Source organism: Actinoplanes sp. NPDC051494, from assembly GCF_044454705.1.
GTDB lineage: Bacteria > Actinomycetota > Actinomycetes > Mycobacteriales > Micromonosporaceae > Actinoplanes.
On sequence record NZ_JBITDZ010000006.1, the window covers coordinates 114,165 to 282,151 of the forward strand.

Annotated in this window: 133 protein-coding genes, 1 tRNA gene, 2 pseudogenes and 2 riboswitches (1 of these 138 only partly in view); of the genes and pseudogenes, 82 read left to right on the top strand and 54 right to left on the bottom strand. The window is 70.1% G+C overall.

Going from position 1 to position 167,987, the window contains the following annotated elements; all coding sequences use genetic code 11:
* The 5 genes from ACIA6A_RS22085 to acs form a co-directional block, all read right to left on the bottom strand.
* On the bottom strand, positions 1-106 hold the start of the coding sequence (locus ACIA6A_RS22085; protein ID WP_396099664.1) for an alpha/beta fold hydrolase. 815 nt of this gene lie to the left of the window's left edge; 106 of the gene's 921 nt are visible here — the first part of the coding sequence; the start codon lies at positions 104-106; the stop codon falls past the left edge of the window.
* A 42-nt stretch (positions 107-148) separates the two neighbouring features.
* Complete coding sequence (locus ACIA6A_RS22090) at positions 149-577, bottom strand: hypothetical protein (RefSeq protein WP_396099665.1); 429 nt, start codon at positions 575-577, stop codon at positions 149-151.
* Positions 578-698: 121 nt separating this feature from the next.
* The gene (locus tag ACIA6A_RS22095; protein WP_396099963.1) at positions 699-3,071 is read right to left on the bottom strand and encodes an immune inhibitor A domain-containing protein; all 2,373 of its coding nucleotides are present in this window, start codon (positions 3,069-3,071) and stop codon (positions 699-701) included.
* 215 nt (positions 3,072-3,286) lie between these two features.
* Complete coding sequence (locus tag ACIA6A_RS22100; protein WP_396099964.1) at positions 3,287-5,632, bottom strand: immune inhibitor A domain-containing protein; 2,346 nt, start codon at positions 5,630-5,632, stop codon at positions 3,287-3,289.
* A 241-nt stretch (positions 5,633-5,873) separates the two neighbouring features.
* Positions 5,874-7,859 carry an acetate--CoA ligase gene (acs, locus tag ACIA6A_RS22105; protein ID WP_396099666.1) on the bottom strand — a complete coding sequence of 662 codons (1,986 nt, stop codon included), beginning with the start codon at positions 7,857-7,859 and terminating at the stop codon, positions 5,874-5,876.
* Between the two features lie 191 nt (positions 7,860-8,050).
* On the opposite strand from acs, the gene ACIA6A_RS22110 reads away from it, so the two are divergent.
* On the top strand, positions 8,051-8,794 hold the full coding sequence (locus ACIA6A_RS22110) for an oxidoreductase (protein WP_396099667.1): 744 nt from the start codon (positions 8,051-8,053) through the stop codon (positions 8,792-8,794).
* Positions 8,795-8,851: 57 nt separating this feature from the next.
* Positions 8,852-9,322, top strand: coding sequence for a PH domain-containing protein (locus ACIA6A_RS22115; RefSeq protein WP_396099668.1), 471 nt, complete (start codon positions 8,852-8,854; stop codon positions 9,320-9,322).
* 232 nt (positions 9,323-9,554) lie between these two features.
* On the opposite strand, the gene ACIA6A_RS22120 is transcribed toward ACIA6A_RS22115, so the two are convergent.
* Positions 9,555-10,355 carry an HAD family hydrolase gene (locus ACIA6A_RS22120; RefSeq protein WP_396099669.1) on the bottom strand — a complete coding sequence of 267 codons (801 nt, stop codon included), beginning with the start codon at positions 10,353-10,355 and terminating at the stop codon, positions 9,555-9,557.
* A gap of 320 nt (positions 10,356-10,675) precedes the next feature.
* Positions 10,676-11,023 (bottom strand): STAS domain-containing protein, encoded by a 348-nt coding sequence (locus ACIA6A_RS22125; RefSeq protein WP_396099670.1) that lies wholly within the window; start codon positions 11,021-11,023, stop codon positions 10,676-10,678.
* A gap of 219 nt (positions 11,024-11,242) precedes the next feature.
* Between ACIA6A_RS22125 and ssd the strand changes: the two genes are divergently transcribed.
* The 9 genes and pseudogenes from ssd (at position 11,243) to ACIA6A_RS22170 (ending at position 16,173) form a co-directional block, all read left to right on the top strand.
* Entirely contained in the window at positions 11,243-12,289 is a 1,047-nt protein-coding gene (ssd, locus tag ACIA6A_RS22130) for a septum site-determining protein Ssd (RefSeq protein WP_396099965.1), read from the top strand.
* Positions 12,286-13,482 (top strand): TadA family conjugal transfer-associated ATPase, encoded by a 1,197-nt coding sequence (locus ACIA6A_RS22135; protein WP_396099672.1) that lies wholly within the window; start codon positions 12,286-12,288, stop codon positions 13,480-13,482. Before ssd ends, ACIA6A_RS22135 begins: the two co-directional genes overlap by 4 nt.
* The gene (locus ACIA6A_RS22140) at positions 13,479-14,195 is read left to right on the top strand and encodes a hypothetical protein (protein ID WP_396099673.1); all 717 of its coding nucleotides are present in this window, start codon (positions 13,479-13,481) and stop codon (positions 14,193-14,195) included. Before ACIA6A_RS22135 ends, ACIA6A_RS22140 begins: the two co-directional genes overlap by 4 nt.
* Positions 14,192-14,368, top strand: coding sequence for a hypothetical protein (locus ACIA6A_RS22145; RefSeq protein WP_396099674.1), 177 nt, complete (start codon positions 14,192-14,194; stop codon positions 14,366-14,368). Before ACIA6A_RS22140 ends, ACIA6A_RS22145 begins: the two co-directional genes overlap by 4 nt.
* A complete protein-coding gene (locus ACIA6A_RS22150) occupies positions 14,365-14,955 on the top strand; it encodes a type II secretion system F family protein (RefSeq protein WP_396099675.1) in 591 nt (196 codons plus the stop codon). The genes ACIA6A_RS22145 and ACIA6A_RS22150 overlap by 4 nt, the downstream gene beginning before the upstream one ends.
* A 47-nt stretch (positions 14,956-15,002) precedes the next feature.
* Positions 15,003-15,173 carry a DUF4244 domain-containing protein gene (locus ACIA6A_RS22155; protein WP_396099676.1) on the top strand — a complete coding sequence of 57 codons (171 nt, stop codon included), beginning with the start codon at positions 15,003-15,005 and terminating at the stop codon, positions 15,171-15,173.
* A 41-nt stretch (positions 15,174-15,214) separates the two neighbouring features.
* Positions 15,215-15,394, top strand: a pseudogene (locus ACIA6A_RS22160) (TadE family type IV pilus minor pilin); the annotation flags it as partial.
* A gap of 13 nt (positions 15,395-15,407) precedes the next feature.
* Positions 15,408-15,587: a hypothetical protein gene (locus tag ACIA6A_RS22165; RefSeq protein ID WP_396099975.1), complete on the top strand. Its 180-nt coding sequence runs from the start codon at positions 15,408-15,410 to the stop codon at positions 15,585-15,587.
* 46 nt (positions 15,588-15,633) lie between these two features.
* Positions 15,634-16,173 carry an Rv3654c family TadE-like protein gene (locus ACIA6A_RS22170; RefSeq protein WP_396099677.1) on the top strand — a complete coding sequence of 180 codons (540 nt, stop codon included), beginning with the start codon at positions 15,634-15,636 and terminating at the stop codon, positions 16,171-16,173.
* Here the strand turns inward: ACIA6A_RS22170 and ACIA6A_RS22175 are convergent.
* On the bottom strand, positions 16,157-18,445 hold the full coding sequence (locus tag ACIA6A_RS22175; protein ID WP_396099966.1) for a DEAD/DEAH box helicase: 2,289 nt from the start codon (positions 18,443-18,445) through the stop codon (positions 16,157-16,159). The genes ACIA6A_RS22170 and ACIA6A_RS22175 overlap by 17 nt on opposite strands.
* Before the next feature lie 173 nt (positions 18,446-18,618).
* Between ACIA6A_RS22175 and ACIA6A_RS22180 the strand changes: the two genes are divergently transcribed.
* The 8 genes from ACIA6A_RS22180 (at position 18,619) to ACIA6A_RS22215 (ending at position 27,766) form a co-directional block, all read left to right on the top strand.
* Positions 18,619-18,990 (top strand): STAS domain-containing protein, encoded by a 372-nt coding sequence (locus ACIA6A_RS22180; RefSeq protein ID WP_396099679.1) that lies wholly within the window; start codon positions 18,619-18,621, stop codon positions 18,988-18,990.
* Positions 18,987-19,421, top strand: a complete 435-nt coding sequence (locus ACIA6A_RS22185) for an ATP-binding protein (RefSeq protein ID WP_396099680.1) — start codon at positions 18,987-18,989, stop codon at positions 19,419-19,421. Before ACIA6A_RS22180 ends, ACIA6A_RS22185 begins: the two co-directional genes overlap by 4 nt.
* 307 nt (positions 19,422-19,728) lie before the next feature.
* Complete coding sequence (locus ACIA6A_RS22190) at positions 19,729-22,095, top strand: sodium-translocating pyrophosphatase (protein WP_396099681.1); 2,367 nt, start codon at positions 19,729-19,731, stop codon at positions 22,093-22,095.
* 76 nt (positions 22,096-22,171) lie between these two features.
* Positions 22,172-22,702 (top strand): hypothetical protein, encoded by a 531-nt coding sequence (locus ACIA6A_RS22195; RefSeq protein WP_396099682.1) that lies wholly within the window; start codon positions 22,172-22,174, stop codon positions 22,700-22,702.
* A 16-nt stretch (positions 22,703-22,718) separates the two neighbouring features.
* On the top strand, positions 22,719-23,489 hold the full coding sequence (locus ACIA6A_RS22200) for a hypothetical protein (RefSeq protein ID WP_396099683.1): 771 nt from the start codon (positions 22,719-22,721) through the stop codon (positions 23,487-23,489).
* Positions 23,490-23,655: 166 nt separating this feature from the next.
* The gene (gene topA / locus ACIA6A_RS22205; RefSeq protein WP_396099684.1) at positions 23,656-26,496 is read left to right on the top strand and encodes a type I DNA topoisomerase; all 2,841 of its coding nucleotides are present in this window, start codon (positions 23,656-23,658) and stop codon (positions 26,494-26,496) included.
* Between the two features lie 151 nt (positions 26,497-26,647).
* A complete protein-coding gene (locus ACIA6A_RS22210) occupies positions 26,648-27,262 on the top strand; it encodes a Panacea domain-containing protein (RefSeq protein WP_396099685.1) in 615 nt (204 codons plus the stop codon).
* A 33-nt stretch (positions 27,263-27,295) separates the two neighbouring features.
* A complete protein-coding gene (locus tag ACIA6A_RS22215) occupies positions 27,296-27,766 on the top strand; it encodes a hypothetical protein (protein ID WP_396099686.1) in 471 nt (156 codons plus the stop codon).
* A gap of 3 nt (positions 27,767-27,769) precedes the next feature.
* On the opposite strand, the gene ACIA6A_RS22220 is transcribed toward ACIA6A_RS22215, so the two are convergent.
* Entirely contained in the window at positions 27,770-29,083 is a 1,314-nt protein-coding gene (locus ACIA6A_RS22220) for a D-arabinono-1,4-lactone oxidase (protein ID WP_396099687.1), read from the bottom strand.
* A gap of 137 nt (positions 29,084-29,220) precedes the next feature.
* On the opposite strand from ACIA6A_RS22220, the gene ACIA6A_RS22225 reads away from it, so the two are divergent.
* Positions 29,221-29,850 carry a TetR family transcriptional regulator gene (locus ACIA6A_RS22225; RefSeq protein WP_396099688.1) on the top strand — a complete coding sequence of 210 codons (630 nt, stop codon included), beginning with the start codon at positions 29,221-29,223 and terminating at the stop codon, positions 29,848-29,850.
* Between the two features lie 10 nt (positions 29,851-29,860).
* On the opposite strand, the gene ACIA6A_RS22230 is transcribed toward ACIA6A_RS22225, so the two are convergent.
* On the bottom strand, positions 29,861-31,066 hold the full coding sequence (locus tag ACIA6A_RS22230) for an amino acid deaminase/aldolase (protein WP_396099689.1): 1,206 nt from the start codon (positions 31,064-31,066) through the stop codon (positions 29,861-29,863).
* 59 nt (positions 31,067-31,125) lie between these two features.
* Here ACIA6A_RS22230 and tmk point away from each other — a divergent pair, with 59 nt between their 5' ends.
* The 5 genes from tmk to ACIA6A_RS22255 all read left to right on the top strand — a co-directional run bounded on the left by tmk (position 31,126) and on the right by ACIA6A_RS22255 (position 36,858).
* Positions 31,126-33,657 carry a dTMP kinase gene (gene tmk, locus ACIA6A_RS22235; protein ID WP_396099690.1) on the top strand — a complete coding sequence of 844 codons (2,532 nt, stop codon included), beginning with the start codon at positions 31,126-31,128 and terminating at the stop codon, positions 33,655-33,657.
* A 19-nt stretch (positions 33,658-33,676) separates the two neighbouring features.
* The gene (locus ACIA6A_RS22240; protein ID WP_396099691.1) at positions 33,677-34,867 is read left to right on the top strand and encodes a DNA polymerase III subunit delta'; all 1,191 of its coding nucleotides are present in this window, start codon (positions 33,677-33,679) and stop codon (positions 34,865-34,867) included.
* Positions 34,868-35,604: 737 nt separating this feature from the next.
* Positions 35,605-35,934, top strand: a complete 330-nt coding sequence (locus ACIA6A_RS22245; RefSeq protein WP_396099692.1) for a YbaB/EbfC family nucleoid-associated protein — start codon at positions 35,605-35,607, stop codon at positions 35,932-35,934.
* Positions 35,935-35,950: 16 nt separating this feature from the next.
* A complete protein-coding gene (locus tag ACIA6A_RS22250) occupies positions 35,951-36,256 on the top strand; it encodes a type VII secretion target (protein WP_396099693.1) in 306 nt (101 codons plus the stop codon).
* Positions 36,257-36,306: 50 nt separating this feature from the next.
* Positions 36,307-36,858, top strand: coding sequence for a hypothetical protein (locus ACIA6A_RS22255; RefSeq protein ID WP_396099694.1), 552 nt, complete (start codon positions 36,307-36,309; stop codon positions 36,856-36,858).
* 363 nt (positions 36,859-37,221) lie between these two features.
* Here the strand turns inward: ACIA6A_RS22255 and ACIA6A_RS22260 are convergent, their stop codons facing one another.
* Positions 37,222-38,793 carry a hypothetical protein gene (locus ACIA6A_RS22260; RefSeq protein ID WP_396099695.1) on the bottom strand — a complete coding sequence of 524 codons (1,572 nt, stop codon included), beginning with the start codon at positions 38,791-38,793 and terminating at the stop codon, positions 37,222-37,224.
* Between the two features lie 210 nt (positions 38,794-39,003).
* Here ACIA6A_RS22260 and ACIA6A_RS22265 point away from each other — a divergent pair, with 210 nt between their 5' ends.
* Both ACIA6A_RS22265 and ACIA6A_RS22270 read left to right on the top strand, forming a co-directional pair.
* Positions 39,004-39,840, top strand: coding sequence for a stage 0 sporulation family protein (locus ACIA6A_RS22265; protein WP_396099696.1), 837 nt, complete (start codon positions 39,004-39,006; stop codon positions 39,838-39,840).
* 85 nt (positions 39,841-39,925) lie between these two features.
* Complete coding sequence (locus tag ACIA6A_RS22270) at positions 39,926-40,816, top strand: MerR family transcriptional regulator (RefSeq protein WP_396099697.1); 891 nt, start codon at positions 39,926-39,928, stop codon at positions 40,814-40,816.
* 24 nt (positions 40,817-40,840) lie between these two features.
* Here ACIA6A_RS22270 and ACIA6A_RS22275 read toward each other — a convergent pair whose 3' ends face one another.
* On the bottom strand, positions 40,841-42,721 hold the full coding sequence (locus ACIA6A_RS22275) for a metallophosphoesterase (protein ID WP_396099698.1): 1,881 nt from the start codon (positions 42,719-42,721) through the stop codon (positions 40,841-40,843).
* Between the two features lie 21 nt (positions 42,722-42,742).
* Between ACIA6A_RS22275 and ACIA6A_RS22280 the strand changes: the two genes are divergently transcribed.
* Positions 42,743-42,816 (top strand) — tRNA-Thr (locus tag ACIA6A_RS22280).
* Positions 42,817-42,866: 50 nt separating this feature from the next.
* On the opposite strand, the gene ACIA6A_RS22285 is transcribed toward ACIA6A_RS22280, so the two are convergent.
* The 8 genes from ACIA6A_RS22285 to ACIA6A_RS22320 all read right to left on the bottom strand — a co-directional run bounded on the left by ACIA6A_RS22285 (position 42,867) and on the right by ACIA6A_RS22320 (position 48,566).
* Positions 42,867-44,006 (bottom strand): geranylgeranyl reductase family protein, encoded by a 1,140-nt coding sequence (locus ACIA6A_RS22285; protein WP_396099699.1) that lies wholly within the window; start codon positions 44,004-44,006, stop codon positions 42,867-42,869.
* Positions 44,007-44,303: 297 nt separating this feature from the next.
* On the bottom strand, positions 44,304-44,834 hold the full coding sequence (locus ACIA6A_RS22290) for a DUF6226 family protein (RefSeq protein ID WP_396099701.1): 531 nt from the start codon (positions 44,832-44,834) through the stop codon (positions 44,304-44,306).
* 56 nt (positions 44,835-44,890) lie between these two features.
* Positions 44,891-45,082 carry a DUF397 domain-containing protein gene (locus ACIA6A_RS22295; protein ID WP_396099702.1) on the bottom strand — a complete coding sequence of 64 codons (192 nt, stop codon included), beginning with the start codon at positions 45,080-45,082 and terminating at the stop codon, positions 44,891-44,893.
* Positions 45,083-45,202: 120 nt separating this feature from the next.
* Positions 45,203-45,400, bottom strand: coding sequence for a DUF397 domain-containing protein (locus tag ACIA6A_RS22300; RefSeq protein WP_396099703.1), 198 nt, complete (start codon positions 45,398-45,400; stop codon positions 45,203-45,205).
* Between the two features lie 683 nt (positions 45,401-46,083).
* On the bottom strand, positions 46,084-46,278 hold the full coding sequence (locus ACIA6A_RS22305; RefSeq protein WP_396099704.1) for a DUF397 domain-containing protein: 195 nt from the start codon (positions 46,276-46,278) through the stop codon (positions 46,084-46,086).
* Between the two features lie 47 nt (positions 46,279-46,325).
* Positions 46,326-47,228 carry a helix-turn-helix domain-containing protein gene (locus ACIA6A_RS22310; RefSeq protein WP_396099705.1) on the bottom strand — a complete coding sequence of 301 codons (903 nt, stop codon included), beginning with the start codon at positions 47,226-47,228 and terminating at the stop codon, positions 46,326-46,328.
* A gap of 153 nt (positions 47,229-47,381) precedes the next feature.
* The gene (locus tag ACIA6A_RS22315; protein WP_396099706.1) at positions 47,382-47,825 is read right to left on the bottom strand and encodes a DUF6232 family protein; all 444 of its coding nucleotides are present in this window, start codon (positions 47,823-47,825) and stop codon (positions 47,382-47,384) included.
* Positions 47,826-48,212: 387 nt separating this feature from the next.
* On the bottom strand, positions 48,213-48,566 hold the full coding sequence (locus ACIA6A_RS22320; RefSeq protein ID WP_396099707.1) for a DUF1304 domain-containing protein: 354 nt from the start codon (positions 48,564-48,566) through the stop codon (positions 48,213-48,215).
* 120 nt (positions 48,567-48,686) lie between these two features.
* On the opposite strand from ACIA6A_RS22320, the gene ACIA6A_RS22325 reads away from it, so the two are divergent.
* Positions 48,687-49,190, top strand: coding sequence for a DUF2231 domain-containing protein (locus ACIA6A_RS22325; protein WP_396099708.1), 504 nt, complete (start codon positions 48,687-48,689; stop codon positions 49,188-49,190).
* Positions 49,191-49,263: 73 nt separating this feature from the next.
* Complete coding sequence (locus ACIA6A_RS22330) at positions 49,264-49,803, top strand: type 1 glutamine amidotransferase domain-containing protein (RefSeq protein WP_396099710.1); 540 nt, start codon at positions 49,264-49,266, stop codon at positions 49,801-49,803.
* Positions 49,804-49,816: 13 nt separating this feature from the next.
* Here ACIA6A_RS22330 and ACIA6A_RS22335 read toward each other — a convergent pair whose 3' ends face one another.
* From ACIA6A_RS22335 to ACIA6A_RS22345, 3 genes are read right to left on the bottom strand one after another with little or no spacing between them, the layout of a single operon-like run.
* Positions 49,817-51,106 carry an MFS transporter gene (locus tag ACIA6A_RS22335; RefSeq protein ID WP_396099711.1) on the bottom strand — a complete coding sequence of 430 codons (1,290 nt, stop codon included), beginning with the start codon at positions 51,104-51,106 and terminating at the stop codon, positions 49,817-49,819.
* A 37-nt stretch (positions 51,107-51,143) separates the two neighbouring features.
* The gene (locus ACIA6A_RS22340) at positions 51,144-51,632 is read right to left on the bottom strand and encodes an NUDIX domain-containing protein (RefSeq protein ID WP_396099712.1); all 489 of its coding nucleotides are present in this window, start codon (positions 51,630-51,632) and stop codon (positions 51,144-51,146) included.
* 13 nt (positions 51,633-51,645) lie between these two features.
* Positions 51,646-52,587 (bottom strand): Ku protein, encoded by a 942-nt coding sequence (locus tag ACIA6A_RS22345; RefSeq protein ID WP_396099713.1) that lies wholly within the window; start codon positions 52,585-52,587, stop codon positions 51,646-51,648.
* 166 nt (positions 52,588-52,753) lie between these two features.
* Between ACIA6A_RS22345 and ligD (ACIA6A_RS22350) the strand changes: the two genes are divergently transcribed.
* Genes ligD (ACIA6A_RS22350) through ACIA6A_RS22365 form a run of 4 tightly spaced genes read left to right on the top strand, consistent with a single transcriptional unit; the run spans position 52,754 to position 56,175 of the window.
* Positions 52,754-53,707 (top strand): non-homologous end-joining DNA ligase, encoded by a 954-nt coding sequence (gene ligD, locus ACIA6A_RS22350; protein WP_396099714.1) that lies wholly within the window; start codon positions 52,754-52,756, stop codon positions 53,705-53,707.
* On the top strand, positions 53,697-54,620 hold the full coding sequence (gene ligD, locus ACIA6A_RS22355; RefSeq protein WP_396099715.1) for a non-homologous end-joining DNA ligase: 924 nt from the start codon (positions 53,697-53,699) through the stop codon (positions 54,618-54,620). The genes ligD (ACIA6A_RS22350) and ligD (ACIA6A_RS22355) overlap by 11 nt, the downstream gene beginning before the upstream one ends.
* Before the next feature lie 32 nt (positions 54,621-54,652).
* Entirely contained in the window at positions 54,653-54,991 is a 339-nt protein-coding gene (locus ACIA6A_RS22360; RefSeq protein WP_396099716.1) for a PadR family transcriptional regulator, read from the top strand.
* Positions 54,991-56,175 (top strand): HAAS signaling domain-containing protein, encoded by a 1,185-nt coding sequence (locus tag ACIA6A_RS22365; protein ID WP_396099717.1) that lies wholly within the window; start codon positions 54,991-54,993, stop codon positions 56,173-56,175. The genes ACIA6A_RS22360 and ACIA6A_RS22365 overlap by 1 nt, the downstream gene beginning before the upstream one ends.
* Before the next feature lie 36 nt (positions 56,176-56,211).
* Here the strand turns inward: ACIA6A_RS22365 and ACIA6A_RS22370 are convergent, their stop codons facing one another.
* Positions 56,212-57,891: a DNA repair helicase XPB gene (locus tag ACIA6A_RS22370; RefSeq protein ID WP_396099718.1), complete on the bottom strand. Its 1,680-nt coding sequence runs from the start codon at positions 57,889-57,891 to the stop codon at positions 56,212-56,214.
* A gap of 170 nt (positions 57,892-58,061) precedes the next feature.
* Entirely contained in the window at positions 58,062-60,497 is a 2,436-nt protein-coding gene (locus ACIA6A_RS22375) for a helicase-associated domain-containing protein (protein WP_396099719.1), read from the bottom strand.
* 86 nt (positions 60,498-60,583) lie between these two features.
* Between ACIA6A_RS22375 and ACIA6A_RS22380 the strand changes: the two genes are divergently transcribed.
* From ACIA6A_RS22380 to ACIA6A_RS22390, 3 genes are all read left to right on the top strand, one after another.
* Positions 60,584-60,778, top strand: coding sequence for a hypothetical protein (locus ACIA6A_RS22380; protein WP_396099720.1), 195 nt, complete (start codon positions 60,584-60,586; stop codon positions 60,776-60,778).
* Positions 60,775-61,389, top strand: coding sequence for an HAD family hydrolase (locus tag ACIA6A_RS22385; RefSeq protein ID WP_396099721.1), 615 nt, complete (start codon positions 60,775-60,777; stop codon positions 61,387-61,389). Before ACIA6A_RS22380 ends, ACIA6A_RS22385 begins: the two co-directional genes overlap by 4 nt.
* A 63-nt stretch (positions 61,390-61,452) precedes the next feature.
* Positions 61,453-61,839 (top strand): cold-shock protein, encoded by a 387-nt coding sequence (locus ACIA6A_RS22390; protein ID WP_396099722.1) that lies wholly within the window; start codon positions 61,453-61,455, stop codon positions 61,837-61,839.
* Between the two features lie 69 nt (positions 61,840-61,908).
* Here ACIA6A_RS22390 and ACIA6A_RS22395 read toward each other — a convergent pair whose 3' ends face one another.
* From ACIA6A_RS22395 to ACIA6A_RS22405, 3 genes are all read right to left on the bottom strand, one after another.
* Entirely contained in the window at positions 61,909-62,727 is an 819-nt protein-coding gene (locus ACIA6A_RS22395; RefSeq protein WP_396099723.1) for a 1,4-dihydroxy-6-naphthoate synthase, read from the bottom strand.
* Between the two features lie 152 nt (positions 62,728-62,879).
* Positions 62,880-63,569, bottom strand: a complete 690-nt coding sequence (locus tag ACIA6A_RS22400) for a futalosine hydrolase (protein WP_396099724.1) — start codon at positions 63,567-63,569, stop codon at positions 62,880-62,882.
* Positions 63,566-65,449, bottom strand: a complete 1,884-nt coding sequence (locus tag ACIA6A_RS22405; RefSeq protein WP_396099725.1) for an MFS transporter — start codon at positions 65,447-65,449, stop codon at positions 63,566-63,568. The genes ACIA6A_RS22400 and ACIA6A_RS22405 overlap by 4 nt, the downstream gene beginning before the upstream one ends.
* 85 nt (positions 65,450-65,534) lie before the next feature.
* Here ACIA6A_RS22405 and ACIA6A_RS22410 point away from each other — a divergent pair, with 85 nt between their 5' ends.
* Positions 65,535-66,377, top strand: coding sequence for a DUF3027 domain-containing protein (locus ACIA6A_RS22410; protein WP_396099726.1), 843 nt, complete (start codon positions 65,535-65,537; stop codon positions 66,375-66,377).
* 188 nt (positions 66,378-66,565) lie between these two features.
* Here ACIA6A_RS22410 and ACIA6A_RS22415 read toward each other — a convergent pair whose 3' ends face one another.
* Entirely contained in the window at positions 66,566-66,778 is a 213-nt protein-coding gene (locus tag ACIA6A_RS22415; RefSeq protein WP_396099967.1) for a DUF2530 domain-containing protein, read from the bottom strand.
* A gap of 277 nt (positions 66,779-67,055) precedes the next feature.
* Here ACIA6A_RS22415 and ACIA6A_RS22420 point away from each other — a divergent pair, with 277 nt between their 5' ends.
* From ACIA6A_RS22420 to ACIA6A_RS22430, 3 genes are all read left to right on the top strand, one after another.
* A complete protein-coding gene (locus ACIA6A_RS22420) occupies positions 67,056-68,531 on the top strand; it encodes an NCS2 family permease (protein WP_396099727.1) in 1,476 nt (491 codons plus the stop codon).
* Between the two features lie 99 nt (positions 68,532-68,630).
* On the top strand, positions 68,631-69,074 hold the full coding sequence (locus tag ACIA6A_RS22425; RefSeq protein ID WP_396099968.1) for a MarR family winged helix-turn-helix transcriptional regulator: 444 nt from the start codon (positions 68,631-68,633) through the stop codon (positions 69,072-69,074).
* Positions 69,075-69,137: 63 nt separating this feature from the next.
* Positions 69,138-70,463, top strand: a complete 1,326-nt coding sequence (locus ACIA6A_RS22430; protein ID WP_396099728.1) for an MFS transporter — start codon at positions 69,138-69,140, stop codon at positions 70,461-70,463.
* Here the strand turns inward: ACIA6A_RS22430 and ACIA6A_RS22435 are convergent.
* On the bottom strand, positions 70,440-71,114 hold the full coding sequence (locus ACIA6A_RS22435) for a FadR/GntR family transcriptional regulator (RefSeq protein WP_396099730.1): 675 nt from the start codon (positions 71,112-71,114) through the stop codon (positions 70,440-70,442). The two genes, ACIA6A_RS22430 and ACIA6A_RS22435, sit on opposite strands and share 24 nt — an antisense overlap.
* 23 nt (positions 71,115-71,137) lie before the next feature.
* On the opposite strand from ACIA6A_RS22435, the gene ACIA6A_RS22440 reads away from it, so the two are divergent.
* Positions 71,138-72,322, top strand: coding sequence for an MFS transporter (locus ACIA6A_RS22440; protein ID WP_396099731.1), 1,185 nt, complete (start codon positions 71,138-71,140; stop codon positions 72,320-72,322).
* A gap of 94 nt (positions 72,323-72,416) precedes the next feature.
* The gene (locus ACIA6A_RS22445) at positions 72,417-72,866 is read left to right on the top strand and encodes a hypothetical protein (RefSeq protein ID WP_396099732.1); all 450 of its coding nucleotides are present in this window, start codon (positions 72,417-72,419) and stop codon (positions 72,864-72,866) included.
* A 749-nt stretch (positions 72,867-73,615) separates the two neighbouring features.
* On the opposite strand, the gene sepH is transcribed toward ACIA6A_RS22445, so the two are convergent.
* From sepH to ACIA6A_RS22465, 4 genes are all read right to left on the bottom strand, one after another.
* Positions 73,616-74,704, bottom strand: a complete 1,089-nt coding sequence (gene sepH, locus ACIA6A_RS22450) for a septation protein SepH (protein ID WP_396099733.1) — start codon at positions 74,702-74,704, stop codon at positions 73,616-73,618.
* A gap of 208 nt (positions 74,705-74,912) precedes the next feature.
* Positions 74,913-76,187: a pyridoxal phosphate-dependent aminotransferase gene (locus ACIA6A_RS22455; RefSeq protein ID WP_396099734.1), complete on the bottom strand. Its 1,275-nt coding sequence runs from the start codon at positions 76,185-76,187 to the stop codon at positions 74,913-74,915.
* A 61-nt stretch (positions 76,188-76,248) separates the two neighbouring features.
* Positions 76,249-77,370 (bottom strand): phosphoserine transaminase, encoded by a 1,122-nt coding sequence (gene serC / locus ACIA6A_RS22460; RefSeq protein WP_396099735.1) that lies wholly within the window; start codon positions 77,368-77,370, stop codon positions 76,249-76,251.
* Between the two features lie 25 nt (positions 77,371-77,395).
* The gene (locus tag ACIA6A_RS22465) at positions 77,396-78,502 is read right to left on the bottom strand and encodes a citrate synthase 2 (RefSeq protein WP_396099736.1); all 1,107 of its coding nucleotides are present in this window, start codon (positions 78,500-78,502) and stop codon (positions 77,396-77,398) included.
* 167 nt (positions 78,503-78,669) lie between these two features.
* On the opposite strand from ACIA6A_RS22465, the gene pdxH reads away from it, so the two are divergent.
* The 8 genes from pdxH to ACIA6A_RS22505 all read left to right on the top strand — a co-directional run bounded on the left by pdxH (position 78,670) and on the right by ACIA6A_RS22505 (position 85,054).
* Positions 78,670-79,323, top strand: a complete 654-nt coding sequence (pdxH, locus tag ACIA6A_RS22470; RefSeq protein ID WP_396099737.1) for a pyridoxamine 5'-phosphate oxidase — start codon at positions 78,670-78,672, stop codon at positions 79,321-79,323.
* Positions 79,320-80,606 carry an MFS transporter gene (locus ACIA6A_RS22475; RefSeq protein ID WP_396099738.1) on the top strand — a complete coding sequence of 429 codons (1,287 nt, stop codon included), beginning with the start codon at positions 79,320-79,322 and terminating at the stop codon, positions 80,604-80,606. The genes pdxH and ACIA6A_RS22475 overlap by 4 nt, the downstream gene beginning before the upstream one ends.
* A 10-nt stretch (positions 80,607-80,616) precedes the next feature.
* Positions 80,617-81,546 carry an aldose 1-epimerase family protein gene (locus ACIA6A_RS22480; RefSeq protein WP_396099739.1) on the top strand — a complete coding sequence of 310 codons (930 nt, stop codon included), beginning with the start codon at positions 80,617-80,619 and terminating at the stop codon, positions 81,544-81,546.
* Positions 81,547-81,549: 3 nt separating this feature from the next.
* On the top strand, positions 81,550-82,146 hold the full coding sequence (locus tag ACIA6A_RS22485; protein WP_396099740.1) for a nitroreductase family protein: 597 nt from the start codon (positions 81,550-81,552) through the stop codon (positions 82,144-82,146).
* 94 nt (positions 82,147-82,240) lie between these two features.
* Positions 82,241-82,537, top strand: a complete 297-nt coding sequence (locus ACIA6A_RS22490) for a type II toxin-antitoxin system VapB family antitoxin (protein WP_396099741.1) — start codon at positions 82,241-82,243, stop codon at positions 82,535-82,537.
* A gap of 19 nt (positions 82,538-82,556) precedes the next feature.
* Positions 82,557-83,717 carry an acyl-CoA dehydrogenase family protein gene (locus tag ACIA6A_RS22495; protein WP_396099742.1) on the top strand — a complete coding sequence of 387 codons (1,161 nt, stop codon included), beginning with the start codon at positions 82,557-82,559 and terminating at the stop codon, positions 83,715-83,717.
* 67 nt (positions 83,718-83,784) lie between these two features.
* Positions 83,785-84,540, top strand: a complete 756-nt coding sequence (locus ACIA6A_RS22500) for a DUF4230 domain-containing protein (protein WP_396099743.1) — start codon at positions 83,785-83,787, stop codon at positions 84,538-84,540.
* A gap of 43 nt (positions 84,541-84,583) precedes the next feature.
* Complete coding sequence (locus ACIA6A_RS22505) at positions 84,584-85,054, top strand: hypothetical protein (protein ID WP_396099744.1); 471 nt, start codon at positions 84,584-84,586, stop codon at positions 85,052-85,054.
* Between the two features lie 1,219 nt (positions 85,055-86,273).
* Here the strand turns inward: ACIA6A_RS22505 and ACIA6A_RS22510 are convergent.
* A complete protein-coding gene (locus ACIA6A_RS22510) occupies positions 86,274-86,459 on the bottom strand; it encodes a PspC domain-containing protein (protein ID WP_396099745.1) in 186 nt (61 codons plus the stop codon).
* Positions 86,460-86,678: 219 nt separating this feature from the next.
* Here ACIA6A_RS22510 and ACIA6A_RS22515 point away from each other — a divergent pair, with 219 nt between their 5' ends.
* From ACIA6A_RS22515 to ACIA6A_RS22545, 7 genes are all read left to right on the top strand, one after another.
* Positions 86,679-88,778: a DUF5941 domain-containing protein gene (locus tag ACIA6A_RS22515; RefSeq protein ID WP_396099746.1), complete on the top strand. Its 2,100-nt coding sequence runs from the start codon at positions 86,679-86,681 to the stop codon at positions 88,776-88,778.
* Positions 88,778-90,952: a CDP-glycerol glycerophosphotransferase family protein gene (locus ACIA6A_RS22520; RefSeq protein WP_396099747.1), complete on the top strand. Its 2,175-nt coding sequence runs from the start codon at positions 88,778-88,780 to the stop codon at positions 90,950-90,952. The genes ACIA6A_RS22515 and ACIA6A_RS22520 overlap by 1 nt, the downstream gene beginning before the upstream one ends.
* Before the next feature lie 124 nt (positions 90,953-91,076).
* Positions 91,077-92,372 (top strand): ABC transporter ATP-binding protein, encoded by a 1,296-nt coding sequence (locus tag ACIA6A_RS22525; protein ID WP_396099748.1) that lies wholly within the window; start codon positions 91,077-91,079, stop codon positions 92,370-92,372.
* Positions 92,373-92,437: 65 nt separating this feature from the next.
* A complete protein-coding gene (locus tag ACIA6A_RS22530; RefSeq protein ID WP_396099749.1) occupies positions 92,438-92,899 on the top strand; it encodes an ATP-binding protein in 462 nt (153 codons plus the stop codon).
* 135 nt (positions 92,900-93,034) lie between these two features.
* Positions 93,035-93,775 carry an HAD family hydrolase gene (locus ACIA6A_RS22535; protein WP_396099750.1) on the top strand — a complete coding sequence of 247 codons (741 nt, stop codon included), beginning with the start codon at positions 93,035-93,037 and terminating at the stop codon, positions 93,773-93,775.
* A gap of 24 nt (positions 93,776-93,799) precedes the next feature.
* On the top strand, positions 93,800-96,166 hold the full coding sequence (locus ACIA6A_RS22540; protein ID WP_396099752.1) for a glycoside hydrolase family 65 protein: 2,367 nt from the start codon (positions 93,800-93,802) through the stop codon (positions 96,164-96,166).
* Between the two features lie 93 nt (positions 96,167-96,259).
* Positions 96,260-96,808, top strand: coding sequence for a dihydrofolate reductase family protein (locus tag ACIA6A_RS22545; RefSeq protein WP_396099754.1), 549 nt, complete (start codon positions 96,260-96,262; stop codon positions 96,806-96,808).
* Here the strand turns inward: ACIA6A_RS22545 and ACIA6A_RS22550 are convergent.
* Both ACIA6A_RS22550 and ACIA6A_RS22555 read right to left on the bottom strand, forming a co-directional pair.
* Complete coding sequence (locus tag ACIA6A_RS22550; protein WP_396099756.1) at positions 96,757-97,164, bottom strand: MmcQ/YjbR family DNA-binding protein; 408 nt, start codon at positions 97,162-97,164, stop codon at positions 96,757-96,759. The two genes, ACIA6A_RS22545 and ACIA6A_RS22550, sit on opposite strands and share 52 nt — an antisense overlap.
* A 29-nt stretch (positions 97,165-97,193) precedes the next feature.
* Entirely contained in the window at positions 97,194-98,054 is an 861-nt protein-coding gene (locus ACIA6A_RS22555) for an SMI1/KNR4 family protein (protein ID WP_396099757.1), read from the bottom strand.
* A 32-nt stretch (positions 98,055-98,086) separates the two neighbouring features.
* Here ACIA6A_RS22555 and ACIA6A_RS22560 point away from each other — a divergent pair, with 32 nt between their 5' ends.
* Positions 98,087-98,416 (top strand): nucleoside triphosphate pyrophosphohydrolase family protein, encoded by a 330-nt coding sequence (locus ACIA6A_RS22560; RefSeq protein ID WP_396099758.1) that lies wholly within the window; start codon positions 98,087-98,089, stop codon positions 98,414-98,416.
* Positions 98,417-98,494: 78 nt separating this feature from the next.
* On the opposite strand, the gene ACIA6A_RS22565 is transcribed toward ACIA6A_RS22560, so the two are convergent.
* Positions 98,495-99,508 carry a coiled-coil domain-containing protein gene (locus ACIA6A_RS22565; RefSeq protein ID WP_396099759.1) on the bottom strand — a complete coding sequence of 338 codons (1,014 nt, stop codon included), beginning with the start codon at positions 99,506-99,508 and terminating at the stop codon, positions 98,495-98,497.
* A gap of 5 nt (positions 99,509-99,513) precedes the next feature.
* Positions 99,514-99,655: riboswitch (cyclic di-AMP (ydaO/yuaA leader) on the bottom strand.
* Between the two features lie 279 nt (positions 99,656-99,934).
* Positions 99,935-100,077: riboswitch (cyclic di-AMP (ydaO/yuaA leader) on the top strand.
* A 4-nt stretch (positions 100,078-100,081) separates the two neighbouring features.
* Here ACIA6A_RS22565 and ACIA6A_RS22570 point away from each other — a divergent pair.
* Positions 100,082-101,161 (top strand): coiled-coil domain-containing protein, encoded by a 1,080-nt coding sequence (locus ACIA6A_RS22570; protein WP_396099760.1) that lies wholly within the window; start codon positions 100,082-100,084, stop codon positions 101,159-101,161.
* A gap of 45 nt (positions 101,162-101,206) precedes the next feature.
* Here ACIA6A_RS22570 and ACIA6A_RS22575 read toward each other — a convergent pair whose 3' ends face one another.
* Both ACIA6A_RS22575 and ACIA6A_RS22580 read right to left on the bottom strand, forming a co-directional pair.
* Positions 101,207-101,971, bottom strand: a complete 765-nt coding sequence (locus ACIA6A_RS22575) for an ABC transporter ATP-binding protein (RefSeq protein WP_396099761.1) — start codon at positions 101,969-101,971, stop codon at positions 101,207-101,209.
* Complete coding sequence (locus ACIA6A_RS22580; protein WP_396099762.1) at positions 101,964-102,872, bottom strand: ABC transporter permease; 909 nt, start codon at positions 102,870-102,872, stop codon at positions 101,964-101,966. The genes ACIA6A_RS22575 and ACIA6A_RS22580 overlap by 8 nt, the downstream gene beginning before the upstream one ends.
* Positions 102,873-103,046: 174 nt before the next feature.
* Between ACIA6A_RS22580 and ACIA6A_RS22585 the strand changes: the two genes are divergently transcribed.
* Positions 103,047-103,655 (top strand): TetR/AcrR family transcriptional regulator, encoded by a 609-nt coding sequence (locus ACIA6A_RS22585; RefSeq protein WP_396099763.1) that lies wholly within the window; start codon positions 103,047-103,049, stop codon positions 103,653-103,655.
* Here ACIA6A_RS22585 and ACIA6A_RS22590 read toward each other — a convergent pair.
* Together ACIA6A_RS22590 and ACIA6A_RS22595 are read right to left on the bottom strand one after the other, a co-directional pair.
* A complete protein-coding gene (locus tag ACIA6A_RS22590; RefSeq protein WP_396099764.1) occupies positions 103,618-106,296 on the bottom strand; it encodes a putative bifunctional diguanylate cyclase/phosphodiesterase in 2,679 nt (892 codons plus the stop codon). The two genes, ACIA6A_RS22585 and ACIA6A_RS22590, sit on opposite strands and share 38 nt — an antisense overlap.
* 69 nt (positions 106,297-106,365) lie before the next feature.
* Complete coding sequence (locus ACIA6A_RS22595) at positions 106,366-107,778, bottom strand: glycoside hydrolase family 76 protein (protein ID WP_396099765.1); 1,413 nt, start codon at positions 107,776-107,778, stop codon at positions 106,366-106,368.
* Between the two features lie 111 nt (positions 107,779-107,889).
* Here ACIA6A_RS22595 and ACIA6A_RS22600 point away from each other — a divergent pair, with 111 nt between their 5' ends.
* From ACIA6A_RS22600 to ACIA6A_RS22620, 5 genes are all read left to right on the top strand, one after another.
* Positions 107,890-108,234: a hypothetical protein gene (locus ACIA6A_RS22600; RefSeq protein ID WP_396099766.1), complete on the top strand. Its 345-nt coding sequence runs from the start codon at positions 107,890-107,892 to the stop codon at positions 108,232-108,234.
* 10 nt (positions 108,235-108,244) lie between these two features.
* Positions 108,245-108,835 (top strand): hypothetical protein, encoded by a 591-nt coding sequence (locus ACIA6A_RS22605; RefSeq protein WP_396099767.1) that lies wholly within the window; start codon positions 108,245-108,247, stop codon positions 108,833-108,835.
* 158 nt (positions 108,836-108,993) lie between these two features.
* A complete protein-coding gene (locus tag ACIA6A_RS22610; RefSeq protein ID WP_396099768.1) occupies positions 108,994-109,266 on the top strand; it encodes a hypothetical protein in 273 nt (90 codons plus the stop codon).
* Between the two features lie 34 nt (positions 109,267-109,300).
* Complete coding sequence (locus ACIA6A_RS22615) at positions 109,301-109,504, top strand: hypothetical protein (protein ID WP_396099769.1); 204 nt, start codon at positions 109,301-109,303, stop codon at positions 109,502-109,504.
* On the top strand, positions 109,504-109,947 hold the full coding sequence (locus ACIA6A_RS22620; RefSeq protein WP_396099770.1) for a DUF6941 family protein: 444 nt from the start codon (positions 109,504-109,506) through the stop codon (positions 109,945-109,947). Before ACIA6A_RS22615 ends, ACIA6A_RS22620 begins: the two co-directional genes overlap by 1 nt.
* Before the next feature lie 45 nt (positions 109,948-109,992).
* Here the strand turns inward: ACIA6A_RS22620 and ACIA6A_RS22625 are convergent, their stop codons facing one another.
* Positions 109,993-111,534, bottom strand: coding sequence for a GGDEF domain-containing protein (locus tag ACIA6A_RS22625; RefSeq protein ID WP_396099771.1), 1,542 nt, complete (start codon positions 111,532-111,534; stop codon positions 109,993-109,995).
* Between the two features lie 234 nt (positions 111,535-111,768).
* Here ACIA6A_RS22625 and ACIA6A_RS22630 point away from each other — a divergent pair, with 234 nt between their 5' ends.
* The 4 genes from ACIA6A_RS22630 (at position 111,769) to ACIA6A_RS22645 (ending at position 117,379) form a co-directional block, all read left to right on the top strand.
* Positions 111,769-112,197 carry a hypothetical protein gene (locus tag ACIA6A_RS22630; protein WP_396099772.1) on the top strand — a complete coding sequence of 143 codons (429 nt, stop codon included), beginning with the start codon at positions 111,769-111,771 and terminating at the stop codon, positions 112,195-112,197.
* A gap of 80 nt (positions 112,198-112,277) precedes the next feature.
* A complete protein-coding gene (locus ACIA6A_RS22635; protein ID WP_396099773.1) occupies positions 112,278-112,733 on the top strand; it encodes a hypothetical protein in 456 nt (151 codons plus the stop codon).
* Positions 112,730-116,401: a LamG-like jellyroll fold domain-containing protein gene (locus ACIA6A_RS22640; protein WP_396099775.1), complete on the top strand. Its 3,672-nt coding sequence runs from the start codon at positions 112,730-112,732 to the stop codon at positions 116,399-116,401. Before ACIA6A_RS22635 ends, ACIA6A_RS22640 begins: the two co-directional genes overlap by 4 nt.
* Positions 116,402-116,464: 63 nt before the next feature.
* Positions 116,465-117,379 carry a DUF1996 domain-containing protein gene (locus ACIA6A_RS22645; RefSeq protein ID WP_396099776.1) on the top strand — a complete coding sequence of 305 codons (915 nt, stop codon included), beginning with the start codon at positions 116,465-116,467 and terminating at the stop codon, positions 117,377-117,379.
* Here the strand turns inward: ACIA6A_RS22645 and ACIA6A_RS22650 are convergent.
* Positions 117,373-118,137 carry a hypothetical protein gene (locus ACIA6A_RS22650; RefSeq protein ID WP_396099778.1) on the bottom strand — a complete coding sequence of 255 codons (765 nt, stop codon included), beginning with the start codon at positions 118,135-118,137 and terminating at the stop codon, positions 117,373-117,375. The genes ACIA6A_RS22645 and ACIA6A_RS22650 overlap by 7 nt on opposite strands.
* A 237-nt stretch (positions 118,138-118,374) precedes the next feature.
* Between ACIA6A_RS22650 and ACIA6A_RS22655 the strand changes: the two genes are divergently transcribed.
* Together ACIA6A_RS22655 and ACIA6A_RS22660 are read left to right on the top strand one after the other, a co-directional pair.
* Positions 118,375-118,926: a sigma-70 family RNA polymerase sigma factor gene (locus tag ACIA6A_RS22655; RefSeq protein WP_396099780.1), complete on the top strand. Its 552-nt coding sequence runs from the start codon at positions 118,375-118,377 to the stop codon at positions 118,924-118,926.
* The gene (locus ACIA6A_RS22660; RefSeq protein WP_396099781.1) at positions 118,923-119,624 is read left to right on the top strand and encodes an anti-sigma factor family protein; all 702 of its coding nucleotides are present in this window, start codon (positions 118,923-118,925) and stop codon (positions 119,622-119,624) included. Before ACIA6A_RS22655 ends, ACIA6A_RS22660 begins: the two co-directional genes overlap by 4 nt.
* A 30-nt stretch (positions 119,625-119,654) precedes the next feature.
* Here the strand turns inward: ACIA6A_RS22660 and ACIA6A_RS22665 are convergent, their stop codons facing one another.
* On the bottom strand, positions 119,655-120,056 hold the full coding sequence (locus tag ACIA6A_RS22665) for a PPOX class F420-dependent oxidoreductase (protein ID WP_396099783.1): 402 nt from the start codon (positions 120,054-120,056) through the stop codon (positions 119,655-119,657).
* A gap of 51 nt (positions 120,057-120,107) precedes the next feature.
* Between ACIA6A_RS22665 and ACIA6A_RS22670 the strand changes: the two genes are divergently transcribed.
* Entirely contained in the window at positions 120,108-120,713 is a 606-nt protein-coding gene (locus tag ACIA6A_RS22670; protein ID WP_396099785.1) for a flavodoxin family protein, read from the top strand.
* 15 nt (positions 120,714-120,728) lie between these two features.
* Here the strand turns inward: ACIA6A_RS22670 and ACIA6A_RS22675 are convergent, their stop codons facing one another.
* Together ACIA6A_RS22675 and ACIA6A_RS22680 are read right to left on the bottom strand one after the other, a co-directional pair.
* A complete protein-coding gene (locus tag ACIA6A_RS22675; protein WP_396099786.1) occupies positions 120,729-121,082 on the bottom strand; it encodes a rhodanese-like domain-containing protein in 354 nt (117 codons plus the stop codon).
* A gap of 59 nt (positions 121,083-121,141) precedes the next feature.
* Entirely contained in the window at positions 121,142-121,615 is a 474-nt protein-coding gene (locus ACIA6A_RS22680; RefSeq protein ID WP_396099787.1) for a cysteine dioxygenase, read from the bottom strand.
* A gap of 372 nt (positions 121,616-121,987) precedes the next feature.
* Between ACIA6A_RS22680 and ACIA6A_RS22685 the strand changes: the two genes are divergently transcribed.
* The 5 genes from ACIA6A_RS22685 to ACIA6A_RS22705 all read left to right on the top strand — a co-directional run bounded on the left by ACIA6A_RS22685 (position 121,988) and on the right by ACIA6A_RS22705 (position 125,926).
* Positions 121,988-123,031, top strand: a complete 1,044-nt coding sequence (locus tag ACIA6A_RS22685; protein ID WP_396099789.1) for a neprosin family prolyl endopeptidase — start codon at positions 121,988-121,990, stop codon at positions 123,029-123,031.
* 112 nt (positions 123,032-123,143) lie between these two features.
* Complete coding sequence (locus tag ACIA6A_RS22690) at positions 123,144-123,653, top strand: sigma-70 family RNA polymerase sigma factor (RefSeq protein ID WP_396099790.1); 510 nt, start codon at positions 123,144-123,146, stop codon at positions 123,651-123,653.
* Entirely contained in the window at positions 123,650-124,381 is a 732-nt protein-coding gene (locus ACIA6A_RS22695) for a zf-HC2 domain-containing protein (RefSeq protein WP_396099791.1), read from the top strand. Before ACIA6A_RS22690 ends, ACIA6A_RS22695 begins: the two co-directional genes overlap by 4 nt.
* Before the next feature lie 37 nt (positions 124,382-124,418).
* Positions 124,419-124,931, top strand: coding sequence for an RNA polymerase sigma factor (locus ACIA6A_RS22700; protein ID WP_396099792.1), 513 nt, complete (start codon positions 124,419-124,421; stop codon positions 124,929-124,931).
* 2 nt (positions 124,932-124,933) lie between these two features.
* Complete coding sequence (locus ACIA6A_RS22705; RefSeq protein ID WP_396099793.1) at positions 124,934-125,926, top strand: hypothetical protein; 993 nt, start codon at positions 124,934-124,936, stop codon at positions 125,924-125,926.
* On the opposite strand, the gene ACIA6A_RS22710 is transcribed toward ACIA6A_RS22705, so the two are convergent.
* From ACIA6A_RS22710 to ACIA6A_RS22740, 7 genes are all read right to left on the bottom strand, one after another.
* Entirely contained in the window at positions 125,921-126,322 is a 402-nt protein-coding gene (locus tag ACIA6A_RS22710) for a thiol-disulfide oxidoreductase DCC family protein (protein ID WP_396099794.1), read from the bottom strand. The genes ACIA6A_RS22705 and ACIA6A_RS22710 overlap by 6 nt on opposite strands.
* 14 nt (positions 126,323-126,336) lie before the next feature.
* On the bottom strand, positions 126,337-129,069 hold the full coding sequence (locus ACIA6A_RS22715) for an AbfB domain-containing protein (RefSeq protein WP_396099796.1): 2,733 nt from the start codon (positions 129,067-129,069) through the stop codon (positions 126,337-126,339).
* 129 nt (positions 129,070-129,198) lie between these two features.
* Positions 129,199-129,912, bottom strand: a complete 714-nt coding sequence (locus ACIA6A_RS22720) for a hypothetical protein (RefSeq protein ID WP_396099797.1) — start codon at positions 129,910-129,912, stop codon at positions 129,199-129,201.
* Positions 129,909-130,967, bottom strand: coding sequence for a hypothetical protein (locus ACIA6A_RS22725; RefSeq protein WP_396099798.1), 1,059 nt, complete (start codon positions 130,965-130,967; stop codon positions 129,909-129,911). Before ACIA6A_RS22725 ends, ACIA6A_RS22720 begins: the two co-directional genes overlap by 4 nt.
* A 70-nt stretch (positions 130,968-131,037) precedes the next feature.
* Positions 131,038-162,459: a glycosyltransferase gene (locus tag ACIA6A_RS22730; protein WP_396099800.1), complete on the bottom strand. Its 31,422-nt coding sequence runs from the start codon at positions 162,457-162,459 to the stop codon at positions 131,038-131,040.
* Positions 162,460-162,479: 20 nt separating this feature from the next.
* Entirely contained in the window at positions 162,480-163,508 is a 1,029-nt protein-coding gene (locus tag ACIA6A_RS22735) for a hypothetical protein (protein ID WP_396099801.1), read from the bottom strand.
* On the bottom strand, positions 163,505-163,921 hold the full coding sequence (locus ACIA6A_RS22740; RefSeq protein WP_396099802.1) for a YbaB/EbfC family nucleoid-associated protein: 417 nt from the start codon (positions 163,919-163,921) through the stop codon (positions 163,505-163,507). Before ACIA6A_RS22740 ends, ACIA6A_RS22735 begins: the two co-directional genes overlap by 4 nt.
* Before the next feature lie 321 nt (positions 163,922-164,242).
* On the opposite strand from ACIA6A_RS22740, the gene ACIA6A_RS22745 reads away from it, so the two are divergent.
* The 4 genes and pseudogenes from ACIA6A_RS22745 to ACIA6A_RS22760 form a co-directional block, all read left to right on the top strand.
* Positions 164,243-164,563, top strand: coding sequence for a WXG100 family type VII secretion target (locus ACIA6A_RS22745; RefSeq protein ID WP_396099803.1), 321 nt, complete (start codon positions 164,243-164,245; stop codon positions 164,561-164,563).
* Positions 164,564-164,652: 89 nt separating this feature from the next.
* Complete coding sequence (locus ACIA6A_RS22750) at positions 164,653-164,955, top strand: WXG100 family type VII secretion target (RefSeq protein ID WP_396099805.1); 303 nt, start codon at positions 164,653-164,655, stop codon at positions 164,953-164,955.
* Positions 164,956-165,114: 159 nt separating this feature from the next.
* The gene (locus ACIA6A_RS22755) at positions 165,115-165,951 is read left to right on the top strand and encodes a hypothetical protein (RefSeq protein ID WP_396099807.1); all 837 of its coding nucleotides are present in this window, start codon (positions 165,115-165,117) and stop codon (positions 165,949-165,951) included.
* A gap of 60 nt (positions 165,952-166,011) precedes the next feature.
* Positions 166,012-167,987 (top strand): annotated as a pseudogene (locus tag ACIA6A_RS22760) (hypothetical protein); the annotation flags it as partial.

The following is a 167,987-nucleotide window of genomic DNA, read 5'->3' on the forward strand; positions in this document are numbered from 1 at the left end:
CGGTGCCCGCCTCGACGACGTGGAACCGGCTGCCGTTGGCGCCGACGAAACGGTGGGTCCAGGGACCGTCCGTCAGCACGCTTGCCTCGTCCACCTGCGAACTCATGAGTTCCAGCGTACGGGCCGGTGCCCGCAGCGGACATCACGGTTACGAGACGTGTTCGACGGCCTCCATCGTGACCGGCGTGCCTTCGCCGCAGTAGATGCGCAGCTTGGCCGGGACGACCCGGACCCGGACGTGGTCGCCCTTCTCGAGCTTGGTGCCGGCGTCGGAATACATCGCGTACGGGAAACCGTCGCTGTCGAGCAGGCCGTAGCAGGGGCCGGTGCCGCCGCGGACCACGTAACCCTCGGTCCAGCCCGGGCTTTCGATGTTGTCCGTGGGGGTCTTCGGCGGGCGACCGGGCCGCTGGGTGGGCGGGGTGGCAGCCGGCGGGGCGGCCGGGGCCGACTCGCTGGGCGGGGCTGTGGACGGCTGGGTGCTCTGGACCGACTCGCTGGGTGGGACGGGCGCGGAGACGCCGTCTGTCACGGTCGGTGATCCGCACGCCGACACCAGCACGATGATCAGGGACATGGCACAGGTCGTACTTATATGTTTCACGGTGACTGTGACTCCCGGCTTGCCCCGCAGGTTCCCTGGAAAGGGCGATGCCCGGGGCCGACAGCGGCCCCGGGCATCGTCGTCGAGCTGAGGGTCAGGAGAACTTGACCTTCAGGGAGGTGCCGGCCTGCTCGGTGACCTGGATCTTGACCCCGGCGGCGGGCAGCTTGACGCCGGCCCACGGGATCTCGGGGTACCAGTACTGCTTGGTGTCGTCGAACGTCGTCGCTGCGGCCTGGCCCCGGACGTAGCTGGGCTTGCCGTTGATGTGCAGCGTGAACGAGTCGGCCTTCTTGGTGCCGAACGGGGCGTCGTACATCTGGACGCGGTTGCGCCAGGGCAGACCCTCGAGGTTGTAGATCGGTTCCGGGTGCGCGTCGATGATCAGGTTACGACCGCTGCCCGGGTGGACGTTGATGTTGTTGTCCGCGACCGAGGTGTCCCAGTAGGAGATCAGCAGACCCTGCTGGTACGCGAAGTGCTCGACCCAGTCGGGCTTCGCCGGGTAACCGAAGTTGTACGGGCCCGTCTTGAGGTACTGGTCGTAGGACACGTAGCTGCGGTTGCCCGCGATGTAGAAGTTGTCGAACGCCTGCGTGACCGTGGAACCGACGATACTGAAGCCCTTGGCGGTCCACGCCGGGGTGCCCTCGGCACCGTCGGTGGAGATCGCGGAGCCGTTCACCGTGAGGGTGAGGTTGTCGCCGTAGAAGCCACCCTCGGAGACACCACCGTCGGTCAGGTAGTGCAGACGGACCGAGACCTTCTTGCCCGCGTACGCGTCGAGCGGCACATGGAAGTCCTGCCAGGCGCCACCGCTGGTGCCGTCGAGCGCGGGACGACCCGGCTCGCCGCCGTCGGTGCCGATGGGCGCGCCGTCGACAGTGGCGTCGACCGCGGTCCAGGTGGTGCCGTTGTCCTGCGAGACCTCGAAGTAGAGGTAGTCGTAACCCTCTTCGATGCTGTAACGGCCCTTGAGGTCGAGCGACGCCGACGTGGCGGAGGTCAGGTCGACCGCCTTGGTCAGCGAGGTGTTGAGGCCGTCGTCGTTGCCGGAGAAGTACTGCTTGGTGCCGGCGAACGGCGCACCCAGCTGGGTGGTGACGGTCTTGTCGGGCAGGACCACGACCGCGCCCTGGGCCTTGTCCGTGTTGTACTCCTGCGGACCGAGGTTCAGCGTCTTCTGCTGACCGGCGACGACCGTCTCGTAGTCGAGCCAGCCGAGCTGCAGCTTCTGCCAGGCACCGAGGTCACCCGCGCGGGTGCCGAGGGCCTCACCGGCGCCGCTGAGCCGGCTCTGGGCCATCAGGGTCCAGTGCTCGGGGTTGCTGTTGCTGCCGGTGCCGGAGACGTCGTAGTCGTCCGGGAGTCCGAGGTCGTGGCCGTACTCGTGGGCGAAGACGCTCACGCCGCCGTTCTCGGGCTGCACGGTGTAGTCGGAGATCCAGACGCCGGTGTTGCCGACCTGGGTGCCGCCGTACTGGTTGTACGAGGGGCCGTCGACCCCGACGAGGTTCAGGTAGGCGTTCCAGCGGTGCGCCCAGATGGCGTCCTCACCCTGCTGCGGGTCACCGTCGGACTGGTCGCCGCCGGCGTGGACGATCTGGAAGTGGTCGATGTAGCCGTCCGGCTCGTTGAAGTCGCCGTCGCCGTCGTAGTCGTTACGGTCCCACTGGTCGAACTGCTTGATCTCAGTGGCGATCTCGGCGTCGGTCTTGCCGGCGGCCTTGCGGTCGGCGACCCACTTCGCCACGGCGTCCTTGATCAGGGCCCAGGCGTTGGTGTCGGTGCAGAGACCGTTGATGTCGCAGTCGCGTCCGTAGCGGGCCTCGTTGTAGGGCACCTTCACCCAGTCGGACACCTCGCCCTCGACGCTGTAGCGGCCCGACGACTGCTTCTCGTAGTACGACTTCAGCGAGTCGGCGTTGCTGCCGTCACCGAAGTAGAGCTCCTCGAAGTGTTCCTTGCTGTAATCGTCCTGCCAGACCGTGCTGTTGTCCTGCGAGCGGTCGGGCTCGGGGATGCTGTTGTGCAGCGGGCCCTCGAACGTGGTCGGACCCGGGGTGGCCGGGTCGCTGTCGACGTCCGGGTAGTTCGGGTGCCGCTGGTTGCCGAACTCCGCCAGGATCACGAAGATCTTGTCGGTGCGCTCGTTGTCGAGCTCGACGTACTGGTCCTGACCGGCGTCCGCGACCGTGCGTTCGGCGAAGCCGCCGCCCTGGGTCTTGCCGACCTTCGCAACGGTGCTGCCGTTCCGCTTCTGCGTCTTGAGCTTGCCGGTCAGGACACCCTGAATGGCAGCTGAGCGCAGCTCGCGGCGCTTGTCCTCAAGGGGGCTGATGAGGTCGTCCTTCTTCGGGGCCTTACCGGCCACCGTCGAAGTCGGCTCCACCGGAGGCGCCGCCTGGGCCACGGCCGGGAGAGCGATCCCGACACCAGTCACCATGGCAGCGCTGAGTAGTCCCACGACTACTTTGCGCACTACGTACCTCCGTCGACGTGCCCGAAGCGCTGGATGCAGCGTCCTCGGCATGCAGAGGTCCCGTGTTCGGGACCCAGGTGAACGTATGTAAAAAAATGGATACGTGGAAGTGGTACAGCTAAATTAATCAAGATCTTTACAGGCATGAAAAAGGGCGGTGCCGGAATTGTGACCCGGCACCGCCCCTCCATCGTGGTGGATCAGCTGATCTTGATCTTCGCCGATGTCCCGGTCTGTGCCAGTACCTCGACCTTGACGCCGGCCGCGGGCAGCTTCACGCCCGCGCTCGGCAGCTCGTCATAGAAGTACTTCTGGGTGTCGTCGAACACCGGCTGCGCGGCCTGGCCACGGACGTAACTGGCCTTGCCGTTGATGTGCAGAGTGAACGAATCGGCCTTCTTCAGGCCGAATGGTGCGTCGTAGATCTGCACGCGGGCCCGCCACGGCAGGCCCTCCAGGTTGTACACCGGCGCCGGGCGGGAGTCGATGTACAGGTTGCGGCCCGTACCCGGGTGGGTGCTGACGTTGTTGTCGGTCACCGAGGTGTCCCAGTACGAGATCAGCACGCCGGTCTGGTACGGGAAGTGGTCCACGAGGTCCGGCTTCGACGGGTATCCGAAGAAGTACGGGCCGGTCTTGAGGTACTTGTCGTAGCCGACGTAGTTGCGGTTGCCGACGATGTAGAAGTTGTCGTACGCCGCGGTGGTCGCCGAGCCGACGATCTTGAAGCCGTTGAGCGCCCAGGTGGACGTGCCCTCGGCGCCGTCGGTCGACACGGTCGCGCCGTCCGCCGTCACCGTGAGGTTGTCACCGAAGAAGCCGCCCTCGGAGACGCCACCGTCGGTGAGGTAGTGCAGACGGAACTTGATCTTCTTGCCGGCGTACGTGGTGAGCGGCACCGCGATGTCCGCCCAGGCGCCCGCCGTGCTGCCGGTCAGCGCCGGGTTGCCGCTGCCGTCGGTCGGGAACGCCGCGCCGTTGACCGTGCCGTTGAGCTTGGTCCAGTTCGCACCGCCGTCGGTCGACGCCTCGAAGTAGAGGTAGTCGTAGTCGACCTCGATGGCGTACCGGCCCTTGAGCGTGACCGCGCCGGTGGTCTTGCCGGTGAGGTCCACGTCCTTGGTCATCGCCGTCTCGAGGTCGTCCTCGTTGCCGGAGAAGAACTGCTTGGTGCCCGCGTACGGGGCCCCCAGCGGCGTGGTGACCTGCTTGTCCGGCAGCACCACGACGGCCGCCTGGGCCTTCTCCGAGTTGTACTCCTCGGGGCCGAGCTCCAGCGTCTTCTGCTGACCCGCGACCACGACCTCGTAGTCGAGCCAGCCGAGCTGCAGCTTGTTCCACGCGCCCATGTCGCCGGCGCGGGTGCCGATGCCCTCGTCGGTCGGGGTGGTGAGACGGTTCTGGGCCATCAGGGTCCAGTACTCGTTCGCGTTGTCACCCCGGCCGGTGGTGTCGTAGTCGTCCGGCAGCCCGAGGTCGTGGGTGTACTCGTGGGCGAAGACCGACATGCCGCCGTTCTCCGGCTGCATCGTGTAGTCGCCGATCCACAGGCCGGTGCTGCCGACCTGGGTGCCACCGAGCTTGTTGTTCGCCGGGCCGGTGTTGCCCTGGTCGCCCGCGCTCACGTACGAGCGGTGGCTCCAGATCGCGTCCTCGCCCTGCTGCGGGTCACCGTCGGCCTGGTCGCCGCCGGCGTGCACGATCTGGAAGTGGTCGATGTAGCCGTCCGGCTCGTTGAAGTCGCCGTCGTTGTCGTAGTCGTAGCGGTCGTGCTGGTCGAACGAGGCCAGGTCGGCGACGATCTCGTCCTCGGTGCGCCCGGCGGTCCGCTGGTCGGCGACCCACTGGTTGGCGGCGTCGCGGACGAGCTGCTGCACGTTGCTGCAGACGTGGCTGCCGCAGAGGTCACGACCGTACCGCGCCTCGTTGTACTGGACCTTGACCCAGTCGGTGACCTCGCCGTCGACGCTGTAACGCCCCGACGACTGGGTCTGCATGTAGGTCTTCAGCGACTCGACCCCGGCACCCTCGCCGAAGTAGAGGTCGCGGTAGTAGTCGGCGCTGTAGTCGGACCGCCAGATCGTCGAGTTGTCGACGCCGCGGTCGGGCTCGGGGATCGCGTTGTGCAGCGGGCCCTCGAACGTGGCCGGGCCGGGGGTCGCCGGGTCACTGTCCACATCGGGGTAACTGGGGTGCCGCGTGTTGCCGAACTCGGCCAGGATCACGAAGATCCGGTCGGTGTTCTCGCGCTCCAGCTCGACGTACTGGTCGGTGGTGTCCTCGGCGGCGGCCAGCGACCGGTTCGCGATGCCGGAGCCCGCGGTCTCACCGACCTTGACGACGGTGCTGCCGTTGCGCTCGAACGGCTTGGACTTGCCGGTGAGCACGTCCGTGACCGCCTGCTGGCGCAGGGCACGGGCCTTGTCGGAAAGCGGGTTGGGGATGTCGTCCACTGTGGCGGCATCCGCCTGGGCGGCCGATACCGGCTCGGCAGGTGGTGCGGCGAGGGCCACGGCCGGGACGGAGATCCCGACGCTGGTCACCATCGCGGCGCCCAGCAGTCCTACGACTACCTTGCGCACTAAGTTACCTCCGTTGACAGGACCGCACGCCGTGGTTATGGCGGCGGCTGAACAGGCCCCGGATGGGGGCTGGAGAGAACGTATGCAGATGTGACGATGCGTGGCTAGGTGTTTACACGATCTTTTCGCGATCTTAATCAGATATGGAAATCCATAACATCGACGGCGGTGGAATCAGTATCACCGCCGTCGACGTATTTGCTGGTCAGTCGTCTGATTTGGACGATTGCATGCCCGATGAGATCAGGTCCATAACGGTCGAATCCTGCAATGTCGTGACGTCGCCCAGCGACCTGTTCTCTGCCACGTCCTTCAGCAACCGCCGCATGATTTTGCCGGACCGGGTCTTGGGCAACTCGGCCACGAGCATGATCTGCCGCGGCTTCGCGATCGGGCCGAGCTTCTTGGCCACGTGCGCGCGGAGCTCCTGGATCAGCTTCTCGCCCGCCTCGCCGCCGGTGTCCACGTTGCCCCGCGGGATCGTGAACGCCACGATCGCCTGCCCGGTCGTCGGATCGTTGGCGCCGACCACCGCGGCCTCGGCCACCGACGGGTGGGAGACCAGGGCCGACTCGACCTCGGTGGTCGAGATGTTGTGCCCCGAGATCAGCATGACGTCGTCGACCCGGCCGAGCAGCCAGAGCGCGCCGTCCTCGTCCCGCTTCGCGCCGTCACCGGCGAAATAGATCCAGTCGTCGCCGTTGCCGGCGCCCTTGCCGAACCGCGACCAGTACGTGTCCAGGAAGCGCTTGTCGTCGCCCCAGATCGTGCGCAGCATCGACGGCCACGGCTCACGCAGCACCAGGAACCCGCCGCCGCCGTCCGGCACCGAGCGGGCCTCGTCGTCCACCACGTCGGCCGAGATGCCGGGCAGCGGGGTCATCGCGGAACCCGGCTTGGCGCTGGTGACACCGGGCAGCGGGGAGATCATGATGCCGCCGGTCTCGGTCTGCCACCAGGTGTCCACCACCGGGCAGCGGTCGTGACCGACATTGGCCCGATACCACATCCAGGCCTCGGGGTTGATCGGCTCACCGACGCTGCCGAGTACGCGCAGCGACGACAGGTCGTACTTGGCGGGGATGTCGTCACCCCACTTCATCATCGTGCGGATGAGCGTGGGCGCGGTGTACAGGATGGACACCTTGTACTTGTCGACGACCTCCCAGAAGCGCCCGCGGTGCGGCGTGTCCGGCGTGCCCTCATACATGACCTGGGTGGCGCCGTTGGAGAGCGGACCGTAGACGATGTACGAGTGCCCGGTGACCCAGCCGATGTCGGCGGTGCACCAGTAGACGTCGGTCTCGGGCTTCAGATCGAAGACCGCATGATGGGTGTACGAGACCTGGGTCAGGTAGCCGCCGGTCGTGTGCAGGATGCCCTTCGGCTTCCCGGTGGTGCCCGACGTGTACAGGATGAACAACGGGTGCTCGGCGTCGAACGGCTTCGCCTCGTGCTCGTCGCTCGCCTGCTCGACGGTCTCGTGCCACCAGAGATCCTTGGCGCCCCAGGCGACGTCCTCACCGGTGCGGCGGACCACCAGCACGTGCTCGATGCTGGGGCACTGCGCCACCGCCTCGTCGACGGTCGGCTTGAGCGCGGACGGCTTCCCGCGGCGGTAACCGCCGTCGGCGGTGATCACCAGCTTGGCGTCCGCGTCCTGGATCCGGGTGGACAGCGCGTCGACCGAGAACCCGCCGAACACGACGCTGTGCAGCGCACCGATGCGGGCGCAGGCCAGCATGGCGACCGCGGCCTCGGGGATCATCGGGAGATAGATGGCCACCCGGTCGCCGGCGGTGATGCCCAGCTCGGTCAGCGTGTTGGCGGCCTGGCTGACGGACCTGAGCAGGTCCGCGTAGGTGATCGAGCGGCTGTCGCCCGGCTCACCCTCCCAGTGGATCGCGACCTTGTCACCGTGCCCGGCCTCGACGTGCCGGTCGACGCAGTTGTACGCGACGTTCAGCTCGCCGCCGGTGAACCACTTGGCGAACGGCGGGTTGGACCAGTCGAGAACCTGGTCCCACGGCTTGGCCCAGCTGAGCCGTTGCGCCTGCTGTTCCCAGAACCCCTGACGGTTCCCGTCGGCCTCGGCGTAGGCCTCGGCGGTGACATTGGCGTTGGCGGCAAGCTCGGCAGGCGGCGCGAACCGCCGCGTCTCCGATGACAGGTTTGCCAGCGTTTCGCTCATGAGGGCGGCTCCTCTGCTCTGTTGTCTGCACACTAGTTGCGGCCGGGCCGCCCGTGCCTGTCCCGCGCGCTGAGTGGTGCCCAGTGCGCGCCGACCGGGCAGATCCTGATCGTTACTGCGCGAATCTTGCCACTTCTGAACCCGTACGCGCATCTGATGTTTCCGGTATTTTTCGCGGCTACGGTGGTCGCGTGACGAACGATCCCCTAGCCCCGCTGCTGGCACTGACCGGTGTCGAGCCCGCGTTCGCCGAGGCCCGGGAGCGGGTCGACGCCGCGCTGCGGCACCGCTCGCTGCGCCGGCACGGCGGTCAGGTCGCCGCCGAGACCGGATTGCGCGCCGCGGTCGCCAGCGCGGCCCTGGAGGACCACCGCTACGACCTTTCCGAGGTACGCGCCGGCACGGTCACCGATCCGGTCGTGCAGGGTGCCCTGCGGGTCTCCGAGGCGCTCGACGGGCTCGTCGACCTCTGGCCGCGGGCGCCGCGTCAGGTCCTGGCCCGGCTGCACATGCTGGCGGCCCGCGGCGCGGTGCCCGAGTCCGCGCTCGGCCGGCTCACCTCCGGCGCCGAGCGGGTCGACGCCCTGGCCGGCCTGGTGGCCGGCAACGAACGGACGCCGCCACTGCTGCTGGCCGCGATCGTGCACGCCGAGCTGATCACGCTCCGGCCGTTCGCCGGCCCGGCCGGGGTGGTCGCCCGCGCCGCCGCCCGGCTCACCCTCGTCTCCCGCGGCTTCGACCTGCGCGGCCTCGTCGGCGTCGAGCGGGGGCACCTCGAACGCGAACCGGAGTATCTCGGCTCGGCCGGCGCCTATGCGACGGGCACCCCGGACGGCGTGCGGTCCTGGCTGCGCCACTACGCGGCGGCGGTCACCATCGGTGCCGACGAGATTCCCCAGATCGGCGATGAGGTTCTCGCACCTTCGGGCAGTTGACGCATCGAAGTATCAAATGTCCGTGTTGTCGAGCGGGTCGATTGCCATACTCGGCGGATGGACGACGACTGGATTCGGCCCTACTCGCCCGGCGCCGGCCGCTGGCTGGTGATCGGGTGGGAGGCGGTGGCGTTCGGCCTGCTCGGCTGGGCCAGCGTCGGCCTGTTCAACCTGACCGGCGCGGGGGTGCACGTCCTCGCCATGGTCACCGCCGCGGTGTGGGTCCTCGCCGGCTGGCGCATCCTCGAGATGGGTGTCTACGTGCGCCCGGCCGGCCTGCGGATCCGGGGCCTGCTGCGCTCCCGGACGCTGCGCTGGGAGGAGATCGCCCACGTCCGGCTGCACCGGCACACCAACAAGATCGGCCGGTGGGAGATCGAGGGCGGCCTGACGGTGCTGATCGAGCGCCGGGACGGCTCGATGGTCGACACCGAGCTGTGGGCCCAGGGGATCGACTTCCACCGCCGCCCGCACGCGTTCCGCGAGGTGTATCACGACCTGCGGAACAGGCACCTGGCCTGCAAATAAGGACGGCGCCTCGGTGTCGAGGCGCCGCCACTCGCGCGTCCCTCCGGGTTAACAAGCGTGCACCTGGGGTCTTGTTGTCGGCAGTCCCGCCGGTTTCCCGGTGGGTCCCGCCGCAACGTGCCTGCCGTGGCTGATCGCGCGTGGGTTCCCGGTGGCCGTGCGCGGATCCCGTCACCGGGTTCCGCGACTTCTTTCTACGCCTCCGCGGCCTTGATCACCAGGGAAAACGCTACTAAGCGTGATTAGTCAGACGCTTGCGGTGCTTCCCGTAGAGGGCCACCCCGATCGCGACCCCCACGCCGACCCCGAGCGCGGCGGCCGCCACCGGCACCGCGGGGCGTTCACGCAGCCTGCGGCCCAACGGGATGGGGTGGCGGAACTCCAGCACCGGCCACTGCCGCTCCTGCGCGACCCGGCGCAGCGCGCGATCCGGATTGACCACGCTCGGATGCCCGACCGCCTCCAGCAGGGGCAGGTCGCTGCTCGAATCCGAATACGCGTAACACTCCGCGAGGTCGTAGCCGCGCTGCCCGGCGAGCTCCTCGACGCCGATGACCTTGCTCGGCCCGGCGGCGTAGAACTCGACCTCGCCGCTGTAGCGGCCGTCCACGATGCCCATCCGGGTCGCGATGATGTCGGTGACGCCGAGCAGCGCACCGATCGGCCGCACCATCTCGTCGCCCGACGCGGACACCAGCACCACGTCGCGCCCGGCCGCCTGATGCTCGGCGATCAGCGCGGCGGCCTCGGCATACACGTACGGATTGATCAGCTCCTGCAGCGTCTCCCGGACGATCTGCTGGACCTGTTCGACCTTCCAGCCCTTGCAGAGCGCGGCCAGGTAGTCGCGGGTGCGGGCCATGGTCTGCTCGTCGGTGCCGCCGAGCCGGAACATCAGCTGCGCATAGGCGGACTTGACCACATCACGCCGGCTGATCAGCCCATCGCGATAGAAAGGCCGCCCGAAGGCCAGCGCGCTGGACTTGGCGATGACGGTCTTGTCGAGGTCGAAGAATGCGGCACTCGGGCCCACGGGCCGAAAGTGTAGCCGCAACGGCCGGGGAATGCCGCCGCGGTAGCGATCGTGCCATTTCTGGTGACAGTGGGTACTCGACGGTTGCCCGGTACTGAGGCATGCTGGTGATGCGACGGAGATTCACGTTACCGCTGGGCAGGGCCGTTGGTCCGGCTGTTGCCGTTTCTGATGCGTCGCATGGTTTCTCGGTGGTTGCGCCCCCCGCGATCACCGGGTCCGATTCGGCTCGCCCCCCCCGGAGCCGAATCCCAGGACGACCCCCGTCACCCCCGACGGGGGTCGTTCCCTTCCGTTTATCCAGCGCTTTCCCGGCGCGCTTACGCGCCGGTCGCCTCGCTGAGGCGGGCGTCCTCGGTCATCCCGAACAGCTCGATCATCCCGGTCACCGTCAGCACACGCCGGAAGCTGTCACTCGGATTCGTCACCACGAAACGGCACCCGGCCGTGGTCGCCGCGCGATAACCCTCGATCAGCGCGCCCAGACCGGTCGAGTCGATGAACGTCGCCCCGCTCAGATCGACCCGGATCTCCTCGGGCGACCATTGCGCGACCGCGTCCCGCAGGCCCTGCGCGACCTCGTCGGAGTTGGCGTAGTCGATCTCACCCGACAGCGACACGGCGGCCGTGCCGTTCGCGCCGCGGGTGCTGCTGACGGGGATCCCCATGCCAACTCCATCGGTCGTTCCGGCCATCAACATACCCAACCCGCGCCCGCTTGCCACATAGCAGATCCACTCGCCCCGGCGGCGGTTGTCCACAGGCCGGAGGTATCCACAGAGTGGCGCGGAACCGGTTGAACGGGACCGCCCGGCCCGGCCACGGTGGGTGCCCGACAGCCCTCCGACGCTCTGGGAGCCGAGATGCCCGCCGCCCTGCCGCTCGTCATCACGACCGATCCCGACCTGCTCGACGACCTGTTGCGGCTCGCCGCCGCGGGTGGCACCGAGGTCGACGTCGCCCCCGACCCCGCGGCCGCGCGCTCGCGCTATCCGGGTGCGCCGCTGGTGCTGATCGGTGACGACCAGGCCGCCGCCTGCGCGCTCGCGGGCTTCCCGCCGCGCCGCCGGCTGGTCGTCACCGGCCGCACCCCCATCGCCGACGCGGCCTGGGACCTGGCCGGAGAGCTCGGCGCCGAGCACGTCGCGCTGCTGCCCGAGGCGGAGCCCTGGCTGGTCGACCGCTTCACCGAGGCGGTCGCACCGCCACCCGCGGGACGGGCCGTGGCGGTGCTCGGCGGCCGGGGCGGCGCCGGTGCCAGCACCCTCGCCGGTGGCCTCGCCGTGACCGCCGTCCGGCAGGGCCTGCGCACCCTGCTGCTCGACGCCGACCCGCTCGGTGGCGGTCTCGACCTCGTGCTCGGCTGGGAACGCCAGGCCGGCCTGCGCTGGCCCGCCCTGGCCGAGGCCGGCGGCAGCATCGAGGCGCCGGCGCTGTTCGGGGCGCTGCCCCGCCGCGGCGACCTCGTCCTGCTCTCCTTCGCCCGCGACGACCTGGCCGCGGTCCCCGGCGAGGCCATGGCGGCGACCCTCGACGCGGCCCGGGCCATGCGCGACGTCACCGTGATGGACCTCCCGCGCCACCTCGACGACGCGGCGACGCTCGCCCTCAAGGCCGCCGACCAGGCGCTGATCGTGGTCCCCGCCGAGCTGCGCGCGGCGGCCGCGGCGGCCCGGGTGGCGGCGGTGGCCCGGTTGCACTGCGCGGACCTCGCGGTGGTGGTGCGCGGTCCGGCCCCCGGCAAGCTCAAAGCCCGCGAGGTGGCGAGATCGCTGCGGCTGCCGCTGGCCGGCACGCTGCGCCCGGAACAGGCCCTCCTCGACGGCCTGGAGTGCGGCAACGCGCCTGCGGAGTCCGGCCGGGGAGCGCTCGCCGAGCTGTGCCGCCGGCTGCTGACCCGGCTCAGCGCGGCGCGTACCGAGGCGGCGGCATGAGCTCGATCGCCCGGGACAGCGGCATGCGCCTGGCCGAGCGGGTCCGGCGGCACATCGCCGAGGAACGCGTCGAGGCGACACCGGGAGCCCTCATCAGCGCGGTCCGGCACGAGGCCGAGGCGTCCGTGCTCGGCGACACCGCCGTCCTGCGCATGGCCGGCCGGGTCCGCGACCAGCTGGTCGGCGCCGGCCCGCTCGCGCCCCTGCTCAGCGACCCGTCGGTGACCGACATCCTGGTGAACGGCGGCGAGGTGTGGGTCGACCGGGGCCGGGGCCTGGAACGCTCGACCGTGGACGTCGGCGGCCCCGACGACGTGCGGCGGCTGGCCCAGCGGCTCACCGCCGCCTGCGGACGGCGGCTCGACGACGGGCTGCCGTACGCCGACGCCCGCCTGCCCGACGGGACCCGGGTGCATGCGGTGCTGCCCCCGATCGCCACGTCGGGTCCATACCTGTCGCTGCGGACGTTCCGCCAGCGGCCGTACACCGTCGCTGACCTGGTCGAATGCGGCACGATCCCACCCGCCGTCGCCCCGGTGCTGGAGGCGATCGTGGCGGCCCGGCTGGCCTATCTGGTGACCGGCGGCACCGGGGCCGGCAAGACGACACTGCTGGCCACGCTGCTCGGGCTCGTGCCGCCCACCGAGCGGATCGTGCTCGTCGAGGACGCCGCCGAGTTGCGCCCGGTCCACCCGCACGTGGTCGCGCTGCAGGCCCGCACCTCCAACGTGGAGGGCGCCGGCGCGGTCACCCTCACCGACCTGGTCCGCCAGGCCCTGCGGATGCGCCCGGACCGCCTCGTGATCGGCGAATGCCGCGGCGCGGAGATCGCCGACCTGCTCACCGCGCTGAACACCGGCCACGACGGCGGCGCGGGCACCCTGCACGCGAACACCCCGGCGGACGTCCCGGCCCGCCTCGAGGCGCTGGGCATGCTCGGCGGGCTGCCCCGGGCCGCCCTGCACGCCCAGGTCAACGCCGCTCTCCAGGTAATCGTCCAGGTCCGGCGCCGCACCCAGGGGCGGGTCCTCGACTCGATCGGCGTGCTGTACCCGATGGGCGAGGACCGCCGCACCACGGTCGTCCCGGTCTGGCAGCGCGGCCGGGGCACCGGGCCGGGCACCGCCACCCTGTCCCGGCTGCTGACCGAGCGTGGGGTGCCGGTCCCGCCGATCCTGGGCGCGCGGCGATGACCGCCATTGCCTGGCCGCTGATCATCGCGGCCGTGGTGGCCGCCTGGCCGGTCTCCGGCGGTCTGCGCCGCCTCGGCCCGCGACCCGCCCGCGGCCCGGTGCGCGTTCCCGATCCACGGGAACTGGCGCTGCGGTCGCCCCGGCGGTTCGCCGCGGCCGGCGGGCTGGTGGCGGCGGTGCCGGCCGGACTGGCCGGTGGTCCGGTGGCAGCGCTGATCGGTGGTGTCTACGCCACCCTCGGGGCCCACGAGTTCGCCGGCTGGGCCGCCCGCGGCCGCACCGCCCGGCGCCGCACCGCCGACCTGGACGGCCTGACCGCGATCGCCACCGACCTCCGGGCCGGTGCGCTCCCGGGACCCGCCGCCGCTCCCGTCGGCGGCCGGCTGGGAGAGCTCGCCGGGGCCACCGAACGCCTCGCTCGGCAGACCGGCGCGCCCGTGGCCGACCTCGTCGAACGCATCGAGGCCGATGCCCGGGCGGCGGACCGGGCCCGGGCCTCCGCCGCGGCCGAGGCCGCGGGTGCTCAGACGACGGCGCTGCTGCTCGCGATCCTGCCGGTCGCCGGCATCGCGCTCGGCTACGGCATCGGGGCGGATCCGCTCGACATCATGCTGCACACCCCGCTGGGAGCGGCATGCGCGATCGCCGCCGCCCTCCTGCAGGGCATCGGCCTGCTGTGGGCCAACCGGCTCGCCCGGGGGCCGCGCCCATGACGCCGTCGCTGTGCGGTGCCGAGGCCGTCCTGCGTCCCGGCGGCCCGGTCCAGATCCCCACGCAGCCGTGCTGCATAGCCGTCCTGCTGCGCGGGACCGGCCTGCGCTGCCCGTTCCTGTGGGCGCCGGAGCAACGGGTTCTCGTCGCGTCGGAGACCGGGAGCCCGCGATGAGACTCCGCGTTCTCACGGCGCTCGGGTGCGGCATCGCGATCCTCCTGTGCTCGGGTGCGTGGTGGGGAGTGCCGGTGGCGGCCGGCGTCACCTACGGCCTCGACCGGGTCCTCAGCCGGCAACCACCCGCCGCGGTGCGGGCGCAGCGGGACCGGGCCGTCGCCGACCTCCCGCTCGGCGCCGACCTGCTGGCCTCGGCTCTGCGGGCCGGGTCACCGGTCGACCGGGCGGTGGCCGCGGTGGCCGAGGCGATCGACGGCCCGCTCGGGGAGCGGCTCGACCGGGTGGCCCGCTCGCTGCGGCTCGGTGCCGACCCACCGGAGGCCTGGGCGCACCTCGCCGACCTGCCGGGTGCGGGCCGGCTGATCGCGGCGGCGGTGCGGTCCAGCGCCAGCGGTGCCGCGCTGTCCGGGGCGTTCACCCGGCTCGCCGACGACCTGCGGGCCGACCGGGCGGTCGCCGCGGAGACCGCAGCCCGCCGGGCCGGGGTGCTGATCGTCCTGCCGCTCGGCGTCTGCTTCCTCCCGGCCTTCCTGCTGGCCGGGCTGGTCCCGGTCCTCGTCACCGTCCTCGGTGACGCCCTCTGACCCTTCGATCCCATCAACAAGCACGCCAACGAAGAAGGAGTTCCCCCATGTTCCGGCTCTTCACCCGACTGAACGGCGCCGACGACGGCATGACCACCGTGGAGTACGCGATGGGCACGGTGGCCGCGGCCGGCTTCGCACTCGTCCTGATCAAGATCGTGAACAGCCCGGGCGTCTCGCAGGCGCTGACCCGGGTCATCACCGAGGCTCTGAATTGACCGCGCGCCGGTGGCCCGGCCGGGACCGGGGCTCGTTCACCGTGGAGCTGGCGGTCGGGCTGCCGGCGCTCCTGCTGCTGCTCCACGTCGGCCTGAGCGCCGTCAACGCGGTGACCTTGCGCGGCCGCTGCGTCGACGCCGCCCGCGAAGGTGCGATCATCGCGGCCCGCGGCGGCCCAGGAGCCGAGTCCGCGGCCCGCATCGCCCCACCCGGAGCCCGCATCACCGTCCGTCTTGGGCCGGCTGATCCAGGGCCGGCTGATCCAGGGCCGGCTGGTCCTGGGCCGGCTGGTCCTGGGCCGGCTGGTCCTGGGCCGGGTGGTCCTGGGCCGGCTGATCTGGCGGACGCCAGGGTGGTGGTCGTCAGCGTCGAGGCGGACGTCCCCATCCTCGGCGGTCACCTTCCCGGCGTGACTGTGCACGCGGACGCCGTGGCAGCCGCCGAACCGGAGTGGATCCCATGACCGCCGGGTCCGACCGCGGGTCCGACACCGGAGCCAGCCGGGGGTCCGACGCCGGGTCCGACGCCGGGTCCGACGCCGGGTCTGACGCCGGGTCCGACGCCGGGTCTGACGCCGGGTCTGACCGCGGGTCTGACGCCGGGTCCGGCCGGGGGTCCGACCAGGGGTCTGGCCGCGGGTCCGACTGCGGGTCCGACCGGGGGTCCGCGTCGCTTTTCGTCGTGGCGATCGGGCTGGTGATGGTCGTGGCGGGGTCGGCGGGGGCGATGGTGGGTGCCGCCCGGGTGAGCCGGCACGAAGCTCGCACGGCGGCCGACCTCGGCGCGCTCGCCGGTGCCGCGCGGGCCGGGGAAGGGCCGGAGGTGGCCTGCGCCTGGGCCGCGGAGATGGTCCGGGCGAACGGTGCCCGGCTCGCGGGTTGCCGGCTCGACGGTCTCGACGTCGTCGTCGCGGTCGAGGTGCCGTTTCGCAGACTGGACCACGGAGCCTCGGCTACCGCTCGCGCCGGCCCCGTCGACGGGGTCACGGGAGGGCGGTGAGCACCGTGTCGAGGACGTGAACGGCTCTGGCCTTGTCGAGGGGGTTGTTGCCGTTGCCGCATTTCGGGGACTGGACGCAGGACGGGCAGCCGGTCTCGCAGGCGCAGGAGGCGATCGCCTCACGGGTGGCGCCGAGCCAGGCCGTCGCGGTCGCGTACGCCCGCTCCGCGAAGCCGGCGCCTCCCGGGTGCCCGTCGTAGACGAAGACCGTGGGGCTCTCGGTGTCCTGGTGGTTGGCTGTGGAGAGGCCGCCGATGTCCCAGCGGTCGCAGGTGGCGATGAGCGGGAGGAGACCGATGGCCGCGTGTTCCGCGGCGTGCAGGGCGCCCGGGATGTCCGGCGGGTCGACGCCCGCCGTGTGCAGCGCCTCGAGGGTGATCGTGAACCAGACCGCCACCGTACGGAGCTGGCGGGCCGGGAGGTCCAGCGGCCGGGTGTCGATCACCTCGCCGGAGCCGATGCGCCGGCGCTGGTAGGACACCACCTGGTTGGTGACGTCGACCTCGCCCAGGAACAGGCTGACCGGTCCGGCGTCCATCCGCTCGCGCACCGCGACGACCGAGACGTCGGTGATGTCGCGGGCGTGGGTGGACCAGTCCGGGTTGGCGGCGTGGACCAGGGCGACCGCGTCCTCGAGGTCCAGTTCGTCCACCACGTAGGTGACGCCCTGGTGCAGGTAGGCCGCCCCGGTGTGCAGCATGACGTGCGACGAACCCTCGTCCACCGTGCCCAGCAGGCGCCCGGTCGAGGACTCGACCACCGAGACCGGGCCGCCGCCGGTGCCGCGCAGGTCCACGTCCGGCCGGCCCGGATGGGTCCAGTACCAGCCCGACGGGCGTTTGCGCAGCGCGCCTGCGGCGGTCAGGCCCTCGACCGCCGCTCGGGCCGGGTCGCCGCCGAAGAGCTCCAGGTCGGCCGGGCGCAGGGCGGACTCGGCGGCCGCGCAGCAGAGTTGCGGGCCGAGGACGTACGGGTTCGTGGGGTCGAGGACCGTCGCCTCGACCGTGCGGCCGAAGATGGCCTCGGGGTGGTGGACCAGGTACGTGTCCAGCGGGTCGTCGCGGGCCACCAGCACCGCCAGGGCCTCGCCACCGTCCCGGCCCGCCCGCCCGGCCTGCTGCCAGAGCGACGCCCGGGTGCCGGGGTACCCGCAGATCAGCACCGCGTCCAGGCCGACCAGGTCCACGCCGAGCTCGAGGGCGTTCGTGGAGGCCAGCGCCAGCAGTTCGCCGGAGAGCAGGGCGCGCTCGATCTTCCGCCGGTCCTCCTTGAGGTAGCCCGCGCGGTAGGCCGCCACCCGATCGCCGAGCCCGGGGACCGCTTCGTCCAGGGAACGGCGGGCCATCGTCGCCACCACCTCGGCGCCCCGGCGGGAGCGGATGAACGCCAGCGTGCGGGTGCCACCCACCACCGCGTCGGTCAGCAGGTCGGCGGTCTCGCTCAGGGCGGAGCGCCGGGTCGGCGGCAGGTCGGGGTCCTCCTGGGGGAGCAGCGGCGGCTCCCAGAGGGCGAACGTGACCGCACCGCGCGGCGACGCGTCCTCGGTCACCGCGGTGACCGGCAGACCGGTCAGCCGGGACGCCGCGCCGGCCGGGTCACCCGAGGTCGCGGACGCGAGGACGAACGTCGGGTCGCCGCCGTACTGGGCCGCGAGCCGGCGCAGGCGGCGCAGCACATGGGCCACGTGGGAGCCGAACACGCCGCGGTAGGCGTGGCATTCGTCGATCACGACGTAGGCGAGACGGCGCAGGAAGACCGCCCACTTGGCGTGCCCGGGCAGCAGGGAGTGATGCAGCATGTCGGGGTTCGTCAGCACGAAACGGGAGTGCCGGCGGATCCACTCGCGTTCCTCGCGGGGAGTGTCGCCGTCGTAGGTGGCCGGGCGTACCTCGTCGAGGCCGAGCCGGGCGACCGCGCGCAACTGGTCGGCGGCCAGCGCCTTCGTGGGGGAGAGATACAGCACGGTGGCGCGGGGATCGTCGAGGAGCCGGCTGAGGGCGGGCATCTGGTAGGCGAGGGACTTGCCCGAGGCCGTTCCGGTGGCGACGACCACGTGCCGGCCGGCGTGGGCGAGCTCCGCGGCGGCCGCCTGGTGCTCCCACGGCTCGAACGAATACGCGTCGCGCAGGGCGGCCGGCACCCAGCCCGGCCAGGGGGCGGTCCGGGCGGTGCGGGCCCCGATCCGTTCCACGTGGGTGACGCCGGACGAGCGGCCGGCCTCCAGCCGGCGCAGCAGATCCGCCGCCCCGGGACCGTCCGGGCGCCCGCGCATGGCCGGGATGCCGGGGACGGTCGTGGTCACGTCCTGCACTCTGACACCGGTGTGCCCGGAACCCCAAACGGGTACGACGGTGGGTGCGACGCGCCGGGAGATGACGGCCGGTGGTTAGATTCGCGGGGGAGATCGGCTGACCCATGGCCGGTGACCCGGAGGGAGGAGGACCGATGGAGCTGTCGCTGACGACCCGTACGGTCGGCGAGCACACGGTGCTCGACGTAGGCGGTGAGGTCGACGTCTATACGGCGCCGCGCCTGCGGGAACGGCTTGTCGAGCTGGTCGACGGTGGTTCACGCCATGTGGTGGTGGACCTCGCCCGGGTCGATTTCCTCGACTCGACGGGGCTGGGGGTGCTGGTGGGCGCGCTCAAGCGGTTGCGGGCGGCCAGCGGGACGTTCGGGCTGGTCTGTGCCAAGGAGCCGCTGCTCAAGATCTTCCGGATCACCGCGCTGGACCAGGTTTTCCCGATCTATCCCTCCGTCGAGGCGGCCACCTCGACGTCATCGGGCGAACGCGACGACAACCCTCCGACGGCGTGATGGCAACGGTACGGCTGTCTTTCTCGCCCGCACCCGTGCACGTGCGCACAGCCCGGCTGGTCGGGGTGGCGGTGGCCCGGCGGGCCGGTGTCGCCGAGGAGCTGCTGGACGAGGTGCGCCTGGCGATCGGTGAGGCCTGCACCCGGGCGGTCGCGCTGCACAACCAGTACCGCATCCCCGACCTGGTCATGGTGGAGATGTCCGACTCGGACTCGTACATGGTGCGGGTCATCGACCGGGCGCCGATCGAGGCCAGTATCGGCCTGACGAAGCTGCCGCCGGACGAGCTCGCGGGTGAGGATCTCACCGATGAGGCACTGACCACCGGCGTCGGGTTCGCACTGCTGGCCGGTTTTGTCGACGACCTTCAGGTCCGCCCGGTGGATGAGGGCGCGGGCACCGAGGTCCGCATGGTGTGGCCGGTCCGTTAGCCCGTAACCGCTCGGCGCAGTTTTCCCGCCGCTCGGCGCAAGACATGGGTAAACCCTGCTCGGAGGCCGGAGCCTAGAGCCTCCGCAGCCTGGGTGCCAACCGCTAACACAGCGAAGAACATCACCACGACACGGGTCCACGATGGTGTGACCATCGACACGTTCTCCCGTTACAGTACGCCGGTACTCAGTCACTGCTCCTGGGTTCCGCGTCCCGCGGCGCCCGGTTCGTCGTATCCCCGTACGGGGATGTGCCGGGCAGTCTCGTCCGCTTGCCTGGCGCGGTCGGTGTAACAGGAGGACATTGATGTCCGGAAGCTCCACAACTCTCGCCGCGGAAAGCGGCACCGTCTCCTTGACCGGTTCCAACGTCTCCTTCGTCGTCATCGCGGTGGTGTTCGCGCTGGTCGCGCTCGCCTTTGCGGCCGTGTTCGTGCAACTGGTCCTGAAGACCGGACGCGGAACCCCGAGGATGCAGGAGATCTCGGCGGCCGTGCAGGAGGGTGCGTCCGCGTATCTCATCCGGCAGTTCAAGACGCTGGCGATCTTCGTGGTGATCGCGGTCGTGCTGCTGTTCCTGCTGCCGGTGCACGGTGACGGCGACAACGAGACCGCGGTGAAGATCGGCCGTTCGCTGTTCTTCATCGTGGGTGCCGTCTTCAGCTCGTTCATCGGGGGCGCCGGCATGGCGCTCGCCACGCGGGCGAACGTCCGGGTGGCCGCGGCGGCCGGGGAGTCCGGCGGCCGCGAGAAGGCGATGGGTATCGCCTTCCGCACCGGCGGCGTGGTCGGCTTCCTCACGGTCGGGCTGGGCCTGCTCGGCGGTGCGCTGGTCGTGCTGATCTACCGCTCCGACGCACCGACGGTGCTGGAAGGATTCGGTTTCGGTGCCGCGCTGCTCGCGATGTTCATGCGGGTCGGCGGCGGCATCTTCACCAAGGCGGCGGACGTCGGCGCCGACCTGGTCGGCAAGGTGGAGAAGGGCATCCCGGAGGACGACCCGCGCAACCCGGCGACGATCGCCGACAACGTGGGCGACAACGTCGGAGACTGCGCCGGCATGGCCGCCGACCTGTTCGAGTCGTACGCGGTGACCCTCGTCGCGGCGCTGATCCTCGGTCAGGCGGCGTTCGGTCAGGACGGCCTGATCTTCCCGCTGATCGTCTCGACGGTCGGTGTGGTCATCGCGGCCGTCGGCGTCTTCATCACCCGGCTGCGCGCCTCGGACCGCAACGGCCTGACCGCCATCAACCGGGCGTTCTACATCTCCGCGGTGCTGAGCGCGGTCATCGTGGCGGTCGTCAGCTTCCTGTACCTGCCGGACTCGTTCGCCGGGTTCGAGGACGCGACGCTGGACGCCGGGGTGCTGGCCAGTGGCCGCAACCCGCAGCTCGTGGCGATCGGCGCGGTGGTGATCGGCATCGTGCTGGCCGCCGCGATCCAGGCGCTGACCGGATACTTCACCGAGGTGCAGCGGCGCCCGGTGCAGGACATCGGCAAGTCGTCGCAGACCGGTGCCGCCACCGTGATCCTCGCCGGCATCAGCATCGGCCTCGAATCGGCCGTCTACTCGGCGCTGCTGATCGGCGCCGGTGTATACGGTGCGTTCCTGCTCGGCGGTTCGTCCATCACACTGTCGCTCTTCGCGGTCGCCCTCGCCGGCACCGGACTGCTCACCACGGTCGGCGTGATCGTGGCCATGGACACGTTCGGGCCGATCTCGGACAACGCGCAGGGCATCGCCGAGATGTCCGGCGACGTGGACGAGCGCGGGGCGCAGATCCTGACCGAGCTCGACGCGGTCGGCAACACCACGAAGGCGATCACCAAGGGCATCGCGATCGCCACGGCGGTGCTGGCCGCCACGGCACTGTTCGGCTCGTACACGAACACGCTGTCGTCGTCGCTCGCCGAGGCGGGCATCGCCCCCGACCGGATCGCCACCGAGATCCTCGGCCTGCTCAACATCTCGAACCCGCGCAACCTGGTCGGCCTGCTGATCGGCGCGGCGGTGGTGTTCCTCTTCTCCGGCCTGGCCATCAACGCCGTCTCGCGGTCCGCGGGCGCGGTCGTGATGGAGGTCCGCCGCCAGTTCCGCGAGTTCCCCGGGATCATGGACGGCACCCAGCGACCCGAGTACGGCCGGGTCGTCGACATCTGCACCCGCGACGCCCAGCGGGAGCTGCTCACGCCGGGTCTGCTCGCGGTCATGGCACCGATCGCCGTCGGGTTCGGCCTCGGCGCCGGGGCGCTGGCGTCCTATCTGGCGGGTGCGATCGGGGCGGGCACGCTCATGGCGGTCTTCCTGGCCAACTCCGGTGGGGCCTGGGACAACGCCAAGAAGCTGGTGGAGGACGGCGCGTACGGCGGCAAGGGCTCGGACGCGCACGCCGCGACGGTCATCGGCGACACGGTCGGCGACCCGTTCAAGGACACCGCCGGTCCGGCCATCAACCCGCTGCTCAAGGTGATGAACCTGGTCTCGCTGCTGATCGCCCCGGCGGTCGTGGCCTGGAGCATCGGCACGGACGCGAACACCCCGCTGCGGCTCGGTATCGCGCTGGTGGCGGCGCTGATCATCGTCGGCGCGGTGGTCTGGAGCAAGCGTAAGCCGATCTCGATGGGCGACGAGTCACCCACCGAGGCGACCCCCTCGGAACGGGTCAGCGCCTGATCCAGCGGGATCTTTGCCAGGGCACCCGGTACGCACCGGGTGCCCTCGGCCACAGGTTGCCCGTACGCTGCAATCCATGCGCACGGCCCGCACGATCCCCCTACTCCTCGCTTGCTCGCTCGTCGTGACCCTGGGTGCCTGTTCGAGTGGTCCGGCCCCCCGCGCCTGGGCCACCTCGGTATGTCAGGTGCTGGCGCCGTGGCGGACCGAGATCGGCACCCTGGCGACCCGCACCCAGCAGCAGATGACCGCCGAGACGACACCCGCCCAGGCCAAAGAGAACCTGATGCGGCTGTTCGGCGGCGCCGAGTCGGCCAGCGAGAACGCCCGCGCCGGCGTCGAGAAGGCCGGAATTCCCGATGTCGACCAGGGCGAGAAGATCGCGAAAAGTTTCGCCACGTCGCTCAGTGACATGCGGGATGCGTACGGGCGGGCCAAGACCGGCATCGAAGCACTGAGCATCGTCTCGTCGAAGGATTTCTACGCCAAGGTCGGCACGGTGGTGAACACCCTCAACACCGAGTACGCGGCGAGCGAGCTCGACACCAGCAACCTGTCATCGGTCGAGCTCAAAGAGGCCTTCGACGAAGTCCCCGATTGTCGATGACCGGGCGCCGCTGAGCATGGCCGAGCCGGGGTGGCCGCTGATACCGCGCGAGGTGCTGCCCGCGCCGGTCGAGCCCGTCCTGCCGCCGAAGCGCCGCCCGAGGCCGGTCACCACGCCCGGGGGAAAACAACTCTCCGTGTTCGGGGTGGAAGCCGTCGACCCCTCGCTGGCCGATCTCCTCGGGCTGCTGGCGGGGCCGGGGGCGTTGGGACGCATGGGGGGTACGGCCCGGGTCTCCGTCCGGGTCGATGCCGCGTGGCGGGTCCATGTGCTCGTCCAGGAGCTGGTCAGCCGGGGTCTGGTGGTCAGCTGGCACCCGGTGCCGGAGAACCCGCGCGAGGAAGCCGTGGCGGAACTCACGTCGGTGCCCGTCGACGAGGAGGTCGATGACGAGCCGTCGCCGGCCCCGGTGGCCGTACCGGTGGAAACGGAGCCTCCGGTCGCGTTCGAGGTGCGGACCGCGTACAGCAGCCGGTTGAACGGTCTTGCCCGCGCCTGGCCGCCGCCCTCCGGAAAGCTCTTTCTCAACGGCTCGCGGTTGAGACTGTGGGTCGCGGCCTCCGGGACGCCACACCCGCACGGGTACGCCCTCGGTCTGGATCCCGACGCCTCGCTTGACAAAGCCGTGGATGCCGCGCTGGGCCGGGTCGGTCTGCCAGGCGTCGTGCAGGGCGGCCGGACGTACGTGATCGCAGGTCGCAGGCGTCTGGCCCGTCTCGCCGAACTGGTCGGTGATCGGCCCGAAGCGGCACCCGCCCGGCTCTGGCCGGGTGGCGCGACCGCGTGATCTTCACCGATTGTGGGCGGCAACACGCTACGTTCCCGGTGTACGGTGTCGCCGTCGGACGCATGCTGTGGCCGGGCCGTTACCATCCGACTTCACCGTGCCTCGGGAATGCGAGCTTGTCCGGCGCGTTACGTTGGACGTCCGTGAACTGAAGTTTGGGAGTGCCGTGCCGAGTAACGCCAGGACGACCCGTCTGGTCATCGTCGAGTCCGCCTCGAAGGCCAAGACGATCGCCGGTTACCTGGGGCCCGACTATTTCGTCGAGGCCTCCCTCGGCCATGTCCGCGATCTGCCGAAGAACGCCGCCGACGTGCCCGCCAAGTACAAGGGCGAGGCGTGGGCGCGGCTCGGCGTCGACGTCGACAACGGCTTCCACGCGCTGTATGTCATCTCCCAGGACCGCAAGCAGCAGATCACCAAATTGATCAAGCTGTCCAAGGAAGTCGACGAGATCCTGCTCGCGACGGACGAGGACCGCGAGGGCGAGGCCATCGCCTGGCACCTGGTCGAGACGATCAAGCCCAAGGTCCCGGTCAAGCGGATGGTCTTCCACGAGATCACCAAGCCGGCCATCCTGGCCGCCGTCACCAACCTGCGCGACATCGACCGCGACCTGGTCGACGCCCAGGAGGCCCGGCGCATCCTCGACCGCCTCTACGGCTACGAGGTCAGCCCGGTCCTCTGGAAGAAGGTCATGCCGCGGCTCTCGGCGGGCCGGGTCCAGTCCGTCGCCACCCGCATCGTCGTCGAGCGCGAACGCCAGCGCATGGCGTTCCGGTCGGCTGAGTACTGGGACATCAACGCGCAGCTCGCCGTGCAGGGCAAGGGTGAGGACGGCGCGCGGACCTTCAGCGCGACCCTGATCGCGCTGGACGGCGACCGGATCGCCACCGGCAAGGACTTCGAGCCGACCACCGGCCAGGTCCGGGCCGGGTCCAACGTCGTGCACCTCGACGGCGACGGTGCCCGCGGCCTCGCCGCCCGCCTTGAGGACCGCCCGTTCGCGGTCACCCGCGTCGAGGAGAAGCCCTACCGGCGCAAGCCCTACGCGCCGTTCATCACCTCGACACTGCAGCAGGAAGCCGCGCGCAAGATGCGCTTCTCCGCCTCGCAGACCATGCGGACGGCCCAGAAGCTCTATGAGAACGGCTACATCACCTACATGCGTACGGACTCGGTGAACCTCTCCGAGACCGCGATCAGCGCCGCCCGTCGCCAGATCGCCGAGCTCTACGGCGAGCGCAACGTGCCGACCCAGCCGCGCAGCTACAAGAGCAAGGTCAAGAACGCCCAGGAGGCACACGAGGCGATCCGTCCGGCCGGCGACAATTTCCGTACGCCCGGGGAAGTCGCCAACGAGCTGTCCGCCGACGAGTTCAAGCTGTACGAGCTCATCTGGCGCCGGACCATCGCGTCCCAGATGACCGACGCGGTCGGCAACTCGGTGTCCGTACGCATCCGGGCCGTCTCGACCGCCGGGGAGGAAGCCGACTTCGGCGCCTCCGGCAAGACGATCACCGACCCCGGCTTCCTGCGGGCCTACGTGGAGTCCTCCGACGACGAGAACGCCGAGGCCGAGGACGCCGAGCGCCGGCTGCCGAACCTGGTCAAGGACCAGCCGCTGACCCCCGAGCAGCTCGCCGCCGTGGGCCACCACACCTCCGCCCCGGCCCGCTACACCGAGGCCTCGCTGGTCAAGGCGCTGGAAGAGCTCGGCATCGGCCGCCCGTCGACCTACGAGTCGATCATCCGGACCATTCAGGACCGCGGGTACGTCGAGAAGCGCGGCCAGGCGCTGATCCCGTCGTTCATCGCGTTCGCGGTCATCGGCCTGCTCGAGGGGCACTACCCGCGGCTGGTCGACTACAACTTCACCGCCGCCATGGAGACCCAGCTCGACGACATCGCCGGCGGTGACCACGCGGCGCTCGACTTCCTCAGCGCTTTCTACTTCGGCACCCACACGACCGGCGAGGACGACGCCATCGCCAAGGCCGGCGGCCTGAAGAAGATGGTCACCGAGAACCTCAGCGAGATCGACGCGCGCCTGGTCAACTCGATCCCGCTCTTCACCGACGAGGAAGGCCGCGGCGTCGTCGTCCGGGTCGGCCGCTACGGCCCGTACCTCCAGCGCCAGCTCCCCGACGCCACCGAGGAGTCCAAGGACGACCGCGTCTCGATCCCCGAGGGCGTCGCCCCCGACGAGCTCACCCGCGAGAAGGTCGCCGAGCTGTTCCTCGGCGGCGGCGGTGACCGCTCGCTCGGCAAGGACCCCGGCAACGACGACGAGGTGCTGGTCAAGTCCGGCCGCTACGGCCCGTACGTCCAGGCCGGCGACCGCACATCGTCGCTGTTCAAGACCCAGGCGCCGGACACGGTCACGCTCGAGGAAGCCCTCAAGCTGCTGACCCTGCCCCGGGCGGTCGGCAACGACCCCGAGGGCAAGGAGATCGTCGCGGCCAACGGTCGCTACGGCCCCTACGTCAAGCGCGGCGACGACTACCGTTCGCTCGACAGCGAGGACAAACTCTTCACGGTCACCCTCGACGAGGCGCTCGCCCTGCTGGCGGCACCGAAGACCCGCCAGCGCCGCGCGGCCGCCCCGCCGCTGCGCGAGATGGGCGAGGACCCGGCGACCAAGCTGCCGATGGTCATCAAGGAGGGCCGCTTCGGCCCCTACGTGACCGACGGCGAATACAACGCGTCGCTGCGCCGGGGCCAGACGCCCGAGGAGCTGACGGTCGAGCAGGCCTCCGAGATGCTCGCCGAGAAGCGCGCCAAGGGCCCGGCCCCGAAGAAGAAGGCCGCCGCGAAGAAGGCCCCGGCCAAGAAGGCCGCAGCCGACGGCGCGACGACCGCGAAGAAGACCGCCGCCAAGAAGACCACCGCGAAGAAGACGCCGGCCAAGAAGGTGGCCCCCCGCAAGGCCACCAACGCGGCCCCGGCGGCGAAGAAGGCCGCCCCCAAGAAGGCCGTCCCGGCCAAGGCCACCGCCTCCGCCGAGTAGGGTTGTCACGGAGCAAGGCATGAATCAGCCTCGTCCGCAGTAAGTAGGGCGCTGTCGATTCCGGCAGCCCTGGCGAACTGGGGAGATGGCGATGCTTGTCGATGCGGTACGCACGTCGGTAAGAGGTGGTCACGTGCTGAAGGCCCATGAGGTGGCCGCGGTGATCAGCGATCGGGTCGGGCGCCCCGGACTCGATCTCATGAGCCTGCAGAAGCTGCTGTATCACGTGCAGGCCTGGCACCTGGCCATCAAGGACGAGCCACTCTTCGAAGGGCACTTCGAGGCCTGGCCGGAGGGACCGGTGGTCCCCGGGGTTCAGGAAGCTTGTGGCTGCGAGGTGGAGCCGCAGCTCGACGATCAGGTCTCCGACCTCGTCGGGCTGGTGGTGCTCACCTACGGTGCTCTGTCGTCAGGCGAGCTGACCACGTTGGTCAAGACCGAGACGCCGTGGCTGGAGGCGCGGGGAGACCTCCCGGACGACGCGCCGAGCGCCACCGTCATCAGCCACGATGCGATGGCCGGGTTCGTCCGATCCCATCGCGAGCTGTACGGCTTCTCGGCGGCGGATCTCTCGTGGTCGGGCCTCTACATCGACGGCCGCCGCAACCCCGAACCCTTCAACGACGACGAGTTCCTCGCGTCACTCGGGCCCGAATACGACGAACCGGCGGGCGAGAACCCGTGGCCCACGGCGTTCGGCGACTACAAGTTATATATCCAGGACGACCGAACGGAGGAGCACGGCCCTGTCGATTCCGGAGCCTGACCGTTGAGAAGCAATGGTGAGGGACGCCGGTATGTGGTTGTTTTCGACTGCAACATCTATCTCGATGCTGCGCGAATCCTCGGCGAGCCTTTCGGCTGGGACAAGCTTTGGCGTGTCGTGGATGACTTGATGTCCGTGCCGGTGCCGCATCCCCGCGACGAAGCCTTCGACTCGCTTCGAGCCTTGCGTGCTGCGTACGCCGGGAAGCGTGGCGACGATGTCCAGGAGGTTTGGACCTCCCGGCATATCGACGACATGGTTCAGGGTGTTGCCGGTCGCCCCCTGCCTTCCGGCAAGGCGATGGGTGATTCCGGCCTTGGATGGCAGGCGGAATCGGCAGAGGATCTGATTGAGGATCTGATCCTGGATCTTGTGGATCGGACCCATGGCGGAGTTGTCGACCGGAACTATCCGGACGGTAATCCTCCACTTGACCACGAGGATGGAATGGTCTTCGGGGCTTGCCGGGCACTGGCCGGCCAGGGTGGAAAGGATCTTCGGTAGGCGTTAGCTGCCGAGGACCTGCTGGAGGTAGGGGTTGGTGAAGACCCGGTCGGGGTCCAGTTGGTCGCGGACGGCCAGGAAGTCGTCGAATTTCGGGTAGGCGCGGCGGAGGGACTCGGCGTCCCGGTAGTGCAGTTTGCCCCAGTGCGGGCGGCCGCCGAGGGGCTCGCAGACGGCTTCGAAGGCCCTGAAGTAGGGCTCGTACTCGGCTCCGGAGAACTGGTGGACGGCGATGTAGGCCGAGTCCCGGCCGTAGCCGTGGGAGAGCCAGACGTCGTCCGGGCCGGTGAAGCGGACCTCCACCGGGAACTGGACCTTGAACGGGAGCTTGTCGATGATCGTGGGGAGGGCCGCGAGCGCTTCCGGGAGGTGTTCGCGGGGGATCTCGTACTCCATCTCGACGAAACGCACCCGGCGTGCCGTGCAGAAGACCTTGTCCGACCGCTCGGTGTAGGTGCGGGCCGTCAGGGCCCGGGCCGCGACCGCGCTGATGGTCGGGACCAGGGCCGGGATGCGCCGGCCGAGGTTGCAGGCGCCCTGGAAGACGGTGTTGGAGAGGAACTCCTCGTCCAGCCAGCCGCGGAAGGCGGACAGCGGCGCGTGTGACTCGTCCACCCGGTTGTTGCGCTTGAGCTGGGCCCGGTCGGTGTACGGGTACCAGTAGAACTCGAGATGGTCGTTGGTCGCGATGCCCTCGTCGAGCAGGGCGAGGATCTCCTTGAGTGCCATCGGGCGTTCGTCGGCCAGCAGGATGAACGCCGGGACGCAGCGCAGGGTCACCTCGACCAGGATGCCCAGGGCGCCGATGCCGAGCCGGGCCGCGGGGAACAGCGGTGAGGCCTCGTCGACGTGCAGCGCCGTGCCCGCGCCGGTGACCAGGGTGACCGCCGCGACGCAGGAGGCCAGCGTGGAGTGGCTGTCGCCGGCGCCGTGGGTGCCGGTGGAGATGGCGCCGGCCACGGTCTGCTGGTCGATGTCGCCCAGGTTGGGCATGGCCAGTCCGTGCTCGGCGAGCAGGTGGTTGAGCCGGTGCAGGGGCATGCCGGCCTGGACGGTGACGAGGTTGCCGTCGACCGAGATCAGGCCGTTGAGCCGGTGCAGCAGCATGCGCTGGTCGTCGGCGACGGCGATCGCGGTGAAAGAATGTCCGCTTCCTACCGCTTTGATGCGTCGGCCGGTCGCAGCCGCATTCTTGACCAGGGACGAGACTTCGTCCACGGTGCCAGGGGTAAGGACGTCGGTGGCGTGGCTTTCCTGATTGCCACCCCAGTTCCGCCAGCGTGAGGAGGTTACGGGGGGCGCGATGTCACTGGTCATTCCGGCCTTGTCCTCCCGACGAGCGGACAGTCGCACAAAACCGGTAATGCCGGGTGTTCCCGGCGTCCCGTCGATGCGTCTCGCTCGTTGATCCGAGTAACGTTCCGATTATCACTGCTGAGAGGGAGTGGCGACGCGTGTCGACACCAACCGTCACCACCGGACCGCTGCGGCGAGTGCCGGTGCAGGGCAGAAGCGTTGCCCGGGTCCAGCGCATGCTCGACGCCTGCGCGGAGCTGGTGGATGAAGTCGGCTATGAAGGCCTGACCACCACCTTGCTGGCCGAGCGAGCCGAGGTAGCCATCGGCTCGGTCTACCAGTTCTTCCCGGACAAGCGGGCCATCGTCCAGGCCCTGGCCATGCGCAACATGGACGCGTATCTGCAGAGCCTGTCCGCGCGGTTCGCCAACGAGACCTTCGCCCACTGGTGGGACGGGGTCGACGCGGCGATCGACGCGTACATCCATATGCACCGCAGCGTCCCGGGCTTCCGGACGCTGCATTTCGGTGATGTGGTGGACCTGCACCTGCTCGATGCCGAGCGGGACAACAACGCGGTCATCGCGGACCGGCTCGCCGAGTTGCTCGTCGAGCAGTTCCAGCTGATGGACCGCGCGCGGCTGCGGTTCGCGCTGCTGATCGCGGTGGAGTCGGCGGACGCGCTGATCAAGCTCGCGTTCCGCCGTGAAGTGACCGGTGACGAGGCCGTCCTTACCGAGGCCAAGGCGCTGATCCGCGAATACCTGCACCGTCACGTCCCGGCGTGACGGGCAGCCGCTAGCCGAGGAACGCATACCCCTCTCCCCGGTACGTCGGGGTCGGCGCCGCTGTGTCGCCGTCAATCAGGTGCACCTCGTTGACGTGCTCGCACAGCTCGCCGGCCTTGGCGTGGCGGAACCACACCCGGTCGCCCGGCCGGAGCTCGTCGGCGACCGCGCCGACCAGGGGCGTCTGCACCTCGCCGGCGCCCTCGTCGGCCTTGAAGCTCAGGCCCTCGGGGAGCCAGGGGGTCGGCTGCCGGGTCGGGCCGGTCTGGCCGGACGCGATCCAGCCGCCGCCGAGCACGGTGGCGATCCGGGGTGCGGGCCGGCGCACCACCGACATCGCGAAGAAGGCGGCCGGGGTGGGCCGCCAGGCCCGGTACGCGTCGAAGAGCGTCGGCCCGAGCAATCCGGACCCCGCGGCGACCTCGGTGACCGAGGGGTCGGCCGCGGTCAGCGCCATGCTGCCGGTGCCGCCGCCGTTCACGAACTCCAGGTCGGCGTGCTCGCGTACCGCGCGTACCGCGGCCATCCGCCGTTTGAGCAGCTCAGGCAGGGCCCGGCGCTGCATCAGGCGGATCGCCCGTGCGCGCAGGGCCTGACCGGGTGGCATGTCGCCGACCCCGGCGATGTGCGCCTCGTAGGCCATCATGCCGACCAGCCGGAACCCCGGACGGGCGACCAGGCGGCGGGCGATCCCGCCGGCCTGCGCGGCGGAGTGGATCGGGGAGCGGCGCACCCCCACGTGCAGGGGCCCGGCCGGCTTCCACGAGGTGTCGAGTTCCAGACAGATCCGCACTTCGGGGCGCTGCCCGGGGGCGGTCACCGCGTCGATCAGGTCGAGGTGGGCGGTGCTGTCCACCATGAGGGTGATGGCGGCCGCGAGCTGCGGGTCGGCGGTGAGCTCGGCGATCGCGGTGCGGTCCACCGTCGGGTAGCCGATCAGCACGTCGTCGCTGACGCCGTTGCGAACCAGCCAGATCGCCTCGGGCAGCGTGTAGGCCATGATCCCGGACCAGTCCGGGCGCTGCAGCACGCGTTCCAGCAGTGCTCGTACGCGTACCGACTTGCTCGCCACCCGGATCGGTTTGCCCGCCGATCGCAGTGACAGGGCCGCCGCGTTCGCGTCGAACGCGGCGAGGTCGACCACTGCCACCGGGGTCTCGAGATCCGCGGTGGCACGATCCAGACGTTTCTGCAGTGCGCGTCGGTCAGCGGTCACGGGAGCAACTTATCGGCTTCCTCGCCAATGCGAAACACCTTCATTTATGCGCCACTCGAATGAGCGCAACGCCGGTGAGCTGCACCCGCCCGTTAGAGTGCTTCGGGCAGGACGACGGGGAGGGAAGAGTCATCGACACCGAAACGAGCTCGGCACGCCAGGACACGGGCCCGGTTGATCTCTCCGGGGTGGCGGCACTGCGCGCTGTCCTGCGGATCCGCCCGTTCCGCCGGCTCTGGCTCGTGCTCAGCGTGGCGTCATTCGGCGACTGGATCGGCATCCTCGCCACCGCGCTCTTCGCCTCGTCACTGGTCACCGGCAGCGTCGCGCAGGGCAGCGCGTTCAGCAGCACCATCGCGATCCGCCTGCTCCCCGCGCTGATCCTCGGACCCATCGCCGGCGTCATGGCCGACCGGTTCGACCGCCGCTACACCATGGTCATCTGCGACATCCTGCGCTTCATCGTGTACGGGTCGATCCCGGTCGTCGCGCTGATCGCCTCCGGCCCGGTCGCGGTCACCTGGACGGTCATCGCCACCTTCATCGGCGAGACGATCACGCTCATGTGGATCCCGGCCAAGGAGGCCGCGGTCCCCAACCTGATCCCCAAGGGCCGGCTCGAGGCCTCCAACCAACTCACCCTGATCACCACGTACGGGATCACGCCGATCCTGGCCGCCCTCGTCCTCGCGGCCCTCGACGGAGTGGTCCGCGGCCCGCTCGACGTGCTGCCGACCTGGGCCTCGCCGGTGCAGATCGCGCTGTACATCAACGCCCTCTCCCGGGCCGCCACCGCCGCGGTCGTCTTCTTCGGCATCAAGGAGATCAGCGAGGGGCGCCGCGAGCGTCAGCAGAAGAACGCGGAACAGAGCATGTCCCGCCAGTTCGTCGAGGGCTGGAAATACATCGCGGGCACTCCTTTCGTACGAGGCCTGGTGCTCGGCATCTTCGGCGCGTTCGGCGGAGCCGGTGTCGTGGTCGGCACCGCCCGCTTCTTCACCGCCTCCCTCGGCGCCGGTGACGCGGCGTTCTACCTGCTGTTCGCGACCCTGTTCATCGGCCTCGCGATCGGTATCGGGCTCGGCCCCACCATCGTCAAGGAACTGTCCCGCCGCCGCTGGTTCGGCATCAGCCTGGTGCTCGCCAGCGCGTCCGTCGCCTTCCTCTCCATCGCCTTCCACCTGTCGATGGCCCTGTTCGGCGCGCTCTTCGTCGGAGCCGGCGCGGGCATGGCGTTCCTCTCCGGCGTCACCCTGCTCGGCGGGCAGGTCAGCGACGAGGTACGCGGCCGGGTCTTCGCCGTCGTCCAGATCGGCGCCCGGCTCGTCCTGCTCCTCGCGATCTCCCTCGCCGGCCTGCTGGTCGGTCTCGGTAGCTCCCGCACGGTCGACCTCGGCAGCCTCTCGTTCGACATCTCCTCGACCCGGGTGCTCCTGCTCGTCGCCGGGCTCGGAGGCGTCTGGTCGGGCATCACCGCGTTCCGCCAGATGGACGACAAGCACGGCGTCCCGGTCCTCGCCGACCTCTGGGGCGCGATCCGGGGCCGTCCGCTGTCGCCGGCCGAGCCGTTCACCCGTACCGGAATCTTCGTGGTCTTCGAAGGTGGCGAGGGTGCCGGGAAGTCGACGCAGGTCACCCGCCTGTCCGAAGCTCTGATCGGGGCCGCCCACGACGTCGTCGTGACCCGCGAACCCGGAGCGACCGACATGGGCGCGCGGATCCGCAGCCTGGTGCTGTCCAACGGCGCCGGAGCGGATGCGCCGTCCCCACGGGCCGAGGCCCTGCTGTACGCGGCCGACCGCGCCCATCACGTCGCCACGGTGGTCCGCCCGGCACTCGCCCGCGGCGCGGTCGTGATCAGCGACCGGTACGTCGACTCGTCGCTGGCCTATCAGGGCGCCGGGCGTACCCTCCCGGTCCAGGAGATCTCCTGGCTGTCCTCCTGGGCGACCGGCGGTCTCAAGCCCGACCTCGTCGTCCTGCTCGACGTCGACCCGGCCGTGGGACTCGGGCGGGTGGAATCGCGCGGAGCCGGCACGGACCGGCTGGAGAGCGAGTCCCGGGCGTTCCACGAACGGGTCCGCTACGCGTTCCTCGACCTGGCTTCGGCCGACCCGAAACGCTACCTCGTGCTCGACGCGGCCCGCCCGGCCGACGAGATCGAACGAGCCGTGCAGGCCCGCATCGACGGACTGCTCTCGGCCGGCGACGACAGCCACCCGGACCCGGCCTCGACCGACCTGCCCCCCGGCCCCGACCTGACCGCGCCCGACCTGACCGCGCCCGACCTGGCCGCGACCCAGTTCATCCGCTCCGACGCGGCCCCGTCCGCCGACGCGACGCAGGTGCTCTCGGCTTCCCCCTCGGCTTCCGCTGACGCGACGCAGGTGGTGCGGCCTGCCACCGCCGCTCGTTCTTCTTCCTCCGACGCCACCGTGGTGGTGAGGTCGGCGGGCGGTCCGGATGAGACCTCGGTGATCCTGCCGTCGGGCACCCCTCCCACGCCCGACGCTACCCAGGTGCTCCCGTCGTCCGCACGTGACGATGCCGACCCGGGCGACGCGCCCGGACGGCTGGGCGAGCGGCGTTGAGCGAGCGAGAATCGACGCCATGAGTGTGTTCGCCGACCTGGTCGGTCAGGACGAGGCCGTCGAGACGCTGAGCCGGGCCGCCGCGTCCGCCGCCCGGGTCGTCCAGGGCGACACCACATCCGGCGGCGCGATGACCCACGCCTGGATCTTCACCGGGCCACCCGGCTCCGGCCGTTCGGTCGCCGCCCGGGCCTTCGCCGCGGCCCTGCAATGTCAGCGTGACGGCATCGGCTGCGGTGAGTGCCACGGCTGCCGTACCGCACTCGGCGGCACCCACGCCGACATCCGTTTCGTCGCACCCGAGGGCCTGTCCATCAGCGTCAACGAGATGCGCGCCCTCGTGCTCCGCGCCGCCAGCGCCCCGTCCGGCGGTCGCTGGCAGGCCGTGGTCATCGAGGACGCCGACCGCCTCACCGAAGCGGCCGGCAACGCACTGCTCAAGGCCATCGAAGAGCCCCCACCCCGGACGGTCTTCCTGCTCTGCACCCCGTCCACCCACCCGGACGACATCTCCGTGACAATCCGTTCCCGCTGTCGCGTCGTCCCCTTACGGCAGCCCCCGGCCGAGGCCGTAGCCGAATCCCTCGTACGCCGTGACGGCATCGCCCCCGACGTCGCCACCTGGGCAGCGGCAGCCGCCCAAGGTCACGTCGGCCAGGCCAGGTTGCTCGCCAAGGACTCGGACGCCCGTACCCGCCGCGACGCGGTCCTCGCCGTCCCCCGGCGCCTGACCGGCGTCGGAGCCTGCTTCGACGCCGCCGCGGCCCTCATCGCCGCCGCCGAAGCCGAAGCGGGCACCGCGGCCGCCGAGAACGATGGTTCGGAACGAGCAGCCCTGGAGCAGGCCCTGGGCGCGGGAGGAACCGGCCGCGGAGCCACCGGAGCGATGCGAGGAGCGGCGGGCCAGATCAAGGAGCTGGAGAAACGCCAGAAATCCCGCCTGACCCGAGGCCAGCGCGACGCCCTCGACCGAGCCTTGGTCGACCTCGCGGGCTTCTACCGAGACGTCCTGATCACCACATGGCGAGCCCCGGTCGGCGTAGTCCACACCGACACGGCGGCCCAGTCCGCGGCGGCCGCCCAGAAATGGTCCCCGGAAAGCACCCTGCGCCGGCTCGAGGCGGTGCTCGCGTGCCGGGTGGCGATCGAACAGAACGTCAAGCCCAAGATCGCGGTGGAAGCCATGATGCTCAACCTCTGGCGCGGCTGACCCCCACCGGCGCCGGGAGCCGGGTCGCCGCGCTCGACGCCACCCATCCCCACCCCCGGCCCGCACGTCGTTTCGGTTGGCTGCCCCGCGCGTTGTGCCGCCCGCCCTGAGCGCTGTGTCGCCCGCCCTGAGCGTTGTGCCTCCCGCTCTCCTTGCTGTGGGGTGCCGCCCGCTCTCCGGGCTGTACCGTGCCACCCGCCCTGCGCGTTTGTGTCATCCGCCCTGCGTGTCGTGCCACCTGCCCCGTGTGTTGATCCGGCCGTCCTGCGCGTTTGTGTCACCCGCCCTGCGTGTCGCGCCACCTGCCCCGTGTGTTGATCCGGCCGTCCTGCGCGTTTGTGTCATCCGCCCTGCGTGTCGTGCCACCTGCCCCGTGTGTTGATCCGGCCGTCCTGCGCGTTTGTGTCATCCGCCCTGAGCGTCGTGCCACCCGCCCCCCGTGTGTTGATCCGGCCGGGCGGCGGACGCGTCGGTCCTGCTGGCCGGCGCCCTCGCGTTCTGGTCAGTGGCCGCGTCGTCCGTCCGGGCGTGGTTCGCGGGATTGCCGGCGGCAAGGCTCTCTTGTGGAATGGCGCTGAAATTTCACGGCCTTTGCGGCTTTCGGTTACTTTGGCCCCCTGCTTCTGTCGGATTTAATCCACATCGGACTTCTGGGGGGTGAGTTGATCTCGTGGAACCCGGTACCGTTCGATGCCGTAACGCAATCAACGCGGTACGCGCGGTAAGGAGTCGAACGGATGCCCCGCGAGATCGACGAGGCGTGGATCGATGAGGCCGTCGACCGGTATCGCCGTCTTGATGCGTTGCGCGCGGATTTTGACCGGGCGGTGAAAGCGCACGTGGTCTCGGTGCACTCCCCGGACGACTCGGTGGAGGTGCTGGTCACGGCTGCGGGCGAGATCACCGATGTCCAGATCCGGGGTTCTCTGCATCATCGGAACGCGACTGAACTGGCTCGGGAGGTGCAAGCAGTGGTCACCATCGCGGCGGACGCGGCTCGCTGGGCCCGCGAGAAACTTCATGGCGAGATCTTCGGTGGCTTCCGTTCCCTGGAGGAGCCGCAATGAGCTGCCGAGGGTTGCCGTGAAAAGCATCGCCGATCGTCTGGAATCCGTTTCGGCCGCGGTGGGCGCGGTGGAGCGCTCACTGTCGTTGCAGGCGGTGTCTCCGAGCGCTTTCGGTGCGGACGACGAGGGGCGGCCGGGGCGACTGGGCCGGGAGCTGCATGATCTCTGGTCGGCCACGCTCGAGGCCCGGTCCCGCGAAGCCACCGACATTGCTCACCGGCTGAGCGACCTCGCCGACGAGGTCCGCATGGCGGCGCGTGACTACGAGGAGACCGACGACGATGTGAGTCGGCGCATCAGACGATCCGACCTGGGGATCTGATGGATCGCCTCGACCGGATCCTCGAGACCGCCTGGCCGCTGCTGCACCGGGTGGACAACGTACTGGCCGAGGGCGGGGCGCCGCCTGATCACCCCGTGTGGGACGAGCTGCGGCGGGTGCGGTTGCTGCCTGCTGACGCCGTACGCGTGGTTGTCGCGCTTCGTCCGGCCGACCTGGACGGATCGGCGATCGCGATGCGGGCGACAGCCCGGTCCTGTGCCGAGGTGGCAGAGTCACTGCCGGCTCCGGGTGAGTGGTCCGGGGCGGCTTCTGAGGAATATGACCAGGCGCGCCGGGTTGTCGCCGAGCGTTTGACCGCCTCCCCGGAAAGCTTGGACGAGCGACTGGATGCCTCGGCGGACCTGGCCGACAGCATGGCCCGCTGGATGCGGTCGGCCCGAGACTCCGTGGCCGGCGCCCTGGCGGACGTTCTGCTGTCGACGCAGGCGATGGATCTGGAGGAACCGGTATCTCGTGCGACGGGTGCGGCGGCTGACGTGGCTGCCCACATTTTGCAGGCGGTGGCCGATGCTTATGACCGGGCCGCCGAGTTGTCGCAGCGGTCGTCCGGGTTGGCCGAACCGCTCACGATCACCGGCTGAGCGGTCCACATGGCAGCGGCGTTGCCCTCGGCGAATCCGGTTTCGAGAGCAACGCCGCGACCTCCTGCACCCCCCGCAGGCCTGTCTGACACTCAACGCCTCCCGAGCGGCTTTGTCTTCGCCCGCAGGCCGGAACGGACCGCTCGGTCGAACCAGGACGGCACCTCCGGAGGTCGGACCTGATCCCTCGGTCACCGCGCCCGGCACGACGGTCGGGCCGCACCGGCCATCCCGCCGACGCTGCTGGCGGCCCATCGCTCCGGTCGCGCCCGCCATCCCACCGACGCTGCTGGCGGCCCATCGCTCCGGTCGCGCCCGCCATCCCACCGAAGCGCACCCGACGCCGGGGCCGGAACGCAGCGGTCAGGAGCGGGACCGGCCGCGTAGTCCGAGGATCAGGGCTGTCGCTCCCGCGGCGACCATGGCCAGGCCGGTGAGGACGATCCCGCCCACCGGGCGGCCGGTGATCGGGAGGCCGCCGCCCGCGCCGGCCGCGATATCGGCCTCGGCTTTGGTGTCGGCGCCGTCATCGGAGGTGGAGGCGGCGGCATCCGACGGTTCCGGTGCCACGGCGGCTGCCTCCATGACGCCCATGTCGAGTTCGATCACCTGGCTGTAGCCGGGCCTGGTTCGCGCGTCCGTCGTTCCTGGCGTGATGGTCACCGAGACCGCCGTGGCGCGGGCGGCGATGGCGTGACCGCGTGCCGCCTGCCGTAGGTCACCGAGAGACACCGCGACCTTGGTCTCGGTTCCGGGTACGGGTGCACTCTCCGTGGCCCGCTCGCTGATCTCGGGGACTTCAGGCACCTCGGGAAGTGACGCCCCGTCACCGCTCTCCAGAAGCTCCTCGGATGCCTCCGAACCGGGCGACCCGGTCTCCGGAGCTGAGGAGTCCGGGTCTGAGGAGTCCGGGTCTGAGGAGCCTGGGTCTGAGGAGCCCGGGTCGAGGGTGATCTCGACGTTGTCACCGGCCGTGCTGAGCCGGGACGTCTCGACCCCGTCGCCGGAGACCTCCACGATGGCGGGGATGTAGCGGACCTCACCCCCGTCCTTCGTGGACATGGTGACGCGTAGGGACGGCGGTTCGATGATCTTCACCCGGACCGCGCCGGCCAGCAGGTCCAGCACGCCGCCGGAGAGTCCGGCGGTCGCCACGCTTGTCACGGCCGAGCCGTTCCGGTCCAGCTGCGTTGTGCTTTCGCTCGCCACGCCCGGTACGCGGATCAGTGGCCCCTCACCGTCCGCAAGAACCCTGGCATCACGTAGTTGGGCCCCGGCGCGCGTGACTTCACCGTCAGTCGCTCCACACGCCATTCCCGCCGTCCACCGGGCGTGGGTGGTCAGCGTTCCGTCGCCGAGGCTCACCGGCCCCACCTGGGTGCCGGCGACCCGCCGGATGGCGGCCCGCTTGTTGGTGGGCGGAGCCTGCTGCACCAGGGGCTCGGTGACCACCTCGGCGGTGTCGTCGTCCGTGACGTCGATCATGCGGGCCACGGCCGCGGAGTGGACGGTGCCCTGGCCGGTCATCGCGGACTTCGCGTCCCCGACGTGCGCGAGCGGTCCGACGGTCCCGCCGCCCGCTCCGTCCGTACCCTCCGTGGGGTCCGGCTCTTCGTCGTCCGTCCCGGTATCGGCCGCGACCGGACCCAGGCTGTTGATCCGCAGGATCTGGCTGCCGGACTGTGCCGCATACCGTTCGGCCTGCTCACAGGGGGCCGGAGCGGCGCTGGCCGGCAACGGCACCGCGAGTACGCCCACCGCGCCCAGCGTCCCGACCGCCGTGAAGCTCCGCCGGCGCAGGCTCGGGCGAGCCGCACCGGCCCGTTCGTTCGCCGAGGGGGCGCTCGGCTGCGGGGGAGGTCGTCCGACGGTGAACTCGGCGCGCTGCCGGCCGCGGGAGAAATCCACGATCGCGGCGCGGTTCCCCAGGCGCATCGAGCGACTATCTTGGGCTAATTGTCCTGTTGCGTCCGCGTTGTCGATCCGTTCGGGCACGGCAGGCGTCATGAATTTTCCTCCCCCAAGGAACGCCGCGGCGAGCGACGTCTACAGGACTGCACAACGAGGTTCGATGCAGGGGGTTGCGCTGATCTATGCAGGTCTGCGCTATTTCGCACGCCCGGTGCGTCGCCGTAGGCTGTGTTCATGGGCATGCTGTGCGCGGTCAGCTTCAATCGGTACGGCCGCCTGTACTACCTCGATCCGGGCGAGTTCTCGCCACAGGTGGGCGACCGGGTGCTGGTCCCCACCGATGACGGACCCGAGGTGGCGGAGTGCGTGTGGGCGGCGCAATGGGTCAGCGAGGACACGGACGGTTTCCCCAAGGTCGCCGGCCTCGCGGACGAGCGTGACCTGCGGCGGGACGAGACGCTGAGAAAGCGCAAGGCCGAGGCGAAGGTCGCGGCCAAGAAGCTGATCAAGTCGCACGAGCTCCCGATGAAGGTCGTCGCGGTCGACCACGTCCTGGAGCAGGGAGGCACCGGAGGCGCCCGCACCACCATCTATTTCACGGCGCCGCACCGGGTCGACTTCCGCTCGCTGGTCCGTGACCTCGGCGCCACCCTGCACTGCCGCGTCGAGCTCCGCCAGCTCTCGGCCCGCGACTCGGCCCGGGTCCAGGGCGGCATCGGCTCCTGCGGCCGTGATCTGTGCTGCGCGACCTTCCTGACCGACTTCGAGCCGGTCACGATCCGCATGGCCAAGGACCAGGACCTGCCGCTCAACCCGCTGCGGATCTCCGGAGCCTGCGGCCGCCTGATGTGCTGCCTCAAATACGAACACCCGCTGTACACCAAGTTCGCGGAAACCGCGCCGTCGATCGGCTCCCGCGTGACGACACCCGAGGGCGACGGCCGGGTGGTCGGCCACAGCGTTCCCAAGGACGCGGTCGTGGTCCGGATGGACGCCGACGGTTCCCGGTGCTCCTGCAGCCGGGCATCGGTCTGCGGCCCCCGCCAGGCCCACGACGAGCAGTACAGCTGACGCCGTACCTGGATCGGGTTGTTGCACATGCCGTAGCGGCATGTGGTGGAGTCGGGGCACCACAGCACGAAAGGCTCCGTCTGCGATGTACCCCTCCCGCACGCCTCCCCGGCAGGTCAAGATCGGTGATGCCGCTGCGTTCGCCGGGACCACCCCACGCGCCATCCGCCATTACCACGAGATCGGTCTGCTGCCGGAGCCCGAGCGCGGCGGGGACGGCCGCCGGCGCTACGGCTACGACGACATGATCCGCCTGCTGTGGGTCCGCAAGATGGCTGATGCCGGTATCAGCCTGGACGACATGCGGGCCGCCTTCGGCGATGCCCGGGACGAAGCTGGAGACGAGGCCCCGGACCAAGCCCCGGGTATCGAGTCGGTCCTGAGCAGGCTGGAGGAAACCTTGGCGGCGCAGGAGACCGCCATCAAACGGCGGCGCGCGGCTGTTCAGCGCCTGCAGGCGGTGGGCAGCCCGCTGGGGCTGCTCTCCGAACTGGTCACGGACCGGCTCAGCGACCTGCCCCCGGGCGCGTTGCGCCCTTCTGATCTGGACGCCCTGCTGGTCACAGAACGGATCTTCGGTCCGCTGGGCGCCGCCATCCAGGCCGGTACGTTCATCGTGCTGGCCACCCACCCCGACCTGCGGGCCGAGGAGGACCGTCTGGAGGCGGCCGAGGCCGCCCTCGACGACGGCGTCGAACCCGACGACCCGCGCGTCGAAGAGCTCGCCGTGCAGCGGTGCGCTCACCAGATGGCCCTGAATCAGGCCATCGAGTCAGCTGGTTCCGACGCGGCCGAGGAGAAGCTTTTCGAGATCTACGACGCCGACCTGAAAGGGGCGGAGGGCATGGAGATGAGTGCCGCCACAGCGATCACCAAGATGCCTTACGACTTCTCTCCTGCCCGGATGCGCTGCGTGGAACTCGCCGGACGGCTCTTCGGCGAGGCCGTTGCCGACGCATCCCGAACTGGCGGCTGACAAACACCGATTCACCAGAGCGTGTCACGAGCTTCTAGGCGTCGTAGCGCGACCCGAGGCGGTGGTAGGTCCGTCCACGACGATGGGCGGCTCGATCAGGTGGGGCTCCAGGGGGCTCTCGGGCCGGAGCCAGGAGCTGTCCGCCGGCGCTGTGGGGTTGGGGACCCATTTGTGGCTGACGCGGGCCAGGCCGATGGCGTAGACGGTGAGCGTGCCGTCCGAGGCGATGTGGAGGCGGAGGAAGCTCTTGGCGTCTTCGATGCCCTGGCCGGCGAAGAGTTCGTTCGTGTTGACGTCGAAGTAGCCGGCCGTCAGGAGATAGAGCGCCAGGAGCTGGGTGCCGAGGATGGCGGCCACCGGGCCGTAGAGGACCGCCGCCACGACCAGCGGGCCGGGCCACTCCCAGTCGTGGAACGGCAGGCGGAGCCAGAGCCAGGTGCCGGCCGCGGCCAGGGCGATCTGGGCGAAGCCGTGCAGCAGGCCGAGGATCCAGTGGCGGGCGTGCTGGGGATGATCGGCGCTCGGGGGCTGGGCGAACAGGACCGTCCCGGTGAGGATCAGGACCAGCATCATCACCAGCGGGATGCTGAACAGGCGCTGGAGGATGCCGCCCTGGCTGGCCGCACCGGCCATCGCCAGCATGGTCAGGGTCTGGATGATGCCGATCATCGTGGTGAAGCCGGGGTTGCGGGTCGGCACGTTGCGGAAGACGCCCCAGCTCATCCGGCGTGATGCGGCCCGGTCGGGGAACGTGCTGACCAGGTCGTAGTCGCGGCTCCGGCTGGCACTGCGGGTCAGCGTCTCCCGGGGCGGCACGGTCAGCCGCTCCGGCAGGTTGTGGGTGGCGACCAGGTAGGCGCCGCCGCCGCCGCACGTGATGAGCTCGCGGTCCTCGCCCGTGTAGCGCGCGTAGTGGTGCAGGTCGCCGGAGACCAGCAATCGGACCTGCGCCCCGGTCGGCGCCAGGATCGTGCGGATGAAGTAGTCGACGGCGTCGTACGTCTCGGGCTTCTTGGCGGCCTTGACCCAGGTCGGTGACGGCGTCATGAGGATGACCCGGTCGTCCGGTCCGAGAGCGCGCGCGACCTTCTCGAAATACAGCAGCTGAGGATCGTCGATGTACGCGCCGAACTGCTCGTCGACAGCGAACAGCCACCATTTCGAGGGCAGCTCCACCGCGAAGTAGGAGCGGCGTTGCTGGGTGCGCCAGCCGCCGATGTGGCCGTCCTTGCGGCGCGCGAACAGTCGCAGGAACGCGGTGAGCCCGTCGTACCAATCGTGGTTGCCCGGCAATGCGAACAGGGTGGGCCTCGGTCCCGAGGCCGGCGCCTCCGGGAGCGCGGCACGGTAGGGGCCCTTCATGCGGTTCTCATAGCCGTCGCCGCTGGCCAGCGGATAGACCTGGTCGCCACCCATCAGCAGCACCTGGCCGCGGGGCAGTTTCCGGTCGCCGATCGTGAGCTCGGGCTGCGCCAGCAGGTAGGCGATCGAATAGGTCGCGTCGAACCCGTCGCCGAGGTCGGCCACATAGTCGAACCACAGCTCGCCGTCGGTGCCGGGCTGGGCGAACGACTCCCCGGAAAGAGCGTTCTGCAGCTCACGCTTGTCGAGATAGGCGCCGAACAGGATCGCCAGCAGGGTGCGCAGCCCGGTGTTGAGCAGCAGAAGCGGTGCCAGCCAGCCCACCGGCCGCTGCGGCGTGAAGCCCAGCTGTTGTGGATCCATGCTGCCGGGCCGCTGGGCCGTGGAAGGCTCTGCCTCGGCGGATCGCGGCCGGGGACGGCGGGGTGGCTGGTGATCGGTCACGAGAGGCACCTTAGCCGGAGGTCTGATGACGATCGTCCGGTTATCCACAGGGTCCCGACGCGCCCGGATCGGACCCGTGGCGGAAGGCCCGGGGCCCATGCCGTACACTCAATGTCCGTTGCCGCCTTAGCTCAGTCGGCTAGAGCGACGCACTCGTAATGCGTAGGTCGACGGTTCGATTCCGTCAGGCGGCTCGGAGAAAGCCCAGGTCAATGACCTGGGCTTTTCCCATTCCCGAGGATCGTCAGCCGCGCCCGCCGAAGACCCTCACCGCGGCGCGCACCCCCGGTCGCCGCAGCACGCTGGGCATCGACAGCTCCCCGCGGCAGAACGCCTGGAACGCCCGCCATCCCAGCGGCGTGGCCATCGCCGCGTGCATCACCCGCCGGTGCCGGATGAAACCCCCGAGCAGCCGCCGACCCGCTGCCATCTCCGGAGCGAGCTCGTCGTTCACCCATTTTTCGTACGCGGTGAGCCCGTCAACGGTCCCCGCCAGAGCCGCCACTTCGCCGGCCCGGGTCCCGGAGCGCAGTGCGTAGCTGATGCCCTCGCGGGTCCAGGGCTCCAGCAACCCCGCGGCGTCACCGACCACGAGGACCCGGCCCTTACGCAGCGGAGCGGACGGTGTCCTACAGCGAGTGAGGTGCCCGGAGTCACGCAGCACCGGGCGGTCATCCAGGCCGAGCTGCTTCAGGAACGTCGCGAGGTACTCCTTGGTCTCCGCACCCCGGCCCTTCTGCATGATCACGCCGACGGTCAGCTCGTCGTCCTTGGGAAAGACCCAGCCGTACGACCCCGGCACGGCACCCCAGTCGAGCAGCACCCGCCCCCGGTACGCCGCCCGGTCGGCCCCGGTCGCCGCAAGCTCGACCTCGAGCCCGAGGTCTTGCTGCTCAAAGGCAACACCGACATATCGGGAACTGATGCCGGCCGAGCCGTCAGCGCCGATGACGGTACGGGCGGTGAGCGCCGAACCGTCCGCCAAGGTCACCGTGGCAACGTCCTCGTCCTGGTCGACCGCCCTGACCTGAGCGTTCTGCCGGACCTCGGCACCCGCGGCGACCGCGGCGTCATACCAGGCCAGGTCGAACTCGTCCCGGCGGACCATGGTCAACACCGGCGGCTGCCCCGAACGCCGGGTGAAGGCGTGCTCACCCCGGTCGGTGAATGTGACAGCGGTGATCGAGTCCCGCGCCGGCACCTTGATCCGCGACTCCGAGAAAGCCAGCGAGGTGCCGAGCAAGCCTCCGCCGCAGGTCTTGTAGCGGGGATGCTCGGCCCGCTCGAGAACAATCGTCCGGGCCCCACCCGCGGCGGCCGCCAACCCGGCTGCCAGCCCGCCCGGGCCGCCCCCGACAACGGCCACGTCCCACGTCGCTACCACGACCACGAAGTCTATCCAGCAACGTCGGGGGATGCCCCGGCGGTGACCTGCCGGACGGAACCTCGGCGCGGGCAGGCGGGCAGGCGGGCAGGCGGGCAGGCGGGCAGGCGGGCAGGCGGGCAGGCGGGCAGGCGGGCAGGCGGGCAGGCGGGCAGGCGGGCGGGCCTCGGTGGGATGAGGCTGGCGACTCCGGCCAGGCCGGTGGGGATCCGGCCCGGCACGCTCAGGGCGAGGTGGTCGGCGAGCCGGCCAAGTCACCGCCACCGACCCGTGCCGGCCAGGTGAGACAGGGGTGGGTCAGGCTCGGCGGGGCCAGGGGGCCCATTGGACCGGGGCCGCGAAGCCCTCTCGGCGGGCCGCTCGGGCCTCGGCGGGGTCTACCGGGGCCTGGTGGGTGATGGTCAGTCCGGGGCCGATGAGGCGGGTTTCCAGCCAGGATTCGCCGAGGCGGCGGCGGACTCGTTCCCAGAGGCCGCCCTCAACGTGGGCGATCACCAGTTTTCGTAGCTCCGCGGCGTCGTCCTCGGCTCCGGGGAATGTCTGGACGAACCAGCGGCCGAGCCGGAGCACCACGCCGGACGAGTCCGGGAAGGCCAGGGCCAAGGGTCCCGCGGCGGGCGTGCGGGGCATGACCAGTACGGTCCGGGCCAGCTCGGCGCCTTCGCCGGGGCCGAGTGGTTCCTTGGCCTCGCGCCGGTCGGCGACGTACCGCTTGCTCAGCTCGTCGAGCAGGAGTTCGGCGGTTTCCACCAGCTCGGGGAACCGGTCGGGAGGGCCGGCCGGGGCCGGTGCGGCGGATGGATCGACTCGCGCCTTGAAGTCACCCATCAGCGCAGTATGCCTCGGCGGGCTCGTGTCTCGGCTGTTCTTCGGTGAAGCGGGCACTATTCGAACTCGCCGTCCTTCACCCCGGCGACAAACGCCCGCCATTCGTCGGCGAGGAAGGTGAGTGGCTGCTCGTCCGGGCGGCTGCTGTCCCGGATCAGGTAGCTCTCGCCGACCTTCGCCACTTCGATGCAGTTACCGTTCGCGCACTTGCTGCTCCTGCGCCACGCCGGCCTCGGCGATTGGATCATGGTGCTCCCTTCGCGTGGTTGTTACTCAACGTCAAGGGTTGCCGGTGGTGGTGGTAGATGCCCACGATGAGTAATTCGAGAACGGCTACCGGCCGCCACCGGAGACCCTGGCGAGTGTGCTCAGCGGACGTCGAATTCGCCTCGCACGACAGCGTCCCTGAAGTGACCCCATTCGTCAGCGTCGAGTCGAAGGGGTGCGATGTCAGGGCTCTTGCTGTCCCGCAGCAGGTACGCGTCGCCGGACTTCGCCACCTCTACGCAGTTCCCGGCGGTGCACTTGCTGCTGTGGTGCCAAACCAGTTCTACGGAATCATTCATGGTGCGCCTCCGTAAGGTTCCCCGAACCCACGGTAAGCGAGATGGTCTGGGTGTGGCAGGAGTGAGCGGCGAGTGATCGCCGACTAGTGGTCAAATCGCGGCAAATATGCGCTAATAAATAGATTGTTTTGTCCGTCCTGCGCATGGTTTGACGCGTCTTCCGTGCGCAGGACGGCTCAATTCCCCAACGCGTGACGGCTCGGCCCGCGCGCGGAGTGACTCTCCGGTGAGCTTCCCGGTCACCAAGCGGCCGACGGTGAACGCGGCGGCCGCGGTGAACGCGGCGACCGCGACCGCGACCGCGACCGCGACCGCGACCGCGACCGCGACCGCGACCGCGACCGCGACCGCGACCGCGACCGCGACCGCGGGGGCGGGGCGGGGCGGGGCGGGGCGGGGCGGGGCGGGGCGGGGCGGGGCGGTAGATGGTGAGTGCGGTGATCCCGGGCCGGGTGGTCGACGGGTGACGGCTGGGAGCGATCAGGTATCGGCCGTCGCGACCCCGCCGGTGAAGGGGCGAGCACTTCCGCGGGGGTGGGAAATCGATGCCGGGAATGGGTCGCGCGCTTCGATCGACTGTCGCTGATCGTGGTGTCGCGCCGAGCGTCCGCACGTACGGATCCGGCCCGGGGGCCGGAAGAACTTTGACGGCCGTTCGGTGAGTGCCGAACGGCCGGGCGATGCTAGAAGGAGAACTGGCCTTCGGCCATGCCGCGGGAGAACGCGATCCACTCATCGGTGGTGAAGCTCAACGGGGCCTGTTCGGGGTTCTTGGAATCGCGGATCAGGAACCCGTCGGCGACCTGTGCGACCTCGACGCAGGTGCCGTTGCTGCAGTATGAACTCTTACGCCACGCGGGCGTCTCGGCGGTAGCCATTTTTTCTCCGGATGTCATGCGCTGCGCCACCATTGGTGCATCGCGGTTTACTTTGTTGCTGGTGATTTTGTCTCCAGTTCCTTGATGCGCTCTTCGACACGCCCGATTGTGTCGGCTTCATTTGTCGAGAGGTTCCAAAGCTGTTCGAAGCGGATGCGGTGCCGCTTCGTGATCTCGCTGTCCTCGACGATCTCGTCGGCCATTCCGTTTTCGCGGTACAGGATCTCGCTGTCGCTCTCGTTCTCGCTGAGCGACATGAGGTCGTAGCTGCCGTTGTTCGGGATGGAGTAGTCGAAGTCGAAGGGGAGCATCCGGAGGTGGATCCGCTCCTGGGTCGCGGCCTCGCGCATCTGCCGGAGCTGTTCGGCGAAGATTGCCGGCCCACCGATCGGGCGCATGAGCACCGATTCTTCGAGCAGGACGTAGACCCGGACCTGGCCGAGCCGGGATTCGACCGTCTGCCGGCGCAGCTCACGGGCCTTGAGGATGACCTGTAGCCGATCGTCGCCCATGTCCTCGCGGAATTTGCCGGTCAGTCCCTCGGCGTATTCGGGGGTCTGGAGGAATCCGGGCATGTAGTAGATCGAGTAGGACCGGATCGCGGTGGCCTCGGCTTCGTACTCGATCAGCCGCAGGGTGGCGGGGGAGAGCCTCTCGCGGAACTCCGCCCCCTGGTACCACGCCTGGCGCTGCCGGGTACGGGCGATCTTCGCGGCGGTGAGGAGGTCGCCGACCTGGTTGCGGTCCTTGATGCCGTACAGGGTGAGCAGGGGGCGCAGGTCGTTCGGCGCGATGGTCACGTCGCCGTTCTCGATGCGGATGACCTTGCTGTGCGACCACTCCATCTCGTCGGCCACCTGCTGCTGGGTGAGGCCCCGGGATTCCCTGGCCTCGCGCAGCGCCAAGCGGACGCGGCGGCGCGCGACCGTGGGCGAGACAGCCTCAGGCATGTGTCCTTCATCGTCGGGATGGCTGGTGCGGACATCGAGCTGCGACCTCGCTGGTTGCCAACAGGCAGTCAGCGAGGTCGCGCGGACATGCTACCCACTCGTCTTACCACTCCTGCCGGGCACCCGACGGAAATTGACGGAACGGGTGGCCGGTCACGCGGCCGCCAGCCCGTAGCCCTCCGGGGCCGGCTGGTTGACCTCGACGGTGCGGATGAGAGCGCGGGTGACCTGGTTGAACACTCTCAAGTCGGCAGAGGAGTAGACCAGCACCCGGGTGCCGTGCAGGGTCGCCTCCACGTTCCACATGCGGGTCGATCCGCGGCGGGGATTGCGGGTGGCGAACGCGGCGACGACAGCGGCTGTGGCGGCCAGTGTGTAGCCCGCGAACTGTCCGATGAGGGCCCAGCTCGCACCCGCCAGAGTGACAAGGCCCGCGGTGGTGGCGGCCAGAGCGCGTACGCGGAGGTTGCCGGTCTCGTCGCGGACCAGCCCGATGTCGCGCAGCTCGGCGATCGGGAACGTCTGGGTCGTGGAGGCGTGCCACACGAAGAATTCGTCGGTGACCAACGCTTCGCGGCTCTGGTAGTAGGTGCGCATCGGGGTGAACTCCTTCCCGGGAGTGCCGAGAGAGCACAACGGCACCCGGTTGCCGCCGGGTGCCGTCCTTCCGTTCGTCTTCGACTCCGCCCTTACCGTTCGACCCAGTGAAGCACGGCCATCAGGCAGATCGCTACCAACCAACATGCCACCTTGCAGATTGCGAACAAGCCAGTTGGCGGGTGATCATTGCGCAGCGCGGCTGACCTGGTGAAAGACACGGGGGTCGGAGAAAGCGACAACGGCACCCGGTTGCCGCCGGATGCCGTTGCTGGCTACTGCCTGGTGTTCTGCCCTACTGCCTGTTCCCAGTACAGCACGCCATCCAGCAGTCCGCCACACATCAACCTGCCATATCGCAGACTGCGTACACGCCGAATGGGTGAATCAGTGTGCGAGCAGCACCAGCAGCAGGCCCACCGCGGCGGGCGCGGCCTGTACGAACAGGATCCTGCGGCTTACCGTGATGGCACCAAAGATTCCGGCGACAAGGACGCAGGCCAGGAAGAAGACCTGGAACGCGAAGCTGTCCGCGACGAGACCGTAGATCAGGCCGGCGGCGAGGAAGCCGTTGTACAGACCCTGGTTCGCCGCCATCGACGCGCTCTCCTGCGCGTACTCGGCGGTGGTACCGAACGTGGCCCGGGTGCGATCCGTCCGCCAGAGGAACATCTCGAGGACCAGGATGTAGATGTGGATGAGGGCCACGAGGCCCACCAGGATCTTTGCCGCCAATTCCATGGCCACACCCTATCCACCGAGGTCGGCGCAGAGATCATCAAGGCCGTCGTCGATGGAGGTGACCCCGGATACCCCGCGTTTCGGGGCCGGGGGGCCCGGGTAGGCCAGACCCGACATCGCGTGCACGACCGCCCGGGGAGGGTGACAACCAGTATGGAAAGCCGACTCAGAATCGCCGGACAGGCGGTGCAGCCCGTGCTGGTGATGTTCCCGCTCGGACTGTTCGCGATGGCCGTACTCTTCGATCTCGCGAATCTGCTCGGCGCGCCCGCCATTCTCGGCGCCCTTGCCTACTGGAACATCGTCGCCGGTCTGATCGGTGGTGTGCTGGCCGCTGTCGCCGGTGCGATCGACCTCATGCTGATGCGCAACGGCACCGCCGCGAAGCCCGTCGGGGTGCTGCAGAACCTGGCCAACATGGGGGTCCTGATCCTGTTCGCGGTGATTCTCATGCTGCGGATGAGCACCCCCGACCGGGTGGCCGGCGGCGGGCTGTTCGCGGTGGAGATGCTCGCGCTCGCCGGTGCCGTGTTCGGTGCCTGGTACGGCGGCGAAATCGTCAACCGGCGCCCGGCCTACGCCGCGGCCCGGTCCGACGCGAGCATTGGTAACAGCATTTTCTGAGACGCTGCGCGTTTGACGCCGGTCTTCCCGGGCACCCGAAAGGGGTACTGATGCCGAGAGGGAGGAATCGACAATGGCCGCCTCAATCAAGGGAAAGCGCGTCGCGTTCCTCGCGACCGACGGCGTCGAGGAAATTGAGTACACCGAACCGCGCAAGGCCGTCGAGGCCGCGGGCGGAACGGCGGAACTCGTGTCCATCAAGAATGGCGAGATCCAGGCCGTCAATCACATGGACAAGGCCGGCACCTACTCGGTCGAGAAGCAGGTGTCGGACGCGAACGTCGACGAATACGACGCTCTCGTCCTGCCGGGCGGGGTAGCCAACCCGGACTTCCTGCGGGCCGATCCGGACGCGGTTCGTTTCGTGCGTGACTTCTTCACCGCGGGCAAGCCGGTGGCCGCGATCTGCCATGGTCCCTGGACGCTGGTCGAGGCCGGCGTGGTGGACGGCCGCACGCTGACCAGCTGGCCGAGCCTGCGGACCGACCTCGCCAACGCCGGGGCGACCTGGGTCGACGAGCAGGTCCACGTCGACCGGGGGCTGGTGACCAGCCGCAAGCCCGACGACCTGCCGGCCTTCTGCGAGAAGATGCTCGAGGAGATCGGCGCCTGACCGCGAGCCGCATTCATACCGAGGACCGGGCCGCCCAGGCCTGGTCCTCGGCCTGCTTGCGGGCCAGCCCGTCCTTGCCGTTGTAGTCACGGAACCTGGGCAGGGCGAGCGCCAGTCCGACCGTACCGATGACGCAGAGAACGCCACCCACCCAGATGGAACCGCCGATCCCGAGCCGGGTCCGGGCCATCAGGCCCGAGCGGAGCTGGCCGAGCAACGGCCCGGTGGTGTACGAGAGCATCTCGATGCCCGCGAGCCGGCCCCGGAGATGGTCCGGGATCGTCTGGCTCCACATGATCGCGCGGAAGATGCCCGAGACCATGTCGGCGGCACCCGCGAACGCCAGGCAGGCCAGGGTCAGCCAGAGCAGGTGCGACAGGCCCGCACCGACGATGCCGACGCCCCAGAAGCCCGCCGCCACGATCACCATCAGGCCGTGCCGGTGGACCCGCCCGGTCCAGCCCGAGGTCAGCGTCGCGATGAGGGTGCCGACCGACGGGGCCGCGTAGAGCAGGCCGAGCACCCGGGGACCGCCGAGCTGCATCGCGAGGAACGGGTACAACGCCTGCGGCATGCCGAAGAACATGGCGTTGATGTCGACCAGATAGGTCCCGAGCAGCTCGGGGCGGCTCCGGGCGTAGTTCAGGCCGGTGACCACCGAGCGCAGGGACGGGCGTTCGGCGTCCGGGGGCGGCGGGACCGCCTTGACCAGGCTCAGGCACGCGACCGAGACGACGAACGTGACGAGGTCGAACGCGTACACGAGCCAGAGGTCGACCGACGCGATCAGCAGGCCGGCGACGGCCGGGCCGCCCAGCTGCGCGACCTGCACCCCCAACGAGCTCATCGCCATCGTGGCCGGCAGCTCCTCGGGACGGACCAGCCGCGGCACCATCGCGTCCAGGGCCGGGCGTTGCAGGCCGCTGACGGTGGCGGTCAGTGCCGCGATCACGAACAGCAGCCAGAGGTGCGGCTCGTCGGACAGGGCGTTGAGCAGCAGGACACCGCAGAGCGCGGCCAGGGCGATCTCGCCGCCGCGGACCAGCAGCCGGCGGTCGATGAAGTCGGCGAGCGCCCCGCCCACGAACGCCATCACCAGCAGCGGGACCAGCTCGCAGACGCCGATCAGCCCGACCATCAGCGGATCGTCGGTGATCTTGGCGACCTGGTACGGAATGGTCACGTACGTGATGAAGGAGCCGAAGCTGGAGATCGCCCCGCCGGCGAACACGAGGCGGAAATCGCGGGAGGTGCGCAGCGGACTGAGGTCGATCGCCAGCCGCCGCCGGGGTCGGTCGGTCACGCCGAGATCCTGCCGCAGCCCCCCGCCGGGCGCGACGCTATTTCAGGATGAGCTGCCCGGTCGACTCGAAGGTGGCCAGGTCGGTCAGGACCTCGTCGAGGATCGCACTCTTCGGGCCGGGCAGCGCGTCGAGCGGGAAGAAACCGGCGTCCACCGACTCGTCGGTGACCCGCAGCAGCTCGCCTTCCCAGGTGTGGATCCGGAAAGACATGAGAATCTGCTGGTACGTGTGCCCGTACTCATTGGTGTACGTCCGGTTGGTGTGGAACGAGAACGGGGTCAGCGACGTCGCCCGGAGCCCGGTCTCCTCCCAGACCTCGCGGATCGCGCACTGCTCCATGCTCTCGCCGAGCTCCATCGCGCCGGCCGGGATCGCCCAGCGATGGTTGTCGGAGCGCTGGATGAGCAGCAGGCGGTCCTGATCGTCCAGGATCACCCCGCGTGCGCCCACGAACAGCAGGGTGTCGGTGTCGCCCACGCTGCCGCGCACCCGGCCCAGATAAGACTCGTCCCACGTCAATCCCACGGGATCAAGCTAATCACGCGGATTTGCGGACCGCCTTCTCCGCCGGGGTGGTTTTCGTCGCCTTGGCCTTCGCCGCGGTGGTTGTCTTCTTGGCAGCCGTTTTCTTGGCAGCCGTCTTCTTGGCCGGGGTCGCCTTGGGCGGGGCAGCCTTGGTCGCCTTGGGCGGGGCCGTCTCGCCGCGGGCCTGTTTGGCTCGCTCGACCGAGGCCTTCAGTGCGGCCATCAGGTCGACCGCGGCGGCCGGGGCCTCCTCGTTCTCCTCCGGGGCCACCACCTCGCGGCCCTCGACCTTGGCGTCGATGACCTCCTGCAGTGCCGCCCGGTAGTTGTCGGTGAACTCGTCCGGCTGGAAACTGCCGGCCATCGAGTCGATCAGTGAGCCGGCCATCGCCAGCTCGGCCGGGCGGGTCTCGATGTCGTCGTCGAGGAAACCGAATTCGGGGGTACGGACCTCGTCGGGCCAGAGCATCGTGTTGAGCACCAGGACGTCGTCGTGCACCCGCAGCGTGGCGAGCTGTTCCCGCTGCCGGATCGCGATCTTGACCACGGCGACCCGGTCGGACTCGGTGAGGGCGTCGCGCAGCAGCACGTACGGCTTCGCGGCCTGGCCCTCCGGTTCGAGGTAATAGGCCTTGGCGAACAGCAGCGGGTCGATCTGGTCGGCGGGCACGAACTGCAGCACGTCGATCGCGCGGGACGTGGTCAGCGGCAGCTCGGCGAAGTCCTCGTCGGTCAGGATCACCATCTCGCCGCCACCGATGTCGTACCCCTTGGCGATGTCGTCGTAGCTGACCACCTCGCCGTCCACCGAGCAGGTGCGCTGATACTTGATCCGGCCGCCGTCGGTGCGATGCACCTGATGGAAGCGGATGTCCTTCTCCTCGGTGGCGGAATACAGCTTCACGGCGATCGACACCAGGCCGAACGAGACCGCACCCTTCCAGATCGCCCGCATCGGACGCCTCCTACCCGTTGTGAGCTGCGTCTCGATCAAGAATGGCACTACTGCGACCCGTACGTAAGGTTTCCCGGGACGGTCATCATCGTGGGATGTTTGTCCCTCTGGGTCGATCATCGGCCGTTTCCCGGCCCGGTCGCCCGTGGCTGCCTATGGTGATCTCGTGCCGGGAGCCCCGCTGTCGCCGATGCTCGCCACGACGGGCCCGCTGCCGCTGGGCCCGGCCTGGAGCTACGAGTTCAAATGGGACGGGGTCCGGGTCCTCTCGTCGTTCGACGGCGGCCCACCCCGGCTGTGGGCGCGTTCCGGCACGCTGGTCACCGCCGCGTACCCGGAGATCGCCGGGCTGAGCCTGCCGCCCGGTTCGCTGCTCGACGGCGAGATGGTGGTCCTCGACGCGCTCGGCCGGCCCTCGTTCACCGCGCTCGCCGAACGCATGCACGTCCGCGACACCGGCAAGGCGGCGCGGCTCGCGGTCAGCCTGCCCGCCACCTACATGATCTTCGACCTGCTCGGCCACGACGGACACTCACTGCTTGATCTCCCGTACGGCCACCGGCGCGCCCGCCTCGAGGAACTCGACCTGGGGACGGGCTGCTGGACGGTGCCGCCGGCGTTCGGCGACGGTGCCGCGACCGAGGCGGCCGCCCGGGAGCACCGGCTGGAAGGCGTGGTCGCCAAGCGGCTGGACTCGACGTACCAGCCGGGCGGCCGCTCCCCGGACTGGATCAAGGTCAAGTTCGACCGGACCGGCGACTTCGTCATCGGCGGGTGGCGCCCCGGGGCGCGCAAACTGGGCGGCCTGCTGGTCGGGGTGCCGGGACCGGACGGCCGGCTGCTCTTCCGTGGCCGGGTCGGCGGCGGCATCGGCGCGGCCGCCGAACGGGAGGTGCTCGCCGCCCTCGAATTGCTGGCCGGCCCGGAATCACCGTTCGCCGACGGCGCGGTGCCCCGTGAAGATGCGCGCGGCGCGCACTGGGTGAATCCTGGCCTGGTGGTCGAGGTGCGTTACGGCAACCGGACTCCCGACGGGCGGCTCCGGTTCCCCCGGTTCCTGCGGCTGCGCCGGGACAAGACGCCCGCCGAATGCGTGGAAGAGGACGACGATGCCTCGTGACCGTTTTCCCGTACACATCGAGGGCCGTGACCTTGAATTGTCCAACCTCGACAAGCTCATGTATCCGGCCGCCGGATTCACCAAGGGCGAGGTCATCGACTATTACACGCGGGTGGCGCCGGTGCTGCTGCCGCATCTCGAAGGGCGGGCGCTGACCCGGATCCGCTATCCCAACGGCGTCGACGGCGCGCATTTCTTCGAGAAGAACAAACCCGGAGGAACGCCATCCTGGGTACGCCTCGAGACCATGCCCGTGCCCGGCTCGACCCGGGCCCGCGAGACGCTGGACTTCGTGGTGGTCGACGAGCTGGCCACGCTGGTCTGGGTCGCCAACCTGGCCTCCCTCGAACTGCACACCCCGCAGTGGCGGATCGGGCACCATCCCGATCTGCTCGTGGTCGACCTCGATCCCGGCGCGCCGGCCGCTCTGCGGGAGTGCTGTGCCGTGGCGATGCTCATGCGCGATCGGCTGGCCGTGGACGGGCTGCGGGCGTACCCGAAGACGTCGGGCAAGAAGGGGATGCAGCTGTGCGTGCCGATCTCCGGTGAGCAGGACGCCGAGGTTGTCACCGGTTATGCCAAGCGCGTCGCCGAGGAGCTGGCGGCCCAGGTCCCGGGCTCGATCACGGCGAAAATGGCACGGGCGGTACGGCCCGGCAAGATCTTCATCGACTGGAGCCAGAACGCCGCGGCCAAGACCACGGTGGCGCCCTACTCGCTGCGCGCGCTCGGTGAGCCGACCGCGTCCACGCCGCTGACCTGGGATGAGGTGTCAGCGATGGCGCTGGGCGAGACGCCGGCCCGGCAGCTGACCGCGGCCGAGGTCCTTGACCGCGTCGCCGATCATGGGGACCTGTTGGCCGATCTGCTCACCCCCGGGCCCTCGTTGCCGCCTGCTTCGCTTGCTTCTTGAGGTACCTTGCGGCGCAAGGTACCGTGTGACGCATGGCGGATGTCGCGCAGCTTTCGACCGGCTTACGGCGCGGAACCCTCGAGTTCTGCGTCCTCGCCATGGTCGAGCACGAGGACCGGTACGGCACCGAGATCGTGCGCCGCCTCGGCGACGAGGACACCCTTGCCGCCTCGGAAGGCACGATCTACCCCCTGTTGTCCCGCCTGCGCCGAGCGGGCTGGCTGGACAGCAAGTGGAGCGAATCCCCCTCGGGTCCACCCCGGCGCTACTACACGCTGACCGACGACGGCCGGTCGGCACTGGAACACTTCCGCGTCGAATGGACCTCGTTCCGTCAGACCGTCGACCGTCTCGTAGGGACCGGTGAGTGATGAGCACCGCCAAATGCGACGACCTCGTCGCCGAATATCTGCAGGAGCTCACCCAGCACGTCCGCGACCTGCCCGTGTTGCAGCGCCGCGAACTGCTGCGCGACCTCGAGGCACACATCGCCGACGAGCGTGGCACCCACCCGGAGGCCGGTGAGACGGAGCTGCTCGAGATCCTGGAACGCCTCGGCAGCCCGGAAGCGATCGCGGCGGCGGCCTTCGAGGAGGCCGGTCTGGGCCGAACCGCCAATCAGCCGGCAATTCTGGCCCTGGCCGGAGCCGCCGTCTTCGCGGGCGCGGCAGCCCGCTTCTCCGGCCGGGCCGTAGTGATCACCGCCCCGACCTCAGCACCCCCAGCCTCGGCACCCCCAGCCCCGGCGGGTGCGGCTCCGGCTCCGGCTGCATCGGAGGCGGGAGCGAAAGCGCCGGCTTCGATCGTGTCGGGCCTGGACATTCCGGTCGCGGGCGCTGACGCGGACCTGTCTGCTGTTCCTGGCGCCTCGGCGGAGGGTGCCGGGCCCGCCACGCCCGCGTCGGCTGACGCTTTCGCGGTCAAGTTTGCTTCCGGGGTGGCCACGCCCGCGGGTGCGGGTTCGGTGACGCCGCCGGACAAGCCGGAGGTCTACATACCGCCTCCGCCCACTCCGGAGATGTATGTTCCGCCGCGGCCGGCTCCGGTTGTTCCGCCGCCCGCCGACCGGGTCGGGGCGACAACCCAGCGACCGGATGTGGGCGGGCGACCGGATGTGGGCGGGCGGCCGGATACGGGTGGGCGACCGGGTGCGGGTGACGGCCGGGCGGCCGGATCCGCCGGGCGGGGAGCGGGGCGGCCCGGGCCGTATCCGCCTGGCAGGGCGGGCGGGCAGCACCCGTTCATGGCGGGTACTCCGTTCATGGTGGACCCGCCGTTCATGGGGGGATCCTCGTTTGTCGGCGTGCACCCCGTCCGGGTGGGGGAGCCGCGGCGATCGCCGTGGATCGCGGTGCTCATCGCCGGGGCGTTCGGGCTGCTCTTCACCATTGTGCTCGCCTGTTTCGGCGGCGCGTTCCTGATCGGCGGTGAGAGTGCGCAGGAGGCTGTGCCCGCGCCCGCCCCGGTGGTGTCGATCGAGAACGGCGGACCGGTAGCTGATCCGCTGCCACCGGAGACACCCACCACCGTCGCGCCCACCGCTACGGCCGACTGAACCCGGCCACCCCACGGGGGTGGCCGGGGTGCTCTCTCAGTCGATCTGGGGGAGGGCCGGGCCGAGGATGTCGTCCGCGTCCACGATCTTGTAGGCGTAACCCTGCTCGGCGAGGAAGCGCTGGCGGTGGGCCGCGTACTCGGTGTCGATCGTGTCGCGGGAGACCACCGTGTAGAAGTGGGCCTGGCGGCCGTCGGCCTTGGGGCGCAGGACCCGGCCGAGGCGCTGGGCCTCCTCCTGGCGGGAGCCGAACGTGCCCGAGACCTGGATCGCCACCGCGGCCTCGGGCAGGTCGATGCTGAAGTTGCCGACCTTGGAGATGACCAGGGTGCGCAGCCGGCCCGAGCGGAACTCGTCGAAGAGGCGTTCGCGTTCCTTGTTGGTCGTCGAGCCCTGGACGATCGGGGCGTCCAGGTATTCGCCGAGCTGGTGGAGCTGCTCGATGTAGCCGCCGATCACCAGGGTCTGGTCGCCGGCGTGCTTCTCGACCAGCGCCCGGACCACCGGGAGCTTGGTCCGGGCGGTGGCCGCGACCCGGTAGCGCTCCTCGGCCTCGGTCACCGCGTACGTCATCCGTTCCGCGTCGGTGAGGGTGACCCTGACCTCGGTGCACTCGGCCGGCGCGATCCAGCCCTGGGACTCGATGTCCTTCCAGGGGGCGTCGTACCGTTTGGGCCCGATCAGGGAGAAGACGTCGCCTTCGCGCCCGTCCTCGCGTACCAGAGTGGCGGTCAGACCCAGTCGGCGGCGAGCTTGCAGGTCCGCGGTGAAGCGGAAGATCGGTGCCGGGAGCAGGTGGACCTCGTCGTAGATGACCAGGCCCCAGTCGCGGGCCCCGAACAGGTCGAGGTGGGTGAACGCACCGCCGCGGCGCGAGGTCAGCACCTGATAGGTGGCGATGGTGACCGGGCGGATCTCCTTGCGTTCGCCGGAGTACTCGCCGATCTCCTCCTCGGTGAGGCTGGTGCGGGCGATCAGCTCGCGTTTCCACTGCCGGCCGGCGACCGTGTTGGTGACCAGGATCAGCGTGGTGGCCTGGGCGGTCGCCATCGCGGCGGCACCGACCAGGGTCTTGCCGGCGCCGCAGGGCAGCACCACGACGCCCGAGCCACCCGCCCAGAAACCGTCAACGGCTTCCTGCTGGTACGACCGCAGCGTCCATGCTGGCACGCCGTCTCGGCCGGACTCAGCCAGCGAGATCGCGTGCGCCTCGCCATCCACGTAGCCGGCGAGGTCCTCGGCCGGCCAGCCGAGCTTGAGCAGCGCCTGCTTGAGCCGGCCCCGCTCGGAGGGGTGCACGACGATGGTCTCGTCGTCGACCCGGGCGCCGAGCATGCCGGCCAGCTTCTTGCTCTTGGCCACCTCGATCAGCACGATCTTGTCGAGGCCGCGCAGGACCAGGCCGTGCACGGGGTCGTTGGTGAGCTGCAACCGGCCGTACCGGTCCATGGTCTCGGCGATGTCGACCAGCAGCGAGTGCGGGACCGGGTAGCGGGAGTATTTGATCAGGGAGTCCACGACGCCCTCGGCGTCGTGGCCGGCCGCGCGGGCGTTCCAGAGGCCCAGCGGGGTCAGCCGGTAGGTGTGCACGTGCTCGGGGGAGCGCTCCAGCTCCGCGAACGGCGCGATCGCCATCCGGCACGCCTTCGCATCCGGGTGGTCGACTTCCAGTAACAAGGTCTTGTCGGACTGCACGATCAGAGGTCCGCCGCTCACCAGGTGCCCTTCCACGAACGAGAGAAGACCCTCCAGTCTGACACGGCGCCGAGAGCCGCGAAGAAGGTTGATTCCGTGTGCAACGCTTCGGCCCGGCCGGGCGTTTATCCCTTGGACGGGTGGGTCGCGCGCGATGATCATCGGGGGCGCGCGAACCCAGCCCTCGTCCGCTACTCCTCTTCGAGCACCGCCGCGGTCACCCGGTGCAGCGCGAACGTGTGCAACGTCTCCGTCCGTTCGTCCTCGGCGCGCAGGTAGCCGGCGCTGACCGAGACCGGGCGGACCAGCCGGGACAGCGTCGCACCGTGCGTGTCGACGTACCCGACCCAGACCCTGACCTTGTCCCGGACCGCCTGCTGGAGCACCGCCATGGCCTGCGTGTGCGCCTGCACGGAGGTCAGGCCGGGCACGCTCTGACCGTTCGCCGCGCGCACGGTGACGGGTGCGCGGCGGGCCGCCCGGGTGGCGATGTCGCCGCGCCGGATCTGTTCGACCACCCCGGCCAGTCGCGGGCCGGCCAGCGTCGGGGGTCCGGCCTGGTCGCCCAACCGGGCGGACACCGGGGTACGCGACGGAGCGCGCCGGACCTTGGGCCGGCTGAGAACGGCGGCACCGGCCGCGTCCTCGGCCACCGGGGCGTACCCGGCATCGCGCAGCGCCCCCAGGAGCCGGGCCAGCTGCAGCGGGGTGACCAGCACGGTCGGTGCCAGCCGCCGCAGCAGCAGCGGGCCCAGCCGCTTGTCGGCCAGCACCTGCGCGACCAGGGCCTCGTCGTCGCTGCGCAGGTAGGAACCCGCCGATCCGGTACGCAGTCCGCCGTGTTTGCGGGCGGCATCGTCGATGAGATACGTCAGGGTTTGCGGGATCGGGGTCCGCGAACGACGCTGGAACAACGCGTGCAGATCGCCCGCCGCGTACCCGACGTCGAGGGCCCGCCGCACGCTCGCCGCGGTGACCCGGTGCACGCTCGCGCCGCCGCCCGACTCCAGCTCGGCGACGATCTCGAGCTCGGCCGCCAGCTCCGGCTCGGGCGGCCCGGGCACGACCACGGACAGGTCGGCCTGCACGAGCACGTGGTCGACCGGCGCGGGGATGAGCGCGTCGAGCGTGCGCACCGTCTCGGACGCGCCCGGGACCCGTCCGCCGTCCGGGCCGGTGCCCAGCGGGTCGTGGCTGTCCGGGTCGCCGCCGGACTGCAGCAGGCGACCGTACGACGTGATCGCCCCGAGCCCGGTCACGCCCAGGAACGCGGCGCTGGTCAGGGCATCCCGGTGCGCGGACTCGCGCCCGCGGGCCCGGCGCGGTGCCTGCCACGACAGCAGGCCCAGGACGTCGTCGGGGCGGGGGGCGGTGCCCGGGGGCAGGCCGATCAGCGCGGCGAGCGCCTCCCGGCGGGCTTGTGGGGCACCGGAGCGTTCCGCGTCCGGGGCAAGCACGTTGATCGGGCGGTCCCGGTCGTCGCGCTGGCCGATCAGGCTGGTCTGCCGGGTCATCGCCAGCCACGAGTTGGCCAGGGCCTCCCAGCGCTGGGCGATGCTCAGGGCGCGCCAGAGGTCGTACCCCCCGGTGGGCAGGAAGATCTCCTCCTGCGTGCCCGTCGCCCGGCTCGTGGTGACCCCGCGCCCGGTGCCTGTGACATCTGTCTCACCGAGCAGGCCGGCGGCATGTGCAACCTCCAGCAGCAGCCCGGTGGTCGGCTCGTCGAGGCCCGCGGCCCGGCTCAACCGCTTCAGATCACGGACGCCCAGGCCACCGGTCTTGAGCACCACGGCCGGCTCGGCGGCGAGCGCGTCCAGCAGCGCCTCGGTGTTCCGGACCGCGTCCATGACCTGCCCGGCACCGGCCGAATCCACCGATTTCGGATCACGGACCGTGCCCGCCGGCGCCGGCGGGACCGGCCGCAGCTCGCCCAGCGGCCCCGAGTCGCGACGCAGCAGCATCCCGATCTCGCGCGGCAGCTCGACCAGCTCACCGTCGCCGCGTGGGGCCCGGCCGACCTCCGTGACCTGGACCAGGACGTGGTTGTCGAGCAGCCACCGCACCGGCTCGGCGATCCTGCCGCCGGCCGCCAGCGCACCGACCGGCGGACCCGCGGCCAGGCGATCGAGCACGGCCCGGGAGGCGGGCGGGGCGGCGAGGAGCGTACGCCGGAGCTTGGCCCCGTCCGCGCACAGCGCCGCGGCCTGGGGATCCAGGTAGTCGGCGGGACGCCCGAGACCCGCGGGATACGGCGAGGTGACCTCGTCGACCGCGCTCACGACATGCATCGCGTCCTCGGGGCCGAACAGCAGGAAACGGTCCCGCAACCGGCTCACCGCCGCGCGTACGTCATCGTCGGCGACGCCCGGGGTGAGCTGCAGGATCTCGGCGACGGAGGTCAGGGCGGTCTGCTCGGCCCGGCTCAACCGGGCGGCGTCGAGCACAGCGAGGGTGAACTCGTCGAGCGCGTCCAGGCAGCGGGAAACGGAACCCCGGGACTGGGCACGCACGGCGAGAGCGGAGACGTCGGCGGGAACGGGCACGACAAGATCGGGACGCACCTGGATAAGTGCGCCCAGAGCCTCGTCGGAGAGTGCCCTCAACTGATCGGCGAATGCGGTGGCCATCGCATCCAACGCTAACCGCCGTGGGACGATGATGAGGGGTCCGGGGCGTGGCCGGGCCGAACGACGACCCAGGGGAGATACCTGTCGTGGCACAGAAGAAGACGCCGGCACCTGCCACCGAGGCCAACTCCGGCACGGTTTCCGGCACGATCAAAGAGGGTCACATCGAGGTGTCGGAGCTCTTCGCGACCCGCGCGGCCGCTCCCTCCCCGTTCGGCGACGACCAGACCTTCCCGCTGCCCGTGGACCGCCTGACCCACAAGCCGTACGGCATCAAGTGAGCGCTCCCGCCGTCGGATTCGATCTGGACATGACCCTGATCGACTCCCGGCCCGGGATCAGAGCCGCCTACCGTGCCCTCAGCGAGCGGACCGGCGTGTACGTCGACGCCGACCTCGCGGTCACCCGGCTGGGCCCGCCGCTGCGCACCGAACTGGGCCAGTGGTTCCCCGCCGACCAGGTCGAGGACGCGGTCACGACGTACCGGGGGCTGTACCCCGACTACGCGATCACGCCCTCGGTGCCCACCGTGGGGGCGGTCGCGGCGCTCACGTTCGTACGCGAACATGGTTTCCGGGTCGTGGTCGTGACCTCCAAGCTGGGCCGGCTCGCGGCCCTGCACCTCGACCACCTCGGCCTCGCCTACGACGAGCTCGCGGGCGACCTGTTCGCCGAGGGCAAGGCGACGGCGATCACCGAGCACGGCGTCCGCTGGTATGTGGGCGACCACACCGCGGACATGATCGCGGCCCGCACGGCTGGGGTGCCGGGCATCGGCGTGGCCACCGGACCGTGCTCCCCGGCCGAGCTGATCGAGGCGGGCGCCGACCACGTGCTCGACGACCTGACATCGCTCCCGGAACTCCTCGCGAAGATTACGGTTGGGACCTGACGCACTCGCTGGATAACCTTGCCGTGAGCAAGTGAGTCCATTTGAGTGAAGTTGAGGTCAGCGGTGCCCACGGGTCGAGTGAAGTGGTACGACGCGGCAAAGGGATTCGGCTTCGTCACCAGCGACGAGGGCGGAGACGTGTTCCTGCCCAAAGGCGCCCTGCCGGCCGGGGTCGACGACCTCCGGGCTGGCCAGCGAATTGAATTCGGTGTGGTGGACAGCCGCAAGGGCGCTCAGGCCCTGGGGGTGACGGTGCTCGACGCCCCACCCTCGGTGGTCGAACTGCGCCGCCGCCCCGCCGACGAGCTGCACAGCATGGTCGAGGACATGATCAAAGTGCTCGAGCTCAAGGTCCAGCCGGACCTCGGCCGGGGACGCTACCCGGATAAGCGCTCCGCACAGAAGATCGCCCAGCTGGTCCACGCGGTGGCGCGTGAGCTGGAGGTATAGCCACTGAAAGGCCGTCCACGCCGATGGGCGGCCTTTTCGGGGCCTTTCGCCAGGTCAGCGGGCCTTTTGTCAGGTCAGCAGGCTGGGGACCGGCGGGGTGATGCCGGCGGCGGCCGCGCGGCTCAGCAGGGCGTCGGCGGCGGCCAGGCCGTCCTTGCCCAGGTCGAGCGTGAACTCGTTGACATAGAGCTTGATGTGCTGCTGCACCACCTCAGGCTCCATCTCCTGCGCGTTGGCCAGCACGAACTCCCGGCTCGCGTCCGGGTCGGCCCAGGCCATGCTCACCGAGGTGCGGATCCACTCGGCGGCCTGCTGCGCATCGACGACACCCTTGCGGGCGAGGATCGCGCCCAGCGGGATCGGCAGACCGGTGTCGGACTCCCACCACTCACCGAGGTCGACGAGCGACGACAGGCCATACCGCGGGTAGGTGAACCGGGCCTCGTGAATGACCAGGCCGGCGTCGTAACGGCCCTCGGCCACCCCCGGCATGATCTCGTGGAACGGCACCACCTCGATCTTGGCGGGCGGATTTTCCGCGGACCACAGGCGGAACAGCAGGTAAGCGGTGGTGCGGTCACCCGGGACCGCGACGGTCGCATTGCTGAGGTCGCCGTCGTGCCCCTGCTTGGTGAGCACCAGGGGGCCGCAGCCCCGGCCGAGCGCGCCCCCGCACTGGATCAGCTCATAATCGTCGAGCAGCCAGGGCAGCGCCGCGAAGCTGACCTTGACCAGATCGAACTCGCCCCGCTCAGCCGCGGTATTCGTCACATCGACGTCCGCGAACGTCAGATCGACCGCCTCGGCGCCGGGGATGAGCCCGTGCACGAGAGCGTGGAAAACGAACGTGTCATTGGGACAGGGCGAGACCGCCAGCGAAAGTGCCACGCCCCTCACGGTAACGACGCGAACGGCAGGACACGCCTACCGCACGGTGTCTGACTTGCCACACGTCGGATAGGCCACAGTCGGCGGTACGCACACCCGGCCCGATCGTTGCGGCGACCCTCTCCCCAGGACCCGGCCGGTTGTCCACAGGGTTATCCACAGGCCTGTGCGGCGGCGTGGGTGAGCGCGGAGAATGCTTCCCGGAGGCGCCAGGAGGCCCGGTCGCGCGGGCCGATCGGGTTCGAGATCGTGCGAAGCTCGGCGAACGGAAGGCCGGCGGCCTGAGCCGCACAGGCGACCCCGTAACCCTCCATGGCCTCGGCCGCGGCATCCGGGAAGCGGGCCTGGAGGGCGGCGGCGGTCGCGGTGGTGCCGGTGACCGTGGCGAGCGTCAGGACATCACCCACGACGGCATGAGGGAGGGCGGATGACAGAGCCGCGAGCAGGGCGGGATCGGCCACGATGACGCTGCTGCCGAAGCCCAGCTCCTCGATCGGGATGAATCCGGTCTTTGTCGTCGGCTCGGCTGTTTCGGCCGGCCCGGGGGTCTCGGCTCCCAGGTCGGCGGCGATGGTGCGGGCCGCCAGGACGGTCGCGCCGACCTGGGCCCGGCCGATGAAGCCGCCGGCTATCCCGGCGCTGATCACCGCTGTGTAGGGGACGCCGCGTGCCTCGGCGAGGGCGAGAAGCCTGGCTGTTCCGGCTGCCGCGGCGGCCGGGCCCACTCCCACCGCCGCCACGTGGACGTGCCCTGCGGCCGGCTCTGCGGCTTGGGCCAGACCGGCTCGGACGGCTTCGGCCTCTGGTTCCACCGCGGTGACGATGAGCAGGTGCGTTGTCACTTGTCCGCCTCATCGGGGTGGGTGCCGTTGGCGGTCGTCGCGGAGGACGGCCGATAGACGTGGTACCCGGGCGGGGCCGGGGCTTCCTTCTTCGGCTCCTCCGTGTGGGGGCGCCGGGGTGGTTCGGCCGCGGGCGGTTCCGGGGTGGGTTCTGGTGCCGTGGCCTGCGGTTTCGGGCCGGAGCGAGAGAACAGGCGGCGCTTTTTCGGTTCCGGCGCGGGCGGGGGTGTGGCCTGCTGAGGGGCGGGGCTCCCGGCCGCTGGCGCCGGGCTGGCGGGCGCTGGGCTGGCGGGCGCTGCGCGCGTGGGCGCTGGGCTGGTGGGTGCTGCGCGGGTGGGCGCTGGGCCGGTGGGGGCTGTGTCGGTCGGGGGCCGGGGTGGTTCCATGCCCAGGCGTGGGTCGCTCGGGTCAAGCCTGGAGCCGTCCGCGGCCAAGCGGGGGTCGTCCGTGGTCGGCCGGGCTTCGTCCGGGGCCCACCGGGGGTCGTCAGGGTCCAGGCGGGGGTCGTCCGGGGCCAGGTCCGGGCGGCCGTGAAGGCGTTCCTTGTGGAGGCGGCCGGCCACGATGGTTCCGCGTACGGCTGCCGCCACCGTGAAGACCGCTGCCACGATGATGCCCAGGTGGCCGTTGAGCGGGATGATGCCGACCGCTCCGCCGAGCACCCAGGCGATCATGAGGACCGTTTCCGAGTGGGCGAAGGCGCTGGCCCGGAGGCGTTCCGGGACCCGTTCCTGGATGCTGGCGTCGACCGCGAGTTTGGAGATGCCGCTGAAGACGGCGGCCACGAGGCACAGCAGCGCCACCATGGGCAGGTTGAAGAAGATGGCGGACAGGACCGCCACGCCCGCGGTCAGGGTGAGGCCGCTCGACTGCAGGGCCACCGGGCGGCGGATGCGCAGCCGGGTGCCGACCGCGGTCGCCAGGAAGGTGCCCACCGCCAGTGCTCCGCCGACCACGGCCACCGCGCCCTGGCTGCCCACCTCCCGGCCGAAGATCACCGTGCCGAGGCCCCCGGCTTTGACGGCGAAGGCCAGATAGAGCAGGAGGAAACCGTACAGGCATCGGAAGCTGGCGCTGCCGATCAGCGTGTTGATGACCAGGCTGCCGGAGAGCGGGCGGTCGGTGCCGCGGCGCAGGCGCAGCATCGTGCGGAACGGGCGGGGGACCGCTTCCGGCGGGTCGGAGTCGGCGCGGGGTGGCAGGCGCAGCGCGACCACCATGCCGATCAGGAAAATGATCGAGGAGACCCGCAGCGGCCACTGCGGACCGAACTTGAACGCGAGCAGGCCGATCGGGGCGACCACCGCGCCCGCGAACGTGCCGTAGACGCTGGCTCGCGCGCCCACCTGGGACAGACCGACGCCTTCCGGCAGGAGACGGGGCACGGCGGCGGAGCGGGCCACGCCGTACGCCCGGGAGAGCGCGAGCACCCCGAAAGCCGCCGGATAGAGACCCCAGCCGAGCAGGTTGTCCGAGATCACGTACGCGAGGAAGGCGCGGCCGAGCATCGTCGCCGCGAGGGCGTAGCGGCGGCCGTGGCGGAAATGGTCGAGCAGCGGACCGACCACCGGGGCCAGCAGGGCGAACGGCACCATCGTGATCAGCAGGTAGAGCGCGACCTTGCTGCGGGCCTCGCCGAGCGGGACGTTGAAGAAGATCGTGCCGGCCAGGCCGATGGTGATGAGCAGGTCGCCGGCGCAGGAGAGGGCGTGCAGGTCGAAGAGGCGGATCATGCCGACCTCGTTGGCCGCGCCCCGGGCCCGGGCGTCACCCACCCGGCGGGTGGCCCACGCACTGCCGCGCAGGCCTCCACGCACCAGTATCCGCATCGCCTTGACACTGGTGCCGACGGTGCGTCCGATCGTGGGAAGCAGCGGCATCGCCCCATCCTTTCTCATCGCCGCCAGCTCCGGGAGGGCGGCGTACGTACATATCTGGGGGAGTCGTTGTTGCCGGGGTTGGTGGGTGGGGGACAATGGACGAGTGACGACCAGGACCGCCGGAATTCGTGCCGCCCGCCTCGACCAGGTCTGTGCCGACGCGGTCGGGGTTGCCCGCGGCGCCATCACGGAAGTGGATCCCGTCGACATCGGGGACCACATCGAAGCCGTGGCCGAGGGTGACCGGGTCGTGACCCATTTCTTCGAGAGCCATCTCGTCGGCTACAAAGGCTGGCGGTGGGCGGTGACCGTGACCCGGGTGCCCCGCTCACGGCACGTCACGGTCTGCGAGACCGTGCTGCTGCCCGGCCCGGGAGCGCTGCTCGCCCCCGGCTGGGTGCCGTGGAACGAGCGGGTCCAGCCCGGCGACCTCGGTGTCGGCGACCTCATGCCGACCTCCCCCGACGACGACCGCCTCACCCCGGGCTACGTTCTCAGCGACGACGCCGCGGTCGAAGAGGTCTCCTGGGAGCTCGGTCTCGGCCGTTCCCGCGTCATGTCCCGCGAAGGTCGGATCGAGACGGCCCAGCGCTGGTACGACGGCGACGCCGGCCCGGAGGCCCCGATCTCGACCGCGGCTCCCCGCAACGCCCGCTGCGGCACCTGCGGTTTCTATCTCCCGCTGGCCGGCCCGATGCGCTCGATGTTCGGCGTGTGCGGCAACCTCTACGCCCCCGACGACGCGAAGGCGGTCAGCGCCGACCACGGCTGCGGCGCCCACTCGGAGGCTTTGCTGGGTTCGTCCGAGCAGCCGGTCGAGGAACTCCCGACGGTCTACGACGACAGCGAGGTCGAGTCGGTGGCGGTCAGTCGCGCCCACGGCTCGGTCGAGGCCGGCGAGCCCGCCGAGGACTACGGCCACAGCTGATCACCGCGTCGGTCGGCGGTCGGTAACCCGGGAGAGAACGAACGTTCTTTCTTGAGGGGGTTTCGGCGTAACCGGAGACGGCTGGGTGGCTGAGCGCCAGGGCGCGGCCTGGTGGGCGGCGCGGCCTGGTGGGCGGCGCGGCCTGGCGGGGCTGGGTGGCCTGGCGGGGCCCAGCGGGCCGGTGGTGGTCAGGCCGGGTCGGTGACCGTGAACTCGGGGTGGGTGAGCGCCCGGCGGGTTCGGCGGTGTGCGTCGTGGACCAGCATGGTGATCAGGCCGGGGATGCCGCAGATCACGCCGGCCAGGCAGGTCCACAGCCAGGAGTCCCGGGCGCCGGTGAGGAGCAGGATCACTCCGGCCACGACGAAGATGGCTATGCCGCCGAGGGCGAACGGGACCATCGGAGGGTCCAGGGGTTCGACCCGCGGTTTGGTGCCGGTCACCGCGTCCAGGCGGGACGGGCCGTCCGGACGCGATGGGCCATCCGGACGCGATGGGCCATCCGGGAACGAGCCCGCCGGGGACGGGGTGGGGGACAGGTCAGCCACGCTGTCGAGACTACGTCCCGGGAGATCGCCGGTGGGGGCTCGTGACGGTTGTAACACTTCCGATCTTTCACCGGGAGTCCGGCTCTGATTCGATGCGCGTAACGATGTGATCCTGCGTGGAGGCGTATACATGGCCGCTCCTACCGCCGATGCGAGTGTTGACTCGTCCGGGCGTACACCTAAGAACGGTTTTGATCGGTTTTTTGAGATAACGAAGCGTGGCTCGACGGTGGGGCGTGAGGTGCGGGGCGGTTTTGCCACGTTCTTCACGATGGCCTACATCGTGGTGCTGAATCCGCTGATCCTGGCCGCGGGCGTGGACGCTACCGGGGCCCAGCTGCCGGTCACCGCGCTCGCCGCCGGCACCGCGCTGGTCGCCGGTGTGCTGACGATCGTGATGGGGGTCGTGGCCCGGTTCCCGCTGGCACTGGCCGCCGGGCTGGGCGTGAACGCGCTCGTCGCGTACGAGATCGCGCCTGAGATGACCTGGGCCGACGCGATGGGCCTGGTGGTGATCGAGGGTGTGCTGATCGCCGTGCTGGTGCTGACCGGGTTGCGGACGGCCGTCTTCCGGGCCGTGCCCACCCAGCTGAAGACCGCGATCGGGGTCGGCATCGGCCTGTTCCTGATGATCATCGGTCTGGTGGACGCGGGCTTCGTCCGGCGGATCCCGGACGCGTCCGGCACCACCGTGCCGGTCGAGCTGGGTATCGGCGGCAAACTGACGAGCTGGCCGCTGCTGGTGTTCTGCCTGGGCCTGATCCTCACGCTGGTGCTGTTCGTGCGCAAGGTGAAGGGTGCGATCCTGATCGGCATCCTGGCCTCGACCGTGCTGGCGATCATCGTGGAGGCGATCGGCCACATCGGGCCGTCGTTCGTCGACGGCAAGCCGAACCCGGCGGGCTGGTCGCTGAATGTGCCGACGCTGCCCGACAAGATCGTGGATGTGCCGGACCTGTCGCTGCTCGGCAAGTTCAACGTGCTCGACTCGTGGAGTGACACGGGCTTCCTGGTCGTCATCATGTTCGTCTTCACGCTGCTGATCACGGACTTCTTCGACACGATGGGCACGATGGTGGCCGTCGGTCAGGAGGGTGGTCTGCTCGACGACGAGGGGATGCCGCCGCGGACGAAGGAGATCCTGCTCGTCGACTCGGTCGCCGCGGCGGCCGGCGGTGCGGCCAGCGTGTCCAGCAACACGTCGTTCATCGAGAGTGCGTCGGGTGTCGCGGAAGGTGCCCGTACGGGTGTCGCGAACCTCGTCACCGGCGTGTTGTTCCTGCTGGCGATGTTCCTGGCACCGCTGGTCACGGTGGTGCCGTTCGAGGCGGCGTCGACCGCGCTGGTCGTGGTCGGCTTCCTGATGATGGTCGGGGTCCGGCAGATCGACTGGACCGATTTCGAGATCGCGATCCCGGCGTTCCTGGCGATCACCCTGATGCCGTTCACGTACTCGATCTCGAACGGCATCGGCGCGGGCATCATCTCCTACGTCGTGATCAAGCTGGCCGTCGGCAAGGCCCGGGAGGTGCACCCCATCCTGTACGGGACGGCGGTGCTGTTCATCCTCTACTTCCTGCGTGGTCCGCTGGAGACGCTGCTCTGACAGCGCGTGTGGTCACCGGGCACGTGAATGCCCGGTGACTACAGTCATAGGTGTAAACGATGTCGTTAGCCAAGCTCATTAGCTAGGCTAAATAACGTGATGGAGCGGTCGGTGGCGGAGCGGGCAACAGCCGAGCAACTGGCCATCTCGTTGCGTGAGTCGATCACGCGCCTCAACCGGCGGGTCCGGCAGGAACGTCCGGTCGGTGATCTGACGTTCAGCCAGCTCTCCGCGTTGACCAGTTTGCAGCTGGCCGGGGCGCTGACCCCGCGGGAGCTGGCCGACGTCGAGCGCGTCCAGCCACCGACGATGACCAAGATCGTCGGCAAGCTGGAGGAGCGGGGCCTCGTCGCGCGGACCCCCCACCCGACCGACCGCCGCCAGGTGATCCTGGCCGCGACCGAGCAGGGCCGGGCGGTGTACGCGCAGTTCGAGAAGCAGCGCAACGAGTGGCTCGCCCAGCAGTTGGACGAGCTCACCCCGGAGGAACGGGACACCTTGGAGCACGCGGCGCAGATCCTGCACCAGGTCGCCCGGGGTTGAAAGCCCGTCGTTCGTTCCGTCACATGGCGATGACGCGTACGACGATGGAGGAGGCGCACCCGAGTGCGGGAAGTGCTGAGCACGACATTCAGTTCACTGCAGGTCCGTAACTACCGGCTGTTCTCCACCGGCCAGCTCGTGAAGCTGCTCGGTGTGTGGATGATGTTCACCGCGCAGGACTGGCTGGTGCTCGACCTCTCCGGGAATTCCCCGAGTGCGCTGGGTTTCGTCACCGCGCTGCAGTTCCTGCCGGTGCTGCTGCTCACGCTGTACGCCGGGAAGCTCGCCGACCGCTTCGACAAGCGCAAGCTGCTGGTGATCGCCAACGCCGTGTTCGCCGCCACGGCCATCCTTTTCGCGATCCTGGTCGCCAGCGGGGTCGTCGTACTCTGGCATGTCTTCCTGTTCGCGGGTCTGTTCGGTATGGCCAACGCCATCGAGACGCCGGTGCGCCAGGCATTCGTGTCCGAGCTGGTCGAGATGCGGCTGCTGCCGAACGCGCTGGCGCTGTCGGCGGCGGCGTTCAACTGCGCCCGGATCGCCGGTCCCGCCCTGGCCGGCCTGTCCCTCGCGATCTTCGGCACCGGTCCGGTCTTCCTGATCAGCACCGCACTCGCGGTCGCGCCGATCTTCAGCTACACGGCGATGCGCGCCGCCGACCTGTACCGCTCGGGCCGCGAGGTCAAGAAGGGCGACGCGAAGATCATCGATGGTCTGCGGTACGTGGGGCGCCGGCACGACCTGATGGTGCCCATCGTGCTGATGGCGGCGGTCGGCGCGATCGGCTTCAACTTCCCGGTCACCCTGGCCGCGCTCGCGAAGATCAACTTCAACGCCGGTCCGTCGACCTTCGGTCTGCTGACCACGGCCCTCGCGGTGGGCGCGCTCGGTGGGGCGCTCGCGGGCAGCGGACGCCGGAGCAGGCCCGGACCGTACGTGGTCCTGGGCGCGGCGATCACGTTCGCGGTGTTCGAGGTGGCCGTGGGTTTCGCACCGAACTTCATCGTGGCGATGATCCTGCTGGTGCCGACCGGGTTCTTCTCGATATACCTGGCGCAGGCCGCCAACCACCGGGTCCAGATGGGTGTCGACGGCGAGTTCCGGGGCCGGGTGATGTCCCTCTACGTGCTGGTCTTCCTGGGTACGACGCCGATCGGCGCCTCCCTGGCCGGTTGGTGGGGCGAGCACTTCGGGGTGCCGTCGAGCATCTGGGCGGCCGGCATCTTCTGCTTCGTGGCGGCGGTCTCGGCGCTGATCTGGCAGCTGCGGGTCAGCGGCGACCGGCTCACCGTGCAGGCCGCGCCCCGGCCGCACCTCACGCTCGTCCGGTCGATCCCGGAGGAGCCCCTGGTCGCGCCGCGGGTGTCAGTCGCCGCTGACGCGGCCTGAGATGTGGGCCGCGGCCTCGGCGGTCGCGGCCGCCGGGTCGGCCGCCCGGATCGCCTCCAGCAGGCGGCTGTGGTCCATGTACTCCTCCGGCTGCAGCGCGACGCCGAAGTGCCGGCTCAGTGACTCCCGGATGACCTCGCCCAGGTCGGCGTAGAGCTCGATCAGCACGTCGTTGTGCGAGGCGGCCACCACGGCCCGGTGGAACGCGGAGTCGGAGTCCACGAAGCCGTCCCGGTCGGCCGCGGCCCAGGCCGACTCGCGTTGCGCGTACAGATCGTCGAGGCGTACCAGGTCGTCATCGGTGCGGCGGCCGGCGGCGAACCCGGCCGCGGCGATCTCCAGGGTGCCGCGCAGCTCCCGTACGTGGGCCGGGTCGGCGGTTGCGAACCGGCGCTGCATGACCCCGGCCAGCTCGCTGGTCGCCACGACGTACGTGCCGGAGCCCTGCCGGATGTCCAGCAGGCCGTTGTGGGCGAGCGCCCGGATCGCCTCGCGGACGGTGTTGCGGGCCACCCCGAGCGACGCGACCAGCTCGGGCTCGGTCGGGATGCGCGAGCCCACCGGCCACGCACCCGAGGTGATCTGCTGGCGGAGGCGGGTGATCACCCGTCCGGAGAGGGTTTCCGCCCGGGGCACCGGTCCCAAATTCATCCCATGATTCTATGATGGGCTCCATGAGTAACGCCAGTACCCGCGCGATGGCGCCCTCCCGTGTCCTCGCCCTCGGCGGGCTGCTGCTCATGGCGATCAGCCTGCGCCCCGCCGTGACCAGCCTCGGGCCGGTCCTCGAGGAGGTCCGCGCCGGCCTCGGCATGAGCGCGTCCGTCGCCGGGCTGCTGACCTCTATGCCCGCGGTCTGCTTCGCCCTGATCGGCTCGTCCGCGCCGCTGCTGGCCCGGCGCTGGGGCCCCGGCGGAGCGATCGCCCTCGGCGCCGGCGCGCTCACCCTCGGGCTCGCGGTCCGCCCGTTCGCCGGCGGCGCCCCGCTCTTCCTCGCCCTCACCGCCCTGGCCCTCGCCGGCATCGCGCTCGCCAACGTGCTGCTGCCGGTCGTGGTCAAACAGTGGTTCCCCGAGCGGGTCGGGATGGTCACCGGCCTCTACTCGGTCGCCCTCAACCTGGGCGCGTCCACCGCGGCGGCGATCACGGTCCCGCTCACCGGCGCCTTCGGCGGGGACTGGCGGTACGGACTGGGCGTCTGGGCTGTCGTCGCGGCCCTCGCGCTCCCGTCGTGGATCCTGCTCGCCCGCCGTCGCGACCGTGGCCCGGCCGGCGCCGGTGAGGTCGCCGTGCGCCTCCGGAGCAACCCGATCGCCTGGTCACTGGCCGTCTACTTCGGCCTGCAGTCCACGTCGGCGTACGTGATCATGGGCTGGCTCCCGCAGATCTTCCGCGACGCGGGCCTCTCGGCGGGCACCGCGGGTCTGCTCTTCGCGACGACCTCGGTGCTCGGCGTGCCCCTGTCGTTCGCCCTGTCCGCGGTCGCCGGCCGGCTGTCCCGGCAGAGCGAACTCGCCGTCGTCATCGCCCTCTTCGGCCTCGCCGGGTACGCCGGGCTCTGGGCCGCCCCGGCCGCCGCCCCCTGGCTCTGGGCCGCCCTGCTCGGCGTGGCCAACTGCTCGTTCCCGGTGGCACTCACCATGATCGCGATGCGCGGGCGCACCCCCGCGATGGTGGTCCGCCTCTCGGCGTTCGCCCAGAGCACCGGATACCTGCTCTCGATCCCCGGCCCGATCCTCGTCGGCGTCCTGTACGACCGGGGCGGCGACTGGCACCTCCCGCTCGCCCTGATGACCGTCCTGATGGTCCCCCAGATGGTCGCCGGCTACTTCGCCGGCCGTGACCGTCGCATCGGCTGACCGTTGTCCATCCCGCCGCTGTCGGAATACTGGCAGGTCAAGTCATCCGAACGGCCATGTCTGTTCGCATTCCGGTTGGCTTAACGTCGAGCGAGTGGCAATCACGCACATCGAGGTGCTCGTGACGGCGCTGGCGGCGCTGATCGTTCTGTCCCGCCGCGCCACCGCCGTCACGCGCCCGGAAGGAGCAACTTTGCGCCGCGCGTGGGACCGGGAACAACGGCGGGACGCCGCCGACTACGGCCACCTCAACCGCCGGCTCGGCAACGGGGGTGCCTGGACCCGGCCGCCCCGGCCCGATCCGGGCATCGACCAGATCGCCGCCGACCTGCGCCGGCTCGGCCGCGAACGCTTCTGCGGCCTCTGCACCGGCTCGGCCCGGTGGCACGCCGCCGTGCTCCTGGCCTACGACAACCGGCTCCAGGTCGCCAGCCAGGCGCTCGGCGTCACCCAGCGCCTCGCCGGGCTGCGCGGCATGGACCGCGAGCTGGAACGCATGCGGGTCGAGGAAGAGCTGCGGGCGGCCGGTCTCCGGATCCGCTAGGTGCGGCTCCCCGTGGCCCTCTGACCGCCCGGGCAGCTGCGTCATGGGGCGGGTGGGCTGGCCGCTGTGGACACAGGGCACATCGCGCTGGCATTGAGCGGGTGCCGGCCCTGACCGGGGCGCAGACGGTGGTGCCCTGGGGCCGGGCGCTGCGAATACGCGGTGCGGGAGAGTTCAACGGCCGGGTGACCTGGGCGGTCGTCGAGGGCAACCTCGGCGACTTGAACCGAAATATCCGACATGCGGTCGCTGGGTGGTGGCTCCCGCGCGGTCGGGGAATGAAAGCGCGGCGGCCGGCGATCGGCCTCGGGCCGCGCAGTCGGTGTCCCGCCGGTTGGCCTGGGGCCGCGCGGTCGGTGTCCCGCCGGTTGGCCTGGGGCCGCGCGGTCGGTGTCGCGTCGGTTGGTCTGGGGTCGTGCGGCTGGTGTCAGGCCGTTTGGCCTGGGGCCGCGCGGCTGGTGTTGCGTCGGCTGGTCTTGGGTCGCGCGGTTGGTGTCGGGCCGGTTGGTCGTGGGGCGCGCCGGTTGGCCTCAGGCCGCGCAGTCGATGCCCGCTGATCGGCCCACCACGCGCCGGTGCCTACCGACCGGCCTTGAGCCACGCGGCCGGTGCCTGCCGCCCAACCTCAGGTCGTGCGGCAGTTAGCACGGCGGGGAGCGGCCTTTTTGTGCTCGTCTCACCAATCGAATACGCCCGGGACCCGGGCATGCTCGCGGCGCTCGACGGCTATGTGGGCCCGCTGGTGGTCGTCAGGAGCTTTCGCGGGCGGCCGGGCCTCCGCCGAAGAGGACGTCGTCCCAGCTGGGGAGCCTCTTGCGCGGCTTGGTCGACTCTTCGGACTCGTTCTCGTTCTGGGTGGCCCCGACTGTGCGGCGGGGGCGGAGGACCGCGAGGCTGGGGACGGCGGGGACTTCCTTGGGGAGGTCGGCGTCGTCGTCGAAGGCTGAGCCGGCTCCGCCGCCGAGCAGGGCCGCGGCACCGCCCGCGACGGGGCGGCGGGAGGTTTCCTGGGGGGCGGGCTCGAGGCCACGGCCCGGGCGGTCGTTGCCGAGGGGGCGGTCGAGGGAGGCCAGGAGGGCGTCCCGGCCGGCTCGGATCGGGTCGCGGGTCGTGCGGGGGCCGTCGTTCTGGGGGAGGCCCCGGCCACCGCCGCGGATCGGCTCGGGGGCGCGGGGGGCTCCGGGCAGGCCGTGGCCGCCGCGCTCGTGGGTGGTGCGTTCCGGGGCCGGTTCCTGGCCGAGGATCGGGGTGGGGCGCTCGGCGCACAGGTACTGCGCCATGTCGTCGTGCGGGGAGACGACCTGGCGGGCCTTGTCGAGGTTCCAGATGGCCTGGGCGGTGGCCTTGCCGGACGGCCAGGTGGCGAGGATGCGCCAGGTGCCGTCCTCGCGCCGGAACGCGTCCCAGGAGATCTTCTCGGTGTCGATGCCGTGCTGGGCGAGCCGGGCGTCGACCACCTCGGCCAGCGGGGCGCCCGAGTCGGAGGTCTTCAGGCGGGTGCGGCGGGCGTGCTGGGCGAGCATGGCCCGCTCCTGCAGCACCGGGCCGGCGTAGCGCAGGACCCGGTCGACCGGGACGCCAGCGACGCGGGCGACGTCCTCCGCGGACTCGCCGGAGCGGATCCGGGCCTGGATGTCGCGCGGGGACAGGGTCGCCATGTGCTCGGCGTTGGCGACGGCCACGGCGGTGCCGGCCGCGACGGCCGAGCCGTTCCCGTCGTTGACCAGGGCACCACTGATCCGGTCGTCGATGGGCAGAGCGAGGAGCCGGCCAACCTCATCGGCGAGCACCAGGGCCTGACCGTCCTCGGAGAGGGCGACGAAGCGTACTGGCCGCATGCGTTGCCTCCATCCCGTAGCTGGCCTGTGCTCCCGAGAGTCAGCCACCCGGGCGCGTTTCGGAACACGGTACGCGCCTCGGTCACCCAATGGTGGTAAGCCACGCCGTCAATCCGCTGCGGTCGAACTCATTGACCTGCAAAGGTGATCTTTTAATGCCCAGAACCGAACGATTTATACGGATGAGTTCGGACGAGGGCAACCCGCATCAGCCGTTCGCGGCGCGCCGGCCCGCGTACTCGGTGGTGCGGTGGGCCGGGTACTGGATCAGGTTGTCGGGCTGGTCGTCGACCGCCGCGCTCCAGCCACGGCGGGTCTCCACGGGCTCCTCCTCGTACGCCGGCTCCTGGTATGCCGATCGCACCCGGAACTGGCGCCCGTAGTCCATCATCCCGTCGAGCAGGCGGTCGACGTCGCGGGCCGGGCGGACCACCAGGCGCATGAACTGGCTGGTCATGCCGAGCTTATTGCCGCACTCCCGGGTGTACACGCCGTGGTTGGCGACCAGGTAGTCGCGCAGCCCCACGCCCGACCACTCGGTCGGGAGCTTGACCAGGATGAAGTTGCCCTGGGAGGGGAACACGGTCAGTCCCGGCACCCGCGCCAGTTCGGCGGCCATGGCGCGGCGGTCCCGGCTGAGCAGGCGCAGGCTGTCCTCGTACTCGTCCTCATGGTCCTGGATCATGTAGACGACCTTCTCGGCGAGCGAGTTGAGGTTCCACTTCGGCAGCGCCTTGGCGATCTTGCCGGCGATGGCCGGGTTCGCCATGAGGTACCCGAACCGGATGCCGTGCAGACCGAAGTTCTTGCCCAGGCTCTTGAGGACGACCGCGTTGGGACGGATGACGGCGTCAGGACCGACCGACGGGTACGGTTCGGCGTCCGAGAAGTCGATGAACGACTCGTCGACGACCACCAGGTCGAGGTCGGACAGCGCGTCCATGAAACGCACCACATCGCGCCGGGCGAGGTAGTTGCCGTCCGGGTTGTTGACGTTGCAGACCACGGCGACCCGGGAGCCCCGGTCGCGGATGAAGCGCACGTAGTCCTCGAGGTTGAGCCGGAAGCCGTCGCGTTCCTGCAGCGGGAACATGTCGACCCGCTTGCCGGTCTCCAGCGGCTGGTCGGTCCACCGGCCGAACGTCGGGATCGGGATGGCGATGCTCTCCTTGATCAGGAGGTGGTCGATCCACGTGATCAGCTCGGTGGAGCCGTTCGCCATCGCCACGGTCTGCGGGTGCAGGCCGAGCACGGAGGCGAGCTTCGCGGTGATGCTGTGCGAGTCGCTCGGGTAGTACTTCAGGATGTTCTTGAGGTCCCGGGAGAGCTCGTCGAACATCTCCGGCGTCGGGAAGTACGGGTTGCACGGGATGCAGAAGTCGACGATCTCCGCACCCTCGCCCGCACTTCGAGCAAGATCGAAATAGGAGGCACTGTGTGCTCCCTTGTGCAGGATCGAGGTGTCGATTCCGGTCCGTGCCATCGCGCCTCCCGACGTCAGCAACATTGCCGGTCGTCAGTACGGGCGAGGGCCCCTCAGCGGTTCACGTCCGGTCGATGATGAAATCGATGCATCGGGTGAGCGCCTCGACGTCGGCCGGGTCGACGGTGGGGTACAACGCGACGCGGAGCTGGTTGCGGCCCAGCTTGCGGTAGGGCTCGGTGTCGACGATGCCGTTGGCGCGCAGGACCTTGGCGATCGCCGCCGCGTCCACGCCGTCGGCGAAGTCGATCGTGGCGACCGCGTTGGAGCGCAGGGCCGGGTCGGTGACGAACGGGGTGGCGACGGGGGAGTTGTCCGCCCAGCCGTAGACGGCTGCCGCGCTGTCGGCGCTGCGCTTGACCGCCCAGCCGAGGCCGCCCTGGGCGTTCATCCAGTCGATCTGCTCGGCGGCCAGGAAGACCGTGGCCAGCGCCGGGGTGTTGTAGGTCTGCTCCAGGCGGGACTGCTCGATCGCGGTGACCAGGTCGAGGAACTGCGGGATGTAGCGGCCGGACGCCTTGATCTCGAAGGCCCGCTCGATCGCGGCCGGGGACATCAGAGCGATCCAGAGGCCGCCGTCCGAGCCGAACGCCTTCTGCGGGGCGAGGTAGTAGACGTCCGTCTCGGTCAGGTCCACGTCGAGGCTGCCGCCGCCCGAGGTGGCGTCGGTGAGCAGCAGCGCGCCCGGGTCGGCGCCCGCGACGCGCTTGACCGGCACGGAGACACCGGTGGACGTCTCGTTGTGCACGCTCGCGTATGCGTCGACGCCGGCCTCGGCGGTCAGGTAGGCCGCGCTGCCGCCGGGGGCCTTGTGCACGGTCGGCTGGGCCAGGAACGGCGCGTCGGTGACCGCCTTGACGAATTTGGCACCGAACTCGCCGAACTCGGCGAACTGGGCCTTGTCGCGGATCAGCCCGAACGTGGCGGTCTCCCAGAACGCGCTGGTGCCGCCGTTGCTGATGATCACCTCGTAGCCGTCCGGGGCGGAGAAGAACTCCGCGATCCCGCCGCGCAGCCGGGCGACCTGGTCCTTGACCGTCCGCTGCCGGTGCGAGGTGCCGAGGAACGTGGTGGCCACCCGGGCGAGCGCCTCGACCCCCTCGGGGCGCACCTTGCTCGGCCCGGAGCCGAATCGGCCGTCGACGGGCTTGAGGTCGTCGGGGAGGCGGATCGGCTCAGTCACAGGGGGGTCCTTCCGGGGACGGTTTCTAGAGATTATGGGGGACGGCGTCCCAGCCCTCGACGTCCTGGGGCTTGCGGGGCTCGGGTCCTACATAAAGCGCACTGGGCCGCACGATGCGACCGAGTTTCTTCTGCTCGAGGATGTGTGCGCTCCAGCCAGCCACCCGGGCGCAGGTGAACATCGAGGTGAACATGTGCGCCGGCACCTCGGCGAAGTCGAGGATCACCGCCGACCAGAACTCCACGTTGGTGGCGAGCACCCGGTCGGGCTTGCGGGCCTTGAGCTCGGCGAGCGCGGCCCGTTCCAGGGCCTCGGCGACCTCGAAGCGGGGCGCGCCGAGCTCCTTGGCGGTGCGGCGCAGGACGCGGGCGCGCGGGTCCTCGGCGCGGTAGACGCGGTGACCGAAGCCCATCAGGCGCTCGCCGCGGTCGAGGACACCCTTGATGTATCCCTCGGCGTCGCCGCTGCGCTCGACCGCCTCGATCATGTGCAGCACCCGCGAGGGCGCCCCGCCGTGCAGCGGGCCGGAGAGCGCGCCGATGCCGGAGGAGATGCAGGCCGCGGCGTCGGCGCCGGTGGAGGCGACGATGCGGGCGGTGAACGTGGAGGCGTTCAGGCCGTGCTCGGCGGCCGAGATGAAGTAGGCGTCGACCGCCTTGACGTGCCGCGGGTCGGGCTCGCCGCGCCAGCGCTTCATGAACCGCTCGACGACCGTCTGCGCCTTGTCGATGTCCTTCTGCGGGACGGCGGGCAGGCCGAGCCCGCGGGCGGCCTGAGCGACGAACGACAGCGCGGTGACCGACACCCGGGCCAGGTCGCTGCGGACCTGCTCGTCGTTGATGTCGAGCATCTGCGACAGCCCCCAGTAGGGCGCCAGCATGGCCACGGCGGACTGCACGTCGACCCGGATGTCACCGGAGTGCACCGGCACCGGGAACGGCTCGGCCGGCGGCAGGCCGGGGCCGAAGCGGCCGTCGACGAGCAGCGCCCAGACGTTGCCGAACGACACCTGACCGATGAGGTCCTCGATGTCGACGCCCCGGTAGCGCAGCGCGCCGCCCGCTTTGTCCGGCTCGGCGATCTCGGTCTCGAAGGCGATCACGCCTTCCAGGCCGGGCTTGAAATCGGACACGACGCCTCCTGAGGACTCGAAAGCCGTGGTTCGTTCATCTTGCCGCCCGGTGACCTCATGGTCGACCCGCGGAAATGTGCCGTCGGCGACACCTATCCTCGCGGAGGGGACAGGCGGGTGGGAGCGGTTCTAGGTTCGTGGAACCGATCGGGGAAGGGGAAAATCTGGTGACCTCGGAACCACCGTCACCCGCGGACATGCGGCGTGACTACCGGGAGCGGGACGCGCTGCTCGAAGTGGACCTTGAGGAGAGCTGGCCCGTGCAGTTCACCCGGTGGTTCGCCGACGCCCGCGACGCCGGCCTGCCGGAGCCCAACGCCATGATCGTCGCGACCGCGGACGCCACGGGCCGGCCCAGCGCCCGGACGGTGCTGCTCAAGGCGTACGACGAACGCGGTTTTGTCTTCTTCACCAACTACACCTCGCGCAAGGGCGCGGAAGCGCTGGAGAACCCCCACGCCGGGCTGGTCTTCCCGTGGTTCCCGATGCAGCGGCAGGTGACCGTGACCGGCACGGTCGAGAAGGTGAGCCGGGCCGAGACCGAGGAATACTTCGCCACCCGCCCGAGAGGTTCGCAGCTCGGGGCGTGGGCGAGCCCGCAGAGTCAGGTGCTGCCCGACCGCGCCGCGGTGGACGCCGGCATGACCGGGGCCGTCGAGCGGTTCGGCGACGGGCCGGTCCCACCACCGCCGCACTGGGGTGGGCTGCTGGTCCGGCCGGAGACGGTCGAGTTCTGGCAGGGCCGCACGAGCAGGCTGCACGACCGGCTGCGATACCGCCTCGACCAGGGGACATGGGTCGTCGAGCGGCTGGCCCCGTGAGTCAGGAGCAGGCCGAACGCAAACGCTGGGTCATCGACACCCGGCCATTGCGCAGCGTCGCCTACCGGCGGATGTGGCTCGGCAACGGGGTCGCCTTCTTCGGCTTCCAGTTCACCGCGGTGGCGGTGCCGGTCGAGATGTACTCGATCACGCACTCGTCGGCGTGGGTGGGCCTGCTCGGCGTCGCGGGTCTCGTACCGCTGCTGATCTTCGGGCTCTGGGGTGGCGCCGCCGCGGATGTCGTCGACCGGCGCAAGTTGCTGCTGTTCAGCTCCGTGATCGCCTGGGCCTCCACCGGCGGGCTGCTCGTGCAGGGCCTGCTCGGCGCACACAGCGGGATGCTGCTCCTCGTGCTCACCGCGGTGCAGTCGGCCGGCTTCGCGATCAGCTCACCCACCCGCCAGGCGATCATCCCGCGGATCGTGCCGCCCGAGCTGGTGCCGTCCGCCAACACCCTGAGTTACACCACCACGACCGCCGGCGGGGTGCTCGGCCCGCTGGCCGCCGGCCTGATCATCGGCACCTGGTCGACCGACACCGGCGTCACCATCGCGTACGCGGTCGACGCCGTGCTGTTCAGTGTTTCGCTCTGGGCCACCTGGCGGCTCCCGCCCATCCCTCCGGAGCTGCACGAGGAGGACAAGGGCGAGAAGCCGACCGCCGGCGTACGCGGCATCCTGATCGGTCTGCGCTTCCTGATCACCCAGCCGGTGCTGCTGCTGTCCTTCGGCATCGACATCGTCGCGATGGTGTTCGCGATGCCCCGGGCGCTGTTCCCGGAGATCGCCGAGGACCGCTTCGGTGGCGGTTCCGCGGTCGGCTGGTTGTTCGCCGCGATCGCGATCGGCTCGGTGGTCGGCGGGCTCACGTCCGGCTGGATCAGCCGGGTCAGACGTCAGGGTGTCGCGCTGGTCGTCGCGGTCGTCGCCTGGGGCGTGGCGATCGGGTTCGCCGGCCTGGCCCACTCGCTGTGGCTGATGGTGCTGCTGCTCGCCGTCGGTGGTGCCGCGGACCTGGTCAGCGCGGTCTACCGGCAGTCGATCCTGCAGGTGTACGCCCCCGACCGGCTGCGCGGCCGGCTGCAGGGCGTACACACCGTGGTGGTGGCCGGCGGCCCCCGTCTGGGTGATCTCCGGGCCGGCGCCACCGCCGATCTCGTGGGCCCGGCCGCGTCCTGGGCGGGTGGCGGCTTCGTGGCCGCCGGCCTGGCCGTGGTGCTCTCGCTGGCCTTCCCCGCGCTGCTTCGATACCGTCCGCCCGCCGCCACCGGGACGAAGGACTAATCTTTCGCCCATGACCAACGTTGTGGCCGCTAAATCCGGGACCCAGTGGACGATCGAGGCGGACGGCCACCGGGCCACCGTCGCAGAGGTCGGCGGGGTGCTGCGGGGCTATTCCGTCGGCGAGCGCGAGGTGCTGGACGGCTTCGGTCCGGACGTGATCACCCCCGCCTCGGCCGGCACGCTGCTGGCCCCGTGGCCCAACCGGATCCGCGACGGGGCGTACTCCTTCGGCGGCACCGACTACCAGCTGCCGCTGACCGAGCCGGCCCGGCACAACGCCATCCACGGCCTGGTGAACTGGTCCCGCTGGAAGCTCGCCGACCAGGCGAAGGACTCGGTGACCCTGGAGTACGACCTCCCGGCGCAGGTGGGATACCCGTTCCCGCTGACCCTGCGGACCCGGTGGAGCATCTCCGCCGACGGGCTGCGCTCGGACCAGGAGGTCACCAACACCGGAGACACGGACGCGCCGTGGGGCTTCTCGGTCCACCCGTATCTCCAGCTGCCCGGCGTGGCCGTCGACGACATCCTGCTCAGGGTGCCGGGCCGCAGCAAGATCCTGGCCGACGCCCGGCTGCTGCCGATCGGCGCGGTCAAGGTCACCGGCACCGAGTTCGACTACACCGAGCCGCGCCGGATCGGCACCGCGGTGCTCGACACCACCTGGGGCGACCTCGTCGCCGAGGAGGACGGCGGCTCGTCGGTGACCATCGCGGCACCCGGCGACGGCGGTTCCGTGACGGTCTGGGGCGACGAGAGCTTCAAGTGGTGGCAGGTCTTCACCGGCGACACGCTGCACGGCGAGCGGTTCCGCCGCTCGGTGGCGATCGAGCCGATGACCTGCCCGCCGGACGCGTTCCGCTCGGGCCGTGACCTGATCGTGCTGGCGCCCGGCACCACGTGGCGCGCCTCCTGGGGCGTGCGCCCCGCCCAGGGCTGATCCGTGGAGTTCGACGACGTCCTGCGCCGGCGCAAGATGGTGCGCACCTACGACCCGGACCGGCCGGTGCCGCCGGAGATCGTCGACAAGCTGCTCAAACACGCTCTGCGGGCGCCCTCGGCCGGGTTCTCGCAGGGCTGGGGCTTCCTCGTGCTGCAGAGCCCGGAGGACCGCGAGCGCTACTGGTCGGCCACCTCCTCGGGCGGCGAGGCCGACTCCTGGCTGCAGCGGATGCGCACGGCGCCGCTGATCATCGTGGCGTTGTCGAACAAATCGGTCTACCTCGACCGGTACGCCCAGCCCGACAAGGGCTGGACGGACCGGGCCGAGAGCCACTGGCCGGTGCCGTACTGGGACATCGACACCGGCTTCGCCGCGCTGTTGATCCACTTGACCGCGGTGAATGAGGAGTTGGGATCACTGTTCTTCGGGATCCCGGCCGATAAAGTGGCGGCGTTTCGGGATGCTTTCGGCGTTCCTGAGGAGTTCATGCCGGTCGGTGTGCTCACGGTGGGTTACCCCGCCGTGGATAAGAGGTCGCCGTCACTGCGCAGGGGGCGCCGCCCGGTGGACGAAGTGGTGCATCATGGCCGGTGGTAATGCCACGGCGGCTGTCGCGCCGAGGGCTCGATAGGCTGGGGCTCGATAGGCTGGACGAGTCAGTCGCTGCTGGACCGGGGGAGGTGAGCGTGCCGTGATCTTCAAAGCGGTACGGGACGGTGCGCCCTACCCCGATCACCACACGACGCTGAAGTCTTGGGCGGAGATCCCGCCCCGGCCGATCCGGCTCGCCGACCTGATCACCACCAAACGTGAGCTGGCGCTCGACAAGCTCCTGGCCGAGGACTCCACGTTCTACGGCGACCTGTTCCCGCACGTCGTGGAGTGGAACGGGCACCTCTACCTCGAGGACGGGCTGCACCGCGCGCTGCGGGCCGCCCTGCAGCAGCGCAACCAGATCCACGCCCGGGTACTCGTCCTCAGCAACTAACAGCGCTAGTTTCAGGGGTATGGCCACTTCCCCGCTGGACATGCTCGACGTCGACGACCTGCTGAGCGACGAGGAACGCGACGTGCGGTCGGTCACCCGCCGGGTCGTGGACGATCACGTACGCCCGTACGTCGCTGATTGGTACGAACGCGGCGCTGTGCCCGTACGAGAGCTGGCTCTGGAATTTGGCAAGCTCGGTCTTCTCGGCATGCATCTGACCGGTTACGGCTGTGCCGGAGCGTCAGCGGTGCAGTACGGCCTGGCCTGTATGGAGCTCGAAGCGGCCGACTCCGGGGTGCGGTCTCTGGTATCGGTGCAGGGTTCCCTCGCCATGTACGCGATCTGGAAATACGGCAGCGAGGAGCAGAAGCAGCAGTGGTTGCCGGGCATGGCCGCCGGCGAGCTCATCGGCTGCTTCGGCCTGACCGAATCCGATCACGGCTCCGACCCCGCGAACATGTCCACCCGGGCCCGCCGCGACGGCGACGACTGGATCCTCACCGGCGGCAAGATGTGGATCACCAACGCGCCGGTCGCGGACGTGGCGGTCATCTGGGCCCGCGCCGACACCGGCGTGCTGGGCTTCGCGGTGCCGACCACGACCCCGGGCTTCAGCGCCCGGGAGATCGCGAACAAGCTCTCGCTGCGCGCGTCGTCCACCGGGGAGATCACCCTGGACGAGGTGCGCCTGCCCGCGTCCGCCCAGCTGCCCGCGGCGCAGGGCCTGAAGGCCCCGCTGTCCTGCCTCACCGAAGCCCGTTTCGGCATCATCTGGGGATCGCTGGGCGCGGCCCGCGACTGCCTCGAGACGGCCATCTCGTACGCGGTGAGCCGCGAACAGTTCGGCCGCCCGCTCGCGGGTTTCCAGCTCACCCAGGCGAAACTGGCCGACATGACGCTCGAATTGCAGAAGGGATACCTGCTCGCGTTGCACCTCGGCCGGCGCCCCACGCTGCGGCCCGAACAGGTCAGCGTCGGCAAGCTGAACAACGTCCGGGAAGCCCTGAAGATCGCCCGGCAGTGCCGCACGATCCTCGGCGCCAACGGCATCAGCGGGGAGTACCCGGTGCTCAGGCACGCCAACAACCTCGAGAGCGTCCTCACGTACGAGGGCACGTCCGAGGTGCACCAGCTCGTGATCGGCCAGCGGCTGACGGGACTCAACGCATTCGGCGGCTGAAAAATGTCGTACCCGCTCCGTACCGTGGGTATAGGCGAAGGTGGAGTGAGAAGGGGGTGTGTTCCTGATGGCCCAACCGCACGAACTGCACGAGCCGACCAGGGAGTATCCGGCCCTTGAGGACGCCCCCGTGGTGCCTCCTGCCGCCCCTCCGGCTCCCGAGGATCCGCCGCGGCGCGTCGGTGGCTTCGCACGGGTCCTGATCTTCACCGGCGTGGTCTTCGCGCTGATCGTGGCGTCCTGCCTCGGGCTGCGCGCGATCAACGTGCTGCCCAGCTTCGACAACCCGTTCGCCGACAAGACCACCGACCGCAGCCAGCCGGTCCTGCTGCAGTCGATGCGCGACCTGAGCCGATACGTCGCCGCGGACGGCACGTTCCAGGTCATCGTCGACCTCCAGGAGAACAAGGACAACATCCCCGACTTCCTGATCAACCAGCGCACCCTCTTCGTGGGCTCCGGCACCGTCGAGGAGTACGTCGACTTCAGCAAACTCGCCACCGACGCCCTCACCGTCGACGAGGAGAAGAAGACGGTCACCATCCAGCTCCCCGCCCCCGAACAGGGCCAGGCGGCGCTCGACATGCAGCGCAGCTACGTGGTGGCGGAAGAGCGCGGTCTGCTCAACCGGATCGGCGACGCCTTCAAGAGCGACCCGGGCAAGCAGCAGCAGGTCTACCAGCTCGCCCAGCAACGCATCAACGAGGCGGCCAAGAGCAGCGGCCTGGACCAGCGGGCCCAGCAGAACACCGAGAAAATGCTGCAGAGCCTCTTCGGGCGGCTGGGCTACACCACGGTCACGGTGCAGTTCACGAACCCCTGAGCGCCTCCCGGCAACGCCGAGTCAGACCCTGAGGGGTGGCCCCATGACGGACAACCAGGCAGCCCAGCCGTCCAAGGTGCCCTTCCAGGGCCTGGCCAACCGCATCACCCGAGGACTGCTCCGCACACCCGTGCTGGCGGGCATCGTCGGCAAGCGGCTGATCACCCTGTACGTGGTGGGCCGCACGTCGGGCAAGCTCTACTCGATCCCGGTCGCCTACACCCCCCACGACGGCATCCTGCTCATCGGCAGCGGCTTCCCCTGGACCAAGAACCTCCGAACCGGCGACCGCCTCCCGGTCCGCTACCGGGGCCGCCGCCTGGTCGCAGAGGTCGAGCTCCTGACCGACGAGCCCGCCGTGGTCCGCGACTACGCCGTGATAGCCCGAGGCAACCCCACCTTCGCCCGGGCCAACAAAATCACCCTCGACCCGGCAGGCGACCCAACCCCGGAAAGCCTCCACAAAGCCTGGCAAGCCGGCGCCCGAGTCCTCCGCCTGACCCTCCCGGCCTGACCCCTCCCGGCCTGACCGGCTCCTGGCCCGACCCTCCGGCATGACTCTGCTGGCCTGACCCAGTCCTGGCCCGGCCTTCCCGGCCTGACCGGCCCCCGGTCCGAGCCTCCTGGCCTGACTGACCTCCGGCCCAACATTCCCGGCCTGGCCGACCCCGGTCCGAGCCTCCTGGCCTGACCGAACTGGCCTGACTGACCTGGCCTGACTGACCTGGCCTGACTGACCTGGCCTGGCCTGGCCTGATCGGGCCTGGCCTGATCGGGCCTGAGTCTGTCCAGGTCCCGGCCTTGAGTCGCTCGGTCTTTCTGGGGTCCCGGCCTGGGTCGCTCGGCCTGATCAGGTCCTGGCCATGAGCCGCTCGGCCTTCTGCTGCCCGGCCAATCTGGTCCGACTGGGTCCTGGCCTGGCCTCTCCTGCCCTCTGACAGGGTCCGGCCGGATTCCGTCCCGGCCTTGCCAGGATTTCGACTTCGCTTCACGGGCGTTGGTAGCTCGGCCCGCGATCGGTCTTGGGCCCGGCCCGCCTGAGGTCTGAGCCCGACCGCTTACGGACAGTACCGGCGGTCGACGTCTGGTTCGAGTCTCGACCGCTGGGCCGCTGGGCCGCTGGGCCGCTGGATCGCTGGATCGCTGGATCGCTGGGCCGCTGGATCGCTGGATCGCTGGATCGCTGGGCCGCTGGATCGCTGGGCCGCTGGATCGCTGGATCGCTGGATCGCTGGATCGCTGGATCGCTGGAGCGCTGGAGCGCTGGATCGCTGGATCGCTGGATCGCTGGATCGCTGGATCGCTCCAGGCTTCCTGGTTTCGGCTGGCCTGCTTCTGACTCTGGTCGGACCGCTCCTGCTTCCCGCTGCCTGTCCGTGCTCCTGGCTGGCTCTTCGGGCGGGCCACCCCTGGGCCGCGGCTGACCGTGCATGCTGAGAGCTGAGATGCGCCTGACGCCTGACGCGGATGCGGTGCGAGTCCGGGGTGGGGTGGGGTGAGGACGGTCCGGTTGCGCGCCCAGGTCGACTCAGGCCTGCGGCGGTGTGCGGCCCGGAGCCGGGGTCCGGCCTGGGGTGGGGTCGCTTTGGGTTGCGTCTGGTCGGCGGCCGGTTTGTGATGGCGTGCTTGCTCGGGGTTGCGTCCCACCGTACGGCCGGGGTTGTGCGGCGAACCGTGTCCAAAATGATGCCGGCGCCCCGGGTGTGCGGGGCGCCGGCGTCGTGGGGCTCGGGTCACTCGTTGGGGAGCAGGGCCCAGAGGATGAGGTAGAGCAGGAACTGCGGGCCCGGGAGCAGGCACGACACGATGAAGATCAAGCGGGTGGCGCCCGAGGAGATGCCGAAACGGCGGCCGAGGCCGGAGCACACGCCGGCGATCCAGCGGTCGTCTCGGGGTCGGGCGAGGCGGCGGGTCGTCATCTCGTTTTGCTCCTTCGGTGGTGGCCGGGCCGGGTGCCTCGACCGCTTTCCAAGGTATGAGCGGATTTTCTACCGTCCCTCGGTCTTGAGGGGGAGAAGGCCGCTCACGTTCCCGTAAGGGGACCCCGTACCCGAGTTGGACGCGCTGTTAACATCGGGGCAAATTACGCCGCCTACTCTCTGCGACTCGAGGGCGGAACAGGTGGAGGGGATGCCGCGGTGACGCTCGCCGTGTTGTGCGGGAGCACCGGAAACGCTCTGCGTCCGGAGGCTGCCCGGGAAGTGGCTGAGGGCGTGCGTGCTGCGCTGGCCGGGGCCGGGGTCACCCGGATTGTCGACGTTTCTGGTCCAGATATTTCCCGGCAATTGTCGGAAATCGCCCGGCTTGCGGCGGAGTCCGACGAACCTCTTCTGCTCTGCGCCGACAACCTCGTGGCCCACCCGAGTCTGTTGTGGACGCTGGCGACCGAGCCGGCCGGGCGCAGCACTGCGCTGGTGGCCGCTACGGAGAGTGGTGATTCGGGTGATCTGCGCGAGGAGCGTGGGCGGCTGGTGCCCGCGACGGACGGACCGACCCGCTTCCTGGGCGCGGTGTCCGTCGCCACCGCGGACCTGGGCTTGATCGTCGCCGCCGCAAAAGCTGCCGCCGACGCCGCTGGGCTGGGCGCGCGAGGACGCTATGCTCCCGTGCCGGGCACGCCAGGTGACGGCTTCGCCGCGCCCGGTGAGCAAGGGGTAGGAAGCGGGTCGGCCGCGGGCACCGTGGTGGGGGCGCGGGAAAGCGGCACCGCGCAAGCTGTGGTGGGCAACGTGGTTGATGTGCTGCTGCCCGCGTTGCTGGCCAGTGGGCTCGTGCCGATCGCTACGCGCGTGCGGTTGCTGCGGGCCGAACGCGTGGGCACCGAGGCCGAGTTGGCCGCCGCTCGGGCTGCGGTCGCGGCTGTCGACGAGGACAAGGCGCTGCTGCGGCTCGCGGTGAAGGAGAAGGATGACTTCTTCACCACGTACGCGGTCAGCACCTGGTCTCCTCTTGTCACCAAGCTCTGTGCCCGGGCCGGGCTGTCGCCGAGCCAGGTCACCGCTCTGTCCGTACTTTTCTCCGTGGTTGCCGCCGGCGCGTTCTGGCAGGCCGGGCGGCCCGCGCTGGTCATCGGTGCGGTGCTGCTGTATCTGGGGTTCGTGCTCGACTGCGTGGACGGCCAGCTCGCTCGGTACACCCGGAAGTTCGGGGCGTTCGGTGGGTGGCTGGACACGATGGCCGACCGGGCCAAGGAGTATGTCGTCTATGCCGGGCTCGCCGCCGGTGCCGAGCGGATGGGTTTCTCGTTCGCGTGGCCGTTGGCGATCACCGCGATCGTGCTGCAGACCGTCCGGCACATGACCGACACGTGGTACGGCGCCCTGCATGACGAGGCCGCGGCCCGGCAGACCGTCGGCACCGCGGGCAACGCCGACGCCGGCGGGGGTGTGGGGGCGCGGTTGAGCCGGGCCTCCAACAAGGTCCAGGCCGACACCGGCTCCGCTGCGTACTGGTTGAAGCGGATCGTCGTCTTCCCGATCGGGGAGCGCTGGGCCCTGATCGCCGTGCTCGCCGCGCTGTTCGACGGGCGGGTGGCCCTGGCGGCTGTGGTGATCTGGGGGCTGCTCGCCGCCGCGTACACGCTGGGGTTGCGGTCGTTGCGGTCGATCTCGATGCGCGTCGGCGTGCTGGACACGGTCGACACGTCGCGGCATCGCGATGACGGCCGGCTGGTCCGGGGCACCCTGAGTGCCGCCGGGTTGAAGAATCCGCTGGTCTGGGCCGTGCTCGCGGCCATCGCCCCGCTCGCGCTGATCGGTGCGGTGGCGGCCGGCTGGGTGTCGCGGGGCACCCCGTGGAACGACCGGATCGAGCTGGTCCGGGCCGGTGGGGCCGGGGTCTGGCTGGTGGTGGCGGCGCTGGCGGTGCTGGGCGCCGGTGCGGCGGCGCGGACCCGGCACGACGGGCCGCTGGACTGGTTGGTGCCGGCCGGGCTACGCGCAGGTGAATATCTGCTGGCGGTTGCGGTCGCGATGATCTGCGAGGTCCCGCCGCCAGTAGTGTTCGGCCTGCTCTTCGTGCTGGCGCTGCACCACTATGACCTGACCGCCCGGATGGAGAAGGGGGCTCCGGACGTCAACGCGCGACGCGCGTTGTTCGGCTGGGACGGCCGGGTCGTGCTGCTGGTGTTCTTCGCGCTGGCGGGTGTCGCGACAGCCGGGGAGCTGCTGCTCGCCGTCGGTGTGGGATTGCATTTCCTCACGGGAGCCGTAAAGGACTGGCGAACCGGAGGTAGCTGATGGCCCTGCTCAGTGTCGTTCTGCCCGTGTACAAGGTGCAGGGCTACCTGCGGCAATGCCTGGACTCCCTGCTGGATCAGGCGTTCACCGACTTCGAGGTCGTGGCGGTCGACGACTGCTCGCCGGACAACAGCGGTGAGATCCTCGCCGAGTACGCCGCCCGCGATCCCCGGGTCCGGGTCGTCGAGCTCGTGGAGAACGTCGGTCTGGGCCGGGCCCGCAACGTCGGCCTGGATCACGCGGTGGGCGAGTACGTGTGGTTCGTCGACAGTGACGACTGGCTGGCCCAGGGGGCGCTGCGGGCGGTCGCCGACCGGATCGACGGCACCCGGCCGGATGTCCTGATCGTCGGCTACGACCGGGTCAACTGGGACACGTCGGTGAAGAGCGCCGGTTCGGTCGGGGTGCTGGCCTCGGCCCCGGAGACGTTCACGGTCGAGGAGTGGCCGCGGGCGCTGTCCGTGCTGCATGTCGCCTGGAACAAGGTGGTGCGCCGGGACCTGCTGGTGAAGCGCGGCCTACGGTTCGAACAGGGCTGGTACGAGGACGTCTCGTTCACGTTCCCGCTGCTCGCCGCCGCCGAGCGGATCAGCACGCTGCCCCGGGTCTGCGTGCACTACCGCCAGCGGCGTACCGGGGCGATCACCAAGACCGTCGGTGACCGGCATTTCGAGATCTTCGACCACTGGGCGCACGCCATGGCCCTGGTCGACGAGGACGGGGACCGGGCCGAGCTGCTGCGCCCGCTGCTGTTCGAGCGGATGATGTGGCACTACCTGACGGTGCTGCGCAATGTCGAGCGGGTGAAGAAGGCGTCCCGGCGGCGTTTCTTCGACCGGGTCGTCGAGGATTTCCGCCGTTACAAGCCGGCCGTCGGCTACGAGTTGCCCGCCGGCCGGGCGACGGGCCTGCGGCACAAGCTCGTCGAGCGGGGTTCGTTCACCACGTTCCGGTTGCTCGACCGGGCGGTCCGGATCGCGAAGACCGCCAACCGGGTACGCCGGGTACCGCGCACACGGGTCCGTAAGTTCGCCAAACGGGTGCGTCAGGCGGCGCATCGGGGCTATTACAAGCTGCAGCTGCGGGGGCCGGTCGAGGAGAATCTCGCGCTCTATGCGGCGTACTGGTATCGCGGGGTTTCCTGCAATCCGGCCGCGATCTCCCGTAAGGCCCAGGAGCTGGCGCCGGGCATCCGCAACGTCTGGGTGGTCAGCCGGTCCGGGGTGCGGTCGGTGCCGGCGGGCACCGAGTACGTGGTCGCCGGCACGCTGCCGTACTACCGCGCGCTGGCCCGGGCCCGCTTCATGATCAACAACGTGAACTGGCCGGGCTGGGTGGTCAAGCGCGCGGGCAGCACGCATGTCATGACCCATCACGGCACCCCGTTGAAGATGATGGGCATGGACCAGGCCGACCATCCCGCGTCCGCCAAGGACCAGGACTTCCACGCCCAGATGCGCCGGGCGGACCGCTGGGATTTCAGCATCACGGCGAACACGCACACCTCGGTCGCGTGGGAGCGGGCGTACCCGTGCCGTTTCGAGAACCTCGAGGTCGGCTATCCGCGCAACGACCGGCTGGCGACCGCGACCGCGGCGGACACCGCGGCGGTCCGGGAGAAGCTCGGTCTCGCGCCGCACGAGCGGGTCGTGCTGTACACCCCCACGCACCGGGAGTGGCTGCCGCTGGGCCGTCAGGTGCTCGACGTGGAGGCGCTCGCGGACCGGCTCGGCCCGGACACCGTGCTGCTGATGCGGGCGCACTATCTGTACGCGGGGGCCGGGCACAAGGCTCAGTCGGCCCGTGGCCGGATCCTGGACGTGTCCGGGTACCCGATGGTGGAGGACCTCTATCTCGCCGCTGACGTGATGCTGACGGACTATTCGTCGGCGATGTTCGACTTCGCGATCCTGGACCGCCCGCTGGTGATCTTCGCGCCGGACTGGAAGGCGTACCAGGAACTGCGTGGCGTCTACTTCGATCTGATGGAACTCCCGCCGGGTGAGGTCGCCACGACGTTCGACGGGCTGGTCGAGGTGTTCGAGTCGGGCACCTACGCGAGCGGGCGGGCCGCGGCGAAACGCACCCGGTTCCGGGAGCGTTTCTGCTACCTCGACGACGGCAAGGCCTCGGAACGCGTCGTACGCAGGGTGTTACTCGATTCCGGTAAGTGATCATGATTTCATATTGGCGTGATGATCCGGTGACTGAACGCTAATAGCCGTTCACCCGATGGTGATCTTCGATGGGCTTGATCACGCTAAGCCATCGTCGCAGCTCACCAGCGGGAGGTTGACGGTGTCCACCGTCGCGCTCAAGGACGTCTCCAAGGTCTGGCCGGACGGCACCCTCGCCGTCGACCGGGTCAGCCTCGACGTGCGGGACGGCGAGTTCCTCGTCCTGCTCGGTCCGTCCGGCTGTGGCAAGTCGACCATCCTGCGGATGATCGCCGGGCTCGAGGACCCCACGGCCGGCGACATCCTGCTCAACGGCGAACCGGTGCTCAACATGCCACCGCGCGACCGCAAGATCGCCATGGTATTCCAAGACTTCGCACTTTATCCGCACATGACGGTGGGCGGGAACATCGGCTTCCCGCTCAAACTGTCCGGTATCGAACCCGGCCCGCGCGAGGAACGCATCGGCGACGTGGCCGGCGCGCTCGGCATCGGCGACGTGCTCGGCCGCCGGCCCGGCCAGCTCTCCGGCGGCCAGCGCCAGCGCGTCGCCATGGGCCGGGCGATCGTCCGCCGGCCCGGCCTGTTCCTCATGGACGAACCGCTCTCCAACCTCGACAGCGGCCTGCGCGCCGAGCTCCGGGCCGAGATCACCGGGCTGACCCGCGAGCTGGGCGTCACCACCATGTACGTCACCCACGACCAGGCCGAGGCGCTGACCATGGCCGACCGGGTGGCGATCATGCGCAAGGGGGTGCTGCAGGACATCGGTACGCCCACCGAGGTCTACGGTCGCCCGGCCACGCTATACGTCGCGGCGTTCCTCGGCTCCCCGCGGATGAACCTGCTCGAAGCCTCGGTCTACGTCCACCTGGACCGCTACGTCGCCCTCAACCTCGGCGAGCAGGCGCTGTACCTGCCCTGGGACGACATCCGGTCCCGGTCCCTCGCGCACTACCACGGCGAGCGCATCGTGGTCGGCCTGCGCGCCGAGGCGCTCACCCCGGTCGCCCCCGACACCCCGGGCGACGTGCTCCGGGGCCGGGTCCGCTACCTCGAGCACCACGGGCACGAGTCGCTGGCGTTCCTGGACGTCGGGGCCACCGCGATCGCCGTCGACGAGCTCGGCAAGGGGGTCACCGAGGCAGCGCCGTCCGGCGGGACGCTCCGCAAGTTCGGGGCGGCGCTGCAACGGGTCACCGGCCGTACCGAAAAAGCGGTCCTCGATCGTGCCGAGACCAAGACCTCGGTGCTGAACGATCCGGGCCGGCACCAGCGGCGCCCGGCCGAGCTCGCGGTCCGGCTGGCGCCCTATCCGGCCATCGCCGCGGGGCACCCGCTGGCGGTCGGGGTCCGGATGGACGCGCTGCACTTCTTCGACGAGCACGGGGACCGGATCGACATCGGCTGGCGCTGAAGGCGGCAATTTTGCGGGCTCCGACGACTGCCACGAAGACGGTACTCAGCGTAAGCTGCTCGGCGGTGGAGGAAACTGTCGAGCAACAGACGTTGCGTCCGGCTCCAGGCAGGGAGCGGCCGGACGCGGTCCCGTCACATCGTCACTCGCTCATCGATCGGGTGTTCGGCCGGGACGACATCACCGTGCTCCGGCACGAGGTCCTGCGCCGGCTCGACCGCGGCATGCTGGGCGACCGCCTCGACAGCTTCGTGCTGGCGGTCAACGAAGTGATCACCAACGTGGTCCTGCACGCCGGGGGCACCGGGCGCCTGGTGCTCGACCTCAGCGGCAGTGCGGTGTGGTGCACGGTGACCGACTCCGGGCCGGGCATCCCGCAGCAGCATCAGCGCCCGCCGGACACCCCGGAGACGTTCGATGTGGGCGGCCGCGGCATCTGGCTGGCGTACCAGCTGTGCGACGAAGTCACGATGGCCACCGGTCCGATCGGGACTACTATCGGACTGAAAATCGACCTGCCCCGGTGATCATCCGAGTCTGACCAGGTCACCGACCAGGTAATCAACCGGTGGAATGCATCCTGAACCCGAGATGAAACGCCGTGGAAATGTCGTCACCGACTTTCCCGGGTGTCAGCCGCCGCGGGCGACTACATTAGGCCGGTGTTCGGACTACCTCCTCATGTGACGGCATGCCTGTTCGATCTTGACGGCGTGCTAACCCAGACCGCCCTGGTGCACAACGCGGCGTGGAAACTCACGTTCGACGAGTTCCTCCAGACGTGGTCCACCCAGCACAACCAGCCCTTCGTGCCGTTCGACTCCGGCGCCGACTACCACCAGTACGTCGACGGCCGGCAACGCGCCGACGGTGTCCGCACCTTCCTCGCCTCGCGGGACATAACCCTGCCCGAGGGCACACCGGACGACGGCCCCGACGAGCAGACCGTCAACGGGGTCGGCAACCGCAAGAACTTGCTGGTTCTGCAGAAGATCCAGGAGGGCAAGGTCCAGGTCTACCCCGGATCGGTCGACTACCTGCACGCCGTGACCGACGCCGGTCTCCGCCGCGCGGTCGTCTCCGCGAGCGCCAACTGCAAGGACGTGCTGGAGGCGGCGAAGATCGCCGACCTCCTCGAGGTCCGGGTGGACGGTGTCACCGCACGCGCCGAGAGCCTGCCCGGCAAACCGTCGCCGGACACGTTCCTCTATGGTGCGAAGCTGCTCGGCGTCGAGCCGGAGAACTGCGCCGTCTTCGAGGATGCCCTGGCGGGTGTCGAAGCCGGCCGGGCCGGCAAGTTCGGCATCGTCATCGGTGTCGACCGGGTCGGTCAGGCCGACGCGCTGCGCGAGCACGGGGCCGACATCGTGGTCCAGGATCTTTCCGAACTTCTCAGCCGATAACCTTTCACTTCGAGAGGCACCACCGTGATCCGTGAACGGGCTTACCCCGTCGACCCCTGGCACATCCGGGAGACCCGGCTGGACCTGGATCTGCTGGCCCAGTCAGAGTCGGTCTTCGCGTTGGCCAACGGCCACATCGGCATCCGTGGGAACCTGGACGAGGGTGAGCCGCACGGCCTGCCCGGCACCTACCTCAACTCGTTCTACGAGCTGCGGCCGCTGCCGTACGCCGAGGCCGGGTACGGCTTCCCCGAGTCCGGCCAGACGATGGTCAACGTCACCAACGCCAAGCTCATGCGGCTGCTCGTCGACGACGAGCCGTTCGACGTGCGCTACGGCGAGCTGCGTTCCCACCAGCGCTCCCTCGACCTGCGGGCCGGCACGCTCGAACGCATCGTCGAATGGGTGTCCCCGTCCGGCCAGGCGATCCGGGTCCGGACCGTCCGCATGGTGTCGTTCACCCAGCGCGCCGTCGTCGCGTTCCTGTACGAGGTGGAACCACTCGACTCCACCGCCCGGCTCATCCTGCAGTCCGAACTGGTCGCCAACGAGCAGCTCCCGGTCAGCAGCAAGGACCCGCGCGTCGCGGCCGTCCTCGACCACCCGCTCGAGGCCGAGGAGATGCTGGAGCAGCGCACCGGCGGCCTGCTCGTGCACCGCACCAAGGCCAGTGACCTGCGCATGGCCGCGGCCATGGAGCACCTGGTCGAGGCGCCCGGCAAGCACGCGGTGACGACCGAGGGCCACCCGGACTGGCTGCGCACCACCGTCGCCTGCAAGCTCGAGCCGGGGCAGAAGCTGCGGGTCGTCAAGCTGGCCGCGTACGGCTGGTCCAGCAACCGTTCTCTGCCCGCCGTGCGCGACCAGGTCGGCGCGGCCCTCGCCAGCGCCCGCCTGGACGGCTGGGAGGGCCTGCTCGAGGCCCAGCGGGAATATCTCGACGAGTTCTGGGACCACTCCGACGTCAAGGTCGAGGGCGACCCCGAGGTGCAGCAGGCGGTCCGTTTCGGACTCTTCCACACCCTGCAGGCCGGTGCCCGCGCCGAGCAGCGCCCGATCGGCTCCAAGGGTCTGTCCGGCCCCGGCTACGACGGCCACACGTTCTGGGACGCCGAGACGTTCGTGCTCCCGGCCCTGACGTACACCCAGCCCAGCGCCGCGGCGGACGTCCTGCGCTGGCGCCACTCGACGCTGGACCTCGCCCGGGAGCGCGCCCAGACGCTCGGTCTGCAGGGCGCGGCGTTCCCATGGCGCACCATCCGCGGCCAGGAATGCTCCGCGTACTGGCCGGCCGGCACCGCGGGCTTCCACATCGGCGCCGACATCGCCGACGCAGTCCGCCGCTACGTCTCGGCCACCGGCGACTACGACTTCGAACGCGAGGTCGGCCTGGAGCTCCTGATCGAGACCGCCCGGCTCTGGCGCTCGCTCGGTCACCACGACCGGCACGGCCGCTTCCACATCGACGGTGTCACCGGCCCGGACGAATACACCGCGGTCGTGGACGACAACGTCTACACCAACCTGATGGCGCAGCAGAACCTGCACGCGGCGGCGGACGCGGCCAAGCGTCACCCCGACCTCGCGCGCAAACTCGGCGTCGACGACGAGGAACTCGCCTCCTGGCGCGACGCGGCCGCGGCGGTCCACATCCCCTACGACCGCGAGCTTGGGGTGCACCAGCAGTCCGAGGGCTTCACCCGGCTCGCCGAGTGGGACTTCGAGAACACCCCACCCGAGGCCTACCCGCTGCTGCTCAACTACCCCTACTTCGATCTGTACCGCAAGCAGGTCGTCAAGCAGGCCGACCTGGTCATGGCCATGTACATCCGGGGCGACGCGTTCACCCCGGAGGAGAAGGCCCGCAACTTCGCCTACTACGACGCCCGTACGGTCCGCGACTCGTCGCTGTCCGCCTGCGTCCAGGCCGTCATGGCAGCCGAGGTCGGCTTCACCGAGCTGGCCCACGACTATCTCGGCGAAGCGGCCCTCATGGACCTCCATGACCTGCACCAGAACGCCCGCGACGGTGTCCACGTGGCCTCGCTGGCCGGCTCCTGGATCGCCCTCGTGGCGGGCCTCGGCGGCATGCGCGACTACAACGGGCAGCTCTCCTTCGCCCCGCGCCTGCCGAGCCGCATCAACGCCCTCGAGTTCTCCCTGCTCTGGCGCGGTCTGCGACTCCGGGTCGAGGTCACCCCGCAGGAGGTCACCTACTCGCTGCGCAACGGCGGCGGCTCGGCCCGCCTCGACCTGCTGCACCACGGCAAGGGAGTAACGGTCACCCAGGTCAAGCCGGTGGTCCTGCAGATCCCGCCGCCGCTACCGACCGGGCCGGTCCCCACACAGCCCGCCGGTCGCGCGCCGGTCCGTAGGGCGGCGACGCTTTAAAGATCCATGTCGTAGCTCGGTGGGGGGTGACGGACCGTCGCTCCCGCCGAGGACGGGCCGGGGCCCAGCATTCGCTGGCCCTGGCCCTTCTTTGTGCGTGAGTGGGGTAAACCGGGCCCGGGGTGCAGGGGGCCTGAGCTGCTGGCGCATCGGGCTGGGCTCTTTGCCGGTGAGCAGCGGATGGTTTTCGGAGCTACCACGTTTCGGGAGTCCGCCCAGATCATGGCTCTGGGCATCGACCCGAATCCGCTTGATGAGTGGTATGTCCGGTTGATGGAGATGCCTGCCACGGTGATCTCGTCGACGTTGGAGGACACGTTCGGGTGGCCGGACGCGACCATCGTGAGCGGTGACGCGGTGGATGTGGTCGCGCGGCTCAAGGCGGAGTCGGATGTGCCGTTGCGGTCGCCGGCCAGTTTGTCGCTGAACTGGGCATTGATGGCCGCCGGTCTCGTGGACCGGGTGCAGGTGACGATTTTCCCGGTCATCTCCGGGCGGACCGGGACCAGCCCGATCCTCGGGGGTGCGGGGGATTTCGACCTCGAGCTGCTGGAGAGCCGCACGCTGGACGGTCACACGCAGGAGCTGGTCTATCGGCCGGCCGCGCGGGTGGCCAAGAACCTCGGGGCCATCTCGCAGTAGCTGTCGGTGAGGAGTTCGGCGATCTCGGTCCAGTCGGTGTCGTCGCCGAGCCGGGCGCCGGCGACGTTGCGGCCCCAGTCGGCGCGGAAGAACGGTCCGTCGCCGGCGGTCAGGCCCAAGAGGTCGTCGGCGGGCACGCGGAACGTCATCATGGTCGGCGACATGCCGTCGACCAGGTGCTGGGCGTAGACCTTGTGACGCGCGGGGTCGGGCACGTAGACATGGGCGAACGTCCGCTTGCGGATCCGCCAGCGGACGCCGATCCAGGCCGGTTCCTCGTACGTCTCCGGCAGGTCCCCGCAGATCGGTCGCAGCCGGTCGAGGATCTCCGGTGGCACATCTCCAGGGCCGGACATGGCCCGACAATACCGGCCGCCGACGGCCCTCAGCGCGCTTGACCGAGCAGCAGCACGATGGTTTCCCGCACCGCCGGGTCCGGCTCGGCCCGCAGATGGTCGCCGAGGACCCGCCGCCGGTGCGGGGGAAGCTCTCCCCAGAGGGCGCGGGGAGACATGAGGACGGCCGCGAGCGACCGCACGCCGGCCTCGCGGTCGGTGAGCGCGGCGGACAGCAGGTCACGGCCGCGTTCGCCCTGGGCGGCCAGCGCCCGCAGGATCATCTCCCGGACGGCCGCATCCGGTTCCGTCGACAACGCCCCGACCAGCACCTCGGGCAGCCCCGCACCCGGCGCCGGATACGTGATGAACGTGCAGGCCGCAGCACGCCGCCGGGCCGCCAGCGGATCCTCACGCAGCGTCGCCACCAGCGCAGCCTCGTCGCCCGCCATCTGGTTCGGGAACCAGGTCAGATCACGGTGACCGGTGAGCACAAAATCCAGCCACCGCTCGTACCAGGCAAGAAAGCCGGGGTCGGAGTAAAAACGCGGCGCGAAGCACCCATCGGCGTTGACCTCGACGAGCCGCCCCCGGTCAGGACCGCTGACCACGAGCAGGGTGTAGTCACTGCACCCGCCGTGGACGACCGTGATCGCCCCGGAGAAACCCGCGACCGGGCGGAGCCACGTCGCCATGGGCAATAGGCCATATTGCGGCCCGGACCCGCCGTGGCCGATCTGGGTGACGAACTCGCGGAACTCCGCCGGTAGCCGGACACCGAGCTGATCCTCGAAGCCTGACAATTCCCGCTCGGTCAGCGGAGGGCCGAGCACGGCCCGTTCCGTCGAAGGTAAAGCTACGATCTTGGCCCTGATCCGGGCGATCCCGCCGTCCACAGCAACTTCGTTCACGAGAAGGTCGTGGTCGGCCATAATGATCCGCCATGGACCTGGACGACTACCAGCGGGGCGCTCTGCGCACCGCCGCCCCGCGAGACCGCCGTAACGAGCTGCTGCACCTGGTGCTCGGCCTGGTCGGCGAGTCCGGCGAGGTGGCCGAGAAGTTCAAGAAGTGGGTCCGGGACCAAGACAGCGACGAATCCCGACTGGACCGGGCCGGCATAGCCAAAGAACTGGGCGACGTCCTCTGGTACGTAGCCGTCCTGGCCGACTACCTGGACCTGTCCCTGGACGACATAGCCACCACCAACCTGGCCAAACTGGCCAGCCGCCAAACCCGAGGCCGCCTGTCCGGCAGCGGCGACAACCGCTGACCCAGGGTGAAACAGCCCGGCCCCCACTCCGCGAGCAAGCAAGCGAAGCAGGGGCCGGGTCAGCACACGAAGAGACGCCTAGAGCATCGACACGTGCACGTGGTCGGTGTGATCACTGGGCCCGTGATAAGACTTCCACCCGGTGACCGGGAACCAGATCATCTTGTTCCAGATGACGTACAGAATGCCCAGGTTGTCCGCGTTACGAACGAGGAACGCCATGAGGTTGTTGCCGTACTCACGGGTGTCCTGGTTGTGCCACGGCGCGAACCCCGACTTCTGCAGGGACCAGTCGCAGGCCCGGCCCTTGGGATGTTCGAACGGCCCGCCGTTGCGGTGACATCCGACAAACCGATTGAATCCGGCCTTCTTCACTTCTTTGTACATATGCAAGGTCCGGGCCGTGATGCAGCCGCTGGTCGTCGGGTCGGTGACGCTGCAGGATTCGCCGGCGAAGTCGCCGTCCGCGTCGCGGGGGGCCGGGGCCGCCTCGTCGCTCTTGGCGTTGACGAAGCCGCCGGTGACCGTGTCGCCGCCGACGAGGTTGAGGGCCTTCTCGGCCGACTTCTTCTGCTTCTCCATCGCGACGAGGTTCTGCTTCTGCGACTTGACCTCTTGGTCGAGCTGCGCCTTCTTGGTGGCGACCTCGTTGATGGCCTCGTCGAGTTCGTGCAGCTTGTGGTCGTTCCTGGAGTTGATCTCCTCGAGGGAGATGGCCTTGTCCAGGAACAGGCCGGGGGAGCTCGCGTTGAGCAGGAAGCCCATCGTGGTCACGCCGCCGGTGCGGTACTGCTGGGCGGCGACCGCGCCCACCTGGGGCAGCAGGGCGTCGCGCTTGTCCTCGGCGGCCTTCACCTGCACGGTGAGGGTGGCCTGGGCCTTGGTCGACTTCTTGACCGCGGTCTTGGCCTGCATGTATCGCCGGCCGGTGCTGTCGAGCAGGTCGTTGAGTTGCGGGTTGTCGTCGCCGTCGTCCGCGGTGGTCTCCCCGCCCGGGGCGGCGCTAGCGGGTGCGCCGGGCGTGACGACCATGGTCACCGCGACTAGCGAGGCCAGGGCGAGAACGAGCCACCGGCTGGGTCGTGCCGTCATCCATGTTCCTTCCACGTTGCCGCCTACCGAGTTAGCTGACGGGTTCGGGACGGAAGCGATCCCTACCGCTGATGGGGGTCAGCGGATTCACCCCAATTACCTGGTGGTTCCCCGGTTCGTCGCGTGACGATTGAGCGGTGGTCCGCCGGCGCCTTTGGGGCGGCACCTTCTTGGCACGACCGGCGGAAAGCTTACCTGAACTCCGTCGGCCCTTCAGTGCTCGCGACCCCGGCAAAACTGTTACGGCGCAACGACTTTACGTGACCACTCGTTGGGCTGACGCAGGTCAGGGCCCGTAACGGCACATCAAAGTGAGTCGTTGCATTCTCTCCGTAGTCATTTCACGGAATGTGTTCGCACGACCGCGCTGAGTACGACGACTGTCAATACTGGAAATCGATGGGTAGTGTTCGTCACGGTTCCATCACGGAGCCGCCGCCTAATCGCCGCGAGGCGAGCCGGGGACCCACCAGGTAATTGGGGTGAATCCGCTGACCCTTATCAGCGGTAGGGGCCACTTCCGTCCCGAACCCGTCAGCTAACTCGGTCGGCGGCCGACGGAAGGAACGTACGTTGAGGGTCGACCCTGTCCGCAGGCGATTAGCGACCGTTCTGGCGCTGCTCGTCGCGACCACCGGACTGGCGCTGGCCGGTCCGGGCGCGGCCTTCGCCGCGCCGCCACCGCTGGCCGCGCCGGGGGATTCCGGTGACGACGGCGAGGGCGGTTCCAAGTCGCTGACCGATCAGCTCGAGGACGCCTCGAAGGGCTTCGTGGAGGCCCAGGAGACGCTCGAGGGTTCCAGGAAGCGGCAGCAGACGCTGGTCACCAAGCTCAAGGAGCTCGATACCGAGCTCGGCCCGCGGCAGGCGGCACTGGACGACATCGTCCGGCAGTCGTACCAGCGGGGCCGGCTGGGGCCGATGGGCGCGCTGCTCACCGCGTCGTCGACCGGCACGATGATGGACCGGGCGGAGACGCTGGAGACGATCGCGGTCAAGCAGGACCGCGCGGTCCGGGACCTCAAGGACGCGAAGACCCAGCAGGAGCAGGCGAAGACCGCGATCGACGTCGAGATCCGCAAGCAGCAGGCGCAGGTCACGGTCATGGCCAAGCGCAAGACGCAGGCCGAGAACGCGTTGAAGACGCACAACGCCAAGGTTGCCGCCGCCAACGCGGCGAAAGCGGTCGCCGAGACCGGCAGCAGCCCGGCGGGCAACAGTTCGACGGCCGAGTCGGCGCCCCGCAACTCCGACGGTTCGCTGGTGTCGGAGTCGTGCAGCATCGACGATCCGACCTCGGGTGGCTGCATCACCCCGCGCACCCTGCACGCGATGAAGCAGGCGCAGGCGGCCGGCTTCACCCGCTTCGTGGCCTGCTTCCGCACCCAGAACAGCGGTGAGCACCCCAAGGGACGGGCCTGCGACTTCGCCGCCGACAAGACCGGCTTCGGCGGGGTGGCCACCGGCAGCAGCAAGACGTACGGCAACAACCTGGCCGACTATTTCATCGACAACTCGAGCCGGCTCGGGGTGTTGTACGTGATCTGGTTCAACCGGATCTGGTTGCCGAGCAGTGGCTGGAAGGCGTACTCCGGAGGTAACGGCGACCCGTCCAGCGACCACACGAACCACGTGCACCTATCTATGAGATAGGTCACAGCGAAGGGAAAGGGGGCGGCCACCGGCCGCCCCCTTTTCTCACTTCTTGACGTACGCCTCGTATTCCTTCATGACCTGGTCGGTCGGGCCGTCCGCGCGGATCAGGCCGGACTCCAGCCAGATCGAGCGCTCACAGGTGTCCCGGATCGACTGCTCGCTGTGGCTGACCAGGAAGACCGTGCCGGCCTCGGCGCGCAGGTCGCGGACCCGCTGCTCGCTGCGCTTGCGGAACTTCGCATCACCGGTGGCCAGCGCCTCGTCGATCAGCAGCACGTCGTGCTTCTTGGCCGCGGAGATCGAGAAGCGCAGCCGGGCCGCCATGCCGGAGGAGTACGTCCGCATCGGCAGCGAGCTGAAGTCGCCGCGCTCGTTGATCCCGGAGAAGTCGATGATCTCCTTGACCTTGGGCTTCACCTCGGCCGGGGACATCCCCATCGCGAGGCAGCCGAGCACCACGTTGCGCTCGCCGGGCAGGTCGTTCATCAGCGCCGCGTTGACACCGAGCAGCGACGGCTGACCGGAGGCGAAGATCGCGCCGCGCTCCACCGGGAGCAGGCCGGCGATCGCCCGCAGCAGTGTCGACTTGCCGGAGCCGTTGGTGCCGATCAGGCCGATCGCCTCGCCCTTGTACGCGACGAAGCTGACCCCCTTGATCGCATGCACCTCGCGCAGCGTGGCGGGCTTGGTGCCGGTGACGATCCGTTTGAAGCCGGCCAGCGGGCTGGAGGCGCCGCCGGCCTGCTGCACCCGGTAGACGACGTGGGCGTCGTCGACGATGACGGTGGGTTCGCGCTCGTCAGCCACGGCCGTAGCCCTTCTCTCCGCGCCAGAAGTAGATGTATCCGCCGATCCCGGCGACCAGGGTCCAGCTGATGGCCTCGACCCAGAGCACCCAGGGTGCGGACGCCAGGTGGACCTCCTCGAGCAGCGCGTGGCGCATCAGCTCGATGAAGACCAGCAGCGGGTTCGCCTCGACGACGTTGAGCAGCCACTTGTTCTGCTGCAGGAAGTCGGCCTCGGAGAACTTGGTGACCGGGTAGAGCACCGCTGAGCCGTACATCCAGAAGCGCATGATGAACGGGATCAGCTGCTTGAAGTCGGCGACCTTGGAGCCGAGCCGGGCGACGAACATCGCGAGGCCGGCGTTGAACACCGACTGGAGCAGGAAGATCGGCACCACGAGCAGCCACTGCAGGGTGATCGGCTCGCCGAAGCCCAGCACGATCGCCATCAGCACGACCATCGAGACCATCATGTTGCGGATCTCGACGGTGGTGATCGCGAGCGGCAGCGCGGCGCGGGGGAAGTGCAGCGCCCGGATCAGCCCGAGGTTGCCGCTGATCGCCTGGATGCCGGCCTGCACCGTCGACTGGGTGAAGCCGAAGATGAAGACACCGATGCAGAGGTACGCGACGAAGTTCTCGATGCCGCGCTGGGTGTCGAGGATCTTGCCGAAGATCACGTAATACACCGCGGCGTTGATCAGCGGTGTCAGCACCTGCCAGATCGCGCCGAGCCGGGTCTTGCCCAGCGACGAGGTGACCTTGGCGTTGGCGTAATAGGCGATGAAGTGCCTGTACGACCAAAGTTTGCGGGTGTATTCGGGCAGCGTGGGCAGTCTGCCCGCCACTCCCAGGCCGTGCCGACGGGCCAGCTCGCTCAGGGGGATGCTGGTGTCGGAATCGGCGACCGCCGTCTGTGACATGGGGTGGCGCTCCGATCTGGTCGGTCCGTCCGGGGGCAGGGACCTGGGTGACTTGCGCGGGAACACAGTAGTAAGTGTGCCGCGTCAGAACGACAGCGTATCGACGTCAGGGAAGAATTTATCTGACCGGACGTCGCAACGCAACCGTTGCGTCGTCGCGTATAGTTTCTTGCCGTGGCAGCCACGAAACGCGCACCCGCCGGAGCGGCGGTGCTCCGCGGTGACATCACCGCGGCGATCCGGAACGCCGTCATGCACGAACTCGCCGAGGTCGGTTACGGCCGACTCTCCATCGAGGCGGTGGCGCGCCGGGCCGGGGTCGGCAAGACGGCCGTCTATCGCCGGTGGAGCAACAAACTGGAGATGGTGCTCGAGATCGTTTCCGGCGTGGCGGAGCGTAGCGTGCCCATGCCCGACACCGGAAGCTTCGAGTCGGACCTCCAACTATTGACGTTCATCGTGAGCAAGGCGTTGCAGCACCGCATCGCCTCTCAGATCATCCCGGACCTGATGGCCGAGGCCGCCCGGAACCCGAAGATCGCCGAAACCCTGAACAAAGCGCTCAGCAAGCACCAGCGCGCGGTCGGCGAGACGATCGTCGGCCAGGCCGTCGCCCGCGGCGAGCTGCCCGCGGGCACCGATCCCGAGATGGCCGTCGACCTGATGCTCGGGCCGCTGTACTGGCGGCTGGCCGTGCTGCGGACCCCGATCGACGACGACTACCTGGAGAAGCTGTCCGCCTCGGTTACCGCTGCGCTGCGAGCGGGCTCGCCGGCTCAGTGATCCCCACGGTGATCAGCTCGGCGGTCATCGGGCGGGCGAAATGGAAGCCCTGGGCCCGTACATAGCCAAGGTCGACCAGCTTCTCCGCCTGCGCCGAGGTCTCCACCCCCTCCGCGACCGCCTCGACGCCCATCGCCCGCGCCAGCTGCAGCACCGCGCCGGCGATGGCGTCGGGTCCGGGCACCGGGGCGAACGAGCGGTCCAGCTTGATCTGGTCCACCGGGCAGTTCGCCAGCAGGCTGAGCGTGGACGCGCCGGTGCCGAAATCGTCCAGCGACAGCCGTACGCCCATCGCGTGCAACGCCCGCAGCGTCTCGTGGGTCGTCCCGCCGCCGATCGCGGTTGACTCGGTGATCTCGATGGTCAGCCGGCGAGGTTCCAGGCCGCTGTCGCGCAGGGCGGCGGCGACCTCGTCGGCGAAGTCGGTGTTCTGCAGCTGGCGGGCCGACACGTTGACCGCCATCGTGCCGGGCGCCTCCGGGCCGAGCTCGGTGACCCAGGCCGCCGCCTGCCGGCAGGCCTCGCGCAGCACCCAGGTGCCGAGCGGCACGATCATGCCGGTCATCTCGGCGCCGGGGATGAAGTCGGCCGGGCTGAGCAGCCCACGCTTCGGGTGCATCCAGCGCACCAGGGCCTCCACCCCGGTGAGCCGGCCGTCGGGCAGGCTCACCACCGGCTGGTAGTGCAGCAGGAACTCCTGACGCTCCAGCGCGGCGGACAGCGCCTCGGTGATCCGGTGCCGTTCGGCGCCACGGGCCTCCGAACCCGGCCGGTACCGCTGGTAGCCACCCTCGCCACGCTCCTTCGCCTCGTACATGGCGATGTCGGCCTGGCGCAGCATGTTGCCCGGATCGTCGCCGCCGCGGCCGTCCACGACGCCGAAGCTCGCGCGTACGGTCAGCAGGTGCCCGTCGATGTCGACCGGCATGGCGAGCGTGTCGGCGATCCGCTCCAGGACCCGGTCGACGTCGCCGCCGCCGAGCCCCTCGAACAGGATCGCGAACTCGTCGCCACCCAGCCGCGCCACGGTGTCGGTCGGGCGGACCGCCGCGAGCATCCGCTCCGAGACCGCGACCAGCAGATCGTCGCCGACCGCGTGGCCCAGGGTGTCGTTGACCGTCTTGAAGTCGTCCAGGTCGACCAGCACGATGCTGATCGGCTGCTCGGCCCGGGCCCGGCGGACCGCGGCGTCGACCCGGTCGCCGAACAGCGCCCGGTTGGCGAGCCCGGTCAGCACGTCGTGCGACGCCTCGTAGCTCAGCCGCTCGTGGGCCTCGACCGTCTCGGTGACGTCGCGGGAGTTGCTGACGATGCCGTGCACGCTGGGCTCGTGGAGCAGGTTCGCACTGGTGATCTCCAGCATCCGGTACGTACCGTCGGCGTGCGCCACCCGGATCTGGTAGGTGATGGTCGCACCGTCCTCGGCCGTGATCGTGGCGAGTTGCTGTTGGATGTGATCCAGGTCCTCGGGGTGCACCCGGTCGAAGAAGCTGGTGCCGAGCACGTCCTCGGGGGTGGAGCCCAGCACCCGTTCCACGGCCGGGCTGCAGTACGACGCCGTGCCGTCGATCCGGCTGATGGTGATGACGTCACTGGTGTTCTGCACGAGCAGCCGGAACCGCTGCTCCTTCAGGGCCAGCTCGATGATGGTGGCGTCGAGCCGGTCGAGGAGCTGCTCGTTCTCCCGCATCGCGGCGAGCTGCCGGGTGATCACCAGCGCGGTGAGCACCACGGCGGCCACGGCGATCGGCAGCACCCCGTCGCGGCCCTGGATGAGCACCACGATGAGCAGGGCGTTGGTCGCGGCCGCGACGGCGTACGCCAGCATGCTGTAACGGCGCCGCGCCGGCGGGCGGGAGACGGCCCCGGCGGCGGCCTGCCGGGCGGCGGCGAGCACGGTCAGGAACGACCCGATCGGCATGATGACCAGGCTGGTGTCGAGATACGTCTTGCCGGCCAGCAGCGGGGTGAGGGCGGCGGCCACCGGGCCGACGAGGAACGCGGCCCGCAGCATCCGCAGGGAGCGCGCGTCGAGCGTGGCCGACGCGGTGACCGCCATCTTGGCGATCGCGATCAGCGCGACCAGGCCGGAGACGGTCAGGATGACGGCGGCGCCGACGGTGGTCCGGTGCGCGGCGTCGAACATGAGCTGGGCGGCGAAGTGCCAGAAGAAGATCGCCGCGCCGGAGACGAGGATGGCCACGTCGAGCCCGCTGGCGATGAGCTGCCCGCGGGTGGGTGCGCCCCACGGCAGGCGCAGCATCGGCCAGACGACCATCGCGGTCGCGACCGCGTGCAGCACGCTGGTGACCAGGCCGACCCGCGTGGTCATGCTGAGGTCCGCGTTGACCGCGTCGACGACCTGGCTGACCACCGAGGCGCCCAGGACACCCAGAGCGATGGCCAGCTGGCGCCAGAAGCGCCGGGCCGGTTCGGGTACGCCGGGGTCGGTGCCGGTACGCCACCCGGCGGCGGCCGCCACGGCGAGGCACACGGGGGAGAGCAGCCAGCCGAACAGCGCCGGGCCGACCGGGCCGTACACGAACACGAGCACGAACCATGCGATCGCGACGGCTGACAACGATCCGGAGATCATCGGCAGCCGCCGGTCCCACATCGTCGTGCGGGGTGCGTGGGCCATGGGGGTCCTCTCGTGCGGGTGGCTTCGATCGCACGATCGGCCCGGGTCCGGCCCGGCTGAGCGTTACCTTTAAGGAGCGGCGTTCAGCAGGTCAACTGCACTGTGTTGGCAACCGTGGTTGGTGCTGACGAACGGGCCGGCCCAGTGGCTGCCGTACGCGTCGAAGCTGTTCCGGTCGTTCGCGTACGCGGAATCCGCCTGCCGGCGCAGGTACGTGCCGTAGCCGCCGAGTGCGCCGAGTCCCCGTACGAAAGCGCCCTTGAAGGAAACGCCGTCGCCGGCGCACTGATCGGGCTCGTTGGGCTCCCGCAGGATGCCGTTGACGTTGAGATAGGTGCTGGTCGTCGCCGCGTCGGCGACCCGGCGGGCCACGGTGACCGCGTTCGCGTCGCCGGTGACCTTGTTCAGCTGCACCAGCGCGTTGATCAGCACGCCCTGGTTGTAGGTCCAGGTCACGTCGCCGTTGTTGCGGCAGGTGCCGAGATTGACGCCGTCGTTGACCAGGTTCGAGCCGTTGATCATCCCGGTGCTCTGGAACCACGACCAGCCCGCCTGGGCCCGGCCCCGATAGACGGTGTCACCGGTGAGGCGCTGCGACAGCGCCGCGTTGAGCTGGATGTACAGGCTGTTCGCGATGGCGTTCTTGACCGTACGGTCGGTCTTCCAGTAGACGCCGCCCCCGCACCGGGTGTCCCAGTACGCGAACATGTGGTCGGCGTCCGCCCGCGCGGTGTTCAGATAGCGGCTGTCCCCGGTACGGTCGTACGCGGCCACCCACGCCAGCCCCCACCACCCGGTGTCGTCGATGAACTCGTTGCGGAACTGCCCCTGCGCGGCGTTGACCTGCTTGTCGTACGTGGTCGCGATCGCATGGTCGTAGCTGTGCATCCCGCTGATCCGGCTGTTGTCGATGATCGCGGTGAGCGCGTTCGCGGACGTCCACCAGCCGTTGGTGTCGAACAGGCCGGTGCCGCGGTCGTAGCGGGTCATCAGCGCGGTAGCCGCCGCCGTGCGCCGGTCCCAGGCGTTCCAGTTGCTGCGCACCCATGCTGTGCAGACGATCTCGGGCCGGTCGCCGGCCTTCCCGCACGCCCGCAGCACCCCGACGCCCCGGGCGTTCCAGTCGTCGACGTTGAGCATGCCGGTCCGCCAGCCGCCCGAGCCGGCCGGGACGCTGGTGGTCGCCTCCTTGCTCCAGGTCCGGCCGCCGTCGAACGAGCGGTCGGCCCACACCTGGTCGCCGGCCTGTCCGCTCTCCACGGTCGCCCAGGCCATCGCGTCGGTGTCGTTCACATGGACCTTGAAGGACCGGCCGTACAGGCCGACGCTGACCGGCACCCGGTCGCCGGGCGAGAGCGCGGCGTCACGGCCGTCGCAGTAACGGTTGCAGATGGTGGCGGCCAGGGCCGCTTCCGCCGTCTGCAGCTGCAGGCCGACGGTGGCGACGACCGCGAGGGCGGCGATCCACTTCGAGGGGCGCATAACTGTTAATAAAGTACACACATCGTTAACCGTCAATGACAAAGTTCCTCAAGTGCAGCTCAAGGGCGCCGATAGGCAAGGTCCCCTGCCCGTACGGCCCCCCGGAGCACCATGCGAACCCCAAAAATCGACACCACCATCTTCGGTACGGCCGCCCTGCTGACCCTCGCGTTCGGCGGTAACGAGACCACGGTGCCGGTCATCACGCCCCACCCCGACGGCCCACCCGACGGCTTCGTCGGCTTCTGGCGCAACGAGGACGGCTCGGTCCGCCTCTGCCTCGCCGAGGACTGGTCCTTCGAGGGTCACGTCGAAGGTCGCCGCCGCACGGCCAAGGGCACCTACCACCCGAACGGCGGGGGCCTCGTGCTGCGCGACGAGTCGGGGCTGCGTACCCCCGTCACCGTCGCCGACGACGGCCTGGAGATGGCCGGTCACCTGCTGGTGCGCGCTTAAGCTTTTCGCCTTGTCCGCCGAACCGGGAAGCATGCGGCTCCGCACGATCCTGCTCCCGCTGCTGGCCGTCCCGCTGGCGGTGGGCGGCTGCAGTGTGTTCGGGATGGGCGGCTCAAAACCGGGGTCGTCCGAGGCATCAGCGACCCCGGCGCCCGGTGCCCCCTGGCAGGTGGTGGTAACCGGCAGCGCGACCCCGAGCCCGGTGGTCACGTTCAGCGGCTCCCGGGCGCCGGCGCTGCCCCCGGTCTCGTTCCTGCCCTACGACACGGAATGCACCGCCCTGAGCTGGACGGTCGACCCGGTCCTCATCCCCTTGACCGTGGTCCCGGTCGCGGGCGGCTTCAAGGTCACCTGGCCGAGGCAGTACGACTCGGACTACCGCATCACGGCGGTCAAGCAGCCCCTGATCAGCGGCAGCCAGCCCAACTACACCTGGCAGAACATCCCGGCCCCGGCCGGCTGCATCGGCACGGCCACCATCACCGGCCTGAAAAAAGGCGTCCCGTACGTGATCTGGCTCGACGCCCCCAACACCGGCTACGAACCCGACGGCACCCGCCACCCCTACAGCGGCAGATCCGGCGTCGTCTATCCCTTGTGAAACCTGGCGATGCCGCCCGGCTGGGCTGGGCCCGGGTGTGCCGGGCGGCTTCAGCTGCGGCGCCTGAGCGGAGCTCGTATTGACGTACGACTAGTTGGCGCTAAGCTAGTAGTGCGAGTCGCGGGTGGTCGGAAGCTCAAGAACGGGCAAGGGGGGACGTGGGTGCACTTTGGGTCGCAGGGATTCACCTCAGCGCCAGAGTCGCGGAGAAGATCAATTCGAAGCACGGCATCGCTTCTGCCGAGGTCCATGACGCGATCGTCTGTGTGGAGGGCCTTGAGTACGTTCACAGCCACCACGAGTTGCGGGGCTGGCGATGGCTGGTCAAGGTTGAGATCCAAGGTCGCCCGGTGCTTGTGGTCCTGTATGACTCCGATGACGCCATGGGTGACATCTACCGAGTGGGAAGTGCTTACTTCATCGACCGCTAGGCCTCACACGGCATGGGGAGGCATGATGAGTGGTATGGGTCAGGACGACGACTTCTTCGAAGAGGACGAGCGGGTCGAAGACCTTCTCGCGGAGTTTGACCGGGCAACTGAGCGGGGCAAGACGCACCGTCCGTCCAGGGGGCAGACCCGGTGGCTCACCATCCTGGGTGTGGCATTTGGCAGCGATCGTGCGACCGCGCATCGGAGCCCGAACACCCTTAATTTCTTTGCCGCCTGATGGCGTCTCCGCTGGAGATCCAACTGATCCTTTGTGACGCGGCTCAGGCCGAGCCGATTAGCGGCAAGGTTCACATGCTCGGCGCGGGCTGGTCACGAACGTTCTCCCCGGTATCACACGCCGTCGTCGTCTTGGCGAAAGTGCCGTGGGACCGGGCCAATCAGCGCATTCCGTTGATGTTGACACTGCGTGAGCAGGATGGGCCTCCGGTAGCGTTCGACACTCCCGAGGGGCGACGTGAGGTCAAGGCCGACGGTGAGATCGAGGTCGGGCGACCGGCAGGCATCCCGGCAGGTAGCCCGCTTGACGCATCTTTCGCTCTCAACGTGTCTCCGTTGCCACTCGGGCCAGGACGCTACGACTGGTTGCTTGAAGTCGGTGAAGAGACCAAGATCGCTGGATTTACTGTGATGGCTCCGCCGGGTGGTCCTTTTGCTTTCTGATTAGGTTGATCGGGCGGGACGGGATCTCCCGGCCGGCTGGCGGGATCAGGCGGCGGTGGTGTTGCGGCCGGACCATTTGGCGGCGTACAGGCGGCTGTCGGCGGCCTGGAAGAGGGCGTTGCCGGTCATGCCGGGGGTCCAGGTCGCGACGCCTACGCTGACCGTCATGTGCACGTCGGTGAGGATGTCGGCGTGGGCTACGGCCGCGCGGATTCTTTCGCCGACCTCGGCTCCCGCGGCGGCGTCGGCGTGCAGGAAGACCACGAACTCGTCGCCGGCGTAGCGGACCGCCTCGTCGCCCTGGCGGCAGTGGGCCCGCAGGATGGCGGCCACCTCGCGCAGGGCCTGGTCGCCCGCGCTGTGGGAGTAGGCGTCGTTGACCGCCTTGAAGTGGTCGAGGTCGATGAGGAGCAGTGTCAGCGGGGCGTTGGCGGTGGGGGACACCGCGTCGATCAGGACGTCGAAACGGCGGCGGTTGCCGAGGCCGGTCAGCGGGTCGCGCAGGACCAGGCGTTCCGCGACCGCCCGGGCCGCTTCGGTCTCTTCGCGCTGGCGGGCCTGGCGGAGCATGGCGAGGCGTTGCAGCCGCAGTCGCCACAGGTCGCGGACCTGGCCCTCGACCGCTTCGAAGAGGTCCCTGCTGGGCTGGCCGTCGTCGAGGTCCAGGGCGGTCAGGGCGAGCTCGAAGCGGATGATCGGGCGTTCGTCGGGTCGGGAGTCGTCCTCGGTGAGGTCCCGGGCGGCGATGAACTCGCGGCGGGCCTCCTGGGGGAAGCCGTGGGCCCGCAGGCTGATGCCGAGCGCCAGGTGGGCCATCCGGGCGTACTGATGGTGGCCGCCGTCGCGGAGTTCCATGATGACCGGGCGGGCCAGTTTCTCCGCGACCGTGGTCTCACCGAGTTTGGCCAGGGCCAGCGCGTGCGCCGCGGTGATCGTCGGGTTGGGGCAGGTCTCCAGCCAGGTGTGGGTGATCTCGGCGCTGCGGCGCAGGCGGGTGCGGGCCTCCTCGGCCCGGCCCACGTGCGCGAGCCGGATGCCCCAGTACAACAGCGTCACCGCGTGGACCAGGTCGAACGTCGAGGTGCGGTGGCGCAGGTGTTCGTACGCGGAAGCCGCCGTTTCATAGAGCTCCGCGGCGGTCGCCGCCTCGGCGAACGAGCAGAGCGCCGAGCGGTGCCGGTCGGATTCGGTGGGGGCGTCGCCGAGCAGGACGCCGGCCCGGGCCAGGTTGCGCATGCATTCGACGTAGTGGTCGCTGAGCATGTTGATCCGGGCCAGGTCGCACAGGGCCTTGGCCTCGCCGAGCACCGAACCGGCGGTGCGCTGGGCGTGCAGCAGGGTCAGGGCGAGCGGGTTCGCCTCGGTGACCCGGCCGAGCGCGAGCAGGGCGTACATCTTGCCCTGGAGCAGGAACCGGGTGGTCTTGTCGTCGCGCACCGTGCGGGCGATGACGAGGAAGGCGTCGGCGGCGGTGATGGCCTCGTGGGCCTGCCCGGTGTCGCTGAGGCGGTGCACGTGGCGGGCCAGCAGATGCAGCGGTCCGTACGCGGTGACCGGGACCGGGAGCCGCGAGATCCATTCCGCCATCACCCCAGTATCGGGACTTCACCGCTCCTGTAAATCCCGGGCCGATCCGACTGGCTCCCGAGCTGCACCCGACTTTCCCGAAGCTGCCCTGGCGGCTGTCCGAAAAGTGCTGGTGAACAGCCCGGGGAAGTGCCCAGTGGAATGGAGTGGTGCATGGCTACGAAGAGCAGTGTCCAGCAGCGTCGCAGGAGTCGTCGGCGTGCGGCTCTCGTCCTCGTTCCCACCGTAGCCGGTGTGTTCGTCGCCGGTACCGCGTTCGCGTACTGGACCGCCACCGGTGCCGGTACGGGTTCCGCGACCACCACGACCACCACGCCCATGACCGTGGCCCAGATCGGGACCGTGCCGTCCGCCATGTACCCGGGCGGTCCGGACCAGGCGATCTCCTACTCGGTGACGAACCCGGCGGCGTTCCCCCAGCAGCTCACGGCAGTCGTGGTCGCTGTCGACTCGGTCGTCACGAACCCCGGCAACGTCGCGGTCCCCACCTGCACCGCCGCGGACTTCGCCATCACCCAGCCGGCCGCGATCAACGCGGACATCCCGGCCGGCACCACGTCCTACAACTCGACGGGTGCGCTGATCCACATGAAGAACAACGCGGTCAGCCAGAACACCTGCAAGAACACCAAGGTCATCCTCAGCTTCTCGATCGCCGAATAACCCGGACGACGAATGCGGCGGCGGCGCGTTTCCCCCCGCGTCGCCGCCGTGGTTCATCCACGACCAGGAGGGAGCCTGCCGTGCAACGCGCTGTCGTCGCGGGATTCGCGCTCGCCGTCCTGGCTTCCGGCAGCGCCTACGGCTACTGGTCCACCGCGGGCTCCGGATCCGGCTCCGCGACGACCGGTGCGCCCGTCGCGCTCACCCTGACGCAGGGCACGTCCACCGGATTTCTCTACCCCGGCGGCACCTCGGACGTCGCGCTGATGATCAACAATCCCAACACCTTCGCCGTACGGGTGAATCAGCTGGCCCTCGACACCAGCCAGGGCACCGGCGGGTTCGGTGTCGACGCCGGGCACTCCACCTGCGGGGTGGCCGCGGTGTCGTACACGACCCAGAACAACAGCGGCGGCTGGACCGTCGCCGCGAGCGGAACGTTGTCCCTTTCCCTGACCGGCGCGCTGGCAATGTCGCTCAGCGCCCCGAACGCCTGCCAAGGCGCGACATTCCGGGTATATCTGAGCACATCGTGAAACGGCGTCGCCTTCTGGTCCTCGTGCTGATCGCCGGTGCGTTGAGCATCGGCGGCGGGGTCGCCTGGGCGTACTGGACCGCACCGTCGACCCCGGGCAGCTCCGGCGCCGGCCGGGCGGCCACGGTCAACGCCGCCATCACGCCGACCACGAGCAAATACGCGGCCCAGGCGGTCGCCGTCTCCTGGCCCGCGGTCACGCTGTCCAACGGGGTCGCCGTCGACGGGTACGTGATCAAGCGTTACGACACGGCCACCCAGACCGCGCAGACCGTGCTGTCCGGGTGCACCGGCACGCTGACCACGCTGACCTGCACGGAGAGCAACGTCCCCACCGGTTCCTGGCGCTACTCCGTGCGACCGGTGCTGGGCGCCAACTGGGTCGGGCCGGAGAGCGGTCTGAGCACGTCGATCAGCACCGCCCCGGCCGTCCTCACGCTCGCGCAGACGACGTTCAAGGGCCCGTTCCCGGCGACCACCACCGGCACGGTCACCGGGTTCGGCGTTAACGAGGCATACACGTACAAGCTCGACGGGTCGACGACGCTGACCGGTTTCCCGACCGTTGTCGACGTGACCGGCAGTGCCCCGATCAGCTCGCTGAGCATCCCGTCCGCGTCCGAGGGCACGCACACCGTCAGTGTTGTCGGCGCAAACGGGTCGACCGCCAGTGTCACGATCACGATCGACACGGTGGGGCCGATCGTGTCGTCGATGCAGTCCCCGCTCGCGAACGGTGCCGGCTGGAACAACTCCACACCGGTGCAGGTCACGCTCTCGGCGATCGACGCGACCAGTAGCGTCGCCTCGATCAAATACACCACCGACGGCTCCGACCCCAGCGTCTCGGGCACCGCGCTGATCTACTCCACGCCCTTCGCGGTCGCGTCCACCACCACGGTGCGTTATTACGCGACCGACACGGTCGGCAACGCCTCCGCGATCGGCTCCCGCCCCATCAAGATCGACACGGTGGCCCCGGTGAACGCGCTCACCCTCTCGTCGGCCACCGGTGCCCTGCTCACCGGCACCACGATCTACTACCGGGGGATCGCCACCGGCACGTTCACCGTCACGAACGCGCTCACCGACGCCGCCTCGGGCCCGGCGTCCAGCAGCACCGCCGCACTCGGCGGCACGAGCACCGGCTTCACGCACACCGCGTCGACGGTCAGCACGCCCGGTGGTGGGCCGTACGTGTCGAACGCCTTCGGCTGGACCGCCGGCACGACCAGCACGCCCACCGTGACCGTGACCGGCGCGGACGTCGCGGGCAACACCACCGGCACCACGCTGAGCCTGGTCAACGACTCCACCCCGCCGACCGGCGGCACCGTGGACGCGACCGGCCTGACCGGCACCGGCACCCGGTACTCGACGTCGACCTCGATCAGCGTCGCGTTCACCAAGGGCAGCGACGCGGGCGTCGGGCTCGCGACGACCGGGTTCCTGCTGCAACGCGCGTCGGCGACCCTCAGCGCGGGCACCTGCGGCACGTACGGCAGCGCGACCACCGTGGCCACCGACCCCACGTCCCCGTACGCCGACCCGGTCACCGACCAGGCCTGCTACCGGTACCAGTACGTGGCCGCCGACCGGGTCGGCAACACGACCACCTACCTCGGCGGCGACGTCAAGGTCGACACGACCGCACCCTCCGCGCCCAGCCTGGCCGGATCGGCGCAGAGCAACACCTACCTCACCGGCACCACGCTGTACTACCGGTCGAACGCGGCGAGCGGATCGGTAACCCTGACCGCGAACGCCACCGACGCGGCGTCCGGCATCCTCAGCTATGCGTTCCCGGCCTACCCCGCCGGATGGTCCTCGACCCCCGGTGCGACCGGCGTCAACACGTACGCGTGGAGCAGCGCCCCCGCGGCCCCCGGCGCCCGGACCGTGACCGCGACCAACAACGCGTTCCTGGCCACCGGCACCTCGCTGACCGCGACCGACGACACGATCGCACCGACCGGTGCCGCACCCACGTACACCGGCAGCTACCTGAGCAGCGCGTCCGTCTCGATCACGATCCCGGCCGGCGCGGACACCCTCAGCGGCGTCAGCGCCACCCTCGGCCAGTTGCAGCGCCGGTCCGCGACGATGACCGCGGGCATCTGCGCCGCGTATCCGCCCACCTTCACGACGATCGCCACCGGCGTCACCTCGCCGTACGCGGACACGACCGTCGCCAACGGCAACTGTTACCAGTACCAGTACGTCTACTCGGACAACGTCGGCAACACCCAGGCGTACGCGAGCTCCACCACGGTCAAGGCGCCCAAGTACTACACCTGCGCCGCGGCCGTCGCCGCCGACACCCCGGAGGAGTACTACCGGCTCGCGGAAACCACCGGAACCGTCGCCGCCGACAGCTCCGGCAAGAACCGCCCCGGCACCTACACCGGCACGGTCGCGCTCGGCACCCTGGGTGCGTGCGGCACCGGGATCACGCTGACGAACGCGGCCGGTTACGTCGCCACCCCGCAGACGTTCGCCAACCCGAGCACGCTGAGCGAAGAGGTCTGGTTCAAGGCGAACGTCGCCGGCACCACCGGCCGGCTCGTCGGTTTCGGCCAGGCCTCGACCGGCGGCAGCCCCAACTACGACCGGCACGTGTGGATGAGCACCGACGGAAAAATCAACTTCGGCGTGTACGGGGTCCTGGTCGTCCTGCCGGTCTACAACATCCTGACGTCACCGTCGAGCTACAACGACGGCCAGTGGCACCACGTCGTAGCCACGATGTCGTCGACGGGCATGCAGCTCTACGTCGACGGAACCTCGGTCGGCTCCAACACTGTGAACAACGGTCAGAATTACACCGGTTACTTCCGGGTGGGCTGGGACTACAACAGCGGCTGGAACTCGCAGACCAACACCGACTACTTCCGGGGATCCCTGAGCAATGCCGCCTTCTACACCACCGCGCTGACCGCCACACAGGTAACCGACCACTTCATCGCCGGGATAGCGAGCTCGGGCGGCCTGATCACCGCCCCGGCAGCCATCGCCTCGGTGCAGAGCACCCCCCAGTCCGGCCGCCGCGCCACACCGGCACCATCGGCATCCCCGTCGGCGTCCGCCAGTGCGTCCCCGTCCTTCAGCCCGTCCCCGTCCTTCGCCCCGTCGTCCTCTTTCGCCCCGTCACCGTCCGACGGTCCGTCGCCCTCCGCGGCGCCCTCCGGCACTGCCCCGACCCAGCCCTCGGCCACCCCGGCACCCTCGTCGATGGACGCGCCTTCCGCGACACCGTCGCCGTCCGATTCCTCCCCACCGCCGACGACCCCACCGCCGTCACCCACCCCGTCCGTCGGCTGGTCAGGCAAGGGAATCTCGTACGCCGTCCCCACGCCGGCACCCGGCCCGTCACCGCCCCCGCCGCCGTCCGGCCCATCCCCCGGCCCACCTCTGGCCGGCCCGTCACGAGCCTTGGCCGGCCCGGCGCGGCCAGCAGCCCTGGATCGGCCGGCATCACCTCAGGCCGGGCCGGCGCTGGTACCTGCGGCTGGGCTGCCTGCGGCTGGGCTGCTTCCCGCCGGGCTGCCTCCGGCCGGGCCGGGGTCGGGGCCGCTGTCGCCGGCTCGGGTTCCGTTCTATGTGGCGCCGGTGGAGTGGGGGAGGAGTGCCTGGTCGCCAAGTCGGTGGGTTACCGCCGCGGGTGGGTGAGCGCCGGCTGGGTGTCCGGTTTGCACCACGGTGCGTCGTGGAGCCATTGCGTATGGTGAATCTATGGCGGACGCGTGGGGCCGGCGCCGGGCCGTTGCGCTGACCCTGGCGATCGAGCTGGCTCTCGCCGGGGCCGTTCTGGGTGCCGCGCGCGTGACGTCACCGCAGCTCGGGCCCGATTACGTTGACATTGCCGCGGTGCAGGCCGGCCCGGTGGCGGACGCTGCCCGGTCGTGGTCGTGGGATTGCGGGCGTAATGAGATCGGGCATCTCAGCACCGCCAATATCGTGGTCACGCCGCGGGACCCTGGGTCGCCGCATCATGTGCACGACTATCTGGGGAACCGTTCGGTCGAGGTCGGCAGCACCGTTGCGAGTCTGGCCGGTGGGGGCACGACCTGCGAGGGCGGGGACGAATCATCGTATTACTGGCCGGTGCTGCGGACCGGTGCGGACGAGCACGGTGGGGACGTGCGGGTCGCCGCCTCGATCACGTTCACGATGTACGGGAACCCGCGCGGCCCCGTGCTGCCGATGCCCCGGCTGCTGCGGGGCGCGGTCGGGGACGCGTACGCGGTGACGCATGGTGCCGCCCTCGCCGCCGCGGTGTGGAGCTGCGAGGGCTCGGGGAGCAAACGGACCCTGAAGTATCCGATCTGCCCCGCCGGTTCCCGGGTGCTGCGGGTGTTCGACTTCCCGAGCTGCTGGGACGGGCGGCGGGTGGACAGCCGTAACCATCGGGAGCAGTTGGTCTTCGCGGCGCCGGGCGGTGGGTGTCCGGTGGGCACGTTCGCGGTGCCGCGGCTCGAGGTGGTCGTCGCCTATGACATACCGCGGGGCACCCGGTTCCGGATCGACTCGTTCGACGATCAGCGGCACAGTCCGCGTACCGATCATGCCTTCTTCGTCAATCTTATGCCGGATGCCCTGATGCGGCGGGTGGTCGGCTGTCTGAACGAGGGGCGGGGTTGTCAGTAGCCGGGCTCCGGGGGAACGTCCGAGCCGGCACCACCGGCACCGCTGTCCGACGAGGACTCGGCCGGCGGGAGGGCCTTGGTCTTGCCGCCCTCGGGCGTGACCGCGAACCAGGTGCCCTTGACGCCCTGTCCCTTGATGTCACCGGGCTCGGCGTCCTTGGCGAAGTAGTAGACCGGCCAGCCGTTGATGGTGACCTGGCAGTGGCCGTCGGCGCGCTCGACGTACCCGAGGATCTTGGGGTCGATGCCGGTCGGGAAGATCTTGCCGGGCGACGTGATCAGCAGCGGCGGCCAGGTCTTCGCGCAGTCGCCGTTGCAGGTCGCCTTCGGCGGCTTGTTGCTGTCCTCGTCGAAGCGGTAGAGCGTGCGGCCGGCCCCGTCGGAGACGTAGGTGCCGATGTCGTCGTTCTCCTGGGTGACCAGCTCGACCGTCTTGCTGCCGGACGTGATGTTCCTCGGCGGGGTGACGTCCTTCGCCGAGGCGCCGCTGTAGATCTTGACCCACTTCTGGATCTTGGCGACGGTCGGTTCGGGCACCGGCGTGGACTCCGGGTCGGGGGTCTCGACCGCCGCCACCGCGAGCTTCTGCACCGGCGGCTCGGGCGGCACGTCCACGCTCTGCGCCGGGGCCGGCGCGGTCGTGGTGGCCGGTGCGGCGGCGAGGTCCGTGGCCGGGGTGGTGCCGGGCTGGGCGCAGGCGGCGAGGCTGAGAAGCCCGGCCACCGCGAGCGAGACAGGTGCGACGGCTGTGCGCTTCATGATTCCCCCTACTACGACAGGTACGACAAGATGGTTGGCGACGAACTACGACCTGCACACGCATCGGGGGGTGGAACCGGTTCAGACGACATTGCGCTGAACCGCGCCGACCGGGGATACGTGTGAGGGGAGTCAGACCGAAAGCAACGGGGGTCGAGGATGGCCGGGCCGCAGGTCCCGCCCGGTCAGCCTCGGCGGAAGTGAAACCACCATCGCCGCCGTCAGCGGGGGGAGAACATGCCGGGGTTGAGGCTCCAACGTCGCCAGGAGGTGGCCGATGAGGCACTGGTCAGATCGCTGTTCGCGGAACACGGGCGGGCAATGCTCGCGTATGCGACTCAGCTGACCAGGGACCGCGCCGCCGCCGAGGACGTCGTCCAAGAGGCCCTGGTGCGCGCTTGGCGGCATCCGGAAAGCCTTGTCAACGGCAAAGGTTCGGTACGCGGCTGGTTGCTCACCGTGATCCGAAATATCGTCACCGACCAGATCCGGGCCCGCAACGCGCGAGCCACCGAGGTGCGCGAGAGCCCGGTCGACGTGCCGTCCGACGAGGACCACGCCGAACAGGTCGTCAACGCCATGGTGGTGGTCGACGCGCTGAGCCGGCTCTCCAGCGAGCACCGTGCGGTCCTGGAACAGCTCTACCTGCAGGGTCACACGGTCACGGAGGCGGCCAAGGTGCTGGGTGTGCCACCCGGGACAGTGAAGTCGCGATCCTTCTACGCCCTTCGGGCCCTGCGCGAACTCAAGCAGCTGAGCCCCGCCGGAACGGAACGGTCTGCCTCATGAACGAGACGAATCACGTGGACCTCGCCGGCTACCTCACGAAGTCGCTGGACGCTGAGCAGAACCGGGCGATCGAGGAGCACATTGCCGGCTGCGACGAATGCCGCGCCGAGGTGGAATCCCTGCAGGAGTGGACCATGGCCCTCGAAGCCGTCCCGGAGGCGATGCTGCTCGACGGCCCTCCCGACGACGCCGACCTGCTGTTGCAGCGCACGCTGCGGCAGATCCGGACCGAGGATGCCGGCCGGCGGCGACGGAGCACCGCGCTCGTGGGTGCAGCCGCGGCGGTGATCGTGGCCGCCGCCGTGGTGGGCGGAGGCGCTATCGGGCGCGCCACGACAGATGACAAGGTGGTCGCGCAGCCGTCGGCGTCGGCGGTGGCCACGGTCGCACCCGGGACCAGGTCGGCCACCTCGGTCGATGCGTCGACCGGGGCGCGGATCACGGTCGCGGTGTCACCCGCGCCGGGTTGGGTGCGGGTCAAGGCCGCGGTGTCCGGCATCCCGCAGGGGGAGCGATGCCTGCTCCAGGTCGTGGACAAGGCCGGGCGGGTGACGCTGGCGGGGAGCTGGGTCGTTTCCGAGGCTGGAGCCGGGGAGGGGACCACTCTGGACGGCAGTGCTCTTGTCCCGCCGGACCAGGTCGCCTCGGTCCGGGTCGTCACCGAGGGCGGCAAGCAATACACCAGCGTGGCTCTGTGAGTCGAGGGCGGCCCTCCCCGCAGGGTCGCCCTACTTCCAGGGGGCGTGAATGATCTTGTCGATGTCGATGCGGAGGATCACGCGGACCTGGTCCCGGCCGCCGAACCAGGGGTACGGGCCGCCGATGTACTTCTGGGCCAGCTCCTCGATGAGGTCGGCGCCACCCTCCGGTGTCACCTCGACGACGTGGCCCTTGATCGAGTAGTAGTCGGACGCGTCCGCGGGGTCGGTGACGATCACCGAGACCCGGGGGTCGCGTTCGATGTTGCGGACCTTGCGGAAGCCCTCGACGGTGTTGATCAGGATGTGCTCGCCGTCGGTGCCGACCCAGGTCTCGGTCAGCTGGGGGGAGCCGTCCGGGTCGACGGTGGCGATGAAGCAGGGGCTCGGCTTGTGCAGGAGCTCGAGCAGGCCCTCGGGGATGGTTGTCATGGGGCAAAAGTAGGCCGTGTGGGGCGGTTCTGCCTGGGTATCCGGCCTGTCATGAGAGCTCTGGTGATCAATTGCACGCTCAAGCCGTCGCCCGCGCCGTCGAACACCGAGGCGCTCGCCCGGGTGGTCGCGGAGGCGATGGAGAAGGACGGCGTCACGGTCGACTGGGTCCGCGCGGTGGACCTGAACGTGAAGCCCGGCGTCGAGACCGACATGGGTGCGGGTGACGACTGGCCCGCGGTGCACGAGAAGCTGCTGGCCAGCGAGATCCTGGTCATCGCCAGCCCGACCTGGGTGGGCCGGCCGTCGTCGGTGGCTCAGCGGGTCATCGAGCGGATGGACGCGATGATCTCGGAGACCGACGGCGAGGGGCGGCCGGTGGCCTACAACCGGGTCGCCGGGGTGGTCAACACCGGCAACGAGGACGGTGCCCACCACGTCATCGGCGAGATCGCCGGGGCGCTCGGGGACATCGGTTACACGATTCCCGGGCAGGCGTGGACGTACTGGCACCTGGGTCCGGGAGCCGGCCCCGACTACCTCGACGAGCAGCGTGGCCACGACTGGGCGGACAAGACCGGCCGGGCGATGGCGGCGAACCTGGTGTCGGTCGCCCGGGCATTGGCTGCCACCCCGATGGGCGCACCCCCGGAGTAGCAGCCCGCGTGCAGCTCAGGACGTGGGGAGGCCGGCGGACTGCCAGGCGGCGAAACCGCCCGCCAGGTCGGTGGCGCGGAGCAGGCCCAGGTCCTGCAGGGCGGCCGCGGCCAGACTGCTGGTGTAGCCCTCCTGGCAGGTCACGATCACGTCGAGGTCGTAGTGGGTGAAGGAGAGCCGGGCGTCGCTGCGGGGGTCGAGCCGCCATTCGAGGACGTTGCGCTCGATGATCAGGGCGCCGGGGATCTCGCCGTGCGCGGCACGCTGGGCGGCCGGGCGGATGTCCACCAGGACGGCTCCGCGGCGCATCGCGTCCTGGGTCTGGAGCGGGCTGAGCCGGGTAAGGCGGGCTCGGGAAGCTGTCAGCATGTCGTCGATTCCCTGAGAGCCGGCCGGGGGTTGCAGGACGGGAGCGCTCACCACCGCGCTCACCACTGGGCCCCGGCCCGCTCGATGGCGACCACGTCGAGGCCGGAAGCGCCGATGCGGTACCTGGTCATGGTGGTCAGCGCCGGGCCGTACGCGTGGATGCTGATCGCGGGCTGGTTGGAGCGGTTGGTCATCCGGTGGATGTGCCGGGTGCCGAAACGGCGGCCGGCGCCCTCACCGAGCTCGCGGGCGGTGATCCGGGGCGCGCGGTCGGGCGAGACCGCGATGGTGTCCTCGGTGAGGGAGCCGGAGAGCACGTGGAACGCGCCGGCCGAGCCGCCGTGATCGTGCAGGTCGGTGCCCTGGCCGGGGAGCCACGTCAGGAGCCAGACCTCGTAGTCGCTGGTCTCGGCGAGCCGGTGGTACCACCGCTCGGACGCGTTGAACCGGGGTGCCACGGGCCACGAGGTCGGGTCGGCGGCCCACTGCTGGGCGATGGCGAGGTGGTCGAGGCGGACGTCGACGGTGGTCACGGGAGCTCCTCTGTAAGCCTATATTGCCTACCGATCATATAGGGTTAGCGTAAACGAGAGGTCAACTTCTCCCAACCCGCGGAATCAATTGTTCGCCCGGCGGGTACCCGAAAGAACCTCGCGCGGTTTTGCTTCTTTCAGAAAACACTCCTCATCAGTACCTCTATGCGATCGGATCGACACTCAACGTCGACCACAATGGGCATTCCGTCACCGGATCGGCCCGCGTGCTCAGCCGTTCAGGTCGAAAGGGTGCTCGAGCGCAGCCAAGCGCATCCAGAGCGTTATATGGTCGGCGACGCCTGGAGGCCCCCCCGGTCATCCGCCTCCGGCCACCCGCGATCATCACCCCCGATCAACGAGGACGGACACGTGTCGAAATCGCGCCGCGGCCTGCTAGCCGCAGGCCTGGCCGCCGCTGTTGTCGGCGCCACCGGGGTTGTATGGACCCTCAACGCGAGTGCCGCGGAGACTCCAGCCGTGGAGACTCCCGCCGCGGAAGCCGCTGCTACTGACGCCGTGGAACCCGATGCGGCCGCTCTGGCCGTACCCCCGAAACTGCTGCCCTGGGGTGAGCGGCCCACCACGCTCAAGCGGGCCCGGGCCGGTGCCGACAGCGAGGCCGTCGCGGCCGCCGGAGCGGACGCCGCGCCCGCCGACACCAGCGGCTCCCTGCTCCCGGTCCCGGAATACGGACCGAAGGGGACCACCGCCGACACGGTGCCGCCGACCCCGCCGACCGCGGGTAGAGCCGCCTCCGACGTCGTCTTCCACTACGCGGTCGGATCGCAGACCGGGGCGACCGACGGCTCCTGGGCCAACCTGAGTATCGCCACACCGGAACTCGACACCGACGATTACCACACGCTGACCGAGATCGCGGTGCGGTCCGCCGACGAGCAGCAGACCGTCGAGGTCGGGTGGAACGTCGACCGCACGGTCAACGGCGACGCCGACCCGCACCTGTTCGTCTTCTACTGGAAGGACGGCGTGCCCACCTGCTACAACGCCTGCGGCTTCCAGCAGTACAGCAGCACGGTCAAGCCCGGCGACACGCTGCCGACCGGCGAGGCGAAGCGGTTCGGCGTCCAGCACTCGGCCGGCAACTGGTGGATCGCGTACGACTCCGAGTGGGTCGGCTACTTCCCCGACCGGCTCTGGGACGGCCGGTACACCCGGGCCGGCTTCACCCAGTGGTTCGGCGAGGTCGCGGCGTCGAGCGCGGCCCCCTGCACCGACATGGGCAACGGGCAGCCGGCCAGCAGTGGCACCGCGGCCCGGGTCGGCAGCATCTCGATGACCGAGGGCCCGGAGCCCATCGCCGCCGTGGAGACGATCCCCAGGAACAGCCCGTACTACAGCGTCGACCGGCGCAGCGACCGTACGTTCCGCTTCGGTGGGGCCGGCGCCTGCTGATCGCGAGCGGATGATGGCGCCCGGTCCTCCTGGAGGGGGCCGGGCGTTCTGCTGAACCACCGGGGTGCCTGTGGGGTACACACCGCTGCGACGAACCGACGGGAGGTGGCGGGTGAACTCCGACGAAGAGTTGATGACCGCGCTCTACACCGAGCACTACGGCATCCTGCTCAGCTTCATCTCGCGGTACGTACGCGACCGCCACCGGGCCGAGGACCTGGTCCAGGAGACCCTGCTGCGGGCCTGGCGGCACATCGACCACCTCGATCCGGAACCCGGGCGCACCCGTTCCTACCTGCTCACCATCGCCCGCAACGTGGTCACCAACGCGTGGCGCGCCGAGCAGCGCCGGCCCCGGCTGGTCACCGACGACGCCGCGGTCGAGTCGGCGCCCTCGGCCGACAACGTCGATCAGCTGGTGGAGGGCTGGCTCGTCGCGGAGGCGCTGGAGCGGCTCTCCGACGACCACCGGGCGGTGGTCCGGTCCATGTACTACGAGGGGCAGACCGTCGCCGACACGGCCCGGAACCTCTCGGTGCCCGAGGGCACGGTCAAGTCCCGGGCGTTCTACGCGGTGCGGGCGCTGCGGCAGGTCTTCGAGGAGATGGGGGTGCTGCGATGAGTGCCGACCACGACGAGCTGCGCCGTCTGCTCGGCGGATACCTGCTCGGTGGCCTCGACGAGAGCGACACCGACCGCCTCGACGCCCACCTGGTGACCTGTGACGAGTGCCGGGCCACGCTCGACCGGCTGGGTCCGGTGCCCGAGCTGCTGCGCGCCCTGCCCCAGACACCGGTGGCCGATCTGCCGCAGGCGCCGGTGGTCACGGTCGCGCCCGGCGCCCGGCCCAGCGCGGACCGGATCGCCGGCCTGCTCAGCCGGATGCGCGCCGAGCGGGCCCGGGACCGCCGCCGGTCCACCGTCCGGCGGCTCGCCGTCGCCGCGGCGGTGCTGCTGGTCGCGGCGATCACCGGTGCTCTGGTGATCTCCCGCGACGACGATCGGCCGCCGGTGCCCCAGGCCGCGGCGAGCCCTGCCGCGTCCCAGCCGCAGCGGACCGTGCTGTTCGAGGCGGCGGCCGGCAGCGGGCTCACCGGTCAGGCCGTGCTGACCGGGAAGACGTGGGGCGTCTCGGTCGACCTGGTGGTGCAGAAGCTCGCCGGCCAGGGGCCGTTCGTGTGCCAGGTCCGCAACGGCGACGGCCGCGTCGAGCAGGCCGCGATGTGGGGCCCGACGCCGACCGGGAACGCCCGGGTCACCGGGGCCAGTTCGATCCAGCTGGGCAACGTACGCATCGTGTCGGTCACCGACTCGGCCGGCCACCTGCTCGGCACGGCGCATCTCGACTGATCGGGAACCCCGGGAACGGCTGCGGCGTGTATCGGGTATGACAGTTCCTGCGATCGTGCTCGAAGCCGGCCCGGTGGTCACCGAGCCGGAGAGCTTCGAGGCGTTCTACCGGGCCAACGTCGACCGGGTCTACCGCGCGCTGGCGGTGACGTTGCGCCACGACGCGCTCGCCCGCGAGGCCGTCGACGAGGCCATGGCCCGGGCGTACGCGAAGTGGGGCACGGTCAGCACGTTGGAGAACCCGGCCGGCTGGGTGTTCCGGGTCGGGCTCAACTGGGCGACGTCCTGGTGGCGCAAGGTACGCCGGGAACAGCCGCCGGCCGAGGTGGAGACGCCCACGCCGGCCGGGTCCGCGGACAGCACGGTGCTGGCCCGGCACGCGCTGGCCACGTTGCCGCTGCCGCAGCGGGCGGTGGTGACCTGCCGGATCCTGCTCGACCTGTCGACGGCGGAGACCGCGGCGGTGCTCGGGCTCACCGAGGGAACTGTGAAGAGCCGGCTCTCCCGGGGCCTGTCCGCCCTGCGGTCCGCCCTGACGGAGAAGGAATGACCATGGACCAGATGCCGGACGAGGCACAGACCGCGGTCCGTACGGTCGCCCGGGCCACCACCGGCTACGAGGGCACGATCGAGGACGTCTATCGCCGGCACCGCCGCCGGAGCCGTCGCCACGCGGTGGTCTCGGGTCTGAGCGCGGTCGTCGTGCTGCTCGGTATCGGGGTGGCCGTGCGGCAGATCGCCGAGCCGCGGCGCGTGAGCGGGCCGGCCGCCGCCCCGGCCACGTCGATCGCGCCGCCGGCCCAGCGCCTGCTGCTGCCGATGGTGACCGGGACCTACCTCGTGCCGGACGACACGACGGTGGAGCTCGACGGCAACGCGGTGGCGGAGCTGACGCCCACCGGGCACCTGGTCAAGCACGCGTTCGTGGGCCGGGAGAAGTGGCGGAGCGTCGTCGGGCTGCCGTCCGGTGGGCTCGTCGCGGCCGGGCGCACCGAGCTGACGGTCGTGGGCGCGGACGGCACGACGGTGGTGAGGCGGAAGACCGGCGGCGGCGACCTGATCGGGGCTGACGACGAGAACGCGTACCTCTGGCGTCAGGGTGTGTTGCGCGAGCACCGGCTCGCCGACGGCGGTCAGCGTGATCTGGTGTCGTATCCGGAGCCGGCGGCGGTGGATCTCGCGGGTGACCGGCTCGCCCTGGTCGACCGGGTGAATCCGTGTCAGACGCGGGTGTTGTCCCTGGCCGATGGCAGGACCGTGGGCGGCTCGGCGCTGCCGCTGGACGGGTGCACCCGGATCACGGCGGTGCGGCTCTCGCCGGACGGGCTGAAGCTGGCCGTCGCCTATGAGACGCGCGGCTCACGCCGGCTGCTCGTGGAACAGGTGGCGACCGGCATGCCGCTGGTGAGCCCGTACCGGACCGGGACGAACGAGGACAGGTCGGTGCTCGCCTGGCAGGACGACGCCACGGTGACGGCGGTCGACGTGCCGGAGGGCCAGGAGAACCAGCAGCTGAGGCCGTTGACGATCAGGGTGCGGTCATGAGGCGCCGGTGCCGTACAGCTTCTCGCGCTGGGCCTGGGGCAGCGAGCAGGCCGCGGTGCCGCCCGGCAGCAGGTGCCGGTGGTCGGCGACCCAGTGGTAGGCCGGCCAGGTCACCCAGCCGACCGGCTTGAGCTGCAGCAACCGGCCCGGCACCGCCCACATCCGGCCCGCGTCGCGCAGCAGCAGCGCGATCGCGTCGGGGCCGGAGGAGACCGTGCCGTCCTCGCCGACCCACTGGACGGCGCTCTCGACCTGATCGAGGGTCAGGCCGAGAGCGTCCAGGTCGGCGAACTGCCACGGGATCACGGTCGCGCGCGACGGGATGCGACGCTCGACGAACTCCGCACACATGGTGCAGAAGGAGCAGTCACCGTCGTACACGAACGTGTTGGTCATGGTTCTATCTTGCCTCAGCCCAGCGGGGGCGCGTTGTTCCAGGTGGCATCGGCGGGGAAGCTGCCCGGGTTGTCCCAGGTGTTGCCCCCGCCGCTGGTGGCGATGTACACCGCCTCGGCGTAGTGCCGCCAGAAGTAGCCGGGGTAGTTGAACGACTCCAGGGACACGTTCCCGCTGCCGCCGTTCAGGGCCGGTTGCGCGCAGAACGTCGCGTCCTGCTGGAACGTGGTGGTGCCGTCGTTGGCCGCGTTCTGCAGCCGGTAGTTGGCGTGCCGCAGGAACTGACCGGGGAAGTTCGCCGACTCGAACGAGTAGCAGCCCGGGTCGGCGAATCCGGTCCGGACCGTGTACGTCGCGTCCGCCCGGTCCGTCGCCGAGCCGGCCGCGTTGATGACGTCGGTGCGGGCCAGCGCGTCGCGGTGCCGCAGGTACCGGGTGTCGTAGCCGGCGGTGGTGACCCGGAACGACCGCTTCTGCCCGACGGCCAGATCGGCGCCGCTCTTCCACAGCGCGGGCGAGACGGCCCAGGTGGCGTCGTTGGTGAACGATCCGCCGGTGTCGGCGTCCATCCAGACCTCGCTGTTGCGGTGCCGCAGGTAGTAGCCAGCCATGTTGTACGCCTCGAGCGACGTCCCGCCACCGCTGAGTCCCGGCCGGGCGCAGAACGTGGCGTCGGCGTTGAACGTGGCCCCGTCACTGGCCTCCTTGTAGACCCGGTACGCCCGGTGCCGCAGGTACTGCCCCGGGAAGTTACGGGACTCGAACGAGTAGCAGGACGTGCTTGCGAGCCCCGGTCGCACCCAGTAGGACGCGTCCTGGCGGTCACCGGTGGTGGCGATCGTGGAGGTGACCGCGGCGCCGTTCGCGTGGCGCAGGTAGCGGTCCGTGTATCCGGGAGTGGTGACGCGCAGCGAGGCGAGCTTGTTCAGCGACAGCGTGGTGCCGTTGGCCGCGCCGAGCACCCGCAGGTTGACCTCACGGACCCGGGCGAAGTCCATCTTCTGGACCTGCCGGTCGTACGTGTAGAAGCCGTTGAGCTCTTCCTCCACATCGGTCGGCTCGGTGTAGACGGACCCGGACAGCCCGTTGCCGTTGACCAGGTCGATCAGCTTGCTGGTGATCTGGACGTAACGGGTGGTCAGCGACGCCGGGTCGGGCAGCCACTCGTAGGCGAACTTGCCCGTGGTCGGCCACTCGTGACCGGGGACGCGCAGGCCGAGGCCGCCGTATTCGCCGTTGACCGCGATCCGGGTCGCCGTCGGGGCGCGGGTGATGCCCGGGCCGACGTACATGTGGTCGTCGATCACGTCGCCGTTGCCCGGGTCCGGGTCGGAGTCGCAGCAGTTGGAGCCCGAGTTGTGGTTGACCAGGCGGGTCGGGTCGTAACCCTTGACCACGTCGGCGATGCGGCCGGCGTCGTATTCTCCCCAGCCCTCGTTGAACGGCACCCACTGCACGATCGACGTGATGCCCTTGTGCTCGTCGATCAGCTCCTTGAGCTCCTTCTCGAACCTGGTGCGCCCGATCGCCGACGGCTCCCTGCCGCTGGCCAGCGCCGGCATGTCCTGCCAGACCATCAGCCCGAGCCGGTCCGCGTGATAAAACCAGCGGTCGCTCTCGACCTTGATGTGCTTGCGGACCATGTTGAAGCCGAGCGCCTTCTGTTGCTCCAGGTCGAAGCGCAGCGCGGCGTCGGTCGGCGCGGTCGAGATGCCGTCGGGCCAGTAGCCCTGGTCGAGCGTGCCGAGCTGGAAGACGAACTTGCCGTTCAGGGTCGGGCGCAGCACCCCGCCGAGCATCGCTTTGCCGAGCGAGCGCATGCCGAAGTAACCGCCGACGGTGTCGCTGCCGGACGTGACCCGCAGGTCGTAGAGGAACGGGTCGTCCGGCGACCAGAGACGCGCATTGGGTACGGAAACCCGCAGGCTGGTGCCGATCGTGCCGGTGGCCGTGCCGACCACGGTGCCGCCGCTGAGCACCTGGGCGGTCACCGCCGTGCCGGCCTGGGTGCCCTGGACCACCAGATCGAGCCCGCCGGCCGCGACGTTCGGGGTGGTGTCGAGCCGGGTGATCCGGGCCGCCGGGGTCGGTTCGAGCCAGACGGTCTGCCAGATCCCGGAGTACGGCGTGTACATGATGCCGCCGCGGTTGATCCGCTGCTTGCCGACCGGGATGTCCTGGCTCTCGGTGGGGTCCCAGACGCCGACGATGACCTCGTTGGAGCCGGCCCGTAGCGCGCCGGTGACGTCGTACGAGAACTTGTCGTAGCCGCCCTCGTGCGTGCCGAGCAGCGTGCCGTTCACCCAGACCTTCGACTGCCAGTCCACCGCACCGAAGTTGAGCTGCACGTTCCTGCCGGACCAGCCGGCCGGGACGGTGAACGTCCGGCGGTAGTACGAGTAGTCCTGGCGGCGCATGATGCCGCTGAGAGCGCTCTCAATCGGGTACGGAACAAGGATCTCCTCACCCAGCGTGCTGCCCACCGGTGGGGTGTTGAGGTTCGTGGCGCCCGCGAACTGCCAGATGCCGTTGAGGCTCTGCCAGTCCGGCCGGGTCAGCTGCGGGCGGGGATATTCGGGCAGCGGGTTGGTCGTGGACACCTGTGCGGTCCACGGTGTGGTGAGCGGAGGCGTCTTGGGGGCGAACGCGGTAGCCGGCGCGGTGGTGGCGATGAGCGTGCCGGCCGTGGCGGTCAGGGCGGCCACGGCCAGAGCGAGCAGGCGTGGCGTTCGTCGGTGTCCGATCACGGTGCCTCTCCTTCGGGTCAGAAGTGCGAGGGGGGATTCACCAGTTCGAACACATGCTTACTCATCCGAACACCAACTTTCAATAGACGACAGTCTATTGATCATCGGCGAGCTCAGGGACCGGTGACCTCAGACGGCCACGAACCCGGCCGACTGGAACAGCAGGGCCAGGGCCCGATGCTCGTCCGCCGGGTCCGGTGCGGGCAGCGAGCCGGCCACGAGCACATGGCTCAGCAGATCCGGCTCCGGGGCCAGCCCGTGCTCCCGTAGGTAATAGGCGACCGAGTCGGCCCAGAGCCAGCGGCCGTCGGTCCGGTACGACGTGGGCACCACCTCGCCGCGCTCCGGCGCCACGACGTCGGGCAGGAGTGCGGCTGTGCCCAGCACCGGCGCCCCGGCCTCCAGATAAGTGGCGACCAGGTCGAGCGTCTCCCCGGCGAGCACCGGGTGGTCAGCGGTGAACCGGCCGTCGAGGTCGAAGACGCGCGCGAGGCGGATCGGCGGAGCCTCGGCCCGGGTCCACAGCAGGGCCCCGGCGTTGCGTGCGGTCCGGATCTCGTCCGAGGGCCTGGTGCCGCGTTCGTACACCGCCATCGGGATGGGAAACGACACCGGCGTGCTGCTCTCCAGCACGTACACCCGCAACGGATCCTGGCCGGGCGACAGCTGCCACGCGCGCCACAGGGCGGACGCACCCGGATGGGCGGCAGCCATGCCGGCGGCCGCGACGTCCATCTCGTCACCCAGGTCGCGGCCGACGAGGTCGAGCAGGGGCGGCACGCTGCGCCCGAAGGTCTTCGGGTCGGACAACGCTGGTACGAACACCGGGATGGGCTCGGTCATCGCGCCGCCCCGGCCTCCTCGACCGGGCGGAACAACGCCGCGAGGGCCCGGTGCTCGGCCACGGGACCCACCCGCGGCGCGGCGAAGCCCCGCGCGGTGATGTGGGCGAGCAGCTCCGGGTCGGCGGCGAGGCCGTGAGCGCGCAGGTAGTACGTCACCGTGTCCGGCCAGATCCAGACACCGTCGCTGCGGTAGGACATCGGCACCACCGGTCCGCGGGCCGGGTCGAGGACGTCGTCGAGACGCTGCGTGGTCATCAGTACGGCGTGACCGGCGTCGAGGTAGGCGGCGAAGCGTTCCCGGTCGGCTTCCGGCACCTCGGGGCGATCCGCCGCGAACCAGGGGCCGGTCTGCGGGTCGACGCCGTCGAAGACCCGGGCGAGCTCCAGCGGGACGGCCTCGCCGGCGGTCCAGAGCAGGGCCGCGGCGGCCCGGGCCCGGTACTGCTCCGGCGGCAGTTCGTCGTCGGGCGCGGTGGTCTCGACGCGTGGGTGCTCGAGCCCAGCGCGGATGAGCTCCAGCTGCACCTGGGCGGTCACCACGGGAAGGGCGGCGGCGTCCACATCCGCGGTGAGCAGATAGATCCGGCCCGGGGCGCCGGTGCGCCAGGCCCGCCACAGCGCCACCGCGCCGGGCACCCGGTCCATCGCCTCGATCGCGGCCCGGTCGGCGTCGTCGGTCAGGGCGCTGACCAGCCCGTACGGGGCATCCGTGAGGTCCAGCACCGGCGGCAGCGCACCGGTCGGGAACACCCGGCCGTCATCCGGCAGCGGCAGGAAGTCGCCGGGCGGCTGCGGCCACGTGCCGGCCCCGGTCGAGCTCAACCGGCCGGCCGCCTCGGGTGCGGTGGCCGTCAGCAGCACGAAGTCCTCGTTGTCGAGGCCGAGCCCGGCGGTGTCGGCGATCCCGGCGACGGCCTCGGCGACCTCGGCCACCCGGCCCTCGGCCAGAGCGAGGCGAGCCTGCGCCACTGTTTCGTCGGGTGCGTACCCGGCCACGCGCAGTAGCAGGCGGTGGAACTGCGGGCCGTAACCGACCGTAGCGAACTCAGCCATGCGGCCATCAGACCACGCCGGTTCGCGGGGCGTCGAGGTCGGTGGCCGGGGTGTGCCCCGTTTTCCCCTGTCAGGCGCCCTTCCTGAGCACCAGCGTCAGCGGATTGACCCGGCGGGCGGGCGCCTGCGGGGTGTCGAAGCGGGCTTGCCGCTCATGGAACGTCTCACCCGGCCGCCGGCGGTAGATGCGGAAATGCCACAGGTCCGCTTCCTCAGGGAAGTCGGCCAGTCGGCGCATGGCCGACCGGGCCTGCTCCTCGGCGTCGGCGCGATCGAGCTCGATCCGCTCGGGGTCACCGCTCTCCAGCAGCTCGTCGAGGGTCGCCAGGGCCTGCGCGAGCTCCAGGCGCACGGCCACGGCGGCGGCCTTCTCGTCCTCGCCCTCCAGCTTCAACCCGGTCAGGATCGGGCCGAGCCGCTGCACGACAGCGGCCGAGCGCCCCCGATGGGCCGCCCACGTCTCGGCGATGGCGAGATCGATCGCCCGTTCCCGGCCGCCCGCGACGGCACCCGGGTTCTCCAGCGTCACCTGGGTACGGCCGTCGGCGCTCTCGGCCACCACGGTGGCCAGGTCGAAGCTGGCGACCGCGCTGAGGTTGCCCTCGCGGGCATGATCGTGCCAGGCCGGTGCCCCGGACTCGTCGGCCGCGGCGATGGAGCTGCCGGCGTACACCTCGCCGACGTGGGCCCAGGCGTGCTCGTTCACGCCGGCCTGACGGGCCAGCTCGGCCAGGCGGGCCCGGGTGGGCGCGTGCCGCTGGGCCTGGCCGTACTCCGCGCCGGGGAGCGGCGGGAAGCCGTCCTCCCCGGTCGTCCGGGGGTCCCCGGCGACCGTGGTGGCGGCCCACTGCGGGCCGGTCCGCGCCCCCGGGGTCCCGGTCGCGCCGGCGAGTCCGGCGGCCAGGTCGTGCGTCCCGGTCAGGTCCCAGTCGTCGACCCCGACCGGCGCGGCGGCGGTCCCGCCCTCGCCACGGAAGATCGCCGAGAACGAGCCGCCATCGCCGGCCGCCGTGGCCAGCTCGAGGCCGGATGCGGGCGGCCCGTCGGGGAAGCGGGCCGTCACCCGGTGCAGGACCCGGGGGCCGGCCGCGGTGTCGACGGTGATCGACGTGCCGCGGTCCACGTCCAGGGTGACGCCGGAGCCGGCCTCCCGCAGCTTGTGCTCGGCGGTCGTGACGACCTCGTCGGCGGCGAAGAACTCGCGTGCCCCCGTGGCCGGGGAACGGCCGGCCGCCAGGGTCCCGTCGTCGGAAACGGTCAGCGGCGGGTGGACCGCGGTGTTCATCCACTGCCCGGGTCTGGCTACGGGGTAATCCGTGTCGTCGTGCCGTACCCCCGGCTCGGACCAGGCGGCGAACGCCGGGCGTCCCTCCGTGGCCCGGTATCCGGCGGCCGGGGCATCCTTCCGCGCGGCGGGCTCGGGGGCCAGGGCGCCGTCGGCCACCTCGCTGATCGTGGTGAGGTGGCGGGGGAACAGGCCCGGGTCCTCGCCGTGCACGGCGGCGCCCATCACCGTGGCGTCGTCGCGGACCCGGGCGGTGCCGGGCCGGTTCAGCGGCTGGTCGGCGGACGCGTACTCGTCGGGCAGGCCGAGATAGTGCCCGATCTCGTGGGCGAGAACCTCGGTCGAGGCGTCGGCGGACCACGCGGACTGGTGGGTCCGCAGGCCCGAGTCGGCGGTGAAGAGCCGGACGGTGTGATGCGGGTTCTCGTCGGCGCCGACGAGTTCGACGTTGACGTTGAGCCGCTGACCGCCGATGAGGTAACCACGGTTGTACACGCGGTCCACGCCGTCGCGGACGCGCTGCTCGACGTCCTTGACGCTGAGCTGGGCGAGCAGGTTGTCGGGCGCGACGTGCAGCCGGACCGTGAAGTCCCGGACGGCCGGGCCGGTGGCGGGGTGCAGGACCCGGTGGTCGTACCTGACCGTGCCGATGGTGTGGGCCAGGGCCGGTCGCGGAGCCCGCGCCCGCCCGGCCTCGACGGCGCGGTCGGTGTCCTGATAGGAGTCGACGACGGCCCGGGGGAGCGGCCGCGGGCCGTCCGCGGTGTCCTCGATGACGTCGTACTGATCGACCTTCGCCGTCCTGGGCGGCGTGCCGGCGCGCAACCGCGCCAGCTCCGCCGGGTCCGGCAGCTCGGCGTGCCGGGCCGGGCCCGCCGGTCGCGGACCGAGCTTGCCGTCCAGCTCCCGGACCAGGTCACCCAGCTCGGTGGCCTGCCGGACCACGGCGTCGGGATCGCCGTGACCGGCCAGGTCGCCGTACGCCCGCAGCTCCAGCAGCACCAGCGGCCGGTCCGAGAGCCGGCCGCCGTCGGTGTCGGCATGACGGAACTCGGTGTAGATGCCGAGGATGTCCTGGCCCACGTGCGGCACGTCGGTGCGCAGGGCGCTCTGCACGTACGCCCCGAGCGTCGGCTGGTCCGGCCGGTGCAGGCTCAGCAGCCGCGGTGTCTCGCCGGCCGGCAGCACACCCATCGCCTCGAACGCCTCCTGGATGTCCGGGTTGTTCTCCAGGAACCAGTGCTGCAGGGACTCGGCGACCTCGGCGGAGTGCTCGGCCAGGTGCTTCCGGACCGGCTCGGGCAGCGTCTCCAGCACCCCCCGCAGGGACGTGCGCGAGGCCGCGGCCAGGTAGTTCTTGATCAACGCGCCGGGTTGCCCACGGTGCTCCGACACGAAGGGGTAGAGCTGCGCGGCGGTGTGCGTGTAGAGCAAAGCCCCGAAGCCCCGGAGCTCGGCCGAGCCGTCCTGCCCCCGGTACCGGCCGGCCAGGAAGTCGCCGAAGCCCAGGCCGTCCTTGAGGACATCCTTGCTGGTCGCGAGCCCGCGGGACGGATAGTCCGGGATGGACCGGTCGGCGACCTCGGCCAGCAACTCCGGCAGGGCGGCGGTGGGTGCGCCGACCGTGTACTGCGTGTAGGCCGGGCTGTCGAGCGGGGTGGCGGCCACCCGCACCTTGCGTCCCAGATCGGTCGTCCGGAACCCCTCGGAGGCCGGGAAGAGGTCGCTGAGCCGGCGGGCACCCCCGACCGGCGCGTGCTGCAGCCGCCGCATCGCCAGTCGCAACCGGTCGTGCAGCCGCCGCGGGTCGTGCCGGTGCTCGGCGTCCAGCACCGCCCCGGGCCGGGTCACGATCTCCGGGATCTTGCGGCCCAGCCGGGAGTCGACGGCGATGACCAGGTCGTCCGACTCGACGAGCACATCGCGGTAGTTCAGCGTGGTTCCGGACTCGGGGATCAGCGTGTACGGGGTCTCGGTCTCGATGCCCAGCGCCCCGTACCGGGTGCCCGAGGCGTCCACGGACGGCGCGTCGACCAGCGCCCGGGCGGTCGAGCCACCCCGGTCCAGGTGCTGCGGGGTGACCCGTCCGTCGCGGTCGACGAAGAGCACCTTCGCGTCGACGGCGGACTCCAGCCGGTCGCCGGCCGTACCCGCCCACTGCCGGGCGGTCGCGGGCCGCTCGCCCTGCGGGATGAGCCGCTGCCCCTCCCGACGCTGCGGATCGATCCAGGTGGTGCGGCCGTCGCCGGTCTGCCGGGCGGCGAACGCGTGCCCGATGCCGCCCGGTCGTCCCATCAGGACGAACGCGGTGCTGCCCGGGCCCATCGCCGCGAGCCTGTCCTGCACGGCGTCCCACGAGGGGGCGGGCTGCCAGGCTGCCGGGTCGATGCCGGGGAAGACCGCGTCGCGCCGGAGCACACTGTCGTCGGCGACCCCGGCGGGCCGGACACCGGTGCGGTAGAGCCGCTCGGCCAGGTTACGCATGGTGGTCACGCAGGCGTTCAGGTCGTTGCCCGCCCGGGCGGCGACCTCGTCCACAGCCCTGGCGAGCCGCTGCCGGTCCCCGTGCTCGTGGGGAGCGGGTGCCGCTTCGACGGGAGCCGCCGCGGGCGGGTCTTCCACCGGCGCCGGTACGGGCACCGGGTTCTGCGCGGCGCGGACGGCCAGCTCGTGGGCCCGGACGGCGGACCACCAGGCGGTGGTGGCATCGGCCTCGGTGCGTTCGGCGGCGGCGAGATCGGCCGGGTCCGCCGGTTCGGCGCGGGTGAGCAGCGACTCCCGTGCGGTCTGCGCCGCGGTCCAGGCGGTCGACGCGTCGGCGACGGCCTGTGCCGTGGCGCGCACCTCGTCCGGCAACGCCTCCCCGGTGAGCTCCCGCGCCACGCTGTCCTTCATCCGGATGATCGCGGCGTCGTGCACGCGCAGTTCGGTGCCGCCCGCGTGGCGGCCGGCGGGAAGGAAGGTGCGGGGGCGCGACGAGACGACGAAGCGGAACTCGATGTCGTACGACATCGTGCGGGTCAGTTTTTCCTTGTCGGCCCGCTCGGCAGCGGACAGCTGCGGCTCCACCTTGTCCTTGCCGGTCGTGGCATCGACCTTGCGCTTCAGCGCGTCCGGTGTTTCGTACAGCGCCTGAGTGTGCTGGGTCGACCCGGTCATCGCGCCGAAGTTGGGGCGTTCGCCCGAGGGGTGGCCCACGCCGGCCGCGACGGCCGGCAGGGTGGTGTCGGTCGCGTACGTGCTGCCGGTCGTGCGTTCCACCTTGCGGTCGGTCTCGGTGGTCTCCGAGCCGGTCAGCTCGACGCGGGCGTCGGCGCCGGCCAGCCGTGGCCGGGGCACGAGCCGCGCGTCGACGTGCAGGATCCGGTCCGAGCCGCCGGGCAGGGGCACCCGGAAGGTCCCGTCGAGCATCGCGGGCAGGGCACCCTTGAAGCTGTCCACACCGAGGCCGTCGCGCAGGGCGGCGAGGGTCGAACTGTCGACCGTACGCCCGGAGTCCTTGATGGCCCGCACAGCGGCCGCGCGGATGTCTTTCAGGTCGCCGAAGAAGTGCTCGACCGTGAACCGGCTCGGGTGCGGCAGCTTGGGGTGTCCCGGGGCGTCCCGCCACGCCCGCCGGGCCTCAGTGGTGCGCAGACTGCGGGGCACGAAGCTGAGCGGGTCGGCGATGCCCAGCCGGTCGTCGCCGGCCACCGGCTCCGGCACCGTGTCGCCGGCCAGGACGTGCAGGCGCACCTGCCGGACCTGGGTGTCCTCAGCGGCCACGAACCTGCCCCGCCCGGTGTCCTGCCCGGTGTCCCGCTCGGTGTCCTGGCCGGCGTCCCGCTCGATGCCGTGCTCGTCCACCGAGTGCCCTCGGCTGATCTCGAGTTTGACGCTGACCTCGCCGTCCCAGACGGCCACCGGACCCTTGACGTTCGACGCGCTCTTGTACGTGACCTTGCCGGTGTCGGTCTGCTTCTCGTCCCGGACGCCGAGGTTCGCGCCGGTGCGCAGCGCCGCACCGGCCGTGCCGGTCGCCGGGCCGTGCTCGGTCCCGCCCTTCTCCGCCCGCAGGTTGGCATTGACCCGGGCGGTGCCGTTGACACCGAGCAGGGTGCGGCTGGTGGTCTCCGTCTCGGTGCTGGTCAGCACGACCTTGCTCCCGGTGCCGAGCTGTTCCACATGCTCGATCCCGGCGAACGTCGGATCAGCCGGGAAGGACGCCTGCGCGGTCAGGAAGTAGGTGTGGCCGGTGAACGTGTCCTCCAGCCGCAACGGCTGGCTGCGCCCGCCGTTCAGCCCGCTGGGCAGGTGCCGGTGCAGGTCGGCGAGGAAGTCGTGCACCGTACGCGTGTTGTCGTGCGGGGTCAGCAGCGGCGAGCTCGGCAGCAGGCGCTCGGCGGCGTCGTCACCGAGCTTGTCGGCCAGTTGCCGGCGCAGGTGCGGGATCCGGTCGGTGAGGTCGAGCGGGGTGGTGACGCCGCCCAGGCCGAGCGAAGCGGTGCCGCCGGGACCGACCGGCGGGACCGGCAGTGAGCCCTGCGGCGGCACCGAGGCACGCGTGGTCTCCCGGGGCCGCTCGGCGGCGAGCGCCAGGAGTTCATCACGCTTGCGATCGTGCAGCTCGTCGATCTGGCGCGCGTGCTCGGCACGCTGAGCGGCCCACTCGCGGCCGTGGGTCAGCCGGAGGGTACGCACCGCCCGCCGGTGCATCCGCATCAGGTCGGGACGCGCCTCGGGGGTCGCCGTCGCGTGTTCGAGCGCCTGCCGGCCGGCCAGCACGCCCAGCTCGTCGCGGTGCCGCCCGAGGGTCTCCTCGCCGGCGGCGACCTGGGCCAGGCCCAGGGTCACGTCCTGATCGACGTGGCTGCGGTTCAGATCCGCCTCGCGCAGGCTGTGCACCTGCGCCTCGGTCATCCACATGCGCATGGCACCCGGCAGCGTCGTCCGCCGCCCGGCGCGGTGCACGCTGTCGTCCGAGACGAGGTCCCAGCGGTCGATGTTGCCCCGGCTGCGGGTCTCGGCCACGATCTCGGCGTCCACGTCCAGCTCGACCAGCACCCGGCGCTCGGGACGACCGGTCAGCCGCAGCCGCGAGTTCGTGGTGAGCTCCTGCCCCCGGGCCCGGCCCCAGCGGCGCATCAGCGGCTGCAGCTGTGCCATGAGCAGCCCACCGGTGGTGCTGAGCGCACGGCCGGCGCCGCTGACACCGCTGACGGCCGACGCGCCTGCGGTGACCGACGCGCTGACCTCCCACTGGTGGCCGCGGCTCTGCTTGCTCGTCACCCCACCGGCGTGGCTCCGCTTGGATTTCTCGAACTCCTGGTCGGGCTGCACCCGCGGGTTGGTCGGGCGCAGCCGCAGCCCGACGCGGCCGTGCACGTCCGCGACCGAGCGAACGTGGTTCAGGCCGTCGATCACGAGCACCCGGCTCAACAGGCGCGGGTCGCCACGCAGGTTCTCGGGGGACAGCACGTCGCCGATCGCCGCTGAGATCGTGCCGTCCGCGAAGCCGTAGATCGGGTCGCCGGACGCGGCCAGCAACGCCTCCTTGACCGCCGCCTGCAGCTCCGCCGCGGCGGTGAAGGACTCCACCCGGTTCGCGTCCAGGTCACGGGAGTAACCGGCGGGCATCCGGCTGATCGGGTAGGGCGCCTCGATCGGCTCCGGCAGCGGCGCGGGTGCCGCGGCCGGTGCGGCCGGTGCCACGGTGGTGACGCGGTGCTCCGGCACCAGCAGCCGGACCTCGAGCTGATGACTCGTCGGCGCCATCGGGGGTGGCGTCACCAGCGTGGGTGCCTGCCGGCCGGGGCGGCCGAGGGTCAGCCGGCGCCCGTTGACGTTGCGGCGCCGGTGCGACTCGGCGGTGGTGGTGAAGGTCAGCGGAACCATGAATTCACGCATCAGCTGGTTGGCCACACCGCCGTCCCCGTCCAGCACCCCACCGTGGTCGTAGGTGTGCGAACCGCTCTGCGAAATGCCCAGCGAATGGGACTTGGTGCCGGTCCGGGAGATCTTCGGGCCGCCCGCGATGGTGCCGAAGAAGCGGCTCAGGCTGCCGTAGACCCGGCCCTCCAGACTCACCTCCGCCTTGTCGGTCCGGGTGTGGCCGGCGACCGTGCCGGTCTTGCTCTTCATCTTGGCATCGGTGTCGAAACCGTCGCCGCCGCGCGAGACCAGGTCACCGTCGGAGACCTCCCCGACGCTCCCGGCGACCGTGACCAGCGTGTGGTAATCGTGCAGGTGACCGTTCTTGACCAGCGGCACCACCAGGCCGGGGCCGACGATCCGGTCCAGCAGCATGGCGAGCTGCTGGTCGGACAGCGCGTTGCGGGCCCTGGTGTCGCGCTTGATGATCGCCTGGACGCCGGCGGTCAGGCCGTGGGTCAGCGTCGGGTCGCTGAACTGGCCGAGGAACACATTGGACAGCACGTGGTGATAGTCGCGGCGGCCCGGGACTGTCCGCAGAGCACGCGCGACGGCTTCGTAGAGCTGGTCGCCGCCGGAGAGATCGTCGATGATCGTGCCACCGAACGACCTGCCGTGCTCGACGTGCGACGGCGCGAAATGGGTGCGGTCGGTGCCCCGCCGCCCCTGCCAGCCGGGCAGCACCCCGGTGGTCAGGCCGGCCCGGTCCACCCGGTCCTGGCGGGCCCACTGGAACGCCTCGACCGTCCCGTTCAGCCGCCGGGACGGCCCGCCGATCGGGCGTACCTCCAGGTCGTAGACCGTCTGGTAACGCGCCGCCGGACCCTTCGTCGTGCTGGTCTCGGCGGACGTGGTGACCGAGCTGTGATCCTGGCCGTGCTCGTCCGTGCGGCTCACCGCGATCCGGGGGCCGACGATGAACTTGACCGGGGCGGCCTCGGTGCCGACGCCGGCCATGGTGGAGAACCCGACCGTACGGGCGGCGGTGTTCGCGTCCTTGTCCTCGCCGCTGCGGGTCAGCGAGTCGGTGTGCGTGGCCGCTCCGACCAGGTCGGTGACCTGGGCGCGGCGTGGCACGAGCCGGATCTGCACAGCCTCGTCGCGGGCCTTGTGCAGCCGGTCGCGCCCGTGCCGGGGCCCGTGCAGCAGCGCCTCGGAGGTGACCCAGCCCGCCTCGGGCCGGGTGTCGCCGTCCCAGGCCACCATGGTGGGCAGCGCCGCCGCCAGGTTCGCGTCGTCCAGGAATTTCTGCAGCGTCTCGCGTCCCGGTGCGCCGACCGCGGTCACTTCCGGCGGCAGCAGCTCGGCGACCTGCTCGAAGAACGTCCTGCCGCCGGCCGGGCGGGAGGTGGCGCTCTCCACCCCGAACCGGCGCGGTGGTGCCGCTCCGAGCGCCGGTGCGGTGCCGACCGGACCCTTCAACCCGGTGGGTACGCGGACCGTGGCGACCGCCTCGCTCACCATGTCGGCGCCGTCGTGCTGACCCACGGGTGTCCCGTCCGCCTTGCGTACCGAGAGCACGAAGCGGACCGGCACCCTGGTCTCGAGACCGTTGTCGACCTCGACGGTCGACGACTGGGTGAACTCGGTGTCCCGCCCGGCGACCTCGGTCTCGCTCGCCCCGGCGGGAAGCTGCACGGCCAGGTCGGCGACGAACGGCGGCATGGCGCTGAACGCGGCGCGGGCCTCGGCCGCGTGGTCCACCGACGTGGTCGCGGTGCGGCTGTCCTTGCGCGCGGTCCTGGTCGACACCTTGCCGGATTCCGTCGAGTCGTCGCCGAGCTCCATCGCGTACCAGTCGAAGACGGCCCGGACCACCAGCTCGGCCGGCTCCCCGTCCACGGTGACCGGGAACGGGTGACCCTCGCCGAGGAACGGCGCGACGCCGGCCTCGGCCAGGTTCTGGATCATGTTCCTGGTCTCGGGGTCCAGACCCGGCAGCATCGCGGTCAACGGCTTGCGCAGGTCCACGTTCCCGGTGGCGCCGAGTTGCTTGGCCAGGCCCAGGCTGCGGCTGTCGCGCAGGTAGGCGGGCAGGTTGTTGCGGACGGTGAGCGGGTTCGGCCGGTCGTCCCCGGGCTCCGGGCTGAACTCGCCGTCCTCCGGGACGCTGGGCAGCACATTGATGTCCAGCGGCCGGCGGGTGCGGACCGGGGTGTCCTCCGGGATCGACGGGAGCACGTCGACGGGCCGGAACGCCCTCGGGTCCGCCTGCCCGGTCACGCGCGGGGCTGCCGGCGTGGCCGCCTGCGGGCCTGCCTGTGGGCCTACTTGTGGGCCTGCCGGCGTGGCCGCCTGGGGGCCGAACGCCCGCCAGCCGGAGCGGCGGTCGGTGTCGAAGCGCGCGTGCAGGGCGGCGAGGACCTGACGGTTGCGCTCCTCCGCGGCTTGGACGGTGGCCAGCGCCGCCTCGGTGCGGGCGGTCAGGGCGGCGCGGATCCCGGGGTCGAGCCGGCCGCCGGCGTCCTGGACGGCCTCCGCGAGGACGCCGATGGCCCGGTCGGCCAACGCCTTCGCGTTGTCGACGAGATCCTCCGCGACGCCGAGCATGGCGAACATCCGGACCGGGTGCGCGCCGGCCGGCGTGGGCTGCCCGGCGACCGCCGCGTCCAGACGCTCGATCGCGGCCCCGATCGCCCGGTCGGTCGCCGCCAGTTCCTCGACGGTCGTCTCCTCGAAGAACGAGTCCAGACTGTCCAGCTTGGCGACCAGATCGCGCATCTGCTGGTCGTCGTCGTCGTCGCCGTCATCGGCGAAGAAGGAGTCCAGCGAGTCGAGCTGCCGGACCAGGTCGCTCATGGTCCGGACGGGGCCGGTCTCCACCCGGTCCCGCGCCGGTCCCTGGTAGGCGAGCAGCTCCTCGTAGGCGAGCTCGTCGGGGAAGCGCCCCCCGACCGCCACGTTCTCGCGCAGTTCCGCCTCGCTGAGCAGCGGCAGCGAGCGGTACCGGGTCCAGCTGTCGTCGTAGGTCAGGGCCGGGTCGGTCAGCCGGCCGGCCGACATGACCTCGTGCACGCTGTGGGTGTCGGTCGGGACCAGGAACGCCATGAGCGCGAGCTGCAGGGTGGGCAGGTCCACGGGTACGCCCCACTGGTCGCGCATCCGCTGGGCCAGTCCCAGCACGAGGTGGGCGGACCCCGAGGTGCCGGTACGCACGATGCCCCCGGTCTGCTCGGCGTCGCGGTGCAGGCCGGCGGTCAGCGCGATGTGCATCTGCTTGTCCGGCGCGAGCCACTTCAGGCGGCCGTGCTCGTCGATCGCGTGTGCCCGCTCGCGGTCGGTGAGCGGCGGACGTACGGCATCGGGGGTCTGCTCGGTCCGTAGCCGGTCCTCGGTCGCCGCGATCGCGGCGGCCCGCTCCTGCGCGGTGAGGTCCTTGCGGCCGGCCAGGACGTGCCGGGCCCGGTCGTCGGGGGTCTGGCGGCGGAACTCGCGCTCGGCGACCAGGTCCGGGTGGCGGGGGACCTCACCCAGCTTGTCGGCCAGCACCTCGTTGCGCGCGATGGACCACAGCAGGGTCATCTGCTCGCGGAACGAACCGTTCCTGACGGTGTCCGCGTTGGCCGCATAGGGGTTCGTCCCGTCGGTCGACCCGACCAGACCGGGGTCGCGCTCGCCCACGATCGGGCGCAGGCGTCGCGGCACCTTGTCCCAGGCCGCCTGCAGCACCTTCGCGACCTCGTCCCGGACGTCCTGGCGCTCGGCGAGGTAGCCGCCGAGGCGGTGCTCGAACTCACTGGCCTCGGCCAGATAACGCAGCTTGGCGTCGAAGAGGATGTCCTGCACGGATCGCGGCTTCTCGTCGGGGTGGTACTCGACCGCACCGTCGAGATCGCCGGGCTCGACCGGGCGCGGGCTGGTGCCCGGCCGGGGGAGTTCGGAGCCGGGGTAGGTCTCGACCGTCGGAGGGTGGCCTCCCGTGTGCTTCTGCCAGACCGCAGGGTTGTCCAGGGTGGTGCCGGTGGTGAGGACCCGTCCGGTGGGGGTGATCCAGGCGGTGCCGGTGGGTGCGATGACCGCGGTGATGCCGGGCTGGTCGGCGAGGTCTGTCGGCTGGGTGCCGGCGGCGAGGTCGCAGCTGATGGTGACGATGGTTTTGCCGTGCGAGCGGGGGTCGGCGGTGATCATCGCGGCGAGTTGTTCGGTGGTGACGAGTTTGCCGTCCACAACAACACCGTCGGGGGTGCCGTGGGCGAACACGACGTATTCGTTGTCGCGCGGGGTGAATTTGTGGGCGGCGGTGATGTTGTCGGTGTCGGTGGGGTCGAGCAGCATCAGCCCGGCCGGCACCTGGGTGGGTGCGGGGGGTTCGGTATGTGTCTCGGTGGGCGGGGTCGATGCTGCCCAGTGGGTGCTTCTGCCCTTGCCCTTGCCCTCGTACTCGGGTTCGTCCTGTTCCCAGCGTCCGGTGCCGGGGTTGTAGGTGAACGTGTTGCCGTAGTCGTCGGCGCGGCGAGGGTTGCCGTATCGGTCGGGGCTGATGGGGTGGGTGCCGGCGGGTACGAGGTTCTGCGCCCAGGAGGAAATGGCGACCTGCGGCCGGGAGGACTGGCTGGAGCTGGCGTAGCTCTGCCCCGGCTGGGCCACGCGGTAGCGGGCGGTGTCCGGTGGGAGGGCGACCTGGCGTTGCAGGGTCTCGTCGTAGTAGCTGTCCGGGTCGGGACTCGGGTCGCGCATCTCGACGTCTTCAGGGCTCGGTGCCCGGGTCTTGACGGCGGTTTCGTTGACGGAGCCGTACCGCTTGTCGAGGTGTTGTTGCAGGCTCTTGCGCGGGATGAACAACTCGTCGGCGAGGCTCTGGATGTTGTAGCGGTGCCGCAGGTCAGCCAGGGCCTGATTCGTGGTGTCAGGCAGTTGGCCGGCTTTGAACGTGCCGCGGATCAGTGACTTCTGGTTCTTCTTCCAGGCGTCACGGAAGCTGCCGGTGATCGCGGCGTGGAGTTCCTTGCGGCCGGCCGAGTCGAGCGGTGCCCGCTTTTTGAAACTGCTGCTCTTGGTCTTGGTGCTCGCCGTGTCGGTGCGTCCACTGCGTTCCGCCACCCGCTTGTTGACCGTGGTGCGGCCGTCGCGTTTTTCATGGCCGTCCTTGTCGTTGATGATCCGGCCGACATGCCCCGCGGTGTATCCGGTGGCCTCGGCGATCTCGACGTTGGCGACGCCGCGGGCGGACTGGTATTTGAAGTGCTGGGCGATGAGGTCGGGGTTACCGCTCTCTTTGACCCTGAGGAGGAGGTCGCGTTCGTCCTGGTTGAGGATGCGTTGGGCGGCGCGGGGGGCGAACGGCTTGTCCTTGCCGGTGCCGAGTTTGCGGGCGCCGCTGTTGGTGGTCATGTCGAGGTTGCGCTTGGTCGAGACGTACTGGCGTTTGGTGTCCCAGAACTCGGTCTCGGAGTCCGACGCGGTGACGTAACCGCGGTTGGGTGCTTCCTCGACCGGGATCTGCACCTCGGGGCCGTTGTTGTTCGTGGCGTGGGCGGGCGGTGCTTGGCGGGAGAGTGCGGAAACACTCATCATGCGTTGCGCGGCGGCCCGGACGCGGCCGGCGAGGTTCTGCGCTGAGTAGGGCAGGTAGTCGACCGCTGATTTGGCGGACTCGGTGTAGTAGTTGCCGTGGTTGCGGTCGAAGTCGACCGGGAACCCCGCGGCCTCGTACTCGTGCAGGGCGGCGGAGCAGCCGAGGCAGGGCCGGTACTTACCCATGACCAGGTGGGTGCCGTGAATGTCCTCGTCGGGGTCCAGGCCGGCGTTGTGCACGGCCATGAGCAGTTTCTGCTCGGCGTGTACGGAGTCGTTGCCGGCGTCGTCGAGTTTGAGGAAGATGGCCGCGCCGTCGTAGTCGTCGCTGGTCAGCAGGTCGGCCAGCCGGTCCTGGCCCTGGGCGCCGGCGGGTGCGGCGTCGGCGATGACGATCCGGGTGTTGGCGCGCATGGCGTTCGCGGTGGAGCTCGGGCGTTGCCCGGCGAACGCGGCCCGCAGCTTCCGGTCGGCGCGGTCCATCCGGGCGGCGTACTCGTCGCCGTCCTGGCGGTTGAGGTTCGCGCGCCGGTTGGCGTCGCTCTGCTGCAGGCTGAGCAGGCCCTGCAACGCCGGTACACCCTGCGGCAGCCGGACGTTTCTGATCAGGTCGATCGAGGCGTTGAAGTTGGTGGCGAACACGAGCCGGTTGTTGATGAGCATGCCTTGGACCTCGAGGTCCTTGGGCAGGGTCGGGTCGCCGGAGGCGTCGCGCAGGGCGCGGATGGTGTCGTGCAGCTGGAAGCTGAGGTGGCTCAACGTCTGAGCGGCGCGTTCGGCACGTTTGTCGCGGGCGAACCTCAGCCGGAAGCGGTCGACTGCCCGGCCGTACTGCCCACCACCGTACGACTTGGTGAACGCCTTCGCCTCGTCGTCGATCAGTTTGACCTTGTCCCGCTTCGACACGAACGACACGGCACCGTCGAGATCGGCCGCGGTGAACGGGGTCGGGGCGGCGCCGGGCTTGGGCAGTTCGGGGCCGGGGTAGGTCTCGACCGTGGGTGGCTGGCCGCCGCTGTGTTTCTGCCAGGTCGCGGCGCTGCTCGGGTCGGTGCCGGTGGTCAGGACCCGTCCGGTCGGGGTGATCCAGGCGGTGCCGGTGGGTGCGATGACCGCGGTGATGCCGGGCTGGTCGGCAAGGTCCGTCGGCTGGGTGCCGGCGGCGAGGTCGCAGCTGATGGCGACGATGGTTTTGCCGTGCGAGCGCGGGTCGGCGGTGATGAGCTGGGCGAGTTGCTCGGTGGTGACGAGTTTGCCGTCGACGACGATACCGTCGGGGGTGCCGTGGGCGAAGACGACGTATTCGTTGTCGCGGGGGGTGAAGTTCCGGGCGGCGTTGATGTTGTCGGTGTCGGTGGGGTCGAGCAGCATCAGCCCGGCCGGGACCTGCTCGGCGGTGGGCGTCTCGGCGTGGGATTCCGTGGGGGTGCCCGGGGCGGCCCACTGGGTGCTCTTGCCCTTGCCTTCGTACTCGGGCTCGTCCTGTTCCCAGCGCCCGGTGTTCGGGTTGTAGGTGAAGATGGTGCCCTGGTTGTCCACTCGGCGCGGGTTGCCGTAGTAGTCGGGGCTGATCGGGTGGGTGTTGGCCGGGGTGATGTTCTGCGCCCACGACGAGATGGCGACCTGCGGTTGGGGCGCGGGTGCGGTGCGGCGCGGCTGGGTGTAGGTACTGGGGCCGGCCTGGCGGCTCGGGTCGGGGTGCGCCACCCGGTAACGAGCGGTGTCCGGGGGCAGGGCGACCTGGCGCCGCAACGTCTCGTCGTAGTAGCTGTCGGGGTCGGGGCTGGGGTCGCGCATGTCGACGTCTTCGGGGCTCGGTGCGCGCGTCGATGCGGCGGCCTTGGTGGCTGCTTCGTTGACGGAGCCGTACCGCTTGTCGAGGTGTTGTTGCAGGCTCTTGCGGGGGATGAACAGTTCGTCGGCGAGGCTCTGGATGTTGTAGCGGTATCGCAGGTCGGCCAGGGCCTGATTGGTGGTGTCGGGCAGTTGGCCGGCCTTGAAGCTGCCGCGGATCAGCGACTTCTGGTTCTTCTTCCAGGCATCGCGGAAGCTGCCGGTGATGGCCTTGTTCAGTTCCTTACGACCCGCATCATCGAGTGGGGGTCGCTTTTTGAAGCTGGTGCTGGTCGTTTTGACGCTGGCGGTGTCGGTGCGTCCGCTGCGCTCGGCCACCCGCTTCTTGACGGTGGTGCGGCCGTCGCGCTTCTCGTGGCCGTCCTTGTCGTTGATGATCTTGCCGACCTGCCCGGCGCTGTAACCGGTGGCCTCGGCGATCTCGACGTTGGCGACGCCACGTGCGGACTGGTGTTTGAAGTGCTGGGCGATCAGTTCGGGGTCACCGCTCTGCCTGACGCGGAGCAGGAGGTCACGTTCGTCCTGGCTCAGTACTCGCTGGGCGGCGCGAGGGGCGAACGGCTTGTCCTTGCCGGTGCCCATCTTGCGGCCGCCGCTAGTGGTGGCGAAGTCGAGGTTGCGTTTGCTGGTGACGTACTGGCGTTTGGTGTCCCAGTACTCGGTCTCGGAATCCGATGCGGTGACGTATCCCCGGTTGGGTGCTTCCTCGACGGGGATCTGTACCTCAGGCCCGTTGTTGTTCGTGGCGTGGGCCGGAGGTGCCTGGCGCGAGAGGGCGGACACACTCATCATGCGCTGGGCGGCGGCGCGGACCCGGGCGGCGATGCGGTCGGCCGAGTACGGCAGGTAGTCGACGACCGAGGTGGCGGATTCCGTGTAGTAGTTGCCGTGGTTGCGGTCGAAGTCGACGGGGAAGCCCTGGGACTCGTATTCGTGCAAGGCGGCTGAGCAGCACAGACAGGGCCGGTATTTGCCCATGACGAGGTGGGTGCCGTGGATATCGCGGTCCGGGTCCAGGTCGGCGTTGTGTACGGCCATCAGCAGCTTCTGCTCGGCGTGCACCGAGTCGTTGCCGGCGTCGCCGAGCCGGAGCAGGATCGCCGCCCCCCGGTGGTCCGGGCCGGTCAGCAGGTTGCGTAGATGCTGTCGATCGGCCGTCGTCGCGGGTGCGGCGTCGACAACGCGGATACTGGTGTTGGCTTGCATGGCGCGGGCGGTGGAGCTGTCGCGCACCCCGTCGAAGGCTGCTTCCACCTTGGTACGGCTGCGTTCCATGCGGCCGGCATATTCGTCGGCGTCCTGGGTGGTCAGGTTGGCGCGACGCCGGGCGTCGGACTGTTGCACGGACAGCAGGCTCCGCAAGGGCGGCACACCGGTCTGTCCGGAGATGCGGGCGCGTGCGACGAGATCGACCGAGGCGTTGAAGTTGGTGGCGAACACGAGCCGGCCGTTGATGAGCATGCCCTGGACCTCGAGGTCCTTGGGCAGCGCCGGGTCACCGGAAGCGTCGCGCAGGGCACGGATCGTGTCGTGCAGCTGGAAGCTGAGGTGGCTCAGCGTCTGGGCGGCTCGTTCGGCCCGTTTGTCGCGGGCGAACCGCAGCCGGAACCGGTCGACCGCGCGGCCGTACTGGCCGCCGCCGTAGGACTTGGTGAACTCTTTGGCCTCACTGTCGATCAGCTTGACCTTGTCCCGCTTCGACACGAACGACACGGCGCCGTCGAGATCACCGGGCGCTACCGGGCGGGGGGTCGCACCAGGTCCGGGCAGTTCCGGGCCGGGGTAGGTCTCGACCGTGGGAGGCTGGCCGCCGCTGTGTTTCTGCCAGTTCGCCGGGCTGTCCGGGGTGGTGCCGGTGGTGAGGACCCGTCCGGTGGGGGTGATCCAGGCGGTGCCGGTGGGTGCGATGACCGCGGTGATGCCGGGCTGGTTGGCGAGGTCTGTCGGCTGGGTGCCGGCGGCGAGGTCGCAGCTGATCGTGACGATGGTCTTGCCGTGGGAGCGCGGGTCGGCGGTGATCATCGCGGCGAGTTGTTCGGTGGTGACGAGTTTGCCGTCCACAACAACACCGTCGGGGGTGCCGTGGGCGAACACGACGTACTCGTTGTCGCGGGGGGTGAAGGTCCGGGCGGCGTTGATGTTGTCGGTGTCGGTGGGGTCGAGCAGCATCAGGCCGGCGGGGACCTGGGTCGGCGTGGGGGCCTCGGAGTGCACCTCGGTGGGTGCGGTGGTGGCCGCCCAGTGGGTGCTTCTGCCTTTGCCCTTGCCTTCGTACTCGGGCTCGTCCTGCTCCCAGCGCCCGGTGTTCGGGTTGTAGGTGAAGACGTTGCCCTGGTTGTCCGCGCGGCGCGGGTTGCCGTAGTAGTCGGGGCTGATCGGGTGGGTGTTGGCCGGGGTGAGGTTCTGCGCCCACGAGGAAATGGCGACCTGCGGCTGGGGCGCTGGTGCGGTCCTTTGTGGCTGGGCGCGGTAGCTGGGTCCGGCCTGGCGGGACGGGTCGGGGTAGGCGACGCGGTACGGTGCGGTGTCCGGGGGCAGGGCGACCTGGCGCCGCAACGTCTCGTCGTAGTAGCTGTCCGGGTCGGGGCTGGGGTCGCGCATGTCGACGTCTTCGGGGCTCGGCGCCCGGGTCTTGACCGCGGTTTCGTTGACGGAGCCGTACCGCTTGTCGAGGTGTTGTTGCAGGCTCTTGCGCGGGATGGACAGTTCGTCGGCGAGGCTCTGGATGTTGTACCGGTGCCGCAGGTCGGCCAGCGCCTGGTTGGTGGTGTCGGGCAGCTGGCTGGGCTTGAAGGTGCCCTTTCCGATGAAGGCCTTCTGGTTCTTCTTCCAGGCTTCGCGGAAGTTGCCGGTGATCGCGGCGTGCAGTTCCCGACGCCCGTCCGAGTCGAGTGGTGGGCGTTTGGTGAAGCTGCTGCTCTTGGTTTTGGTGCTGGCCGTGTCGGTGCGTCCGCTGCGTTCGGTTACGCGCTTCTTGACGGTGGTGCGGCCGTCACGTTTTTCGTGGCCGTCCTTGTCATTGATGATTTTGCCGACTTGGCCTTGGCTGTAGCCGGTGGCCTCGGCGATCTCGACGTTGGAGACCCCGCGGGCGGACTGGTATTTGAAGTGCTGCGCGATGAGTTCGGGGTCACCGCTCTTCCTGACGCTGGCTAGGAGGTCGCGTTCCTCCTGGTTGAGGATGCGTTGCGCGGCGCGCGGGGCGAATGGTTTGTCTTTGCCGGTGCCGAGTTTGCGGGCGCCGCTGTTGGTGGTCATGTCGAGGTTGCGTTTGGTCGAGACGTACTTCTTCTTCTTGTCCCAGGACTCGGGATCGGAGTCCGACGCGGTGACATAGCCCCGGTTCGGAGCCTCCTCGACCGGGATCTGTACTTCGAGGCCGTTGTTGTTCGTGGCGTGAGCCGGGGCTGCCTGGCGCGACAGCGCGGACACGCTCATCATGCGCTGGGCGGCGGTACGGACCCGGGCGGCGATGCGGTCGGCCGAGTAGGGCAGGTAGTCGACGACTGATTTGGCGGACTCGGTGTAGTAATTGCCGTGATTGCGATCGAAGTCGACCGGGAAGCCCTGCGATTCGTATTCGTGCAGAGCCGCTGAGCAGCACAGGCAGGGCCGGTACTTACCCATGACGAGGTGGGTGCCGTCGATGTCCTCGTCCGGGTCCAGATCGGCGTTGTGCACGGCCATCAGCAGCTTCTGCTCGGCATGCACCGAGTCGTCGCCGGACTCGTCGAGTTTGAGGAAGATGGCCGCGCCGTCGTAGTCGTCGCTGGTCAGCAGGTCGTAGAGGCGGTCGCGGCCCTGCTGGCTGCCGGGTGCGGCGTCGACGATCGTGATGCGGTCGTTGGCCTCCATCGCGTCGGCGGTGGCGCTGGGGCGCTGCCCGGTGAACGCGGCCTGCAGTTTGCGGTCGGCGCGGTCCATCCGGCTGACGTACTCGTCGGCGTCCTGGCGGTTGAGGTTGGCGCGCCGGTTGGCGTCGCTCTGCTGGAGGCTGAGCAGGCTCTGCAGTTGCGGCACACCCTGCGGCAGCCGGACGTTCTTGAGCAGGTCGATCGAGGCGTTGAAGTTGGTGGCGAACACGAGCCGGTTGTTGATGAGCATGCCCTGGACCTCGAGGTCCTTGGGGAGGTTCGGGTTCCCGGAGGCGTCGCGCAACGCTCGTAGCGTGTCATGCAACTGGAAGCTGAGGTGGCTCAGCGTCTGGGCGGCTCGTTCGGCGCGTTTGTCGCGGGCGAACCGCAGCCGGAACCGGTCGACCGCGCGGCCGTACTGTCCGCCGCCGTAGGACTTGGTGAACTCTTTGGCCTCACCGTCGATCAGCTTGACCTTGTCCCGCTTGGACACGAACGACACGGCGCCGTCGAGGTCGGCCGGGGTGAACGGGGTCGGTTCGGCGTCGGGCTTGGGGAGTTCGGGGCCGGGGTAGGTCTCGACCTTCGGGGGCTGGCCGCCGGTGTGTTTCTGCCAGGTCGCCGGGCTGTCCGGGGTGGTGCCGGTGGTGAGGACCCGTCCGGTGGGGGTGATCCAGGCGGTGCCGGTGGGTGCGATGACCGCGGTGATGCCGGGCTGGTTGGCGAGGTCGGTGGGTTGGGTGCCGGCGCCCAGGTCACAGCTGATGGTGACGATGGTCTTGCCGTGGGAGCGCGGGTCAGCGTTGATGAGCTGGGCGAGCTGCTGGGTGGTGACGGTCTTGCCGTCGACGACGACACCCTGCGGGGTGCCGTGGGCGAACACGACGTACTCGTTGTCGCGCGGGGTGAAGTTCCGGGCGGCGTTGATGTTGTCGGTGTCGGTGGGGTCGAGCAACATCAGCCCGGCGGGCACCTCGGTCGGGGTGGGGGCCGCGGTGTGGAACCCGGTGGGCGTGGTCGGCGCCGCCCAGTGGGTGCTCCGGCCCTTGCCCTTGCCTGCGTACTCAGGCTCGTCCTGTTCCCAGCGCCCGGTACGCGGGTTGTAGGTGAACGTGTTGCCGTAGTTGTCGGCGCGGCGGGGGTTGCCGTAGTAGTCGGGGCTGATCGGGTAGGTGTTGGCCGGGACGATGTTCTGCTGCGGGATGGGGGCGGCGACCTGTGGCTGAGGCAGCGGGCGCGGGTAGTGGCTGGGTCCGGCCTGGCGGGACGGGTCAGGGTAGGCGACGCGGTAGGGCGCGGTGTCCGGGGGCAGGGCGACCTGGCGCCGCAACGTCTCGTCGTAGTAGCTGTCGGGGTCGGGGCTGGGGTCGCGCATGTCGACGTCTTCAGGACTCGGCGCGCGGGTCTTCACCGCGGCCTCGTTGACGGAGCCGTACCGCTTGTCGAGGTGTTGTTGCAGGCTCTTTCGCGGGATGAACAACTCGTCGGCGAGGCTCTGGATGTTGTACCGGTGCCGCAGGTCGGCCAGCGCCTGGTTCGTGCTCTCGGGCAGGTGGCTCGCCTTGAAGGTGCCCTCGGGGGACTTCAGGTTCCGCTTCCACGCATCACGGAAGTTACCCGTGATCGCGGCGTGCAGTTCCCGACGCCCGGCCGAGTCGAGCGGCGGCCGTTTCGTGAATTTGCTGCTGGTGGTTTTCGTGCTCGCGGTGTCGGTGCGGCCACTGCGTTCGGCCACCCGCTTCTTGACGGTGGTGCGGCCGTCGCGCTTCTCGTGGCCGTCCTTGTCATTGATGATCTTGCCGACCTGCCCGGCGCTGTAGCCGGTGACCTCGGAGATCTCGACGTTGGAGACCCCGCGGGCGGACTGGTGTTTGAAGTGCTGGGCGATCAGCTCGGGGTTGCCGCTCTGCCTGACGCGGACCAGGAGGTCACGCTCGTCCTGGTTCAGGATGCGTTGCGCGGCCCGCGGGGCGAACGGCTTGTCCTTGCCGGTGCCCATTTTCCGGGCGCCACTGTTGGTGGTCATGTCGAGGTTGCGCTTGACCGAGACGTACTTCTTCTTCTTGTCCCAGTACTCGGTCTCGGAATCCGATGCGGTGACGTAGCCCCGGTTGGGGGCTTCCTCGACCGGGATCTGCACTTCGGGCCCGTTGTTGTTGGTGGCGTGAGCCGGGGGTGCCTGGCGCGACAGCGCGGACACGCTCATCATGCGCTGGGCGGCGGTACGGACCCGGGCGGCGATGCGGTCGGCCGAGTAGGGCAGGTAGTCGACGACTGATTTGGCGGACTCGGTGTAGTAGTTGCCGTGGTTGCGGTCGAAGTCGACCGGGAAGCCCTGGGACTCGTATTCGTGCAGGGCCGCTGAGCAGCACAGGCAGGGCCGGTACTTACCCATGACGACGTGGGTGCCGTGGATATCGCGGTCGGGGTCCAGGTCGGCGTTGTGTACGGCCATCAGTAGCTTCTGCTCGGCGTGCACCGAGTCGTTGCCGGCGTCGCCGAGGCGGAGCAGGATGACGTCGCCCTCGTGCTCCTCGCTGGTGAGCAGGTCGTAGAGGCGGTCGCGGCCCTGCGTGGTGTGGGGAGCGGCGTCCGTGATGCGCAGCGACGTGTTGGCGCGCATGGCGTTCGCGGTGGAGCTGGGTCGGTGCCCGTCGAAGGCGGCCTGCAGTTTCTGGTCGGCGCGGTCCATCCGGGCGGCGTACTCGTCGCCGTCCTGGCGGTTGAGGTTGGCGCGCCGGTTGGCGTCGCTCTGGTGCAGGCTGAGCAGGCCTTCCAGCGGTGCGAGGTCGCGGGGCAGGCGGGCGTCTTCGATCAGGTCGATCGAGGCGTTGAAGTTGGTGGCGAACACGAGCCGGTTGTTGATGAGCATGCCCTGGACCTCGAGGTCCTTGGGCAGCGCCGGGTCGCCGGAGGCATCGCGCAGGGCGCGGATGGTGTCGTGCAGCTGGAAGCTGAGGTGGCTCAGCGTCTGGGCGGCTCGTTCGGCCCGTTTGTCGCGGGCGAACCGCAGCCGGAACCGGTCGACCGCACGGCCGTACTGCCCACCACCGTACGACTTGGTGAACTCCTTGGCCTCACCGTCGATCAGCTTGACCTTGTCCCGCTTCGACACGAACGACACGGCGCCGTCGAGATCACCGGGCGCTACCAAGCGGGGGGTCGCACCAGGTCCGGGCAGTTCCGGGCCGGAGTAGGTCTCGACCTTCGGGGGCTGACCGCCGCTGTGTTTCTGCCAGTTCGCCGGGCTGTCCGGGGTGGTGCCGGTGGTGAGGACCCGTCCGGTCGGCGTGATCCAGGCGGTGCCGGTGGGTGCGATGACCGCGGTGATGCCGGGCTGGTTGGCCAGGTCCGTCGGCTGGGTGCCGGTGCCCAGGTCGCAGCTGATCGTGACGATGGTCTTGCCGTGTGAGCGCGGGTCGGCGGTGATGAGCTGGGCGAGTTGCTCGGTGGTGACGAGTTTGCCGTCGACCACCACACCGTCGGGGGTGCCGTGGGCGAACACGACGTACTCGTTGTCGCGGGGGGTGAAGGTGGTGGCGGCGTTGATGTTGTCGGTGTCGGCGGGGTCGAGCAGCATCAGCCCGGCGGGCACCTGCTCGGCGGTGGGTGTCTCGTTATGGGACTCGGTGGGAGCGGTGGTGGCCCACTGGGTGTTCTTGCCCTTCTGGTTCGGGTCGGCGGTGCTGTAGTCACGCCATTGATCGTTGTCGTCGTCGAAGTAGGTCCATGTGCCGGATTCGGTGTTGAAGTGGAACTGGCGGCCCTGGGTGTTGGCGTAGATCGGGTTGCCGTTGTCGTCGGTGGCGATCCGGGTGGTGCCGGGCGGTGGGATGTTGACCCGGAACTGCGAGACCGCGACCTGCGGCATCGTTCGTGCGGGCGTGGCAACGCTCGATGTCGCGTAGCTTCCGGGCCGGGTGACTCGGTAGGGCGCGGGGTCCGGTGGGAGGGCGACCTGGCGTTGCAGGGTGTCGTCGTAGTAGCTGTCGGGTTCCGGCGACTCCATCTTGACGTCGGCGGGGCTCGACGCCCGGGTGGACATGTCGACGTCCATCGGGCTCGGTGCGCGGGTCTTCACGGCGGTTTCGTTGACGGAGCCGTACCGCTTGTCGAGATGTTGTTGCAGGCTCTTGCGGGGGATGAACAACTCGTCAGCGAGGCTCTGGATGTTGTAGCGGTGCCGCAGGTCAGCCAGCGCCTGGTTCGTGGTGTCAGGCAGTTGGCCGGCTTTGAAGCTGCCGCGGATCCGCGACTTCTGGTTCTTCTTCCAGGCGTCGCGGAAGCTTCCGGTGATCGCGGCGTGCAGTTCCTTGCGGCCGGCGGAGTCGAGTGGCGGGCGTTTCTTGAAGCTGCTGGTCTTGGTTTTCGTGCTGGCGGTGTCGGTGCGTCCGCTGCGTTCGGCCACGCGCTTCTTGACGGTGGTGCGGCCGTCGCGTTTCTCGTGGCCGTCCTTGTCATTGATGATCTTGCCGACCTGCCCGGCGCTGTAACCGGTGACCTCGGAGATCTCGACGTTGGAGACCCCGCGGGCGGACTGGTGTTTGAAGTGCTGGGCGATGAGGTCGGGGTCACCGCTCTTCCTGACGCTGGCTAGGAGGTCGCGTTCTTCCTGGTTGAGGATGCGTTGCGCGGCGCGGGGGGCGAACGGCTTGTCCTTGCCGGTGCCGAGTTTGCGGGCGCCGCTGTTGGTGGTCATGTCCAGGTTGCGTTTGACCGAGGTGTACTGCTTCTTGGTGTCCCAGAACTCGGGCTCGGAGTCCGACGCGGTGACATAACCGCGGATCGGCGCCTCCGAGGCCGGGATCACCACCTCGGGCCCGTTGTTGGCGGTGGCGGTCGGCGGGGGCGCCTGGCGGGACAGGGCCGAGACGCTCATCAGCCGGCCACCCGCATCGCGTACGTGGGAGGCCAGGTTCTGTGCGGAGTAGGGCAGGTGGTCGATCGCGGACTTGACGGACTCGGTGTAGTAGTTGCCGTGGTTGCGGTCGAAGTCGACGGGGAAGCCCGAGGCCTCGTACTCGTGCAGGGCAGCGGAACAGCCGAGGCAGGGCCGGTATTTGCCCATGACGAGGTGGGTGCCGTCGATGTCCTCGTCGGGGTCGAGCCCGGCGTTGTGGACCGCGGCGAGGAGCTTCTGCTCGGCGTGCACGGATCCGTCGCCGGCGTCGTTGAGGGTCAGCAGGATGGCGGCGCCGTCGTAGTCCTCGCTGGTCAGCACGTCGTAGAGCCGGTCGCGGCCCTGCTGGCTGCCCGGTGCGGCGTCGATGATCGTGATGTGGTCGTTGACCTCCATCGCGTCGGCGGTGGCGCTCGGGCGCTGCCCGTCGAACGCCGCCTCCACCTTGATGTGGCTGCGGTCCAGCCGGTCCGCGTACTCGTTGGCGTCCTGGCTGGTGAGGTGGGCCCGGCGGTTGGCGTCGCTCTGCCGCAGGGACAGCAGCTGCCGAAGTGGCGACGAATCGTCGTCGAGCTGGGCGTTCTTCACCAGGTTGACGGAGGCGTTGAAGTTGGTGGCGAAGACCAGCCGGTTGTTGATGAGCATGCCCTGGACCTCGAGGTCCTTGGGCAGGTTCGGGTTCCCGGACGCGTCACGCAACGCCCGGATGGAGTCGTGCAGCTGGAGACTCAGATGGCTCAACGTCTGCGCGGCGCGCTCGGCCCGTTTGTCCCGGGCGAAACGCAACCGGAAGTTGTCCCCCGCACGCCCGGACTGACCGCCACCGTACGACTTGGTGAACGCCTTCGCCTCGTCGTCGACGAGCTTGACCCGCTCCTTCTTCGGCGCGAACCGGGTCGCACCGTACAGATCGCCGGCGGTGGGGGCCGTTTCGCGGGTGTTCGGGCCGGGCAACTCGACGCCGGCCACCTGCTCGACCGTGGGGGAGTCGCCACCGGTGTGCCGGACCCATGCGCCGGGACGGTCCGGGTTCGGCTGCGGGCGTACGGAATCGTCCGTGACGCCCATGGTGACCGCCCGGCCGTCCCGGGTGATCCACGCCGACTCGGTCGGGGCAACCGCCGCGCGGACGCCCGGTTGCCGCGCGACCTGTGCCGCGTACCGGCTCGCACCCGTGTCGCAGGAGAGGATGACGATCTCGCGACCGGCCGCGCGGGGATCCGCCGCGACCATCTCGGCCAGCTGCTGTTCGGTGACGATCCGGCCGTCCACCACGATGCCGGCCGGGGTGCCGTGCGCGACCACGGCGAACTGGTCGGGCCGCACCCGGAGGCTGTCGGCCGCGGCCAGGCTCTCGGTATCGGTCGCGTCGATCAGGGCGATGCCCGCGGGCACCTGCGTCGGCGGCGGCGGCGAGTCGTGGACCTCGAGCGCCGGGCGACCCTGGACCGGGCTGCCGGGAGGTGTGGTCTGCAGATCGATCAGGGCGCTGCGGCGATTCTGCGCCGCTGTGCCGGTACCGGGAACGGAGACGCGGCCACGTGAGACGGCCTCGATCGGAATCTGGCTGGCCGGGCGGTTGATGGTGCGCAGACGCTCGTGCAAGGCGTCCTGGACCGCATCGGACCGTTGCCGGCCGACCTGGGTGGCGTGTGCCGACGGGAAACCCTCCGGCAGCAGCCGGACCAGACCGCGCCCGTTCGCGCCGCTCTCCACCCGGATCGCGGGCGGCGGCAGACCCTGCTTGTCCCGCCAGGCCGCCACCTTGCCCGCGGACTTGACGAACGAACGCAGCTCCCTCGTGTCCGGATCCACGGTGGTGGAACCAGGAGCAAAATCAACCTTGGCCGTACGGGAGCCGTGCCCGCCGACGACGACCGTCGTGAGCGGATTGACGAAGTAGGGCGACTCCTGCTGCGCCGCGAAGTGCGACTCGTCCGGGGTGTTGCCGAAGACCTGGAAATGCCAGAGATCCTCGTGCCGGACGACCTGGGGCGAATCGTTGAGCAGCTGCAGTCGCGGAACCGTGGCCTCCCGGTGGAAGGCGTCCGGATCGTCGAGCAGGGGCGCCAGCCTGTCGTAGTACGGCTGGTCCTTGGGATCGGCCTCGCCGGTCGCCAGGTAGTGCTCGACGTTCTGGCGCAGCGCCTGGTCTGCCATGTCCTCGACGGACATGTCCGGACGCTCGTTCTCCAGGGTCACGTGCATGTCGCCGTCGGCACTCTCGGCCACGACGGTCGCGAAGTGGTAGCCGTAGACGCCGGCCTCGCGGGTGACCGGCGAACCGGTGGACGAATGGTCGATGTCGAAGGCGGCGTCCGCCCCCGTGCCCCGGTCGCTGATCGACTGGGTCAGATAGGCCTCGCCGACCTGGGCCCGGGCGAACTGGTTCACACCGAGCGCCTGAGCGGCGTCGGTCATGGCCGGGCTGCTGTGCACCGACGAGCCGTAGTCGCGGCCGGGCCGGGGTGCGCCGTCCTTGCGACCCTGGCTACGGGTGTCCTGCCCCATCACGTCTCGTGCGCGGTTGGTGGTCAGATCGGTCACGCGGTTGTCGCGGGCCGCTCCGGCGAGCTCCGCGGCGAGATGATGGACGCCGGTGACCTCCATGCCGTCCTGGGCGGTGACCGGGATGGCCCGGGCGGTGCCCGGATCCGTACGGCCACCGGGTCGCAGCACGACGTGGGAGGGATCGCCACCCATGACGCCGGCCGCGAAGTCCCGGCACACCGCGGGCATCGCCCGGTCGAACTCGGGCTCCACCATGACCAGCTGCGGGCCGTTCCCGGTCCGGAGCGTGTTCCCCGGTACGGGCCGCAGGGTGGCCGCGCTGCCGACGGTGCGCAGCTGCTCGTTCATCGCCGCGAGGCGCTCGGGTGTGGTGTAGAACTCGTTCTTGCGTCCGCCCGGGGTGGCGTTGACCGCCATCGTGCCGTCCGGTGAGACGCGCATCGGCGGGTGCTCGTCGTACCGGGTCGGGCGCTCGACGACGTACCGGGGACTGGTGCCCGGGCCGCGGTCGGTGATCTGGGGCTCGGCGAACGTACGGCTGAAGGGTTGTGGTGCCTGCGGGTCGTGCTGCAGCTGGTAGTCGTCGGTGACCCGGCCGGCGCCGGCGAACGGCGGGACCTGGGCAGCCGCCAGGTCGACGCCGTCCTTCGTCGTCGCCGGCGGGGCGACGGCGGAGATCCCGTCGTAGGCCTTCTCGTCATTGACGATGTCCCAGCCCTCATCGTCGATCCCGGTGGGCTCGTAGAGTTGCCAGGACTCGCCGCCGACCGTGAGTACCTGTCCGGGGGCGGCGGCGGAGCCGAGGATGATGTCGGACCTCGGCGCGAGGACGTCGCTCCGGTTCGCCTGGGCGTACCGGTGCGCGAAGCCACCCGACAACGAACCGGTCTGGCAGGAGACGAGTGCCTGTGGCGTCCCGGGCCGGCCGGCGATGTCGCTGAGCTGCTGGGCGTTGAGCGAGACGGTGGAGGTGGTGCCGTCGGGGTTACGGACCGGGGCGTGCACCTCGTTGCCGGAGCCGTGCACCACGACCGCGTGCGCCGCGCCGGGCGGCAACAGGTTCCGGGAGCCGAGGGTGGCCCAGTCCTGGTCCGAGACCAGCGCGATACCGGGCCGGCCGCCGGGCAGCGGGCGTACCACCAGCGGCTTGCCGTCGGCGGTCCACGTGCCGTCCGGGCCCTGCCGCAGGTTCCGTACACCCGGCACCGGCCCGTTGCCGGTGCTCAGGGTGACCGGGTCATCGCTGACCGGGCTTTCCACTGTCGGGCTTTCCGCTGTCGGGCTCTCCGTGACCCTGCTCTCGTCCTCGAGGATGGGCGGCAGCGGGGCCGAGTTCTGCCGGTGGGCCGCCGAAGCGCCGATCTCCGAGCTGGTGGTGATGACGTTGGGAGCCGTCTCCGTACGGCTGATGGCCACCGGGCTGTCGGTCTCGGTCGGTCCCGGGTAGGGCTCGGCGCCACTCCAGTAACTGTCGGCGCGCCAATTCCGGCGCTGCGCGTTGATCTCGGCCGTGCCGGCCGGGCCCTGCCGGCTGACATCACCGAAGTAACGGTCACCGAACCGGTTGGCGAGCGGCGTCCGGCTCGGCGCGGGAGTGTGCATGGCGGCGTCGACCATGGACTGCGCCGCGTCCGACCAGGTGAATTGTGTGAGCTGGTCGCGCAACTGCTGCGCCTGTTGCACCCGGTCGTTCATGGTGGCGTGCAGGTCGGTGATGGCCTGCGTCCACGCCTGCGTGGCCTGGTCGGGGTCGGCGGTGGACGGGACCACACTGTTGTCGTGGCCGAGCTGCTGGAAGAACCCGGCCGCGCCGCTCTCCTGATTGACCAGCACCGGGATGCCCATGCCGGCGCCCTCGGTGGCGACCAGGCCGAAACCTTCGTGCAGCGAGGTCATGACCACGGCGTCGGCCTGCTCGCGGTCCCGCTGAAGCTCGGCCGGATCGGAGACGAAGGGTCGCAGTTCGACGCCACCGTTGCCGTGCTGGGCCGCGAAATCGGACCACTGCTGGAACGCGGCCTCATCGGACGGCTTCGGCCCGCCGCGGATGACCAGCTTGACGGGTACGCCGGCAGCGCGCGCCTGCCCGACGGCACGTACCGCGCTCTCGACCCCCTTGATCGGGTCGGTGGCCCGGCCGGAGAGCAGCAGGGTGATCTCGTCACCGGGCTCGTAATGCCGCGGCGGGCGGGCCGGCCCGACCTCGGTGCCCGGGGTCAGCGAGTGCAGCGCCGGAACGTGGAAGAGCTGCTGCGACAGGCGGTTCGCCTCATGCGTCAGCATGTCGCCGACACCGACGACGAGGTCGGCCTTCGGCATGACCCCGCGTTCCTGGTTCGCCTTTCGGCCGCCCTTGGCACGGTCCCCGGGGGTGACGTCGGGCCCCGCCTTGACGACGTCCAGGCGCACCGGGCTGGTATGCAGGAAATGCACAAGGCGGGCGTTGGGGAACCAGTTGTTCCGCATCGTCTCGGTCGCCGGGCCGGAGAAGCGTGAGTGCCCGATGACCATGTCGTAGCTGGTCTCGAGGCCGGGGGGAGGGGTGGGCTGCCCGGCCAGCGCGGCGAGCCGGTCCCGGCCCTCCAGCCCCCGCTGGTCGGGAGTGGCGGGAATGTTGACGACATTGTCCGTACCGTGCTGCTGCTGAGCCACGGCCTGGTCGTAGTCGCCGCGGTCGTTGACGGTCAGGACCGTCACGTCGTGGTTCTGCGCGAGGCCGCGCGCGAGCTCCATGTTGAAGACCGGGACGCCGCCCAGCCCATGGCCACTCTCGTCGAGGACGAGCAGAACTTTGCGGCGGGTGTCGGTCTTCTCGATCACCGTCGGGGGAGCGGGGTCCGGCTGGGTGTCGATACCCATGCGGATGCCCTCGCCGGCCACCGGGCCCGGGGCCGCCTGGTCGTTGCGTCCGGCCGCCCGCGTCTCCGTGGCGGGTTCCGGTCGTGTCTCCGCCGCGGGCTGCGGTTCCGGCCGTGTCTCCGTTTCCGGTCGCGGTTCCGGCCGTGTCTCCGGTTCTGGCTGCGTGTCGGTGGCTGGTTGCGCTTCCGCCGCGGGTTGCGGCGTGGGCTCCGCGGCTACGGGGACGGTGTCCGAGGTCTCGGGAGCGACCGGCGAGACCACGAAGTCGCCGAGGTCGACGGGATCGGTCAGCGGCGACACGTCCGCGGTCGCCGGGGGAACCGCGGTGTTCAGCGGCGGGAGGTCACCCGGTGCGGGACGGCCGCCGGGCGAGGTCGTGGTGGCGGGGCCGGCGGACTCCGGGCCGCGGGCCGGCCCCGGCTGCTGGTTGCCGGGGACGGTGCCCGGTGTGTTGCCGGTCGGTGCGTTCGTGACAGGAGCGACTGTGTTCGGCGTTGTGCTGACCACACTGTCCGGGCTGGAGACGACCGGCGTCGCGGCGGGCGGAGTCGCGATGCTCGGCGTGGTGGTGTTCGAGCCGGCCTCGGGCAGCGCGGGTGCCTGCGGTGGGACCGGAGCAACGGTGTTCGTCGGCGGCTGGACCGTCGTCGGTGGCTGGGCAGCAGCGGGTTGCTGAACTGCGGCGGGTGGCTGGACTGTGGTGGGTGGCTGGACCGCAGTGGGTTGCTGAACTGCGGTGGGTGGTTGAACTGTCGTCGGTGGCTGGACCGTCGTCGGTGGCTGGGCAGCAGCGGGTTGCTGGACAGCGGTGGGTGGCTGAACTGTCGTCGGTGGCTGGGCAGCAGTGGGTTGCTGAACTGCAGTGGGTGGCTGGACTGTGATGGGTGGCTGGACCGTTGTGGGTGACGGATCGGCCGTGGTTGCGCCAGGCGTCGTGGTGTTCGGAGTCGGGGCGGTCGAGCTGGGTGCCGGCCTGACCTCGGTCACGGGAGCCGTGTCCGGAGGCGCGACGGTTTGGGGCGCTGGGGTGAGAGGCGGTGTTTGGCCCGGACTCTGGTTCTGGACCGGTGTCTGTGCCGGGTTCTGCTCTTGACCCGGGTTCTGTGCCGGGTTCTGCGTCTGTCCTGGTAGCGGCGTCTGTGCACTGTCCGGGGTGGGCGTCTGAGCGTTGCCCGGGGCTGGCGTCGCGTTGCCCGGGGTGGGCGTCTGAGCGGTGCCCGGGGCTGGCGTCTGCGCCTCGACGGGGGCGGGCGCAGGGGCGGGGTTCTGCGCATCTACCGGTGCCGGAGCGGTTTCGAAGCCCGGCAAGCCCTGCTCCTGCCCCACAGGTGCGGCTGCGGGAGTTGGTGCAGGGGCAGGAGCCGGAGCCGGAGCTGCAGCTGGTGCAGGGACCGGTGCTGGTGCTGGGGCAGGGGTGGGCGCCGGAGCTGGGGCAGGAGCCGGAGCGGGTGCGGGTGTGGTGGCGGGCGTCGGGCCATTGACGGGGGCCGGCGTGGGGTTGCTGACGGGCGAGGGAACCGGCGCGGGGGTGGTGACCTCCGGGAAGGGCCTGCCGCCGCGGCCGGCCTCGGCCATTTCGTCCCAGACGGTGTTGTTCTCGCTGCTGGGACGGGGAGGGGACGGGCCGGCGGAGACCGGCGGCGTCTCGCTGTAGGGCGGCGGCGCTTCGCCGGCGGGCGCTGGGCCGGCGACGGCGGGCGGGGGAGTCTCGCTGTACGGCGGAGGGGTCTCGCTGTACGGCGGGGGGTTCTCGCTGCCGGGGAGCGGTGTCTGGCCCGAGCCGGGTGGTGTCTCGCCGGAGCCGGGTGGTGTCTGGCCGGAGCCGGGCGGCGGCTTCTCGTACCCGGGTGGGGGTTTCTCTGCTCCCGCGGCCGGCGGCGGATTGTGTACCTGGTTGTTGAAGACCAGTGGGGGGAGGTTGTGGTTGCCGGCCACCGGAGGGCCGAACGACTTGCCGAACTCGTCGGCCCATTGGTGGGCCATGCCGCCGATGATGGAGGACGACAAGGTGGCGAGGGGGTTGAAGTCGCCCTTGAGCATCAGCATGAAGAGGCCCTCGAAGAGGGTCTCCGCCAGCGCCGACAGCGTTTCCTGGCTGTACATGTTCTTGTTGACCTTGGGGTAGAACTTCCCCGCGATCTGGTGGACACCGGCGACGCCCGCGCCGATGAAGAGACCACCGGCGAACGAGATGGCCAGGTCCTTGTAGTCGACCTTGGTGCGGTTGCCCTCGGCGATCTGGGTGAGCTGGGCGGCGAGGCCCTGCCACACCTCCTCGAGGCCCTCCTCGATGCCCTCGAACAGCATGCGCAGCAGCATGTTGCGCAGGCGCATCTGCAGGAAGTTGATGAGTTCCTGGACGACCTGCCGGCCGATCGTGATCAGCGCGGGCACCGCCGCCGCACCGAAGCCGCTGGCCATGGCGATCGCGATCTCGACGACCTGGGTGAAGGCCGCGATCACGATGTTGTACTGCGTGGACTCCGAGTCGAGAGCGAAGTTGTACGCCGCGCCGCCCAGCACGTTGGAGATGTCCACGCCGCTCGGGACGTACTTGGTGATGCCGAGCTGGTATTCGCTGAACGCAATGGCCGCCGGGCCCTCGAGGCTGTTGGACAGGATCGACCCGAGGCCCGCCGTGGTCGACATGCCGTTCAGCAGGGTGCTGGAGAAGTTGTACAGCTCGTCGCCCATGGCGCGCAGGGCGGTCGGATCGGCTTCCGGGAACTGCTCACCGACCGTGTACAGGATGGCGTCGTACGCCCACTGCCACTCAGGGTCGTTGGGTATGTGGAAATCAGGCATGGTCGACGGCGCTCAGCGGATCAGACCAGCGGGACAGGCGTGCCATCCGCCGAGTAGGAGATGACGAGTGGCTGGTAGCCGGGTGCGGCGGGGTTGACGGCCGGGTTGTCCTTGACCACGAAGAACTGCCGGCCCTCGGGGTCGAGGGGCCGCCCGTCCGGAGTGGTGACCGGGGTGCCGGCCAGCGGGGTCACGGACTCGTACATGTTGGCGTCGATGCGGGCGGTGCCGTCCTCGAACGTGTTGAGCGCCTGCAGCTGGTACCCCTGCGGCAACGGCTGGCCGCCGACGTACGCGGTCGCATACTCGGAGGTGGCCATGTAGGACGAGATGGCCGGCATCGCCGGGGTGATGGACGCCGGCATCGACGCGTACGCGGGCATCAGCGGGCTCAGCGGCTCGGTGGCGCGGGCCGGTTCGAGCCGGTGCATCGGTTCGGCGGGCGTGCCCTCCTGCTGCGGGGTCAGCAGCTCGCCCCGCGCGCGGATGCCGTACTGCATGCTCGTGGTCGGCTGGAGGGGTTCCGCGAACGCCTCGGCCTCCCTGCGCTCGCTCTTCATGAAGAGCTGCTCGCCCTCGACCCTGAGGGCCGGCGTGATCCGCGCCCGTTCGACGGCGTACGCGGGTTGCAGAGGCGTCAGCTCATCGCTCTGGAACCCGGTCGTCTCGCTGGCGTTCACGCTCCGGAGTGCGAGCGGGGGGCCGGACAGGTCCTCCTCGAAGTCGCGCGCCATCTTCTCGCCGGCTTCCCGGGCGCCCTCGTCGACGTCGCGGTACATCTTTCCGCTCTCGCGCAGCCCCTCGGCGGTGTAGTTCAGGGTGCCCTTGACGCCACCGATCAACGAGTCGAGGTTGTCGAGCCCTTTCAGAAATTTGTCCGAGAACGCCTTGCCCATGTCGTCGTCGCCCCAGGCCTTGCCGTACCGCTCGCGCAGCAGGGTGAGCTGCTCCACATAACGCTCGTAGAGCTGGACCTGCTGCTCGTACGCCTCGCCGGTCGCGATGACGCCGTCCGGGTTCACCCAGAGCTGACCGATGGGCCGGGTCACTGCTCGGTCCGGGCCTGGGTGAGCATCTCGCGGACGCTGGTGACCATACGTGGCTCCTTCGGCAGGAAGGCGTCGGTGCCGGCGGTGCCGCGGACCAGCGCCTGGGCGTCCATGCCGTCCGGGAGCATCGGCGCGAGGGTGGCCGCAGCCTGCTGCATCACGTCCTCCTTCGCCTCGGCGTACGTGGTCATGATGAGCTCGGTGAGGTCGACCGGGGTGAGTCGCTTGTGCGCGCCGGTCGGGAACTTGATGTCCGTCATGACACCGTTCTGACCGACCGTGATGGTTACCTCACGGCGTGGTGAGGTGGCGGTGGCTGTCAGGGCCCGCATCTTCTCCTGCAGCTCGGTGAGGCTGTTGCGCTGCTGCTGGTAGCTCTCGAACAGGCTCTCGATGCGATCGTTGAAGTTCATCCACCCCGCCCCCTTCACGTTGATTGGTCAGTGAAGACGCTCCGGGGTCCGGGCGGAAGACCCTCGCGGTTCTCAGGGCAAAAACGTGCAGCGAGTCTTCCCCATGGCCGCTTCCGTGGCCTGCCGGACCCGGGCCGGCGAGAAAAGCAGTGCAGTCTTGGGCGGGTGTTCGGACATGGGATGCGGTTCGGGTTGTCCTTCCCGTACCTGCGTCATCAAGACTCTTCACTGCCCACGGCAGACGGCTCTTCTCTGCCAGGCGGCACGCAACGCCGGACGGCGCCAACCGAGCCGTCGGCACCCGACGTGAGGAGTACGGCTGTGACGATGCCGAACGTGCAAACCAGTGAAGAGGGCATGCAGCGTGCTGCCCAGGAGTTCTCCAACAAGGCGCAGGAGTTCACCGGCCAGCTGCAGGCCGTGAACACCCAGATGGGGACCCTGCAGGCGTCCTGGACGGGCCAGGCATCGAACGGCTTCAACCAGGCGATGGACAGCTGGGAAATGTCGTTCAAGAAGGTCATCAACGAGCTCATCAACATGCTCGACGTGATGGGTGTGACCACCAAGGGTTACACCGCGGCCGAGGATGACGCCAGCAGCACCGCCGCCAACTTCGGCGCTGCTCTCCCGGGCATCTGATTCCTTCCGGTTTCGCCCAGTAAACGACTTCCATCGCCCGGTGGCGCCCGCCACCCCCGGCAACTTTCTTTGGCAGGGAGAGGACCGACGTGTCCAACTACACGTTCAACTTCCAGCAGGCGGACGCCGTGCTGCACGACATGAACCGGATCAACGGCCAGATCAAGAACGGTCTGTCCGAGATGGAGAAGACCGTCGAGACCAGCCTCGCGGACTGGACCGGTGCGGCGCAGCAGCAGTACTACGTCTCGAAGGCCGCCTGGAACACCTCGGCCAACCAGATGACGGTCTACCTCGAGCAGGCCCGGGTCACGCTGCTGCAGATCTCCGACAACTACGGCACCACCGAGTCGCGTCACGCGAAGATCTGGAACGACGTCCGCGGCGGCTGATCCTCGTCGGCCGGCTGCCGTGTCCCTGGCGACGCGGTGGCCGGCTGCTGTGTCTTTCCCGTTTCCCCGGCCCGGCGCACCCAGCCCAGGGTCGTGGGTTACCCGGCGCCCCGAGGGCCGCCGGGCGTCACTGTTTCACGACCCGGCGAGGAGAACATCATGGGCATCAACTGGGACACCCCGAACGTCGAGGCCGTCGACCAGATGGGCCTTCTCGATCAGTGGGAGAAGGACCACGGCGAGGAAGACGGCTTCATCAAGACCGTCGTCGACAAGATCCACGCCGACATCCTGGCCGACAGCAACACGACGCACAAAGAAGACACCGGCGGCACCTTCGAACGCGGTGACTACGACGCCGACGAGCTCGCCGCGTGGGACTGGTACACCGAGAAGTACAAGAACATGGACTACCCCGAGTGGAAGAAGCTGGTCCAGCAGCACCAGGCGGACGAGGCCGGGCAGGAGATCGACGTCACGGATCCGTCGACGTACGAGCTGAAGACGGACGGTGACAACGAGAGGATCTGGCCGCCCTCGAACCTGAACCTCAACGAGAACACGTACAACGGCGAGGGCAACCAGAACAACGAGATGTCGGTCAGCACCGAGGCGATCCAGTACCTGATCACCTCGTTCGGGCAGATCGCCAAGTCGGAGCACGAGGGTGAGCTGCTCAAGCTGGCGACCGAGCTGGAAGGCAAGTTCATCAAGCCGGGCGGGTTCGCCCGGGCCGAGCTCCTGCGCAGGAAGATCGACGGCACCGGCTCGGGCGACCCCGGCCTGCGCGGTGACACCATCGGCCTGCTGCGGACCCTGCACCGGGCGATCTACGAGGTGCAGCAGGGACTCACGGAGATGAAGAAGGAATACGAGAAGACCGAGGAGGATAACGAGGTCACGGAACAGAAGCTCCAGGAGCACATGAAGGATGCCTGGAGCGAGCTCGGCGCCCTCGGCGGTTACGGCACCGTCGGCGGCGACAAAGAGGCCTGAGCTGCGTCGATCGTAGGTCGTCGGTGGTAACGGAGTACGGGGCAATGAAGGGGCCTGGGCATGGCTGAGTGGAATAGTGACGTCGAGCCGGCAGCGACGTTCTTGCCGTCCACCGTCGATGTGGCGAACGAGTTGGACTACGAGGCCTGGAAGAACGAGGACCGTGGCTGGCGCAAGCTGGAGGCGGCTCTCCGCGGCGGCTCCGCGCTGGACTCGGATGCCGGGGTGGCGCACGCCGCGACGCTCGTCGACCCGCAGTCGCTGGTCAACTCCGGGGAGACGTTTCACCGGATCCGGGATGCACTGACGTGGCTGGACAAGTTCATCCGGGCCCAGGTGCACGCCGTCGCCGGTGAGGACAATCCCTGGCAGGGCAAGGCCGCCGACGCCTTCATCCGCAAGATGGACCTGCTCGCCGAATACGTCGGCAGGAACGCCGAACGAATCAACGGTGGTACGACGACCGGGCCCTCCTCCGTACCCGAAGCGCTCTATCGCAGTGCCCACTACCTGAAGTGGGGCCAGGAGCAGATCTACCACCTCGATGTCTCCTGGGCGGCCATCGCCCGGGAGAACGGCGTCGGTTCCGGTAGCGGTCCGGTGCCGATCAGCGGGACGAAGTTCGAGAAGCCGATGGCCGAGCAGATGGCTCAGGTCGTCGGCACCGTGGCGACTGAGTACCACTCCACCTACAGCCAGGTGCGGCCGCCGACGGAAGCTTCGCCGGTGGTCGACGTGCCGAACCCGACCCCGCCGCCGGTCACGCCGCCGCCGGCCGCCCCGCCGCCGGTCACGCCGCCACCGACGACTCCGCCGCCGGTCACGCCTCCGCCCACCACACCGCCACCGACGACGACTCCTCCGCCGGTCACGCCTCCGCCCACCACGCCTCCGCCGACGACTCCTCCACCGTCGACGACCCCTCCACCGTCGACGACCCCTCCGCCCTCGACGACCCCTCCGCCCTCGACGACCCCTCCGCCCTCGACGACCCCTCCGCCCTCGACGACCCCTCCGCCCTCGACGACTCCTCCGCCGACGACCACTCCTCCGCCGTCGACCGCACCTCCGGGCTTCAACCCCTCGAACGCGCAGAACCTCGCCAACCCGAATACTTTCGACGCGCCCGAGATCGTGCCTCCCGGCTCCGGCGGGATCAACGGGCCCGGCCTCAACAGCAACAACGCCGCCGTCATCCCGCCGTCGATCGACAACCCGCCCGGCGGTGTCGACGGGCCGGGTGGCAGTACGCCGGGGTTCGGCGGCGGCCTGCCCGGTCTGGGTGGCGGCCCTTCGACGAACGGCCGTACTGACGCGAACGCACCGATCGTGCCGCCGGCCATCTCCAAACCGCCGGGCACCGGCGGCGGGACCGGTGGGTCCAACAACCCGATCCGGGTGCCGGCCGTGAGCCCGCCACCCGGCGGCGGTGCCGGCGGTGGTGGCGCCGGCAGTGGTCTGGACGGCACCGTCAAACCTCCGACCAGTGACTTCAACGCGCCCAGCTTGACCGATCCGCCCGGTGCGGGCGGCGGCCTGGGCGACAACGTCGGCGGCATCGACGTCCCCGAGATCTCGGCTCCGCCCGCAGGCAACGGATCCACCGGCAACCTGCCCGGGGGTGGCATGCCCGGTGGCGGCATGCCCGGTGGCGGTAGCCCCGGCGGGGGTGGCGGCGGCATGCCCGACCCGTCCGACGCGGGCGGTCTCCTCGAAGGCGACCAGGACGACTGGGCCCCGCCGGTGATCGGCGGGATCGATGTGCCGCAGGCGCCGGGTGGTACGGCGCCGGGTGGTGCTGGTTTGGGTGGTATGCCGGGTGGGATGCCGGGGGGTTCGCCTGGTGGTTCGCCGGGTGGTGGGATTCCTGAGGCTTCGGATTCCAGTGGTCTGGTTGAGGGTGATGCTTCTGACTGGTCGCCGCCGGTGATCGGTGGGGTTGATGTGCCGCAGGCGCCGGGTGGTACGGCGCCGGGTGGTGCTGGTTTGGGTGGTATGCCGGGTGGGATGCCGGGGGGTTCGCCTGGTGGTTCGCC

Bases quoted from the DNA above. Each gene is read 5' to 3' on its own strand.
- ACIA6A_RS22090 (WP_396099665.1), bottom strand. From the start codon at position 577: ATGTCCCTGATCATCGTGCTGGTGTCGGCGTGCGGATCACCGACCGTG.
- ACIA6A_RS22100 (WP_396099964.1), bottom strand. From the start codon at position 5,632: ATGGTGACCAGCGTCGGGATCTCCGTCCCGGCCGTGGCCCTCGCCGCA.
- acs (WP_396099666.1), bottom strand. From the start codon at position 7,859: ATGAGCGAAACGCTGGCAAACCTGTCATCGGAGACGCGGCGGTTCGCG.
- ACIA6A_RS22115 (WP_396099668.1), top strand. From the start codon at position 8,852: ATGGACGACGACTGGATTCGGCCCTACTCGCCCGGCGCCGGCCGCTGG.
- ACIA6A_RS22125 (WP_396099670.1), bottom strand. From the start codon at position 11,023: ATGGGGATCCCCGTCAGCAGCACCCGCGGCGCGAACGGCACGGCCGCC.
- ACIA6A_RS22135 (WP_396099672.1), top strand. From the start codon at position 12,286: ATGAGCTCGATCGCCCGGGACAGCGGCATGCGCCTGGCCGAGCGGGTC.
- ACIA6A_RS22140 (WP_396099673.1), top strand. From the start codon at position 13,479: ATGACCGCCATTGCCTGGCCGCTGATCATCGCGGCCGTGGTGGCCGCC.
- ACIA6A_RS22145 (WP_396099674.1), top strand. From the start codon at position 14,192: ATGACGCCGTCGCTGTGCGGTGCCGAGGCCGTCCTGCGTCCCGGCGGC.
- ACIA6A_RS22150 (WP_396099675.1), top strand. From the start codon at position 14,365: ATGAGACTCCGCGTTCTCACGGCGCTCGGGTGCGGCATCGCGATCCTC.
- ACIA6A_RS22155 (WP_396099676.1), top strand. From the start codon at position 15,003: ATGTTCCGGCTCTTCACCCGACTGAACGGCGCCGACGACGGCATGACC.
- ACIA6A_RS22170 (WP_396099677.1), top strand. From the start codon at position 15,634: ATGACCGCCGGGTCCGACCGCGGGTCCGACACCGGAGCCAGCCGGGGG.
- ACIA6A_RS22175 (WP_396099966.1), bottom strand. From the start codon at position 18,445: ATGCGCGGGCGCCCGGACGGTCCCGGGGCGGCGGATCTGCTGCGCCGG.
- ACIA6A_RS22180 (WP_396099679.1), top strand. From the start codon at position 18,619: ATGGAGCTGTCGCTGACGACCCGTACGGTCGGCGAGCACACGGTGCTC.
- ACIA6A_RS22190 (WP_396099681.1), top strand. From the start codon at position 19,729: ATGTCCGGAAGCTCCACAACTCTCGCCGCGGAAAGCGGCACCGTCTCC.
- ACIA6A_RS22195 (WP_396099682.1), top strand. From the start codon at position 22,172: ATGCGCACGGCCCGCACGATCCCCCTACTCCTCGCTTGCTCGCTCGTC.
- ACIA6A_RS22200 (WP_396099683.1), top strand. From the start codon at position 22,719: ATGGCCGAGCCGGGGTGGCCGCTGATACCGCGCGAGGTGCTGCCCGCG.
- ACIA6A_RS22220 (WP_396099687.1), bottom strand. From the start codon at position 29,083: ATGACCAGTGACATCGCGCCCCCCGTAACCTCCTCACGCTGGCGGAAC.
- tmk (WP_396099690.1), top strand. From the start codon at position 31,126: ATGAGCGCAACGCCGGTGAGCTGCACCCGCCCGTTAGAGTGCTTCGGG.
- ACIA6A_RS22240 (WP_396099691.1), top strand. From the start codon at position 33,677: ATGAGTGTGTTCGCCGACCTGGTCGGTCAGGACGAGGCCGTCGAGACG.
- ACIA6A_RS22245 (WP_396099692.1), top strand. From the start codon at position 35,605: ATGCCCCGCGAGATCGACGAGGCGTGGATCGATGAGGCCGTCGACCGG.
- ACIA6A_RS22260 (WP_396099695.1), bottom strand. From the start codon at position 38,793: ATGCGCCTGGGGAACCGCGCCGCGATCGTGGATTTCTCCCGCGGCCGG.
- ACIA6A_RS22265 (WP_396099696.1), top strand. From the start codon at position 39,004: ATGGGCATGCTGTGCGCGGTCAGCTTCAATCGGTACGGCCGCCTGTAC.
- ACIA6A_RS22270 (WP_396099697.1), top strand. From the start codon at position 39,926: ATGTACCCCTCCCGCACGCCTCCCCGGCAGGTCAAGATCGGTGATGCC.
- ACIA6A_RS22275 (WP_396099698.1), bottom strand. From the start codon at position 42,721: ATGGGCCCCGGGCCTTCCGCCACGGGTCCGATCCGGGCGCGTCGGGAC.
- ACIA6A_RS22290 (WP_396099701.1), bottom strand. From the start codon at position 44,834: ATGGGTGACTTCAAGGCGCGAGTCGATCCATCCGCCGCACCGGCCCCG.
- ACIA6A_RS22295 (WP_396099702.1), bottom strand. From the start codon at position 45,082: ATGATCCAATCGCCGAGGCCGGCGTGGCGCAGGAGCAGCAAGTGCGCG.
- ACIA6A_RS22300 (WP_396099703.1), bottom strand. From the start codon at position 45,400: ATGAATGATTCCGTAGAACTGGTTTGGCACCACAGCAGCAAGTGCACC.
- ACIA6A_RS22305 (WP_396099704.1), bottom strand. From the start codon at position 46,278: ATGGCTACCGCCGAGACGCCCGCGTGGCGTAAGAGTTCATACTGCAGC.
- ACIA6A_RS22310 (WP_396099705.1), bottom strand. From the start codon at position 47,228: ATGCCTGAGGCTGTCTCGCCCACGGTCGCGCGCCGCCGCGTCCGCTTG.
- ACIA6A_RS22315 (WP_396099706.1), bottom strand. From the start codon at position 47,825: ATGCGCACCTACTACCAGAGCCGCGAAGCGTTGGTCACCGACGAATTC.
- ACIA6A_RS22320 (WP_396099707.1), bottom strand. From the start codon at position 48,566: ATGGAATTGGCGGCAAAGATCCTGGTGGGCCTCGTGGCCCTCATCCAC.
- ACIA6A_RS22330 (WP_396099710.1), top strand. From the start codon at position 49,264: ATGGCCGCCTCAATCAAGGGAAAGCGCGTCGCGTTCCTCGCGACCGAC.
- ACIA6A_RS22345 (WP_396099713.1), bottom strand. From the start codon at position 52,587: ATGCGGGCGATCTGGAAGGGTGCGGTCTCGTTCGGCCTGGTGTCGATC.
- ligD (WP_396099715.1), top strand. From the start codon at position 53,697: ATGCCTCGTGACCGTTTTCCCGTACACATCGAGGGCCGTGACCTTGAA.
- ACIA6A_RS22360 (WP_396099716.1), top strand. From the start codon at position 54,653: ATGGCGGATGTCGCGCAGCTTTCGACCGGCTTACGGCGCGGAACCCTC.
- ACIA6A_RS22365 (WP_396099717.1), top strand. From the start codon at position 54,991: ATGAGCACCGCCAAATGCGACGACCTCGTCGCCGAATATCTGCAGGAG.
- ACIA6A_RS22375 (WP_396099719.1), bottom strand. From the start codon at position 60,497: ATGGCCACCGCATTCGCCGATCAGTTGAGGGCACTCTCCGACGAGGCT.
- ACIA6A_RS22405 (WP_396099725.1), bottom strand. From the start codon at position 65,449: ATGCCGCTGCTTCCCACGATCGGACGCACCGTCGGCACCAGTGTCAAG.
- ACIA6A_RS22415 (WP_396099967.1), bottom strand. From the start codon at position 66,778: ATGGTCCCGTTCGCCCTCGGCGGCATAGCCATCTTCGTCGTGGCCGGA.
- ACIA6A_RS22420 (WP_396099727.1), top strand. From the start codon at position 67,056: ATGGCCGCTCCTACCGCCGATGCGAGTGTTGACTCGTCCGGGCGTACA.
- ACIA6A_RS22425 (WP_396099968.1), top strand. From the start codon at position 68,631: ATGGAGCGGTCGGTGGCGGAGCGGGCAACAGCCGAGCAACTGGCCATC.
- ACIA6A_RS22435 (WP_396099730.1), bottom strand. From the start codon at position 71,114: ATGAATTTGGGACCGGTGCCCCGGGCGGAAACCCTCTCCGGACGGGTG.
- ACIA6A_RS22440 (WP_396099731.1), top strand. From the start codon at position 71,138: ATGAGTAACGCCAGTACCCGCGCGATGGCGCCCTCCCGTGTCCTCGCC.
- sepH (WP_396099733.1), bottom strand. From the start codon at position 74,704: ATGCGGCCAGTACGCTTCGTCGCCCTCTCCGAGGACGGTCAGGCCCTG.
- ACIA6A_RS22455 (WP_396099734.1), bottom strand. From the start codon at position 76,187: ATGGCACGGACCGGAATCGACACCTCGATCCTGCACAAGGGAGCACAC.
- ACIA6A_RS22480 (WP_396099739.1), top strand. From the start codon at position 80,617: ATGACCAACGTTGTGGCCGCTAAATCCGGGACCCAGTGGACGATCGAG.
- ACIA6A_RS22495 (WP_396099742.1), top strand. From the start codon at position 82,557: ATGGCCACTTCCCCGCTGGACATGCTCGACGTCGACGACCTGCTGAGC.
- ACIA6A_RS22500 (WP_396099743.1), top strand. From the start codon at position 83,785: ATGGCCCAACCGCACGAACTGCACGAGCCGACCAGGGAGTATCCGGCC.
- ACIA6A_RS22505 (WP_396099744.1), top strand. From the start codon at position 84,584: ATGACGGACAACCAGGCAGCCCAGCCGTCCAAGGTGCCCTTCCAGGGC.
- ACIA6A_RS22510 (WP_396099745.1), bottom strand. From the start codon at position 86,459: ATGACGACCCGCCGCCTCGCCCGACCCCGAGACGACCGCTGGATCGCC.
- ACIA6A_RS22520 (WP_396099747.1), top strand. From the start codon at position 88,778: ATGGCCCTGCTCAGTGTCGTTCTGCCCGTGTACAAGGTGCAGGGCTAC.
- ACIA6A_RS22550 (WP_396099756.1), bottom strand. From the start codon at position 97,164: ATGTCCGGCCCTGGAGATGTGCCACCGGAGATCCTCGACCGGCTGCGA.
- ACIA6A_RS22560 (WP_396099758.1), top strand. From the start codon at position 98,087: ATGGACCTGGACGACTACCAGCGGGGCGCTCTGCGCACCGCCGCCCCG.
- ACIA6A_RS22565 (WP_396099759.1), bottom strand. From the start codon at position 99,508: ATGACGGCACGACCCAGCCGGTGGCTCGTTCTCGCCCTGGCCTCGCTA.
- ACIA6A_RS22580 (WP_396099762.1), bottom strand. From the start codon at position 102,872: ATGTCACAGACGGCGGTCGCCGATTCCGACACCAGCATCCCCCTGAGC.
- ACIA6A_RS22590 (WP_396099764.1), bottom strand. From the start codon at position 106,296: ATGGCCCACGCACCCCGCACGACGATGTGGGACCGGCGGCTGCCGATG.
- ACIA6A_RS22595 (WP_396099765.1), bottom strand. From the start codon at position 107,778: ATGCGCCCCTCGAAGTGGATCGCCGCCCTCGCGGTCGTCGCCACCGTC.
- ACIA6A_RS22600 (WP_396099766.1), top strand. From the start codon at position 107,890: ATGCGAACCCCAAAAATCGACACCACCATCTTCGGTACGGCCGCCCTG.
- ACIA6A_RS22615 (WP_396099769.1), top strand. From the start codon at position 109,301: ATGGGTCAGGACGACGACTTCTTCGAAGAGGACGAGCGGGTCGAAGAC.
- ACIA6A_RS22620 (WP_396099770.1), top strand. From the start codon at position 109,504: ATGGCGTCTCCGCTGGAGATCCAACTGATCCTTTGTGACGCGGCTCAG.
- ACIA6A_RS22625 (WP_396099771.1), bottom strand. From the start codon at position 111,534: ATGGCGGAATGGATCTCGCGGCTCCCGGTCCCGGTCACCGCGTACGGA.
- ACIA6A_RS22645 (WP_396099776.1), top strand. From the start codon at position 116,465: ATGGCGGACGCGTGGGGCCGGCGCCGGGCCGTTGCGCTGACCCTGGCG.
- ACIA6A_RS22650 (WP_396099778.1), bottom strand. From the start codon at position 118,137: ATGAAGCGCACAGCCGTCGCACCTGTCTCGCTCGCGGTGGCCGGGCTT.
- ACIA6A_RS22655 (WP_396099780.1), top strand. From the start codon at position 118,375: ATGCCGGGGTTGAGGCTCCAACGTCGCCAGGAGGTGGCCGATGAGGCA.
- ACIA6A_RS22660 (WP_396099781.1), top strand. From the start codon at position 118,923: ATGAACGAGACGAATCACGTGGACCTCGCCGGCTACCTCACGAAGTCG.
- ACIA6A_RS22665 (WP_396099783.1), bottom strand. From the start codon at position 120,056: ATGACAACCATCCCCGAGGGCCTGCTCGAGCTCCTGCACAAGCCGAGC.
- ACIA6A_RS22670 (WP_396099785.1), top strand. From the start codon at position 120,108: ATGAGAGCTCTGGTGATCAATTGCACGCTCAAGCCGTCGCCCGCGCCG.
- ACIA6A_RS22675 (WP_396099786.1), bottom strand. From the start codon at position 121,082: ATGCTGACAGCTTCCCGAGCCCGCCTTACCCGGCTCAGCCCGCTCCAG.
- ACIA6A_RS22695 (WP_396099791.1), top strand. From the start codon at position 123,650: ATGAGTGCCGACCACGACGAGCTGCGCCGTCTGCTCGGCGGATACCTG.
- ACIA6A_RS22700 (WP_396099792.1), top strand. From the start codon at position 124,419: ATGACAGTTCCTGCGATCGTGCTCGAAGCCGGCCCGGTGGTCACCGAG.
- ACIA6A_RS22705 (WP_396099793.1), top strand. From the start codon at position 124,934: ATGGACCAGATGCCGGACGAGGCACAGACCGCGGTCCGTACGGTCGCC.
- ACIA6A_RS22710 (WP_396099794.1), bottom strand. From the start codon at position 126,322: ATGACCAACACGTTCGTGTACGACGGTGACTGCTCCTTCTGCACCATG.
- ACIA6A_RS22720 (WP_396099797.1), bottom strand. From the start codon at position 129,912: ATGACCGAGCCCATCCCGGTGTTCGTACCAGCGTTGTCCGACCCGAAG.
- ACIA6A_RS22725 (WP_396099798.1), bottom strand. From the start codon at position 130,967: ATGGCTGAGTTCGCTACGGTCGGTTACGGCCCGCAGTTCCACCGCCTG.
- ACIA6A_RS22730 (WP_396099800.1), bottom strand. From the start codon at position 162,459: ATGCCTGATTTCCACATACCCAACGACCCTGAGTGGCAGTGGGCGTAC.
- ACIA6A_RS22740 (WP_396099802.1), bottom strand. From the start codon at position 163,921: ATGAACTTCAACGATCGCATCGAGAGCCTGTTCGAGAGCTACCAGCAG.
- ACIA6A_RS22755 (WP_396099807.1), top strand. From the start codon at position 165,115: ATGGGCATCAACTGGGACACCCCGAACGTCGAGGCCGTCGACCAGATG.